Source organism: Lysobacter fragariae (assembly GCF_054779775.1).
The window spans coordinates 55012-285697 of sequence record NZ_BAAGXP010000006.1; the positions used below are offsets into that span (position 1 = coordinate 55012).

At 65.7% G+C, this 230686-nt stretch carries 204 protein-coding genes and 3 tRNA genes (2 of these 207 running past the window's edge); 111 read left to right on the forward strand and 96 right to left on the reverse strand.

The window, feature by feature from the left end; genetic code table 11:
- The 10 genes from ACYVD7_RS06305 to ACYVD7_RS06350 form a co-directional block, all read left to right on the forward strand.
- On the forward strand, window positions 1-491 hold the final stretch of the coding sequence (locus tag ACYVD7_RS06305) for a translocation/assembly module TamB domain-containing protein (RefSeq protein WP_460760506.1). It extends 1543 nt beyond the left edge of the window; only the last 491 of its 2034 coding nucleotides appear in the window; its start codon lies beyond the left edge, outside the window; the stop codon is at window positions 489-491.
- 82 nt (window positions 492-573) lie between these two features.
- Window positions 574-1212 (forward strand): DUF1318 domain-containing protein, encoded by a 639-nt coding sequence (locus ACYVD7_RS06310; RefSeq protein ID WP_460760508.1) that lies wholly within the window; start codon window positions 574-576, stop codon window positions 1210-1212.
- A gap of 304 nt (window positions 1213-1516) precedes the next feature.
- A complete protein-coding gene (gene rlmD / locus ACYVD7_RS06315) occupies window positions 1517-2869 on the forward strand; it encodes a 23S rRNA (uracil(1939)-C(5))-methyltransferase RlmD (RefSeq protein ID WP_460760511.1) in 1353 nt (450 codons plus the stop codon).
- A 178-nt stretch (window positions 2870-3047) separates the two neighbouring features.
- Window positions 3048-3578, forward strand: a complete 531-nt coding sequence (locus ACYVD7_RS06320) for a CYTH domain-containing protein (RefSeq protein ID WP_460760514.1) — start codon at window positions 3048-3050, stop codon at window positions 3576-3578.
- 29 nt (window positions 3579-3607) lie between these two features.
- Window positions 3608-4603 carry a beta-N-acetylhexosaminidase gene (gene nagZ, locus ACYVD7_RS06325; RefSeq protein ID WP_460760516.1) on the forward strand — a complete coding sequence of 332 codons (996 nt, stop codon included), beginning with the start codon at window positions 3608-3610 and terminating at the stop codon, window positions 4601-4603.
- Window positions 4603-5175 (forward strand): hypoxanthine-guanine phosphoribosyltransferase, encoded by a 573-nt coding sequence (locus ACYVD7_RS06330; RefSeq protein WP_460760519.1) that lies wholly within the window; start codon window positions 4603-4605, stop codon window positions 5173-5175. Before nagZ ends, ACYVD7_RS06330 begins: the two co-directional genes overlap by 1 nt.
- A gap of 115 nt (window positions 5176-5290) precedes the next feature.
- Window positions 5291-6055: an S-methyl-5'-thioinosine phosphorylase gene (locus tag ACYVD7_RS06335; RefSeq protein ID WP_460760521.1), complete on the forward strand. Its 765-nt coding sequence runs from the start codon at window positions 5291-5293 to the stop codon at window positions 6053-6055.
- 114 nt (window positions 6056-6169) lie between these two features.
- Window positions 6170-6376 (forward strand): cold-shock protein, encoded by a 207-nt coding sequence (locus ACYVD7_RS06340; protein ID WP_460760524.1) that lies wholly within the window; start codon window positions 6170-6172, stop codon window positions 6374-6376.
- Window positions 6377-6477: 101 nt separating this feature from the next.
- Window positions 6478-7773, forward strand: a complete 1296-nt coding sequence (locus ACYVD7_RS06345; RefSeq protein WP_460760527.1) for an FAD-dependent oxidoreductase — start codon at window positions 6478-6480, stop codon at window positions 7771-7773.
- Entirely contained in the window at window positions 7770-9443 is a 1674-nt protein-coding gene (locus ACYVD7_RS06350) for an acyl-CoA dehydrogenase family protein (RefSeq protein ID WP_460760529.1), read from the forward strand. The genes ACYVD7_RS06345 and ACYVD7_RS06350 overlap by 4 nt, the downstream gene beginning before the upstream one ends.
- 16 nt (window positions 9444-9459) lie before the next feature.
- Here the strand turns inward: ACYVD7_RS06350 and ACYVD7_RS06355 are convergent, their stop codons facing one another.
- The 5 genes from ACYVD7_RS06355 to ACYVD7_RS06375 all read right to left on the reverse strand — a co-directional run bounded on the left by ACYVD7_RS06355 (window position 9460) and on the right by ACYVD7_RS06375 (window position 14506).
- Window positions 9460-10164, reverse strand: coding sequence for a hypothetical protein (locus tag ACYVD7_RS06355; protein WP_460760532.1), 705 nt, complete (start codon window positions 10162-10164; stop codon window positions 9460-9462).
- A 100-nt stretch (window positions 10165-10264) separates the two neighbouring features.
- Window positions 10265-12100 (reverse strand): ABC transporter transmembrane domain-containing protein, encoded by a 1836-nt coding sequence (locus ACYVD7_RS06360; protein WP_460760535.1) that lies wholly within the window; start codon window positions 12098-12100, stop codon window positions 10265-10267.
- Window positions 12101-12228: 128 nt separating this feature from the next.
- Window positions 12229-12813 carry an IMPACT family protein gene (locus tag ACYVD7_RS06365; protein ID WP_460760537.1) on the reverse strand — a complete coding sequence of 195 codons (585 nt, stop codon included), beginning with the start codon at window positions 12811-12813 and terminating at the stop codon, window positions 12229-12231.
- Complete coding sequence (locus tag ACYVD7_RS06370) at window positions 12810-13955, reverse strand: hypothetical protein (RefSeq protein WP_460760540.1); 1146 nt, start codon at window positions 13953-13955, stop codon at window positions 12810-12812. The genes ACYVD7_RS06365 and ACYVD7_RS06370 overlap by 4 nt, the downstream gene beginning before the upstream one ends.
- Window positions 13952-14506 (reverse strand): RNA polymerase sigma factor, encoded by a 555-nt coding sequence (locus ACYVD7_RS06375; RefSeq protein ID WP_460760543.1) that lies wholly within the window; start codon window positions 14504-14506, stop codon window positions 13952-13954. The genes ACYVD7_RS06370 and ACYVD7_RS06375 overlap by 4 nt, the downstream gene beginning before the upstream one ends.
- A gap of 358 nt (window positions 14507-14864) precedes the next feature.
- On the opposite strand from ACYVD7_RS06375, the gene ACYVD7_RS06380 reads away from it, so the two are divergent.
- The gene (locus ACYVD7_RS06380; protein WP_460760546.1) at window positions 14865-17756 is read left to right on the forward strand and encodes a bifunctional diguanylate cyclase/phosphodiesterase; all 2892 of its coding nucleotides are present in this window, start codon (window positions 14865-14867) and stop codon (window positions 17754-17756) included.
- Between the two features lie 409 nt (window positions 17757-18165).
- Here ACYVD7_RS06380 and ACYVD7_RS06385 read toward each other — a convergent pair whose 3' ends face one another.
- The 3 genes from ACYVD7_RS06385 to xseA all read right to left on the reverse strand — a co-directional run bounded on the left by ACYVD7_RS06385 (window position 18166) and on the right by xseA (window position 23315).
- Window positions 18166-20034 (reverse strand): vWA domain-containing protein, encoded by a 1869-nt coding sequence (locus tag ACYVD7_RS06385; RefSeq protein ID WP_460760549.1) that lies wholly within the window; start codon window positions 20032-20034, stop codon window positions 18166-18168.
- 253 nt (window positions 20035-20287) lie between these two features.
- Window positions 20288-21715 (reverse strand): aldehyde dehydrogenase family protein, encoded by a 1428-nt coding sequence (locus ACYVD7_RS06390; protein ID WP_460760552.1) that lies wholly within the window; start codon window positions 21713-21715, stop codon window positions 20288-20290.
- Window positions 21716-21980: 265 nt separating this feature from the next.
- Window positions 21981-23315, reverse strand: coding sequence for an exodeoxyribonuclease VII large subunit (xseA, locus tag ACYVD7_RS06395; RefSeq protein WP_460760554.1), 1335 nt, complete (start codon window positions 23313-23315; stop codon window positions 21981-21983).
- 302 nt (window positions 23316-23617) lie between these two features.
- On the opposite strand from xseA, the gene ispG reads away from it, so the two are divergent.
- The 4 genes from ispG (at window position 23618) to ACYVD7_RS06415 (ending at window position 31233) form a co-directional block, all read left to right on the forward strand.
- Complete coding sequence (ispG, locus tag ACYVD7_RS06400; RefSeq protein WP_460761838.1) at window positions 23618-24856, forward strand: flavodoxin-dependent (E)-4-hydroxy-3-methylbut-2-enyl-diphosphate synthase; 1239 nt, start codon at window positions 23618-23620, stop codon at window positions 24854-24856.
- Window positions 24857-24866: 10 nt separating this feature from the next.
- Window positions 24867-25562: a phosphatase PAP2 family protein gene (locus tag ACYVD7_RS06405; RefSeq protein WP_460760556.1), complete on the forward strand. Its 696-nt coding sequence runs from the start codon at window positions 24867-24869 to the stop codon at window positions 25560-25562.
- A 59-nt stretch (window positions 25563-25621) separates the two neighbouring features.
- A complete protein-coding gene (locus ACYVD7_RS06410; protein WP_460760559.1) occupies window positions 25622-27592 on the forward strand; it encodes an HD domain-containing phosphohydrolase in 1971 nt (656 codons plus the stop codon).
- Window positions 27593-27828: 236 nt separating this feature from the next.
- Window positions 27829-31233, forward strand: a complete 3405-nt coding sequence (locus ACYVD7_RS06415) for a S8 family serine peptidase (RefSeq protein ID WP_460760562.1) — start codon at window positions 27829-27831, stop codon at window positions 31231-31233.
- 288 nt (window positions 31234-31521) lie between these two features.
- Here the strand turns inward: ACYVD7_RS06415 and ACYVD7_RS06420 are convergent, their stop codons facing one another.
- From ACYVD7_RS06420 to ACYVD7_RS06450, 7 genes are all read right to left on the reverse strand, one after another.
- The gene (locus ACYVD7_RS06420) at window positions 31522-32421 is read right to left on the reverse strand and encodes a DMT family transporter (RefSeq protein ID WP_460760565.1); all 900 of its coding nucleotides are present in this window, start codon (window positions 32419-32421) and stop codon (window positions 31522-31524) included.
- Window positions 32422-32494: 73 nt separating this feature from the next.
- On the reverse strand, window positions 32495-33550 hold the full coding sequence (murB, locus tag ACYVD7_RS06425; protein WP_460760568.1) for a UDP-N-acetylmuramate dehydrogenase: 1056 nt from the start codon (window positions 33548-33550) through the stop codon (window positions 32495-32497).
- A gap of 7 nt (window positions 33551-33557) precedes the next feature.
- Window positions 33558-34616: a quinone-dependent dihydroorotate dehydrogenase gene (locus ACYVD7_RS06430; protein WP_460760571.1), complete on the reverse strand. Its 1059-nt coding sequence runs from the start codon at window positions 34614-34616 to the stop codon at window positions 33558-33560.
- Between the two features lie 2 nt (window positions 34617-34618).
- Window positions 34619-36151: an L-piperidine-6-carboxylate dehydrogenase gene (amaB, locus tag ACYVD7_RS06435; RefSeq protein ID WP_460760573.1), complete on the reverse strand. Its 1533-nt coding sequence runs from the start codon at window positions 36149-36151 to the stop codon at window positions 34619-34621.
- A gap of 70 nt (window positions 36152-36221) precedes the next feature.
- A tRNA-Arg gene (locus tag ACYVD7_RS06440) sits at window positions 36222-36298 on the reverse strand.
- A 252-nt stretch (window positions 36299-36550) separates the two neighbouring features.
- On the reverse strand, window positions 36551-38755 hold the full coding sequence (locus ACYVD7_RS06445) for a M3 family metallopeptidase (RefSeq protein WP_460760576.1): 2205 nt from the start codon (window positions 38753-38755) through the stop codon (window positions 36551-36553).
- Window positions 38756-38996: 241 nt separating this feature from the next.
- On the reverse strand, window positions 38997-39767 hold the full coding sequence (locus ACYVD7_RS06450) for a MerR family transcriptional regulator (protein ID WP_460760578.1): 771 nt from the start codon (window positions 39765-39767) through the stop codon (window positions 38997-38999).
- A gap of 266 nt (window positions 39768-40033) precedes the next feature.
- On the opposite strand from ACYVD7_RS06450, the gene ACYVD7_RS06455 reads away from it, so the two are divergent.
- From ACYVD7_RS06455 to ACYVD7_RS06475, 5 genes are all read left to right on the forward strand, one after another.
- Window positions 40034-42064, forward strand: coding sequence for an amidohydrolase family protein (locus ACYVD7_RS06455; protein WP_460760581.1), 2031 nt, complete (start codon window positions 40034-40036; stop codon window positions 42062-42064).
- A 471-nt stretch (window positions 42065-42535) separates the two neighbouring features.
- A complete protein-coding gene (locus tag ACYVD7_RS06460; protein WP_460760584.1) occupies window positions 42536-44854 on the forward strand; it encodes a TonB-dependent receptor in 2319 nt (772 codons plus the stop codon).
- A 231-nt stretch (window positions 44855-45085) separates the two neighbouring features.
- Window positions 45086-45568, forward strand: a complete 483-nt coding sequence (locus ACYVD7_RS06465; RefSeq protein WP_460760586.1) for a glutathione peroxidase — start codon at window positions 45086-45088, stop codon at window positions 45566-45568.
- Between the two features lie 3 nt (window positions 45569-45571).
- Window positions 45572-45961: a hypothetical protein gene (locus tag ACYVD7_RS06470; RefSeq protein ID WP_460760589.1), complete on the forward strand. Its 390-nt coding sequence runs from the start codon at window positions 45572-45574 to the stop codon at window positions 45959-45961.
- Window positions 45962-46199: 238 nt separating this feature from the next.
- Complete coding sequence (locus ACYVD7_RS06475; protein WP_460760592.1) at window positions 46200-49121, forward strand: bifunctional diguanylate cyclase/phosphodiesterase; 2922 nt, start codon at window positions 46200-46202, stop codon at window positions 49119-49121.
- A gap of 225 nt (window positions 49122-49346) precedes the next feature.
- Here the strand turns inward: ACYVD7_RS06475 and ACYVD7_RS06480 are convergent, their stop codons facing one another.
- The gene (locus ACYVD7_RS06480) at window positions 49347-50534 is read right to left on the reverse strand and encodes an acyltransferase family protein (protein WP_460760595.1); all 1188 of its coding nucleotides are present in this window, start codon (window positions 50532-50534) and stop codon (window positions 49347-49349) included.
- A 155-nt stretch (window positions 50535-50689) separates the two neighbouring features.
- On the opposite strand from ACYVD7_RS06480, the gene ACYVD7_RS06485 reads away from it, so the two are divergent.
- Complete coding sequence (locus ACYVD7_RS06485) at window positions 50690-51586, forward strand: LytTR family DNA-binding domain-containing protein (RefSeq protein WP_460760597.1); 897 nt, start codon at window positions 50690-50692, stop codon at window positions 51584-51586.
- Between the two features lie 277 nt (window positions 51587-51863).
- Here the strand turns inward: ACYVD7_RS06485 and ACYVD7_RS06490 are convergent, their stop codons facing one another.
- Entirely contained in the window at window positions 51864-52688 is an 825-nt protein-coding gene (locus tag ACYVD7_RS06490) for a ferredoxin--NADP reductase (protein ID WP_460760600.1), read from the reverse strand.
- A gap of 428 nt (window positions 52689-53116) precedes the next feature.
- Here ACYVD7_RS06490 and ACYVD7_RS06495 point away from each other — a divergent pair, with 428 nt between their 5' ends.
- Entirely contained in the window at window positions 53117-53584 is a 468-nt protein-coding gene (locus ACYVD7_RS06495) for a hypothetical protein (RefSeq protein ID WP_460760603.1), read from the forward strand.
- A gap of 56 nt (window positions 53585-53640) precedes the next feature.
- Here the strand turns inward: ACYVD7_RS06495 and ACYVD7_RS06500 are convergent, their stop codons facing one another.
- Window positions 53641-54366, reverse strand: coding sequence for a DsbA family protein (locus tag ACYVD7_RS06500; protein ID WP_460760605.1), 726 nt, complete (start codon window positions 54364-54366; stop codon window positions 53641-53643).
- Window positions 54367-54527: 161 nt separating this feature from the next.
- Between ACYVD7_RS06500 and ACYVD7_RS06505 the strand changes: the two genes are divergently transcribed.
- On the forward strand, window positions 54528-56114 hold the full coding sequence (locus ACYVD7_RS06505) for an FAD-binding protein (protein ID WP_460760608.1): 1587 nt from the start codon (window positions 54528-54530) through the stop codon (window positions 56112-56114).
- 135 nt (window positions 56115-56249) lie between these two features.
- The gene (locus ACYVD7_RS06510) at window positions 56250-56516 is read left to right on the forward strand and encodes a DksA/TraR family C4-type zinc finger protein (protein WP_460760610.1); all 267 of its coding nucleotides are present in this window, start codon (window positions 56250-56252) and stop codon (window positions 56514-56516) included.
- Here ACYVD7_RS06510 and ACYVD7_RS06515 read toward each other — a convergent pair.
- Both ACYVD7_RS06515 and dbpA read right to left on the reverse strand, forming a co-directional pair.
- Window positions 56504-57013: a YaiI/YqxD family protein gene (locus ACYVD7_RS06515; protein WP_460760613.1), complete on the reverse strand. Its 510-nt coding sequence runs from the start codon at window positions 57011-57013 to the stop codon at window positions 56504-56506. The two genes, ACYVD7_RS06510 and ACYVD7_RS06515, sit on opposite strands and share 13 nt — an antisense overlap.
- Window positions 57010-58401, reverse strand: a complete 1392-nt coding sequence (dbpA, locus tag ACYVD7_RS06520) for an ATP-dependent RNA helicase DbpA (RefSeq protein WP_460760615.1) — start codon at window positions 58399-58401, stop codon at window positions 57010-57012. The genes ACYVD7_RS06515 and dbpA overlap by 4 nt, the downstream gene beginning before the upstream one ends.
- Window positions 58402-58513: 112 nt before the next feature.
- Here dbpA and ACYVD7_RS06525 point away from each other — a divergent pair, with 112 nt between their 5' ends.
- The 11 genes from ACYVD7_RS06525 to ACYVD7_RS06575 all read left to right on the forward strand — a co-directional run bounded on the left by ACYVD7_RS06525 (window position 58514) and on the right by ACYVD7_RS06575 (window position 66782).
- Window positions 58514-59140, forward strand: coding sequence for an HD domain-containing protein (locus ACYVD7_RS06525; RefSeq protein ID WP_460760618.1), 627 nt, complete (start codon window positions 58514-58516; stop codon window positions 59138-59140).
- Between the two features lie 127 nt (window positions 59141-59267).
- Complete coding sequence (locus ACYVD7_RS06530) at window positions 59268-59915, forward strand: YceI family protein (RefSeq protein WP_460760621.1); 648 nt, start codon at window positions 59268-59270, stop codon at window positions 59913-59915.
- Between the two features lie 177 nt (window positions 59916-60092).
- Window positions 60093-60461: a DUF1428 domain-containing protein gene (locus ACYVD7_RS06535; protein ID WP_460760624.1), complete on the forward strand. Its 369-nt coding sequence runs from the start codon at window positions 60093-60095 to the stop codon at window positions 60459-60461.
- A gap of 174 nt (window positions 60462-60635) precedes the next feature.
- Window positions 60636-61064 (forward strand): YciI family protein, encoded by a 429-nt coding sequence (locus tag ACYVD7_RS06540; protein ID WP_460760627.1) that lies wholly within the window; start codon window positions 60636-60638, stop codon window positions 61062-61064.
- Window positions 61065-61078: 14 nt separating this feature from the next.
- On the forward strand, window positions 61079-61684 hold the full coding sequence (locus ACYVD7_RS06545) for an SRPBCC family protein (RefSeq protein WP_460760630.1): 606 nt from the start codon (window positions 61079-61081) through the stop codon (window positions 61682-61684).
- Window positions 61674-62084: a VOC family protein gene (locus tag ACYVD7_RS06550; protein WP_460760633.1), complete on the forward strand. Its 411-nt coding sequence runs from the start codon at window positions 61674-61676 to the stop codon at window positions 62082-62084. Before ACYVD7_RS06545 ends, ACYVD7_RS06550 begins: the two co-directional genes overlap by 11 nt.
- Window positions 62085-62180: 96 nt before the next feature.
- Entirely contained in the window at window positions 62181-62978 is a 798-nt protein-coding gene (locus tag ACYVD7_RS06555) for a YciI family protein (protein WP_460760637.1), read from the forward strand.
- Between the two features lie 168 nt (window positions 62979-63146).
- On the forward strand, window positions 63147-64400 hold the full coding sequence (locus ACYVD7_RS06560) for an RNA polymerase sigma factor (protein ID WP_460761841.1): 1254 nt from the start codon (window positions 63147-63149) through the stop codon (window positions 64398-64400).
- Window positions 64401-64487: 87 nt separating this feature from the next.
- A complete protein-coding gene (locus tag ACYVD7_RS06565) occupies window positions 64488-65279 on the forward strand; it encodes a sulfurtransferase (protein ID WP_460760639.1) in 792 nt (263 codons plus the stop codon).
- Between the two features lie 4 nt (window positions 65280-65283).
- On the forward strand, window positions 65284-65955 hold the full coding sequence (locus tag ACYVD7_RS06570; protein ID WP_460760642.1) for a DUF998 domain-containing protein: 672 nt from the start codon (window positions 65284-65286) through the stop codon (window positions 65953-65955).
- Window positions 65952-66782, forward strand: coding sequence for a class I SAM-dependent methyltransferase (locus ACYVD7_RS06575; protein ID WP_460760645.1), 831 nt, complete (start codon window positions 65952-65954; stop codon window positions 66780-66782). Before ACYVD7_RS06570 ends, ACYVD7_RS06575 begins: the two co-directional genes overlap by 4 nt.
- 15 nt (window positions 66783-66797) lie before the next feature.
- Here ACYVD7_RS06575 and ACYVD7_RS06580 read toward each other — a convergent pair whose 3' ends face one another.
- Window positions 66798-68036, reverse strand: a complete 1239-nt coding sequence (locus ACYVD7_RS06580; RefSeq protein WP_460760648.1) for a TIGR03862 family flavoprotein — start codon at window positions 68034-68036, stop codon at window positions 66798-66800.
- 250 nt (window positions 68037-68286) lie between these two features.
- Between ACYVD7_RS06580 and ACYVD7_RS06585 the strand changes: the two genes are divergently transcribed.
- The gene (locus ACYVD7_RS06585; RefSeq protein ID WP_460760650.1) at window positions 68287-69063 is read left to right on the forward strand and encodes a dimethylarginine dimethylaminohydrolase family protein; all 777 of its coding nucleotides are present in this window, start codon (window positions 68287-68289) and stop codon (window positions 69061-69063) included.
- Between the two features lie 75 nt (window positions 69064-69138).
- Window positions 69139-69291, forward strand: coding sequence for a hypothetical protein (locus tag ACYVD7_RS06590; protein ID WP_460760652.1), 153 nt, complete (start codon window positions 69139-69141; stop codon window positions 69289-69291).
- Window positions 69292-69711: 420 nt separating this feature from the next.
- Here ACYVD7_RS06590 and ACYVD7_RS06595 read toward each other — a convergent pair whose 3' ends face one another.
- Complete coding sequence (locus ACYVD7_RS06595; RefSeq protein WP_460760655.1) at window positions 69712-71757, reverse strand: DEAD/DEAH box helicase; 2046 nt, start codon at window positions 71755-71757, stop codon at window positions 69712-69714.
- Between the two features lie 131 nt (window positions 71758-71888).
- Between ACYVD7_RS06595 and ACYVD7_RS06600 the strand changes: the two genes are divergently transcribed.
- The 6 genes from ACYVD7_RS06600 to thpR all read left to right on the forward strand — a co-directional run bounded on the left by ACYVD7_RS06600 (window position 71889) and on the right by thpR (window position 79704).
- Window positions 71889-72338, forward strand: coding sequence for a hypothetical protein (locus tag ACYVD7_RS06600; RefSeq protein ID WP_460760657.1), 450 nt, complete (start codon window positions 71889-71891; stop codon window positions 72336-72338).
- A gap of 17 nt (window positions 72339-72355) precedes the next feature.
- Entirely contained in the window at window positions 72356-73921 is a 1566-nt protein-coding gene (locus ACYVD7_RS06605; RefSeq protein WP_460760660.1) for a protein adenylyltransferase SelO, read from the forward strand.
- Window positions 73922-73996: 75 nt separating this feature from the next.
- A complete protein-coding gene (locus tag ACYVD7_RS06610; RefSeq protein ID WP_460760663.1) occupies window positions 73997-76090 on the forward strand; it encodes a gluconolaconase in 2094 nt (697 codons plus the stop codon).
- A 379-nt stretch (window positions 76091-76469) separates the two neighbouring features.
- A complete protein-coding gene (locus ACYVD7_RS06615) occupies window positions 76470-78347 on the forward strand; it encodes an ATP-binding cassette domain-containing protein (protein ID WP_460760665.1) in 1878 nt (625 codons plus the stop codon).
- A 198-nt stretch (window positions 78348-78545) separates the two neighbouring features.
- On the forward strand, window positions 78546-79091 hold the full coding sequence (locus ACYVD7_RS06620) for an SRPBCC family protein (RefSeq protein WP_460760668.1): 546 nt from the start codon (window positions 78546-78548) through the stop codon (window positions 79089-79091).
- A 28-nt stretch (window positions 79092-79119) separates the two neighbouring features.
- Window positions 79120-79704 (forward strand): RNA 2',3'-cyclic phosphodiesterase, encoded by a 585-nt coding sequence (thpR, locus tag ACYVD7_RS06625; RefSeq protein ID WP_460760671.1) that lies wholly within the window; start codon window positions 79120-79122, stop codon window positions 79702-79704.
- A gap of 94 nt (window positions 79705-79798) precedes the next feature.
- On the opposite strand, the gene ACYVD7_RS06630 is transcribed toward thpR, so the two are convergent.
- On the reverse strand, window positions 79799-80035 hold the full coding sequence (locus ACYVD7_RS06630; RefSeq protein ID WP_460760673.1) for a hypothetical protein: 237 nt from the start codon (window positions 80033-80035) through the stop codon (window positions 79799-79801).
- A gap of 108 nt (window positions 80036-80143) precedes the next feature.
- A complete protein-coding gene (locus ACYVD7_RS06635) occupies window positions 80144-80353 on the reverse strand; it encodes a hypothetical protein (protein ID WP_460760676.1) in 210 nt (69 codons plus the stop codon).
- Window positions 80354-80465: 112 nt separating this feature from the next.
- Here ACYVD7_RS06635 and ACYVD7_RS06640 point away from each other — a divergent pair, with 112 nt between their 5' ends.
- On the forward strand, window positions 80466-81098 hold the full coding sequence (locus ACYVD7_RS06640) for a YdeI/OmpD-associated family protein (RefSeq protein ID WP_460760679.1): 633 nt from the start codon (window positions 80466-80468) through the stop codon (window positions 81096-81098).
- Between the two features lie 167 nt (window positions 81099-81265).
- Here the strand turns inward: ACYVD7_RS06640 and ACYVD7_RS06645 are convergent, their stop codons facing one another.
- Both ACYVD7_RS06645 and ACYVD7_RS06650 read right to left on the reverse strand, forming a co-directional pair.
- Window positions 81266-81670 (reverse strand): hypothetical protein, encoded by a 405-nt coding sequence (locus tag ACYVD7_RS06645; protein WP_460760682.1) that lies wholly within the window; start codon window positions 81668-81670, stop codon window positions 81266-81268.
- A gap of 176 nt (window positions 81671-81846) precedes the next feature.
- Complete coding sequence (locus ACYVD7_RS06650) at window positions 81847-83676, reverse strand: M14 family zinc carboxypeptidase (RefSeq protein ID WP_460760684.1); 1830 nt, start codon at window positions 83674-83676, stop codon at window positions 81847-81849.
- A 233-nt stretch (window positions 83677-83909) separates the two neighbouring features.
- Between ACYVD7_RS06650 and ACYVD7_RS06655 the strand changes: the two genes are divergently transcribed.
- From ACYVD7_RS06655 to ACYVD7_RS06670, 4 genes are all read left to right on the forward strand, one after another.
- Window positions 83910-84542 (forward strand): glutathione S-transferase family protein, encoded by a 633-nt coding sequence (locus ACYVD7_RS06655; protein WP_460760687.1) that lies wholly within the window; start codon window positions 83910-83912, stop codon window positions 84540-84542.
- Window positions 84539-85294, forward strand: coding sequence for a hypothetical protein (locus ACYVD7_RS06660; protein ID WP_460760689.1), 756 nt, complete (start codon window positions 84539-84541; stop codon window positions 85292-85294). The genes ACYVD7_RS06655 and ACYVD7_RS06660 overlap by 4 nt, the downstream gene beginning before the upstream one ends.
- Before the next feature lie 163 nt (window positions 85295-85457).
- Window positions 85458-87026, forward strand: a complete 1569-nt coding sequence (locus ACYVD7_RS06665; protein WP_460760692.1) for a POT-type proton-dependent oligopeptide transporter — start codon at window positions 85458-85460, stop codon at window positions 87024-87026.
- A gap of 39 nt (window positions 87027-87065) precedes the next feature.
- Complete coding sequence (locus tag ACYVD7_RS06670) at window positions 87066-87668, forward strand: rhomboid family intramembrane serine protease (protein WP_460761843.1); 603 nt, start codon at window positions 87066-87068, stop codon at window positions 87666-87668.
- A gap of 277 nt (window positions 87669-87945) precedes the next feature.
- On the opposite strand, the gene ACYVD7_RS06675 is transcribed toward ACYVD7_RS06670, so the two are convergent.
- Window positions 87946-88140 carry a hypothetical protein gene (locus tag ACYVD7_RS06675; protein ID WP_460760695.1) on the reverse strand — a complete coding sequence of 65 codons (195 nt, stop codon included), beginning with the start codon at window positions 88138-88140 and terminating at the stop codon, window positions 87946-87948.
- A gap of 387 nt (window positions 88141-88527) precedes the next feature.
- On the opposite strand from ACYVD7_RS06675, the gene ACYVD7_RS06680 reads away from it, so the two are divergent.
- From ACYVD7_RS06680 to ACYVD7_RS06700, 5 genes are all read left to right on the forward strand, one after another.
- On the forward strand, window positions 88528-88821 hold the full coding sequence (locus ACYVD7_RS06680; RefSeq protein WP_460760697.1) for a GNAT family N-acetyltransferase: 294 nt from the start codon (window positions 88528-88530) through the stop codon (window positions 88819-88821).
- Between the two features lie 108 nt (window positions 88822-88929).
- Window positions 88930-89643 carry a pseudouridine synthase gene (locus ACYVD7_RS06685; RefSeq protein ID WP_460760700.1) on the forward strand — a complete coding sequence of 238 codons (714 nt, stop codon included), beginning with the start codon at window positions 88930-88932 and terminating at the stop codon, window positions 89641-89643.
- 141 nt (window positions 89644-89784) lie between these two features.
- On the forward strand, window positions 89785-90576 hold the full coding sequence (locus ACYVD7_RS06690) for a DUF3298 and DUF4163 domain-containing protein (RefSeq protein ID WP_460760703.1): 792 nt from the start codon (window positions 89785-89787) through the stop codon (window positions 90574-90576).
- A 30-nt stretch (window positions 90577-90606) separates the two neighbouring features.
- Window positions 90607-91842, forward strand: coding sequence for a cyclopropane-fatty-acyl-phospholipid synthase (locus tag ACYVD7_RS06695; protein ID WP_460760706.1), 1236 nt, complete (start codon window positions 90607-90609; stop codon window positions 91840-91842).
- A gap of 225 nt (window positions 91843-92067) precedes the next feature.
- Entirely contained in the window at window positions 92068-93351 is a 1284-nt protein-coding gene (locus tag ACYVD7_RS06700) for a glycerophosphodiester phosphodiesterase family protein (RefSeq protein WP_460760708.1), read from the forward strand.
- A 145-nt stretch (window positions 93352-93496) separates the two neighbouring features.
- Here the strand turns inward: ACYVD7_RS06700 and dinB are convergent, their stop codons facing one another.
- Both dinB and ACYVD7_RS06710 read right to left on the reverse strand, forming a co-directional pair.
- Window positions 93497-94588, reverse strand: coding sequence for a DNA polymerase IV (gene dinB, locus ACYVD7_RS06705; RefSeq protein ID WP_460760711.1), 1092 nt, complete (start codon window positions 94586-94588; stop codon window positions 93497-93499).
- A 138-nt stretch (window positions 94589-94726) separates the two neighbouring features.
- Window positions 94727-95206: a hypothetical protein gene (locus tag ACYVD7_RS06710; protein WP_460760714.1), complete on the reverse strand. Its 480-nt coding sequence runs from the start codon at window positions 95204-95206 to the stop codon at window positions 94727-94729.
- Window positions 95207-95688: 482 nt separating this feature from the next.
- Between ACYVD7_RS06710 and ACYVD7_RS06715 the strand changes: the two genes are divergently transcribed.
- The 3 genes from ACYVD7_RS06715 to ACYVD7_RS06725 all read left to right on the forward strand — a co-directional run bounded on the left by ACYVD7_RS06715 (window position 95689) and on the right by ACYVD7_RS06725 (window position 101357).
- Window positions 95689-97749, forward strand: coding sequence for an RHS repeat domain-containing protein (locus ACYVD7_RS06715; protein WP_460760716.1), 2061 nt, complete (start codon window positions 95689-95691; stop codon window positions 97747-97749).
- 711 nt (window positions 97750-98460) lie between these two features.
- Window positions 98461-100863, forward strand: a complete 2403-nt coding sequence (locus tag ACYVD7_RS06720; protein WP_460760719.1) for an RHS repeat domain-containing protein — start codon at window positions 98461-98463, stop codon at window positions 100861-100863.
- A complete protein-coding gene (locus ACYVD7_RS06725; protein ID WP_460760721.1) occupies window positions 100860-101357 on the forward strand; it encodes an OmpA family protein in 498 nt (165 codons plus the stop codon). Before ACYVD7_RS06720 ends, ACYVD7_RS06725 begins: the two co-directional genes overlap by 4 nt.
- 97 nt (window positions 101358-101454) lie before the next feature.
- On the opposite strand, the gene ACYVD7_RS06730 is transcribed toward ACYVD7_RS06725, so the two are convergent.
- The 6 genes from ACYVD7_RS06730 to ACYVD7_RS06755 form a co-directional block, all read right to left on the reverse strand.
- Window positions 101455-102315 carry an IS3 family transposase gene (locus ACYVD7_RS06730; RefSeq protein ID WP_460761846.1) on the reverse strand — a complete coding sequence of 287 codons (861 nt, stop codon included), beginning with the start codon at window positions 102313-102315 and terminating at the stop codon, window positions 101455-101457.
- Window positions 102297-102617: a transposase gene (locus tag ACYVD7_RS06735; RefSeq protein WP_460760724.1), complete on the reverse strand. Its 321-nt coding sequence runs from the start codon at window positions 102615-102617 to the stop codon at window positions 102297-102299. The genes ACYVD7_RS06730 and ACYVD7_RS06735 overlap by 19 nt, the downstream gene beginning before the upstream one ends.
- Before the next feature lie 340 nt (window positions 102618-102957).
- A complete protein-coding gene (locus ACYVD7_RS06740) occupies window positions 102958-103215 on the reverse strand; it encodes a hypothetical protein (protein WP_460760726.1) in 258 nt (85 codons plus the stop codon).
- A 192-nt stretch (window positions 103216-103407) separates the two neighbouring features.
- On the reverse strand, window positions 103408-104784 hold the full coding sequence (locus ACYVD7_RS06745; RefSeq protein ID WP_460760729.1) for a S8 family serine peptidase: 1377 nt from the start codon (window positions 104782-104784) through the stop codon (window positions 103408-103410).
- A 311-nt stretch (window positions 104785-105095) separates the two neighbouring features.
- Complete coding sequence (locus tag ACYVD7_RS06750; RefSeq protein ID WP_460760731.1) at window positions 105096-106559, reverse strand: DUF1501 domain-containing protein; 1464 nt, start codon at window positions 106557-106559, stop codon at window positions 105096-105098.
- Between the two features lie 9 nt (window positions 106560-106568).
- Window positions 106569-108365 (reverse strand): DUF1800 domain-containing protein, encoded by a 1797-nt coding sequence (locus ACYVD7_RS06755; protein ID WP_460760734.1) that lies wholly within the window; start codon window positions 108363-108365, stop codon window positions 106569-106571.
- A gap of 193 nt (window positions 108366-108558) precedes the next feature.
- Here ACYVD7_RS06755 and ACYVD7_RS06760 point away from each other — a divergent pair, with 193 nt between their 5' ends.
- From ACYVD7_RS06760 to ACYVD7_RS06770, 3 genes are all read left to right on the forward strand, one after another.
- Window positions 108559-109191, forward strand: coding sequence for a CDP-alcohol phosphatidyltransferase family protein (locus tag ACYVD7_RS06760; protein ID WP_460760737.1), 633 nt, complete (start codon window positions 108559-108561; stop codon window positions 109189-109191).
- A 167-nt stretch (window positions 109192-109358) separates the two neighbouring features.
- Window positions 109359-110417, forward strand: coding sequence for a class III poly(R)-hydroxyalkanoic acid synthase subunit PhaE (gene phaE, locus ACYVD7_RS06765; protein ID WP_460760739.1), 1059 nt, complete (start codon window positions 109359-109361; stop codon window positions 110415-110417).
- Between the two features lie 8 nt (window positions 110418-110425).
- Window positions 110426-111496, forward strand: a complete 1071-nt coding sequence (locus ACYVD7_RS06770; RefSeq protein WP_460761849.1) for a class III poly(R)-hydroxyalkanoic acid synthase subunit PhaC — start codon at window positions 110426-110428, stop codon at window positions 111494-111496.
- 187 nt (window positions 111497-111683) lie between these two features.
- Here the strand turns inward: ACYVD7_RS06770 and ACYVD7_RS06775 are convergent, their stop codons facing one another.
- Entirely contained in the window at window positions 111684-113453 is a 1770-nt protein-coding gene (locus tag ACYVD7_RS06775) for a CocE/NonD family hydrolase (protein ID WP_460760742.1), read from the reverse strand.
- Between the two features lie 150 nt (window positions 113454-113603).
- On the opposite strand from ACYVD7_RS06775, the gene ACYVD7_RS06780 reads away from it, so the two are divergent.
- From ACYVD7_RS06780 to ACYVD7_RS06790, 3 genes are read left to right on the forward strand one after another with little or no spacing between them, the layout of a single operon-like run.
- Window positions 113604-113981, forward strand: coding sequence for a YfeK family protein (locus tag ACYVD7_RS06780; protein ID WP_460760744.1), 378 nt, complete (start codon window positions 113604-113606; stop codon window positions 113979-113981).
- Window positions 113982-114021: 40 nt separating this feature from the next.
- On the forward strand, window positions 114022-114222 hold the full coding sequence (locus tag ACYVD7_RS06785; protein ID WP_460760747.1) for a PspC domain-containing protein: 201 nt from the start codon (window positions 114022-114024) through the stop codon (window positions 114220-114222).
- A 23-nt stretch (window positions 114223-114245) separates the two neighbouring features.
- Window positions 114246-114674, forward strand: a complete 429-nt coding sequence (locus ACYVD7_RS06790; RefSeq protein ID WP_460760750.1) for a hypothetical protein — start codon at window positions 114246-114248, stop codon at window positions 114672-114674.
- A 302-nt stretch (window positions 114675-114976) separates the two neighbouring features.
- Here the strand turns inward: ACYVD7_RS06790 and ACYVD7_RS06795 are convergent.
- The 14 genes from ACYVD7_RS06795 to ACYVD7_RS06860 all read right to left on the reverse strand — a co-directional run bounded on the left by ACYVD7_RS06795 (window position 114977) and on the right by ACYVD7_RS06860 (window position 125314).
- Window positions 114977-115063, reverse strand: a tRNA-Leu gene (locus ACYVD7_RS06795).
- Window positions 115064-115160: 97 nt separating this feature from the next.
- Window positions 115161-115613 (reverse strand): DUF2214 family protein, encoded by a 453-nt coding sequence (locus tag ACYVD7_RS06800; protein WP_460760752.1) that lies wholly within the window; start codon window positions 115611-115613, stop codon window positions 115161-115163.
- A gap of 155 nt (window positions 115614-115768) precedes the next feature.
- Complete coding sequence (locus ACYVD7_RS06805; RefSeq protein ID WP_460760755.1) at window positions 115769-116386, reverse strand: cysteine dioxygenase family protein; 618 nt, start codon at window positions 116384-116386, stop codon at window positions 115769-115771.
- A gap of 161 nt (window positions 116387-116547) precedes the next feature.
- Window positions 116548-117660, reverse strand: a complete 1113-nt coding sequence (metX, locus tag ACYVD7_RS06810; protein ID WP_460760758.1) for a homoserine O-acetyltransferase MetX — start codon at window positions 117658-117660, stop codon at window positions 116548-116550.
- A 9-nt stretch (window positions 117661-117669) separates the two neighbouring features.
- Complete coding sequence (locus tag ACYVD7_RS06815) at window positions 117670-118680, reverse strand: tetratricopeptide repeat protein (protein WP_460760761.1); 1011 nt, start codon at window positions 118678-118680, stop codon at window positions 117670-117672.
- A 1-nt stretch (window position 118681) separates the two neighbouring features.
- Window positions 118682-119194, reverse strand: a complete 513-nt coding sequence (locus ACYVD7_RS06820; protein WP_460760763.1) for a cytochrome c-type biogenesis protein — start codon at window positions 119192-119194, stop codon at window positions 118682-118684.
- Window positions 119191-119727, reverse strand: a complete 537-nt coding sequence (locus ACYVD7_RS06825; protein ID WP_460761852.1) for a DsbE family thiol:disulfide interchange protein — start codon at window positions 119725-119727, stop codon at window positions 119191-119193. The genes ACYVD7_RS06820 and ACYVD7_RS06825 overlap by 4 nt, the downstream gene beginning before the upstream one ends.
- A gap of 17 nt (window positions 119728-119744) precedes the next feature.
- Entirely contained in the window at window positions 119745-121754 is a 2010-nt protein-coding gene (locus tag ACYVD7_RS06830) for a heme lyase CcmF/NrfE family subunit (RefSeq protein WP_460760766.1), read from the reverse strand.
- A 48-nt stretch (window positions 121755-121802) separates the two neighbouring features.
- On the reverse strand, window positions 121803-122276 hold the full coding sequence (gene ccmE / locus ACYVD7_RS06835; protein ID WP_460760769.1) for a cytochrome c maturation protein CcmE: 474 nt from the start codon (window positions 122274-122276) through the stop codon (window positions 121803-121805).
- A 10-nt stretch (window positions 122277-122286) separates the two neighbouring features.
- The gene (locus ACYVD7_RS06840; protein WP_460760772.1) at window positions 122287-122451 is read right to left on the reverse strand and encodes a heme exporter protein CcmD; all 165 of its coding nucleotides are present in this window, start codon (window positions 122449-122451) and stop codon (window positions 122287-122289) included.
- Window positions 122448-123227, reverse strand: a complete 780-nt coding sequence (locus ACYVD7_RS06845) for a heme ABC transporter permease (RefSeq protein WP_460760774.1) — start codon at window positions 123225-123227, stop codon at window positions 122448-122450. Before ACYVD7_RS06845 ends, ACYVD7_RS06840 begins: the two co-directional genes overlap by 4 nt.
- A gap of 105 nt (window positions 123228-123332) precedes the next feature.
- Entirely contained in the window at window positions 123333-124043 is a 711-nt protein-coding gene (gene ccmB, locus ACYVD7_RS06850) for a heme exporter protein CcmB (protein WP_460761854.1), read from the reverse strand.
- A 2-nt stretch (window positions 124044-124045) separates the two neighbouring features.
- The gene (ccmA, locus tag ACYVD7_RS06855) at window positions 124046-124687 is read right to left on the reverse strand and encodes a heme ABC exporter ATP-binding protein CcmA (RefSeq protein WP_460760777.1); all 642 of its coding nucleotides are present in this window, start codon (window positions 124685-124687) and stop codon (window positions 124046-124048) included.
- A gap of 126 nt (window positions 124688-124813) precedes the next feature.
- The gene (locus ACYVD7_RS06860) at window positions 124814-125314 is read right to left on the reverse strand and encodes a DUF3293 domain-containing protein (RefSeq protein ID WP_460760779.1); all 501 of its coding nucleotides are present in this window, start codon (window positions 125312-125314) and stop codon (window positions 124814-124816) included.
- Window positions 125315-125420: 106 nt separating this feature from the next.
- Here ACYVD7_RS06860 and ACYVD7_RS06865 point away from each other — a divergent pair, with 106 nt between their 5' ends.
- The 13 genes from ACYVD7_RS06865 to ACYVD7_RS06925 all read left to right on the forward strand — a co-directional run bounded on the left by ACYVD7_RS06865 (window position 125421) and on the right by ACYVD7_RS06925 (window position 139212).
- Window positions 125421-126569, forward strand: a complete 1149-nt coding sequence (locus tag ACYVD7_RS06865; protein WP_460760782.1) for a pyridoxal phosphate-dependent aminotransferase — start codon at window positions 125421-125423, stop codon at window positions 126567-126569.
- 1037 nt (window positions 126570-127606) lie between these two features.
- On the forward strand, window positions 127607-128005 hold the full coding sequence (locus ACYVD7_RS06870) for a hypothetical protein (RefSeq protein WP_460761857.1): 399 nt from the start codon (window positions 127607-127609) through the stop codon (window positions 128003-128005).
- A 95-nt stretch (window positions 128006-128100) separates the two neighbouring features.
- The gene (locus tag ACYVD7_RS06875; RefSeq protein ID WP_460760784.1) at window positions 128101-129027 is read left to right on the forward strand and encodes a VirB8 family type IV secretion system protein; all 927 of its coding nucleotides are present in this window, start codon (window positions 128101-128103) and stop codon (window positions 129025-129027) included.
- A 53-nt stretch (window positions 129028-129080) separates the two neighbouring features.
- Window positions 129081-129782: a TrbG/VirB9 family P-type conjugative transfer protein gene (locus ACYVD7_RS06880; protein WP_460761860.1), complete on the forward strand. Its 702-nt coding sequence runs from the start codon at window positions 129081-129083 to the stop codon at window positions 129780-129782.
- Window positions 129779-131038, forward strand: a complete 1260-nt coding sequence (locus ACYVD7_RS06885; protein WP_460760787.1) for a TrbI/VirB10 family protein — start codon at window positions 129779-129781, stop codon at window positions 131036-131038. The genes ACYVD7_RS06880 and ACYVD7_RS06885 overlap by 4 nt, the downstream gene beginning before the upstream one ends.
- Before the next feature lie 22 nt (window positions 131039-131060).
- Window positions 131061-132107 (forward strand): P-type DNA transfer ATPase VirB11, encoded by a 1047-nt coding sequence (gene virB11 / locus ACYVD7_RS06890; protein ID WP_460760789.1) that lies wholly within the window; start codon window positions 131061-131063, stop codon window positions 132105-132107.
- Window positions 132108-132227: 120 nt separating this feature from the next.
- Window positions 132228-132977 carry a lytic transglycosylase domain-containing protein gene (locus ACYVD7_RS06895; RefSeq protein WP_460760792.1) on the forward strand — a complete coding sequence of 250 codons (750 nt, stop codon included), beginning with the start codon at window positions 132228-132230 and terminating at the stop codon, window positions 132975-132977.
- 75 nt (window positions 132978-133052) lie between these two features.
- Window positions 133053-133439 (forward strand): TrbC/VirB2 family protein, encoded by a 387-nt coding sequence (locus ACYVD7_RS06900; protein ID WP_460760794.1) that lies wholly within the window; start codon window positions 133053-133055, stop codon window positions 133437-133439.
- Entirely contained in the window at window positions 133432-133746 is a 315-nt protein-coding gene (locus ACYVD7_RS06905) for a VirB3 family type IV secretion system protein (RefSeq protein ID WP_460760797.1), read from the forward strand. Before ACYVD7_RS06900 ends, ACYVD7_RS06905 begins: the two co-directional genes overlap by 8 nt.
- A 90-nt stretch (window positions 133747-133836) precedes the next feature.
- On the forward strand, window positions 133837-136311 hold the full coding sequence (locus ACYVD7_RS06910) for a VirB4 family type IV secretion/conjugal transfer ATPase (protein ID WP_460760799.1): 2475 nt from the start codon (window positions 133837-133839) through the stop codon (window positions 136309-136311).
- Window positions 136312-136343: 32 nt separating this feature from the next.
- Window positions 136344-137165 (forward strand): hypothetical protein, encoded by an 822-nt coding sequence (locus ACYVD7_RS06915; protein WP_460760801.1) that lies wholly within the window; start codon window positions 136344-136346, stop codon window positions 137163-137165.
- Window positions 137166-137195: 30 nt separating this feature from the next.
- On the forward strand, window positions 137196-138356 hold the full coding sequence (locus ACYVD7_RS06920) for a TrbL/VirB6 family protein (protein WP_460760804.1): 1161 nt from the start codon (window positions 137196-137198) through the stop codon (window positions 138354-138356).
- Between the two features lie 58 nt (window positions 138357-138414).
- Window positions 138415-139212, forward strand: a complete 798-nt coding sequence (locus ACYVD7_RS06925) for an amidohydrolase (protein ID WP_460760807.1) — start codon at window positions 138415-138417, stop codon at window positions 139210-139212.
- A gap of 84 nt (window positions 139213-139296) precedes the next feature.
- Here ACYVD7_RS06925 and ACYVD7_RS06930 read toward each other — a convergent pair whose 3' ends face one another.
- From ACYVD7_RS06930 to ACYVD7_RS06960, 7 genes are all read right to left on the reverse strand, one after another.
- Window positions 139297-141096 carry a GGDEF domain-containing protein gene (locus ACYVD7_RS06930; RefSeq protein ID WP_460760809.1) on the reverse strand — a complete coding sequence of 600 codons (1800 nt, stop codon included), beginning with the start codon at window positions 141094-141096 and terminating at the stop codon, window positions 139297-139299.
- Window positions 141097-141104: 8 nt separating this feature from the next.
- Window positions 141105-141365, reverse strand: coding sequence for a hypothetical protein (locus tag ACYVD7_RS06935; protein WP_460760812.1), 261 nt, complete (start codon window positions 141363-141365; stop codon window positions 141105-141107).
- A gap of 300 nt (window positions 141366-141665) precedes the next feature.
- On the reverse strand, window positions 141666-142187 hold the full coding sequence (locus ACYVD7_RS06940; RefSeq protein WP_460760815.1) for a GNAT family N-acetyltransferase: 522 nt from the start codon (window positions 142185-142187) through the stop codon (window positions 141666-141668).
- A gap of 188 nt (window positions 142188-142375) precedes the next feature.
- On the reverse strand, window positions 142376-142606 hold the full coding sequence (locus ACYVD7_RS06945) for a hypothetical protein (RefSeq protein ID WP_460760817.1): 231 nt from the start codon (window positions 142604-142606) through the stop codon (window positions 142376-142378).
- 34 nt (window positions 142607-142640) lie between these two features.
- The gene (locus ACYVD7_RS06950; RefSeq protein ID WP_460760820.1) at window positions 142641-143432 is read right to left on the reverse strand and encodes an SAM-dependent methyltransferase; all 792 of its coding nucleotides are present in this window, start codon (window positions 143430-143432) and stop codon (window positions 142641-142643) included.
- A 63-nt stretch (window positions 143433-143495) separates the two neighbouring features.
- Window positions 143496-144740 carry a pepsin-like aspartyl protease gene (locus ACYVD7_RS06955; RefSeq protein WP_460760822.1) on the reverse strand — a complete coding sequence of 415 codons (1245 nt, stop codon included), beginning with the start codon at window positions 144738-144740 and terminating at the stop codon, window positions 143496-143498.
- 131 nt (window positions 144741-144871) lie between these two features.
- Window positions 144872-144948, reverse strand: a tRNA-Pro gene (locus ACYVD7_RS06960).
- Between the two features lie 192 nt (window positions 144949-145140).
- Between ACYVD7_RS06960 and hisS the strand changes: the two genes are divergently transcribed.
- From hisS to ACYVD7_RS07025, 13 genes are all read left to right on the forward strand, one after another.
- The gene (hisS, locus tag ACYVD7_RS06965; protein ID WP_460760825.1) at window positions 145141-146592 is read left to right on the forward strand and encodes a histidine--tRNA ligase; all 1452 of its coding nucleotides are present in this window, start codon (window positions 145141-145143) and stop codon (window positions 146590-146592) included.
- Entirely contained in the window at window positions 146589-148481 is a 1893-nt protein-coding gene (locus ACYVD7_RS06970) for an HAL/PAL/TAL family ammonia-lyase (protein ID WP_460760828.1), read from the forward strand. Before hisS ends, ACYVD7_RS06970 begins: the two co-directional genes overlap by 4 nt.
- 421 nt (window positions 148482-148902) lie before the next feature.
- A complete protein-coding gene (locus tag ACYVD7_RS06975; protein WP_460760830.1) occupies window positions 148903-149721 on the forward strand; it encodes a thioesterase II family protein in 819 nt (272 codons plus the stop codon).
- Between the two features lie 349 nt (window positions 149722-150070).
- The gene (locus tag ACYVD7_RS06980; protein WP_460760833.1) at window positions 150071-150403 is read left to right on the forward strand and encodes a YerC/YecD family TrpR-related protein; all 333 of its coding nucleotides are present in this window, start codon (window positions 150071-150073) and stop codon (window positions 150401-150403) included.
- Window positions 150400-151320 carry an ATP phosphoribosyltransferase gene (hisG, locus tag ACYVD7_RS06985; protein WP_460760836.1) on the forward strand — a complete coding sequence of 307 codons (921 nt, stop codon included), beginning with the start codon at window positions 150400-150402 and terminating at the stop codon, window positions 151318-151320. Before ACYVD7_RS06980 ends, hisG begins: the two co-directional genes overlap by 4 nt.
- Complete coding sequence (hisD, locus tag ACYVD7_RS06990; protein ID WP_460760838.1) at window positions 151317-152618, forward strand: histidinol dehydrogenase; 1302 nt, start codon at window positions 151317-151319, stop codon at window positions 152616-152618. The genes hisG and hisD overlap by 4 nt, the downstream gene beginning before the upstream one ends.
- Entirely contained in the window at window positions 152615-153703 is a 1089-nt protein-coding gene (gene hisC / locus ACYVD7_RS06995; protein WP_460760841.1) for a histidinol-phosphate transaminase, read from the forward strand. Before hisD ends, hisC begins: the two co-directional genes overlap by 4 nt.
- On the forward strand, window positions 153700-154785 hold the full coding sequence (hisB, locus tag ACYVD7_RS07000) for a bifunctional histidinol-phosphatase/imidazoleglycerol-phosphate dehydratase HisB (protein ID WP_460760844.1): 1086 nt from the start codon (window positions 153700-153702) through the stop codon (window positions 154783-154785). Before hisC ends, hisB begins: the two co-directional genes overlap by 4 nt.
- Complete coding sequence (hisH, locus tag ACYVD7_RS07005) at window positions 154785-155384, forward strand: imidazole glycerol phosphate synthase subunit HisH (RefSeq protein WP_460760847.1); 600 nt, start codon at window positions 154785-154787, stop codon at window positions 155382-155384. The genes hisB and hisH overlap by 1 nt, the downstream gene beginning before the upstream one ends.
- Complete coding sequence (gene hisA / locus ACYVD7_RS07010) at window positions 155381-156142, forward strand: 1-(5-phosphoribosyl)-5-[(5-phosphoribosylamino)methylideneamino]imidazole-4-carboxamide isomerase (protein ID WP_460760850.1); 762 nt, start codon at window positions 155381-155383, stop codon at window positions 156140-156142. Before hisH ends, hisA begins: the two co-directional genes overlap by 4 nt.
- Window positions 156136-156960 (forward strand): imidazole glycerol phosphate synthase subunit HisF, encoded by an 825-nt coding sequence (gene hisF, locus ACYVD7_RS07015; RefSeq protein ID WP_460760853.1) that lies wholly within the window; start codon window positions 156136-156138, stop codon window positions 156958-156960. The genes hisA and hisF overlap by 7 nt, the downstream gene beginning before the upstream one ends.
- The gene (hisIE, locus tag ACYVD7_RS07020; protein WP_460760856.1) at window positions 156950-157558 is read left to right on the forward strand and encodes a bifunctional phosphoribosyl-AMP cyclohydrolase/phosphoribosyl-ATP diphosphatase HisIE; all 609 of its coding nucleotides are present in this window, start codon (window positions 156950-156952) and stop codon (window positions 157556-157558) included. Before hisF ends, hisIE begins: the two co-directional genes overlap by 11 nt.
- Before the next feature lie 61 nt (window positions 157559-157619).
- Window positions 157620-159224 carry a calcineurin-like phosphoesterase C-terminal domain-containing protein gene (locus ACYVD7_RS07025; RefSeq protein WP_460760859.1) on the forward strand — a complete coding sequence of 535 codons (1605 nt, stop codon included), beginning with the start codon at window positions 157620-157622 and terminating at the stop codon, window positions 159222-159224.
- A gap of 46 nt (window positions 159225-159270) precedes the next feature.
- Here ACYVD7_RS07025 and mtnC read toward each other — a convergent pair whose 3' ends face one another.
- The 5 genes from mtnC to ACYVD7_RS07050 all read right to left on the reverse strand — a co-directional run bounded on the left by mtnC (window position 159271) and on the right by ACYVD7_RS07050 (window position 163609).
- Window positions 159271-159972: an acireductone synthase gene (mtnC, locus tag ACYVD7_RS07030; RefSeq protein ID WP_460760862.1), complete on the reverse strand. Its 702-nt coding sequence runs from the start codon at window positions 159970-159972 to the stop codon at window positions 159271-159273.
- An 89-nt stretch (window positions 159973-160061) separates the two neighbouring features.
- Complete coding sequence (locus ACYVD7_RS07035; protein WP_460760865.1) at window positions 160062-160637, reverse strand: DUF7010 family protein; 576 nt, start codon at window positions 160635-160637, stop codon at window positions 160062-160064.
- Window positions 160638-160639: 2 nt separating this feature from the next.
- Entirely contained in the window at window positions 160640-161197 is a 558-nt protein-coding gene (locus ACYVD7_RS07040; protein ID WP_460760868.1) for a 1,2-dihydroxy-3-keto-5-methylthiopentene dioxygenase, read from the reverse strand.
- Between the two features lie 144 nt (window positions 161198-161341).
- On the reverse strand, window positions 161342-161980 hold the full coding sequence (locus tag ACYVD7_RS07045; protein WP_460760871.1) for a methylthioribulose 1-phosphate dehydratase: 639 nt from the start codon (window positions 161978-161980) through the stop codon (window positions 161342-161344).
- 111 nt (window positions 161981-162091) lie between these two features.
- Complete coding sequence (locus ACYVD7_RS07050; protein ID WP_460760873.1) at window positions 162092-163609, reverse strand: amino acid permease; 1518 nt, start codon at window positions 163607-163609, stop codon at window positions 162092-162094.
- 163 nt (window positions 163610-163772) lie between these two features.
- Between ACYVD7_RS07050 and ACYVD7_RS07055 the strand changes: the two genes are divergently transcribed.
- Complete coding sequence (locus tag ACYVD7_RS07055; protein WP_460760875.1) at window positions 163773-164387, forward strand: NUDIX hydrolase; 615 nt, start codon at window positions 163773-163775, stop codon at window positions 164385-164387.
- A 141-nt stretch (window positions 164388-164528) separates the two neighbouring features.
- On the opposite strand, the gene serA is transcribed toward ACYVD7_RS07055, so the two are convergent.
- Window positions 164529-165767: a phosphoglycerate dehydrogenase gene (gene serA / locus ACYVD7_RS07060; protein ID WP_460760878.1), complete on the reverse strand. Its 1239-nt coding sequence runs from the start codon at window positions 165765-165767 to the stop codon at window positions 164529-164531.
- 105 nt (window positions 165768-165872) lie between these two features.
- Here serA and ACYVD7_RS07065 point away from each other — a divergent pair, with 105 nt between their 5' ends.
- A complete protein-coding gene (locus ACYVD7_RS07065; protein ID WP_460760880.1) occupies window positions 165873-167258 on the forward strand; it encodes an FAD-binding oxidoreductase in 1386 nt (461 codons plus the stop codon).
- 285 nt (window positions 167259-167543) lie between these two features.
- Here ACYVD7_RS07065 and yeiP read toward each other — a convergent pair whose 3' ends face one another.
- The 9 genes from yeiP to ACYVD7_RS07110 form a co-directional block, all read right to left on the reverse strand.
- Entirely contained in the window at window positions 167544-168110 is a 567-nt protein-coding gene (yeiP, locus tag ACYVD7_RS07070; protein WP_460760883.1) for an elongation factor P-like protein YeiP, read from the reverse strand.
- On the reverse strand, window positions 168107-168415 hold the full coding sequence (locus tag ACYVD7_RS07075) for a hypothetical protein (protein WP_460760886.1): 309 nt from the start codon (window positions 168413-168415) through the stop codon (window positions 168107-168109). Before ACYVD7_RS07075 ends, yeiP begins: the two co-directional genes overlap by 4 nt.
- Complete coding sequence (locus ACYVD7_RS07080) at window positions 168412-169182, reverse strand: SDR family NAD(P)-dependent oxidoreductase (protein ID WP_460760889.1); 771 nt, start codon at window positions 169180-169182, stop codon at window positions 168412-168414. Before ACYVD7_RS07080 ends, ACYVD7_RS07075 begins: the two co-directional genes overlap by 4 nt.
- Before the next feature lie 177 nt (window positions 169183-169359).
- Window positions 169360-169941: a GNAT family N-acetyltransferase gene (locus ACYVD7_RS07085; protein WP_460760891.1), complete on the reverse strand. Its 582-nt coding sequence runs from the start codon at window positions 169939-169941 to the stop codon at window positions 169360-169362.
- Window positions 169938-172511, reverse strand: coding sequence for a sensor domain-containing protein (locus ACYVD7_RS07090; RefSeq protein WP_460760894.1), 2574 nt, complete (start codon window positions 172509-172511; stop codon window positions 169938-169940). The genes ACYVD7_RS07085 and ACYVD7_RS07090 overlap by 4 nt, the downstream gene beginning before the upstream one ends.
- The gene (locus ACYVD7_RS07095) at window positions 172508-173401 is read right to left on the reverse strand and encodes a hydroxymethylglutaryl-CoA lyase (RefSeq protein ID WP_460760897.1); all 894 of its coding nucleotides are present in this window, start codon (window positions 173399-173401) and stop codon (window positions 172508-172510) included. Before ACYVD7_RS07095 ends, ACYVD7_RS07090 begins: the two co-directional genes overlap by 4 nt.
- A complete protein-coding gene (locus ACYVD7_RS07100) occupies window positions 173398-174078 on the reverse strand; it encodes a hypothetical protein (RefSeq protein ID WP_460760899.1) in 681 nt (226 codons plus the stop codon). The genes ACYVD7_RS07095 and ACYVD7_RS07100 overlap by 4 nt, the downstream gene beginning before the upstream one ends.
- A 115-nt stretch (window positions 174079-174193) precedes the next feature.
- Entirely contained in the window at window positions 174194-176257 is a 2064-nt protein-coding gene (locus ACYVD7_RS07105; protein ID WP_460760902.1) for an acetyl/propionyl/methylcrotonyl-CoA carboxylase subunit alpha, read from the reverse strand.
- Entirely contained in the window at window positions 176257-177042 is a 786-nt protein-coding gene (locus ACYVD7_RS07110) for an enoyl-CoA hydratase-related protein (RefSeq protein WP_460760904.1), read from the reverse strand. The genes ACYVD7_RS07105 and ACYVD7_RS07110 overlap by 1 nt, the downstream gene beginning before the upstream one ends.
- A gap of 142 nt (window positions 177043-177184) precedes the next feature.
- Here ACYVD7_RS07110 and ACYVD7_RS07115 point away from each other — a divergent pair, with 142 nt between their 5' ends.
- Genes ACYVD7_RS07115 through ACYVD7_RS07125 form a run of 3 tightly spaced genes read left to right on the forward strand, consistent with a single transcriptional unit; the run spans window position 177185 to window position 179552 of the window.
- Window positions 177185-177439 (forward strand): FeoA family protein, encoded by a 255-nt coding sequence (locus tag ACYVD7_RS07115; RefSeq protein ID WP_460760907.1) that lies wholly within the window; start codon window positions 177185-177187, stop codon window positions 177437-177439.
- Entirely contained in the window at window positions 177436-179313 is a 1878-nt protein-coding gene (feoB, locus tag ACYVD7_RS07120) for a ferrous iron transport protein B (protein ID WP_460760908.1), read from the forward strand. Before ACYVD7_RS07115 ends, feoB begins: the two co-directional genes overlap by 4 nt.
- Window positions 179313-179552 (forward strand): DUF6587 family protein, encoded by a 240-nt coding sequence (locus ACYVD7_RS07125; RefSeq protein ID WP_460760911.1) that lies wholly within the window; start codon window positions 179313-179315, stop codon window positions 179550-179552. The genes feoB and ACYVD7_RS07125 overlap by 1 nt, the downstream gene beginning before the upstream one ends.
- Window positions 179553-179724: 172 nt before the next feature.
- On the opposite strand, the gene ACYVD7_RS07130 is transcribed toward ACYVD7_RS07125, so the two are convergent.
- The 8 genes from ACYVD7_RS07130 to ACYVD7_RS07165 all read right to left on the reverse strand — a co-directional run bounded on the left by ACYVD7_RS07130 (window position 179725) and on the right by ACYVD7_RS07165 (window position 188362).
- Entirely contained in the window at window positions 179725-180087 is a 363-nt protein-coding gene (locus ACYVD7_RS07130; RefSeq protein ID WP_460760913.1) for a hypothetical protein, read from the reverse strand.
- Entirely contained in the window at window positions 180084-180632 is a 549-nt protein-coding gene (locus tag ACYVD7_RS07135) for a bactofilin family protein (RefSeq protein ID WP_460760916.1), read from the reverse strand. The genes ACYVD7_RS07130 and ACYVD7_RS07135 overlap by 4 nt, the downstream gene beginning before the upstream one ends.
- Before the next feature lie 174 nt (window positions 180633-180806).
- Window positions 180807-182393 carry a J domain-containing protein gene (locus ACYVD7_RS07140; protein WP_460760919.1) on the reverse strand — a complete coding sequence of 529 codons (1587 nt, stop codon included), beginning with the start codon at window positions 182391-182393 and terminating at the stop codon, window positions 180807-180809.
- Between the two features lie 100 nt (window positions 182394-182493).
- Entirely contained in the window at window positions 182494-184191 is a 1698-nt protein-coding gene (locus ACYVD7_RS07145; RefSeq protein ID WP_460760922.1) for an Hsp70 family protein, read from the reverse strand.
- Between the two features lie 130 nt (window positions 184192-184321).
- Window positions 184322-185932, reverse strand: a complete 1611-nt coding sequence (locus ACYVD7_RS07150) for a carboxyl transferase domain-containing protein (protein ID WP_460760924.1) — start codon at window positions 185930-185932, stop codon at window positions 184322-184324.
- Between the two features lie 183 nt (window positions 185933-186115).
- Complete coding sequence (locus tag ACYVD7_RS07155) at window positions 186116-186520, reverse strand: hypothetical protein (protein ID WP_460760927.1); 405 nt, start codon at window positions 186518-186520, stop codon at window positions 186116-186118.
- A 181-nt stretch (window positions 186521-186701) separates the two neighbouring features.
- Complete coding sequence (locus tag ACYVD7_RS07160) at window positions 186702-187034, reverse strand: hypothetical protein (protein ID WP_460760929.1); 333 nt, start codon at window positions 187032-187034, stop codon at window positions 186702-186704.
- A gap of 152 nt (window positions 187035-187186) precedes the next feature.
- Complete coding sequence (locus tag ACYVD7_RS07165) at window positions 187187-188362, reverse strand: thiolase family protein (RefSeq protein ID WP_460760932.1); 1176 nt, start codon at window positions 188360-188362, stop codon at window positions 187187-187189.
- Between the two features lie 250 nt (window positions 188363-188612).
- Here ACYVD7_RS07165 and ACYVD7_RS07170 point away from each other — a divergent pair, with 250 nt between their 5' ends.
- Window positions 188613-192398, forward strand: coding sequence for a sensor histidine kinase (locus tag ACYVD7_RS07170; protein ID WP_460760934.1), 3786 nt, complete (start codon window positions 188613-188615; stop codon window positions 192396-192398).
- Between the two features lie 223 nt (window positions 192399-192621).
- On the opposite strand, the gene ACYVD7_RS07175 is transcribed toward ACYVD7_RS07170, so the two are convergent.
- The 4 genes from ACYVD7_RS07175 to ACYVD7_RS07190 form a co-directional block, all read right to left on the reverse strand.
- Window positions 192622-194136 carry a DUF3369 domain-containing protein gene (locus ACYVD7_RS07175; RefSeq protein ID WP_460760937.1) on the reverse strand — a complete coding sequence of 505 codons (1515 nt, stop codon included), beginning with the start codon at window positions 194134-194136 and terminating at the stop codon, window positions 192622-192624.
- A gap of 216 nt (window positions 194137-194352) precedes the next feature.
- Window positions 194353-195510, reverse strand: coding sequence for an isovaleryl-CoA dehydrogenase (locus ACYVD7_RS07180; protein ID WP_460760939.1), 1158 nt, complete (start codon window positions 195508-195510; stop codon window positions 194353-194355).
- A 267-nt stretch (window positions 195511-195777) separates the two neighbouring features.
- Complete coding sequence (locus ACYVD7_RS07185) at window positions 195778-196878, reverse strand: Glu/Leu/Phe/Val dehydrogenase dimerization domain-containing protein (protein WP_460760942.1); 1101 nt, start codon at window positions 196876-196878, stop codon at window positions 195778-195780.
- 396 nt (window positions 196879-197274) lie between these two features.
- Window positions 197275-198831: a phospholipase D family protein gene (locus ACYVD7_RS07190; protein ID WP_460760944.1), complete on the reverse strand. Its 1557-nt coding sequence runs from the start codon at window positions 198829-198831 to the stop codon at window positions 197275-197277.
- 162 nt (window positions 198832-198993) lie between these two features.
- On the opposite strand from ACYVD7_RS07190, the gene ACYVD7_RS07195 reads away from it, so the two are divergent.
- From ACYVD7_RS07195 to ACYVD7_RS07210, 4 genes are all read left to right on the forward strand, one after another.
- Window positions 198994-202512 (forward strand): methylmalonyl-CoA mutase family protein, encoded by a 3519-nt coding sequence (locus ACYVD7_RS07195; RefSeq protein WP_460760947.1) that lies wholly within the window; start codon window positions 198994-198996, stop codon window positions 202510-202512.
- A gap of 403 nt (window positions 202513-202915) precedes the next feature.
- The gene (locus ACYVD7_RS07200) at window positions 202916-203275 is read left to right on the forward strand and encodes a TauD/TfdA family dioxygenase (RefSeq protein WP_460760950.1); all 360 of its coding nucleotides are present in this window, start codon (window positions 202916-202918) and stop codon (window positions 203273-203275) included.
- Window positions 203265-204254, forward strand: coding sequence for a hypothetical protein (locus ACYVD7_RS07205; protein ID WP_460760953.1), 990 nt, complete (start codon window positions 203265-203267; stop codon window positions 204252-204254). The genes ACYVD7_RS07200 and ACYVD7_RS07205 overlap by 11 nt, the downstream gene beginning before the upstream one ends.
- 218 nt (window positions 204255-204472) lie before the next feature.
- Window positions 204473-205012 (forward strand): GmrSD restriction endonuclease domain-containing protein, encoded by a 540-nt coding sequence (locus ACYVD7_RS07210; RefSeq protein WP_460760956.1) that lies wholly within the window; start codon window positions 204473-204475, stop codon window positions 205010-205012.
- Window positions 205013-205127: 115 nt separating this feature from the next.
- Here ACYVD7_RS07210 and ACYVD7_RS07215 read toward each other — a convergent pair whose 3' ends face one another.
- Window positions 205128-205988, reverse strand: a complete 861-nt coding sequence (locus ACYVD7_RS07215; RefSeq protein ID WP_460760958.1) for a diguanylate cyclase domain-containing protein — start codon at window positions 205986-205988, stop codon at window positions 205128-205130.
- Between the two features lie 298 nt (window positions 205989-206286).
- Here ACYVD7_RS07215 and ACYVD7_RS07220 point away from each other — a divergent pair, with 298 nt between their 5' ends.
- The 7 genes from ACYVD7_RS07220 to ACYVD7_RS07250 all read left to right on the forward strand — a co-directional run bounded on the left by ACYVD7_RS07220 (window position 206287) and on the right by ACYVD7_RS07250 (window position 213052).
- A complete protein-coding gene (locus ACYVD7_RS07220; protein ID WP_460760961.1) occupies window positions 206287-206760 on the forward strand; it encodes a hypothetical protein in 474 nt (157 codons plus the stop codon).
- Between the two features lie 672 nt (window positions 206761-207432).
- Window positions 207433-207717 (forward strand): hypothetical protein, encoded by a 285-nt coding sequence (locus tag ACYVD7_RS07225; RefSeq protein WP_460760965.1) that lies wholly within the window; start codon window positions 207433-207435, stop codon window positions 207715-207717.
- Window positions 207718-208211: 494 nt separating this feature from the next.
- A complete protein-coding gene (locus tag ACYVD7_RS07230; RefSeq protein WP_460760969.1) occupies window positions 208212-208859 on the forward strand; it encodes a GNAT family N-acetyltransferase in 648 nt (215 codons plus the stop codon).
- 353 nt (window positions 208860-209212) lie between these two features.
- Window positions 209213-210118 (forward strand): Mbeg1-like protein, encoded by a 906-nt coding sequence (locus tag ACYVD7_RS07235; protein WP_460760972.1) that lies wholly within the window; start codon window positions 209213-209215, stop codon window positions 210116-210118.
- Between the two features lie 252 nt (window positions 210119-210370).
- A complete protein-coding gene (locus ACYVD7_RS07240) occupies window positions 210371-211495 on the forward strand; it encodes a CapA family protein (protein WP_460760974.1) in 1125 nt (374 codons plus the stop codon).
- A 150-nt stretch (window positions 211496-211645) separates the two neighbouring features.
- The gene (locus tag ACYVD7_RS07245; RefSeq protein WP_460760977.1) at window positions 211646-212047 is read left to right on the forward strand and encodes a hypothetical protein; all 402 of its coding nucleotides are present in this window, start codon (window positions 211646-211648) and stop codon (window positions 212045-212047) included.
- 15 nt (window positions 212048-212062) lie between these two features.
- A complete protein-coding gene (locus ACYVD7_RS07250) occupies window positions 212063-213052 on the forward strand; it encodes an FG-GAP repeat domain-containing protein (RefSeq protein WP_460760979.1) in 990 nt (329 codons plus the stop codon).
- Between the two features lie 125 nt (window positions 213053-213177).
- On the opposite strand, the gene azu is transcribed toward ACYVD7_RS07250, so the two are convergent.
- From azu to ACYVD7_RS07265, 3 genes are all read right to left on the reverse strand, one after another.
- A complete protein-coding gene (azu, locus tag ACYVD7_RS07255; RefSeq protein ID WP_460760982.1) occupies window positions 213178-213816 on the reverse strand; it encodes an azurin in 639 nt (212 codons plus the stop codon).
- 137 nt (window positions 213817-213953) lie between these two features.
- Entirely contained in the window at window positions 213954-214547 is a 594-nt protein-coding gene (gene trmY, locus ACYVD7_RS07260; RefSeq protein WP_460760985.1) for a tRNA (pseudouridine(54)-N(1))-methyltransferase TrmY, read from the reverse strand.
- 139 nt (window positions 214548-214686) lie between these two features.
- Entirely contained in the window at window positions 214687-215439 is a 753-nt protein-coding gene (locus ACYVD7_RS07265) for a hypothetical protein (protein WP_460760987.1), read from the reverse strand.
- 312 nt (window positions 215440-215751) lie between these two features.
- On the opposite strand from ACYVD7_RS07265, the gene ACYVD7_RS07270 reads away from it, so the two are divergent.
- On the forward strand, window positions 215752-217359 hold the full coding sequence (locus ACYVD7_RS07270; RefSeq protein ID WP_460760990.1) for a hypothetical protein: 1608 nt from the start codon (window positions 215752-215754) through the stop codon (window positions 217357-217359).
- A 201-nt stretch (window positions 217360-217560) separates the two neighbouring features.
- Here ACYVD7_RS07270 and ACYVD7_RS07275 read toward each other — a convergent pair whose 3' ends face one another.
- The 3 genes from ACYVD7_RS07275 to ACYVD7_RS07285 all read right to left on the reverse strand — a co-directional run bounded on the left by ACYVD7_RS07275 (window position 217561) and on the right by ACYVD7_RS07285 (window position 222825).
- Window positions 217561-218910, reverse strand: coding sequence for an FG-GAP repeat domain-containing protein (locus ACYVD7_RS07275; RefSeq protein ID WP_460760993.1), 1350 nt, complete (start codon window positions 218908-218910; stop codon window positions 217561-217563).
- A gap of 539 nt (window positions 218911-219449) precedes the next feature.
- Window positions 219450-220148, reverse strand: coding sequence for a hypothetical protein (locus ACYVD7_RS07280; protein ID WP_460760996.1), 699 nt, complete (start codon window positions 220146-220148; stop codon window positions 219450-219452).
- A gap of 520 nt (window positions 220149-220668) precedes the next feature.
- Window positions 220669-222825, reverse strand: a complete 2157-nt coding sequence (locus tag ACYVD7_RS07285) for a winged helix-turn-helix domain-containing protein (protein ID WP_460760999.1) — start codon at window positions 222823-222825, stop codon at window positions 220669-220671.
- A gap of 131 nt (window positions 222826-222956) precedes the next feature.
- On the opposite strand from ACYVD7_RS07285, the gene ACYVD7_RS07290 reads away from it, so the two are divergent.
- From ACYVD7_RS07290 to ACYVD7_RS07305, 4 genes are all read left to right on the forward strand, one after another.
- Complete coding sequence (locus ACYVD7_RS07290) at window positions 222957-223415, forward strand: cupin domain-containing protein (RefSeq protein WP_460761001.1); 459 nt, start codon at window positions 222957-222959, stop codon at window positions 223413-223415.
- An 8-nt stretch (window positions 223416-223423) separates the two neighbouring features.
- Entirely contained in the window at window positions 223424-224842 is a 1419-nt protein-coding gene (locus ACYVD7_RS07295) for an MBOAT family O-acyltransferase (protein WP_460761004.1), read from the forward strand.
- A 67-nt stretch (window positions 224843-224909) separates the two neighbouring features.
- Window positions 224910-226076 (forward strand): hypothetical protein, encoded by a 1167-nt coding sequence (locus tag ACYVD7_RS07300; protein ID WP_460761006.1) that lies wholly within the window; start codon window positions 224910-224912, stop codon window positions 226074-226076.
- Window positions 226077-226274: 198 nt separating this feature from the next.
- Window positions 226275-227231 carry an MBL fold metallo-hydrolase gene (locus tag ACYVD7_RS07305; protein ID WP_460761009.1) on the forward strand — a complete coding sequence of 319 codons (957 nt, stop codon included), beginning with the start codon at window positions 226275-226277 and terminating at the stop codon, window positions 227229-227231.
- 140 nt (window positions 227232-227371) lie between these two features.
- Here the strand turns inward: ACYVD7_RS07305 and ACYVD7_RS07310 are convergent, their stop codons facing one another.
- The 5 genes from ACYVD7_RS07310 to ACYVD7_RS07330 all read right to left on the reverse strand — a co-directional run bounded on the left by ACYVD7_RS07310 (window position 227372) and on the right by ACYVD7_RS07330 (window position 229477).
- Window positions 227372-227605: a GDCCVxC domain-containing (seleno)protein gene (locus ACYVD7_RS07310; RefSeq protein ID WP_460761011.1), complete on the reverse strand. Its 234-nt coding sequence runs from the start codon at window positions 227603-227605 to the stop codon at window positions 227372-227374.
- 46 nt (window positions 227606-227651) lie between these two features.
- Window positions 227652-228050: a hypothetical protein gene (locus ACYVD7_RS07315; protein WP_460761014.1), complete on the reverse strand. Its 399-nt coding sequence runs from the start codon at window positions 228048-228050 to the stop codon at window positions 227652-227654.
- A complete protein-coding gene (locus tag ACYVD7_RS07320) occupies window positions 228043-228372 on the reverse strand; it encodes a heavy-metal-associated domain-containing protein (RefSeq protein WP_460761016.1) in 330 nt (109 codons plus the stop codon). Before ACYVD7_RS07320 ends, ACYVD7_RS07315 begins: the two co-directional genes overlap by 8 nt.
- 14 nt (window positions 228373-228386) lie before the next feature.
- A complete protein-coding gene (locus tag ACYVD7_RS07325; protein WP_460761019.1) occupies window positions 228387-229040 on the reverse strand; it encodes a hypothetical protein in 654 nt (217 codons plus the stop codon).
- A 71-nt stretch (window positions 229041-229111) separates the two neighbouring features.
- Window positions 229112-229477 (reverse strand): hypothetical protein, encoded by a 366-nt coding sequence (locus ACYVD7_RS07330; protein WP_460761021.1) that lies wholly within the window; start codon window positions 229475-229477, stop codon window positions 229112-229114.
- Window positions 229478-229680: 203 nt separating this feature from the next.
- Here ACYVD7_RS07330 and ACYVD7_RS07335 point away from each other — a divergent pair, with 203 nt between their 5' ends.
- On the forward strand, window positions 229681-230686 hold the 5' portion of the coding sequence (locus ACYVD7_RS07335; protein WP_460761024.1) for an MFS transporter. The gene runs 191 nt beyond the window's last position; only the first 1006 of its 1197 coding nucleotides appear in the window; it begins with the start codon at window positions 229681-229683; the stop codon falls past the right edge of the window.

A 230686-nucleotide genomic window follows, 5' to 3' on the forward strand; every position in this document is an offset into this window, starting at 1 on the left:
ACGTCGCGATGGATGACCTCGACCTCGAAGCGCTGACCGGCGTGTTCGGCTTCGGCAGCATCACCGGAAGGTTGGATGGCCGCATGGACGGCCTGCGCATGGTGGACTGGCAGGCCGGCGCATTTGATGCCGAACTGCACACCGACCGCGCCGCCGCCCGCCGCCACCACACCCGCCAGCGCATCAGCCAGCGCGCGGTCCAGGACCTGTCGAGCGTGGGCGACGCGTCCTTCATGACCAGCCTGCAATCCCGGCTGATCGGGCTCTTCGATGATTTCGGCTATCGCCGCATCGGCATCGCCTGCATGCTGGCGGACGATGTCTGCCGCATGGACGGCCTCGGTTCAGCGGGCCAAGGATTTATTATCGTCGAAGGATCGGGCGTGCCCCGACTGAGCGTGGTCGGATTCAACCGAAGGGTCGATTGGCCGACCCTCGTCGAGCGCCTGGGTGCGATCGGCAAGGGCGAGGTGGCACCGGTGGTTGAGTAGCGTCCATAGTGCGACAGGTACGGGAATTCTGGTTTCACTGTTTTTGTTGGCGGGCCTGGGCCCGCCCTACGGGAGAAGAGCGATGCGTCGTCTGTTGGGAATTCCGGTTGCCGCCGTGGCGCTTACGGCCTGCGTGACCATCAATGTGTACTTCCCGGCCGCCGAGGCCAAGGAAGCGGCGAAGGAATTCGTCGAGAAGGTCATCGGTGACGAGGCCGACAAGGTGAACGTCAAGCCCGAACCAAAGTCCGACGGCAGCGGTGGCATGGCGCTGCAGGCGCCGGCCACGCGCGAATCCGTCCAGCAGATGCTGGCCCGCGTGGACCTGCTCAGCGTGGTCGGCATCGGCACTGCGCACGCGCAGGGCCAGCCCGACATCACCATCAAGACCCCGGCGATCCAGGCGATCCAGGGCCGCATGGCCTCGCGCTTCGATTCGCAGCTGCGTGCGGGTTTCGACGCCGGTGCGCTTGGATTTGCCGGCGACGGCACGATCGTCGTGCGCGATGCCGCCAAGCTGGCGCTCAAGGATCGGGTCGCGGTCAACCAGGCGGTCGCCGACGACAACCGCGACCGCAAGGCGGTGTATCGCGAAGTGGCGGTCGCCAACGGGCATCCGGAGTGGGAGAGCCAGATCCGTGACGTGTTCGCGAAGCAGTGGATTGCCAGCGCGCGGTCGGGCTGGTGGTACCAGAGCGCCGGGGCGTGGAAGCAGAAGTGATTTCGCCAAGGGCGAAATATTCCTGACCATAGTTGAGGTCTGCGAATCTGGAGGCCCACTTTGGTGGGCCTTCTGCTTGTTTGGCCCGACCGTCCATCGGCGGGATCGCCGACGGGGCCGAGCAGGTGCGTAGGCGGTTGATTCGCTGTGAGCGAGCCGGGCAGCCACCGGCTTGCGTGGCGAAGCGACCGGGATGGGCCTGCCGGGTGTCCAAGGCCGCCGGCGCGGCATCTGGCTCGCAGCGACGTGTGATTGGTCGCGGGCCTCTGCGACAATACCCGGCCCGGAAATACAGAAATTCCCAGTGGCCCGCATTGATCAGACGCCCTTTGAAGTAGCAATCACCGGCCTCACCCACGACGGCCGCGGCGTCGCCCGGCGCGATGGCGAAGGCGGCAAGGTGACCTTCGTCGCCGGAGCCTTGCCGGGCGAGCGGGTGATGGCGAAGCAGACCTCGCGTTCGCGCCATTTCGACGAGGCGATGACGGTTGAAGTCCTGGAGGCGTCCGAGGATCGCGTGCAACCCAAGTGCCCGCACTTCGGTACCTGCGGCGGCTGCGCCCTGCAGCACCTGGCCGAGGACAAGCAGATCCTGTCCAAGCAGCGCGTGCTGCTGGAAAACCTGGAACGCATCGGCCACGTCGTGCCCGAGCGCGTGCTGCCGCCGCTCACCGACGCGCAGTGGGGTTATCGGCGCAAGGGTCGCTTCTCCGTGCGCCGCGTCGAGAAGAAAGATAAGACGCTGGTCGGATTCCGCGAGAACGATCCACGCTTCGTCGCCGAACTCTCCCGTTGCGAAACCGTGATCCCGCAGATCGGCGAAAAGATCGGCGCGCTCGCGGCGCTGGTCGATGGCATGCAGGCACGCCGCGACATTCCGCAGATCGAATTCATCGCCGGCGATGCCGTGACCGATGCGGGCGACGGAAATTTCGGTGGCGTCGCGCTGACTTTCCGCCACCTGACGCCCCTGTCGGACGCCGACCAGGCTGCGTTGGTGGCATTCGGCAAGGCGCAGGGCTTCGCGATCTTCCTCCAGCCCGGTGGCGTGGACAGCGTGCATCCGCTGTGGCCGGCCGACCCGCGCCTCGCATTCAAACTGCCGGACTGGAATCTCGAATTCGTGTTCCGTCCGCTCGATTTCATCCAGGTCAATGCGGGCCTCAACGGCCGCATGATCCAGTCCGCGCTGGATCTGCTGGATCCGCAGCCGGAAGACCGCGTGCTGGACCTGTTCTGCGGGCTGGGCAACTTCACCCTGCCGCTCGCGCGCCGCGTGCGTGAAGTCGTCGGCGTGGAAGGCGAGGCCGGCCTGGTGCGCCGCGCGCGTGAGAACGCCGCGCACAACGGCATCGGCAATGCGGAGTTCCATGCCGCCGACCTGGGCAAGGATCTCAGCGACCACACCTGGATGCGCGAAGGCTTCGACCGACTGCTGCTCGACCCGCCGCGATCGGGCGCGGACTTCGTGCTGACGCAGCTCAAGCTCAAACAGTTCAAGCGGATCGTCTATGTCAGCTGCCATCCCGGTTCGCTGGCGCGCGATGCCGGTTACCTGGTCAACGAAAAGGGCTGGAAGCTGCGCGCGGCAGGGGTGATGGACATGTTCCCGCATACCGCGCATGTCGAATCGATCGCGATGTTCGAGCCCCGCTGATTCGATTTTCTCTCTCCCTTTCGCGCAGCGAAGGGGAGGGCCGGGGTGGGGTGCTTGTGTTCTTGCTTCTGGTCTTCACTCAGGGCGACAGAAAAAGCACCCCTCCCCAACCCTCCCCTTCGCTTCGCGAAAGGGAGGGAGTAACACAGCACACGCCGGGTAGGCCACGGGGACAAACATGGGCATCGAAATCGAACGCAAATTCCTCGTCACCGACGACAGCTGGCGCGCCATGGCGCACAAGGTCGTGCCGATGGCGCAGGGCTATCTCAACGATCTCGCGGCCATGGACACGCAGTTGAAGGGCAGCGGCGCGATGAAGGCCTCGGTGCGCGTGCGCATCCAGGGCGACGAGGCCTACCTCAACCTCAAGTCGCGTGAGCTGGGACACACCCGGCACGAGTTCGACTATCCCATCCCGGTGGACGACGCCCGCGGCCTGCTGGCGCTGAGCGTGGGCGGACTGGTCGACAAGAAGCGGCATTACGTCGACTTCGGCGGCTACCTGTGGGAAGTCGACGAGTTCCTGGGCGACAACGCCGGGCTGGTCGTGGCCGAAATCGAGCTGCCCAGTGCCGATGCCGCCTTCGCGAAACCTGCCTGGGCCGGCCGTGAAGTCACCGACAGCTCGCGCTACTACAATCTGGCCCTGGCCTCGCGCCCGTACTCGCAGTGGAGTGCGGCCGAGCGCGACGGCACCGCGCCCTGACGGCGCGCGCAAAACGGAGATCATCCACCATGCTTGTCATCGGCGTCGCCGGTACCGAACTCACTTCCCAGGAACGCGACTGGCTGCAGCACGACGCCTGCGCCGGCGTAATCCTGTTCTCCCGCAACTTCGCCTCGAAGGCGCAGGTGGCCGAACTGTCGCAGGCGATCCGCGAAGCCTCCCGGATTCCGCAGCTGGTCTGCGTCGACCAGGAAGGCGGTCGCGTGCAGCGTTTCCGCGAGGGTTACAGCGCGTTGCCGCCGCTGGAGAACTTCGGCCGCCTGTACGCACAGGACGCGGCCGCCGCGTTGCGCATGGCCGAGGAACACGCCTGGCTGATGGCGAGTGAAGTCCGCGCGACCGGCGTCGATCTCAGCTTCGCACCGGTAGTCGACCTGGGCCGCGGCAATCGCGCCATCGGCAATCGTGCGTTTTCGGAAGATCCCGCGATCGTCGCCGAGTTCACCCGCGCCTACGTGCGTGGCATGCACGCTGCAGGCATGGGCGCGACGCTGAAGCATTTCCCGGGGCATGGTTCCGTGCTGGAAGACACGCACTTCGACGATGCCGTCGATCCGCGTCCGCTCGAGGAGATCCGCGCGCTGGACCTGGTGCCCTTCGTCGCCGGCATCGAGGCCAAGGCCGACGCGGTGATGATGGCGCACGTGGTGTATCCGGCCGTCGCTCCGGAGCCGGCGGGTTACTCGAAGGTATGGATTGAGGACATCCTGAGGAAAGAGATGGGCTTCCGCGGCGTGGTCTTCAGCGACGACATCGGCATGGCCGCGGCGTTCTCCGCTGGCGGCATCAAACAGCGCGTCGACCTGCACCTGGATGCGGGTTGCGACGTCGTGCTGGTGTGCCATCCGGAGCTGGTCGAGGAATCGCTCGAAGCGATCAAGGACCGCAAGCTCAACACGATGGCGCTGGCGGGGCTGATCGGCCGTGGCGCGATGGGGTGGGACGGTCTGCTGGCCGACGCCCGTTACGGCGAAGCACGCGGTCGCCAGGAAGGACTCGCCTGATGTCGGCCGCGGATCAATCGCCTCCGCACGACCTGCAGGCCGCGCTGGCCAACAGCGACGTCATCCATGACCGCGTCACCCTGGAAGCCGCGATCGCGCGCATGGCCGCGGCGATCCAGGCGGATTTCGTCGGCAGCGTGCCGTTGTTCATCACCGTTATGCACGGCGGCCTGCCGTTCGCGGGACAGCTCGCGCTGGAACTGGGCGCGCTGGGACAGGACCTCGAATTCGAATACCTGCACGCCACGCGCTACCGCGGTGCGACGTCCGGCGGCGAACTGACGTGGAAACATCGACCGGTTACGTCGTTGCAGGGGCGCCGCGTGCTGCTGGTCGACGACATCGTCGATGAGGGCCACACGCTCGCCGCGATCCGTGACTGGTGCCGCGCCGAGGGCGCCGGCGACATCCGCATTGCCGCACTGGCGGTGAAGCGGCACGACCGCTGCGTGCCCGGGCTGCATGCGGATTATTTCGGCGTCGATGTGCCGGACCGCTACGTCTACGGTTACGGCATGGACTACCACGAACAGGGCCGCAGCCTGCCGGCGATCTACGCGCTGAAAGACTGATTTTTCGAACCGTCGTGTCCTTCTGCCACCCGGCCGCGGGCGGCAAGGCGATACGCCGGGGCAACACCCAACGGCGACCGTGGCGCCAGCCCAGTTCGCCCTCGCGAGGCTCACCATGACCACCTCCATCGAACTAGCCATCATCGGCGGCACCGGCCTGTACAAGCTGGCCGAGCTGCAGGACGTCGAAGAACACCAGCCGCCGACGCACTACGGCGCATTGTCCGGTCCGGTGCGCGTGGGCACGTTCCGCGGGCATCGCGTGGCGTTCCTTGCGCGGCATGGCGAAGGCCATTCACTGCCGCCGCACCTGGTCAACTACCGCGCCAACCTCGCGGCATTGAAGGCGCTGGGCGTCACGCGCGTGCTGGCACTCAACACCGTCGGCGGCATCACCGGGCGTTTCGGCCCGCGCGTGCTGGCGTGCCCGGACCAGCTGATCGACTACACCTGGGGCCGCATCTCCACCATCTGCGAAGAGCCCGGCACCGAGGTGATCCATATCGACTTCGGCGAGCCCTACACGCGCTCGCTGCGGGAGGGGGTTATCGCCGCGGCGGCAACGGCGGGCGTCGCGCTGGTCGATGGCGGTTGCTACGGCGCCACGCAGGGCCCGCGCCTGGAAACCCGCGCGGAAATCGCCCGCATGAAGCGCGATGGCTGCGACCTGGTCGGCATGACCGGCATGCCCGAAGCCGGCCTCGCGCGCGAGATGGGACTGGAGTACGCCTGCCTCGCCATCATCGCCAACTGGGCCGCGGGCGCCGGTCCCGATGTCGACGAGGTCATCACCCTGCAGGACGTGCTGGACAACGTCGCGGCGGCATCGAGCGGCCTGCCTGCGCTGTTGCAGGCGTTGCTGGACGCTTCAGCGCACTGAGGCGTCGTGCCGTGTTGCGAGGCCGCTTGCGCAGGCGCCCTGAACAGGCATACTCGCCACGCGCCCGGCAGGGCCGGCGCACTACAACGCATCCAGCATGAGGTCACCAAGGACATGCAGTACGGCACCGTGAAGTGGTTCAACGACGCGAAGGGATTCGGCTTCATTTCTCCGGAAGATGGCAGCTCAGACGTCTTCGTGCATTTCTCCGCGATCAACGCCAAGGGCTTCCGCAGCCTGCAGGAAGGCCAGCGCGTCAGCTACCAGCTGACCCAGGGCCCGAAGGGCGCGCAGGCGTCCGAAGTCATGCCGGTGGCGTGATTTTCGATTGCGTGGTCTTCGATTGATGGATATTCCAGGCCCCGCTTCGGCGGGGCTTTTTTATGGCGACGGCAGCACCGCGTGAAGGGGGACATGGGGTAATGGACCAGCGTGGCGCGCGACCACTGCGCATCGGCATCGTCGGCTACGGCACCGGCGGCCAGGCCGCGGCGCTGCTGCTGGCCCGCGATGGCCACCACGTCGAGGTGTTCGAGCAGGCGCCGGTGCTGGGCCCCGTCGGTGCCGGTTTCCTGCTGCAGCCGACCGGCATGGCGGTGCTGTGGCAGCTCGGCCTGCTGGATGCGGTGCTGCATCACGGCGCACGGGTGACGCGGCTTTACGGAGAAACCCACGGCGGTCGCGCAGTGATGGACATGCGCTATCGCGAACTGGACCCGCGCCTGTTCGGGTTGGGCATGCAGCGCGGTGCGCTGTTCACGCTGCTCGATGCCGCCTGGCAGGACGGGCGGACGATCCACTGTGGCCATCGCATCGTCAGCGTGGACGTCGATCGCGGCGTACTGCGCGACGAAGCCGGCCACGAACACGGTGCCTTCGACGTACTCGTCGTCGCGGACGGCGCAGCATCGCGGCTGCGCGGCGCAGTCGGGACCCCAGCGCTCGACCGCCCCTACCCGTGGGGCGCGCAATGGTGCCTGGTGGCGCGCCGCGACTGGCCCTTCGCCGACGAACTGCGCCAGCGTTACGTCGGCGCCCGGCGCATGGCCGGCATGCTGCCCGTCGGCACGCGGCCCGGGGACGACACGCCGCGGATGAGTTTCTTCTGGAGCCTGCCCGCGGCCCGGCTGCAGGAAGCCTGCGACGAAGCCGACTGGCGCCACGATGTCGCGACGGTGTGGCCCGAAGCCGCGCAGAGCCTGTCCGACACCGCGATCCCGCAAGGGCTGGCGCAGGCCCGCTATCGCGACGCCGTGCATCGGCGCTGGCATCGCGGTCGCGCCGTGCTGCTGGGCGACAGCGCGCACGCGATGAGTCCGCAACTGGGGCAGGGCGCCAACATGGCGTTGATCGATGCGCTGGCGTTGCGCGATTGCCTGCGTTCCCATCGCGACCTGCCTGATGCCTTCGCTGCCTATGAGCGCGCACGCCGCGGGCATGTCGGCATCTACCATTTCTGGAGCCGTTGGCTCACGCCGCTGTTCCAGTCCGAACACGACATGCTGGCCGCATTGCGGGACCGCCTGTTCCATCCGCTGACGCGCGTGCCGGGCGGTCGTCGCCAGGTGCTGCGCGTGCTGACCGGTACGCGGCGCGGCCTGCTCGGCGTGTTGCCGATGGAGCGCACGCGCCGAGCTAGCAACCGGCGAAAGGGGCGTTCGTACCCAGCTGGATCATCCCGCGCTACAGTCGACGCGTCCGCCCGGAGCCGTCGATGACCACCTCGCCGTTTTCCACCCACGCCGTCGACAACCAGCCGCCCGAATTCGCCCCGCGCGACCTCTGGCACGATGACCTCGTGCTGCGCGAAGCCGTCGAACGCGAAGCCGGCACTGCCTTCCACCTCGAACTCGCCCGCTACGGCCGTCTTGCCGGCGATGAATTGCTGGCGTTGAGTTTCGATGCCCACCGCGATCGCCCGCGCCTGCGGACGCACGATCGCTTCGGTCAGCGCATCGACCGGGTCGACTTCCACCCGAACTACCACGCCATCATGGCTGCCGCGATCGGTCATGGCGTCGCCGACCTTTCGTGGCATGACCCGTCGCATGACGCAGCGCAGGCGCGCCCCGGCCGCCACGTCGCGCGTGCGGCATTGAGCTATCTGCACGGACAGGTCGAACCCGGCAGCAGTTGCCCGCTGACGATGACGCACGCCGCGGTGCCGGTGCTGCGTGGTGAGCCGATGCTGGCGGAATGGTCCGACAAGGCAGCCCAACCGCACTACGATCCGCGCGACGTGCCGATCGCCGGCAAGCGCGGCATCACCGTCGGCATGGGCATGACCGAGAAGCAGGGCGGCAGCGACGTGCGCGCCAATACGACGCTCGCAACGCCGCTTTCGGCATCCGGCGAGTACGAGCTGCGCGGCCACAAATGGTTCTTCTCCGCGCCGATGTCCGACGGCTTCCTGGTGCTGGCGCAGGCGCCGGGCGGTTTGAGCTGCTTCCTGTTGCCGCGCTGGCGTCCCGATGGATCGCGCAATGCGCTGCGGCTGATGCGGTTGAAGGACAAGGTGGGTGACTGGTCGAACGCGTCGTCGGAAGTCGAGTTCGAGGACGCATGGGCGCAGCGCGTCGGCGACGAAGGCCGCGGCGTGGCGACCATCATCGAAATGGTGATGCTCACGCGGCTGGACTGCATGCTGGGTTCGTCCGCGCTGATGCGCATGGCACTGGCGCAGGCGATCCACCACACGCGGCACCGCAGCGCGTTCGGGCGGAAGCTGGTCGAACAACCGCTGATGCGCAACGTACTGGCCGACCTGGCCATCGAATGCGAAGCCGCCGTCGCGCTGTCGATGTGCGTGGCCCGCGCGGTGGATCGTTCAACGGATCACGCACGGCACGACGAAAGCGAAGCCGACTTCGCACGGATCGCCACGGCGATCGGCAAGTTCTGGATCTGCAAGCGCGCAACGGCCTTCGTCAACGAGGCGCAGGAATGCCTGGGCGGCGCGGGTTACGTCGAGGAATCGTTGCTGCCGCGCCTGTACCGGCAGGCGCCGCTCAATTCGATCTGGGAAGGCAGCGGCAACATCCAGTGCCTGGACGTCCTGCGTGCGCTGACACGCGGTGGCGCGCGCGAGGCCTTCCTCGCCGAGCTGGCGGATGCGACCGGGCACGATCACGACTTCGACGCTGAAGTCGCGTCACTCCGGCAGCGACTCTCCGGTGCTGATGCCGGCGACGAAGCCGGCGCGCGCCACCTGGTCGAACGCATGGCGCTGGCGTTGCAGGCAGGCGTGCTGCTACGCGCGGGAAGTCCTGCGGCGGAAGTGTTCTGTCGCAGCCGGCTGGGCACTGCGCGTGGCCAGGTCTACGGGACGTTGCATGGCGTTGCGTCCGAAGGCCTGGTCGAATCCCTGATCGAGCGCGCGCTGCCCTGAATCCATCGCGGACGAGTCAACTTGTCAGCCACTTCGCGACGTCCTGCCACCATGCCGAACCTGCGATGGCCAGTCGCAATGGCCATGACACCAGGATCAGTCCACCGCCCCAGATGAACGCGGGATGCAGGCGCCGGTTGCGCACGGTGTCCCAGGTGGCGGCGATGATCACCAGCACGCAGGTGGTGATGAAGAAGGCGGGGATGCCGATGTCGTGGAACGACTTGATCGGAATGCGCGCGATGGCGGCGGTGAGCGGGCTCAGGCAAGTCAGCAACATCAGCCGCTTGTGGTAGTCGCTGCGTTTGCGATAGCGCAGCGCACTCCCGACCAGGATCGCGAACACCACCATGTCCATCAATGGAATCGCCAGGAACATCAGCGGTGGCGGTCCCGGCGAACGGCCGAGCGCTGCACCGGTGATCGCGGTGATGGGGCCGATGATGAGCACGGCCAGCGCAAGCACCGCGCCGAACACGCCCAGGCGGCGATGCAGGTCGGTTCGTCCGGCGGCGACGAGCTGTGTCTGCGCCGCGAAGAGCAGGAACCATCCGGTCATCACCAGGCCGTGCACGTGCACCAGCAGCGTGGAACCGGGGGTGCCGAACCACTGCTTGAGATAGTAGGTCCGGGCGAACCCGCTGAACACGATCAGCAACGCCACCAGTCCGGCCACGACGTACAGCGGGCGCTCCGGTGAAATGCGGGGGCGCAGCGACATGGCGGACTCCGGCAGGGCTTCGTCACCTGCCACAACGCGCTGGCTGCCGGCTTCCGGACAGGTACACACACGGGCATTCACCCCGTGTGCGTCGCGTGCGCTACGCGCTGGTACCTGCGTCGCGCGGTTCGGGCGCGACGTCGAGGAACTGCAGCTTCGCCAATTCAGAATAGAGGCCGCCCTGCGCCATCAGCTGCGCGTGCGTGCCTTCGGCCACGACGCGGCCGTGGTCCATCACCACGATGCGATCGGCCTTGAGCACGGTCGCAAGGCGATGGGCGATGACGATGGTCGTGCGGCCCTGCATCAACGTTTCCAGTGCCTGCTGCACCGCGCGTTCGCTCTGCGCGTCGAGTGCGCTGGTGGCTTCGTCCAGCAGCAGGATCGGCGCGTCCTTGAGCAGTGCGCGGGCGATGGCGATGCGCTGCTGCTGGCCGCCCGACAGGCGCGCGCCGCGTTCGCCCAGTTCGGTGTCGAGGCCTTGCGGCAGGGCGGTGATGAAGTCGGCGGCGTGCGCGGACCGCACGGCGTCGTCGAGCTCCGCATCGTCGGCTTCCAGGCGACCGTAGCGGATGTTGTCGCGCGCACTGGCGGCGAAGATCGTCGGCTGCTGCGGCACCAGCGCGATGTGCTCGCGCAGGTCGGACGGGTCCACGGCGCGGATGTCGACGCCATCCACGCGCACCGTGCCGTGCTCCGGATCGTGGAAGCGCAGCAGCAGCGAGAACACCGTGCTCTTGCCCGCGCCCGACGGACCGACCAGCGCGACCGTCTCGCCCGGTCTCACGCGCAGGTCGAAATTCGCCAGCGCAGGCAGGTCGGGTCGCTGCGGGTAGTGGAAGGTGACGTTCTCGATCGCAAGTTCGCCCTGCAAGGGCTGCGGCAACGGCTGCGGATCGCGCGGCGCGGTGACCAGCGACCGCTCGTCCAGCAATTCGCTGATGCGGCCCATGCCGGCGGACGCGCGTTGCATCTCGTTCCAGACTTCGGCCAACGCCGCGATCGAACCACCGCCGATCACCGCGTAGAAGACGAACTGCAGCAGCACGCCGGGCTTCATCCGTCCGGCCACCACGTCATGCGCGCCGGACCACAGCACCAGGATGATCGCGCCGAACACCAGCACGATGGCGACCGCGGTGACAATCGCCTGGGCACTGACGCGCTTCTGCGCGGTCTTCACCGCTACCTGCAGTGCATGGGAGAAGCGGCCGCGCTCGTACGGTTCGCGCGAATGCGCCTGCACCGTGCGCACCGCGCCGAGGGTTTCCGACGCCAGCGTGTTGGCATCGGCAACGCGGTCCTGGCTGGCGCGCGAGATCTTGCGCAGGCGACGTCCGCCGATGACGATCGGCAGCACCGTCAGCGGGATGCCGACCAGGGCGAAAGTGGCCAGGCGCGGGCTGGTGACGAACAGCATCGCCAGCGCACCGACCACGGTGACGGTGCTGCGCAACGCGACCGACATGGTGGTGCCGACCGTGCTGCGCAGGAGTTCGGCATCGGCGGTCAGGCGCGATACCAGTTCACCGCTGCGGTTGCGGTCGTGGAAGCTGGCATCGAGCGTGATCAGGTGCGAATACAGGCGCTCGCGCAGGTCGGCGACGACGCGTTCGCCCAGCAGCGAGACGAAGAAGAACCGTGCGGCCGTGGACAGCGCAAGCGCCGCGGCCACGGCGAACAGGAACAGGAACGCACGGTCGATGGCGGCGCCACCCTGCGCGAAACCCTCGTCGATCATCACCCGTGCGGCCGCGGGGAACGTCAGCGTCGCCGCGCTGGAACATGCGAGCGCCACCAGCCACGCGAAGAACAGTCCACGGTGTGCGCGCACGAACGGCCACAACGTGCGCAGGCTGCCGATCGGAGCCTGGCGGGGCTGGGGCGTGGCATCGGGCAGGGAGCTGCCATCTCTTTTATCGGCTGGGGCGTTCATCGATCTTCTTGTCGTTGCGTGGCGCGGATGCCGGTCGTCCTGACCGAAGGCAGGGCGCGTGCCCCGGCTGCACGGGAGGGGTCGCGAGTGCGGCGCAACCCATCATGGGTGATGTCGCGCAACCGGAGCTACGGCTCCAGCCAACGCACCCGATTCCGGGTGGCGTCGCGCAGCTGGATTTTCAAGGCGTCGACCCGATCCGCGGGCAATTTCAGCCGCGCGGTGGCGCCATCGGCGACAAACGACTCGTCCAGCTTCAGCGCGCCCAGCTGTGCCATCGCAGCGTGGACGGCGCCTGTTGCGTCGAACGGGTAGGCCAGGGTCAGTTCCGCCATGGCGATCAGCGGCTGGCGTGGCGCGATCCGCAGGCATTCGGCCGCCGATCCGCCGTAGGCACGCACCAATCCGCCGGCGCCGAGCTTGATGCCGCCGTACCAGCGCGTCACCACCGCGACCACCTGGTCGTAGCCCTGGCCGTCGATGGCCGCCAGAATCGGGCGTCCCGCGGTGCCGGCGGGTTCACCGTCATCGCTGAAGCGGTATTGCGCGCCGATGCGGTAGGCCCAGCAGTTGTGCGTCGCTGCCGGATCGCCGATCTCGCCGAGGAATGCCAGCGCTGCGTCGGGTGACGTCACCGGCGCGGCATTGACGATGAAGCGGCTGTGCTTGACCTCCAGCACGTGCGCCGCGCGCGCGGCCAGCGTGTCGGTCATTGCCGGGGTGCGGCCTGCAGGTCCATCAGATTCGACGGGATGCGTACGTGCGGATACTGGCGACGGAACAGGCGCAGGCTTTCCTTCGCGCCGCGCAGGTCGCCTGCTTCGCGGCGTTCGTGGATGCGTTGCAGCCAGGCGTCGCGGCCGAGTTTTGCGTCCTGGCGTGCGGGAATGTCTGCAAACGAAATCCGGCTGCCGGTGACGACGACGCGATCGAGTTCGGTCGAATCGGCAGACGCAAGCTGTGGGCCGCATTCCTCCTGTTTCGCCTTGGCGAGCGGTGGTGCGGGCGCGTTCCTGACGAATCCCTGCGGCGATCCAGGCGCCGGTGCGGCTGCAGGAGCGGCTGCGCGGTCACGTCGCGTGGTGCTGGCTGCAATCGCACCAGCGGCGTCGGCCATCGCGGAAGGTTGGGCTGCCTTGTCCTCGGCGCGTTCCTGCGCAGCGACCGATACGCCAGCGGCGCGCTCGTCGACGGGTGCTGTGTAGCCAGCGGTCGCGGCGTTGGCGCGGGCGCCGGCGCCGGCGCAGCGATCCAGCGTGCCGACGTCATCGGCTTCGGCCGCGGCGACGGACTTCATGGCTTCCTGTCGAACGGCCGGCGACGGAGCAGGTTCGGCGACCGGCGGCGATGGCGCCGCGGGCGGTGCAGCTGCAGGTGCGGCCATTGCCACGGCGTCTGCGGCCCTCGCGACCTGCTCGCGGGCCTCCGCGGGCTCCCGTGGTGCCGTCGGGATTGCCTGTGGGATCGCCTGCGGGAATGGCGGCGGATTGACCACCGGCGGGCGCGTGGCGGTCATCGGCGGTGCCATGACGAATACTTCTTCGTCCGCGGCTGCACTCTCGCTTGCGCTGAGCAGGGTCTGGCGCGGGCGCATCTGCCACACCAGTCCGAGCGCCAGCACGGCGGCTGCAGCCACGCCCACGCCGGTGATCAGTGCCGGTGGCACGCCGACCCAGGCCAGCCAGCGCCGGCGCGACGACCTGAGTTTGGTGACCGATGCAGCATGCGCGGCGGCGAGGATCTTCGCGTCCAGCGCCGGCGAAGGACCATCGAACGGACCGATGCGGCCCAGCCGTGCGGCCAGGTCGCGTTCGTCGGCGTCCAACGGTTCGTGGTGGCGGGGATCGGTGGTCATTCGTTCAATCTCGCGCGCAGCTTGTCCATCGCGTAGCGCAGCCGCGACTTGACGGTTTCACGGCCGACACCGGTGATGTCGGCGATTTCCTCCAGGCTCAGTTCCTGTTCCAGCCGGAGCAGCACGACCTCGCGCTGTTCCTCGGGCAGTTCCTCGATCGCCAGCTGCAGTCGTCGGCGTTGCTCGAACTCCGACAGCTCGCGCTCGGGCGTGGTCGGGTCGGGCACCTTCGCGGCGCGTTCGTCGGCGTCTTCCGGCGCGGCAGGGCGATGCTTGGCCGCGCGCCAATGGTCGTTCAGCCGATTGTGGGCGATCCGGAACAGCCACGTGGCGAAGGCGGCGTCCGGCTTCCAGCCCGCGCGGGCGGCGATCACGCGTTGCCAGACATCCTGGAAGAACTCGTCCGCCAACGCCTGGTTGCGCACCTGTCGCAGCAGGAAGCGGTATAGCGGTCCGCGATGGCGGGCGTAGAGCATCTCGAACGCCGCCGCGTCGCCGCCCACCCAGGCCAGCATCAGCAAGTCGTCATTGGCGTCCGCGCCCGGATTCATCGGCGGCAGGGTACAGGAAGCCGCCGATCTTGAAGCTGCCGACCTTGAAGCTGCCGACCTTGAAGCGGCCGGTTCTGAAGCGGCAAGTTCTGAAGCTGCCGGTCTTCCGGCGGTGTGCCCGGCGGAATATGCCGGGGCCGGCGCGCGCATGAATCCGTGGGGCGCTGCTTCGCGTGGTTCCGCCTGGGGGTGTGGCGCCCGGTCCGGAAGGGGAAGGGCGATTGCATGTTCCATGATCAGACCAACGGCTGCCCGGACCGGATGGGGTTGGTCGGCCACGGGCCCCGGTGCGCGTTATGCTCCAGCGGTATGAACCCGGATACAGAGGGACGGGGTGTCGAACAGATCAAGGGCGCAGATGGCCGTAGTGCCACGGGTACCGACCAGTCAGGACGGTGACGCCCTCGCTTCGGCATTGCTGGAAGGACTCCCGCTCGGTTCAAAGGTCGTGGTGCGCTGGCAAGGCCCCGACGGCATCGCCGGCCAGGCGGTGTGCCCCAACGCCCAGCAGCACCTGCACCGCATCGCGGACGGGCTCGTATCCGGTGAAGCCCAGACCGATGCCCCGGACCTGCTCTCCTGGGTGTGGGAACACCGCCCCGACACCCGCGTCGCCGTCGTTGCGCAGACCAGCACAGCCCTCAGCATCGGCGCGCTGCGCGGCTGGCAGTCGATGGCGCAGCGGCTGGTGGGGATGCACCTGGTCGCGGTCGAAGCCCAGGCCCGCGTCGAGCGACTGGAGAAATCAGAGCGCCTGCAGCAGGCGTTGTACGAGATCGCCGACCTCGCCGGCTCCGATCTTGAAATGCCCGACATGCTCAGGCGCGTGCACGCCACCGTCGCCAGCCTGATGTATGCCGAGAATTTCTACATCGTGCTGTACGACGATGTCCGCGACGCGGTGCGCTTCCTCTACTTCGCCGACTCCCGCGATCCCTACGTGGCCGACGCGACCCAGGAAACGCTCGCCGTCGACATGCCCAACAGCCTCACCGTGGCGCTGCTGCGCCAGGGCGAGCCCCTGCGCGGCCCGTCCGACGTCCTGCGCGCGCAGTTCGGCGTAGGCCGGGATGCCCAGCACGGCCCGGACAGCGAGGACTGGCTGGGCGTGCCGATGCGGCGCGACGACCGCGTCTGCGGCGCCATCGTCGTGCAGAGCTACGACCGTCCCGACGTGTACCGCGACGAGGAACGCGCGCTGCTCAGCTACGTCGCCCAGCACATCCTCACCGCGCTGGATCGCCGCCAGGCCCGCGACGAACTGGAACGCCGCGTGGAGGAGCGCACCCGCGCGCTGCAGCTCTCCAACCGCGACCTGCAGGCGGAGATCGTCGAGCGCCAGCGTGCCGAACGCCTGCAGCGCGCCCTGTTCCGCATCGCCGAGCTGTCGATCACCTCGGAAACCATGGAGCGCTTCTACGCCCAGGTGCACGACGTCGTTGGCGAGCTGCTCTACGCACGCAATTTCTACATCGCGCAGGTCTCCGAAGACGGCGCCATGATCGAGTTCCCGTACTCGATCGACGAACGCGACGCCGTGCGCCAGACGCGCCAGTTCGCCGGCGGCCTCACTGAATACGTGATCCGCGAAGGCCATGCTCTGCTGGTGGACCGTCCGCTGATCCAGCAGCTGGAAGTCGAAGGCAAGGTTCGCACCCTGGGCACGCTGTCGCACTGCTGGCTGGGCGTGCCGTTGTTCCGCGAGGAAACCGTCGTCGGCGTGATCGCCGTGCAGAGCTATTCCGCCGCGATCAGCTTCACCGCGCGCGACCAGGAGCTGCTGACCTTCGTTGCCCACCACATCGGCATCGGCCTGGCGCGCAAGCAGGCGCAGGACCGGCTGCTGGTCGCGCACGGCGAACTGGAACAGCGCGTGACCTCGCGCACCCACGAACTGGCGGAAGCCAACGCCGAACTGCTGTCGCAGATCGGCGAGCGCCTGCGCGCCGAACAACAGCTCACCTACCAGGCGCGCCATGACGCGCTGACCGGATTGCCCAACCGCACGCAGCTGCTCGAACGCCTCGCGGCCGCGATCGACAAGGCGCGGGCGGAATCCGCGCAGGGCCGCACGGCGCAGTTCGCGGTGCTGTTCCTGGACCTGGACCGCTTCAAGCTGGTCAACGACAGCGTCGGCCATTCCGCGGGCGACGAACTGCTGGTCGAAGCCGGCCGCCGCATCGTCAACACGGTGCGTGGTCGCGATACCGTGTCCCGCCTGGGTGGCGACGAGTTCGCCATCCTCATCACCGACATCGACACCCTGCAGGTCGCCGAGGACCTGGCGCGGCGCGTGCTGGTCGCATTGGGCGAACCCTTCTGGGTGGCCGGGCGCGAGGTGTTCCCCTCGGCCAGCGTCGGCATCGCCGCGTGGCACCCGCGTTACAGCAACGGCGTCGAGATGCTGCGCGACGCCGACGCCGCGATGTACCGCGCCAAGGCCAGCGGCCGCAACAGCTGTGCGGTATTCGACGAGGCCATGCGCGAGGAAGCCGTGCGCATCCTCGACCTGGAAGGCGACCTGCGCCGCGCGATCAACAGCGATGGCTTCGTCGCCTACTACCAGCCGATCGTGCGCCTGAGCGACCACCGCGTGATCGGCCACGAAGCGCTGCTGCGCTGGAAGCACGAGCGCCGTGGCCTGCTGACGCCGAATGAATTCATCGGGCTGGGCGAAGACAGCGGCCTGATCGAGGAAGTCGACTGGCTGATGTACGCACAGGTCGCGCAGCGCCTGGCGCGCGAGTCGAGCGGGTACATCTCGATCAATGTCTCGCCGCGGCATTTCCTGTCGGCCGACTTCGCCGACCGGCTGCTGCGCCTGCTGGAAAGCGCCGGCGCCGATCCGCATCGCCTGCGCATCGAGATCACCGAAGGCGCGCTGCTCGACGACACCGCGCGAGCGCTGCGCATGCTCCGCACGCTGCGCAGCAACGGCGTGCTGGCGCAGCTGGACGACTTCGGTACCGGGTTCTCCGCCCTCAGCTACCTGCATCGCTTCCCGCTGGAATGCCTGAAGATCGACCAGAGCTTCGTCGCCGGGCTGGTGGGCGATACGCGGCCGGAAAGCCTGGCGGTGGTGCGCGCGATCCAGGCGCTGGCGGGCTCGCTCGGCATCCACACCATCGGCGAAGGCATCGAGACCGAACCGCAGCGCGTGATCCTGCGCGACCTGGGTTGCCAGCACGGACAGGGTTTCCTGTTCGGCCGACCGCAGCCGCAGCTGATGCCGTTGGGGCCGTTGCGTTGAGGTAGGGCAGGCAGTGGGCCTGCCGCGCCGAGCATTGATCGGACTACTCAATCCTGGGTTTTCGCGAACGAGCGTTTCACGGGCGGTTTTCGCCTGGCAGAGACCAGTCGTGGGGTCACTGACGTCATCGCATGGCCTGGCAGACCCCGAGCGCGGGGTCATGGACCCCATCGCATGGCTTGGCTGACCCCAAGCGCAGGGTCGTTGACCCCATCACATGGCCTGGCAGACCCCAAACGTGGGGTCGTTGACCCCATCACATGGCCTGGCAGACCCCAAGCGCGGGGTCGTTGGCCCCATCACATGGCCTGGCCGACCCCAAACGCGGAGTCGCGGACCCCATCCATGGCATCGGCGACCCCGTGCGTGGGGTCGCCTGCCCATCACCTCGCGCTGGCGGCTTCCGGCGTCAGTCGCTGATTTCCGCCGTCGCCACGCCTTCACCCTCGGTCAGCTGGCGTGCGCGCTCGACCAGGCCGACCAGTTCCGCGCGCTGGCCCCAGCGGTCGCTGCCGATCGCATGCTTCGCCGCGGCGGCGATGTCGTTCCAGCGCCATTGCCCGATCTGCTTGCCACCGCGCAGCGCGTCGGCAAAGGCGGCGACCGCGCTGGCGAAGCGCAGCGACTCGCTGGGCGTGGCCGACAGCTGCGAGCGCAGTATCGGTGTTTCGATCAGGCGGCTGGTGTCGGTGCCGGGCCGCTTGTAGCGCAGGCTCAGGTGCGCGATTTCCTTCGTGTTTTCAGCGCCCTTCGCGGTTGCCTTCGCGCCGTAGTGCAGCATCGGCAGGCGCGCCGCGGTCGATCCCACCAGGGTGATCTCGTACAGCGCAGTGACCTGGTGGCCGGCACCGATGTCGCCGGCATCGACCTTGTCGTTGTTGAAGTCCTCGTTGTTCAGCACGCGGTTCTCGTAGCCGATGAGCCGGTATTCGGCCACCACGGCCGGGTTGAACTCGATCTGGATCTTCACGTCCTTGGCGATGGTCAGCAGCGTCGAACCCATCTCCTCCACCAGCACCTTGCGTGCTTCCTGCAGGGTGTCGATGTAGGCATGGTTGCCGTCGCCGACGTCGGCGAGGCGTTCGGCCAGCGCATCGTTGTAGTTGCCTTCGCCGAAGCCGAGCGTGGTCAGCGCGATGCCGCTCTTGCGCTGGTCCGCGACCAGCGTTTCCAGCGCGTTCTGGTCGACGGTGCCGACGTTGAAGTCGCCGTCGGTCGCCAGGATCACGCGGTTGACGCCGCCCTGGGCGAAGGACTGCTTCGCCATCGCGTAGGCCAGGCGGATGCCATCGCCGCCGTTGGTGCTGCCGCCTGCTTCAAGACGATCCAGCGCGTCGAGGATGGCGGTCTTGTCCTCGCCCGACGTGGGCGGCAGCACCAGCCCCGCCGAGCCGGCGTACACCACCATCGAGACGCGGTCCTGCGGACGCAGCTGTTTGACCAGCTGGCGCAGTGAATCCTTCACCAGCGGAAGCTTGTTCTCGTCCTGCATCGAGCCGGAGGTATCGATGAGGAACACCAGGTTCGCCGGCGGCAGCGTCGCCTTGGGCACGTCGTAGCCCTTGATGCCGATCATCAGCAGCTGGCGCCCGCTGTTCCACGGCGCGGTGGCGAGCTCGGTGGTGACACGGAAAGGCGTCTCGCGCGATGTGGGTGCAGGGTGGCCGTAGTCGAAGTAGTTGATGAACTCCTCGGCGCGCACCGAATCGGACGGCGGACGCACGCCTTGCGCGATCATCCGGCGCACGTTGCTGTAGCTGCCGGTGTCGACGTCGATCGAGAACGTGGATACGGCCTCGTCGCTGGTGCGGTGGACGGGGTTGTCGTCCTTGTGCGCGTATTTCTCGGTGTTGGCGGGTTGCAGCTGCTTGGCCAGGTTTGCGGACGGCATCGACATCGTGCCCGCTGCGATGCGGCTGCCGGTGACCGCGACGGCATCCAGCGATGGGGGCGGGGTGTTGTAGCCGTAGACCTCGGCGGGCGCGGGCGGTGCGACCGGGACGCGCATGTCGTTGGCCTTGGCCTTGTCCGCCCGGCTGCGGCGCGCAAGCGGTTCCTGCATGGGTTGGTTGATCGGTGCGGTGGCGACGGCGCCGGCATCCGCCGCGGCTTCGGTGGCGGTGACGGCGCGAAGGACGTCAAGCTCGGACTGCTCCCGCTTTGTTTCTTCGTCCGCCGCGGGTGTGGCGGCCACGTCGTTGCGCGTGGTGCTGCATGCCGCCAGGCCGAGGGCCAGGCCCAGGGCGATGCTCAGGTGGGTACGGGTCGTGCGTTGCATGGTGCGTCTCCGCGACTGGGTCGTCGTTGGAAACGCGTGGTTTGGGGGAATGGGGTTTGGGGGTGAAGAAAATTTCTGGGCGGGGGTGGGTCAGGAGAAGCCGATCTCTCGCTGCTCTCGGGATGACGGCAAAAAGACCATGGCCTTGCTTCACTGGCCGCCGGCGCGGCACTGATGGTTCGGTTGCTTTGGTTGGGTCGAGGGCCGATCCCTCGCTGCGCTCAGGATGACAGGGCAAGAGTTGTTCAGCGATTCAACCCTTGATCACCAGGAGGCGCTGTTCCGTCATGTCCTCGATCGCGTAGCGCACGCCTTCGCGACCCAGTCCGGAGTGTTTCACGCCGCCGTAGGGCATGTTGTCGACGCGGATGCTGGGGACGTCGCCCACGATGACGCCACCGGCCTCGATGCGGTCCCACGCGCGCATCGCGTGGGCAAGGTTGCCGGTGAATACGCCCGCCTGCAGTCCGAAGTCGCTGTCGTTGACGCGCGCGATGGCGTCGTCGAAATCATCGAACGGTTCGATCATCGCCACCGGACCGAAGGCTTCCTTGCGATACAGGTCGCAGTCGTGCGGGACGTTCTCCAGCAGCGCGGCGGGCAGCATGTTGCGCTGGCGCGGTCCGCCGGCGAGGAGCTTCGCGCCGCCCTTGCGCGCGGCGGCGATCCAGCCTTCCACCCGCTGTGCGGATTCCTCGTTCACCATGGGGCCGATGAAGGTTTTCTCGTCGCGCGGATTGCCCACCGGCAGCTTCGCCACGGCCGCCTTCAGCTTGCGGCGCAGCGCGTCATGGACATCGGCGTGCGCGCAGATGCGCTGCACGCTGATGCAGCTCTGGCCGCTCTGGTAGTAGGCGCCGAAGACCAGTCGTTCGACGACGTGGTCCAGCGAAGCGCCCGGGTCGGCATCGACGATACAGGCCGCGTTGCCGCCCAGTTCGAGCGTGACCTTCTTGCGTCCGGCGCGGGCCTTGAGGTCCCAGCCGACCAGTCCGCCGGTGAAGCTCAGCAGCGCGATGCGTTCGTCTTCGACCAGCGCCGTGGCGTCCTCGATCGAACAGGCCAGCACGGAGAACGCACCTTTCGGCAGGTCGGTCTCGGCAAGGATCTCCGCGATGATCAGCGCGCCGACCGGCGTCTTGTCCGCCGGCTTGAGCACGAACGGGCAACCGGCGGCGAGGGCAGGCGCCACCTTGTGCGCGACCAGGTTGAGCGGGAAGTTGAAAGGGGTGATGAAGCTGCACGCGCCGATCGGGACGCGCTTGACCATGCCGCGATAGCCACGGGCGCGCGGGGACACCTGCAACTCGAGGATTTCACCGCCGATGCGCGTGGCTTCACCGGCGGCGATGCGGAAGGTGTCGATCAGGCGGGTGACCTCGCCGCGCGCGTCACGGATCGGCTTGCCGGCTTCGATGCACAGCGCCAGGGCGAGCTCCTCGCTGCGCTCGCTGAAGCGGCGCACGCAATGTTCCAGCACGTCGCGGCGGGCGTCCGGCGGGAAAGCGGCCATGGCCTCGCGTGCCTTGTAGGCGGCGGCGATTGCCTTGCGCACGGTGGTGGCATCGGCCATGGCAACGCGCGTGGCGACCTTGCCGGTGAATTTGTCGTGCACCTCGAGATCGGCGTTGGCCTGCACCGGTCGGTTGGCGAGGTAGTACGGGTAGCGCTTGGCGAGCATGGGAACCCTCCTTGTTCCGGGAGCCTAGATCATGGCCCGTGTGGATGATGTTGTCTCATGTCCTGTAACGAAGGCGGTGCCCGGTATCGCCGTGCCGTCTGTGCGCCAGAGAGCTAGGGCGAGGAGACCCGAGGGACTGTAGGGCCGTCAAGAATGCGATTGCGTTCGTATTCCTGTGAAGGCGCCCAACGGCTTGGAGTCGCTGGATGACCAGCCTTCGGCTGTTGTAAAGCGCTTCCCGCCTTCGCGGGGATGACAGCAAAAACTACGGGTCAAGGACCCGGACGGGCAGGGTGCCGTCCGCCAACCGTGCATCGAGGCGATCGCCCGGTGCCGCATCCAGCACGCCGCGCACCACGCGACCATCCGGGTGCTGCAGGATCGCGTAACCACGCGCGACCGTCGCAAGCGGGCTGACCGCTTCCAGCGACCGCGCCAGGCCGCGCAGGTGCAGCGCGTCGCGCGCGAGGCGGCGGGCGATGGCTGCCTGCGGTCGCACGCCAATCGCGGCGAGGCGTTCGTGCAGTCGCGCGATGCGACGTCGTGGATGCGCGGCACGCAGGACGGCATTGGCATGGCGCACGCGGGCGAGTTCGCGATCGATGCGGCGCTGCCACGCGGACTGGAGTCGGCGCAGGGCCTCGGCCTGACGGCGATGCAGCGCCTCCAGGCGCGCACGCGGCTGCAACGCGCTCAGGCGCAATGCCGCGCGGTCCGCGCGCTGCATGGCCGTGCGCAGGTGTTGCGCCTGCAGGTTGAGCAGGCGCGCCTCCAGCGCCCGCAGGCGACGCACCAGGTCATCGCGGCTGGGAACCAGCAGTTCCGCCGCGACCGATGGCGTCGGCGCGCGCAGGTCGGCGGCGAAGTCCGAGAGGCTGAAGTCGGTCTCATGGCCCACGGCCGATACGACGGGCACGGGCGACGCCGCGATCGCACGCGCCAGTCGCTCGTCGTTGAACGACCACAGGTCTTCGAGCGAACCGCCGCCGCGCGTGAGCAGGATCACGTCGTAGCGGCCCGATGCCGCCGCGCGTTGCAGCATCGCGGTGATCTGCGCCGCCGCCGTCGCGCCTTGCACCTGCACCGGCAGCACGTCGGCTTCCACCAGCGGGAAGCGCCGCGCGAGCACGCTCAGCACGTCGCGCACCGCCGCGCCGCTGGGCGAGGTGATCACCGCGACCCGCCGCGCGAAGTGGGGCAGGGGTCGCTTGCGTTCGGCGTCGAACAGGCCTTCGGCGGCGAGCTTCGCCTTCAGTTCCTCGAAAGCCCGACGCAATGCGCCTTCGCCGGCTTCCTCCATGTGGTCCAGCACCAGCTGGTATTCGCCGCGGGCCTCGTACAGGGTCAGGCGGCCGCGCGCGAGCACGCGCACGCCTTCGCGCGGGATGAATTTCAGCCACGTGCTCTTGGGCTTGAACATCGCGCAGCGCACCTGCGCGCGTTCGTCCTTGAGCACGAAGTACAGGTGGCCGGAAGACGGCCGCGAGACGTTGCCCAGTTCGCCCTCGACCCAGATCAGCGGGAAAGCGCCTTCCAGCAGGTCGCGCGCCAGCGTGTTGAGTTGGGATGGTGTGAGGACGTGGGTTGCATCGGGTTCCATCGGCACATCCTAGTAGGGCGGGTCTTGACCCGCCATTGCCATGCCCGACGACGCCGCAACGCGATGGATCTCGGCTTGCCATCGCCATACCCGGGCAACCGCAGGACGCGTAGGGCGGGTTTGGCCCGCCATCGCCATTTGCGAAGGCGCAACGCAATGGGCCTCGACCCGCCATCGCCATGCCGGGCGATCGCGGCCGTCTGGAAATGGCAATGGCGGGCCAAGGCCCGCCCTACCATCGACAGGGCTACAATTCGCCCATGAATTCAGTGCTCGAAACGCTTCGCCCGCCCTGTGCGGACATGGACTTCGGTCCGCTGCCGCGCCGCCATACCCGTGCCGTCACCGTCGGCGGTGTACAGGTCGGAGGCAGTGCGCCGGTCGTCGTGCAGTCGATGACGAATACCGACACCGCCGATGTCGCTTCCACCACCAAGCAGGTCGCCGAGCTGTGGCGCGCGGGTTCCGAGCTGGTCCGCGTCACCGTCAACACCGCCGAAGCCGCTGCCGCCGTGCCGCGCATCGTCGACAAGCTGGCGATGATGGGCATCAGCGTGCCGATCATCGGCGACTTCCACTACAACGGGCACCAGCTGCTGACGAACGAACCGGCCTGCGCGCAAGCCCTGGCGAAGTACCGCATCAACCCGGGCAACGTCGGCTTCGGCAAGAAGAAGGACACGCAGTTCGCGCAGCTGATCGAATTCGCGATCAAGTACGGCAAGCCGGTGCGCATCGGCGCCAACTGGGGCTCGCTGGACCAGGCGTTGGCCACGCAGCTGATGGACGAGAACCACAAGCTCGCCGAACCCAAGGACGCCGCCGACGTACTGCGCGAGGCGCTGATCCGCTCGGCGCTGGATTCCGCCGCGCGTGCGGTGGAACTGGGCCTGCCGGCCGAGCGGATCGTGCTCAGCGCCAAGGTCAGTGGCGTGCAGGAACTGATCGCCGTCTACCGTGAAATGGCCCGCCGTAGCGATTTCGCCCTGCACCTGGGCCTCACCGAGGCCGGCATCGGCAGCAAGGGCATCGTCGCTTCCAGCGCCGCGCTGGCCGTGCTGCTGCAGGAAGGCATCGGCGACACCATCCGCATCTCGCTGACGCCCGAACCCGGCCAGTCACGCACCAACGAAGTCATCGTCGCGCAGGAACTGCTGCAGACGCTGGGGCTGCGCGCCTTCACGCCGATGGTCACCGCGTGCCCGGGTTGCGGCCGCACCACCAGCACCTTCTTCCAGGAACTGGCCAAGACCGTGCAGGAACACGTCCGCGCGAAGATGCCCGAATGGAAGATCACCCATCCCGGCGCGGAGAACCTGACCCTCGCGGTGATGGGCTGCGTGGTGAACGGTCCGGGCGAATCCCGCCACGCCAACATCGGCATCTCGTTGCCGGGTACGGGCGAAGCGCCGTCCGCGCCGGTGTTCGAGGATGGCGAGAAGACAGTGACCCTGCGCGGCGAGAACATCGCGCAGGAGTTCGTCGGCCTGATTGACGGCTATGTCGCGCGGCGTTACGGGCCCGGTGCGCAGCCGCAATAACCGGCCAGTCATGGAAGGACGAAGGGATCGCGCCCGCCATCACCGGCACCGTGTGCCGCTGCTGGTCGGGTTGCTGTTGTCGCTGGCGTGCTTCGGCGCGTTGGCATCCCTGATGCGCGTGGACGTGCCGTTTTCCTTCGACGTGCCGATGCTGCGGCTGGCCCATGCGGACGCCGCGCCGTGGCTCGATCGCGCCTTCGGCTGGATCGCCAGCCTGGGCTTCGCCTACGGGGTGATTCCGTTCGACATCGTCTTCGTCATCGCGCTTGCCGTACGGCGGCGCTGGCGCGAAGCCGCGTTCGTGCTGCTGGCCCTGGGTGGTTCGGTCTGGCTCAACATCGAGTTGCGTCATCTGTTCGCACGTCCACGGCCGGAGTTGTGGGCATCGCTGGCGTATCGCGATGGCTTCGGGTTCCCCAGCGGCCACGCGATGGCGACGATGACGCTGACCTGGGTGCTTGGGCTGCTGGCGTGGCGCACGCGCTGGCGCTGGGTGCTGGTGGCGACGATGGCGGCGTTCACGCTGCTGGTGGGGATGTCGCGGCTGTACCTGGGCGTGCATTACCCGTCCGACGTGATCGCGGGTTGGGCGGCGGGCGCGGCGTGGGCGGTGGCCAGCTTCCTGCTGGTGTTCCGCGATGGGGCGCTGCCCTGGACGACAGGTCGCGGCCTGTCGCGATCGCGGGCGGACCGCACCGCGGCGTGAGCTTCGCGCCGGCGCCGGCATACACTCGCCGCATCGGGGGAATCCAGACGGTGCGCGACATGGCCTTACAGCGGCCGACCTATCCGTTGTACCTGCACATCACATTCCTGTCGGTCCTGCTGGTGCTGCTGGTGGGAGGCGCGCTGCATTGGCTGGGTGACGCGTACGCGACCCTGCACGTGCTGCTGCCATTGCTCGCGGTGGCGGTGTTGCTGGCGGTTGTCGTGGCGCATCGGCTGGCGCGTCCGCTGGCGCGCCTGGCGGAGGAGGCCGAGGCCGTGCGCCGCTTCGACTTCAGCGATCGTCCAGTGGTCCGTTCCACCGTGCGCGAAGTCGACCAGCTGGCGCACAGCGTCGACCTGATGCGCGACACCGTGCGTCGTTTCCTCGACCTGAACCTGGCGCTGGCCGGCGAGGACGACATCGAGCAACTGCTGCCGCGCGTGCTGGCGGAGATGGCGGCATCCGCCGATTCGCACAGCGGCGTGCTGTATCTCGCCAATGCGCGTGGTGATGCGCTGGTGGCCGGCGCGTTGCGCGTGGACGATGCCGATACGCCGCGACCGGTACTGCCGGAAATCCCGTTGGCTGGCGCCCCCGGGTTGATCGCACAAGCCGTGGGTTCGATGCGGCCGGCGTCCGGACGACTGTCTACGGACGAACTGGCGCGCATCGGGCTGGACGTGGCGCTGGCGGAACTCGACCTGCTGGTGCTGCCGCTGCTCAACCGCCACGACCACCTGGTCGGCGCGCTCCTGCTGTTTGGCGAACAGGCACTGGAGAAGACGCGGCAGAGCTTCGTCGCGGCGTTGTCCTCCAGCGCGGCGTTGACGCTGGAAACGCGCGAACTGGTGCGGGGCCAGAAGGACCTGTTCGAAGCGATGATCCGCATGCTCGCCGGTGCGATCGACGCACAGAGCCCTTACACCGGCGGCCACTGCGAGCGCGTGCCGGAGCTGACCTTCATGCTGGCGCGCGCGGCCTGCGATGCGACGCAGGGGCCGTACGCGGACTTCAGGCTGGATGCCAACGAGTGGGAGGCGGTGCATATCGCCGCGTGGCTTCACGACTGCGGCAAGGTCACCACGCCGGAGTACGTCGTCGACAAGGCGACCAAGCTGGAAACGATCTACGACCGCATCCACGAAGTACGCATGCGCTTTGAAGTGCTCAAGCGTGATGCGGAGATCGCGTACTGGCGAAGTGTCGCCGGCGGCGGCGACGAAGCCCTGTCGCGCCTGCAACGGGATGCGCAGTGGCAGCAGTTGGACGAGGAATTCGCCTTCGTCGCCCGCAGCAACGTGGGCGGTGAGTACCTCGCACCGGAGCAGCAGCAGCGTCTTCGCGCGATCGGCGAGCGCCGCTGGCAGCGCACGCTGGACGATCGCCTGGGACTGTCGCGCGACGAACTTGCGCGCCGCACGGGCGAACCGGCAAAGCTGCCTGCCGAGGAAAAACTGCTGGCCGACAAGCCCGAGCACCGCATCGCGCGCCCCGAAGGCGAGGGCGTCGCGCCGGACAATCCGTGGGGCTTCCGCATGGATGTGCCCGAACTGCTTTACAACCGCGGCGAGCTGCACAACCTCACCGTCAGTCGCGGCACGCTGTCGGCGGAGGAGCGCTACAAGATCAACGAGCACATGGTCCAGACCATCATGATGCTCACCCAGTTACCGTTCCCGCGACACCTGCGGGCCGTGCCGGAAATCGCCGGTGGCCACCACGAGAAGATGGATGGCACAGGCTATCCGAAGCGGCTCACGCGTGAACAGATGAGCCCGGTGGCGCGGATGATGGCGATTGCCGACATCTTCGAAGCGCTGACTGCCGCGGACCGTCCGTACAAGCCCGGCAAAACGTTGTCGCAGGCGTTGTCGATCATGGCGAAGATGCGCGCCGAGCAGCACATCGATCCGGAGCTGTTCGAGCTGTTCCTTCGCTCCGGCGTGTACCGCGACTACGCGCAGCGGTTTATGCGGCCCGAGCAGATCGACGAGACGGCCATCGAGTCGTACCTCGAAGGTAACTAGGCGCGGCGCCATGCTGGGCCGGGGCTCTGCTCCGGCCTGTTCAGCCCTGGCCCGGAGAACCGGGGAGGCCATTTCCGGTGGCGGCTACGGCCCGCGCCAGTTTTGGTTACCATGCAGCGGCGCGCGACGTCCCGGCACAGCCGGGGGTTCTAGCCCGCCATGAAATCCAGGGCACGACGCCGAGCCGGGGGCTTGGTCTGCTATCTGGGGGACTTCACATCACTTTGGGGAAAGTCATGTTGAAACACGCAAGGTGGGCGGGCGCTTTGGCGCTGACTGCCCTGGTAGCGGCGGCATTGGCAGCGACCTACGGGTCGAGCGACCAGCAGGTCGCGACCGTACAGGGAGGCCAGCAAGCGGCCACTCGGGAATCAGTCAACGCATTGATGGCAATGGTCATCAACGAGGCGACCTTCAATCAGGGAACCGGCGTCAATACGCCGGCGAAGAAGCCGGACACGGCGACGCCCAACCGTCCGGGTACCTACATCGTCGTCTACAACGACGACGCACTGGCCACTTACCAGGGCACCATCGCGGGCTTGGCGGCGCCATCCCGCAAGACGGTTGCCACGGGCAAGTACAAGCTGGACACCCATAGTGCGGACGCGCGCCGCTACGTCGGTTACCTGCAACGCGTGCAGGTCCGCATGGAGCAGGCGATCTCCAGGGCCGTGCTGCACCGCGTGCCGGTGCGCGCGCGCATGCAGCACGCCATCAACGGCATCATCGCGGACCTGACCCCGGCCGAAGCCCGGATCGTGGCCGAGCTGGGCAATGTCCGCCTGGTCGAGCCGTACCGCGAATACGCTGTGGATACCGATGTCGGTCCGGCGCTGATCGGTGCTCCGACGGCCTGGGCCGGCAGCGTGGGCGAGTACTACAACTCGGCCAGCCCGGTGCAGGGCGAGGGCGTCGTCGTAGGCATCATCGATACCGGCATCAATTTCGGCAGCCCGTCTTTCGCTGCCACTGACCCGATCGACGGCTACGTCCACGTCAACCCGCTTGGGGCGGGCACCTACCTGGGCACCTGTGCCTCCGGCGGCGTGGACGATGGACGCTGCAACAGCAAACTGATCGGCGGCTATGACTACGTCTGCGGCGCGCCCACCAATGCATGCACCACGGCGGGCCTGCGTGAGGAACCCGGTTTCGGCGACACCAACAGCCATGGTAGCCACACGGCGTCCACGACTGCGGGCAACCATCGCGATGCCATGTTCGCCAGCGCAATGCGCCGCATCTCGGGCGTGGCGCCGCGCGCCAACATCATTGCCTACGACGTCTGCTACACCACGATTTCCACGGGCCAGGGCTCCTGCCCTAACACCGCGACGGTGTCGGCGGTCAACCAGGCGATCGCCGACGGTATCGTCGACGTCATCAACTACTCGATCAGCGGCGGCAACGAGCCCTGGACGGACGCGACGTCCCTTGCGTTCCTCAATGCAGTCGATGCCGGCATCTATGTCGCTGCTTCGGCAGGTAACAGCGGCCCGGGCCCCAATACGCTCGGGCACCTTGAACCCTGGGTGGCGAGCACTGCGGCTGCCCAGCATGGCCGTGGTGGCTTCTCTTCCCTGTTGAACGTCACTGGCCCGGCGCCGGTGCCGGCCGGACTGCAGCCGTTGATCCTGACCAACGGCACGGGGGGCGTCGACATTACGGTGGCGCTGCCCGGCACGACACCGCTCAAGGTCAGCGCGGGTATCGACACCACGACGGACGGCTGTGCCGCGTTTGCGGCCGGTGAGTTCACGGGGGCGATCGCGGTGATCCGCCGCGGTGGGTGCACGTTCGCCGTCAAGGCCAACAACGCAACGGCCGCCGGCGCGGTGGCGGTGGTCATCGCCAACAATACGGCTGGCGCCATCCTGCCCTCGGTTCCGGGCACGACGGTTCCGGTCTTCTCCGTCCTCCAGTCCGAAGGCGATACGATCCGCAACTTCGTGGTCGCCAACCCGACTGCCACGGCGAGCATCGGCCTGCCGGTGGCATTGCCGAATACGCCTGACGTGCTGGGTTCCTTCAGCTCGCGTGGCCCGGCGGGCCGGTTCGACCTGGTCAAGCCGGATATCACCGCGCCTGGCGTGAACGTCCTGGCGGTGATTGCCGGTACCACGGTCACCGGTTCGGAGAACCTGATCGGCCTGATGAGCGGTACCTCGATGGCATCGCCTCACCATGCCGGTGCCGCAGCGCTGGTCCGCGAAGCGCGTCCGACCTGGACGATGCCGGAAATCAAGTCGGCGCTGATGATGACGGCGACGCCGACCGTCTACACCGAAGACTCGGTCACCCTGGCGAATCCGTTCGCACGTGGTGCAGGCCGCATCCGCGTTGATCGTGCGATCCGCGCTGGTCTGGTGCTCAACGAAACGACGGCCAACTTCACGGCCGCCAATCCGGACAGCGCCGGCAACCCGACCACCCTCAACCTGCCCAGCCTCGGCAACGGCAAGTGCTTCCCGACCTGCACGTTCGTTCGTACCTTCCGCAACCCGGGTACCACGATTGGCCTGTGGCGGATCAGCATGAGCGGCGTGCCGGGTACGGTGAGCCCGTCGCTGATGTGGGTCCTGCCGGGCCTGACCCGCAGCGTGACCTTCACGGTCAACGCCGCAGGCCTGCCCGCTGACGGCAGCTGGAGCTTCGGCCAGGTACTCATGGAATACCGCGAAAGCGGTGGCCGGGTGAATGACTACGCCGCGCTGCGCCTGCCTATCGCCGTCTCCGTGCCTGCACCTATCGTTTCGGTGCCGTCGCTGGTGAATGCCACCGCCACCGCGGGCGCTGGCACTGCGAGCTTCAACATCGGCAACATCGGTGGCTCCACGCTGAACTACGTGGTGAGCAACAGCGGCAACGGTGTCGTGGCTCCGTATACCGCGGACAGCACGGGCGTCAGTTCGGGTTTCCGCAGCATCATCTACACGGACCCGGCGACTGCCGGCAACAACGCGCAGTTCTCGGGTGACGACTTCACTGTCACCGAGACCACGAACATCTCGTCGCTGAAGACCGAGGGCTTCGTCGTCAGCGGTGCAGCGCTGACGGCGGCGGCCGTGAACATCACCTGGAGCCTCTATCCGGATGCGGGCGGGGTGCCCGCGGGCAATCCGCAGTCGAATCCGGGTGCGGCCGTCTGGTCGTACACGGCAGCTCCGACCGCCGCGGGCGTGTCGATCGGAACGTCGGCGAATGGCAGTGGCAGCTCGATCACGCTGAACCTCGCGACTGCCGGCCAGAACGTGGCGCTGCCCCCGGGTACCTACTGGCTGGTGGTGAGCACGCGCGGCACGTTTGCCAACCGCTGGGCTCATTTCGGCTCGAACACTGGCAATGGCTCGTTCGCGTCGATCACCGTGTCCACGTCGAACGTGGGTAGCTGGGCGTCGAATACCGCCTTCTCCGGCCTGTCGATGGTGATCAAGGGAACTGTCGCCTGCGGTGCACCGTGGTTGGGTGCGGCGGTCCCGGCATCGGGTGCGCTGGCGCCCGCAGCCAGTCAACTGACGTTGGTGGGACTGAACAGCGGCGGCATGGCGGCGGGAAGCTACCGCGCCAACGTATGCGTGAGCAGCAACGATCCGGTCACGCCGGTCGCAGCGGTTCCGATCGTAATGACCGCCAACTGAGCGTATCCATCGAGTAACACGAGAGGCCCGGGTAACACCGGGCCTCTTTTTTTGTGCGCGGACCTTGTGGGGCGGTTGTCGCTGATCTCCGGCGATGGCTGTCGCATTCATTGCGAGTGCGGGACGCGTGCAGCGATCCCACCAGTCGGGTGTCGGCGTGCGGCGCAACCGGCGCGACGATGGCAGCGATCTTGTTCGCCGCCATCAGGCGGGCTGGGACACGCAGTCAGGGCTGCTCAGTTGGACGGATCCACTGCGGAGAGTGGGATGCCGCAACGCGGGCGTTGCCTACTCACCCGGCTTGGCCGCTTCCACCGGCGCACTCGTCTCGTGCGTCCGCGCGAGTTGCGCCTCGCGATGGGCGATGTACGCGTTGGCCGCGAAGATGATGCCGGCGCCGATCACTGTCCAGCGGTCGAGCTTCTCATCGAAGACCAGGTAGCCGAACACTGCCACGATCGGCAGCTGCATGAAGCTGATCGGGGTCAGCGCCGAGACGTCGCCCAGCTTCAGCGCGCGCGTCCAGAACATGTGGCCGCCCGTACCGAGCACGCCGGCTGCCGCCACCCACAGCCACGTGATTCCCTGAGGCCACTGCCACACCCACAGCGCAGGTCCGAGCGACAGCGGCACCCACAGCAGTGTGGTCCACAGCACGATGCGGTCGGCCGGTTCGACGCGCGAGAGCTGCTTGATCTGGATCGACACGATGCCGCTGAGCACCGCCGCCGACAGCGCCACCAGCGTACCGTGGCTGAAACCGACGGTACCCGGTCGCACGATCACCATGACGCCGAGAAAGCCCACCGCCACCGCCGCCCAGCGACGCGCGCGGACGTGTTCGTGCAGGAAGATCACCGCAGCGATCGTGACGAAGATCGGCGTCGAGTAGGACAGCGACACCGCCTGCGCGAGAGGTAGGTGACCGATCGCCCAGAAGCCGCAGAACATCGATACCACGCCGACGATGCAACGGACGAAGTACCGCGGCAGCTGCGTCGTGCGCAGCAGGCCGGGGCCGTGCTTCACCAGCAGCGGCAACGCCGCGACCACGCCGAAGAAGTTGCGGAAGAACGCGATCTCGAACGTGTGCAGCGACGAGGACGCCAGCCGGATCACCACCGCCATCAGCGCGAAGAACACGGTGCTGACCAGCATCAGTACGGCGGCGCGTGCGTGGGCGTTCATGCAGCTGGGGATTTTGCTTTCGGGCCCAGAAAGTGGGGCGCAGGCGGGCAGGGCGGAGCGCGGAGCAACCAGCTCACCATGTCGCGCCGATCACCCGTGGTTCCGGTTCCAGTTCAACGCCGAAACGTTCGCCAATAGACGCCGCGATCCGACGTGCCAGGTCGAGCAGCTGCAGGCCGCTCGCGTTGCCGTGATTCACCAGCACCAGCGCGTGCGATTCGGCGACGCCCGCATCGCCGTCGCGATGTCCCTTCCAGCCGCACTGGTCGATCAGCCACGCAGCCGAGAGCTTGCGCGTGGCATCGCTGTTGCCGCGGAACACCGGCAGCGCATCGTGCCGCGCTTTCAGCGCGTCGGCCTGTGCGACGGGGACGATCGGATTCTTGAAGAAGCTGCCCGCGTTGCCGATCACGGCCGGATCGGGCAGCTTGCGGCGGCGGATCGCGATCACCGCATCGGCGACGTGGCGCGGCGTCGGGTTGATGACGCCCATCGTCGCCAGTTCCTCGCGGATACCGGCGTAGTCGAGCTTCAGGTCCGGCACGCGGGGTAGCGCGAACTCGACCGCGGTGACGATGTAGCGATCCACCTGCTGCTTGAACAGGCTGTCGCGATACGCGAAGCGGCACGCGTCGGCGTCCAGGCGATGTACTTGCCCGGTCGCGGGTTCGAAGGCTTCCACGCAGTGGATGAACTCGCGCACTTCCACGCCGTAGGCGCCGATGTTCTGGATCGGCGCGGCACCGACGGTACCGGGGATCAGCGCCAGGTTCTCCAGCCCGGCCAGGCCGTGCTTGAGCGTGCGCATGACGAAGTCGTGCCACTCCACGCCTGCGTCGGCGCGGACGACGACACGGCCTGCGGCCGGCGCGTCCTGCGGCGCGTCCACGTAGGTGACGCGATGTCCCGTCAGCGCCAGCACCGCGCCCTGCGGATTGCCGGCGAACAGCAGGTTGCTGCCGCCACCGAGCACCAGCGAAAGGCGATCGGCGAAATCCGGGTCGGCGAACAGCGCCGGCAATGCGGCGGCGTCGGCGACTTCCACCAGCACGGGTGCACGCGCTTCCACACCGAAGGTATTGCGCGAACGCAGCGAGGCGTCGCGCGCGATGTGGATGGCGTCGCTCATGCGTCGATCAGATCTCCGGGGGCAGGTTGCCGCGGCTGGGGGCTTCCTTGCGGCGACGCATGGCTTCCACGCATTCGTGCACCAGCGCCGGACCGCGATAGACCAGTCCGGTGTAGCACTGCACCAGCGTCGCACCGGCCGCCGTCTTGGTCACCGCGTCGGCGCCGCTGACGATGCCGCCCACGCCGATCAGCGGAATGGATTCGGGCAGGCGCGTGCGCAGCATCCGCAGGATCGTGGTCGACAACCCCATCAGCGGGCGGCCTGACAGGCCACCGGTTTCGTTGGCGTGCTCGGAGCCCTCTACTATCGTGCGCAACACCGTGGTGTTGGTGGCGATCACGCCGTCCACTTCCAGGTCTGCCAGCACGCGAGCGGCGGCGTCGACGTCGTCCTCGGACAGGTCCGGTGCGATCTTCACCAGCATCGGCACGCGCTTGCCGTGTTTCGCGCCCAGCCGCTCCTGTTCCTCGCGCAGCGTGCCGACCAGGCGGCGCAGCGACTGTTCTTCCTGCAGTTCACGCAGGCCGGCAGTGTTGGGTGAGGAGATGTTGACGGTGACGTAGTCCGCCAGCGGATAGACGCGCGACAGGCAGTACATGTAATCGCCTTCGGCCGCGTCGTTGGGCGTGTCCTTGTTCTTGCCGATGTTGATGCCGAGCAGCCCGCCCTTGCGCTGTGCGCGCTCGACGTTCTTCACCATCGCCTCGATGCCGTCGTTGTTGAAGCCCAGGCGGTTGATGACGGCCTCATGCTCCGGCAGGCGGAACATGCGCGGCTTCGGATTGCCGGCCTGCGGGCGCGGCGTGACCGTGCCGACTTCGACGAAACCGAAACCCAGCGACAGCAGCGCGTCGATGTGCGCGCCGTTCTTGTCCAGCCCGGCGGCGAGTCCCACCGGGTTGGGGAAGGTCAGCCCGAACGCCTTGGTTGGCAACGGCGCCGACTTGCGCGTCAGCAGCGGGTTGAGCCCGGTGCGGTACGCGGCTTCCATGGCCTTGAGACCAAGGCCATGCGCCTTCTCGGCATCCAGTCCAAACAGGAACGGGCGGGCGAGTCCGTACATGCTTACAGGTCGAACTTGATGCCCTGCGCGAGCGGCAGCGAGTCGGAGTAGTTGATCGTGTTGGTCTGGCGGCGCATGTAGGCCTTCCACGCATCCGAACCCGATTCGCGACCGCCGCCGGTTTCCTTCTCACCACCGAAGGCGCCGCCGATTTCCGCGCCCGAAGTGCCGATGTTGACGTTGGCGATGCCGCAATCGGAACCCGACGCGGCGAGGAACGCTTCGGCCGCCTTGAGGTTGGTGGTGAAGATCGACGACGACAGGCCCTGCGGCACGGCGTTCTGCATGTCGATGGCTTCGTCGATCGTCTTGAACTTCATGACGTAGAGGATCGGCGCGAAGGTCTCGTGCTGCACGATCTCGGCTTCGTTGGTGAGGCCGGTGACGATCGTCGGCAGGACGAAGTTGCCCTTGCCTTCGATCGCGGCACCGCCGGTCTCGATCTTGCCGCCGGACGCCTTGGCCTTGTTGACCGCATCGAGGTACGCATCGACGCCGTCCTTGCTGTTGAGCGGGCCCATCAGGTTCTTCGGGTCGGTCGGATCGCCGATCTTGCCTTCGACCTGCTTGTAGGCGGTGATCAGCTTGCCCAGCACTTCGTCGTACATCGACTCGTGCACGAACAGGCGGCGCGTGGTGGTGCAGCGCTGGCCGGCGGTGCCGACGGCGCCGAACACGATCGCCGGGATCGCCAGCTTCAGGTCGGCGGTCTGGTCGACGATGATCGCGTTGTTGCCGCCGAGCTCCAGCAGCGAGCGACCCATGCGGTGGGCGACGCGCTCACCGACCATGCGGCCGATCTTGGTCGAACCGGTGAAGCTGATCAGCCCGACGCGACGGTCGTCGACGAACTGCTGCGCCAGGTCGGCGCCGGCATCGTTGAACAGGAAGAAGATGTCCGGGAAGCCGCCCTTCTTCAGCGCTTCGTTGCAGATCTTCATCGAGGCGATGGCCGAGAGCGGGGTCTTCGGCGACGGCTTCCACACGGTGATGTCACCGCAGATGGCGGCGACGAACGAGTTCCACGCCCACACGGCGACCGGGAAGTTGAACGCCGAGATCACGCCGACGATGCCGATCGGGTGCCACTGTTCGTACATGCGGTGGCCCGGACGCTCGGAGTGCATGGTCAGGCCGTACAGCTGGCGCGACAGGCCGACGGCGAATTCGCCGATGTCGATCATTTCCTGCACTTCGCCGTCGCCTTCCGGCTTGGACTTGCCCATTTCCAGCGCGACCAGCGAACCCAGCGCGTCCTTGTGCGTGCGCAGGGCGTCGGCGCACAGGCGGATGGCTTCGCCGCGACGCGGGGCCGGCGTGGTGCGCCAGACCTTGTAGGCGGCCTGGGCGCGCTCGACGATGGTGTCGTAGTCGGCCTTCGACGAGGCCATCACGCGGCCCAGTACCTCACCCGTGGTCGGGTTGACCGGCTCGATCACGCCGGCGTCGTTCGTGGCCGACCACTGGCCGCTGCCGAGGTAGGTGCCGGATTCGTTGTCGGTCAGGCCGAGGGCGGAGAGGACGGGGTGCGTCATGGGGGAAACTCCAGAGAGGAAATCGGGGTGCGCCTGAAGGCGCAGTGGCACGCAAGCGTGCCGTGGATGCTGGCGGCCCCGACACGATTCGAACGTGCGACCTGTCCCTTAGGAGGGGACCGCTCTATCCAACTGAGCTACGGGGCCATAAGGGGCGGAATTATCGCAGAGAAAGGGCGGCGCCGGCCCACCATGAGCAATCGGCACTCGTTTCAATGATGCCGCGCCGGCGGCCCGGGATGCCGGCTGACGAGCTTCCCCCGATGGCGCCACCGCGAAGCCACGGGAACTCGAATCAACGCCGACAACGGACCCGCGCTGCAGCTCGACAGAGCCCCCAAAAGCAGAACGCCCGGATCTCTCCGGGCGTTCCGTGTTGCCTTGGCTTGGGATGCGCGACTACTTCGCGTGCCCCTTGTCGCCGCTGCCGGTTGCCGGTGCTTCCGACACCAGGCCGCGACGCTCCAGCAGCGGTTCGATCTGCGGGGCGTGGCCGGCGAAGTTGCCGAACAGCACCATCGCGTCCTGGCTACCGCCGCGCGACAGCAGGGTGTCGCGGAAGTGGTCGCCGTTCTCGCGGGTCAGGCCGCCGTGCTGCTTGATCCACTCCACCGTGTTGGCGTCCAGCACTTCCGACCAGATGTAGGCGTAGTAGCCGGCCGAGTAGCCGCCCATGATGTGGCTGAAGTACGGCAGGCGGTAACGCGGCGCGACGGCGGCGTAGTCCAGGCCGTTCTTCTTCAGCGATGCCGCTTCGAAGGCCATCACGTGCGCTGCGTCCGGCACCTTGTCCGCGGTGACCTGGTGCAGGTCCTGGTCGGTCATGGCTGCGCCCAGGTAGGCGGTGGTGGTGAAGCCCTGGTTGAACTTCGACGCGGCCAGCACCTTGTCCAGCAGGGCCTTCGGCATCGGTTCGCCGGTCTGGTAGTGCTTGGCGTAGTTGGCCAGCACTTCCGGCCAGTCCGACCACATCTCGTTCACCTGCGACGGGTACTCGACGAAGTCGCGCGGCACGTTGGTGCCCGCGAAGTACGGGTACTTCACGTTCGAGAACATGCCGTGCAGCGCATGGCCGAACTCATGGAACATCGTGGTGACCTCGTCCCAGGTCAGCAGCGTCGGCTGGCCGGCCGTGGGCTTGGGGATATTGAGGTGGTTGGCGATCACCGGATGCGTGCCCATCAGGCCGGACTGGCTGACGTACTCGTTCATCCACGCGCCACCGCGCTTGGAGGGGCGGGCGTATTCGTCGGCGAGGAAGATCGCCAGCTGCTTGCCGTCCTTGTCGAAGACGTCATAGACCATCACGTCCGGCTGGTAGACCGGCAGGTCGGTGCGCTGCTTGAAGGTCAGGCCGTAGAGCTTGTTGGCGGCGAAGAACACGCCGTTCTCCAGCACGTTCTTCATTTCCAGGTAGGGCTTGAGCTCGGCTTCGTCGAAGTTGTACTTGGCCTGGCGCACCTTTTCGCTGTAGTAGGCCCAATCCCACGGCTGCAGTTCGAAGGTGGGCTGGCCCTTGGCCTTCTGTTCCTCGTCGATCGTCTTCTGCAGTTCGGCGCCTTCCTTGCGGGCGTTGGCGACGGCGGCCGGGGCAAGCTTGCCCAGCATCGCGTTGACGGCTTCGGGGTTCTTGGCGGTCTCGTCTTCCAGCGTGTAGGCGGCGTGGGTGGGGTAGCCCAGCAGGTTGGCGCGTTCGGTGCGCAGCTTGATCACCCGGGCGACCAGCGCCGTGGTGTCGAACTCGTTGCCGCGGCTGCCGCGGGCGATGGAGGCCTTGTACAGGCGTTCGCGCGTGGCGCGATCCTGCAGCTGCGACAGCGCCGGCTGGGTGGTGGTGTTGAGCAGGGCGATCGCGAACTTGCCTTCCTGGCCGCGCGACTTGGCGGCTTCGGCGGCGCCGGCGATCTGTTCGTCGGACAGGCCGGCGAGCTGGGCCTTGCTGTCGACGATGACGGCCGATGCGTTCACTTCCTTCAGCACGTTCTGGCTGAACTGCGTGTCCAGCGAGGCCAGTTCGGCGTTCATCGCCTTCAGGCGGACCTTGTCGGCGTCCGACAGGCTGGCGCCGGCGTGGATGTAGTCGGTGTAGTACTTCTCGACCAGGCGCTTGGACTCGGCGTCCAGGCCGGCGGCGTCGCGGCCTTCGTACACGGCCTTGATGCGGGCGAACAGCTTGGGATTCAGGCGGATCGCGTCAGCGTGCGCGGCGAGCTTGGGCGAGTACTCGGCCTCGATCTTGTCGCGCGCGTCGTTGGTGTCGGCGCCGCTGAGGTTGCCGAAGATGGTCAGGCCGCGGCGCAGCAGCTGGCCGGACTTCTCCAGGGCGACGATGGTGTTGTCGAAGGTCGGCGCGGCGTCCGAGTTGGCGATCGCGTCGACTTCCTGCAGCTCTTCCTTCATGCCGCGATCGAAGGCCGGCGCGAAGTCGCTGTCCTGGATCTTGTCGAACTGCGGGTACTGGAACGGCAGCGGGCTGGCCGTGAAGAGCGGATTGACGTGTTCGGTCACGGTGGTCTTGGCTGCGGGAGCGGATTCGTGGGCGAGGGCCGGGGCGGAGGCGACGGCGAGTGCGGCGGCCAGGGCCAGCGCGAGCGGGTGCTTCATTTCGACAATCTCAGCGAGGGGAGTCGGGAGGGTACCCGAAGCTCACCGGCTGCGGCCCCTGACGAAAGGCACAGGGGGCGTATGGCGCGGGCTTCGGTCAGGGCCTGCTCTGTTGTTGACGGGCGCCGCCGTGTGCACGCCGGCATCCGGCACAACCTGAATGCGGAAAAGCGCAGATATTGCGGGGCTTGGGCCGATCGGCCAACCCCGCAATGCTCCGCCGACCGGGCCGGTGCGGTCGTCAGGCGTGCTTTGCCGAATTTGCCCGGATCGCGGCCGCCAAGTAGACGGCCAGTCCCTCGCCGTGGCGGTCGTAGAAATCGCGGAAGCGTTCGTCGGCTTCGTACATGTCGGCCAGTCCGCAGTGCATCGCGTAGTTGCACGGGTAATAGCGCTGGTCGATCTGCTCGCGGTGGCGCTCGGCGACGGCCATGGCAGGTGCGCTGTCGGCGGCGTGGCCGGCGTGGCGGATCTCGAGCAGTTCGCGGATGAGGGCCAGCTGCTCGGCCTGTGCCTGTTCGAAGTCGGCGCGCTGGTAGCCGGCCGTGCGGCGGCGCGACTCCTTCCAGGCGTCGGTGTGGCCCCAGCGTTGTTCGGCTTCCTTGGCGTACTCGGCGTTCTCGAACTGCTCGAAGCCGTCGAAGAGTTTTTCGGTGGTCATTGTTGTGCGCTCCTGCATGGATTGAAGGGTCGCATCGACCGCACGCAGTACCGCGTCGGCATGGCGTCGCTGCTGTTCGACGACGCCGCGCTGTTCCAGCAATGCCGCGTGCTGGCGCTCCGGCGGGGCGTCGACCAGCTCGCGTACGGCGTCCAGGCCGAAGCCCAGTTCGCGGAACAGCAGCACCCGGCGCAGGCGGTGCAGGTCATCGTCGGTGTAGAGGCGATAGCCGGCGGCGCTGCGGTGCGAAGGCTTGAGCAATCCGATCTCGTCGTAGTGGTGCAGCGCCCGCACGGTGAGGTGGGTGAGGGCGGCGACCTGGCTGACGGTGTGGTGCCTGGGCTGTTTCATTGCGTCTGCGGTAGGGGTGGGTTGATGCGGGGCGCAGGTTCGGGCCTTACGTCACGTCAGGGTCAAGCGCGGGTTGGATGGACTTTCAGTTTCCGCTCAGCACTGACGCGGCGGGAGTGCTGGAGCGCGGGTAGACGTCGCAACTGTCGGGATTGGGTCCGTACCGACAGCTGGTGAATCCCGCCGCCCCCAACCTTTGGCCCACGCGCTGGCGTCCAGCCGGGGTGATGCTGGGGGTTCTGCCCGTCCCCGACAAGGAAAGATCGATGCGCTGCATTCTTGCTGTCTCCCTGGCCCTGGTCCTCGCCAGCCCTGCCTACGCCGCGCAGACACTGCGCTATGTCGCGCTGGTCGATGGCGGCAAGCAGGCCGGCCACCAGATCGTCACCACGGGCGACGATGGCGTGACCCGAGTCGACTACCTCTTCAAGGACAACGGCCGCGGTCCGGAGCTGAAGGAAGAATTCACCCTGGCGCCCGACGGCACCTTCGCCACCTACAAGGTGACGGGCTCGACCACGTTCGGCGCGCCGGTCGACGAATCCTTCAAGCGCGACGGCGACAAGGTCAGCTGGAAGTCCACATCCGACCAGGGCGAGATGACCATCAAGGGCACCGCGTTCTACTCCGCATTGGGTGGTACGCCGGCCGATATCTCCCCGGCGCTTGCAGCGCTCTCGCGCCAGGCCGATGGCAAGCTGCCGCTGATCCCCGGCGGTTCGCTGAGCATGCGCAAGCTGGCGCAAATGGACGTCGTGCGCGGCAACGAACACCGCAATGTGCAGCTGCTGGCGATCACCGGAATTGGCTTGACCCCGCAGTTCGTCTGGGCGACCACCGACGCGGAGCCGCGCCTGTTCGCCTTCATCTTCCCCGGCTTCCTGCAGTTGATCGAGGAAGGTTGGGATGCCAACGCCGCCGCGATGGAAACCCGCCAGAAGCAGGCCGAAGGCGAAGCGCTGGTGCAGCTGCACGACAATGTCTCGCACAAGCTGGCCGGCACGACGCTGATCCGCAATGCGCGTGTGTTCGACAGCGAGAAGGCCACGCTGGGCGCGGCTTCGGACGTGCTGGTGCGCGACGGTCGCATCGTCTCGGTCGCCGCCACCGGTGGCAACGCCAAGGCGGATAACGTCATCGACGCCGGCGGCAAGGTGCTGCTGCCGGGTCTGTTCGACATGCACGGCCACCTGGGGCGCTGGGATGGCGGTCTGAACATCGCCACCGGTGTCACCACCGTGCGCGACATGGGCAACGACAACGCCACCCTGCAGCAGCTGATCGCGGAGGAGAAGGCGGACACGCTGCTCTCCACGCACGTCGTCCCCGCCGGTTTCATCGAAGGCGAGAGCCCGATGTCGGCGCGCAATGGCTTCGTCATCAAGAACCTCGACGAAGCGAAGAAAGCCGTCGACTGGTACGCCGAGCACGGCTACCCGCAGATCAAGGTCTACAACTCGTTCCCGAAGGACATCCTGCGCGACACCATCGCCTACGCGCATTCCAAGGGCATGCGCGTAAGCGGCCACGTGCCGGCGTTCCTGCGCGCGCGCGACGTGGTGGACATGGGCTATGACGAAATCCAGCACATCAACCAGGTGCTGCTGAACTTCCTGGTCGACGACAAGACCGACACCCGCACGCTGCAGCGCTTCTACCTGCCGGCGGAGAAGGTTGCCGACATGGATTTCGACAGCAAGGAGGTGCAGGACTACATCGCGATGCTGGCGGCGAAGAAGATCGTCATCGATCCGACGCTGTCGACCTTCGAATTCCTGCGCCAGCGCGCGGGTGATGTCGCCGAAAGCTACGCGCCGATCGCCGCGCACATGCCGCCGGACATCCAGCGCGGCCTGAAGGTCGCCGAGATGAAGATCCCGGACGACGCGACTGCGGCGCGTTACAACAAGTCGTACCTGAAGATGGTCGAGTTCGTTGGTCGCATGTACAAGGCGGGTGTGCCGCTGGTGGCGGGTACCGATGGACTGCCGGGTTTCACCGTGCAGAGCGAGCTGGAGTGGTACGTCCGCGCCGGCCTGACTCCGGCGCAGGCGTTGCAGGTGGCTACCTGGAACGGCGCCAAGTACGCCCGGGTGCTCGATGACCGCGGCTCGGTCACGGCCGGCAAGGCGTCGGATCTGGTGCTTATCGACGGCGATCCGACGGCGAACATCTCTGATATCCGCAACGTGGCGCTGGTGATGAAGGGCGATACCGCCTATTACCCTAGCGAGATCTTCGACGCGCTGGGGGTCAAGCCCTTCGCGACCGCGGTGAAGGCCGCGTCGAACAAGTAGGCCGCCGGGTCCCTTCCCGGGATTCCCTCGCCACGCGGGCGAGGGAGCTCCTGGGAAGGGCTTTTGACTGCACTTCGGGCTTCGCCGACTTAACAGCCCCGTGCCTGCGGGTCCTTCGACTTCGGTGCTTCGCACCTACGCTCAGGATGAGCGGGTAGCCATGCGGTCAGGGTGAGCGGGAGTGGCCGGGCTGCTTGGCCAGGCCCCGCCTGTAACCGCCACGCGGCTCTGCGCCTGCCAGTCCGCTCAGGGGTTCTGGCGCCTTCGATCTAGCCCGCTAGACGCCTAAAGCAGGCTCCGGGCACCCGGCCCCCAACCATCCCCGCTCATCCTGAGCGTAGGTGCGAAGCACCGAAATCGAAGGATGTGACCGGAATACGACAAACGGCGTACCGGCACGTACGGTGGGCTTAACGGTGGGATAACATTCGCGGGTTCCTTCACCAGCCCGCCGCCGTCCGGAGCCCACACATGCGCCACCGCACCTTCCGTCGCCACGCACTGACCGCGTCCATCGCGCTTTCGCTGTTCGCCACCGTCGCCAACGCGCAGGAAGCTGCCAGCGATACCACGGAAACCAAGGCCAAGACGCTGGACGCCGTGCAGGTCACCGCGCAGCGTCGCGTGGAAAGCATCCTGGACGTGCCGGTGTCCGTCAGCACGGTCAGTGGCGAGAAGCTCGACGCGCTGGCGTCCGGCGGTACCGACGTCCGCTTCCTGTCCGGCCGCGTGCCGAGCCTCAACATCGAATCCTCGTTCGGCCGCGCCTTCCCGCGCTTCTACATCCGCGGTTACGGCAATACCGATTTCCGCCTCAACACCTCGCAGCCCGTGTCGCTGGTCTATGACGACGTGGTGCAGGAAAACCCGATCCTGAAGGGCTTCCCGGTGTTCGACGTCGACCAGGTCGAAGTGCTGCGCGGTCCGCAGGGCACGCTGTTCGGCCGCAACAGCCCGGCCGGCGTGGTCAAGTTCGAGTCGGTACGCCCGTCGCAGGATTTCGGCGGCTACGCCAAGCTCGGTGCCGGCAGCGACGACATGTGGAACTTCGAGGGCGCCGTCGGCGGTGGCCTCAGCGACAACTGGTCCGCGCGCGCATCGGTGCTGTTCCAGCGTCGCGACGACTGGGTGAAGAACACCTATCCGGGCCCGAACGACGGGTTCGAGGGCTACGACGAGTCCGCGGCACGCGTGCAGGCGCTGTACTCGGGCGATGGCTTCGAGGCACTGCTCGGCGTCCATGCGCGCCACCTCAACGGCACCGCGCGCCTGTTCCGCGCCAACATCATCAAGCCGGGCACCAATGACCTCGTCGACGGCTTCGACGAAAACGAAGTGTCGGTCGACGGTTACAACCATTCCGAACTCGACAGCGAAGGTTTCAACGCGCGCCTGAGCTGGGACGTGGGCAACTACACGCTGCACTCCATCACCGGCTACGAGTCGGTGGAAACCTATAGCCGCGGCGACATCGACGGCGGTTACGGATTCGACAACCCGTTCCTGGGCACCGTGGGTGAGCCGGGCTTCATTCCGTTCCCCTCGGAAACGGCCGACGGCATCCCGCAGCATTCGCAGTGGACCCAGGAGTTCCGCCTGGAGAGCGACACCACCGGCAACTTCAACTGGCAGGCCGGCCTGTTCCTGTTCAAGGAAGACTACGACGTCGAGAGCTTCAGCTACGACTCCATCAACGGTGGCATCGAGGATGGCTACGAGCGCATCAACCAGACCAACGACTCGTGGGCGGTGTTCACCGCGGCGACGTGGAAGGTGACACCGGCGTTCGAACTGCGCGGCGGCCTGCGCTATACGGTCGACAAGAAGGACCTGGCGGTGGAGGAGTACTACGCCAATGGTTTCGCGCCCTGCATTGCTCCCACGTTCAACCTGCCTGGCGCGGGTCCGTTGCGTTGCACCCTGGCGGACTTGCAGGCGCTGGAACCCGACGGCGATCTGTCGGCGCATCCGGAAGACAAGAAGCTGAGCTGGGACCTGTCGGCCACCTACAAGGTCAATGACGACATGAACCTGTATGCCCGCGTAGCCACCGGTTACCGCGGCAGCAGCATCCAGGCCGCCGGCGCGTTCAACACCAAGTCCGTCGCCGGTCCGGAAACCTCGCTGTCGTTCGAGGCCGGCATCAAGGCTGACCTGTGGGACAAGCGCGCGCGCCTGAGTGCTGGTCTCTTCTATTACGAGGTGAAGGACCAGCAACTCACCGCGGTGGGTGGTTCGGCCAACGCCAATATCCTGCTCAATGCCGAGAAATCGACGGGCCAGGGCTTCGAGCTGGACTTCCAGACCTACCTGACCGACAACCTGCTGGTCACTTGGGGCAGCAGCTACAACGACACGGAGATCAAGGACGCTGACCTGGCGGTGTCGGTATGCGCGCAGTGCACGGTCACCGATCCGCGCGACGCCACTGGCAGGGCGCTGATTGACGGCAATCCGCTGCCGCAGGCCCCGAAGTGGTCACACAACATGACGGCACGCTGGAGCATGCCGACCGGCGAAGGCGCCGAGTTCTACGTGTTCACCGACTGGTCCTACCGCAGCGAAGTGAACTTCTTCCTGTACGACTCGGTGGAGTTCACCGGCAAGTCGCTGCTCGAAGGCGGCCTGCGCCTGGGCTACGACTGGGGCTACGGCAAGTACGACGTCGCCGTGTTCGGCCGCAACATCACCGACCAGGTGCAGGTGGTGGGCGGCATCGACTTCAACAACCTGACCGGCTTCATCAACGAGCCGCGTACGCTGGGCGTGGAGTTCAAGGCCTCGTTCTGACGCAGTCGACCTTGCTTGACGAAACGCCGGGCTTGTCCCGGCGTTTTGTTTTTCGGGGTTCAGTCGCCTGTCGCTGGCTGGCATCCCGGGCCGGGTGTGGGTTCTGTTTTTGACCGAGTGTTGGAAGCAGTTCCCACGCCTCAGTCCTTCAAGCCACCGCTGCAAGCCGATGCCAACCGCGACCCCCGGCGTTATGCTGGACGGAACGACGACAACCGCCCGGAGCGCGCCATGTCCACCGCCTACGATTTCTCCGCCGCCGACATCGACGGCCAGGCCAAGTCGCTTGCCGACTTCAGCGGCAAGGTGATGCTGGTCGTCAACGTCGCATCCAAGTGCGGATTCACGCCGCAGTACACCGGCCTTGAAAAGCTCTGGCGCGATTTCGGATCGCGTGGGCTGGTGGTGTTGGGATTCCCATGCGACCAGTTCGGCCACCAGGAGCCGGGCGACGAAGCGGAGATCCGCAACTTCTGCTCGCTCAACTATGACGTGACCTTCCCGATGTTCGCCAAGATCGACGTCAACGGTGCCAACGCGCATCCGCTGTGGAAATGGCTGAAGGAGGAAAAGGGCGGCTTCCTCGGAATCGATGCGATCAAGTGGAATTTCAGCAAATTCCTGATTGGCCGCGATGGCAAGGTCATCAAGCGCTATGCGCCGACCGACTCGCCCGAATCGATCGCGGGCGACATCGAAACCGCATTGGGGTAATGCATGTCCCCCGCGGCGAAGGAAGCGCCTGTCCTGATCCGGTTCGCCCGGGAGCAGTCGCTGTTGCGCGTGCATGTGATCGGCGCCAGCACCCTTGAAAACACGGTGTCGTACTGGCGGGCGATCGTCGCCGAGGTCCGCCGTGACGCTCCCGACGCGATCGTGCTGGTAGACGAACTGCGGGGCGAACCGCTGACGGCCGAACAATGGCTCAAACTTGTCGAAGCCGTCGCTGGGCAGGGGCTGGAAAGCATCCGCATCGCCCACGTCAAACCGCATGGGCTGCAGCAGATCGAGTACTGCGAGCTGTACGCGCGTGAGGCCGGGTTCGACGCGCGGGTGTTCGACGACGAACACGCCGCGCAGCTGTGGGTTCGCTGGGGCGAGCGCTAGGCGGACGAACGCAGGCAGGATCGAAAACCCCATCGGTCGGCTGTCCCGGCGAGCGTGGCGGTGTCCTCGCTGGTGCCGGCCAGACGGTACGTACACCCGATGGGTGGTGGTCCCGACCGTGGACACGGCGGCGTACTGCGGCGCTACACTGAAGCTGAATATGGCCACGCGCGCCCAGGAACTGGAGCGGCGTGATGCGTCCGGGACGGGGACAAGGACGGAATCGGCTGCCGGGTTCGTGTCTGCGCTGTTCTCCGCTGCCAGCCTCGAGGAAATCGCGGCTGTGGTCGCAGGGCGCGTGGAATCGGAGTTCGGTGGCCGCGACGCGCACCTGGTCTGGAGCCTGGGTCCGGCGGAAGGCACGCCGTTTCCCTGGCGCAGCTGGCCTGACACCGGTTCGCTGGCTGTCGAAAGGGCGTTGATCGAAGCATCCGTACGCGGTGCGAGCCTCGTGGAAGCGTCGACTTCACAACCCGGCTGGCAGAAGGTCGCCCAATCCATCGGTAGCCCGGATCCCGGGCATCGCGTGCTGCTCGTGGCGCAATGGCCGGATGGCGCTTGCATTCCCGAACAGCAACCGCCAGCCTGGCACGAATTCATGGCGCTGTCCGCCGCGCGCCTCAGCAGCGTGGTGGAACTGATCGAACAGCGCCTGGCGGTCCAGCGCCTGGAGAAGACGGCCAAGCTGCAGTCCGCCTTGTATGCCATCGCCGACCTGGCCAGCGGCGATCTGGACATGCCCGACATGCTCCGTCGCATCCACGCGATCGTTGACGAGCTGATGTACGCGCGGAACTTCTTCATCGCGCTGCACAACGCAGCGCACGACAGCGTGCGTTTCATCTACTACGCGGACGAGAAGGATCCGCGTCCGATCGATCCCGACCAGGAATATCCCGCGGGGCAGATCCGCAACAGCCTCACGCTGGCGATGATCCGCCAGGGCCGTTCCGCGATGGGGCCATCGCAGCGGCTGCGTGACGAGTTCGGCCTGGAGCAGGTCGATGAAGCCGAATACGGCCCTGACAGCGCAGATTGGCTGGGCGTGCCGATGGTCGCGGAAGGGCAGGTGCGCGGCGCGATCGTCGTGCAGAGCTACGACCTGGCAGGGCGCTTCACCGAGGAAGACCGCACCCTGCTTGCCTTCGTCGCCCAGCACATCCTCACCGCGCTGCTGCGCAAGCAGGAGCACAACGAACTGGAGTTGCGCGTGGAGGAACGCACGCGCGAACTGACCGAGGAAGTGCGCGAGCGCAAGCGCGGCGAGAAGCTGCAGGCAGCGCTGTACAGCATTGCTGACCTGGCCAGTGGCGAGCTGGCGATGTACGAGATGCTTAAACGCATCCACGGCGTTGTCGATGAGCTGATGTATGCGAAGAACTTCTACATCGCGCTCTATAACAACGACACTGACACGCTGCGGTTTCCCTACCATGCCGACGAGAAGGACTCCGGCCTGGTCAAGCCGGAAGAAGAGATCCCCGCGGAAGTACTCCGCAACAGCCTGACGCTGGGGCTCATCCGGCATGGACGCACCGCAATGGGCCCCGCACGTGATGTGGCAGCGGTGCTCTCGGTGCCCGGTGGCATCGGACTGGGTACGCCGGCGGAGGACTTCCTCGGCGTACCGATGGTGGCAGAAGGCGTGGTGCGCGGGGTGGTGGTGGTGCAGAGCTACGATCCGTCCGTCCACTACTCCGAAGAGGATCGCGCGCTGTTGGCCTATGTCGCCCAGCACATCCTGACGGCGCTGGCACGCAAGCAGGCGCAGACGGAGCTTGAGAGCCGCGTCAAGGACCGTACCCACGAACTTGCCGCGGCCGTCAACGAACTGCGCGAACAGATCGTCGTGCGCGAGCGTGCCGAGCAGCAGCTGGTGCACGAAACGCTGCACGACTCGCTGACTGGCTTGCCCAACCGCACTTACCTCTATGGCGCACTGGAACGAGCGTTGTCGCGGCTGCAGCGCGACCCGGAACACCGGTTCGCGGTGCTGTTCCTCGACCTTGATCGCTTCAAGGTCATCAACGACAGTGTCGGCCACCTGTACGGCGACGAGGTGCTCAAGCAGGCAGCCGAGCGATTGGCCGAATGCGTGCGTTCCTCCGACGTGGTGGCCAGGCTGGGTGGCGACGAATTCGCGCTTCTGATGGAAGACATCCGCGTGCCGGAGGATGCCTGTCACACCGCGCAGCGTGCGATCGAAGCGCTGAGCAGGCCGATGCACGTCGCCGGCAAGGAATTGTTCACCTCGGCCAGCGTCGGCATTGCGCTGGGCAACGCGCGTTACCGCAAGCCTGAGGAACTGCTGCGCGATGCCGACGTCGCCATGTATCGCGCCAAGGCGCACGGCCGTCACCGCTTCGAGATTTTCGACGAGCGACTGCACCTGGAGGCATTGCAGCTGCTGGACCTGGAGAGCGACCTGCGTCGCGCGATCCAGCGCGAGGAGTTCGAGCCGCATTTCCAGTCGATCGTGAACCTGCGCGATGGCAGCGTGGTCGGCTACGAAGCGCTGCTGCGCTGGCGCCATCCGGGGCGCGGCCTGCTGCTGCCGGGCGAGTTCCTGAAAGTGGCCGAGGACAGCGGCAGCGTCGAGCAGATCGACTGGCAGATGTTCGAGAGCACCTGTCACGACATCCCGGCACTGCAGGTGGGCGGCGGATACGTGACCATCAATGTGTCGCCGCGGCATTTCCGCTCGCCGTCGCTGGCCGGGCACCTGCTGGGCATGCTGGATTCGTTCGGGATAGCGCCCGAATGCGTGCGCGTGGAGATCACCGAGGACGCGCTGGTCGAGAATCCGGACCAGGTCTTCGACACGCTCGATCGCCTGCGTTGCGGCGGCGTGCTGGCGGCGCTGGACGACTTCGGCACCGGCTATTCGTCATTGAGTTACCTGCATCGCTTCCCGCTGCATTCGCTGAAGATCGATCGTTCCTTCGTCAGCGCGATGCAACCCGATGCTCGCGGCGGCAGCACCGCGGTAGTACGCGCGGTGCTGGCGCTGGCCAATACGTTGGGAATGGAAGTCATCGCCGAGGGCATCGAGACCGAGGAGCAGCGCCAGTGGCTGCTCGAGATCGGCTGCGAGCTGGGGCAAGGCTTCCTGTTCTCGCGTGCCCGGCCCGCGGTGGACTGGGTGCGGCGGCGGCATTGAAGCGCGCTGGCTCCGCGAAGTAACGCCGCCTCCCTCGCTGCCAGGGAGCCTCCGCTCGTCATCCCCGCGAAGGCGGGGATCCAGTGTCTTAGCTTTCAACGGCCTGAAGTCGCTGGATGACCAGCCTGCGGCTGTTGTGAAGCGCTTCCCGCCTTTCGCGGGGATGACGGCAAATTATTCAGCCACTCCCCAGGTCAGAGAGAGAGGCGGCGGCGATACGTTCCGTCAGGACAGTGCAGGCGCAGGTTCAGGTTCACCAGCCACCACCACGCGCGACCTGCGCTTCATTCCGAAGCAGGGACGCAGCCAGTCCACCCTGCGGACGCCTTCGAACAACAGCCAGCAGCCGGCGACGGTGCCCAGCAGCACCAGTGCGGGTTCGACCACCACCCCCAGGCGCAGCGGCAGAAGCCAGTAGGCGATCACCACGATCAGGCTCTGGTGCAGCACGTACCACGGGTAGACCGCTTCCGTCGCCCACGGCAGCCAGCGGAAGCGGCGATTCAGCAGCGCCTTGCCCCAGCCGAGGATCGCGCACAGCGCCATCCAGATGTAGAAGTTGCGCACCGTGCGACCTACCAGCATGACCCACTCGGGCGAGTCGTCCGCCAAGCCGAACACCATCGCCAGGTAGATCGTGACCAGAACCAGTGCCGAGCACAGAGCGCGGCGGCGCAGGCGCACCAGCTCGTCCCACACGCCCGCGTCGGTCCCCAGCCACCAGCCGTAAAGGAACACGGTGAAATAGATCGCGTGGCGGTACCAGTCGTGGATCAGGTCGCCGGTGTCCTCGAAGAACGGCTGCAGCGTGAGCGTCCACAGCAGCAGCGGGAGCGCAGGCACGGTGAGGAGCGCGGTGCCGCGAAGCCCCGTCAACGGATTGGGCAACCGCTTCAGCAGCGGCAGCGCGACGGCGAAGACGACCGTGTAGCACCACAGGTAGATGAGGTACCAGAGATGGTTCCAGGTGAAGCCATGTTCCCAGCCGTCGAAGGCGCCTTCGGGCCATGGCTGCGTGTGGCCGAAGTAGCGGACCAGGAAGTCGATGTAGCCCGGTTCCACCAGTCCGTTCGACACGCCCTGCACGTAGGGCTGGATCGGCACCACCACCAGGCAGCCGAACACCAGCGGCAGCAGGAGCCGCCAGCTGCGCTGGGCGATGAAACGGCCGGTCGAACCATCGCCGCCGCGCAGCAGGAAATGCACCGACAGGCCCGAGATCAGGAAGATCAGGTCCATCCGCCAGCGGTTCACCACCAGCATCGGCAGCTGCAGCCATTCGGCCAGGTGGGGGCTCTTGATGTGCCAGCCCCAGTCATCGCCGGCCACGTACAACATGCACCAGTGGTAGAGGATCAGCAGGGCGAAGGCGAGGGCGCGCAGGGCGTCTATGTCGTATCGGCGTTCTTGCATGGCAGCGGTCCGTGGCGGGCTGGACTGCGAAATTCCGCCTGGCGGATCGCATGGACCATCGCCAAGTGATTGATTGACGGGGTGCAGGGACGAAGCGTGGGGCCGACGGGACGAACCGGTCCCGCCCTGTCGTGTCGCTGGGCGACAATGCGCCGATGGAACCCCGCATCGACCAGCCCCACGCCGCCGACGCCAACCTCTGGGATCGCTACCAGCCGTGGCGGCGCACCGTGGAGTGGGGGTTCTGGCTGGTCAGCTATGTGGTTGGCGCGGTCACCAACAGCGTGACCGTCCTGATGGACATCCGTCGGACCGGGCTGCACTTCGCCGCCTGGGAGCCGGTGGTGTGGGAGTGGACCAGCCACACGGTCGCCCTGGCCCTGGTCCCCGCGACGCTCTGGTTTACCCGGCGCTACTCGCTGCACTTCGACACCTGGCGCCGCAACCTCCCGATGCTGGCGTTGGGCAGCGTGGCCTGGTCGCTGGTGCACGTGGTCGGGATGATTTCTGCGCGCAAGGTCATTTATGCCATGCAGGGCGACCACTACGGCGGCGATGATTGGCCGACGGTGTTCTTCTATGAATACCTGAAGGACATCCGGCACTACGCCGGGCTGGTCGTCTTCATCGAGGTCTATCGCCTGCTCATCCGCCGCCTGCAGGGCGAAGCCAGCCTGCTGGCCACCCCGGATGACGCGCCGCCGATCGAGTCGATCGAACGCCCCGAGCGCTTCCTGGTGCGCAAGCTGGGCAAGGAATTCCTGATCGCCGCGGCCGACGTGGAATGGCTGCAGGCGTCCGGCAACTACGTCAACCTGCACGTGCGCGGCCGCGACTACCCGCTGCGAACGACGATGGCGACCATCGAGGCGCAGCTGGATCCCGCCCGCTTCGTGCGTGTGCACCGCAGCTACATTGTCAATCTGGATTGCGTGGGCGAAATCGACCCGCTGGATACCGGCGATGCGCGGATCTCCATGCGCGATGGCACGTCGATCCCGTGCAGTCGTACGTATCGCGACGCGCTGCGGCCGGAGCGGCGGGTGGCGTAGGGCGGGCCTTGGCCCGCCATTGCCATGGTCGGCCGCGTCCCATGGCGGAGGTGTCCGCCTCTGGCATTCCTACTGCGGTGGTGAGCCGTAGGCCTGCCTGTGCCCGAGCGCTCAGGATGAGTTGGTGTCCGCATGGATGAAAGTGCTTCTCCCGCTCATCTTGAGCGAAGCGTCCTTCGACTTCGTGGGCTGTGCCCACTACGCTCAGGATGAGCGGTGTTTCTCCCTTCCCGCTCATCCTGAGCGTAGCGAAGCGGAGTCGAAGGACTCCGCGCGGTCACTTCTCGACGAAAGCGCGCTCGAACACGTACTGCCCCGGCGTACCGATGCGCGGCGAAGCAGTGAAGCCCCGGCCATCGAGCAGCATGCGGAAATCAGCCAGCATCTGCGGGCTGCCGCAGATCATCGCGCGGTCATGTGCAGCGTCGAGCGGTTCGATGCCGAGGTGTTCCATCATCTGCCCCGACGCCATCAGGTCGGTCATGCGACCGCGATGGTCGTGGCCGCGATGCAGGAAGGGTTCCCGGGTGACGGCGGGGTAGTAGAGCAGCTTCGATGCAATCGCTTCGCCGAGGAATTCATGGCGCGGCAGTTCGTTCTCGATGTAATCGCGATAGGCCAGGTCCTGCGCGTGGCGCACGCCGTGGCACACGATCACCTTGTCGAAGCGCTCGTAGGTTTCCGGATCCTTGATGACGGCGAGCCATGGTGCGAAGCCCGTGCCGGTACCGAGCAGGTACAGGTTGCGGCCGGCATGCAGGTCGGAGATCAGCAGCGTCCCTGTGGGCTTGCGACCGATCAGCACGGTATCGCCGGGCCTGATGTCCTTCAGCCGTGATGTCAGCGGGCCGTCGGGCACCTTGATGCTGAAGAACTCCAACTGTTCTTCCCAGTTGGCGCTGGCGATGGAATACGCGCGCAGCAGCGGCTTGCTGCCGCTGTCGGCCTGCCCACCGTTACCAGCAGGGACCTGCAGCCCGATCATCACGAACTGCCCGTTGTCGAAACGGAAGCCGTCGTCGCGCGTGGTGGTGAAGCTGAAGTAGTCGTCTGTCCAGTGACGGACATCCAGCACGGTCTCGGTGCCGAAGGCGGATGACATGGCGGGGCAGGTGTGGCGTGGGGGTGCGCATTGTAACGGGGCCGAGTTCCATCCGCCTTGTCGGCGCGTTCTCCGGAGCCGCGACGTAGCGCCGGTATTGGCGTCGGTCATCGCGCGGCCCGCAAGGAACGATCCCGCGTGCTCGACCTCATCGGGATGAACAAGCCGGACGCAGAACCACTCGGCACGCAATTTGTTTAGTTCGATGAAGAAACAATGGCTTCGGGAAGTATGGTCGCGAGCTTTGTATGCACGGCCGCAACATGGTCACGACGACATTTTTTGCGTCCATACTCCGCGGCCCCGCCGGCGGCGATCAGCGACAGCAGCGGGAATTCACCGTATCGCTGCTTCGCTCCTGTTGCGTCGCATCGTTACGCCATCGCGGCGCGCGATCGCGCCAAATCCAACCAGGGAGCAGCACCAGCATGAATGCAACAAGGATCATCGCCGCCGTCGTCGCCATCGCCTGCGCGCCGGTCGTCAACGCCAAGGAATGCAGGAACATCCACGCCGACGTCGTCGAGGTCTATGCCGACCATGGCTGCACGTTGGCCGGCACGTGCTTCATCGGCGAGTTCAAGGGTAACGGCTTCAGCGGCGTCAACGAATTCGCGCTGGATGGCTCCAATGCGGGTCCGGCCTCGTCGTCCGATTTCATCAGCTACGCCGGGCCGTTCGAATACACCACCGCGAAGGGCACGCTGAAGGTGCGCGAGACCGGCGTGTACAACGTGGGCACCGGTCAACCGCAGAGTGGCGCCGTTGCCGGCTACCAGCAGATCGTCGGCGGTACCGGCGAATTTGCCGGCGCGACCGGGCAACTGTATTCGCGTGGCCGCGCCGCTAACGGCGTGTTCAATACTCAGGTCACCGGCCAGGTGTGCGTTCCCTGATCGCATCGCGGGATGGCGTCGTTGGCGCCATCCCGTCTTTTCTCGACACTCTGTTATCAGACCTGGCAGGTGTCGGGTCCGCAGACGGCCATCTGGGCAGCCTCGGACCGATGCGGCGTTGCGTTGGCAACGCGCTTGGCGAGATGCTCCGTCCACGATTGCGCGTCGCCCAGGTAGGGGCTGGAATCCACCAGCATCGGTGGTTGTGACCCCATGCGCAGGGCGATCGTGGGGAAGCCGCGACCGCCGACTTCCGCCAGAAGCCGGCGCGACGTGGTCATGTGCGCATGCACGCGCTCGCCCGATTCGCCGGCGAATGCCGCGCTGAAAGCATCGCCATCGATGCCGGTTTCCATCGCCAGCTCACGCAGGACGGACGCACGCGCGACGTGGCGGCCGTCGACGTAATGGGCATGCTGGATCGCATGCAGCATCTGCAGCCCACGACCACCCAATGATTGCGTCGCGAGGATCGCAGCGATCGGCGGTTCGGAATCAAGCAGCACGCTGGAATCCCGCAGCAACCCGTCGAAATACGCGGCGCCAAACGGCTGCCCGCTCGCCTGCGCGATCCGTCGATCGTGGGGCAACACGAATTCCCGCCACTGCGGGCTGACGTTGCGTCGATTGGCGCCGGTCATCATGCCGCCGGCATGGAGCGTGACGGTGATGCCAGGAATGCTGGCGGCGGCTTCGATCAGCGGTGCGGCGGCATAACACCAGCCGCAGAACGGATCAAAGATGTAGTGCAGGACGGTTTGCGATGCGGCTTGCGTTGGCATGTTCGTTCCTTCGAGCGGGCAGCGAGGCGCGCACTGTATCCCGTCGTGCATCGGAACTGATACGAGATGTCGTGGGTAGTAAGTTCATTCGCGGAAAGTATGTTGCATTGCAGCAATGTCTCGATAACATGCGCGCTCCTTCAAGTTCTGAGGAGTACGTCATGGAAGACAACGCTGGTTTCGTCGAGTTGACTCGTGAGCAAGCGGCAATGCGTTATGGCGTCGACACCGGAGCGGCATCGCGTCGCTTCGCAGGTGCCTTCCTGGTAAATCGTGCGGATGCCGTCGCGACGATCGTGCAACGCGCCAACCGTTCGGGATTCAAGTTGTGGCCGATTTCCGGCGGTCGCAATTTCGGTTACGGCACGTCGCTGCCGGTCGAACACGATTGCCATGTGCTGGACCTGACGCAGTTGAAGGGCATCCGCTTCAGTGCCGAAACGCATTCGGTCACGATCGAGCCTGGCGTCACCCAGGGCGACCTGGCGACGTTCCTGGACGAACACAACCTGCCGTACCTCGTGCCGACGACGGGCCTGGGCCCGAACGGCAGCCTGCTGGGCAATGCGCTCGATGGCGGTTACGGGCTGACGCCGATCATGGATCACTTCGACGCGATCTCCGACATCGAAGGTCTTTGGGGCAATGGCGAGCCTTTCAGCCACAGTTTCGCGGACATGGGCTGTGAATCGATGGCGCGCGGCTGGCGGCCGGGACTCGGGCCGTCGTTCCAGAGCCTGCTGCGCCAGGGCAACCTGGGCATCGTCACGCGCGCGACGATCCAACTGGCGCGTGCGCCGGAGGCCTCGCGCGTGCTGGTGATGGAATGGCGCAGCGAAGCGGACTTCATTGCCGCCCAAGCGGAGTTCTCGCGGCTGGTCGAGGAAATTCCCGGCATCGGCGGCATCATCTCGATGAACGCACCGCGAATCCTCTCAACGCACGCGGATGCGCCTCTCGGTGACACGCGCCAGGGCGAGGAGCGCGAGCGGTACCTGGCCCAGCTCGCAGGCGAACGCCAGATAGCGGCATGGACGTCGGTCGGCACGCTGTATGGATCGAGCAAGCTCGTTTCCGGCGCGGTGAAAGACCTGCGTCGCCGCCTGCCGATGGCGCGTGTGTGGGCGTTCTCCGTTCCGCAGATCCGCCGCATCGCGCAGCTGGCCAAACTGATGCCGTCCAACTGGTTCCCGGCGATCCGCCGCAACATCGGCGCGCTGGTCAACACGGCGGGCACCATCGAGGGCCGTCCGATCGTGGCCTTCCTGCGCATGGCATACGCACTGGATCGCAGCGGGCCGGTGATGTCGGCGGAACGGCATCCGGCGAAGGACGGGCAGGGGATCCTGTGGTTCGCGCCGCTGGTGCCGATGCACGCCGACGGTTTGGCGAGCTACGTCAAATGGACGTCGCGCGTACTGCAGGACTACGGCTTCGATCCGCTGCTCGCCGTGACGACGCGTTCGCCGCGCGTGCATTCGGGCACGATCCCGCTGCTGTTCCGCAAGAACGATGCAGAACACGCCGCGCGCGCCAAGGCGTGCTATCGCGCGCTGGTACGCGAGGGCATCCGCCAGGGCATGCCGCCGTACCGCATCGGCATCGACTTCATGGATGAGATCCACGCCAACAGCGACAGCGCGTATGGCGTCACGCTGGCCCGGATCAAGGGTGTTCTGGATCCGCATGGGGTCGTCGCGCCGGGGCGCTACATCACCGGCAGGATCGAACAGCGGCAGGTGGCCTGAGCGACGGGTTTTTCGGTGCCCGGGCGTGATTCATGCCCGGGACTTGCGAGTGCGACCCCCGCGTTGCCGCACCTTCATGCTTCCGGTGCCGACGGGAGTATGCTCGGCGCCCGAACCGCAATTCCGGAGACGCCCATGGCCACTGGCTGGGCAGGCGACGGCGCCGTACAGGACCAGATCGACGCCACCATCAAGGACGCCATCCAGCGCGTCCGCAGCCAGCTGCCGCAAGGCCCCGGGCTGACGCATTGCGAAGAATGCGATGCACCGATTCCCGAGGCCCGACGCAAGGCGATCCCGGGCGTGCGCATGTGCGTCACCTGCCAGCAGGCGCGCGACGACGAGCAATCTTCCTTCAGCGGTTACAACCGCCACGGCAGCAAGGATAGTCAGCTGCGCTGATACGGCACCGCGCCTCGGATTCGCCGCTGCGCGATCCAGCGATCCAACTGGTTCGCAAACGCCTGCCGGTCGCGCGCATGGAATACGGCGGGACCGCCGGTCTGCACGCCGGCGCCGCGCAGCTCCTCCATGAAGTTCCGCATCGACAGGCGTTCGGCCATGTTGTCGGGCGTGTAGCGCTCGCCGCGCGGATTGATCGCAATCGCGCCTTTCTCCAGTACGCGCGCCGCCAGCGGAATGTCCTGGGTAACGACCAGGTCGCCGTGTTGCACGCGTTCGACGATCTCGTCGTCGGCGACGTCGAACCCTCCGGTGACCTGCAATGCGCGGATGTAACGCGAGGGCGGCGTGCGCAGCCACTGGTTGGCTACCAGTGTCACTGCGATCTGCGCGCGCTCGGCGGCGCGGAACAGGATGTCCTTGATCACGCCGGGGCAGGCATCGGCATCGACCCAGATCTGCGGGCCGGCAGGTTGCGCGGCTCCGGCGTCGCTCATATCCGTCGCACGCGGAACTTGCGACCCTTGATCTTGCCTTCCTGCAGGCGCTTGAGCGCCTTGTCGGCGTGGTTGCGCAGGATCGCGACGTAACTGCGCGTGGCGAACACGTCAATCTTGCCGATGGCGTCGGCTGGCAGGCCACCGGCATCGCCGGTGATCGCGCCGACGATGTCGCCCGGTCGCAGCTTGTCGCCACGACCGGCGTCGATGCGCAGGGTTACCGTGGTCGCCGGTGGTGCTGAACGCGGGCGCAGCTCGGCCAGCGTCGGTCGCTCCCAGCGGATGGAAGCGCCGATCTGCTGCACCAGTGCGGTGGAACGCGGCAGCTCGCGCGGCGTGCACAGGGTCAACGCCACGCCGCTGCGTCCGGCACGGCCGGTGCGGCCGATGCGGTGGACGTAGGTGTCGGCGTCATTGGGCACGTCGTAGTTGATCACCGCGCCGAGGTCATGGATGTCCAGGCCGCGCGCGGCGACGTCGCTGGCGACCAGCACGTTGCAGCTGCGATTGGAAAAACGCACCAACACTTCGTCGCGGTCGCGCTGCTCCATGTCGCCATGCAGGGCCAGGGCCGAGTAGCCCAGGTGCGCGAGCGAGGAAACGACTTCCTCCGTGTCGCGACGCATGTTGCAGAAGACCACCGTGGATTCCGGCTTGTATTCCTGCAGCAGGCCGGCGAGTGCGGCGGGCTTCTGCGCGGGATCGACGTCGAAGAAGCGTTGCTCGATCGTCGCCTGCTGCGCTGCGCCCTCCACGGTGACTTCGACCGGATTGCGCATCACGTTGCCGGCGATCGCGCGGATCGAATCCGGATACGTCGCCGAGAACAGTAGCGTCTGCCGGTTCGAGGGCGACTTGCCGATGATCTCGCGGATGGATTCCTCGAAACCCATGTCGAGCATGCGATCGGCTTCGTCCAGCACCAGCACGCGCAGGTCGCGCAGGTCCAGGGACTTTTTCCGCAGCAGCTCCTGCACGCGACCGGGCGTGCCGACCACCACGTGCGGTGCGTGCTGCGCCAGCGATGCCAGCTGCGGCGCCAGCGCGACGCCGCCGGTGAGCGTCAGCAGCTTCACGTTGGGAATGCCGGTCGCCAGCTTGCGCACATGCTTGCTGACCTGGTCGGCGAGCTCGCGGGTAGGGCACAGCACCAGTGCCTGCAGGCGGATCTGCGCGGGGTCGATCCGGTGCAGCAGCGCCAGACCGAACGCGGCCGTCTTGCCGCTGCCGGTGGGTGCCTGTGCGATCAGGTCGCGGCCTTCCATCAATGCGGGCAGGCTCTGCGCCTGTACCGGCGTCATCTGTACGTGGCCCAGGGCGTCCAGGCCCTGGAAGAGTGCCGGGTTCAGCGGCAGGTCGGTGAATTCGAGGGGATGGTCAGCCATGCGACATGATACGGGCTGGGCTCCGGCACCGGGTTTCGCGGGGTGCGCCGGCCTTCGCCCCGCCCCGGAGGCTGGCTATGCTGGGTGCATTCCGCAGGTCTTGGCCCAGTCGATGAGCGCATCGGATCCACAAACGACTCCACAACCGACCCTGCCCGCCGAACAGCAGGCCGCGCTTGAAGCCGCCTACGCGACCCCGCCGCGGCCGTACCACAACTTCCACCATGTCGAGGAAGTCCTGCGCCATTACGAAGCGGTCGCGGCCGGGCCCGGCTGGGAGCATCCGGCCGAAGTGCGCCTGGCCGTGCTCTACCACGATGCGATCTACGAAGCTGGACGACGCGACAACGAAGCGCGTTCGGCGGCGTTGGCGGTGGAGCACATCGCGCGCTGGTTGCCAGGACTGGGCATCGACGCCGAGCGCGTCGTGCAGCTGATCGAACTCACCGCGCGCCACGGCCAGCTAACGCCCGGCGACGTCGACCGGGAAGCGGCGATGTTCCTGGATTGCGATATGGCGATCCTGGCCGCGTCGCCGGCGGTCTTCGATGCCTACGATCGCGGCATCGCCGCCGAGTATCGCGGGCACGTGCCGGCTTGGCTGTTCAAACTCAACCGGCGCCGCTTCCTGAAGGGGCTGCTGGGTCGCGAACGCATCTATCTCAGCGACTGGGGGCATGCGAACTTCGACAGCCAGGCAAGGATCAACCTGCGGCGTGCGGTGACACACAAGCAGTGACACGCAGTCAGGTGGTGGCATCGTTGTAGTACGAATGGTTCAGGACTTTTCCGTGAACCGCCAAGTCCCGTCACATCGATGAAACCCTGCACGAAGGAACATCACCGGACATCACAAGGAGGCCCGCATGTCCCACACGCATTCCCCCACGATCCGCTCGGCGCTGTTGCTTGCAGCAATATCCCTTGCAGCCATGGCCCCCGCAGGAACCGCCGCGGCGAAGGCCGTCACCTACGAGATCGATCCCAGCCATACCTATCCCAGCTTCGAAGCCGACCACATGGGCATGTCGCTGTGGCGCGGCAAGATGAACACGTCCAGCGGCAGCGTGACGCTGGATCGCGAGGCGGGCACGGGCAAGGTCGACATCACCGTCGACCTGGACAGCATCGACTTCGGCCAGGACGCGCTGGACGAATGGGCGCGCGGCAAGGACTTCTTCGATACCGCGAAGAACCCGAAAGCCACCTACAAGGGCGAGCTGGGCGGGTTTGTCGACGGGCGCCCCACCAAGGTCAACGGCGAACTGACGCTCCACGGCGTCACGCGTCCTATGGAGCTGAAGATCAATTCGTTCAACTGCAAGCCACACCCGATGTACAAGCGCGACTGGTGCGGCGCCGACGCACTCGCCACGTTCAATCGTGAGGAATTTGGCCTCACGGCGGGCAAGGACTGGGGCTTCGACATGAACGTGACCTTGCGCATCCAGGTGGAGGCCGTTCTACCTGAGGAAGCAAAGACCGGTACGAAGAAGTCCGCTGCGAAGAAGTAAAGGGCAAGTCGGGAGCGTCGGCGACCTGCATATCCGCCGTACCTGCAGGACGTCGCTGCTCCCGCCCGGTTCACCTTCGACTCGACTGCTTCAACTGACGGCTTCACCCAACTGTGCCAACAAGTTGTTTGACCCGTTGCTTCAACCAGTGTCCCCCAACTGACTGGAGGTTGCCCCATGAGTTATGTCGATGGATTCGTGCTCCCGGTTCCTGCCGCGCAACTGGACGCCTACAAGAAACTCGCCCGCAAGGCCGGCAAGATCTGGATCGAATACGGCGCGCTGCACTACTGCGAGTGCGTCGCCGATGACGTCAAGCCCGGCAAGGTCACGTCGTTCCCGCAGGCGGTGAAGTTGAAGGACGACGAGGTCGTCATGTTCTCCTGGATCGTCTACAAGACGCGCCGCGACCGCGACCGGATCAACAAGAAGGTGATGGCCGACCCGCGCCTGGCCGACATGGCGGATCCCAAGAACCTGCCCTTCGACGGCATGCGGATGTTCTGGGGCGGGTTCAAACCGGTCGTCGAGTACGTTGCCGAGTAGTCGCCAAGCATAAGGCGTTGATTTGCAAGTAGTTTCCCATCGTCGGTCGGCGTCCGCAAAAAAACTTTGCCAACCGATGTCGAATCACATCGCCCCCGTTCGACGCATGGACAAGGCCCCGCTTGAAGCCGGCGAATCCGCAGGCGGCCGGGCCCGAAGTCAAAGGAGACGAACATGCGAGTTCTTGTGATCGTGAAGGCCAGTGCCGCCTCTGAAGCCGGCGCAATGCCCACCGAGCAGCTGCTGACCGAAATGGGCAAGTTCAATGAGGAACTGGTGAAAGCGGGTGTGCTGCTCGCCGCCGAAGGCCTGCAGCCCAGCTCGCGCGGCAAACGCATCGCGTTCTCGGGTGGGCGGCGAGCGGTGATCGATGGCCCCTTCAGCGAAACCAAGGAGTTGATCGCCGGTTTCTGGCTGTGGCAGGTGCACTCGATGGAAGAGGCGATCGAATGGGCGAAGCGTTGCCCGAACCCGCATCCGGGTGAAGGCGAGGCGATCATCGAGATTCGTCCGGTCTTCGAGGCGGAGGATTTCGGCGATGCGATGCCCGTCGAGATGGTCGAGCAGGGTGTGCGCCTGCGCGAACAGATCGCGGCGCGTTGAGGAGGACGACAACCATGACTTCAATCATCATTGTTGTAATTGCGCTGATCGTCGCCATTCCGCTGCTCATCGCGGCCACGCGGCCGACCACGTTCCGCGTGGCACGCACGATCGACATCGACGCATCACCGCAGCATATCCACCCGTTGATCAACGATTTCGGTCGTTGGGGCCAATGGTCGCCGTACGAGAAGAAGGATCCGGCGATGCGGCGCGAGTTCGGCGCCGTCACCGTCGGAGACGGCGCCACCTACGCCTGGGAAGGCAACAACGACGTAGGGCAGGGCAGCATGCGGATACTGGAATCCTCGCCGTCGCGGATCCGGATCCAGCTTGAATTCCTCAAGCCCTTCCAGGCCAGCAACGTCGCCGAGTTCACCTTCGATCATGAGGGGCCGGTCACCCATGTCGGCTGGGCGATGAGCGGCCCGGCGCCCTTCATCAACCGCCTGATCTGCCTGTTCTTCAATATGGACAAGATGGTCGGTACGGATTTCGAGAAAGGCCTGGCCACGCTCAAGTCCATCGTCGAGGGTACTGGCGAAGTCGCGGGGAACACTATTGCCGGCCCCGCGGCCAAGTGTCCGATCCATTCCCAGGGAGCCAGTCATGCAACTTAATCCGTACCTGATGTACGACGGCAATTGCGAGGAAGCGTTCAAGCACTACGCGAAGGTCCTGGGTGGACAGTTGATGCTGCAACGTTACGGAGAAGCGCCGGGCTGCGAGTCGATGCCGGAGAATGGGCGCGACAAGATCATCCATGCGCGACTGGACGTCGATGGCCAGGTGCTGATGGCATCGGACTGCCCTCCCAACGACAAGTACGAAGGCGTCAAGGGTTGTTCGGTCGCGATCAACGTCTCGAAGCCGGAGGAGGTCGACCGGATCTTCACCGAACTCGGTCAGGGTGGCAGCGTGCTCATGCCGCCGGAGGAAACCTTCTGGGCGCGCCGCTTCGCGATGTTCAGCGACCGCTTCGGCGTGTCGTGGATGGCCAACTGCGCGACGGAACACTGAGTCCTGGCGTGGAAGGATGTGTCGCCGCCTGGCGCGGCGACGACCGGTTGCGCAACCGTTGCGCGACGCACATAGATGAATCGAACGAGGATCCGGATGCTCCGATACATGATCATGCGCAAGGCTGATGCCGGCAGCGAAGCCGGGCCGCCCAGCGCCGAGCAGTTGCAAGCCATCAACCGTTACCGCGACGAGATGCGCCGGGCGGGCGTGCTCCGCGTCGATGCGGACCTCCGGCCCAGTTCGCAGGGCGTACGCGTGCACTTCGGCGACGGCGCGCAACGGATCGTCAACGGTCCGTTCGATGGCGACCAGCTGCTGGCGTCGTTCGGCATGATCGAGGTCGCGTCGCGCCAGGAAGCGATCGAATGGATCAAGCGGTGGCCGGTGCAGGACGCCAACGGCGAGGCGCTGGTCGAGTTGCGCGAGAGCGGCTGCCCTGGCGGTGTGCAGGAAGTGCAGGCGCCGACGGAAATGCGTGACTTCGCGAAAATCCGCTACGCCGTCCTGCTCAAATCCGACGCCGCGATGGAGGCGGACAGGATCGCTGAGCAGCCGCGCCTGGACGCGATGACCCACCGCAACCAGCAGGGCATGGCCAGCGGCGAACTACTGGGTGGAGAAGGGTTGCAATCCAGCGCGAAAGGCATGCGTGTGAAGTTTTCGCGCGGCCGACCCGCCGTGATCGACGGTCCCTTCACCGAGATCAAGGAACTGGTTGCCGGCTATTGGGTGATCCAGGCGCGCGACATCGCGCAGGCCATCGAGTGGGTGACCGGCTATCCGTATCCCATGGATGATGCGGTGGTGGAGATCCGGCCGTTGTACGAACGCGGCGATTTTGAAGGCATGGTCGAGGGCGTGTTCGACGGCATGGCGGGCGTGGCGGGATGAATCAACACGACCTGCACATCTTCGCGCCTTGCGCCTGCCATCACGGAGTGCTGTGATCGATTGATGAAGGCGGGCGACGGACAAGCACGCGTGGACGCCGGTCGTGATCGCCAGCGTCGCGCTAATCATGAGGGCGGCTCCAACGAGGGCGCGCCTGAAGAAAGCGGCATGGCCCAGGTCCGCCGCACCATCGATGCCGTCTGGCGCATGGAGTCCGCGCGCCTGATCGCCGGACTGGCGCGCATGCTGCGCGACGTCGGGCTGGCGGAAGAACTCGCGCAGGATGCGCTGGTCGCTGCTTTGGAACAGTGGCCGCAGTCAGGCGTTCCGGACAATCCGGGCGCGTGGCTGATGACCACCGCCAAGCATCGCGCCATCGACCGCCTGCGCCGACACCAGCTGCAACGGCGCAAGCACGAAGAGCTGGGCTTTGAGGTCGAACTCCAGCAGGAACTGCACGAGGAAGACATCCTCGACGCCCTGGACGATCCCATCGGCGACGACCTGTTGCGGCTGGTCTTCACCGCCTGCCATCCGGTGCTGTCGCAGGAGTCGCGCGTCGCGCTGACGCTGCGACTGCTGGGCGGCCTGACCACCGACGAAATCGCCCGCGCGTTCCTGGTGCCGGAGCCCACCATCGCCCAGCGCATCGTCCGCGCCAAGCGCACGCTGGGCGATGCCGATATCCCCTTCGAAGTGCCGCGCGGCGAGGAACTGGTTGGCCGGCTTTCCGCGGTGCTGTCGGTGATCTACCTCATTTATAACGAGGGGTATTCGGCTACCGCGGGAGATGATTGGCTGAGGCCGTCGTTGTGCGAAGACGCATTGCGGCTGGGCCGCATCCTCGCCGAACTGCTTCCGCGCGAAGCGGAAGTGCACGGCCTGGTGGCGCTGATGGAAATCCAGTCCTCGCGCGCGGGCGCCCGCATCGGGCCTTCCGGAGAACCAATCCTGCTGCTGGACCAGGATCGTTCGCGTTGGGATCGCCTGCTGATCGGACGCGGCCTGGCCGCGCTGGAGCGCGCGGAGAAAGTCCGCAGCATCCGCGGCCCCTACGCGTTGCAGGCCGCCATTGCGGCCTGCCACGCACGTGCGCTACGACCGGAGGACACCGACTGGGCGCGCATCGTCGGGTTGTATGGCGAGCTGGGGCAGGTCACGCCATCGCCCATCGTCGAACTCAACCGCGCCGTGGCGCTGGCGATGCTGTTCGGTCCCCAGGCGGGGCTGGAGCTGGTGGATGCCCTGACGAACGAACCCGCACTGGAGCGTTACCACCTGCTGCCCAGCGTGCGCGGCGACCTGCTGCAGAAGCTGGGCCGACTGGACGAGGCGAGGGTCGAGTTCGAGCGCGCCGCGCAGCTCACCCGCAACGCACGCGAGCGAGCCCTGCTGCTGGATCGCGCTGCGCGCGCCCGATAGGACGGAATCGGGGGCGTTCCGACGCGAAGAGGCGCATCTTCAGCCGGAACGCGCCGCCTGGCGCACCTGCGCGGCTAAAATGCGCAGGTGATCCTGAACATCGCCGCCTACCATTTCACCCGCCTGGACGATCCGACCGACGTTGCCGCACACGTGCGCGCGCTGGCGGAGGCCGGCGACCTGCGCGGAACCGTGCTGGTGGCCGAAGAGGGCATCAATTTGTTCCTCGCGGGCGACGCGTCGGCCATCCAGGCCTTCCTCGACACCTTGTGCACAGATGCCCGCTTCGCCGACATCGTCGTCAAGGAAAGCCGCAGCAACACGCAGCCCTTCGCGCGGCTGAAGGTGAAGCTCAAGCGCGAGATCATCGCGTTCCGTCGCGAAGATTCGTCGCCGTTGTCCGGACGGGCGCCGTCGGTGTCACCGCACGAGCTGGCTCGCTGGATCGCGCAAGGCCACGACGACACCGGCCGCAGGCTGGTGCTGCTCGACACGCGCAATCGCGAGGAAATCGACTACGGCACCTTCGCCGGCGCGATGACACTGCCGATCGATAATTTCACCGACCTTCCCGAAGCGCTCACGCCGCATCGTTCGACATTGGCCGATGCGGTGGTCGTGAGTTTCTGTACCGGCGGCATCCGTTGCGAGAAGGCGGCGCTATGGATGCATTCCGAAGGCATGGACAACGTGCTGCAACTCGACGGCGGCATCCTGGGTTACTTCGAACAAGTGGGCGGTTACGGCTATGACGGCCGCTGCTTCGTGTTCGACGAACGCGTGGCGCTGGACGCGGATCTGAAGCCTCTGGTCGATATGCCGTCCGCCGATGGACCTGCCGACGAATTTGCCGATGTGAGGACGGGCAATGCCAATTGATGGTGTGACTGACGGCACCGCTGACCGCCGCGCTGCTGGATCGATGGCGGACACGCGCCGCCTTGGCAGCGTCGCGCTGCTGGGCGTGGTCGCGTTCGCACTCGTCACCATCGCTGCGCAGTTCTGGCGTGCCGATCTGGACTGGATGCGGGCGCCGTTGAGTTTCTACCTGTTGGGCGATTCCGGCTGGGTGGTGAAAGCGGCTTACTTCCTGCTGGGCGCATCGCTGATGGCGCTGGGCGTGGGTTACTACCGGGCGCTGGTCGCGGCGGCGCGGAGTGGAGCGCCGTTGCTTTTGTTCGTGGCGGCGGGACTCTCGCTGGACCTCACCGCACTGGCGGATTCCGACACGGTCCCCGGCACCTATTCGTTTGAAGCCTTCGTGCATGGACTGGCGGCGAGCGCCGCCTTCCTGTGCGTCACCACCGCGATGATGCTACAGGCCTGGCGCCTGCGTGGCGACGCACAATGGCGAAGCCGCTTCATTGTCGCGTTCGCGCTGGCAGTCGCCTGCTTTGTCGCGATGTGGATACACCTGCTGTGGCGCGACGTGCCACGCGGCCTGACCCAGAAAGTGGTGATCGCCCTGATCATCGCGTGGTTGGCATTGGCGGCGCGATGGCTGCGTGGAAGCACTTCGCTCCCGAGCGCGGAAACAACGGAGGACGCGACATGAGCCAGGACCGCAATCCGCAAGCCGAACAGATGGGCGACGAATCCATGGCGCGCAATCTGGCGCACCAGGCGCAGGCGATCTGGCCGCAGGAACAGGGTGTGTTCGATCGATACGCCCTGTCCGGCGCGATCCGCGTCCTTGACCTGGGTTGCGGCACCGGCGAGATCACCCGTCGCCTGGCCGAGCGCTACCCGCAGGCGCATCTGACTGGCGTTGACATCCTGGAAGGCAATCTCGCCCTGGCGCGGCGCGACAGCGCGGCCTTCGGCGATCGCATCGGCTATGAAGTCGGCGATGCGTTCGCGCTGCGCTTTCCCGACGCTTCCTTCGACCTCGTCGTGTGCCGCCACATGTCGCAGGCCGTTCCGGATTTTCCGGCGGTGCTCGCGGAGATCACACGCGTGCTCAAGCCTGGCGGCTGGCTGCACCTGCTGTCCGAGGACTACGGCATGCTCCACATGCCCGTCATCGAACGCGCCGACGGCCGTTTCGATCCAGATCGCTTCTGGAACCAGAACGCCATCGCCTACCTGCAGGGCATCGGCTGCGACGGCCGCATTGGCCGGCATTCACCCGCATTGCTGGAACGTTCGGGGTATGCGCGGGTCGCGCTCGACTTCGTCACTGTCGATACGTTGCGCGTGCCACGGGCAACGTTCGGCGGGATCATGCGCGCGTGGCGCGACGGTTATTCCGGTGTACTCGCGGAAGCGTCGAACCGATCGATAGAGGAGGTCGCCGCCGATTTCGACACGATCATCGATGCGATCGAAACCCCGCCTTACTACGCGGTGTGGCATGTGCCGGTGGTGTCGGGGCAGCGCTGACGGCAAAACGACGCCTCAGCGCCGCAACCACTCCACTGCACCACGCCCCGCGACCATCCCGCTGGCGAAGCACGCCGTCAGCAGGTAGCCACCTGTTGGCGCTTCCCAGTCGAGCATCTCGCCGGCGCAGAACAGGCCCGGTCGCGCCTTCACCATCAACGCGTCGTCCAGGGCTTCGATGCGTACGCCTCCTGCGCTGCTGATCGCTTCATCGATGGGCCGCGCGCGCAGCAGCGTGAGCGGCAGCCGCTTGATCGTGCGCGCGAGAAGGGCGGCGTCGTTGCATTCCTCCTTCGACAGCGTTTCGTGCAGCAGTGCTGCTTTTGCGCCGGTGATGCCGGCCTGCCGGCGCAGGTGCTCGCTCAGGCTGCGGCCGTTGCGGGGTTTCGAAAGCTCGCTGCGCAGGCGCTCGATGTCGCGGCCGGGTGCCAGGTCGAGTGCAAGTTCGACCGATCCGTCGCGCGCGATGACGTCACGCAGCGCCGCTGACAGCGCGTAGACCAGGCTGCCTTCGATACCGTTGGCGGTGACGACGCATTCGCCCTGCAGTGAATTCTCGCTGCCGTCGAGTCCGCGCCAGTGTGCGACCACCGGCTTCAGTGGTGCGCCGGCGTGACGCTCCGAGAAATGCGGTGTCCATGCGACGTCGAAGCCACAGTTGGACGGCTGCAGTGGTGCCACATCGACGCCGTGCTGCGATAGCCACGGCGCCCACGCACCATCGGAGCCCAGTTCCGGCCAGCTGCCGCCGCCGAGCGCCAGCACCACGGCCGTGGCATGGACCTCGCGTTCGCCCTGCGGCGTGTCGAAGCGCAGCGCGCCGTCGTCGCTCCATCCTGTCCAGCGATGCTGCACGTGGAAACGCACGCCCTGATCGCGCAGTCGCCGGACCCAGCCACGCAGCAATGGCGCCGCCTTGCGATCCGTCGGGAAGACGCGGCCGGACGTGCCGATGTAGGTGTCGATACCGAAACCGCGGGCCCATTCGCGCAACGCATCGGCGTCGAAGACATCCAGCCAGCGCGCGACCTCCGCCTGGCGTCCAGCGTAACGTGCGTCGAAGGCAGGGCGCGGTTCGCCATGGGTGAGGTTAAGTCCACCCTTGCCGGCAATCAGGAACTTGCGGCCGACCGATCCCTTGCCTTCGAACAGGTCGACTTCGATGCCTGCCGCGCGTGCGATCTCCGCCGCCATCAGCCCGGCGGGGCCGCCGCCGATGATGGCCAGGGTGCACGGTGGAAGGGGCTCGGGCATGGGCGGGGCTGTGGGCGGGCGCGCCATTATGCCGCGCCGCGGGAAGCCGTCAGCCTCGCGGCAACACCAACGCGCCGCAGCGCGCGGGAACAGGTGTGCCCATTGCGCGAAAGTGCCGGCCAACGGATTCTTGCGATCGCATCGCGCCACTGAACGTCGGTGGCTGCAAAGCGAGGAATGATCGGGCGTCGCGGAAAAGGGCCCGCGCCAGAGCATCAGAACCAGAATCCCCCCACGAATCAGGACAACCATGCGCATTGCCATCACCCGTGAAGTCAGCCCCAGCCTGGGCGACTGCGAACTCACCCACGTCGATCGCACGGCCATCGATGTCGACAAGGCCAAGGCGCAGCATCGTGCCTACAAGCACGTGCTGGCATCGTTGGGGTGCCGCGTGTTGGCGTTGGAAGCCGAGCCCACGATGCCCGATGCCGTGTTCGTCGAGGATGTCGCCGTCGTGCTGGACGAAGTCGCGGTCATGACGCGGCCGGGCGCGGAGTCGCGTCGGAACGAGGGTGCCAGCGTCGCCGAGCTCCTGCAGCGCTATCGACCGCTGCGCGCGATCCAGGCACCGGGAACGATCGATGGCGGCGACGTGCTGCGCATCGGTCGCACGGTGTTTGTCGGTCAGTCCGGGCGCAGCAATGCGCAGGGCATCGCGCAACTGGGCGAGCTGATCGCGCAATTCGGTTACCAGGTGCGCGCGGTGCCGATCCGCGGCTGCCTGCACCTGAAGTCCGCGGTCACCGCGCCGCGCGACGACACCGTGCTGATCCAGCCGGAATGGGTGGATGCGACATCGTTCCCAGGCTTCCGCGTGATCGAGGTCGACCCGTCGGAGGAACACGCCGCCAATCTCCTGCGCATCGGCGACACCGTGGTGATGCCCGATTGTTTCCCCCGCACGCGCGCGCGACTCGTCGATGCCGGCATCGAAGTGGTGGGCGTGGATGTATCGGAGTTGCAGAAGGCCGAAGGCGCCACGACCTGCTGCAGCCTGGTGTTCAACGAGGCCGTCCCGGCATAGCAACTGGTTGGCAGCGACGCGGCGTCGGCCTAAGCTCGAACTGCGCCCCACTTTCGACCCAACGGGAATCACGGCATGAGCTGGTTCGGCATCGTATTGGTGATCATCGGCCTGTACTTCGCATTCAAGGTGGCGGGCTTCGTGCTGAAGCTGGCGATGTGGGCGCTGGTGATCCTGGGCCTGTATTGGCTGGTCGCGCCGCGTCTCGGGTTGCCTTGGCCGTTCTGAGCGGAGGATTCAGCAGGTCGTTTGGACCGGCTGGGCGGGTGTTGGCGTGCTGGAAACCGACCTTCGACTTCGCGCCTGCGGCGCTACGCTCAGGACGAGCGGGAGTAGATGCTGATCCTGCGGCGGTACGGGCGGCCTTTGCGACACACGGCGTCGACGCGTTAGCCTCAAGTAGTCTGCAAACGTTCGTACGGCCCACTTCTATCCCGTAGGAACCCGCTTGTCCTGAGCGAAAGCGCGTAGCGCTGAAGTCGAGGATGCATCCAATCCCGCAAGAGCCCGCTCGTCCTGAGCGTAAGCGCGTAGCGCTGAAGTCGAAGGACGCATCAGCACAGTCGTGCGAGGCGCGAGTCGATGCTTGCGGGATCGATCCGAAGAAAAAGGGGCAGAAATTCCGCCCCTTTTTCGTATCGTCGCGTCTCAGCGCGGACGTGGCTTGAACGATTTGCGCGGACCGCCGGCGTGCGGCGGACGCGGACCGCGCGGCGGTCGTGAATCGTCGTCGCGGTGGTGCGGGCGCTGGCCCGCATGCCCACCGCCGTCGCCGCTACCGCCACCGTCCCGGCTGATGCGCAGCGGCTGGCCGGCAACGCGCACGCGCTTGAGGTGTTCCATGACCTCGCGCGGCATGCCTTCGGGCAGGTCGATCAGGCTGAACTCGTCGCGGATGTCGATGCGGCCGATGTAGCGGCTTTCCAGCTCGGCTTCGTTGGCGATGGCGCCGACGATGTTGCCGGGCTTTACGCCGTGACGGTGGCCCACTTCGATACGGAAGGTCTCCATGCCGGCTTCGGGTGCCGCACGCGGTTCACGCGGCGGCCGCGGGGCACGCGGAGCGTCGTCGTCGAAGAACGATTCGGCTTCGTTGTGGCCGTTTCCAGCTCGGGCGGGTTGCGTATCCGCTGGCGCGCTCCAGCTTTCGGTCGCTCGGGGCGGCGCGTCTTCGCGGGGCTCGAACTTCGGGCGCGGCTTGTCGAACGACTTGCGGTCGGCGCCGGATCGGCCGCGATCGGCGCTGGGTCGATCAGAGCCGTACCTGTCCTCGAAGCCCGGCCGATCAAAGCCCGGCCGTTCAAAGCCAACGTCCTCGCGATGCGGTCGCAGCTGCTGGGCGGTGGCCTGCAGCAGCAGCGGCATCTCGCCCTGCACCAGCTTGGCCAGCGCCGCGGCGATTTCCACGGCGGGCACGTTCTGCTCGCGCTCGTAGCGTTCGATCAGGTCGCGGAACATCGACAGCTCGCTGCTTTCCAGCGCGGTGGTGATGCGGCCGAGGAACTTCGATACGCGCTGTTCGTTCACCGTCTCCACGCTGGGCAGCGCCATCGGTTCGATCGGCTGGCGCGTGGCCCGCTCGATCGCGCGCAGCATGCCGCGTTCGCGCGGGGCGACGAACAGGATCGCCTCGCCCTTGCGGCCGGCACGGCCGGTGCGGCCGATGCGATGGACGTAGCTTTCGGTGTCGTAGGGGATGTCGTAGTTCAGGACGTGGCTGATGCGCTCCACGTCGAGGCCGCGCGCGGCCACGTCGGTGGCGACCAGCACGTCGATGCGGCGGTCCTTGAGCTGCTGGATGGTGCGCTCGCGCGCCTTCTGGTCCAGGTCGCCGTTGATCGCGGCGGCGGAAATGCCGCGCGCGGACAGCTTGTCGGCCAGTTCCTGCGTACCGAGCTTGGTCCGCGAGAACACGATCATCGCGTCGAACGGTTCGGCTTCCAGGATGCGGGTGAGCGCGTCGAGCTTGTTCACGCCGCTCACTGCCCAATAGCGCTGGCGGATGTTGGCGGCAGTCGTGGTCGTCGTCTTGATCGCGACTTCGACGGGATCGCGCAGGTAGGTCTGGGCGATGCGCTTGATCTGCGGCGGCATCGTCGCGGAGAACAGCGCCACCTGACGCGTCTCCGGAATCTTCTTCAGCACGGCTTCGACGTCGTCGATGAAGCCCATGCGCAGCATCTCGTCGGCTTCGTCCAGCACCAGGCAGCGCAGCTGCGAGAGGTCGAGCGAGCCGCGATTGAGGTGGTCGATCACACGGCCGGGCGTACCGACGACGACCTGAACGCCGCGCTTGAGTGACGCCAGCTGCGGGGTGTAGCTCTGGCCGCCGTAGATCGGCAGCACGTGGAAGCCGGGCAGGTGGTGCGCGTACTTCTGGAAGGCTTCGGCGACCTGGATCGCCAGTTCGCGCGTCGGTGCCAGCACCAGGGCCTGCGGTTTCTGCTGGGCCGGATCGATGCGGGCGAGGATCGGCAGTGCGAACGCAGCGGTCTTGCCGGTGCCGGTCTGGGCCTGGCCCAGCACGTCACGGCCGGCCAGCAGCGGCGGGATGGTCGCGGCCTGGATCGGCGAGGGGGATTCGTAACCGACGTCGGCCAGCGCCTTGAGCAGGGGCTCGGGCAGGGCGAGATCGGTGAATTTGACGGACGGGGCGTCCGCCGCGGAGTTTTCAGGAGGGGTTGGGGCGCTCATGGCGGCCTCGAATGCGCCGGCGCTGGGACCGGTCTGGGGCGATAGTGTAACGGGCCGGGCCCGAGCACGGGCTCCAACCCTGCTTTTCAACCCGTAAATCCCGACAGATGACCCCAGCGAGGAGCTGCCCGATGGATCCGCAATGGCTCGACGACGTGCAGGACATTTCCCGCCTCATCCGGGCGATCTACGCCTGCATTTCCGGGCCCGCCGGCGCGCCGCGCGACTGGGAGCGGTTCCGCTACCTGCACCGCCCCGAGGCGCTCAGTCTGCGCACGGTGGTTCTGCCCGACGGTTCGACGCGGGCGGACGTATTCACCCAGGAGAGCTACATCGCCAATGTCGAGCCGTTCTTCGCGGAGAACGACTTCCACGAGATCGACATCGAGCACCGCATCGAGCGCTTCGGCCAGGTGGCCCACGTCTGGAGCCTGTATGAGGCGCGGCCGGCGCCGGATTCCCCGGTGCTGCTGAAACGCGGCGCCAACAGCATCCAGCTGTGCTTCGAGCAGGATCGCTGGTGGGTGGTGAGCACGATCTGGGACAACGAACGCGAGGGCCTGCGGTTCAACCTGTGGTGACGCCGTACCATGGCGTCATGCTGGATCTGACATTCGACAACACGTTCCTGCGTGAGCTCCCCGGGGATACGGAAACCGGTCCGCGCATCCGTCAGGTGGAAGGCGCGTTGTGGTCGCGCGTCATACCGACACCGGTCGCGGCGCCGCGACTACTGGCGCATTCGCGTGAAATGGCGCAGGTGCTGGGGCTATCCGAAGCGGATGTGCTTTCGCCGGAATTCGCCGAGGTTTTCGGCGGCAACGCGCTTCTTGCCGGCATGGATCCGTACGCGGCGAACTACGGTGGCCACCAGTTCGGTCACTGGGCCGGGCAGTTGGGCGACGGTCGTGCGATCACGCTGGGCGAGGCGATCAACGCGGGTGGCGAGCGCTGGGAACTGCAGCTCAAGGGCGCGGGACTGACGCCGTATTCGCGCACCGCCGATGGCCGTGCGGTGCTGCGCTCGTCGATCCGGGAGTTCCTCTGCAGCGAAGCCATGCACCACCTCGGTGTGCCGACCACGCGTGCCCTGAGTCTGGTGACGACGGGCGAGGACGTGGTCCGCGACATGTTCTACGACGGACATCCGTGCCCGGAACCCGGTGCGATCGTGTGTCGCATCGCGCCGTCGTTCATCCGTTTCGGCAATTTCGAGCTGCCGTACTCGCGCAGTGATCTGTTCCTGCTGCGACAGCTTGTCGAGTTCTGCATCCGTCGCGACTTCCCGGAGCTGGAGGGCGAAGGCGAGGCGCTTTACGCGCGCTGGTTCGGCGAGGTCTGCGCGCGCACCGCGGTGATGACGGCGCACTGGATGCGGGTGGGTTTTGTCCACGGCGTGATGAACACCGACAACATGTCGATCCTCGGGCTCACCATCGATTACGGACCCTACGGCTGGATCGACAACTACGATCCGGACTGGACCCCCAACACCACCGACGCGCAGGGCCGCCGTTACCGGTTCGGCTGGCAGCCGAAGATCGCGCACTGGAACCTGATGCGGCTCGCGCATGCGATCTCGCCGCTGTTCGAGGGCGTCGACGCGCTGAATGAAGGGCTGGAGCGTTATGCCGAGGTCTACACAGCAGCCGACCGCGACAACATCGCCGGCAAGCTCGGGCTGGCGCGATGCCGCGACGAGGACGTCGAACTGATCCGCGACCTGCACGAACTGCTGGCGCAGGCCGAGGTCGACATGACGCTGTTTTTCCGCGCGCTGGCCGATGTCGATGTCGATGTCGCGGCGCCGTCGTTGGCGCCGCTGGCGCACGCGTTCTATGACGAGGACAAGCGCGAAGCCGCCATCTCGCTTTTCGATGCATGGCTTGCGCGCTACGCGGCGCGAGTGCGTGAGGACACACGCGATGCGCCCGCCCGCCGCGCACGCATGCAGGCGGCGAATCCGAAATACGTGCTGCGCAATTACCTGGCCCAGCAGGCGATCGACCGCGCCGAACAGGGCGATATCGCAGGCGTGCATGAGCTGCTCGACGTCATGCGCCGGCCCTACGACGAACAGCCTGGTCGCGAGGATTTCGCACGCAAACGCCCCGATTGGGCGCGCGAGCGCGCGGGATGCTCGATGCTCTCGTGCAGTTCCTGACGTACTCGGATGGCGTCGACAGGCCCTAGAATCCTGGCTCCCAGGGAAGGCGCCGGGCGCCGCAGGAGCAATGGCATGGCACGAGGCGCATGGCTGTGGCTGGTGGCGGGAACGACGGTCGCGGCGCTCGCAGCGACTTTCGTGTTCACGCCCGCACGACCGATGCCGAAGCCAGTCGTCGCGCGCACGCCGATCGCGTGGACTGGGCAATTGCGATTGCTGGCAGGCGATGGCGTGCGCGGAGTGCGAGATGGCGCGTCGTTGCAGGCGAGGTTCAGCGATCCCTACGGCATCGTCCGCGCCGGCGACGGCACCCTGTTCGTTTCCGATGGCGGCGACAGCAACCGGATTCGCAGGATCAGCACGGATGGGCGCGTCTCCACCTGGAGCGGTTCGGTGGAAGGTTTCCGCGACGGCGTGGGGAGCGCGGCCGCGTTCAACACACCGTCGGGCATGGCGCTGGATCGCGCCGGCAACCTGTACGTGGCCGATACCGGCAACCACGCCATCCGCAAGGTCACGCCGGACGGCAACGTCGTCACGCTCGCCGGTACCGGCCAGCCCGGATTCCGCGATGGTCCCGCCGCGCAGGCGCAGTTCGATGGTCCGACCGGCGTGGCGGTGGATGCGGCCGGGCAGGTGTACGTGGCGGATACCTACAACGACCGCATCCGCGTCATCCGCACCGATGGCCGCGTCGGTACGCTCGCGGGCGGCGAGGGCCCGGGCAACGTGGACGGCGCAGGTTCCGAAGCCCGCTTCGATACGCCGTGCGCGATGGTGATCGACCGCCGCGGCGAACTGTGGGTGGCCGACACACGCAACAGCGCGATCCGGCGCGTGACGCGACAGGGTGTCGTCACCACGCCGCTTGCCGAGGCCGGGAACGCGCTGGGCCTGCATTGGCCGGTCAGCCTGGCGATCACCCATGACGACGTGCTCTACGTGGGCGAGCTGTATCGCGGACGCGTGCTCCAGATCGCGCCCGATGGAAAAGCGGCGGTCATCGTCGACGCGCGGCCCGCGGCGCGACTGTCGCGGCCGACCGGCATCGCCATCGGTCGCAATGACGACCTTTTTGTCGCGGACTCCAGCGGCTACCGCATCCACGGCATCGCGCCCGCGTCGAAGAGCGCGCTGCCACCCCAACTGGCCGTCTCCGGACCGTCGACGGCCAATCCGCCGCCGGACACGCAGGGGCGCTGGCCGCTGCATCCGCAGGACAGCTGGCATGAGGTGGTGGGCACGCTCGGCGAGGTACGCGGCAACTACCAGCACGAGAGCCGCGACCATTTCCACAACGGGCTGGACATCCGCGGCGACGTCGGCCAGGAGGTCCTCGCCATCGCTGATGCCAAGGTCAGCAGCCCAACCGCGACCTGGGGCCACGCCGATTCGCTCGGCGAAGGCATGGCGCTGGACGACATCAGTTACATCCACATGCGGATCGGGCGGACCGCATCGGGCACTCCCATCGACCCGGCGCGATTCACCCGCGTCACCGATGCGGCGGGCGAGCTCGAACGCATCCGCGTGCGTCGCGGGACCCGGTTCAAGGCCGGCGATGCGCTAGGCACCATCAATGCCATGGCCCACGTGCACCTGATCGTCGGCGCCAACGGCTACGAGCGCAACGCGATCGCGCTCGGCTTCATCGGCTATTCCGACCACTACCCGCCGCATATCGAAGGCATCGAGCTGCTCGACATGCAGGACCAACCCCTGGTGCAGAAGCAGCAGGGCCGACTGCTGCTGGGGCGCGACAGCCAGGGCGTCCAGATCGTGGTGGACGCGTGGGACCAGGTGGACCGCAACCTGCCGCGCCGTCGTCTCGGACTGTATTCGCTCGGGTACCAATGGCTGGACGCGGCCGGACAGCCGCTGCCGGGCTTCGAGGTGCCGCGCACCTCCATCGCCTTCGATTTGTTGCCGGTCGACGATGCGGTGAAGATCGCCTACGCCCCTGACAGCGGCATCACCGTGCATGGCAGCAGCGTCACGCGCTTCCGCTACGTCGTGACCAATACCGTGCATGGCGGAAACCTGGCGACCGGAGCTTGGCGGCCCGACGGTTTGCCCGCGGGTGACTACGTGCTTCGCATCACGGCGAAGGATTTCAGCGGGAATATCGCGACTGCCGGGCGGGAGCTGCCGGTGCGGTTGCGGTAGCAGCTCCGGGCGGCGAGTGGACGGGCGATGCAATGCCCGGCTCGGTGGCGCACGGATCACTCCAAGCGCCATCCGAGCGTGGCGACGCCCAAGCATCGGCGGCACGCCCGTCCGCCGAAAAACAGCTCAGCGAGGCGACAACGCCCCGCTCATCCTGGGCAACGCGCAGCGCGAAGCCCCGGTCAATTACTTGCCAGACTTCTTTTCCTGCTTCGCCGCGCGCTTTTCCTTCAGCGATTTTTCCGGCTTCTTCTTCGTTTCCTTCTTCTTGTCGAGCCCCTTGGACATGGCGTTCTCCCGTGCGGTTGGATGCGGCGACACCGTGTCGCGCATGGCGGAAGTATGCGCCGGCAAGGGTGGCGGCCGGTAGAATGCAGGCATGCCCTTGATCACACTGCAAAACGTCGACTACGGCGTCGGCGGCCCGCTGCTGCTGGAAAATGTCGCCCTCAGCCTCGAAGCCGGCGAACGCGTCGCCCTGATCGGCCGCAACGGCGCCGGTAAATCCACGCTGCTCAAGCTGGTCGCGGGCGATATCAAGCCCGATGACGGCGAGGTGCGCGTCGAAAGTGGCGCCCGTATCGCCCGGCTGGAGCAGGAAGTCCCGGCTGGCGCCGATGGCGACGTGTGGGATGTCGTGGCCGGCGGCCTGGGCGAACTCGGCGCCTGGCTGGCCGAATACCACCACCTCATCCACGCCGAACACATCGACACCGAAGCGCTGGCGGACGTGCAGCAGAGGATCGAGGACGTGCACGGCTGGTCGCTGGACCAGCGCGTGACCGAGACGCTGACGCGGCTGGACCTGGACGGCGATGCCCTGTTCTCCGGGCTTTCCGGCGGCATGAAGCGCCGCGTCCTGCTGGCCCGCGCACTGGTGTCGGCGCCCGACGTGCTGCTGCTGGACGAGCCCACCAACCACCTCGACATCGCCGCGATCGACTGGCTGGAAGGGTTCCTGAAGGCCTGGCCAGGTGCGCTGGTCTTCGTTACCCACGATCGCCGCTTCCTGCGCGCGCTGGCGACGCGCATCGTCGAGATCGACCGTGGCCAGGTCACCAGCTGGCCGGGCGACTGGGCCAACTACGAACGCCGTCGCGAGGAACGCCTGAACGCCCAGGCACAGGAAAACGCCCGCTTCGACAAACTCCTGGCCCAGGAGGAAGTCTGGATCCGCCAGGGCATCAAGGCCCGCCGCGTCCGCGACGAAGGCCGCGTGAGCCGGCTCAAGGCCATGCGCAACGAACGCGCGCAGCGCCGCGATCTGACCGGCAACGTGAAGATGGAAGTCGCGCAGGGCGAGGCATCCGGTCGCAAGGTGATCGAGCTGAAGGACGTGTCCTTCGGCTACGGCGCCAACGCGATCATCAGCGGCCTGTCGACCACGGTCATGCGCGGCGACCGCATCGGCTTGATCGGTCCCAACGGCAGCGGCAAGACCACGCTGCTGAAGCTCCTGCTGGGCGAACTGGCGGCGACCTCGGGCGAGGTGAAGATCGGCACCAACCTGCAGGTGGCGTACTTCGACCAGTACCGCGCCACGCTGCGCGAGGACTGGAACGCGATCGAGAACGTTGCCGAAGGCCGCGAGTCGGTCGAGATCAACGGCAAGCACAAGCACGTGATCGGCTACCTGCAGGATTTCCTGTTCACCCCCGAACGCGCGCGCGCACCGATCACGCGACTGTCGGGCGGCGAACGCAACCGCCTGCTGCTGGCCAAGCTGTTCGCGCAGTCGTCCAACCTGCTGGTGATGGACGAACCCACCAACGACCTGGACGTGGAAACGCTGGAACTGCTGGAAGAGCTGCTGGGTGAGTACGCCGGCACGCTGCTGCTGGTCAGCCACGACCGTGACTTCCTGGACAACGTGGTGACCTCCACGCTGGTGATGGAAGGCGACGGTCGCGTCGGCGACTACGTCGGTGGATACAGCGACTGGCTGCGACAGCGGCCGGTGGGTTCAGTCGCATCTGCCGGGACGGCGAAGCCCGCTTCGTCGGTGGCGCCGGCTCCGTCCGTGGCAGTCGCGGTGCCGAAGAAGAAGCTCAGCTACAAGGATGCCCGCGAGCTGGAACAGTTGCCCGCGCGTATCGAAACGCTGGAAGCCCGTGTCGCCGCGTTGACCGCAGCGATGAACGATCCCGGGTTCTACCAGCGCGAGATCACCCTGATCACGCGCGACAACGATGCGCTGGCGTCGGCGCAGGGCGAGCTCGATACGGCCTACGCGCGCTGGGCCGAGCTGGACGGCTGACCAGTCGCGGCATTCCCCGCGAAGTGCGGGTCGTTTTTCGATATCCCGTCGCGGTACGACCGCGGCGGGGTGCACGATGTCCCGATTCGTTGCCCTGTTCCTGATGTCCTTGCTGGATGACGGTGCGCAGCCACGTCCGCGCACTTGCAACCGATCCGACGCCGCGCGTTAATCGCCCAAACATCCGGGAGCACGAGCATGCGAAACAACGCATTTGTCGCGGCCGCGATTGCCACTGTGCTGTTCTTCGACGCATGCGCCCCGGCTCGAGCCGAAGTCAAGGACATGTCGCCGGGCGGCTTCACCATCGAGAACACACAGGTGGTTCCCGTCGATCCCATGACGGCGTGGAACGCACTGGTCAACGACGTCGGTCGCTGGTGGCCGAAGGACCACACCTGGTGGGGCGATGCGTCGAAGCTTTCGATCCAGCCGCGCGCCGGTGGCTGCTTGTGCGAGATCAACGGCGCGCAGCAGGCCTGGCACATGACGGTGACCTTCGTCGATCCCGGCAAGACCTTGCGCATGACCGGTGGGCTAGGCCCGTTGCAGGGGATGGGGCTGAGTGGCGCGATGGAGTTCCGCCTGGCCAAGGTCGACGAAGGCACGAGAATCACGCTGTGGTATCGCGCCGGGGGCTACACCCCTGACGACCTGACGAAATTCGTGCCCGTCGTCGACAAGGTACAGGGCATCCAGCTGGGTGGATTGGCCGACTATCTGCGCGCCGCGACGAAACGTTGAGCCCGCACCGAACTTCACGACATCACGAATGCAGACCGACCTGTTCCCAGACCCGACACAGCGTGGCGACAACGCCCGCGATACCCACAACCTGTTCTTCGCGCTCGTTCCGGACGAGACAACGTGCCGGCAGATGGAAGCCGTGACAGGTGACCTGCGCACCCGTGGCGCCGCGCAGGGCCGCTGGCTGAATCCGCGTCGCTTCCACATGACGCTGCATTTCCTGGGCACCTTCCATCCACTGCGCGAGGACATCGTGGCCGGCGCGCGCAAGGCCGCCGATGGCCTGAGGGAATCCGCATTCGAGCTGACGCTGGATCGCGCGGGCGGCTTTGCACGTAACCGCGTCGGCTGGTTGGGTAGCGCAACAGTCGAACCCCGTCTGCAGCAGCTGTGGGAACAATTGCGCCTTGCGTTGGCGCGCGAGCAGCTGAAAGTTGAAGGCGCATCGCGCTTCGTTCCGCACGTCACGGTGTTGCGCGATGCCAATGGTCCGCTGGTGGAGCAGGCCGTCGCGCCGATCCATTGGCCGGTGCGCGAATTCGTCCTGATCGACAGTCAGCTGGGCAGCCGCAATGTCTACCAGCAGCTTGGACGCTGGTCGTTGCTTTAGGGAACCATTCGTCGTTTCCCGACTTCGCGGCAAGAATTTCGGGTTTTTAGAGGCGCGCTTTCGATACGGAAAGATGCGAGCGGACGTTCCGCTGTCAGTTCCGCAGCGTGATATCCGGTTGCCGCACCACGCTGCCGTCCGTACGCAGGACCAGGTAATCGCGTTCGGTCGCGAACAGCACTGGCACGGGTCCCTGGCGCGAGACCCGCACGAAACGCAGCGACCAGCCCAGCCGCTCCGACTCGCACACCATCTGCTGTTGCGCCATCGTCAGCACCCCGCGGCGCTGCACCGTGATCGCATTGGCAGGAGCTCGCCGATCGCCTGACATCGTCGTTTTCCGTGTGCGTTTGTACTTGCCAACGGGAGTGGCCTGGCGCGACGGACAACACACTGGACAATGAGGTGGGCGAGCCGCCCCGGCAAAACGGCGGAAATCCTAGGGTCGGATTTTCAGGTCCACCGGGTTGTCTTCCAGGCTGCCGTCGGGATTGAGCACGGCGTAGTTCTTGCGGTCGCCGTCGATGACCACCGGCACGGACTCCTGGAACGGTGGCCGCCTGACGAATTTCAGCTCCCAGCCAAACCGCTCCAGGTCGCGCAGCGTCATGAGCTGGTCCGCATTCAGCTGGTTGCGAAGCGCAGCCATTGCCTGCGCTGCGTCGTGTCTACGTTCCCGGTCGACCATGGCTGCTCCCCCTCAATGGGACAACGCACTCCCGGTGCAGAATAGGCCGTTGCCGCCACGAGGGAAACCACGCATGGGACAGCCAAGCACCGGCAAGCCAAGCACGGGCAAGCGAGACCCGCGCATCGACGCCTACATCGCCAAGGCGGCCGAATTCGCCCGGCCGATCCTCAGCCACCTGCGCGACGTGGTCCACGCCGCGTGCCCGGACTGCGAGGAGACGGTGAAATGGAGCGCGCCCAGCTTTACCTATCGCGGCAAGATCCTGTGCGGCATGGCTGCGTTCAAACAGCACGCCAGTTTCGGGCTGTGGCAGGGTTCGGTGGTGGTGGAAGGCAGCGACGACGGCATGGGCCAGTTCGGTCGCCTCACCCGTGTGTCGGACCTGCCGAGCAAGCGCGAGCTGGTCGGCTATCTCAAGCAGGCAATGAAGCTGATCGAGGAAGGCGCGCCGCGCACGCCCGCCAAGCCTCGCAGCCCCAAGCCGGACGCCGAAGTCCCCGACGAACTTGCCGCAGCGTTGGCGCTGAAGAAGCACGCCAGGGCGCGCGCGACGTTCGAAGCGTTTCCGCTCAGCTGCAAGCGCGAATACGTCGAATGGATCGTCGAGGCCAAGCGTGAGGAAACCCGCGCCAAGCGCCTGGCGCAGACGCTCGAGTGGCTCGCGGAAGGCAAGCGGCGCAACTGGAAGTACGAGAACTGCTGAGACGTGGCTACGTCGTACCCGACGTCCGGTGTAAGGCGTGGGCTACTCTCTGAAGAAGTCCCGCTCTGTCATCCCGAGCTTGGCGAGGGATCTGTTTTTCGCAGCGAAACAGCAGATCCCCGGCTGCGCTTGGGATGACATTTGACTCATGGCGCCGGGGCGTGGATTCAGGGTGCGGCTTTCTGCTTCGTGCAGGTCGTCGGGCCTGAGCCCGCCACGGTCAGGCTGACTCTGCCGGGACTGCTGGAAAACGCATTGCCGGCGGCATCGGTGAAGCGTGCGCCCTCGTTGGATTCGACGCTGTGCAGGACCAGCTCCTGGCCGGCCACGATGAGGACCATCGCATCGAGCGAGGCTTCGTCAAAGCGCGTGATCGCGTCCATGTCACCGCAACGCCAATGACTCGACGTGGATGCCGGCTTCTTCGCGGGAGGCGTCGCGGATGCGGTTGGCGCAGTCGCTTCCGGAGTGGATGCGGAGAGCGCGGGCGCCTGGCTGTCCGGCTCGCACCCTGACAACCCTGCCGCCAGGGTGATTGCGACGAATGCAGACAGCCGCTTCGGCTTGCTCATGATCGATTCCGGAAACACGCGATCGGCGCAGGCTACACCGCTCCGCCCGTGTCGGGACGGAGCGGGTCGTGCACGGCATCACATTGCGCGAAGCCGGACGGAACATTCGCGCCCTCGCGGTTCGCCCGGCGTGTTGATGAAGCGCGTCGACACATCGTGCCGGCCTGGCATCAAACTCAGGGAGCCCGGTCCACTCGTACCACCGGATAGCGGTTGTAGGCCTGGTCCCACGAGGTGTGCAGGCGGGCGAAGTAATCCAGTCGCGCGGACGGCGTCTTCGCGAATTCCGCGTCGTCCTTCAGTTTCTGCTCGAAGCGGGCCTTCAGCGCGGGGTCCTTCGCCAGCATGTCGCGCGCGACTTCTTCGGCGACGTAGTCCTCCATGTATTCCTTGCGCTCGAATGCGGTGTTGAAGCTGCCCCACGCCACCAGCGAATCCTGCGATTGCGGCTCCAGCAGCGCCATCACCAGTCGCGCCTTGGGCTGCGCGATCGGCACGAACAACGCACCGGCGGCGATGTCGCGCGTTTCCGGCTTCCAGGCACCGGTCAGCTTGACCGCCTGGCGGCCCTCGAAGGAAGTCGGCGAAAACTCGGCCTTGTCCGCGCTGAACGAAGCGACCTGCGCACCGGCAAGCGCGCTGTCGAGGCGGCGGAACGCGACGCCGTGCAGTTGCAGCTTCGCCGCCATCCACGCCGCGTGGGCGGCCGGCACGATGTAGCCGGCGCCCGGCGCGTTGACCACGGTGGCGGGTACGACCTCGTCTTTCAGCGGGATGTTCCACACCTGCGGCTTCGACTCGTCATAGCGCGTCATCAACGCGCCGGAAATCTCCGAAGGCGTGCGCGTATAGGCGTAGCCACGGAAGGCAATCGTGCGGACCTTGTCGGTTGCCTTGTAGTCCAGCGGCACCGCCTTGCCCGCGAGCGTGGTCGCGCGCGCGTCGGCGGCGGCTTCGTCCTGCCGCCACTGGCTGCCGTACTGCGCGAGCATTTCCAGCGTCGCCAGCACGGTGTTGCGGGTGACGCGGACGCGGTGCGCGTAGTTCCGCCACGAGTGGGTTTCCACCAGCATCGCCAGGCGGTTGCGCTCGGCGAAATACGATTGCGAGAAGCGCGGCGGCGCCACGTTGTGCTCGAAGCCCGACGCCGGATTGTCGTTCTCCACGAACGACGGATAGAACGGCACCGGCAGCGATCCCTGCTTCTCCAGGCGCGCGATCACGCCATCGCGCCACTGTCGGCCGGCCTTGCGCAGGCCTTCGTCGTTGCCATCCAGCGGTTCGACGATCAGCGACACGTCGTGTTCGAACTTGGCGCCGTCGGTGACGTGCAGATCCATCATCGCGGTCGGGTCCCACTCGTTGATCAGGCGCAGCATCGCCTGCATTTCCGGCGCATCGGCCTTCATGTAGTCGCGGTTGAGGTTCAGGTTCTGCGCGGTGGTGCGCCAGCCCATCTCTTCCGGGCCGCGCTGGTTGGGGCGATTCCAGGCCTTGAAGCGCTCATGGCCGTCGACGTTGAACACCGGGACGAACAGCAGCACGGACTTCGACAGCACGTCTTTCGAAAGCCCGTCTTTCGAAAGCCCGTCTTTCGACGCCTTGCCGGCTTTGCCCTCCAGCAACTCGCGGATCAGCAGGAAAACCGCGTCCTTGCCATCGATTTCGCCCGCATGGATGCCGCCCTGCGCCAGCAGCACCGGCAGGCCCGCATCGCGCGCGGCCTGCGGTTGCAGCATCCCGGTGTTGGACACGGCCAGCGCCTTCATCGGCCGGCCTTCGGGCGTGGTGCCGAAGTCGAAGCAGCGCACCTGGCGTGGGTAGCGTTGCTGGAAGGCTTCGCACAGCGCGATGACTTCTTCGTATCGGCCGGTTTTCACGAAGCCGCTGCGCTCGGAAACGGTCGTCAGCTCGCGGGCGCTGGTGTCGGCATCGCCGGCAAGCGCGGGCAGGGAGCAGGCGGTAAGGGCACAGGCGAGGGCCAGCAGGCGGAAATTGCGGGGCATGGGGCAGGTATCGTTCACGGGAAAGGGGCGATCGTACCCACGCCCCCCGCGAAGACGGCATGACTTTGGTCATGCCTGCTGCCACCGTGGTGGCAAGACGACAACGCATGCATGCCGCGGGGTGGGGTGGCGATCGCAGAAAGGCGCACCCCGCGGATACCGCATGGCCGAACGGCAGGCCGGTCGATTATCGTGTGGCGCATCCTGCCCGTGGGCCGAAGGGGAATCCGCACGTGTACAGCCTCTACTACGCACCAGGTGCCGCCAGCATGGTGGTGCATTGGCTCCTGATCGAACTGGATGCGCCGCACGAGCTGCATCTCGTGGACACCCAGGCCGGGCAGCAGAAGTCGCCCGCCTACCTGGCGCTCAATCCCAATGGCGTAGTGCCGACCCTGATCGATGATGGCGTGCCGCGTTTCGAATGCGCCGCGCTGTCGATGTTGCTGGCCGACCGCTACCCGCAGGCCGGACTGGCGCCCGCATTGGACCAAGCCCGTCGCCCGCAGTACCTGCAATGGATGTTCCACCTGGCCAATGCGGTGCAGCCGCTGTTCCGCATCTGGTGGTATCCGCACGAAGTCGCCGGCAAGGACAACGAGGTCATCGCCCGCGAGCATGTCCGCCCGCGCATCGAAGCCGCGTGGGATCGCCTCGACGCGCACCTGGGCGCGCACGGCCCGTACCTGCTGGGCGAACACGTGAGCGTGGCCGATTTCTACCTCGCCATGCTGATGCGCTGGTCGCGCAACATGCCGCAGCCGGCGACGACGTGGCCGCACCTGGCGGCGCTGGCGCAGCGGATGAAGGCGCGTCCGTCGTTCCGCACGCTCTACGAACGCGAGGGGCTGACCGAATGGGCATGACGAAGTCGGGTGGAATGATCCTGCGCGCGCGCACCGTCGCGATCGCGACCATGTTGGCACTGGTGCCGATGCTGTCGGGCTGCGATGGGGTCCGCGACATCGGTGAGGAAATGGGCTGGATCGAACAGCCGGCGTCGCCGCCGCCTCCACCGCCGCCGCCGACCCTGGCCGACCGCTGGATCGCCGCAGGCAACGATGTCGGTGGCGTCACCCAGTCCGAGTGGACGCAACGATGGTGGCAGTGGGTGGGCCGGTTCCCCAGCATCAACGACGTGCCCTATCGTGACCCCGATGGACGCCGCTGCGCGCAGTTCCAGGAAGCGGACGGCCCGGTGTGGTTCCTCGCGGGAACGGATGGCCAATTCGAGACCGCTCGCTCCTGCACGATTCCCGCGGGCAAACACCTGTTCGTGCCGATGATCAACTGGTTCGCCGCGCAGGGCTCCTGCGAGGCCAACCAGGTGGAGGCTTCGCGCTTTGCCGACCACATCATCACCGCCCTGGTGATCCTCGACGGTCGTCAGATAGGCGATTACAAGCAGATGCGGCTGTCCAGCGGTGGCTGCTTCACGCCGTCTGCGGGGAAACCCGCGGGCGCGACGGCCGGCTACTGGCTGATGCTGTCGCCGTTGCCGGCGGGTTCCCACACGCTGGCGATCAGCGCGGCGTATCGCGATGGCGGCAAGGAATTGCTGCAGAACTTCCGCTACGAGCTGACGGTGGAAGCCGGCAACGCCGCACCCGCCCAGTGAACGTCGGTGGCCGCCGGCTTGGTACGCTCGTAACCACGCCTGCCCGATCGCATGTCGACCCTACAGCGCCTCGGGATCTGCGAAACGCAGGTCGCGAGGCCTGCACGGCGGAAGGATCCGCGCCCATTCCACGTACCGGCAGTACTCGCACAGGCATGGCCCGATGACCGACAACCCCACCGCATCCCCGCAAGGGCAGGGCAAGCTGCCGCGGCAGATTCCCTACATCATCGGCAACGAAGCCTGCGAACGTTTCGGCTTCTACGGGATGCGCAACATCCTCACCCAGTTCCTGGTGGGGACCCTGCTGCTGTACCTGCCCGAGGCCGAACGTGCGGGCGCGTCGAAGGACGTGTTCCACAGTTTCGTGATCGGCGTGTACTTCTTCCCGCTGCTGGGCGGCTGGATCTCGGACCGGTTCTTCGGCAAATACAACACCATCTTCTGGCTGTCGCTGGTGTACGCGCTGGGCTTCGTGTTGCTGTCGTTCTCCACCGGCAACCGCACCGGGTTCTATGCAGGCATGTTCCTGATCGCGTTGGGCTCGGGCGGCATCAAGCCGCTGGTGTCCTCCTTCGTGGGCGACCAGTTCGACCAGAGCAACAAGGGCAGGGCCAAGGTCGTCTACGACGCGTTCTACTGGACGATCAACTTCGGCAGCTTCTTCGCTTCGCTGCTGATGCCGATATTCCTGCGCGGTTATGGACCGGCCGTGGCGTTTGGCATTCCCGGCGCGCTGATGTTCGTGGCGCTGGCGATCTTCTGGGCGGGACGCAAGCGCTACGTGCACGTGCCGGCGGCCGCATCCAATCCGCATTCATTCCTCAACGTCGTGCGCACCGCCTTGATGGCGCAGCGACCGGGGCAGGGACGCGGTGGCTACTACGTCGCGCTCGTGGGTGCAGTGCTGGCAGTGGGTGCGTTGGGTGCATGGCTGGCCGGGTCGATGGAATTCGTCCCCGCGTTCTGCCTGGCGCTGGTCCTGGTGCTGGCGTTTGGCGGCGTGGGCGCGGCGATGCAACTGGAACGTGCACGCGGCGCGCATCCGGACGAAGCCGTCGACGGCGTGCGCGCGGTGTTGCGCATCCTCATCGTGTTCGCGCTGGTGACGCCGTTCTGGTCGCTGTTCGACCAGAAGGCCTCGACCTGGGTGCTGCAGGGCGACGCGATGACCAAGCCGGCGTGGTTCCAGTCGTCGCAGATGCAGGCGCTGAACCCGGCGCTGGTGATGCTGATCATCCCGTTCAACAACCTCGTGCTCTATCCGATGCTGCGCCGGTTCGGTATCGAGCCCACCCCGCTGCGTCGCATGGGCACCGGCATCGCGTTCTCGGGGGTGGCGTGGATCGTCGCCGGCAGCCTGCAGCTGGCGATCGATGGCGGCGACCCGGTTTCGATCATGTGGCAGGTCCTGCCGTATGCGCTGCTGACCTTCGGCGAGGTGCTGGTGTCAGCGACCGGCCTGGAATTCGCCTACAGCCAGGCACCGCAGTCGATGAAGGGCACCATCATGAGCTTCTGGATGCTGTCGGTGACGGTCGGCAACCTGTGGGTGCTGTTGAGCAATGCCGCCGTGCGCAACGATGCGGTGACCGCGCAGATCGCAAGTACGGGCTTCAGCCAGACGGCGTTCCTGATGTTCTTCTTTGCCGGATTCGCGCTGCTGGCGGCGCTGGCGTTCGCTCTTTATGCGCGGCGCTATCCGATGCAGGATCACTACCGCTCCGCGTGAAATGGCGCGCGAATGGGCTTTCTTGAGGATTATTGAATGATGCTGACCTGGTTCCTGATCGGCATGACCGTGGCGATTTCGTGGATGGCCTTCGAACGGCCGCCGTTGCTGCAGCGGTTGATCCTGTGGCCGCCGGCGATCAGCCGGAACCGGCAGTACGACCGGCTGCTGACGCATGGCTTCATCCATGCCGACTGGTCGCACCTGCTGTTCAACATGCTGACGCTGTTCTTCTTCGGCGGCCCGATCGAACGCGTGCTGACCAGTTCGATCGGTCCTTTCGGCTACGTGCTGTTCTACCTGTCGGCGATAGTCGTGGCGATCCTGCCGAGCTACACCCAGCATCGCAAGGACGCGCGTTATCACAGCCTGGGTGCATCGGGCGCGGTGTCGGCGGTGTTGTTCGCCTTCATCCTGATCAACCCGTGGGCGCTGATCTTCATTCCCGTCCCGGTGCCGGCGTTCCTGTATGCGATCGGCTACGTCGCCTATTCCTTCTGGAAGGACAAGCACGGCGGCGACAACATCAATCACAGCGCGCACCTTACGGGCGGCGCTTATGGCGTGATGTTCATGCTGTTGATGGATCCGGACGTGCTGCCGCATTTCCTGCAGGCGTTGACGCATCCGTCGTTCGGATGACGCCGGTTCGGACAGCGCTGCTTCGGACTACGCGTGCCCAGTGATCTGAGCGCTGGTGCGGCGAGGCCGGGCGGTTCGCCTGCGGCTGAGCGTGCTGACGCTGGGGGTGTTCACCGGCGGGCACAGAATCGGAACTGCCCTGGCAGCGCAAGCGGCGCGATCTTGCCGCTTGCGCTGGCCGCTGCCGTGATGCAGCCATCGGGATGGACGAAGGTTGCATCGCGGGTTGCCCCGACGGGTGTCTCCCGGCGGCGCCCACACGGTGTTGGAACGTGGATCAGGAGGAGATGCGTACTCGCGGCGAGCCTTTTTCGGGCTTGCCGTAGGTCGCGAACATGCGCGCCTGTATCGCGGCTTCGACGGCGGCCAGCTCGGCCGCGTACTCGTCGGCGTGGCTGGAGAGCTCGTAGAGCTGGGTCATCAGCATTTCGTCGCTGCACTGATCCAGTGCGCCGATCGGCATCAGGGTCATGGTGTTCTCCTCCCCAGGATTTTTCAGGAACACGGGTTTTCAGGAACACGGGTTTTCAAAAACGCGGGTTTTCAAAAACGCGGGTTTTCAAAAATACGGGTTTTCAGAAACACGTGATGGGTGTCGCAGTTTTCGTGCCAGCGGCTTGCCCCGGAAAACGCCGCAGTCGGGTGACCTTCGCGGTCACCTGCAAAGGAGCCAACGCAGCGAGGTGACGCGGTCGGTCACCTTCAGGGCAGTCCACGGGGCGTTTCGGGCGGCGATCGGTATCGCCCGGGGTATGGTCGGCGGCGCGGGGCCTGATGGCGGTGCCACGGGCCCGGATGACGTGCGGCCCGGCTGGCGCGACACTGGGTCGTCCGCTTCCTTTTGAGGCCCAGCCCTGCCATGCCCACGTCCGGCATCGACCCCTTCGATATCCATCACGATCCGGTCGGCCGCCGCTTCACGACAGTCGTTGACGGCGTGGAGGCCGAGGTGGACTACCACTACGACGCCGACGTCCTGGTGATCCACCACACCGGCGTGCCCCGGCCGGTCGAGGGGCGCGGCATCGCCTCGGCGCTGGTCCGGGCGGTGTTCGAGTTCGCCCGCGGCACCGGCAAGAAGGTCCGGCCGGCGTGCTCCTATGCTGCTACCTGGGTGCAGCGCCACGCGCAGTACGCGGACCTGCTGGCGTAGCCTGCATCCGGGCCCCGACCCCCGGACGCTGCACGCCCGCCCCGGATGTGACAGCATTCGGCCCCCCATTTGTCCTGTGGATGCCCGGCGCCCCCGCGCTTCGACCCCATGCGCCTCAACAAGCACATCAGCGACACCGGTTTCTGTTCCCGCCGCGAGGCCGATCGCCTCATCGCCGAAGGCCGCGTCTCGGTCAACGGGCTGCGCGGGCGTGTCGGTTCGGAGGTGGGCGAGGACGACGAAGTCCTGGTCGATGGCCAGAAGCTGCAGGTCCGCACCGTCGCCAAGGGCCAGCGCAAGCACGTCTACATCGCGCTGAACAAGCCGGTCGGCATCGTCTGCACGACCGAATCCGGGGTCAAGGACAACATCGTGGACTTCGTCGGCCACGAGAAGCGCATCTTTCCGATCGGTCGCCTCGACAAGGATTCCGAAGGCCTGATCCTGCTGACCAGCAACGGCGACATCGTCAACGAGATCCTGCGCGCCGAGAACAAGCTGGAGAAGGAATACCTGGTCGCGGTGAACCATGCGGTCACCGACGAGTTCGTGCGCGCCATGAGCCGCGGCGTGCCGATCCATGGCCAGGCCACGTTGCCGTGCAAGACCGGCAAGCTCGGGAAATTCGGCTTCCGCATCGTGCTGGTGCAGGGGCTCAACCGGCAGATCCGCCTGATGGCCGCGCATTTCGGCTTCCGCGTGAAACAGCTGATGCGCGTGCGCATCGGCAACGTCAAGCTGGCCCACCTCAAGGTCGGGCAATGGCGCAATCTCACCGACGCCGAGCTGCAAGGGCTGCTGCCGCAACGAACGCAATGGTGAATGGCGACTGGCCGTGGCCAGTGCCATTCAACGTGAATACGGACATCACAACCGGGACGGATACTGTCCCGCGAACATAAGGGAATGTGCACCATGCGCCGCTCAATCCAGCGCACGTTGGTTTGTTCGATGACTTGTTCGATGCTCCTGCTCGCGCTGGCCGCCTGCCGGCGCGAACAGCAGCCCGCAGCGACGAATGCACCGGCTGCCGCCAACCCCGTGCCGATCGCGACGGCTCCGGCCACGACCGACCTGAAAGACGTCGTCGAAAGCACGTCCGACTACATCATCGGCGTCAGCTATCCGCCCATCGCCAGCAAATACCCGCCGCTGGCCGCGGCGCTGAAGCGCTATGCCGATGACGCGCGCAACGAACTGATGCAGGCCGTGCAGGGCCGCCAGAAGGGCGAGGGCGCATCGCTCTACGAACTCTCGCTGCCGTTCACGCAGCTGCATGCTTCGCCGACCCTGGTGGCAGTGGGCGTGGATGGCAGTGTTTTCACCGGTGGCGCGCATAGCGCCCCATTGATCGCGCGCTGGGTGTGGCTGCCGCAGGCCAATCGCCTGCTGACCGCGCAGGACCTCGTGGCCAACGCCGCGGGGTGGGAAGCCATCTCCGACATGGTGCGCGAGCAGCTCCACACCGCGTTGTCCCAGCGCGTCGACGCAGACGAATTGCCCCCGTCGGAGCGCACGGAAGTGCTCAAGGACGCCAACAAGCTCATTGACGACGGCACAACACCCGATCCGGAACACTTCAGCCAGTTCGAACCGGTAGTCGGCGCCGATGGCAAGCTGGTCGCACTGCGTTTCGTGTTTGCCCCGTACCAGGTGGGGCCGTATTCCGACGGCGTCCAGACCGTGCAGGTCCCCGCTGCGGCGCTGTTGCCACATATCGCGCCCGCCTACCGGGGATTGTTCCAGGGCGGTTGATATGCGATCGCGGCAGCCGGTGTTGTAGCGATGAGCGCCGCGCGACCCCGTGACACCGCGACCGGCTTCCACCCGCTGCGCGATCGCCTCGAGCGGCTGCTCGAAGCCGCCGACGTCCGCATCGATGGCGAACGTCCCTGGGACATGCAACTGCACGACACCCACGTTCCGGCGCGCATCCTGGCGCAGGGTTCGCTCGGGCTGGGCGAAACCTACATGGACGGCGGCTGGGACACGCAGTCGCTCGACGGCCTGCTGTTCCGCCTGCTGGATGCGCGCGTCGACGAACGCGTGCATGGTGCGGCAAATGCGTTCGATGGCGCGCGTGCGCGGCTGTTCAACCTGCAATCGCGGCGCCGCAGCCACATCGTGGGCGAACAGCACTACGACCTGGGCAATGAGCTCTACCGCGCCATGCTCGGAAAACGCATGGTCTACAGCTGCGGCTACTGGCGTAACGCCGGCAACCTGGACGACGCGCAGGAAGCCAAGCTCGACCTGGTGTGCAGGAAACTCAGCCTGCGGCCGGGAATGCGCGTGCTGGATATCGGTTGCGGCTGGGGCGAGGCCCTGCGCTTCGCGGCGCATCGCCACGGCGTGGGTGGACTGGGGGTCACCATCTCGCAGGAGCAGGCGGCCTACGCGGCGGACTTGTGCGCGGGGCTGCCCATCGCGATCCGCGTGCACGACTACCGTGAGCTGGAAAGCGCCGTACGCGCAGATGACGAGCGCACGCCAGTCATTGGCCGGCCCACGGACGCGACATCAACCGATCCGACGTCGCGGCGCGATGCACCGTTCGACCGTGTGTTCTCAGTGGGCATGTTCGAACACGTCGGCGTGAAGAACTACCGCCGCTACTTCGAAGTCGCCCGCCACTGCCTGCGCGACAACGGCCTGTTCCTGCTGCACACCATCGGCAACAACGTGTCCGAGCGCCACACCGATCCATGGATCGCGCGTTACATCTTCCCCAACTCGATGCTGCCGTCCGCCGCGCAGATCGCGCGCGCCGCCGAGGGGCTGTTCGTGATCGAGGACTGGCACGGTTTCGGAACCGACTACGACCTCACGCTGCAAGCCTGGCGCGACAACATCGAAGCCGCGTGGGATTCCCTGCCACCCAGATACGACGAACGCTTCCGCCGCATGTGGCGGTTCTACCTCGCCGGCGCGATGGCCAGCTTCCGCGCGCGGCGCCTGCAGCTGTGGCAGATCGTGTTCTCGACGCGCGGCGTCCGCGGCGGTTACGCCGAGCGTCGCTAGGAAGCTCTGAAATCGGTTGCCGTCATCCCCCGAAGGCGGGGATCCGGTGTCTGGTTTGAAGTCGCAGGGTCCCCGCCTTCGCGGGGATGACGGGGAACGGCTCACAGTTGTTCACCGCGATGGCGCACCTGCCATCACCGCGTAAGCGTCCGGAAACCTGCACTCACCACGATGCACTGGCCGGCCAGGGGGACGGCGTCCCCCACACCGACCAAGAGGTTCATCATGCCCAGCAAGCTGCTAGCCGCGATGGCGATCGTCGCCACGCTGGTAATGGCGCCGTCCGTCCATGCCAAGGATCCCAACGCCGTGACCCCCGTCCAGCGTGCCAGTCACCCCGGCCACCACGGGCTCATCGTGATCGGCCATCGCGGCGCCAGTGGTTACCGGCCCGAACACACGCTGGAGTCGTACCGCCTTGCGATCCGCCAGGGCGCGGACTTCATCGAGCCCGACCTCGTCGCGACGAAGGACGGGGTGCTGGTCGCCCGCCATGAAAACGAAATCTCCGGCACGACCGATGTCGCCAACCATCCTGAATTCGCCAACCGCCGCGCCACCAAGCAGGTCGATGGCCAAAACCTCACCGGTTGGTTCACGGAGGACTTCACCCTCGCCGAACTGAAGACGCTGCGCGCGAAGGAACGCATTCCCGGCGTACGTCCGGCGAACACGCGCTATGACGGCATGTTCCAGATCCCGACCTTCGCCGAAGTCGTGCGCCTGGCGAAATCCGAAAGCAGCGCCGGCCACGTCATCGGCGTCTATCCGGAAACCAAGCATCCGACGTATTTCGCCAGCGAAGGCCGCCACCTCGATGGCACCCCGATCGGAATATCGCTCGGACGCAAACTCGTGGAGACCCTGGTCGCCGAAGGCTTCACCGATCCGCATCGCGTCTACATCCAGAGTTTCGAAGTCGCCAACCTGATCGAGCTGAAGAAGTCGATCATGCCGTCGGCCGGTGTCGATTTCCCGCTGGTGCAGCTGTTCGACGACATCTTCTCCACCGGGCCGTACGACTTCCGCTGGAACACCGCGCATGGCGCCGACCTCACCGCGATCTACGGCGGACTGGCCGGCACGATCGGCGGCATCGACGCCAGCACGCAATACCAGGCGCTGGCAACGGAATCCGCACTGCAATGGATGAAGGCGAACTACGCCAGCGGCATCGGCCCGTGGAAGGTGAACATCCTGCCGCGTGAAGCGCTGGTGGCGAAGGCCGACGCCAACCACGACGGCAAGGCGGAGCTGGCCACGCGCAACCTCGGGCTGGTGCATCCCTTCCTTGCCCATGCGCTGAAGGCGGGGCTCGTCGTGCATCCGTACACGCTGCGCGCGGAAGAGAATTACTTGACGCAGACACCGACGGGCATCAACCAGTCGGTCATCGCCGAAGCCGTGCAGCTCTACGGACTGGGCGTGCAGGGCTTCTTCATCGACCAGCCGGACCTGGGTGTCGCGGCGCGCGACATCTTCCTGGATATCAGCAGCGCGGGTCGCTGAACGCCGTTCGATGATGTCTTGCGTCAGGTCGAAGGCGTCGTTGAGTAGCGCCTGAAGCGTTCAATCCGCGGCCCCGCGCTGGCGCATTGATCAACCTGGAAAGTGCCCGCAGTCCCTCGATTGCGGGCACTTTTTCCGCGAACGCTCAACCAGAAAACAGATCGCTCTGCGCGACCGCACTGTCGCCATCGACAAAACCGGACAGCCCCACGCCGACCAGCCGGTAACGCGTCTGGCCCGGCAGATCCACGCGCGCACGTAACTCGCAGGCGATGTCCGCGACGTCCTGGCACGTGGCCGGCCACGTCGACGGCGTCAGGCTGCGCGTGAGCGTGCGGAAGTCTGACGTCTTCAACTTCAACACCACTGTCCGCGCGATGCGGCCGTTGTGTGCGGCGCGTTCGCGCTCGTAGCCCGCCCAGGTTTTTTCCGCCAACCGACGGATGTGCGGCTCCAGCTCATCCAACGGCAGGTCGCTCGCGAAGGTGTCCTCGGCGGAGATCTGCATCGTCGGACGCTCGCTCTGCACGGGGTTGTCGTCGATCCCGAACGAGAGCTCGTGCAAGCGCCGGCCCCAGCGGACGAAGTGCTGCTCCAGTGTTTCCGGCGGCAGCACGCGCAGGTCGCCGACCGTCGCGATCCCGAGTTGCTGCAGGCGGCCTTCGGTGACCTTGCCGACGCCGGGCAGGCGGCCCACCGGCAGCGGCTCCAGGAACTCCATCACCTGGTGCGGACGGATGACGAACAGGCCGTCGGGCTTGCGCCAGTCGCTGGCGATCTTCGCGAGGAACTTGTTCGGCGCGACGCCTGCCGATGCGGTCAGCTGGGTTTCCTCGCGGATCGCGGCGCGGATGGCTTCGGCGGTGGCGGTGGCGGAGGGCAGGGCGGTCTTGGTGGTGGTGACATCGAGGTAAGCCTCGTCCAGCGAGAGCGGCTCGATCAGGTCGGTATGCCGCGCGAAGATCTCGCGCACCTGCCGCGACACCGCCTTGTAACGGATGAAGTCCGGCGGCACGAACACCGCCTGCGGGCACAGCCGCTCCGCACGCACCGCCGGCATCGCCGAGCGCACGCCGAACGTGCGGGCCTCGTAACTCGCCGCGCACACCACCGAGCGTGCACCGCGCCAGGCGACGACGACGGGTTGTCCGCGCAGGGAAGGGTCGTCGCGCTGCTCCACCGATGCGTAGAACGCATCCATGTCGATGTGGACGATCTTGCGGGGCGGCAGGGACACCGGGGAAGTCTAGCCGTCGACGGGCTTGATGGCGGCCGGGTACGGCGCGGTGCGCAACGTTCTCATCCCGCCGGGCCGAATGACAAAAAAAGAAAACCCCGCTTGCGCGGGGTTTCCTGTGTTGCATCGCGCGCCGCGTCAGGCTTGCGGTGCTTGCGGGTTGCTGCGGGTGCCGTTGCCCTCGAAGCGCTTGCCCATGTCGCGGCTGACGGCATCGAGACCTTCGCCCTTTCCGGCGATCTTGAGCAACTGGTAGCCGGCGAGGGCGATGACCATGACATCGCTGCCCAGCGCCATGTCGGTGTCGCGCATCTTCTCCATCAGCTGCGCCATGCGCGCCAGCCGGATGCCCAGGGCGTCATGGCTTTTGATGTCGCGCGCCATTTCCTCGAGATCGAACGTGGACGGCAACAGGTGCCGGTTGGTGTTCATGGCGTCGTGGGTCTTGCGGCAGAACGCCTCCGATCCGTCGCCCATCTTCACCAGGCGGCGACGGACGCCCGGTCCGTTCAACGCCACGAGCATGGGCTCGATCGCCGTTTCAAGGACGTCCAGTCCCTGGTCGACCTGCGCCCACTGGGCGTCGTCGAAATGGTTTGAAGCAAGGTTTTGACTCATGTCCATAACTCCGTGTCTGGATGGATTCCATGCACCGCCTCCTGGCGGGCGAGCGGAGCTTACAGGTCGCATCCCGCTTCAGTGGGGGGCAGCGGCTTCGGGTAGCTAGCCCGTCCGCGGCGCCCCCGCGACCCTTTCCGATTCCCTCGCAGTCGATTCCGCAACCCTCGCGAGGGATCCGGAAACCCTCGCGACCTATCGCGGCATACCTCGGGAGGGTTCCGGAAACCCTCGCAGTCGGTTCCGGAACCCTCGCAGTCGTTCCGGAAACGACTGCGACCTATCGGTGCATGCCTCGGGAGGGTTCGGGAATCCCTCGCAGTCGATTCGGAAACGACTGCGAGGGATTCAAGAACCCTCCTTTTCCGGGAACCGGGCAGTTGCCGGCACGCGGAGAAGCTTGCGCGGCTCTTCCGCGGCCGCCGCTCGCTGGACGGTTCATTTCATGGCACCTAACATTCGTACATTGAAGCTTTGACACGGTGCGAGCCAGGAATTGGTTCCTGTCCGACGGCAACACCGCGGAGATCCTGGCGCGCAAGGCCAGCCGCACCTTCGACGCCCGCAACCGGGTGACCTCGCTGGTCTTTCCCGACGGCCGCGGCGACCAGGCCTGGACCTATACCCCGGATGGCTTGCCCGGGCAGATCACCACCTACAACGGCGCCAACCAGACGCAGCCCGTCATCAACGCCTATCACTACAACCACCGGCGCATGCTCGATGGCCAGGGCGAGTCGGTCAGCCAGACCGGCTGGTACACGTGGGGCATCGGCTACGGCTACACCACCAGTGGCAACCTGGCCGTCCACACCTACCCCGACAATCTCACGGTGGACTACCAGCCCAACGCGTTGGGCCAGCCCACGCAGGTGGGGACGTTCGCCACGGGCGTGAGCTACCACCCCAATGGCGCCATTGCCCAGTTCACCTACGGCAACGGCATCGTCCACACGCTGACCCAGAACACGCGGGGCCTGCCGGAGAAGAGTTGCGACGCCTTTGGTGCGTGCGGATCGGCCGCCGTGCTCAACGACAGCTACGACTTTGATGCCAACGGCAACGTGGCGGCGATCAGCGACGGCGTGGGCATCACGCAGCGTGGCAACCGCACCATGACCTACGACGGTCTGGACCGGCTGAAGACGGCGGTGTCGCCGATGTTCGGCGCCACCGGGGCGAGCTACAGCTACGACGTGCTGGACAACCTGACGCGGGTCACCGTGGGCGGCACCGCGGCGCGTGACCAGTACTACTGCTACGACAGCATCGGCACCGGTGCCACTTGGCGCTTGACCAACGTCAAGACCGGCAGCTGCAGCGGCGCGAGCGTGATCGGCCTGGGCTACGACGTGCAGGGCAATCTGGCCAACAAGAACGGGCAGGGCTTCAACTTCGACTACGGCAACCGCCTGCGCGCGGCCACCAGCCTGGAGACCTACCGCTACGACGGGCTGGGCCGGCGCGTGCTGGCGTACTCGGTGCAGGGGCTGGGCAACATCCTGTCGCAGTACAGCCAGGGCGGCCAGTTGATGTACCAGTACGACCAGCGACAGGGGAAATACCTGGCGTTCCTGAGCCTGGGCGGCAGCCTTGTGGCGATTCGCGAGAAGCTGGTCGCTGGCGGTGCGGTGACGGTCAAGTACCAGCACACCGATGCGCTGGGCAGTCCGGTGGCGGTGACCGATGCCGGGCGCAATGTGATCGAGCGGAGTGAGTTTGAGCCGTATGGGCAGCTGCTGAACCGGCCGCTGCATGATGGGCCGGGGTATACGGGGCACGTCAGTGATAAGGCGACGGGGCTTAGTTATATGCAGCAGCGGTATTACGATCCGGGGATTGGGCGGTTTTTGTCGGTGGATCCGGTGACGGTGGATGGTGGGACTGGCGCGAACTTCAATCGGTATTGGTATGCCAACAACAATCCGTACAAGTTCACTGACCCTGATGGTCGTCAAGCGTGTACTCAGTCGGGGACGTTTTGTATGCGTTCCGAGGTCGAGCGGCGGGAAATTGCAGAAAAACAAGAAGCGCAGCCATCGCGCTCGACGCGTCCGACCCAGTGGATGGAGCCGAGAAACTACTCCGAAGTGGTAAGTGGGGCGCTGGATGCAGACCGCGCGCTATGGGCCGGCCGCAAACTGACCGATAACGAGGCGCGAGTTGGCAAGGGGGTGCACCGAACGCTGGATACAAGCACCGCTCGAGTTGGATATGCGCCTTTTGGTCCAGGGGCCATTACGCCAGGGCAAACAATATATTTCTCGAAAGCGTTATTTCCCAACGGGCCGTGTTCTGATTTTACAACTTGCTATGGCGGGAGCTACCTAGCCTTGTTTGTTCATGAAATTTCACACGTTTGGCAGGCTCAGATGGGGAAGAGTCCTGTGGCCGGGCATTTCCAGATGACGGATCCATTGAACGTTGGGCCGTACTTGACTCCTGCGCAGTTCAGGCTGTATCCGACCCCTCAGGGACTGGACACTGAAAGAGCAGCGGATTGGTATAAGCACAACTACTTTATGAATCAAGGTGCCAAATGAAGTCCGCATTGCTTCTCCCACTGTTGCTTGCGGGTAGTGCATGTGTTCGCCAGAATCATCCGGAATGCTCGCGTATCCCTTTGGTGGATGTTGGCAGCGTGGACATACAGAGGAGCCTGATTGAAGGACCGATCTACGGATCAGGCGGCCCGAGCGGAGCATCAGATGCAATCGTTATTCAGTCAGGGAAATTTGAGAATTCGGCCGGCGCCACGCGACTTGTGATTTGGTCGACGATAGAGAAGGGGCCGCCGTACGACTCGCAACCCGCGGTTGGTCAGTGCAAAGTTGGCTTGGTGTTAGGAAAGCCACAATTGTCCTGCGGTGGGTCTCTTCAAGCCGGGAGGCTCTATCTCAACGCGCAATTCCCCGCTTCGCGCACCGATCTTGCTGACCTTCAACGCAGTACTGCTCTTCTAGCCAAAGAGATCGATAGGGTTGCTTTTCAGTGTCGATCTACCGGCCCGTGGGTCGAAACTAGAGAGCCTTGAAGAGAGAACTAAAGGGGTCAAGAACTAAAGGTTCTTCACGGAAGTCCGGGGACGAAACTAAAGCGGTAAAGGAGTCAGGTTCATTTATTTGGCAGGCCACGGGCGTCCCCGTGGCCGCGGTGAAGCGGATCGAAAACAGGGGTCAGAGTACCTTTTCAGAAAGCTCTGACTCTTGGTTGCGGAGATATTCGACTACGCCACGCTCACGCAGGGCACGCGCATGGCGTACGACGGGCTCGACCGCGTCATCCGCGTCGAGCAGGACTCCGAACTGAGCAGCACGCCGCTGGTGACCCGCACCGAGTACCTGCCCGGCTTCCAGACCCGCGTCACCAATCCGCGCGGCTTCGCGACCACCACCACGTATCAGGCGTACGACCAGCCCTCGACCGACTGGCCGGTGGCGATCACGCATCCGGAAGGCGCCTACACCGACATCGCCCGCGATCTGCTGGGCAAGCCCACCGCGCTGAAGCGGCACAACATCGACAACACGATCGCGCTGACGCGCAGCTACGGCTACGACGCGTACCAGCGCCTGTACCGCACCGTCGAACCGGAAACCGGCACCACCTTCACCGGCTACGACACCGCGGGCAATCCCGCCTGGAGCGCCGCGGGCCTGCCGGCGGGCGCCGCGTACGACCCCGACGGCAACACCGCGGAGATCCTGGCGCGCAAGGCCACCCGCACCTTCGACGCCCGCAACCGGGTGACCTCGCTGGTCTTCCCCGACGGCCGCGGCGACCAGTCCTGGACCTACACCCCGGATGGCTTGCCCGCGCAGATCACCACCTACAACGGCTCCAACCAGACGCAGCCCGTCATCAACGCCTATCACTACAACCACCGGCGCATGCTTGATGGGCAGGGCGAGTCGGTCAGCCAGACCGGCTGGTACACGTGGGGCATCGGCTACGGTTACACCACCAGCGGCAACCTGGCCGTCCACACGTACCCCGACAATCTCACGGTGGACTACCAGCCCAACGCGTTGGGCCAGCCCACGCAGGTGGGGACGTTCGCCACGGGCGTGAGCTACCACCCCAATGGCGCCATTGCCCAGTTCACCTACGGCAACGGCATCGTCCACACGCTGACCCAGAACATGCGGGGCCTGCCGGAGAAGAGCTGCGACGCCTTTGGTGCGTGCGGATCGGCCGCCGTACTCAACGACAGCTACGACTTCGACCAAAACGGCAACGTCGCGGCGATCAGCGACGGCGTGGGCATCGCGCAGCGTGGCAACCGCACCATGACCTACGACGGTCTGGATCGCTTGAAGACCGCGGTGTCGCCGATGTTCGGCACTACCGGGGCGAGCTACAGCTACGACGTGCTGGACAACCTGACGCGGGTCACCGTGGGCGGCACCGCGGCCCGTGACCAGTACTACTGCTACGACAGCATCGGCACCGGAGCCACGTGGCGCCTGACCAACGTCAAGACCGGCAGCTGCAGTGGCGCGAGCGTGATCGGCCTGGGCTACGACGTGCAGGGCAACCTGGCCAACAAGAACGGGCAGGGCTTCAACTTCGATTACGGCAACCGCCTGCGCGCGGCCACCAGCCTGGAGACCTACCGCTACGACGGACTGGGCCGGCGCGTGCTGGCGTACTCGGTGCAGGGGCTGGGCAACATCCTGTCGCAGTACAGCCAGGGCGGGCAGTTGATGTACCAGTACGACCAGCGACAGGGGAAATACCTGGCGTTCCTGAGCCTGGGCGGCAGCCTGGTGGCGATCCGCGAGAAGCTGGTGGCTGGCGGTGCGGTGACGGTCAAGTACCAGCACACCGATGCGCTGGGCAGTCCGGTGGCGGTGACCGATGCCGGGCGCAATGTGATCGAGAGGAGTGAGTTTGAGCCGTATGGGCAACTGCTGAACCGGCCGCTGCATGACGGGCCGGGGTATGCGGGGCACGTCAGTGATAAGGCGACTGGGCTTAGTTATATGCAGCAGCGGTATTACGATCCGGGGATTGGACGGTTCTTGTCGGTTGATCCGGTGACGGCGGATGGTGGGACTGGCGCGAACTTCAATCGGTATTGGTACGCCAATGACAACCCTTACAAGTTCAAGGATCCTGATGGGCGTTATGTTTGCAAAGGAAGTGACGGCAACTGCGGCAACTTCGAGAAGGGACTGGCACTGGTCAGGAGTGCAGCCGTGAATCTAAAGCTCTCGTCAGCAGAAAGAGATGCCATGCGAAAGGTTGTGGATTTCTACGGAAAGAAGGGAGATGCCAGCGTTAGCGTTTCCTTCCGCGATAGCGGACTTGTCCAAGGAACCGCGACCTTGAGAAAAGACGGGGGAGAGGACGTAACACTTGTTGCAGGAAAAACACTTCAAGAGCATGGCAGGGACATTGTTCATGAGGGAACTCATGGAGTGGATGACCAGGAACGTAAGCGATCAATTGAAACTCGGGCTGAGCGGAAGCAAACGGAAATAAATGCTTACACGGCGCAGGCCTATTTCCAGAAGGCAGAGAATTTCGCTACTTCATCGCGTGATGGTTGGACGCCGCTTGGCGGATTTAGCCCTGAAAATATCGATAGGCAGGCAGAAAACTCCATCAAAATATCTTGCGGACAAACCGCGACTGGGAGCTGCGGCCAATGAACGTCTTTATGGACCTTTATCGCCTAGCGTTGTCGCTTTTGCTGTGTGCGGTGTTACTTGGTTGCTCAGGCACGGTGAAGCCAAAGGCGCCTGCAAGTGAAGTGCGCGCCGAGCCGGCGCTTGCATCTGCTGAGTTCTTGGGGGTTAAGTTCAAGCTAGGGCATCCTTCTGTCGGGGAGTCTTTTTTGGACGCGGCGACTGCAGCCCAAGAAAAGAGATTGGAAATTGATGCCGATGGTCTGAGGACGATTCCTGGCGTCCGCGTGGAGATCGTTGGGTTTACTGATGATCAAGAATGCTCTGGGCAGGAATGCTATGAGCTGTCCCTGCGTCGGGCAAAAAGTGTCTACGACTGGTTCATCAGCCATGGGATTCCCAAGGAAAGGCTAAATGAGCCTGAAGGTCGTGGCAGTGAGATGGCAATCTATGGCAATGAAACCGAAGAAGGTAGGCAGCAGAATCGCCGAACCGAGGTCAATATGATTGCCCCCTGAGAACTCGTAGGGCGGGTCTTGACCCGCCGCATGAAGCAAAATGGGTAAACGAAAACAGGGGTCAGAGTGGACTGCCCCGCATTCCACAGACAGGTAGTCAGGATACAGACCTGACCGGTTGATATTCCCGCTCCGCCTGTATCGGCGATTGGTAGCCCAGCGCCGAATGCATGCGGATGCGGTTATAGAACAGTTCGACATACTCGAACACCGCCATGCGTGCGGCTTCGCGGCTAGAGAACGGTTTGTCGTCGATCAGTTCCAACTTGAGCGTGGCGAAGAAACTCTCGGCCATCGCGTTGTCGTATGGGATGCCCGGCCGGCTCATGCTCAGCTGGATTCTCGCTGCCTCCGCTTTCGCCCGGTAGCGTGCCCCGGTGTACTGGCTGCCGCGGTCATGGTGAAGGATCAGTCCGGGCTTTGGCCGACGGTGTTGCAGAGCCATGTCGAGCGCGCGCTCGGTCAGGTCCAGGCGCTGGTGGCTGTCCATGGCCCAGCCGACAACACGTCGGCTGCAGGCATCGACGAGTGCGGCGAAGTACAGCGGGCCTTCGCGTGTCGGCAGCACGGTCATGTCGCCGACCCATAGCCGATCTGGCGCGCGGGTCACGAACGGCCACGTGCAAAGCCGCGGTGCTGCGGGCGTGCGCTGGTAGGCCGCGCGGGCTCGCACAAAACGACGCCTGCGCTTCGTCCACAGGTCGTGCTCACGACGCAGCCGGTCCATGCGGTGGCGGCCACATGCGATGCCGCGGTTGCGTAGCTCGCGCCACAAGCGGCGACTGCCGTAGCGCTCGGAGAACTCGTGATGGGTCGCGGCTATCACGGCCGCTAGTCCGACGTCCGAGGCGGCTCGTGCGCTCGGCGCACGGGTCCTCCATGCATGGTAGCCGCCCGCCGACACCTGCAGCGCCCGGCATAGGTCAGCCAGACGATGGTTCATTCGCTGTCCTTCGATCCAGGCGTACCGCGCTTGGACGCGCTGGCGAAGTACGCCGTGGCTTTTTTTAGGATCGTGTTCTCTTCCTGCACGCGCGCCAGTTCACGGCGCAACCGCGTCAGCTCGAGCTGCTCCAGCGAGCGACGACCGGGTCCCGGAAACGCGTGCTCGCCCTGCGCACGCAGCGTGTCGCGCCATTTGTAGAGCCGATTGCGTGGAACGCCCAGTTCGAGGGCCAACTGCGTGACCGGCTTGTCGCCGCGCTCCAACAGCCGAACCGCCTCGCGCTTGAACTCCGCAGTAAATTCCTGCCTTGCCATCCAACACCTCCGGGGTTGTCCCCATTCTCAGGTGTCTATGGGAGGCGGGCCAATCCAGAGTACCTTTTCAGAAAGCTCTGATTCTTGGTTGCGGAGATATACGACTACGCCACGCTCACGCAGGGCACGCGCATGGCGTACGACGGGCTCGACCGCGTCATCCGCGTCGAGCAGGACTCCGAGTTGACGGCCGTACGGCGGGTTAAAACCCGCCCTATGAATTGATAGGCCTCGTAGGGCGGGTCTTGACCCGCCGCCATGAAGTAAAACGCCCGCGCATTGCGCGGGCGTTTTGTTGGCGATCGGGTTGCCCCGTCCTACTTGGTTTCCCCGCCTGTCGTCATCGCACTACGACAGTCGTCGCCTTGTTTGCGATCACATACGGCTGAACGTCTTCGACGAAGCGCAGCTTGCCGATCGCACGCTGCGCAAACCGCTTGGTGGTGATCCGGACGTGGCAGTTGTGGAACGGCGCGGCCTCGTTGCGGCCCTTGGAGGAATAGACGACACGGCCGTCGCGATCCCAGCCCAGCACCAGCCGCTCCTGGTTGTTGCTGGTGCGATAGATCCAGCCCTTCTGGATATCGGATTCGGACATTGCCATGGGCGTGGCCTGCTCGTGGAATTGATGCCCGCATCATGTCACGCGGGGCGAGAGTCCGCGAACAGAACGTAGGGCGGGTCTTGACCCGCTGCACGAAACAAAAAGCCCGCGCACTGCGCGGGCTTCTTGTTGGCGATCCCATTGACCCGTCCCAATCGATGCAAGCCCGGGACAGTCGACGGTCAATCAATAGCTCTTCGCCACGCCCGCCGCCTCGTACGCATCGACATGGCCACTGCCTACCTCGAACCGCTGGCGGCCCGCCATCGGGTTGGCGGTGGCGCTGAGGATCTCCTTCACTTCGATCGGCGTGAGCGAGGGCTTGGCCTCGAACAGCAGTGCCACGATCCCGGCGACGTGTGGTGTCGCCATCGATGTGCCACTCATGTGGGTGTAGAACGCGGCGTTCGCACCCAGTGACAGATCCTGCGATGCGGCGAGCACCGGCAGTGCGCCGGTGAGGGCGCGCGTGGACACGATGTCGACGCCGGTCGCAACGAGGGTCGGTTCGTTGACGTAGGTCCAGCTCACGCCGTCGGGCATGGTGAAACTGCCGCTCTCGCCACGATTGCCGCGCGAGGAGAAGTCGGCCAGGGTGCCGTCCTTGTTGCCGGCGGCCACCGAGATCACCCACGGGGCCTGTGCGTACGGGTTGTGGGTGTTCTCGGCCGGGCCGTCGTTGCCGGCGGCGAACACGCTGACGATGCCGTTCTTGTAGGCTGCGTAGGAGGCCACGTTGACCGGATCGGCGGGGTCGAACGCGCCCGTGGTGCCCCAGGAATTGCTGATCACCTTGATCGGCGCGCTGAAGCTGTTCTTCTTGGCGATGGCGTAATCGAAGCCGCCGACGGCGTCCAGGATCGAGATCACCGCGCCCGAGCCATAACCGATCAGCGGCGAACCGGTGGCCACGCCGCGATACAGACCGCCCGACTGCGCGCCGCTGCCTCCGACCGTGCCGGCGCAATGGGTGCCATGGCCGGAACTGATGTCGGTGTTGAGCTGCCCTTCGAGATACGTCGCCGGCAGGAAGGTGAACACCGACGACAGGTTGGTCAGCGCCTGTACGTTCTGCACCACGCGCACGCCGTACTTGAGGTCGGCGTGGGTGGCGTCGATGCCGGAATCGTTGATCATCACCGCCGCGCCGCGACCGGTGAACCCGAGCGACGGATCGGCCTGCAGGCGGTTGACGCCGGAGAGCTCGCGCGCTTCCTGGTTGTAGTAGGTCAGGGCTTTGTTGAGCTGGATCGACACCACGTCGCCGCGCTGCGCGAGTGCATGGATCTGTGCCGGCGTGGCCAGTGCGCCGGCGATCGGTAGCGCGCGCATGCTGATGCCGCGCGTGATGCCCAGCAGTTGCAGGCTGGCCAATTGGGTGCTGCGCAGTGGGCCTTCCTGGTTGTAGGTGATCACCACTTCGAGCGGCTGATTGCTCGCGGCGCTGGCCAGTGCCTGGTTGAGTGCATCGCCCAGGTGGGCATCGGCAAACGCCAGGCCGCTGGCGAGCATGCCGACGGCGAGGGCGGACAGTTTCAGGACGTTGCGACGTCGGTGTTGCATGGCGGACTCTCCGTGTGGGCCATCCGGACGGTGGCGTTACCGCACGATCCGTTGCTCATGGCAGTACGGCATATCCGGCGGAACCCCTAGGGCAGGTGGGGAAAAACCCTCATGAGGTGTTTGCGCGCGTTGGTGCGTGACGACCGTGCGGGCGGGTCAAGACCCGCCTTATGAATGTAGAAGGCAAGAAAGAAATCGTAGGGCGGGTCTTGACCCGCCGCATGACGAAAAAAAGCCCGCGGACTCCGCGGGCTTCTTATTGACGGTTGCAGTGCTGATCGCCTGGCGTCGCTTCGTCCTGCCGCTGACCCTTATCGCAACAGCTTCTCCACATACCGCCACAGCTGCGTCATCAGATCCGGTGGCAGTGTGGGTCGCAGCATGGGCCGAACGATGCGCGACCCGGCAGGCGATGTACCCGTAACCGGTGCACTCGCCGCGAAATACTTCGGCGCCAGGTCCGTTCCCTGCACGATCCCCATCGGCGAATACCCGCTGTAGCCGGGGAACACGGTTCCCAGGTTCGGATTGCCCATCCGCCGGATCAGCAGCTCCGACAGGACGCGGCGGTAGTCGGTGCCCACGGGCACGTCGCCGTAGTAGGGCGACAGGATTTCCGGGTCGAGTCCGGCCCAGGCGCCGTAGAAGCGACGGCCGTTCACCGGACCACCGAGCACCAGCATCGGGCCGCCGTAACCGTGGTCGGTGCCGCCGGCCGCGTTCTCGCGCACGCGACGCCCGAATTCGGACTGCACCACCACGGTGACGCGTCCCATGTTGCCGCTGGTGTTGAGCGTGTTGAAGAACGCGGTCAGCGCGGAGGAGAGTTCGTCGATCTTGTTCTGGTAGTAGTTCCAGCCGGCGCCGGCGGTGCCCTGGCCGTCGTGCGTGTCCCAGCCGCCCAGGTCGAGCGTGGCGTAGCGCAGGCCGAGGTTGAACTGGATCGATTGCGCGATCGTCCACAGCTGCTGCGCGAAGGTCGATGTCGGCCAGCCGGTAGGCAGCGGCGAATATGCCTGCGTCGCGATGACGCGCAGGGAGTCGTCGGCGTGCTTGCCCGACTGTTCCGGTGCGCTGCGGCCGCTCCACAGCGACGCCAGGGTGTCGTTCAATCCGACCAATCCCGCCGGCGAATCCGGGCGCGTCTTCTGCCACGCCCACGCGCCGGCCTCCAGCGCGAAATCATCCGGGTCGGCCATCACCAGCGCGCTGGTCGAACCCAGCATTCCCGCCGATTGGCGGCTGCCTACGCCCAACGCGGGCATGTTCTCGCTGCCGGTGGCGCCCGGTTGGGTGTTCCAGGCGCGCGTCATCCAGCCACTGCCGGTGCCCTTGGCGCCGGGCGTGCCCAGGTCGATGTAGAGCTGGGCGTCGAAGTGGCTGCGCGTGGCCTGCGGCAGTCCGCACGCATGGACGATCGCCATGTGCTGGCTGTTCCACAGGTCGCGCAGGCCCGTGGCGGAAGGATGCAGGCCAAAGCCGGTCGCCGCGCCGCTGGCCAGCGTCAGCGGCAGCGCGCCGTAGGTGCCGGTGGCATCGATGGAGAGGTTGGGCCGGGCTTGCTCGTAGAAGTTGCGGTCGTTGCCCGCAATGGGGACGACCAGGTTCAGGCCATCCATGCCACCGCGCAGGAACACATGCACGATGGTGTCGTAGGCGTTGGCGCCCGCACCGCCGCCGCCATCGCTGGAAAACATCATCAGTGGATTGCCCCCCGCGCCGATCAGCGTGCTGGCGCAGCAACCCTTGAGGAACTCGCGACGATTGAAGGTCATGGCGTGTCCTCAGCGGCTCAGGAATTCGGGCGACAGCAGGATCAGCGACACCATGCTGCGCAGGCGTTGCTGGTTGTAGTGCTGCTTGAGGTCGTTGCCGGACCAGCTGTCGGTATCGGCGATCACATAAGTAGCGGGATCGCCGTTCTGCGCCAGGAAGTGCACGAACGCCTGCTTGCGCGCGGCCGCGGGCTGGTAGCCGAGCAGGCGCTGGCACCAGTGCGTCACCAGGTTGTTTGCGGTCCACGACGCGACGGAGTTTCGTGAGATCGCCAGGATCGCGGCCAGCGGCGTGGTGCCGGCGGTGTCCATGCTCTCGGTGAACCAGTTCAGCATCTTCCACGTCATCGCGTAGCTGTTGGAGCCCGACCAGGCCTGCGCGATGTCCGGATAGCCGTTGGGCGCTGGCCATTCGTACGGCAGGTGCCCGGTGTAGCCCATGCGCCACATGAATTCGTCGCTCTTGTCGTCGTCGACGCGCAGTGTCCAGTTGCCACCCAGCGTACGCATCGCGGCCACCATGGCTTCGAAGGGGCGTCGCTGCTTGTTGCCCCAGCTCGACTGCAATTTCGGCGAGAGCAGGATGTGGCGCAGCACCTTCTCGATCTGGTCCGGTGCCTGCCAGTTCTGGCGGAAGACCACGGCAGCGCTGGCAACCAGCGTGGGGTCGGGCGTGTCGCTGACGAAACGCCGCACCAGCTTGCTGCAGATGAATTTCGCGACGTAGGGATGGCTGGCCAGGCGGTCCAGGATGTCGCGACCGTCCTTCATCGCCGGCTGCTCGGGATTGAGCAGCCTGCCGAGCACGAACTTCGGACCCGCGTCGTGCCACGACTGGCGATAGACGAAGGTGCCGTCGTCGTCGCTCGGGAATTCCCAGTGCCCGTTCTTCGCGGTCCAGCCGGTGAAGGCGGACGCGGTTTCGTACACGTCGATGTCGCAGTAGCCGGACGGGTAGCTGGGGTCTTCGGGGCAGGGCGGTATGTCGAAAGGATCGGTGAAGCCCAGGTAGTGCTCCGCGCCGAAGGTGTGCAGTTCCAGCAGCTCGCGCGCGAAGTTCTCGTTCGGTCCGGCGCGGGTGTTGTCGATGTTGTCCAGGTAATAGAGCATCGCCGTGCTGGTGGCGACGCCTTCCAGCATCTGGCGGAAATTGCCGAACGCGTGCTGGCGCAGCACGTCGCGATCGTAGTGGGCGTAGACGGGCCCGGCTGAACCTTCGGTGGCGGTGACGTTGAAATGGTCGTGCCAGAAGTTGACGACGACCTCGCGCAGCTGCCGACGCGAGAACACCGCGCGCGCGAAGGCGGCGCGCTGCACTTCCCACGCGGGACGCATGCGCACGTCCCACGGCGGATCATTCAGGACGTGGTCGGTCCACAGTTGCGGCAGGCTCTTGCCCAGCGTGGTGTAGCCCGCGTTCGCAAGGCGGGCGTCGAGCGCGCTGTCGTCGATCGCGCTCCAGTCGAGCTGCCATTCGACGTAGTTGGCGATGCGCTGGTCGTCGGTGCTGCCCAGCGCCGTGAATTCGTTGAGCGTGGTGAGCGTCGCGCCATAGCTGAGGTGGCCCAGCACGCGCACGGCGAGCGGGGCGAGGGGCAGGGTGATCCAGTCGGCCGGCGTCGGGCCGCCCGTCGGTAGCGTGAAGCTCTTTGCCGCTGCAGTGCTCCCGGCGGTTGTTGCAGATGCAGCCACCGCCGGGGCTGACGCCCACGTCGTGGTCGTCCTGGGGCGTCGCTTCATGCCCCCATAACGCTTCTGCAGGAATTCGCGCACCTGGGCGCGCTGGGCTGCGGACAGGGTATCCATGCTGTTCAAACCTTCATCCCGGATCTTTGAAGGCTAGGGCCGCCTCCTTTTGGCCGGCGTGCCTCAAGTCACAGAAACGCCGCCAACGGGTTTACCGTATCCGCACGCGGTTGTAATCGCGTGATGACCGTGTCACGAATCGGGCGATCACGCGCTGCTTGCGACTGACGGCCGCGCTTGGCACGATCCCTCCATGACCAACGCTCCCCGCGAACGCCGCCACTTCTCCATGATCCGCGGCTTCCACCTGGCCGACTGGTTCACCCTGGCCAATGCGTTCTGCGGCACCGGAGCGATCTTCGCGGCGATGCGCTTCCTGCAGGACGGGGTGGTGCGCGACCTGCTGATCGGCATGGCGCTGATCCCCGCGGCGTTCGTCTTCGATGCCCTGGACGGCCGCGTGGCGCGCTGGCGCCAGTCGTCTTCCACATTGGGGCGCGAACTGGACTCGCTGGCCGACGTGATTTCCTTCGGTGTCGCACCGGCGGCACTGGCCTACGCCTGCGGGCTGCAGGGTGGTTGGGACTGGGCCGTGCTGAGCTATTTCGTCGGTTGCGGCGTGAGCCGGCTGGCGCGCTACAACGTGACCGCGGAAGCGCTGTCCGGTGGTGGCGACAAGGTCAAGTACTTCGAGGGCACGCCGATCCCGACCAGCCTGGCGCTGGTGATCGTGCTGGCCGTGGCGGCTGCGCGCGGCGCCATCGGCGACAGCCTGTGGCTGGGCATGGTGAAGCTGGGCCCATGGCAGTTCCATCCGCTGGTGCTGATGTTCGCGCTGTCGGGTTCGCTGATGATCAGCAAGACGCTGCGCATTCCCAAGCCGTAGGGCGGGTCTCGACCCGCCGTCGAGACGTTGGCATGCAGCATGGCTGCCTCGCGTTTACCGGTGGGTTTCGATGCGGGGTCCGCGGCGGGCCAAGGCCCGCCCTACGCCTACCCCGGCTCCTGCAACAATCGCGGCGTTATCATCTTCCGTCTTGACGGAGGAAGCCGATGGCCAGCGGATTGAACGACTTTGAGAACCTCGCGCGCCAGTATTGGGGCGCATGGGGCGAAGCGATGCGCGGTGCGCAACCCGCCCCCGCGGCGATGCCGGGCTGGAACGACGCCATGGGCTGGTGGTCGCAGATGGCCAAGGCCGCCAACGCGCCGCAGGGCGGACCGTTCGATGATGCGCTGGATCGTTTCAACGGGCAGGCGCGGCAGTGGTTCGGGCAGATGCAGCAGCTGGCGGCGCAGTTCGCCGGCAGGAATGCACAGCCGGCGGACATCGCCAATGCGTGGAAGCAGATGCTCGGCGGCGGCAACCTCAACGCGAATCCCTTCGCCGACCTGTTCAAGAGCATGCAGGGCCCGGGCCAGCATGGCATCGAGCAGTGGATGGAACAGATGGCGCCGATGCTGCAGTCGATGCAGCGCGACGGCCGCAGCTGGCTGGGATTGCCGGCGTTTGGCTTCGCGCGCGAGCACCAGGAGCGCTGGCAGGCGCTGGCGCAGGCGCAGATGGACTATCAGGAAAAGAGCAACGCGTACAACGCGCTGATGGGCGAAGCGGCGCAACAGGCGTTCAAGTATTTCGAAGACAAGTTGGCGCAGCGCGGCGAACCCGGTCGCCAGCTCGGTTCGGTGCGCGCGTTGTTCGACCTGTGGATCGACGCGGCCGAGGACGCCTACGCGGAGATCGCGCTGTCGCCGCGCTTCCGCGAGACCTACGGCAACTTCATCAATGCGCAGATGCGCGTGCGTGCCGGCCTGCAGCGCGAAGTGGAACAGTACTGCGGCCAGCTGGGCATCCCGACCCGTACCGAGATCGATTCCGCGCATCGCAAGATCGTGCAACTCGAGCGCGAGCTGCGGCGCCTGCGCGACAGCGTGGAGCGTGGCGAACCCGTTCCCACCGAGCGTCGTGCGGCACCTGCAGCGGCGTCTCCCGGGTCCAAGCCGGCTGCGAAGACCGAAGCCGAGGCGAAGCAGCCAGCCAAAACCGCCAAGCCCGCCGCTGCGAAGAAGCCGCCTGCTTCCACCACGAAGGCCAAGGGAGCGCGTCGATGAACCACGACATCCACAGCCCCTTCAGCTTCACCGCGGAGTCGCTCGCGCAGGAAGCCATGCAGGTGCAGAACAAACTGCGTGCCGGCCTCGACACGTTGCATGACGTCGACGACGTCACCTATGGCGCGACCGCGCGCGAGGAAGTCTGGCGCGACGGCAAGGTCGTGCTGTATCGCTTCAAGGGCGACAAGGCACCGACGGCGAAAGTCCCGCTGCTGATCGCCTACGCGCTGGTCAATCGTCCGTACATGGTCGACCTGCAGGACGACAAGTCCATCGTCCGTGGCCTGCTGGAACGCGGCGAGGACGTGTACGTGCTCGACTGGGGTTATCCGGACCGTTCCGATCGTTACCTGGAACTGGAGGACTACATCCAGCGCTACCTCGGTGGCGCGGTGGACCACCTGCGCCGCGCGTACCGGATGGATTCGGTCAACCTGCTGGGCATCTGCCAGGGCGGCGCATTCTCGCTGTGCTACAGCGCGCTCAACCCGAAGAAGGTCCGCAATCTCATCACCATGGTCACGCCGGTGGATTTCCACGGCGACGACAACATGCTGGCCAACTGGGTGCGCGGCCTGGACGTAGATGCCCTCGTCGACACGATGGGTAACGTGCCCGCGGACCTGATGAACTGGACCTACCTGACGCTCAAGCCGTGGCGCCTGTTCGTGCAGAAGTACGTCGGCATGGTCGACATCCTGGACAACAAGCAGGCGCTGGAGGATTTCCTGCGCATGGAGAAGTGGATCTTCGATTCTCCCGACCAGGCCGGCGAAGCGTTCCGCCAGTTCGCGCGCCAGTTCTACCAGGGCAACGGCTTCGTCAATGGCGGGATCGTGATCGGCAATCGTCCGGTGGACCTGGGATACGTCGACATGCCGGTGCTGAACATCTTCGCCGAGCAGGACCACCTGGTGCCGCCGTCGGCGTCGAAGGCGCTCAAGGGCCTGGTCGGTACCGACGATTACAGCGAGCTGTCCTTCCGCGGCGGGCACATCGGCATCTATGTCAGCAGCCGCGCGCAGCGCGAGGTTCCCACTGCGATTCACGACTGGCTGGAGCAGCGTTCGCGTTGAGTGATGCGGGCTTGATCCAAGCGCGCTGATCGACACGTGAGTGTTCGACGCGCGGTGATGCAAGGTCCGGTGATCCAGGTCCCGTGATCGTCGGACCATTCCCGCCTCTGCGGGCAGGAAGGGATGGGGTACGGCCGCCCGCCATTCGGTCAGTCAGCGGCACGTACCCCATCAGTAAAACAGTGCGTCAGGGCGACTCGTAGCTCAACGTCGTGTCGTTCGGCAGCATCAGCTTGCTGCTGGCCAGGTCGAGGATGATCGACGAACCCGTCGCCACCGGCTTCATGTTCGGCCCCGGCTGGCCGTAGAACACCAGGTCACCGGCGGCCAGCAGCACCAGCCGGTTCCCCGCGTGCACCACGTCCTCCTGCGGATAGAAGTTGACGCCGACGTATTGCGGCTCGGCAGCCACGCTCGGCTTGCCCTGCTGCAGGTTCTTCGCGTGGTTGAGGCTGAGCGAGGCGAAATTGAACGGCCGCAGTGAACCGTCCGGCAGCTGTTCGGCCATGGTCAGCATCAGGTTGGCGCGCGCGCCGGTGGCGGCGACGATCCCTTCGAACCGCGGCATGCCGGACAGATGCAGGTCCTGGCTCAAGGGGACGGTGGTGAACGCGACGCGGTCATCGGGTAGCGGCGTGGTTTCGTTGACGTCCTGGCCGGCATAGTCGTTGTAGTCGGCGAAGCCCGTGCCTGCGCTGGTGCCAAGCAGCCCCGTCACCTGCGGATAGAGCGTCACCTTCTTGCTCTGCGCGGGCCACTTGGGCTCGTTGCGCCACTGGCCGGCGTCGTCCTTCACCTGCACCCTGGGTGCGTCGAGGATGCCGGTGTTGCGGTTCTTCAGGAACTGGTCGAACCACGCCGTCATCACCGTGATCCAGTCATCACGATCCGGCCACGCGTGGTCCCACTGGCCCAGCCAGGCCTTGAACGGCACGTTGCTGCGCTGCAGGGCTTCGATCCAGCCTTCCATGTTGTGCGGCTTGACGTTCCAGTCCTGCAGACCGTGGATGTAGAAGACGCTGGCGCGCTTCTTCGCCGGATCGACATTGAGTTCGGCCAGGTGATCGCGTGCCTGCCAGTACGGCGTCTTGTTGCCGCTGACGAAGGAGGTGAACGTTTCGGCCGTGACCTCGACGCGCTCCTGGCAGACCTCGCCCGTAACGGCATCAGGCGCGGTGACCGGGTCGAGCAGCTGGCTCCCGCCTTCCAGGCCAGCCGGGCCAAGACCGGTGAGCAGCCAGTAGTAGGTGTTGAAGCCGACGGTGTCGTCGATCGGTACGCCGTTGACGTAGTTGTACTTGTACATGTCGGAGATGCCGCTGATCGGCACGATGGTCTTCAGGTGCGGCGGCGCTTCGACCCACAGATCCTGCGGCGCGGTGCCGTCATAGCTCACGCCCATCGCGCCCACGTTCTGGTTGGACCAGGATTGCGCGGCGAAATATTCGATCGCGGTTGCCATGTCCCTGGCTTCCTGCGGCCCACCGATGCCGAAGCAGCCGCCGGAAGCGCCGGTGCCACGCATCGAGAGGATTCCGAACGCGTAGCCACGCTTGATCAGCTCCTGGAACGGCCCGGCGATGGCGATGTTGTAGGGATAGCTGGCGGCATTGCTGACCGGCTTGGTCACGGTGGGGTCGCCACCGCCGTAGTAGGGCGTGAGTTCCAGTACCAGCGGCACCTGCGCGGCGATGTCGGGGCGCACGATCCACGCGTCGAGTTCGACGCCGTCGGCCACGGTGATGCGATGGTGCTCGGTGATGCTGGTCATCCAGCTGACGCCGGGGATCGGTTGCGACACGTCATGCAGGTAGCTCGACACGGAAGGCGAGGGCGTCACCTGCGGCGCATCCAGCGTCAGCGTGCCCAGATCGAGTGCGGACACCACGGGAATGGCAACCACCGCCAGCAAGGTGGCGGTCAGCGTGGTGAAGAGGTGACGGCTACGGCGCTGCATGGAATGACGCTCTGGCGGACGGCGTGCCAAGTGTCGGTGTTGCCCCGATGTCGGACATCCGGAAAAACCCTCACCGTGAAGGGAGGGAAAACACCCTGCATTCCAGCGCGAATGGCTAGACTCGTGCCGGGCAAATCAACGGGAATCCGGATGGGACTGCATCGTGTCTTCCTGCTTTGCTGCTTGCTGCTCGCTGGCACGGCGGGGGCTGCGCCGCCACCGCAGGCAACGCGTGAGATCGAGCAGCTGATCACGGCGTTGGGCGAATCCGGCTGCGAGTTCCAACGCAACGGCCACTGGTACCCGGCGACGAAGGCCGGGGATCACCTGCGGCGCAAGTACGACTGGCTGCGCGAGCGCGACATGATCCATGGCGCCGAAGAATTCATCGACAGCGCCGGGACCCGGAGCAGCATGAGCGGGCGCGCCTACCAGGTGCGTTGCCCGGGGCGGCCCGTGGAGCCTTCCGCGTCCTGGTTGCGGGCGCGGCTCGCTGAACTGCGGCGGCGTACTCCCGCGTCGCGCTGACGGGCGCTAGACTCGATTCGTCTCAGGAGGGAGGGGAAACATGAACGCTCAGCGATCACTCTCGCGTTCCCGCGGTGACCGCGTGCTGGCTGGCGTCTGCGGCGGCATCGCCCAGCGCTTCGGCTGGGGGTCGACCATGGTGCGCGTGCTTTACGTGCTCCTCTCGATCGCGTCGGCGGCGTTTCCCGGGATACTGGTCTACCTGATCCTCTGGCTGCTGATGCCGGAAGAGGGCGATTGAATCCGGCCTGGGCGAATCGTTCGATGCGCTACCTGGCAATCGCCCTTGGGGCCGCGTGGGCCTTGCCCAATACGCTGATGGGATTGCTCGCCGGGTTGGTCGGTCTGGCCTTTGGCGCGCACATGCATTGGAGTCGTCGCGACTTCGCGCTGGTGTTCCACAAATGGCCGTGGGGCCCTGGCGGTGCGCTTACGCTGGGCAACGTGATCCTGCACACCGGTGACACGCTGGATTCGACCTGCGTCACCTACGCGCATCGCGCCGGCCATCGCGATGAAGCGCCGATCATGCTCGCCGACCACGAACGCGCGCACGTCTTCCAGTACATGGCGCTGGGGCCGTTGTTCCTGCTGCTGTACTTCGCGTGCGGGGGCGTGAGCGTGCGCAACCGCTTCGAGCGAGCGGCCGACCGCTACGCGCAGACGGGCGCGGGCTGGTGGCCGTGGACGTGAACGTGAATAGGGGCGCGAGCGAGCGTGGCGCCGTGGCATCGCCACAACAAGTTCAACAGGTCGCCTTTACTTCCCGATAACAGCCACGGGCGTAGCGTCACAGGCGTCGGAGAACCAGTAACGGGAATTTGAAAAACACCTGTTGCAATAGCTCCGGCAAACGGAAGGCTCAGCCATTCGAGGGTTCAAACCTCGACGACTGGGCCTTCTCATTTTCAGGCTGGTTTCGTTGCCCGAAGGCGGACTGTGCAAGCCCGATACGGGCAACGAAAAAGGCCGCGCGGGTGCGCGGCCTTGATCTGTGGTGCCGGAAGTGGGACTCGAACCCACACGCTTTTAAGGGCGGCGGATTTTGAGTCCGCTGCGTCTACCGATTCCGCCATTCCGGCGCGGCCGCGCAGTATAGCCGAGAGCCCAGGGGTGCGGGTCAATCACCCATGGTTTTGGACTTTCTGCTGCGCCGCCCAGCTTCGGTGAAGCTTGGGATCAGAACCCGCCAAACCGCGCCATCATCGCGGCGAACACCAGCACCGCGGCGATCAGGATCAGCTCGAAGCGGACGATGCGGGAGAGTCGGGTGACCTGGTGGGGTTCGGGAAGGAAGCCGGAATCCTGCCGCAGCGCCTTGCGCCAACGCCCGAACGCCAGGGTGGGCCAGATCGACAGTACGCCCACCAGCAGGAACGCACTGATCTTGGCGTGGAACCAGGGGTTGTGCTGGTAGAAGTCGTAACCCTTAACGCCCTGGAAGATGCGCAGCACGCCGATGACGATCAGCGACATCGCGCTCAGTCCGTATCCCAGGTCGACACCAGAAAGGCGGCGGATGACGGTGTGGTCGATGGGGCCGCGCAATAACGCGGCCTGTGTCGCCAGCATCGCGACGATCGCGAAGGCCAGCAGATGGTGGGCAGAGGCGAGCAGCAGGTCGGTCAGCATGGCGGTCCTTCGTCCGGAGTTGCCGGACATTAGCCCAAGCCATGCGCTCGATGGGTGACGGGGTGCCGTTTGTGCGTTCCGGAAGCGCGACGCCGCGGTACCGGAACACGAGTCGACCTGCGAGTCGATCCTGGGCGTCGACCCCGCGCGTGCGATCAGTTCTCGCAGACCTCGTCCGTGCACATCGTCTTGTCCTTGCGCTTGAACCACTCGCCTTCGTCGGGGACGAACATCGAGCAGCACTCCATCGGCGCCTTGTAGATGTGCAGCGAGATGGCGACGTTGCTGTCGCTGGCGTTGCGGATCGTGTGGTACTCGTGCGGCGGGATCAGGCTGCCGGCGCTGCCGGGGCCGGCATGCATGCCGCCGGCGGCGCGGAAGTGGAAGCGCTCGTCCTGCTGTTCCAGCAGTTCGTACTGGACGATCTCCAGCTCGCCGTCCCACACGCCTTCCACGCACCACAGGCCGGAATGGTCATGGACGGGGGTGCCTTGGCCGGGGCCCCAGGTCATGGCCACGACGCTGTAGCCGTGTTCCGGGCTGCGGTAGAGCTCGCGGCGGGCGTAGTGGTCTTCGATCGGGTCATGCACGCAAGACGGCAGCTGCACGTCGCGGTCGCGGATCATCCGGCACAGCGCGTTGCGCAGCGCGGCGGTGACTTCGTGCTCGTTGCCGGCGACTACGGCCGAATCGATCGCGGCGACGAGCTTGTCGTGGCCAGGGAAGTCGAAATCCGGGCAGGGCTCGGGCTGATGATTCGTGGTTATGTCCATATAACGGATTCTAGCTCGGGTGAGTCGGGGGCGCCTGTGTGAACGGGCCGCGGGAGTTGGCGGCTGGGAGTCGACTGGGCGTGGCGATTGCCGTAAGGCGGTCTGACCCGCCGCCCTCGTCATGGGCGCCGGTAGCCCCTGGCGGCGGGTTAAAACCCGCCCTACAGGGTCGCGAGGAAGTCGCCCACGGCCGGTCCGAAGCGGCCGATATCCACCAGGAACGCGTCATGCCCCTGCGGCGATTCCAGTGGCAGAAATTGTGCGTCCGCGCCCCCGGCACGCAGGCCGTCGGCGACGTCCTGTTGCTGCTGCAGCGGGAACAGGATGTCGGTGTGCACGCCTATCGCCAGCGCCTTGTCGACGCGCACCTTCGCCAGCCCGGCCATCACGTCGCCATTGGCATATTCGCCCAGGTCGAACCAGTCCATCGAGCGGCTGAGATAGAGATAGCAGTTCGGATCGAAACGACGCACGAAGCGGCGCGCATGGCCTTCCAGGTAACTCTCCACCTGGAATTCCAGGCCGAAGGGCTCCTCCTCGGGACGATCGGACTCCAGGCGGACGCGACCGAAGCGGCCGTCCCACTCCAGCGCCGAGCGATAGGTGATCACGCCGAGCTTGCGCGCCATGCGCATGCCCGATTCCGGGTAGGTCGTGTCGTCGTAGCCGCCGTGGTTCCAGTTCGGATCCAGCCGGATCGCCTCGCGCTGCAGCGAGCGGATCGCGATCGAGAACGGCAGCGCGCGCGGTGCGCCGGAGATGTTGATGTGCGACCGGGCAATCCCCGGGTTGAGCAGCAGCAGTGCCAGCGCGGTCATGCCGCCCATCGAATTGCCGATCACGCACGCCAGTTGTTCGATGCCCAGGCCGCGCACGACGCTGGCGGCGGATTGCGCACCGTCTTCCACCGACAGGTCGGGGAAGTCGAGGCGATACGTGTCGCCGGTCGCCGGATTGATCGAGGCCGGCCCGGTTGAACCCTTGCAGCTGCCCAGCGAGTTGACGCAGATGACGAACCAGCGATCCGTATCGATCGGCTTGCCCGGACCGATCATGGGTTCCCACCAACCCTGCTCCGGATTGCCGGGATTCGCCGCGGCGTGTGCATCAGGCGACAGGCCGGTGACGATCAGGACCGCGTTGTCGCGCGCGGCGTTGAGCGTGCCCCAGGTTTCGTAGGCGACGCGTGCGCCGTGCAGTTCGCCGCCGCGCTTCATCGCGAAGGGCGAGGGCAGGGCGTGGAACAGGGTTCCGGTGGGAATGAATTCGGTCATGCGATCGTCCTATGGGCGCACATGGTCGATCACGAGTTCGACCGTTCCCTGGTGGTTCATGGTTTTCGCGGTGGCCTCGAAGTCGCCGGCCTTGCCGATGGCGTCGCCGCTCGCGGAGATGCGGGCGCTGACGACCACCTGTTCGATCTGCGAAAGCTTCATTGTCGGCATCGGGCTGTCACCATCGTCCAGCGTCACCTCAAGCGGGAAACCCGCGGCGGCGGGCTTCTCGACAGCGATTTTCTCGACCGCGACCGGCATCGGCGGACCATCGGGTTGCCTGGCCAGCACGAACAGCGTCGCATTGGCAGGCAGCTTCGACGCCAGCGCTGGCGAAACGCTGACTTTCACGCGCAGGCCGGAGGACGCGGCGTTGACTGGCGTGCGCGGGGGCAGCGCGGCCAGCCCGGCTTCCTTGCGGGCAAGGTTGATCTGTTCCAGCAGGCCGCTGGCGGTGCCGTCATCGACGATGGCCAGTAGCGGCTCCCACGTCTTAGCGGCTTCCGCAGGTTGTCCCGACTGACGCTGGGAAATACCGAGGAACCACCGCGCACGCTGGTGCATCGGCTGCTTTTCCAGTGCGTGCCTGAGCAGGGCGATGGCTGCTTCATCGAAGCGGTGTTCGTTGGCGAGCGCGCGCGCTTCGGCGGCTTCGGCCAGCAGGTCGGGCTCGTCCGGCGCCAGCTTCACGGCGCGTTCGAAGGCGTCGCGCGCCTTGTTCGTTTCGCCTTGCGAAGCGTAGGCGCGGGCGAGCAGGCGCCAGCCTTCGGGCTGGTTCGGTTCGCGCTGCAGCTGTGCTTCCAGTTGCGTGACGGCGTCGCCCAACGTTTCGGGGGCGCGAAGCTGCGTGCTGTCGAACGCACGCGGCGTGCCGAGCAACGCGTACAGCGAAGCGGCGATGACGACCAGTGCGCCGACCAGCGTCACGCCGACGACGCGACTGCCCACCAGCAGCGGCCGCAGCACGAAACCCAACACCAGTACCGCCAGCAACGCGGCGCAGACCACGAACAGCGTCATCTCACCACTCCTGGTCGTCGTCGTTGATAGTGCTGGTCGCGGCACTCGCCGATCGGGCGCGCACGATGCGACCTACCAGCACGCCGCCCGCCAACAGCAGCAGCGCCGGTCCGAACCACAGCAGCCAGGTCTTCGATTCCACCTGCGGGCGGTACAGGACGAACTCGCCGTAACGCGCGACCAGGAACTGCTTGATCTCGCCGTCCGACTTGCCCTGTCGCATCAGCTCCAGCACTTCGTGGCGCAGGTTGCGGGCGATCTGGGCGTTGGAATCGGCTAGTGACTGGTTCTGGCACATCACGCAACGCAGCTCCGCGACGAGGTGCTGGAAGCGATGCTCCTCGGCGGTGTCGGTGAATTGCGGCGGGGCTTCGGGCTTGCCCGGTTGCGCCAGCGCCGAAGCGGACGCGAATGCACAGGCGATCGCAAGGAATGCCGAAGCGAAGGCGAGGCGAAGGCCACGCCGTCCTGCGGCGACTGCTCCCGATCGTGCGCGACCGCGAAGTGCTTTCATCGCGCCTTCTCGATGGCCGCAAGATTCGGCAGCAACTGGTTGGCGATCACGTCGTCCGTCAGCGGACCGACGAATTTCCAGCGCACCACGCCGCTGGCGTCCACCAGGAAAGTCTCCGGCGCGCCGTAGATGCCCCAGTCGATCGCGGCCTTGCCTTCGTAATCGGTCACGACCATCCAGTAGGGATTGCCGAATTCCTCCAGCCAGCGCAGGGCATCGGCGTGCTCGTCGTTCCAGTTGAAGCCGACCACGCGTACGCGCTTGGTCTCGGCGAAGCGCGTCAGTACCGGATGTTCGTCGCGGCAGGCGGGACACCAGCTGCCCCACACATTGAGGACGTAAGGCGCGCCGCGCAGGTCCTGGGTGCCGAACAGCCGCCCGGCTTCGTGCAGGACCGGCAGGTTGAACGCGGGAGCGGTCTTGCCGATCAGCGGTGAAGGCAGGGCTTCGCGATTCGGATTACGGCTCATCCAGACGCCGGCGGCGAGCAGCACGCCCAGCGCAGCGACAGCGAGCAGCGGAATCCAGCGCATGATCGGTTTGCGTTCGCTCACGCGGTGGTCTCCGTCGGGTTCAGATCAGCGAGCGGGTTCGGGTCAGTTAGCGATTCCAACTCAGAGCGTTCCGACTCAGCGTGTTGTTCAGCCCGCGGTGCGTGCCGGAAACGGCGATCGGTCGCCGTCACCAGGCCGCCCAGCATCATCAGCAGGGCGCCCGCCCAGATCCAGCGCACGAACGGCTTCACGTGCACGCGCAGGGCCCATGAACCGTTGCCGAGCGGTTCGCCCAATGCGACGTAGAGATCGCGGGTGAAACCGGGATCGATGGCGGCTTCGGTCATCACCTGGCCGCCGCTGGCGTAGGCGCGCTTTTCCGGATGCATTTCGCCGATGGGTGCGCTGCCGTTGAACACCGTGATCGTGCCGCGGTCGCCGACGTAGTTCGGGCCGTTGTAGCGTTCGACGCTGTCGAAGCGGAAGGCGTGGCCGCCCAGTTCGACGCTCTGTCCGGGGGCAACGGCGACTTCGCGCTGCTGGCTCAGGCCCTCGGTCAACAGTGCGCCGATCAGGAACACCGCGATGCCGAAGTGCGCCAGCGACATGCCCAGCATCTCGGCGGTGAACTGGCGGCCGCTCTGCTCGAATCGCGACCAGACGAAGCGCAGCGTGCCCACCGACACCCACAGTGCACCCAACACACCCGCAGCCACCTTCAATGGCGACTGCTGCGTCGAGAAGAAGTACACGGCGATGCCAGCACCGAGCGCGAGTCCTGCCCACGGCACCAGCATGGCAATGGGACGCGACGTCTGCTCGCGCTGCCAGCGCGTGACCGGGCCGAACGGCAGCAGCAGCACCAGCGGCGTCATCAACACCAGGAACATCATGGCGAAGTAAGGCGGGCCGACGGAGATCTTGCCCAGCTCCAGCGCGTCGGCGAGCAGCGGATACAGCGTGCCCAGCAACACCATCGCGCAGGCGGTGGTGAGCAGCAGGTTATTGGCCAGCAGCAGCGTCTCGCGCGAAGCCGCGGCGAAGGGCGCACCGCTGTCGTCGGAGGGCGCACGCAGCGCGTACAGCAGCAGCGAACCGCCGACGATCGTCCCGAGGAACACCAGCACGAACAGCCCGCGCGTCGGATCGGACGCGAACGCGTGCACGGACGTCAGCACGCCCGAACGCACCAGAAACGTACCCAGCAACGACAGCGAGAACGTCGCGATTGCCAGCAGCAGCGTCCAGCCGCGGAAGCTGCCGCGCTTTTCCGTCACCGCCTGCGAATGCAGCAGCGCCGCACCGGCGAGCCACGGCATGAACGAGGCGTTCTCGACCGGATCCCAGAACCACCAGCCGCCCCAACCCAGCTCGTAATAGGCCCACCACGAACCCAGCGCGATGCCGAGCGTCAGGAACGCCCAGGCGACATTGGTCCACGGGCGCGTCCAGCGCAGCCAGCGCGCGTCGATCTTTCCGTCCAGCAGCGCCGCGATGGCGAACGCGAACGGCACGGAGAACCCCACGTAGCCCAGGTACAGCATGGGCGGGTGGATGATCATGCCGGGATCCTGCAGCAGCGGATTCAGGTCGCGGCCTTCGGGCACTGCCGGCAGCAGGCGTTCGAACGGATTGCTGGTGAAGATCAGGAAGGCGAGGAAACCCAGTGCCACCAGGCCCATCACGCCGAGCACGCGCGAAATCACTACTGCCGGCAATCGCTGCGAGAAACGCGCGACCGCTGCCGTCCACAGCGACAGGATCAGCGCCCACAACAGCAGCGATCCTTCATGCGCGCCCCACACGGCGGTGTAACGGTAGATCACCGGCAGCAGCGAGTTGCTGTTGGTGGCGACGTATTCCAGTGAGAAGTCCTGGGTGACGAAGCCGCGCGTCAGGATCGCGAACGCCGTGCCGACCAGGAACAGTTGGGCGTAGGCGGCGGGGCGCGCCACCGCCATCCACGACGCGATGCCACGCTGCGCGCCGATCAGCGGCAGGACGGCCTGCAGCGCGGCGACCAGCAGCGCGAGGATGAGGGCGAATTGGCCGAGTTCGGGGAGCATCGGGTTACTTCTTCCCGCGCAGGTCGAGCAAGGTCATCGGGAAGAGCGTCACTGCGTAGCTCCGGGCGCTGTTACATCCGGCGCCTTCACATCGTGCTTCCTGTGCGCCATGCCCATCTTGTCCGCTACTTCCTTCGGCATGTACGTCTCGTCGTGCTTGGCCAGCACCTGCTCGGCGACGAAATGGTCGCCATCCATGCGACCGGTGGCGATCACCGCCTGCTTCTCGCGGAACAGGTCCGGAAGGATGCCGGTGTAGACGACCGGCATCTGCGCATCGCCGTCGGTGACGCGGAAGTGCGCTTCCAGCGAACCGGGCGCGCGCTGGAACGAATCGGCTGCAACCATCCCACCCAGGCGGAAGCGCGCGTGCTTGCCCGCATCGCCGTGCAGGATTTCGCTGGGCGTGTAGAGGTAGGTGATGTTGCGCTGGATCGCGAAGGTCACCAGCGCGGCGGCGATGCCGGCAGCGAAGACCAGCGCCAGGATCCACAACAGGCGGTTGCGACGGGTCGGGTTCATGGAAGCATGTTCATCGGATCAGTTCGCTGGAAGCGGGGCGTGCGGCTTCGCGTGCGGCCTTGAGTCGGGCACGGAGCAGCTCGCGGCGGATCTGCACGCGCGTGGCGACGAAGTCCCAGCCCAGCACGATCACGAAGACCGCATACGCGGCCACGATGTAGTTGAGGTAGTTCATGTGCGCGTGCCCTTGGCGACGTTGCCGTTCGCGTCACCGCTCGCCAGCGCGGCCACCCACGCCTTGCCGGATTCGCGGCGCAGGTTGTCGGCACGCGCGCGTGCCAGCAATGCACCGATGAACCACAGCTTGGTGCCGACGATCATCACCAGCAGCGGCCACAGCATGCGTTCGTCGATGCTCGACTTGCCGAGCAGGCGGATCGTCTGCCCCTGGTGCAGCGAGTTCCACCACACCACCGAATAGCGGATCACCGGCAGCAGGGCCACGCCGACGATGGCGAGGAAGCCTGCGGCGCGCGCGGCGGCGCGGCGGTCGTCGATGGCGTTGTAGAGGCCGATCACGCCCAGGTACATGAACAGCAGGATCAATTCGGTGGTCAGGCGCGGATCCCAGTCCCACCACGTGCCCCACATCGGCTTGCCCCAGATCGAACCGGTGACCAGCGTGATCAGGGTGAAGGCGGCGCCGATCGGCGCGCAGGCCATCGCGAGGATCTCGCACAACTTGATCCGCCAGATCTGGGCGATGGCCGCGTACACCGCCATGAGCGCGAATACCGCCATGCTCATCCACGCGCTGGGCACGTGGATGTAGATGATCCGGAAGCTGTCGCCCTGCTGGTAGTCGGCCGGCGCGAAGAACAGCCCCCACCAGATGCCAAGCGCCATCACCAGCAGGCCCGAGCCGTAAGCCCAGGGGGCCCAGCGGGCGGCAAACCGGTCGAAGTAGGGGGGCGAGCCGAGTTGGTGGAACCAGCGGACGATCGGATTCATTGCATTTCACTCCCTCCCTCGCGCTGCGGGGGAGGGTTGGGGTGGGGGAACGAGCGCCGCAGGCGCGAGGGCTTGGAGTCGCGGCCGCACACTTGGTTCAGCACATCAGTTCAACGCGATCCTGATCGCAGCGGCCGCCGCCAGCGGCGCCAGCACCAGCGCCAGCGCCAGTCCGGCACCCAGCATCAGCATCGCGCCGGTCACGTCCAGTCCCTGCGCCGCCGCGGCGACGCTGCCCGCGCCGAACACCAGCACCGGCACGTACAACGGCAGCGCCAGCAACGCGACAAGTATACCGGAGCGCCTCATTCCGACCGTCAGCGCGGCCACCACCGCACCCAGCAGACTCAGCAAAGGCGTGCCTAGTGCCAGCGACGCCATCAGCACTGGCAGGTGTGCGCGCGGCAGGTGGAGCAATTCGCCCAGCAAGGGCGTCGCGATCAGCAGGGGCAGGGCGGTGGTCGCCCAGTGCATGAACGTGCGCACCGCGACCAGCCACGCCAGCGGCACCGGCGCCAGCATCCATTGCTCCAGCGAACCGTCTTCGGCATCGCCACGGAACAGCGTGTCCAGCGCCAGCAGTCCCGCCAGCAGCACGGCAAGCCACAGCACCGCACCAGCGGAGCGCGCCAGCGCCTCGCGTTCCCCACCCAGCGCCAGCGCGAACAGCGTCACCACCAGCAGCGCGAACAGCGCCGGCTGCAGGGCATCGCCGCGACGCCGCCACAGCAGGCGCAGGTCGCGCAGCATCAGGGCGCGGGCGGAGGCGATCAGTCCGGGCGCCGTGCTCGCAGCAATCGTGCTTCCAGAGGTCATGCTCATGCCACCGCTTCCCGGCGCAGCACCAGCATCCGCGTCCGCACCGGCGGCGCGGCATAAGCGCCATGGGTGGTGACCAGCGTCGCCCCGCCGTCGCGCAGGTGCGCTTCGACCATCCGGTTCACCAGCTCGATGCCGTCCAGGTCGAGATTCGCGTAGGGCTCATCCATCAGCCACAGCGGCGCTGGCGCCAGCCACAGCCGTGCCAGCGACAGCCGCTTCTTCTGCCCGGCGGAGAGCTGGCGGGCGAGGGCGTCCTCGAACCCGGCCAGTCCCACCAGCGCCATCGCCTGCTCCGGCGTGATCGAACCCCGGCGGCCGTGCAGACCGCACAGGAATTCCAGATTCTCCAGCGCACCCAGGTCCGCCTTCAGCGCAGCCAGGTGGCCGAGATACGCGATGGCGTGCGAACGCTCGAACGCATCGGCCGGCTTGCCGTGGATCAGGATCTCGCCCTCGTCCGATCGCAGCAGCCCGGCCAACACGCGCAGCAGCGTGGTCTTGCCGGCGCCGTTGTCGCCCTGCACCAGCAGCGCCTCACCGCCATCGACCGCGAAATCGAGAGGCCCGAACACCGGATCGTCGTTGCGCGTGAAGCGCAGGCCACGGGCCTGCAGCAGCGGGGGCGGGGATGGGGTCATGGGCAGCCAGGGAGCATTCGGGCCGGGCCAACGGCCCGGTGCAGCCAGCGGCCGCGACCCGGCATTTTATATGCGTCCGGCGACTTCGCTCCGCGGCGCCCAGGACGGGCGTCCCGGCAAAAGGCCCTAAGCCGGCTCCCCATCGCGCACCGGCCGATTCTCCAGCCAGTCGACATGCGCCATTTCCACCGCACGCGGCGGCGCCGGAAACATCATCCGCAGCCGCACCGGTTCGCCCGCTTCCCAGAACAGCACGCCAGCCTGGCCGAACTCCTGCGCCAGCTGCTCCAGCAGGTGCTCGCTGGCATCGAACACCAGCCAGCCGGCTTCGCGCCATTCCCCTTCCAGATCGAAGGCCTGCGCCGGCTGCCGTGTCAGCCCGGCGGCGTCCAGCCGCGCCATCAGTGCGGTATTCGCCGCGTCATTGGAGGCTTCCGAATGCGGCACCGACGCCGGATTCCACGCCGTGATGAAGGCATAGCGCCGCGCCGGCCAATACGCCTCCAGGTCCAGCGCCTGCTCGCCCACGCGCAGGTGCAGGGCATCGCCGTCCATCACCACCGCATAGTCCGCGGCCGCGTAGGCGGCGGCCAGTTCCATGGCATTGACGATCCGCAACTCGCGCATGGCAGCCAGTCTCCCCGACGACGATGACAGCGCTAACCAGCGGCCATTAGGCCTGATCGGGAGGATTCCTTAAACTCGGGACTTTCACCCAGACGCCACCCAGCCCATGACCCCGGAAACCAAGCTCCCAAAGGTCGGCACGACCATCTTCACCGTCATGTCGCAGCTCGCGATGGAGCACGGCGCCGTCAACCTGGGCCAGGGCTTCCCGGACTTCAACGTCCCCGACCGCCTGGTCGAAGCCCTCGACCGCGCCATGCGCGACGGCAAGAACCAGTACGCCCCGATGACCGGCATCCCGGCCCTGCGCCAGGCCATCGCCGCCAAGACCGAGCGCTGCTACGGCTACCGGCCCAACGTCGACACCGATATCACCGTGACCTCCGGCGCCAGCGAGGCCATCTTCGACGCCGTCCTCGCCGTCGTCCGCCCGGGCGACGAAGTCATCGTCCTGGACCCCTGCTACGACTGCTACGAACCCGCCATCGACCTGGCCGGTGCCCGCGCCGTGCACGTCCCGCTGGACCCGCACACCTTCGCGCCCGACTGGGACCTCATCCGTGCCGCTGTCACCCCCAGGACGCGCATGCTGATGATCAACTCGCCGCACAACCCGTCCGGCGCGATGCTCACTGCCGACGACATGGCGCAACTGTTCGACCTGGTCGACGGCACCCACATCTACCTGCTCTCGGACGAGGTCTACGAGCACATCGTCTTCGACGGCGCCCTCCACGAATCCGTCCTGCGCTACCCGCAGCTGCGCGACCGCGCCTTCGTCATCTCCAGCTTCGGCAAGACCTACCACTGCACCGGCTGGAAGGTCGGCTACTGCATCGCGCCGCCCGCGCTGTCGGCCGAGTTCCGCAAGGTCCACCAGTACAACACCTTCTGCACCTTCGCCCCGGCGCAATGGGCGTTCGCCGAAATGATCGAAGCCGAGCCCGCGCACTACGAGGAACTGGGCGCCTTCTACGAAGCCAAGCGCGACCGCTTCCGCGAACAGCTGCTGACGACAAAGCTCAAGCCGCTCGCCGTGCCCGGTGGTTACTTCCAGCTGGTGGACTATTCCGAAGTGAGCGACCTGGACGACGTCGCCTTCTGCCGCTGGCTCACCATCGAGAAGGGCGTGACCGCGATTCCGCTGTCGCCGTTCTACGAAACGCCGCCGGCGGGGCAGCGCATCGCGCGTCTGTGTTTCGCCAAGAACGAGGCTACGTTGGATGCGGCGATTGAGCGGTTGCAGAAGCTCTGATTTTTGGTCATCGCTGCAAAAAGAAAACCCCGCGAAAGCGGGGTTTCTTTTTTGATGCTTCAGCGGCGATGAAGTGACGCTACGTCGCAGCGATGATCGACGCTTTCTACTTGTGTCTATGCAGCGCGAACACGAAATGACTACGGCCGTACGACGGGCTAAAGCCCGGCCCAAGGATCTGAGTCTACGACCAGAGATTGATCCGCAACCCCTCGACACCGCTCACCCTGAGCGTAGCGCCGCAGGCGCGAAGTCGAAGGGCGCTTCCGCTCAGGTGAGCGATAAATCCGGGTTGATTCGCAGCGCGTTTCACGCAAGTACCAATCTCGTCGGAAAGGATGAGCGGGAATGCGGAGTGACCGGTAACCCCTCGACACCGCTCACCCTGAGCGTAGCGCCGCAGGCACGAAGTCGAAGGGCGCTTCCGCTCAGGATGAGCGATAAATCCGGGTTGATTCGCAACGCATTTCGCGCAAGTACCAATCTCGTCGGAAAGGTGGTTTGAATGAGCTCTCGCCAACAGAGCGATCGGTATTGTGCTCTGGTTTCGCCAAACGCAGCACGCACCTCATAGCTAAATGCAAATGAAGCAACGCGCCTGATTGCAACTGACCAAATCTCGATGCGATGTATCGATCAACCTCTTGTCGCCATCGCCATGTTCGGTCTAGTCTTTGGTGACGGGCGTCTCATGTGCCCGTTTGAAGTGCCTACGTTGGAGGAGAGTTCAGGGACAGAACGATAGCCGCCAGTCGCCATGGCCCCGCCGGACATGCGGGTGTGCGACGCGGTGCCAGGATGGCAGCAACTCCATACCTTTTCGTTTCCCAGGACCGTGATTTCACGGCGCCTGCGATTGTCCCCGTACCTCGTTCTGACCGACGTGGCGAAGGCTGATGGCGCGATTTCCGCGCGAGCCTTCGCCCGGGCACTGTGCGTCGATCAATGCATCCGGGGAAAGCGTGAACGAAACCACTGCCATCTGCTCGCATTCAACGGGCATCCAGACCAGCATCACGAAACCACTCGCCAGCTTCCTGCTGCTCCTGTGCGTCGCCCTTCTTTCCGCATGCGCGACGCGTCCGGCGCCGGACTTCGGCGGACGCTGGAAGGAAGTCAACCGTTACGCGGAGCAGCCGCGGGAAATTCCGCTGTACCAGGCGTACACGTTCTACCCATCGCCCATGGATGGCACGCTCAGGAACATGCTGGTGCGCTGGGCGAAGGACTCGAAGATGATGTTGTCCTACCTGCATCCGTCGGATTTCACGCTGCACTCAGCTGTCGCGTCCATCCACACCGGCAACGTGACCGATGCCGCCACGCAGCTGACGACGGCCTACGCAGCGCAGGGCGTATCGGTTGCTGTGGAAGGCAATCAGATTGTCGTGCGCGCCGCTGCGCCTGCTGCATCCAGTGCGCCGGCGCAACCGTGACACAGCCAGCGTCGCCTGATTCGGCAACAGTCTGTGCCCCGGCGGGCAAAGCGCTTCGCTGCCACGCCTTCAACCATTTCGCGAGTGTCCAGTAGATGTTCGGAAAGAAACCGGTAACGCCCCAGGTGGAAGCCGCAGTCGCCAGGGCAGTCAACTACGAGGTCACGGTCGCCGACATGGCGCGTCGCAGCGAGCGTCGTGCATGGCGTGTCGCGTGGTCGGCGATCGTGATGTCGCTGATCCTGGCCGGTGGCTACTTCTATTTCCTGCCGCTCAAGGAAAAGGTGCCCTATCTGGTCATGGCCGATGCCTACACCGGCACCAGCACGGTCGCGCGTCTCACCGGCGAATTCGACAACCAGTCCATCTCCACCAGCGAGGCGCTCAACAAGAGCAACCTGGTGCACTTCATCATGGCCCGCGAGTCCTACGACTACTCGCAGATCGGCGACCGCAACTGGAACATCGTCCACGCGATGGCGACCGACAAGGTCGCTCCGGCGTACGCAAATCTCTACAAGAACGACAATCCTGCCGGCCCGGTCCGCATGTTCGGAAGGAACAAAGCCGTGCGCGTCAGGATCCTCAGCATCCAGTTGCAGGGAGCGCAGGGCACCGGCAAGCGGGCGAAGACCGCGGTCGTGCGTTTCCAGCGCAGCGTCTATACGAAGGATAGCGGGGTGGTACTTCCGCTCGACAGCAAGATCGCCACCGTCGAATACCGGTACAACCCGGATCTGGAAATGGACGAGTTCACCCGGGTCCTGAACCCGCTCGGTTTCCAGGTCACGGACTATCGCGTCGACAACGATTACGCCGAGGCGCCGGCCGTTGAAGGCGAGTTTCCCGTGCAACCGCGGGTCGCTGCGCCCAACGTGCCCGCCGTAGATCCGGCAGCGCCGGCGCAGGCCAGTCCTGTGCAGGCCAATTCCGCGCCGGCCAATCCGGTACAGGCCATGGCCCCCGCCGAAACCACCGTGCCCGCAGCGACTGGCGGTGCAAATGGAGTCAACCCACGATGAAGTTGTCGCTTAACCACCTGGCGGCTTTGTTCCTGACGACCTCAGTCGTATCAATGCCGTCGGCCGCGCAGGTCATCCAGGAATACGAATACGAGCCCAACCGCATCTACCAGGTGCGGACCGGGCTTGGCATCACCACCCAGATCGAGCTGAGTGCCAGCGAGGAGATCCTCGACTACAGCACCGGATTCAGCAGCGGCTGGGAGCTCAGCCGGCGCGACAACGTCTTCTACCTGAAGCCGAAGAACGTCGACGTCGATACCAACATGATGGTGCGCACGGCCACGCACTCGTACATCTTCGAACTCAAGGTCGTTGCCACCGACTGGCGCGCGCTCGACCAGGCCAAGCAGGCAGGCGTCCAGTACAAGGTGAACTTCGTCTACCCCAGTGGCACCCAGTTCACCGCGGTATCGGAAAAGGTGGAAGCGGTCCCGGAGCTGGACACCCGGCTCGACAAGTCCCGCAGCTACAACTTCGATTACCAGTACGCGACGCGAACACGGCTGGCCTGGCTCATTCCGACGACGGTCTATGACGACGGACAGTTCACCTACGTGAAGATGTCCGACCTCAAGAGCCTGCCGACGGGTAATTTTCCTGCGGTCTTCGCTCGCGAACGCGAAGGCGGCGAGGACTTCGTGGTCAACACGACGGTAGAGGACAACACCATCGTAGTTCACGGCACCTATCCCTACTTGATCATCCGTCACGGCAGGAACGTGGTCGGCCTGCGCAGGAAGCTGCAGAAATGAGCCAGAACACATCGAGCCATCCGGATGGCCAGGCCGACGCATACGCCTCCGCGCCGCCGGAAGCCGGACAGGGCTACCACGCAAGCCAGAATCCGTATTACGCCCAGCAGTCGGCGCAGACGGACCTGGATGCCGGCGCGCCCGTGCTGCGTTCGGACGAAGTGCAGAAACTCAATCGCAAGGCGCTGGTGTTCCTCGCGGGCATCGCCGTGCTGTTGCTGGTTGTCGCATACATGATGTTCAGCAGCGCGGGCTCGGACGACAAGAAGCCTGCGGAGAGGAAGGCGCTGGTCGTGCCTGAAGCCCCCAAGGCCATCGTCGAGGAAGCGCCGCCGCTTCCACCTGCAGATTCGGACGCGTTGCCACCGCTGCCGGAAACGGAAGTTCCACCGATCGCGCTCCAGCCGATGTCACCCGCGTCGCCCCAGGCTTCGGCGTCGCAGAGCGTATCGATGGAGCCGCAGGGGCCATCGCTGCTCGAGCGTCGCATGTCCAATGATGCCGGTGGTTCTGGCCCGTTCGGAGGAAGTCGTCCGGATGCCGCACAGCAGGCCGTGGCGCAGACGCAGGCCATGATGGCGCTAGCGACCCAGCAGGCAGGCGGGAATGGCATCGCGCAAGACCAGGCGGATGCGTTGCCGAAAGTCGCCAGCGCAGCGCCGATCTTCAATCCCGACACACTGCTGGTGCGCGGCACCTATATCCGTTGCGTGATGGAGACGCGCATCGTCACCGACATCTCCGGTTTTACCTCGTGCGTGGTGACCGAGCCGGTGTATTCGATCAACGGTCGTCGGCTGTTGTTGCCGAAGGGCTCGAAGGCTTCCGGCCGCTACCAGGGTTCGACCGTCAACGGTCCGCGCGTCGCGGTGGTGTGGGACCGGATCACTACGCCCAACGGCATCGACATCAACATGGCCAGCCCAGGCGTGGACAATCTGGGCGGCGCCGGTCACCCGGGACAGTACGACGCCCATTGGGCCAGCCGCATAACGTCGGCGCTGCTGATCAGCCTGATCAGCGATGGCTTCAAGTACGCGGCGGCCAAAAACGGGCCGGAAGGCACCGTCGTCACCAATTCCGGAAGCGAAGTCGTCATGCCCTACGAGAGCAATACCGCGCGGGCAATGGAGCGCCTCGCGAACCAGGCGATCGAGCGCAGCGCCAATCGTCCCGCGACCGTGACCATCAACCAGGGCAGCGTGGTGAACATCTACGTCGCCCGGGATGTCAGCTTTTCCGGCGTGCTGAGGTAGTTGATGGCTATCGCGGATCGGTATGGATACTGACAACTCCCCCGTCGCACGTGTTTCCAGCGAGTTCCTGGACTACCAGTACCAGGTGCTCGGCATCCTGGACCATATGGGTTCCCCGGACGTCACTGAGATATGCATCAACCGCCCGGGCGAGCTCTACCTTGAAACCCGGGCGGGCTGGCAGCGCCTGGAAGTGCCGAGCCTGACCTTCGACCGTGCCCGCCAGTTCTGCACGGCCGTCGTCAACGAGAGCAACACCGGACAGCGCATTACCGATGCCGACCCGGTCGTGTCCCTGACCTTTCCGACAGGACAGCGCGCCCAGTTCGTCATCCCGCCGGCCTGCGACGCCGGCAAGGTCTCCATAACAATCAGGTTGCCGTCCAAGCACAGCAAGACGTTGGAGCAGTACCGGGAGGACGGGTTTTTCGAGCAGATCCTCGAGCAGTCGCACGCCTTGAGCGAGCACGATCGCGAATTGATCGACCTTCGTGCCCAGCGCAACTACTCCGAGTTCTTCAAGCAGGCCGTCCAGTACAAGAAGAACATCGTCGTCGCCGGGGCTACCGGCAGCGGCAAGACGACCTTCATGAAGTCATTGGTCAACCACATTCCCGATGACGAGCGCCTGGTAACGATCGAAGACGCGCGAGAGCTGTTCATCGGCCAGCCCAACGTCGTCCACTTGCTGTACTCGAAGGGCGGGCAGAGCAGCAGCAACGTCACTGCAAAGAGCTGCATGGAGGCCTGCCTGCGCATGAAGCCGGATCGCATCATCCTGGCCGAGCTGCGCGGCGACGAATCCTTCTACTTCATCCGCAACTGTGCCTCAGGTCACCCGGGCTCGATAACCAGTTGCCATGCGGGCAGCACGACACAGACCTGGGATCAGCTGGCGCTCATGGTAAAGGCATCGGCTGAGGGCGCTGGACTGGAATTCGCCGTGATCAAGCGATTGTTGATGATGACGATCGATATCGTGGTTCATATCAAGGCTCATGCGGGGCAGCGTTACATCACGGGGATCGACTTCGATCCGGGGCGTCTTGTCGATGGCGAGCACCATTGACATCGGTCTGTCCAGCTTTGAACATGTGACGACGATCAGGAGATCGTAGTTCGCATTAAACGGATTTGATCCGCGGCCAGCAGTGCCGGGGAAGAACAGGGGGTAGGAGTGTTACCTGGCATGGAGCTGATGAACTGCCCGAGCCTGGCGGTTCCCCAAGATGTCATGCGCCATGTCGTGCGCGTGGAATCGTCCAACAATCCCTTCGCCATCGGTGTGGTGGGCGGACGTCTTGCGCGTCAACCGCGAAACCTGTCGGAAGCGCTGGCGACGGTACGCATGCTCGAGGGCCGCGGCTACAACTTCTCGGTCGGACTCGCACAGGTCAATCGCTACAACCTGGACAAGTACGGGCTGGGTTCCTACGAAAAGGCCTTCCAGGCTTGTCCGAACCTGCAGGCCGGCTCGCGCATTCTCGCCGATTGCCACGGTCGTTCCGGAGGCAACTGGGGCAAGTCCTTCAGCTGCTACTACGCCGGCAACTTCGTGACCGGCTTCCGGCAGGGCTATGTGCAGAAGGTATACGCATCGATGCGCAAGGATCCCGTCCTGCAGCATTCCATCGATGTCGTCAGCAAGCCGTCGCGGCGATCGGTCGCTGTCAGTCGCTATCCCCTTTACGAGGCGCCACGGCGTACCCAGCCGGTGACCGCCGACGTTGCCAATGATGTGCCGCGCGCTGTCCCAGCGGCGCAATCCGATGTGTCGCAGCCCATCGTGCAAATTGGCGCCGCTGCTGATACGCCGCAGATTGCAGCGTCGGACGATTCGCGTCCGGTGATTGTCGCCCCGATGGTTCCAGTCGATCGCCAAGGTGTTGCCGTGACCGGATCACCAAGTCGAGGCGGAGATCAGGCATTCGTTTTCTAGCGCGGTCGCGGGCCAGCGCTCGCGGACGTGCATCCATGCAGTAAAGATCGTCAACATCAACAGAGGGAACTGGTAATGAATATCGCGCAGTCAAAGAATGTTTTCTCCGCCATCGCCATGGCCGCACTGTTCGTGGGCATGCTTGTGTTGCCAGACGTCGCCCTTGCGGCGGGAACGGACGACGGCACCGTGGGCAGGGTCAGCGGCTTCCTCGGAAAGATCAACAAGTTGCTGAACATCGCGTCGATCGCGGTAGTGACGATTGCCGTGATCTTTGCCGGCTACCAGATCGCCTTCGCCCACAAGCGCATCTCCGATGTCGCCCCGATCCTCATCGGTGGCTTCCTGATCGGTGCTGCGGCCCAGCTTGCCCACATGGTGATTCCGGAAGACGTCGCCGACGGCAGCATGTCGGACACGGCAGGCATCGTGGTTGTGGCGGCAGCAAGGGCGCATGCATAAGAACGTCCTGTTCCGCGGCTGCACTCGCCCCCCGATGTTCATGGGCGTGCCCTACGTCCCGTTCGCATTCGGTGCGGGTGGATGCATGCTGCTGGCGTTCTACCTGAACATGTTCTGGATCCTGGCGATGCCCGTGGTGATCTTCGTGATGCGCCAGATGGCTCGTCGCGACGAGATGATCTTCCGCCTGCTGGGCCTGCGCTGGCAGGTGCGGCTCAGGATGCGGAACCTGCAGCACCACTCGGGGATGTGGGTGTTCTCACCGAACCGCTACCGGGATCCATCGTCCCGCAACACCACAAGGTGACCTCGCGGGTCCAGGGCAGCCTGGACCCGCAGTTCGCTGAATCCATAAAGACTCCGGCGCCGTCCGTGCTTGAGTCGACCAGACGAACCCATGATCTCTCCCGATACGCCCATCAGCGAGTTCTTCCCGATCTCCACCCATGTCGCCCCGACGGTCCTGAAGACGACCGGCGGTGACTACCTCATGGTCTGGAACCTTGGCGGGTTGCCGTTCGTTGGCCGGGAGGAGGGGGATCTCGAGCATCGCCACAACACGTTCAACCGGATGCTGCAGACGCTGAGGGCACCGGATTACGTGAACGTTGCGTTCTGGGTACATGACGTGCGGCGGCGACGTCGGATCAAGGGTGGCACGCGCTTCGCACAGGCGTTCAACCAGGACCTTTCGGACGGCTACTTCGAAGCGCTGTCCAGCCAGAAGATCATGCAGAACGAGCTGTACCTGACGATGATGTATCGCCCCATCGTTTCAGGTAAGCGCTTTGTCGAGAAATCGGCGGATATCAAGCAGCTCCAGGCCGAACAGGACCAGGCGATAGCCAAGGTCCTGGAGCTGGCCGGCAACGTGGAGGCGGTGCTCAAGGACTACGCGCCGTATCGACTCGGGATGTACGAAGCTGGCAACGGCGTCGTTTTCTCGGAGACGCTGGAGTTCTTTGGTTACGTCCTGAACCGGATCGACGAACCCGTCCCGGTATTGCAGGCCCCGGTGTACGACTACCTCCCGGTCAGCCGGCTGATGTTCTCCAACAAGACCGGCGACTTCGCGATCAATGCGCCGGGCGGCGTGAACCACTACGGTGCCATCCTCAACATCAAGGAATACACCGACGCGACTTATCCAGGAATCCTTAACGGCTTGAAGTATCTGGACTTCGAGTACGTCATCACTCATTCCTTCAGCCCCATGGGTCGGCAGGACGCGCTCAAGGTCCTGGACCGCACCAAGGGAATGATGATCTCGTCGGGCGACAAGGCGGTAAGCCAGATCGCGGAGCTCGACTACGCCATGGATCAGTTGGCCTCAGGCAACTTCGTCCTGGGCGAATACCATTTCATCATGGCGCTGTACGCACAGAGCCAGGAGAAACTGGCCCAGAACATCGCCACGGCTCGCGCGGAGCTGTCCAATGCCGGCTTCGTCTCCGCGAAGGAAGACCTGGCCGTGACGTCGTCGTTCTATTCGCAGTTCCCCGGTAACTGGAAGTATCGGACCCGGCTGGCGAACGTCAGTTCGCTGAACTTCCTCGGCCTGTCGCCGCTGCACAATTTTTCTTCCGGGAAGAAGGAAAACAATCCCTGGGGCGAGTGTGTCACGACGCTCCAGACGACCAATGGTCAGCCGTACTATTTCAACTTCCACGCCACCCATCCCGCGGAAAATTCCCTCGGCGAGAAGGCGATCGCCAACACGATGGTGATCGGTAAGTCCGGTACAGGCAAAACGGCGCTGATCAACTTCCTGCTCAGCCAGGTACAGAAATACCAACCGTCACCCACGATTTTCTTCTTCGACAAGGATCGTGGCGCCGAAATTTTCGTCCGCGCCTGCGGCGGCAACTACCTGGCATTGGAAAACGGACAGCCCACCGGATTCAACCCGTTCCAGTGCGACAGGAACGAAGCCAATGTCCAGTTCCTTGCCGACCTGATCAAGGTACTGGCGGCGAAATCCCAGTACAGCGCGCGCGAGGAAGAAGATATTTTCCGTGCTGTCGAGAGCATGCTCGACACGCCGCTGCACCTGCGCAGCATGACGAATTTCCAGAAGAGCCTGCCCAACATGGGTGACGACGGCCTCTTCGCGCGACTGCGCAAGTGGACCGTTGGAAACTCGCTGGGCTGGGTATTCGACAACCCCGTCGATACGATCGACCTGCAGCGGGCGAATATCATCGGCTTTGACTACACCGACGTGATCGACAATCCCGAAGTCCGCGTGCCGGTGATCAACTACCTGCTACACCGGCTTGAGGCGCTGATCGACGGGCGTCCGCTGATCTACGTCATGGACGAGTTCTGGAAGATCCTGGACGGTGGCGGCGCCCTCAAGGAGTTCGCCAAGAACAAGCAGAAGACCATCCGCAAGCAGAACGGATTGGGGATTTTCGCGACCCAGAGCCCGGAAGACGCCCTGGCCAGCGACATCTCAGCGGCGCTGATCGAGCAGACCGCGACGTTGATCCTGCTGCCGAATCCGAACGCCAACCGCGAGGACTATGTCGACGGGTTGAAGCTGACCGATGCGGAATTCCAGGTGGTGAAGAGCCTCGACGAGCGTTCCCGCTGCTTCCTGGTCAAGCAGGGTCACAACGCAACCGTCTGCCAGCTCAACCTGCGCGGCATGGACGATGCACTGGCGGTCATTTCGGCGTCGACAGACAACATCGAAATCATGCATCACGTCCTGGCCGAGTCGGGTGCCAGGCTGGGCATCGACGTCGACGAACTTCGCCCGGAGCACTGGCTGCAACGCTTCTATGAGCGGCGCAAGGGTTCAGGCAAGGGCGGTTCGATGACTGCCAGGCCGGGCCATGCCCGGGAGACAGCCGGGGCGATGCAATGAGTCACGAGGAAGCCAACAAAAGGAGTAACGCCATGTTGAAGAATGGAATCGCGACAAGCCTGCGTGCGGGGAAGAGACCGTTGCTTGCAGGCATGGTGCTGTGCGGGGCATTAACCACCGGAAGCGCGTCAGCTGTGATCGGGGTTCCGGTGGTGGAGATCGGTGTCAATCTGATGCAGTCGTCAATGAATCAGATGAACACCCTGACGCAGCAGATCCAGGACTACTCCGAATACGGCGAAAACATCGTGCGCTGGAAGTCCACGCTCGACCACTGGCAGCAGCAGGTAGTCAAGGTCGGCGGTTTGATGACCCAATACAACATGCCCAAAGGCGCGAAGCTGGAGCCGGTGAATCCCTTCTACCTGGTGCCGGAGCGGTGCAACGGTGGCGAGAGGTTCAATATGGACAGCATCCTGAAATCGTTCACGCTCGATTTCAGCGGCGATTACCTGGATCAGCAGCGAAAGATCTGTTCGGCGATCCAGCAGGCCAAGAACAGCAAGCTCAATTACACGGTTGAGTTCATGAGTTCGGTGATTCCGAAGATGCAGAACACGGTCGAGCAGTTGGGTGATCGCCGCAACGCGAACAACGAAGAAGGCACCGTGAGCGCCGCCATCGAGGACGCGACGCGCGTCGCGGCGGAGTTCGACCAGAAGTTCCAGGCCTGGCAGGCGAACGTCCAGGCAGCCGATGCCTATATCCAGGCAATGGAGGAGAACCAGAAGATCCTGGCCGGAACGGCGCTTCAGGGAAAGAAGAACCCGATCAAGGACCTGGTGAAGACGGCGGTGCTGGTGACGACACTGTGCTCCAGCAGTGCGGGAAGCAAGATGCACAGCTGCCCCTGATGGGGTTGCTTGCCAGCGCGAGGGAATGAGTTGATCTCGTCCGCTACTGCGGACGCCAAGGATGCAAGGGGCAACGTCGTGGTCGAATGGTTAAACGGTGGTGACTGGAAGGACTGGATGGGCTTTCAGGGGCAGGAAGGCTCACTCGGGGATTTTCTGTTCTTCCAGTTGATCTTCGATTACCTGCGCGTGGAGATCCAGGACTTCGGATTCCAGATGATGGCGCGCGCGATGAAGTGGGCAGGCGGTGTCGCGTTCACGGTGATGTGGTTGTGGATACTGATCCAGGGCTACCGCATCGTTACGGGGCAGTCCCGGGAATCGATGATGGCCCTGGTCACCCAGTCCCTGCGGGCGACGTTCATCATCGGCGTGGCCGCCACGATGGGGGTCTATGGGACCCAGCTCAAAACTTACCTTACCGACGACTTGAGGCAGGAGATCAACTACGTGGTTACCGGGCACGACGAGTTGCCCGAAACCAGGATCGACCAGAACCTCGCATGGATGCAGGTGGCGCTGTCGGCCATCGATGTCGTCGATGTGGCCAGTGATCCGAACCTTGATTCCGCCAAGACGCGGGCCATGTGGTTCGCGGGAATCGGCGCGGGCGGGCCCGCGATAGTCGCGGGCATCACGCTACTGATGTATGAAGTCGCCATGGCGCTCTTCATAGGCTTGGGCCCGATTTTCATCCTCTCGCTGCTGTTCGAGCAGACCAAGCCACTTTTCGGTCGGTGGCTCTACTACGGTCTGGGAACAATGTTCTCGATGTCCGTGCTGAGCGCGATGATCTCGATTTCCCTGGAGTTGATGCTTCGAGTGGCGCCTGCGTTCTGGGCGGGCAGCTTGGCCGACAAGCTCATGGGCCCTGACTATTCCGATGGCCTGACTAGCGTGGCGATGCAGCAGGGCGGGCTGGGAGTGATACTGAGCGCGTTGATCCTCAGTGCGCCACCGATGGCCGCCATGTTTTTCCAGGGGACACTGGGCAATTACTCCGGGGGCAATGCCTTTGCCCGGCCGGACGCGGCACCGAAGCCTCAGCCGGCGGGCGGAATGCCGCCATGGATCGAGCGGGAACAGAAGGTCTCGCCGCCGCAGTTCCTCGGCCCCATGGCTGGAGTACCGGCGGAAGGTGCGGCCACCGGTCAACGGGGGATCGCGGCGCGCATACCGACCATCGCCTGATCCGGCGCCGACGCGTGCGAAGTTGTGCGCGTCACCTTGATCGGCGGACAATCCGGCCATGAAAAACCTCCGCGTCTCCCTGATCCAAGGCAACACCCGCTGGCACGACCCGACGGGAAATCGCGACTACTACGGCCGCCTGATCGAGCCGCTGCACAACACGACGGACCTGGTGATCCTGCCGGAGACCTTCACCAGCGGATTCAGCAACGACGCCGTTGCCAATGCCGAAACCATGCAGGGCCCCACGGTCGACTGGCTGCGTGAACGGGCCGCCAGCATCGATGCCGCCATCTGCGGCAGCGTGCAGATTCGCGACAGTGGCGGCGTGTTCAACCGCATGTTCTTCGTCAAACCCGACGGCGACGTGCAGACCTACGACAAGCGCCACCTGTTCCGCTACGGCAAGGAGCACGAGCGCTATGCCGCCGGCCGCGACCGCGTGACGGTGGAGTGGAAGGGTTGGCGCATCTGTCCGCTGGTCTGCTACGACCTGCGCTTCCCGGTGTTCTCGCGCAACCGCTTCAACGTCGAACGCGAAGGGCTGCTCGATTACGACCTGCTGATCTACGTGGCCAACTGGCCCTCGGCCCGCAGCTATCCGTGGAAGACGCTGCTGCGCGCCCGCGCCATCGAGAACCTGTGCTTCGTCGCCGGCGTCAACCGCGTCGGTACCGACGGCAACGGCCTGCATTACTCCGGCGACAGCGCGGTGATCGACTTCCTGGGCCACCCGCTCACCGAGGCCACGGACGAGGAACTCGTCTCCACCATGCTGCTGCAGGCCGTGCCGCTGCTGGAACACCGTGAACGCTTCCCCGCGATGCTCGACGGGGACAGTTTCGACCTGCGTTGATTTGGAGCTGCGCTGATCTAGAGCAGCGCTGATTTAGAGCTGCATTGATCGGTCGCGATCCGGCCATTGCGGCCGCGCCACAGGTCACGCGATCTGTGCGTCAGCGTGCCGTTGTTCCCGGGACTCCTGGGAGAACTGGCAGACCGTGCCGCGGCCCTCGCGCTTGGCCTGGTACATGGCCTCGTCGGCGTGGCACATCATGCGGGTCAGGTCGTAGCCGGTCCGGGACGCGGTGGTCACGCCAAAGCTGGCGCTCACCGGGAACCGGTGCCCGCTCTCGCCAGTGTCGATCCCGGCGATGTGCGTACACAGCACCTTGGCCATGCGCAGCGTGGCGTCCAGGTCGCAGCCGATCAGCAGGATCGCGAACTCCTCGCCACCGATGCGTCCGAAGCGGTCGTTCTTGCGGCAGTGGCGCTGGCTTTCCCGGGCGACGAGTTTCAGCACGTGATCGCCGGTGGCGTGGCCGAAGCGATCGTTGATGGACTTGAAGAGGTCCAGGTCGAACATGATCAGGCCGGAGTCCTGGCCGGTCCGCTCGCAATAGGCGAGGGCTTCTTCGGCCTGTCGCGTGAAGTGGTGGCGGTTGCTGACGCCGGTGAGCGTATCGGTCTCCGCCAGGCGGCGGAACGACATCTGCATGCGCTTGGTCTTGTAGGCCCAGTAGCCGATGGTGGCGAGCAGCACCGCCAGCAGCACGGCGATCAGCTGCGTGTTCTGCGTGGCCTGGCGGGAGACGCGTTGCTGCAGCTGCAACACCTGGTTGCGCTTGTTGAGCAGCTCGATCTTCTGGGTCTTCTGTTGTGTTTCGTGGCGCGCCAGCTGGAATGCCAGTTCGCGGGCCTTGACCACGTCGAGATAGGCCCGGTCGGCCTCCGCATAGGAGCGGTAGTGGGTCAGGGCGGCTTGCAGGTCGTTACGTTTCACGTCGACGTCGTACAGCGTCTTGTAAGCGTTGGCGAGCGGCAGCGAGTAGTCGAGGCCCGAGCTGTCGATGGCGGCATGGGCATGGTGCTCGGCGCCGGCCAAGTCGCCTGTGGTGAAGCGATATTCGGCCAGCAGCGCGTGCGTCTCACCGATCAGTCGCGGGTAGTGGGTGGACTGCACCTGCGGCAGGTGTTGATCGAGCAGGGCGATCGCATCGTGGACCCGGCCTTCGGCGGCCCATTTGCGCGCCAGGTAGTTGCGGGCCAGGTTGGTGACCACCAGCTCGCCCTGTTGCGAACACGCGTCGATCACGCGATTGAGCGCGTCGTCCTTGGGTGGAAGCTTGCCGAGGTTGTACAGCGCCTCGAGCCGGAGTTGCCCGGCGAAGCAACGGCCACGCGGGCTGGGCGAGCCGCTGAGGATCTCTTCGGCGTAAGTCAGTCCCAGCTCGTACTGACCGAGCTGGTTGTAGAGCACTGCGCCAACGCTCAGGCCGTCCTGACGAAGCGCCGGATCGGTGACACGGCTGCGCAGGGGAAGGGTCTGGTTGAGTGCGCGCAGCCCTTCATCAAAATTCCGGTTGATCGCAAAGCTATTGGCAATCAGCAACCCCGCGCGGAACTTGACGTTGACGTCCTTGGCCGTGTCGAAGATGGCGGTGGCGTCTTCGACGGCGCGTTCGTATTTGCCGTCGTAGGCCCAGGCGTAGGCATGGAGGACGGCGAGCTGATCGCGCTGGCTTGGGGCGGCTTCTGCCCGGCGTTTGTCGAGTTCGGCAAGCAGCTGTCGAAACTGCTGCGGCTTGGCGCTGCGGACTTTGTCCGCCTCGGCCAGGAGTTCGGAGAAGGTGGCAGGGGTCGCGGTCTCACCTGCGCTCGCTGCTACGGCTCCGGGTAGCGCGCACAAGAGCACCGCGGCGATCAGCCAGCCAGCGAACCTGTGCGCGTACACGTTCATCTCAAGACTCAATTCCGGATCGATGCCTCGCCATCCGGCGCTTCGCCGTCATCGGGCTGCTCGTCCTGCTTGGGCTCGTCGCCTTCCGCCGGGAACAGCGCGCACAGCACCTTCTTCCGCCCACCCAATAGGTCGTTGAGCGCGGCTTGGTCGCGTGCGAGCAGTGCCCGCCTTTCGGCATCTTCGACATCCAGGGCAGCGACGGCGGCGGAGTAGTTCAGGGCAGGGTTCCTGCCGAGAGTTTCAAGAAACTGGACAACGTTCGACATCATCGACTCCTTGTTGTGATGGACAGACTGCGGCGTGGGCCGGGCGATCGGTTGCCGGGACCGGTTTCGTCGGAAATATCACGTAGAGGGGGATTGAAGGTGCTTGAGTCCGAGCGCTCCAGTGGCCGCCGGGCTGCGCAGGTCGATATCCCCGCAGGCACGAATGGTCCTGTGGACCGATGGACCGAGGGTGGATTCTCGCAAGCCATTGCGGATCAGGTGACCAACCCTACCCATTCCAATGCGCTCCCCCCAGAGGCAGGCGTCCACCCTATCCGAAATGCCGCCAGATTGGGCAAATTACTCGCGCCGGAGTTCCGCCCAGCGGCTTCGGGGCAGCTCCCATCGATAGTCGAGATTGGGGTGGGTGGCGGGAGTTCGGACAAACCCGAGTCCGTCCATCAATCCGATCGAGGCGGTGTTGGCAGATGGATGGTGTCCCCACAGGCTCGACACCTCCAAGTGGTTGAAGGCGTGGTCGATCACCGTGGACATTGCTTCCTGGGCGTACCCCAGGCGATGCGCTTTAGCCAGCACCATGGCGCCGATTTCCGCGGCCTTGCCGGCCTCGCGCCACATGAGGGCGACAAGGCCTATGTCGGCATCCGTCGCCCTTTCCCGCATTACCCAGAACAGTGCGCGGACCGGCACTTGTGACATCCCGCGGCAGGCGGCAGCGAAACTGCGCTGGAGGGAACCGATATCCAAGGGCGGACCCACATGGCGCATCAGGTCCGCATCGGTATAGATGGCGCCGTACAATGCTTCGTCTGTCTCATCCAGGGGACGAAGCAGCAGACGAGAGGATTCCAGCGTGCGCATTCAGTCTCCGGGTTGTCGTGCTGATGCACGTTCGGTAGGGCGCGTTCTGTAGAGATCGATCCGGAAGAATCACCGATGCCGGCGGCGCCCGTGAGTCATCGGGCCGAGGCCCAACCCCTGCGCTTCAAGGCGCGCCTGGCAGGCATGGGCCGACGTACCGACCCATGCGGACAGCATTGCTACTGACGTTACTGACGTTCGTAGTTCACCGGTGCCGGCTCTTCGTCCGGCGGAAGGATCAGGCACATCATCTTGCTGCGGCCGCCCAGCGTGTTGCTGAGTGCCTGGTGGTTGCGGTCGAGCAGCGCGCGGCGCTGGTCAGCATCGATATCCAGACCTGCCACGGCGGTGGCGTACTGGATCGGAGACAGGGCAGCGTTCTTGCCCATGGTTTCGAGGAACTGGATCACGTTCGACATCTGCTCTTCCTTTAGAGATGGTTGAAACAACGATTCAGGCGGCGCACTCGTCCAGTCGCATGAGCTGCTCAAGTACCGCCTGGTTTTCCTGCATGGGTACAGCGGGTGGAACAACGAGCGTGGAGTGCAGGTGCAAGGTGGCGTCGGCGAGCGCCGACAGCGGCATGCGCTCCATTCGCGGAGTCGATATCGGCAGGGTGGCTGCCTCGTAGACGATCACTTCATGCGTGGGCGGATAGTCCTGTGCGAGCAGGTCGATCAATACCCGCCGGTATTCGCCTCCCGTGGCGAAACGCTTGAGGGAGCGGTCGCCCGCGATGCCGATCTGCCAGAGGATCAGATAGGCGGAAGGATCGATGCGGCGCTTGTAGAACATGAACTGGCTGGCCTCGTAGTGCTGGCAGCCAAATCGTCCGGGGTCGATGCCCAGGTCGGCGTACAGGCAGTCCTCGGCCGAGATGCCGGGTTCCATGTGCGCGGTGAAGCCCTCCAGCCGGGCCTTTTCGATGGCGCGATGCGGCGCCAGCGCGAAGACGCCCGGGTGGCCATAGAAGGCGCCGCAGACGCGTCGTCCGGCGCGGACCTCGGTCAATATCGCTTCGACCATTTCGCGATAGGTGTCCTGGCGTGATTTGTCGTCGCCGTAGTACGGCTGCAGGCTGCGTACGCCGCCGTGCATCTGCTGCAGCCACAGCTCCACGATCGGATCGGAAACCGCCGCGAACACGACGTCGGATTGTTCGATGTACGTGCGCGAGCGCGGACTGATGTGCGCGCCGAGCGTCATGCCGAGCCCGACGCAGACCAGGCTGCCATTCATTTCCATTTCGTCCTTCCCTTGGTTGGCAAATGCGCGTCGCAGCTTACCGAAGTTTCCCGCAGCTTCGCCTCAGATGTCCTGGGCTTTGGCGACCTTGAGCACGCCGGTGCCGCGCCTGTCGAAAATGCAGTAGTAGCCGCTCAGCAGCGGGAGTCCCAGGATGGACTGTCGCGGCCAGTGCGGCAGTTGGCGCATGAAGAGGAAGCAGGTTTGTCCTGCCCACAAGGCGTTGCGCTGCCAGTAATCGCCCGGCGTGCAGGTGAGCTTCACTTCGCCGCCGCCCTCCGATTCCAGGTAGAAGTGGACGTCGGGCCAGTCGCGATGATCGATGGTGTTGTTCGGCAATCCGGCGCCCTTGCCGAAAGCGTTCCCGAAGCGTTCGATCAGCGAGGAAAAGCGCTCGTCGTAGGCGGCAAAGCCGGCCAGGAGCGCGTCGTACAGCGTCGATTCCAGCACGAGGAAACTTGCCCCCGTATCGAAGATCGCGTTGCTGGCCGAACGGGCGACGTCGTCCGGGTCGAGGGGCGGGGCATCGACGCGGGGCTGCGATCCGACCTGCACGGCGATCAGGTTCGCGTTGTAGTAGAGCTCGTGGACGATCGCCACGTCCTGGAAGCCGCCTTCGTACAGGTCCTGCTGCTCTTCGCCGCCGCCCAGCACCAGCACGCCGCGATTGAGCGGATCGTTGGCGAGTTCCTGTGCGGTGGCTTCGTCGTCCAGCACGTGGACCAGCGAGCGCAGGATCAGCATGGCGAATTTGTCCACCACCACGCCGTTCTCCTCGGCGGCGGAGAACAGGGGTGTCAGCGTCACAGCCGGCTGTTCGCGCAGCAGGTTGCGGAAATCCTCCAGCCCGGCCGCGTCGACCGGGAACGGCCAAGGCCAGGTCAGGGTGGGGGAAACGCCGCGATCAGCAAGCACGGTGCTCATGTCGTGGGCCTTGTCCAGGCCACCGAAGGCCAGCCCGAACAGCCCGTCGTAATTGCTGAAATTCACCTTGTCCGCCTGCACCAGCGCGAACTGCGCGCCGGCCAGCTGTCGCGCGTGGATGCCTTCGCCCAGTCCGACCTGCGTAGTCAGGATCGGCCCGGCCCAGGCGCCTTGTCCGTACTTGACCTGCTGCGCCAGCTGGGTGGGTTTCAGGTGCTGGTCGCGCGTGGCATCGAATGCCTCGGGAAGCACGACCAGCGAACTGCTGCCGGTGTCCAGCAGCAGATTGACGCGATCGCGCTGGCTGCCGAATTCGAGGGCTACGGTATAGGCGCCTTTGGCGTAGGCGAGGTTGGTGCCGAGCGTCAGGGATCCGGGCGGCATCGTGCGTCAGAAAGGTTGCGTGCCTGGCACTTTGCCACAGCAGGCGACCCTGCCAGGCGCCGCCAGAATGCAACGCAAACAAAAAGGCCCTGGAAACTAATGTTTCCAAGGCCTTTTCAATTTCAGCAGATTGGTCGGGGAGACAGGATTCGAACCTGCGACCTCTACGTCCCGAACGTAGCGCTCTACCAGACTGAGCTACACCCCGACAGCTGAGCCCGGCATTCTAACGATGGTCCCCACCATGAGCAAGAGGCATGAGCGGACGGGCACGCAAAACGGTGTCGGAGCGGAGACGCCAGTTAAACTGTGATGCCGCGCGCCTGCGCCGGGCATGCCGGATCCGGGCCTACCGATCCGGGCCTACAGATTCGGAATCGCCAAATACTGGAGCATCCGCTTGATCAAGCCGCGTACCCCGCCCGGGGTCATGGAGCTTTTGCCTCCTGACCAGATCGCCTTCCAGCGCATGCTGGACGTGATCCGCCGCAACTACGAGCGTTTCGGCTTCCTGCCGGTGGAAACGCCGGTGATGGAGCTGTCGGAGGTGCTGCTGACCAAGTCCGGCGGCGAGACCGAACGCCAGGTCTATTTCGTCCAGTCCACCGGCGCGCTGGAGCAAGCCTCCACGGCAGCAGCGGAGTCGCACGGCATTCCACTAAGGGCTGGCGATCCAATCGGACCGCTGGTCAAGCGTGTCCCGGAGCTGGCTTTGCGCTTCGACCTGACCGTGCCACTGGCCCGCTATGTGGCCGAACACGAACACGATCTGGCGTTCCCGTTCCGTCGTTACCAGATGCAGCGCGTCTATCGCGGCGAGCGCGCCCAGCGCGGCCGTTTCCGCGAGTTCTACCAGTGCGACATCGACGTCATCGGCAAGGACGCGCTGAGCGTGCGCTTCGACGCCGAGATTCCCGCGGTCATCCATGCGGTGTTCTCCGAGCTGAACATCGGTGCGTTCACCATCCAGATGAACAACCGCAAGCTGATGCGCGGGTTCTTCGAAGCGCAGGGCATCGCCGATGGCGAGCTGCAGGCGCTGGTGCTGCGCGAGGTCGACAAGCTCGACAAGCGCGGTGAGGACCACGTGCGCCAGACGCTGGCGGGCGAGGGCTTCGAGCTGTCCGCAGAAGCCATCGATCGCATCATGGCCTTCGTCAAGGTGCGTTCGACCTCGCACGACGACGCGCTGGCGCAGCTGGCCGCGTTGGGCGAAGGCAACGAGGCGCTGCGCGAAGGCGTCGCCGAACTGCGCGAAGTGCTGGAACTCGTGCGCGCCCTGGGCGTGCCGGAATCGCACTACGCGGTGAACTTCTCCATTGCGCGCGGCCTGGATTACTACACCGGCACCGTGTACGAAACCACGCTCAACGACTTTCCGCAGATCGGCTCGATCTGTTCGGGCGGTCGCTACGAGAACCTCGCCAGCCACTACACCAAGTCGAAGCTGCCGGGCGTGGGCATTTCCATCGGCCTGACGCGCCTGTTCTGGCAGCTGCGCGAGGCCGGCCTGCTCGGCGCGTCCACCGGCAGCACCGTGCAGGCGCTGGTCACGCAGATGGACGCCGCGCACCTGCCGCACTGCCTGGCGGTCGCCAGCGAGCTGCGTCGCCACGGCTTCAACACCGAAGTAGTGATGGAAGCCGGCAAGCTGGCGAAGCAGTTCAAGTACGCCGATCGCGTCGGCATCCGCTTCGTGGTGGTGCTGGGCGAGGACGAGATCGCGAAGGACGCGGTCACCGTCAAGGACCTGCTGCGCGGGGATCAATTCGAAGTGCCGCGCGCGGAACTGACGCGCCGGCTCCGTGTGGAAATTGCGCAGGGTGAAATCCTGCAGGGTGTGAATGCATGAAGTCGATTCGTCTGGATGGCCGCTCGCTGACGCGCGCGCAGCTGGTTGCCGTGGCTCACGGCGCAATGGTCGAACTGGCTGCGGAGCAATTGCCGGCAGTGAAGCGCGCGGCCGATTTCCTCGCCGAGCAGGCGCGCCGCGAGGAACCGATCTACGGCGTCAACACCGGCTTCGGCAGCAACGCCGACAAGCTGCTGGGCGCGCATCGTTCGCGCGAGCAGCTGCCGGGCGTGGCGAAGTCGAACGAGTCGCTGCACGAGGAACTGCAGCGCAACCTGATCGTCACCCATGCCGTGTGCGTGGGCGATCCCTTCGCGCCGGAAGTCGTCCGCGCGATGCTGTGCATCCGCATCAACACGCTGCTGCGCGGGCATTCCGGCATCCGCGTGGAAATCCTGCAGGCGCTCACCGCGATGCTCAACGCGAACGTGGTGCCGGTGGTGCCGCAGCTGGGTTCGGTGGGGGCGTCGGGTGACCTGGCGCCGCTGTCGCACCTGGCCATCGTGCTGCTGGGCGGCGGCGAAGCGTTCTACCAGGGCGAGCGCCTCCCCGGCGGCGAAGCCCTCAAGCGCGCCGGCCTGTCGCCGGTGGTGCTGTCGTACAAGGAAGGTCTGGCGCTGAACAACGGCACCGCGCAGATGCTCGCCACCGGCGTGCTGGCGCTGGCGCAGCTGGAAGCGCTGGTGGAAACCGCCGACCTTGCCGCGGCGATGACGCTCGATGCATTCGCCGGTCGCCTGGGCGCGTTTGCCGAGGAAGTCCACGCGCTGCGCCCGCATCCGGGTCAGGTCGCCACCGCCACCAACCTGCGCCGCCTGCTGGAAGGTTCGACCCTCTGCGACATCGCCTACCACCTGGTGCCGCGTTTTCGTCCGTGGCAGCCCGGGAGCTGGGATACACAGGAATCGCAGGGCCTTCGTTTCGACATCGGTTGGGACTGGGTGCCGTTCTCCCAGCGCCATGGCCGCGAGAAGTTCTATGACCGCTTCCGCCCGTTCCGCGGCGGCAAGAAGCACCAGCCGCAGGACAGTTATTCGCTGCGGTGCGTCCCGCAGGTGCACGGCGCCGTGCGCGACGCGCTGGCGCAGGCCGCGCGCGTGCTTGAGATCGAGCTCAACGCGCTCACCGACAATCCGATCGTGTTCCCGGATGCGAAGGCGGAATTCGTCGAACAGCAGGTGATTTCCGCCGGCCACTTCCACGGCATGCCGCTGGCACTGGCGATGAGCTACGTGAAGGCCGCCATTCCGGTGCTGGCGAGCATTTCCGAGCGCCGCCTCAACAAGCTGGTGGATGCCGCGACCAACGACGGCCTGCCGGGCTTCCTGATCGGCAACGAGGACGGCACCGAGTCGGGCCACATGATCGTGCAGTACACCGCTGCGGCGATCGTCAACGACCTGACCAGCCGCGCGATGCCGGCGTCGGTCTATTCGATCCCGACCAGCGCGAACGCCGAGGACCACGTGTCCATGGGTGCGAACGAAGCCCGCCACGTGCTGGCAATGGCCGGCGACCTGGGCAAGGTACTCGCACTGGAGCTGTACACCGCCGCGCAGGCGCTGGACCTGCGTCGCGACATGATCAACGCGGCGCGTTCGCTTGCCGTGCGTACCGACGCGGAAGGCCTGGCGGCGAAGGTGCAGGGCAGCCCGCTTCCCGATTCCGGCGACCGCGAGGGCTTCCTGGCCGAGGTCGAAGGGCTGCGTACGGAGCTCGCCCGTTCGGAGGCGTTCCATCCGGGTGGGGCCGTGGCTCGTGCCCATGCCGCCATCCGCGAGCACATCGCGTTCCTTGATGTGGACCGCGCGCTGGACGGTGAAGTCGCCACGATGGTCCGGTTGGTGAAGGATGGCGTCGTGCTTTCGGCGTCGCGTGGACAAGACTGAGCCTGAGCCGGCGCACCTGAAGCCAGCCAACCCGGCTGGCTCCGGCAGATCCTTCGGGGGGCGCGTGTTCGCGCCCCTCATTCCCCTCCAAGCTCGAAGGCGCCGCTTGTCCTTGCCCTCCAGAGGGGTAGCCGCCTGATCGGAGAGCCCTGGGCTGCGTCAGCCCGGGGCCTTGTCGTGCAACCGCAATCAGACCTGCGTATCATCCGCGCCGGCAAAAGTGTGCTGCCCGTCACCCTTAGGGGGGGCGGGGCCACAGCCACAACGCCTTCTCCCGCCACGCCTTCGCCCTGTGCCGTTCCGGCGCGGGGCCGGTGTTGATGCGTGCGCAAGTCGCAGCCAAGGAGGGCATCGAAAGGACACGCGGCCGTTTCGGCAGCGTGTCCGCGCACCTCAACGCAAGCATGGAGTGGCAACGGCAATGCACGTCAACGCTCGAAACCCGTGGTTCCTGCACATCGCGTCCAACCCGGACGCGCCGGTGCGTCTGTTCGCGTTCCCGTATTCCGGCGCGGCTGCGCAGGCGTTCCGTGGATTGGGCGCGCAGCTGGGCGAGGGCATCGACGCCTTTGCGCTGCAGCTGCCGGGTCGCGCTGCGCGCAGTCATGAGCCGTCGATCGAATGCATCGCGGCCCTCGTCGACGAACTCCTGCCGCAGATCCGGCCGCTGCTGGATCGCCCCACGGTGTTCTTCGGCTACAGCAATGGTGCGTTGATCGCGCATGAGCTCATTCGCCAGCTCGACCGCGAGGGCAACGACGCGGTGAAGCACCTGGTCGTCGCTGCGCGTCGCGCGCCCACGCTGGCCAGCAATGTGCCGCTGGTGGATTCGCTCGATGACGACGCGCTGATCCGGTTCCTGGCGGACTTCAACGGCATGTCGGCGGATGTTCTCGGCAATGCCGAAGTGATGGCTGGTCTGCTGCCGCGCCTGCGCTCCGACTTCCGTCTGGGCGAAAGCTTCGGCCGACTTGGCAACCGACCGATTGGCGTTCCGGTGGATGCCTGTGCCGGTCGTCGTGACGCACTCGCGCCCGGCCATGACATGCACGACTGGTCGGCGATGACTACCGGCGACTTCGCGTTCACCGAGTTCGATGGCGATCATTTCTTCATCAACGACCGCGTCGGGGAGCTGGCCTGCCACCTGCGCGGCGTGTCGAGGCGGGTAAGCGAGGCCATGGCTTTCGCGCCCCATCTGTCGTCGCAGGTTCCGTCGCAGGCTGCGCTGACCGCGTGAGCGGACGGGTAGCTTCTGACTTTCGGCTCCCTCGTTGGTGCGAAGGGAGCCATGGAGATTTCGGTCCGCCCCATTCACTGTCCGGACCACGTGGGCTCTCAGGCTGCTCGGCAGCTCGAAAGTGGCAGTTCCCGTCCCGGGCGGGATCGGTCGCCCTGACCTGATCCAAGAGCGTGAACGGGCCCCAAGGGGCTCCCGAAGTCGGTCGGCAAGGGCCTCGGCCCCGGCACGCCCGGTTGTGCGCGCGCAAGCCCTGCCGCCGTCATCCCGGGGCCCCCTTCGCGTTGACGGCTGGCAATCCGATGGTTTAATGTATTAACGCGTTAATACATTCACGACGGAAGACGCAATGAAACGACGTCCCCACGAAGACACCCCCGGCACCCGCGACCCGATCGACGACCTGGCCGCGGCCTTCGCTGGCCTGTCCGATCCGGCGCAGGTCCGGGCCTTCCTGGACGACCTGTGCACGCCGGCCGAGCTGGAAGCCATGTCCGACCGCTGGCGCGTGGTCCCCCTGATCCAGCAGGGCGTGCCGTACCGCGAAATCCACGACCGCACCCTGGTCAGCGTCACCACCATCGGCCGTGTCGCCCGCACCCTGGACCGGGGCGCGGGTGGCTATGCCGCCGCCATCGAACAACAGGGCGGCACCGCGCCGACCAGTGAACAGAACTCATGAGCCCCGCAACCCCCGCCAACACCGCTCCGCGCGACCGTCTGCGCATCGCCATCCAGAAGTCGGGCCGCCTGGCCGAGCCCGCCCGCGCGGTCCTCGCGTCCTGCGGGCTCAGCTGGCGCGAAAGCCGCGACCGGCTGTTCTGCTACGGCGAGACCCTGCCCATCGACCTGCTGCTGGTCCGCGACGACGACATCCCAGGCCTGATTGCCGACGGCGTGTGCGACCTGGGCATCGTCGGCCGCAACGTGCTGGTTGAAACGGATCTGGAAGGACAGGCGTCCGGACAGGGCGCGCGGCTGCGCGAGTTCCGCCCGCTGGGTTTCGGTGGCTGCCGACTGGCGTTGGCGGTGCCGGAAAGCTGGAGCTGGCGCGATCCCTCACAGCTGCAGGGCAAGCGCGTCGCGACCAGCTATCCGCGCTTGCTGGCGCGCTGGTTCGCGGAGCAGGGCATTGATGCGCAGGTTGTGCTGCTGTCAGGTTCGGTGGAGATCGCGCCGCGACTGGGGCAGGCGGACGCCATCTGCGACCTGGTGTCCAGCGGCGCCACGCTCGCGGCAAACCAGCTCAAGCCCGTACTCACACTGCTTGAAAGCGAAGCGGTGCTGGCCGGTCCCGCCAAGGCATTCGACGACGTCCGCGCCGAACTCACCGAACTGCTGCTGCGCCGCCTCGACGGCGCCACGCGCATCCGCAACAGCAAGTTGCTGATGTTCCAGGCGACGCGCCAGCTGCTGCCGACGCTGCTGCCGCTGCTGCCCGATGCCGACGCGCCCACCGTGATGCAGATCGATGGCGAAGACCGCCTGGCACTGCAGGCGCTGTGCCACGGCGCGCTCACGTGGCAGCGACTGGAAGACCTGCGCCGCGCCGGTGCGCGCGGCCTGATGGTGCTGCCGGTCGAAGGCATGCTGGCATGAGGCGCGTGGAGTGGAATGCACTCGACGCCGCGCAGCGCGACGCCGTGCTGCGTCGTCCCGCGCAGGTCACCGCAGCTGAAACCAGCGCGGCGGTGGCACAGCTGATCGCTCGCGTGCGCGATGACGGCGATGCCGCATTGCGCGAGCTGTGCCTGCGCTTCGATGGTGTCGCGCTGGACGACTTCCGCGCGACATCGCAGGAATTCGATGCCGCCGAAGCCTTGCTCTCGCCGCAGTTGCGCGGCGCGATTCTCGACGCCGCTTCGCGCATCCGCCGCTTCCACGAGGCCGGCATGGCGAAGGAATACGCCATCGACACTGCGCCCGGTGTGCGCTGCGAACGCGTGCTGCGCCCGATTCCGCGCGTCGGCCTGTATGTTCCGGCCGGCTCCGCGCCGTTGCCGTCCACCGCGCTGATGCTGGGTATTCCCGCGCAATTGGCCGGTTGCGAAGAAGTCACGCTGTGCACGCCGCCGCGTCGCGATGGCAGTGCCGACCCCGCCGTGCTCTTTGCGGCGCGCGTGTGCGGCATCAACCACGTGTTCAAGCTCGGTGGCGCGCAGGCCATCGCCGCGATGGCGTTGGGCACGCGCAGCGTGTCGCGGTGCGACAAGCTGTTCGGGCCGGGCAACGCTTACGTCACCGAGGCCAAGCGGCAGGTGTCGATGATGGAAGGCGGCGCGGCGATCGACATGCCGGCCGGTCCCTCGGAAGTGCTGGTGATCGCCGATGCGGGCGCCAATCCTGCCTTCGTCGCCGCCGACCTGTTGTCGCAGGCCGAACACGGCCCGGATTCGCAAGTGGTGTTGATCGCCACCGATGACGCCATGTTGGACGCGGTGGCTGTTCAGCTGGAGCAACAGCTGGCGACGCTGCCGCGTGCCGCCATCGCCCGAACCGCGTTGCAGTCGTCGTCGATGATCCGCGTCGGTGCACTGGACGATGCCTTCGCCATCAGCAACCAGTACGCACCGGAACACCTGATCCTGGCCTTGCGCGATGCGCGCAGTTGGCTGGGCAGCGTGCGCAGCGCCGGCTCGGTATTCCTCGGCGACTGGGCACCGGAAGCGCTGGGCGACTATTGCAGCGGCACCAACCACGTCCTGCCCACCAGCGGCGCGGCACGCTGGTGCAGCGGTGTGTCCGTGGCGAGTTTCCAGGTCGCCATCACCGTGCAGGAAGTGCGACGTGATGGCCTCGCGGCGATCGGTCCGTGTGCGGTGGAGCTGGCGAATGCGGAAGGACTGGACGCGCACAGCCGCGCCGTGAGCCTGCGGCTGGAGGCGCTTGCCGCATGAACGTGCTCGATCTGGTGCGCGAGGATCTTCGCGACTTCGGCGGCTACCGCTCGGCACGCAGCGACTCGCTGGATGGTTCGATCTGGCTCAACGCCAACGAATCGCCGTGGGCGAACCGTGCCGATCCCGAAGGTCGCCTGCGCCGCTATCCGGATCCACAACCGGCCGCGCTGCGCGAAGCGCTGGCGGCAGTGTATGGCTGCGATCCCACGCAACTGCTGATGGGCCGGGGCAGCGACGAAGGCATCGACCTGCTGGTGCGCGCGCTGTGCGTGCCCGGCGGCGACGCGATTGTCGTGACGACACCCACCTTCGGCATGTACGCCGTCAGTGCCCGCCTGCATGGCACCCGTGTGATCGATGTGCCGCTGCTGGATCGCGCGGATGGCTACGCCTGCGACTTCGATGCCGTCGCCCAAGCTGCACGACGCGGAGGCGCGAAGATCGTCTTCCTGTGTTCGCCCGGCAATCCCGGTGGCAACCTGCTTGCGCTTGAGGACATCGCTGCGTTGGCGTCGCGCCTGCGCGGTACTGCGCTTGTGGTGGTGGACGAGGCCTACATCGAATTCGCGAAATCCGCCTCTGCCGTGGCGCTGTTGGCGACGCATCCCAATGTCGCCGTGCTGCGCACCTTGTCGAAGACCCACGCGCTGGCGGCTGCCCGGATCGGTAGCGTGATTGCCGCTCCGGAGCTGATCTCCGTGCTGCGTCGCTGCCAGGCGCCGTATCCGTTGCCGCAGGCCAGCGTGGACGCCGCGATTGCCGCGCTGTCATCGCAATCGCTTGAGCAGACCAATGCCCGCGTCGCCGTGGCGATCAGCGAGCGCGAACGCATGTGCCAGGCGCTGCCGGAACTCGCTGGCGTGCGTTTCGTGTATCCCTCCAGCGCGAATTTCCTGTTGCTCAGGTGCACACAGGCGCAGATCGTGTTCGACGCGCTGCTAGCGGAAGGTATCGTCGTCCGCGACCTTCGCGCCGTGTCTGGGCTGGAGGACGCATTGCGCATCAGCATCGGCACGCCGAATGAGAACGACCGCGTCCTCACCGTCCTGCGCCGCACCGTGGATTGTGGGGTGGCGGCATGAACGCATCCGCCCGTGCCATTGTGTTCGTCGACCGCGACGGTACGTTGATCGAGGAGCCCTCCGACTTCCAGATCGACCGTTACGAGAAGCTCCGCTTCGTCGAAGGCGTGATCCCCGCCATGTTGCGACTGCGCGATGCCGGCTACGAGTTCGTCATGGTGACCAACCAGGACGGTCTGGGCACACCGGCCTTCCCGCAGGCCGAGTTCGATGGGCCGCATGAACTGATGATGGGCGTGTTCGCCAGCCAGGGCATCGCGTTTTCCGACGTGCTGATCGACAGCAGCTTGCCTGCCGACAAGGCGCCTACGCGCAAGCCGGGGCTCGGTTTGATGCAGGCCTACCTGCGCGACAGATCCATCGACTGGAAGCGTTGCGCCATGGTGGGTGACCGCGATACCGATGTGGCGTTTGCCGACAACCTGGGTGTCCGCGCGTTCAAGTTGCGCACGGACGGGTTTGGTGGCGAATGGGATTGGGCTGCGATCGCACGCGAGCTGGTTGATGCGCCCCGTCGCGCGCAGGTGACGCGCAACACGCGCGAGACCCGCATCAGCGTCGACGTGGATCTGGATCGCAGCGCGGAAGCGCGTGCGGTGACCGGCATTGGCTTCTTCGATCACATGCTGGAACAGATTGGCAAACACGCCGGTTTTGCCCTGGACCTGCGCTGCGAAGGCGACCTGCACATCGACGAGCACCACACCGTCGAGGACTGCGCGTTGGCGCTGGGGCAAGCGTTGCGCCAGGCATTGGGCGACAAGCGCGGCATCGCACGCTACGGCTTCACGCTGCCGATGGACGAAGCCATTGCGACAGCGGCGCTGGATCTCTCCGGGCGTCCGTATTTCGTCTTCAATGGCGAATTTCGCCGCGAGCGCGTGGGCGAGCTTCCAACGGAGCTGGTGCCGCACTTTTTCCGCTCGCTTTGCGAAACCGCTGGCATCAACCTGCACCTGACCGTGAATGGCGACAACGACCACCATAAGGTCGAGGCCTGCTTCAAGGTCGTCGCGCGCGCACTGCGCCAGGCGATCGCGCGCGAGGGCACTGAACTGCCCAGCACCAAGGGACTGTTGTGATGGACGTCGTGCTCATCGATTCGGGCGGGGCCAACATCGGTTCGGTGCGTTACGCGCTGGGGCGCCTGGGCGTGGATGCGCGCCTGAGCGCCGACCCCGCGACGATTGCCCAAGCCGATCGCGTGATCCTGCCGGGTGTCGGCGCGGCGCCGGCGGGAATGGCGCGTCTGCGAGAGCTCGGTCTGGTCGACGTCGTGCGCGGGTTGCAGCAGCCCCTGATCGGCATCTGCCTCGGCATGCAGCTGTTGTTCGAATCATCGGAAGAAAGCGACACGCCGTGCCTGGGGTTGTTGCCAGGCCGCGTGCGCAAGTTGACCGCGGCAAAAGGTATTCGCGTGCCCCACATGGGTTGGAACGCGCTCACCCGGATCAAGAGCGACCCGCTGCTGGATGGCATCGATGACGACACGCAGGTGTACTTCGTGCACAGCTATGCGGCACCGGTGACCGGGGACACGCTCGCCAGTGCAACGCACGGTGACGCGTTCTCGGCGGTCGTGCGCCGCGGAAATCGCTGGGGTGCCCAGTTCCACCCGGAACGTTCGGCTGCCGCGGGATCGCGACTGCTAGAGAATTTTCTCTCGGGGGGATTGGCATGAGCGCCTCCGGCAACGCCTTCACCCTGTATCCCGCCATCGACGTTCGCGACGGTCGCGTGGTGCGACTGCGCCAGGGCGACTATGCGCAGGAAACGCGCTACGCCCCCGAGCCGCTTGCGCTCGCAAGGCAATACGCACAAGCCGGTGCGCGTTGGCTGCACTTGGTCGATCTGGACGCCGCGCGAGAGGGTGGCTACACGCTGGCGCCCTTGCTGCGCCAGATCCGGCAGGACACGTTGCTGCAAGTGCAGACCGGCGGTGGCGTGCGAACGCGGCGCGATGTCGAAACGCTGCTGGAGGCCGGCGCATCACGCGTTGTGATCGGCTCCCTGGCGGTGCGCGAGCCGTTGCAGGTGATGGAATGGCTGCGCGAGTTCGGCGTCGACCGCATCACCATCGCGCTGGACACCCGTGAAGACTCCGACGGTCGCTGGAGGCTTCCCGTCAGCGGCTGGACCCAGGACGCGGAGATCGGCCTCGATGAGCTTCTCGCGCGCTATGCCGAAGCCGGACTCCGCCACCTGTTGTGCACCGACATCGGCCGCGATGGCATGCTCGCCGGACCGAACATCGCGCTTTACCGTCGTCTGCGCACGTTGGCGCCGCAGGCTCAATTGCAGGCGTCCGGTGGCGTCGCGGGCCTCGACGACATCAGCGCCGCACGCGAAGCGGGATGTGCCGGCGCCGTCCTCGGCAAGGCGCTGCTCGAAGGCCGCTTCGATCTGGCGGACGCATTGAACGAGGCCGCGCCATGCTGAGTCGTCGCATCATTCCCTGCCTGGATGTCAGCGGCGGCCGCGTGGTCAAAGGCGTGCGTTTTCGCGACCACGTGGACATGGGCGACATCGTCGAGCTTGCGGTCCGCTATCGCGACAGCGGCGCTGACGAACTCGTGTTCTATGACATCACCGCCAGCCCACAGGGGCGCAGTGTCGATCGCAGCTGGGTGGAGCGCGTTGCGTGCGTGATCGACATTCCCTTCTGCGTTGCCGGCGGGATCCGCAGCGTCGAAGATGCGCGCCGCGTCCTGCACGCCGGCGCCGACAAGATTTCCGTCAACACGCCCGCGCTGGAACGCCCCGCGTTGATCGGCGAACTGGCCGATGCCTTCGGCGTGCAATGCGTGGTGGTCGGTATCGACAGCCAGCGCGACGCAGACGGGGAGTGGCGCGTGCGTGCCTACACCGGCGATCCGTCGCTGACGCGGGCGCTGCCGGCCCGCACGCTCGACTGGGTGGCCGAGGCACAGCGCCTGGGCGCCGGGGAGATCGTGCTCAACTGCATGAACAGCGACGGTGTGCGCGACGGTTACGACCTGCTGCAACTGCAGCAGGTCCGTTCGGTGTGCGACGTGCCGTTGGTGGCGTCGGGCGGCGCCGGGTCGGTCGAACACTTCGTGCAGGTATTCAAGCTGGCGGACGTGGACGGCGCGCTGGCGGCCAGTGTTTTCCACTCCGGAGAGATCGAAATTCCACTGCTGAAGCAGTTCCTGCGCAACGAGGGCGTGGATGTTCGCATCGTCGACGTGCCGCGCGAACGCAATACAGCCACGGCGGGAGTCAGTCATGTCGCCTGAGCAGATCGCCGCGCTCGACTGGGAGAAGCAGGGCGGACTGCTGCCCGCTATCGTGCAGGACGCCGATACGCTACGCGTATTGATGCTCGGCTACATGGACCGGGATGCGCTGCAGGCGACGCTGGACTCGCGCCGCGTCACCTTCTTCAGCCGCAGCAAGGGACGCCTGTGGACCAAGGGCGAGAGTTCCGGCCACTTCCTTGATCTTGTCAGCCTCCAGTCCGATTGCGACAACGACACATTGCTGGTGCTGGCACGGCCCCAGGGCGACACCTGCCACCTGGGGCGTGCGAGTTGCTTTCCGGATGCCCCGGCGGATTTCCTGGCTGAACTCACCGCGCTGGTAGCCCGGCGCGAGCGCGAGCGACCGGCCGGAAGCTACACCACGCGCCTGTTCGAAGCCGGTGCCCGCAAGGTCGCGCAGAAAGTCGGCGAGGAGGGGGTCGAAGTCGCGCTCGCCGCGGTTGCGCAGGACGACGACGAGCTCAAGGGCGAAGCGGCCGACCTGCTGTATCACCTGGTCGTATTGCTGCGCACCCGCGGGCTTTCGCTTGCAGATGCTGTAGCCGTGTTGCAGGAGCGCCACGCAGCAGGCTAGGGCGGTTGCCAGCGTCATCCGGACGCCCGCATGATCGCGGTGCCGCCGGAGGATGGATTGCATGCGCCCCGTTATCGCCGCACTGGTGTTGTCGATTCTTGCCGCGCCTGCATTGGCCGCGCCGTTGCAATGCAGCGGCATCGTGTTCCTGGACGGGAACGGGAACCTCGTTCGCGACGCAAGCGAGTCGGGCGTCGCAGGCGTCAAAGTGTCCGATGGCGTGCGACTGGTCACCACTGATGCCCACGGTCGCTATTCGCTACCGCTCATTGCAGGCCGCAGCATCTTCGTGATCAAGCCTGCCGGTTATCGCGCGGCGAGCAGGACGAACGGACTTCCGGACACCTGGCTCCACCTCGCCGCCGAAAAAGGTCCAGCACTTAAATACGGTGGCATCGTCGATGGAGCGCGCAAGTGTCGTGATTTCGCGTTGCTGCCCGCGGTCCGGCAGCGTGTGCGACGCGAACTGCACGTGGTGTTGATGACGGACCCTCAGCCCAAGTCGGCCGTGGACGTGGGTTATTACGATCGCGATGTCGTGGCTTCGGTCCTGGACTACCAGAAACGCACGCCGGTCGATCTTGGACTCACGCTGGGCGACATCGTCAACGACGACCTGTCGCTGTATCCGTTGCTCAACCGCGCCACTGCCGGAATCGGCGCCCCGTGGCTGCATGTGCCGGGCAATCACGACCTCGATTTCGATGCGTCGCGCGACGAGGACTCGCTGCTGACCTGGCGCAACACCTACGGCCCCGACACGTTCGCATGGGAGGAGGCGCAGGCGGTCTTCGTTGGGCTGGACGACGTGGTTTATCGACCCGGTGCGTCGCCGGCCTATGTCGGCGGTCTGCGCGAAGAGCAATTCCAGTTTCTAGAGGCTTACCTGCCGACCGTGCCGACGGATCGACTGCTGGTCGTCGGCGTGCATATTCCTTTCTTCAACACCTCGGCCGACCCCAAAGTCGAAACGTTCCGTGCGACCGACCGCGAGCGGCTGTTCGGCTTGTTGAAGGCGTTTCCGCACGTGCTTCTGCTGAGTGGTCACAGCCACAACCAGCGACATTTCGATCACACGGCCGCCACGGGCTGGACAGGTGTCCAGCCGCTGCACGAATACAACGTCGGAGCGGCGTGCGGCGCGTTCTGGTCGGGCGTGAAGGACGCGGCGGGCATTCCCGATGCGACGATGAGCGACGGCACCCCGAACGGTTTTGCCGTACTGGAAGTCGGCTATGCAGGCCGCTATCGGCTGGCCTGGCATCCTGCGCGCGATCCCGACCGCAAGATGACACTGCATGCGCCGCGCGTGTTGCGCCATGGCGCATGGCCGGGGCAGGCGGTGTATGCGAACGTGTTCATGGGGCGCGTCGACACCCGCGTGGAATACCGGATCGACGACGGTCCATGGAAGCCGATGCAGCGCGTGGTCCAACCCGATCCGGCGCTGCTGGCCGAGAACCTGCGCGACGATGCCGCCGACGCCCTGCGCGCCTACGATCGCGCGCCGGAAGCGCTGCCGTCCCAACACCTGTGGCGCGGCGCGCTGCCTACCGACCTCACCATTGGCGAACACCACGTGACCGTACGCGCCGCCGACCTGCAGGGTCGCGGCGAGGACAACGAAGCGACGACTTCCTACCGGCTGGTGGACGCACAGCCGTAGTCGTCAGGTCCGCGCCGCGCTGATGCGGCGCACTTGCTCCCTGGATTCAGGGCGCGAGCGCGACGTCCGCGAACGACTCCACACGCGCATGGCCATGCGCGGCCTCGCCGGTGCGGGGTTGCGGGTAGTCTTCGCGACGATCGATCAGGACCGTGGCAAGGCCGGCTTCGCGCGCGGCGTCCAGCTCCTCGACCACGTCGGACAGGAAGAGGATGTCCGACGGCGCAATGTCGATGGCGTCCGCAATGCGGCGGTAGCTGTCGGCTTCGCGCTTGCCACCGATTTCGGTGTCGAACCAGCCCTTGAACATCGGCGTCAGGTCGCCCGCATCGCTGTGTCCGAAGAACAGCCGCTGCGCCGGCACGCTCCCGGAGGAATACACGTACAGCGGCAGGTCGGCGTCGTACCACGCCTGCAGCGCGGGTGCGGCATCCGGATAGATGTGCGCGGTGAAATCCACACTGCGGTAGCCGTCGGCCCAGATCATGCCCTGCAGCGCCTTGAGCGCGGTGTGCTTGCGGTCCTCGTCGATCCAGCCCTGCAGCACTTCGACAATCATCGCGTCGTCGCACATGCCGCCGTTCTCGGTGGCGACTACGTCGAGCCAGTGGCGCACGCCCGGTTCATCGCCGCGCGTGGCGACGAATTCCGGCAGCGCGCGACGTGCATACGGAAACAGCACGTCCTTCACGAACGAGATGCTGCTGGTGGTGCCTTCGATGTCGGTGAGGATGGCGCGGATGGGCATGTCGGCGACTCTTGCGTCACGCGACGTGCCGGCTGGGCACATCGCAAGGAGTGGATTGGATCGCCATGCAGCAGCGATCACGGAGGACGTCAGGCTGCGGCCTCACGGCGCGCGGCGACGAAGATCATGATGGCGAAAAACGCTTCGATGGCCGCACCGGTGAAGGCGCCCATCGTCGGGGTCGCGCTCGTCCGCGCCAGCCAGTAGCCGGCCAGCGCGAGCGCGCCGCCACAGGCCCAGTAGAGGCGCGTGCCGAACATCGTCGAGAACGTCAGGTAGCGGCCGCCGATCACCAGCAGCATCGCCGGGAAGAACCAGTCGATGCGGAAGCGCGACACGACGTACGCCAGCGGCAGCGACATCACCAGCCAGAAGGTGCTTGCCAGGGCGAGCGAACCCAGCGGATTGCCGCGGCGATGGTTGCCGGGCCGCCCGATTGCCTTGGTCAGCAGCACTGCGACCGGATGGATCAGCATGCCGCCCACGAACAGCGTCCAGATCGCGCGTTCCGGCGAGACCTGCAGGGACACCAGCGCGGCTACCAGCCAGACGGTGGCGGACGTGAGGACGCCAGGCGCGCCGCCGTAATACGCGAAGCGCATGTCGCCCTGCGCTTGTGCAATCGTCGTGGTCGACGGATCGAAGCTGTTGGAACTGGTCGACATCGTCAGCCTGCCGCGCCGGGTTCGTAACGCGGGAACTGCTGCGCGATGTCGTTGCCGGTGAAATAACCGACCCAGCCATCCGGCTCGGTGAAGAAGCGGATCGCGACGAAGCTCGGTTCCGGGCCCATGTCGAACCAGTGCAGCGTGCTGTCGGGTACCGAGACCAGGTCGCCCTGCTCACACTTCACCTCGAAGACGCGGCCGTCGACATGCAGCGTGAACAGACCGGAGCCCGCGACGAAGAAGCGGACTTCGTCTTCCTTGTGGTAGTGCTCGTCGAGGAACTTGGCGCGCATCGCGTCCTTGTTCGGGTTGTCCGGCGCGATGCTGACCACGTCGACGGAGCGGAAGCCGCGTTCCTCGATCAGGCGATCGATGTCCTCACGGTAGGCGGCCATGATGTCGTCGGACGAGTCGCCCGGGACGACCGGCTTTGTCGCGGTCCATTGCTCGAAGCCGACGCCGATCTCCGCCAGTTCCTGCGCCATCTGCGCCTGGTCGCTGGTCGTCAGCTGCGGGGTGACCGGGTTGTCCTCGGCGAAGATTCTCAGGCGGCTCATGGTGGTTGTCCGTGGGCGGGCCGAGGCCCAGCCAAAAAAGAGTGAGGGCGGGTCTTGACCCGCCGCGTGGGGTTCGACGCGACCTGGTGGCGGGTCAAGACCCGCCCTACGTGGTGCCTTGCCAGCCTGCGATCAAGCGCAGCCTTACGACCGCAGCCGTCGCAGGTCCAGCTCGCACCCCAGCAGGAACTCGAACGCCTCCAGGTGTCGGCGCGCTTCGGCCATGTCGCGACCCCAGGCGTACAAACCATGGCCGTCGATCAGGTAGCCCCACAGCGGCTGCTGGTCGAGCAGGGCATCGACCTGCGCGGCCAGCGTGTGCATGTCCTGGGTGTTGGGGAACACCGGTACGTCGATCTCGACGTCGTGCGTGGTCGTGCCGGAGAACGCCTTGAGCAGCTCGTAGCCTTCCAGGTGCACGTGGCCCATGCCGGCGTACAGGCGCGAGGCCACGGTCTGGCTGTGCGAATGGGTGTGCAGTACGCAGCCGATGTCCGGGAAGCGTTTGTACAGCTGCGTGTGCAGCAGCGTCTCCGCCGAGGATTTCAGGTCGGTGGCGACGGGCTTGCCGTCGAGGTCCACGACCATGATGTCCGACTCGTTGAGCTTGCCCTTGTCGCGCCCGGAAACGGTGATCGCGACGTGCTGGCCGTCGATGCGGCGCGAGAAGTTGCTGCTGGTCGCCGGCGTCCAGCCGCGGGCGGAGAGCTCGCGGACGCTGACGATGATCTCCATGGCGCATTGCGCCAGGTGGTTCGGGTCGTAGGGCAGGGGGGAAGTCATGGCCGGAAGTGTAGCAATCCCGCCTTTGTGATGAAGGCGAATACCCGGCAACGACCCGGCAACGAAAAAGCCCGGCCGGAGCCGGGCTTTTCGAGGCAGTCGCCGAATCCCTTACGGACCGGTGCTGGGGCCTTCATGCACCAGCGGATCGGGCGGCAGCTTCTCGCCGAAGCCGTGGAGCAGGTGTTCGTTGCCCGGTGCCAGGTGGCTGCGACGACGGGCGAACAGGAAGTACACCACCAGGCCGATCACGGCCCATACGCAGAAGAACTTGATGGTCGGATTCCAGCCGAGGCTGAAGAACAGCAGGATGCAGCCCGCCATCGCCAGCGGACCGACGATCCACACCAGCGGGGTGCGGAACGGACGCGGGCGGTTCGGCTCGGTCTTGCGCAGCACCATCACGCCTGCCGCGACCATGAAGAACGCGAACAGCGTGCCGGCGTTGGAGATGTCGGCCAGCGCGCCAACCGGGAACAGTGCAGCGAAGAACGCCACGAAGACGCCGGTGATCCACGTCACCACGTGCGGGGTGTGGAACTTCGGGTGCACGCGCGACAGCGCTTCGGGCATCAGGCCGTCACGGGACATGGTGAACAGGATGCGGGTCTGGCCGAACATCATCATCAGCACCACCGACGGCAGGGCGATGATGGCAGCGCCTGCGACCAGGTCACCGACCCGCGGCCAGCCGATCGTGCGCAGCACGAACGCCAGCGGTTCCTTGCTCTGCGACAGCGGGCCGCCCGGCTGGGCACCCATCGAACCCACCGCGGTGTACGCGACGAGCAGATAGAACACGGTGCAGATGGCCAGCGAACCGATCAGGCCGATCGGGATGTTGCGATTCGGGTTCTTGGTTTCTTCCGCTGCGGTAGAGACCGCGTCGAAACCGACGTAAGCGAAGAAGATCGACGCCGCGGCGCCCAGCACGCCCACGCCCGACAGCGGAGTGCCCCAGCCGTTGGGCAGCATCGGCTTGAAGTTGGCCGCATCGACCGCCGGGAACGCCAGCATGACGAAGGCAGTCAGCGCAGCGATCTTGATCATCACCAGTACGGCCGTGACCTTGGCCGACTTGGAGGTGCCGATCACCAGCAGCCAGGTCACCAGCAGTGCCAGCAGGAAGGCGATCAGGTTGAAGCTGCCCGTGGCGGTAGTGCCGTCAGCCAGCGTGATCGTGTCGAACGGACCTGCGGTCAACGCTGCGGGCAAGCCCATGTTGTGGGCCGCGAGGAAGCCGTTGGCGTAGCCGGACCAACCCACCGACACCGCACCGGCCGCGACCGCGTACTCGAGAATCAAGGCCCAGCCGACCATCCAGGCGATCAGTTCACCCAGCACGGCATAGGAATAGGTATAGGCGGAGCCGGAGACCGGCACCATCGCGGCGATCTCGGAGTAGATCAGCGCGGTCAGCGCGCAGACGATGCCGGCGATGATGAACGAGTACAACATGCCTGGGCCGGCCTTGTTGGCCGCCACCGCGGTCAGCACGAAGATGCCCGTGCCGATGACCGCGCCGATGCCGAGCATCGTCAGGTCGAAAGCGCCGAGCTGGCGCGTCAGTGCGCGCTTGCCGGCGGTTTCAAGAATAAGGTCCAGCGGTTTCCTGCGTTGGAACAGCATTGCGTTCTCCCCAAAAGCGGTTTGACCAGACACACGGATTCCGCAAAGGGGCGGTACGTGAGCCGCCGAACCATACCCTGCGGCAGCGCAAGGGCACAAGGTGGAACTCAGTGGGGCGATAATTGCCGCCCGCACTCAATCGCCATCCGAATTTCCGAGCCTGATGAACGACATTTCCGCCCCTTCCAACATCCGGCCTGGAATTGATGCACTGCATCATGCGCTCGCGCACTACGCCCAGCGATGGCCGCGGGAGGCGGAAACGGCAGACATGTTTGGCGGGTTGCTCGCTGAAGCGGATATCGACGGCGCGGCGGACCCGTTCACGCGCGACCGGCTGGCGGGGCATTTCACCGCCTCGTCCTGGTTGCTGGATCGTGCGGGCCAGCGCGTCCTTCTCACCCATCACCGCAAGCTGGACCGCTGGCTTCAGCTCGGCGGCCACGCCGATGGTGATCGCGACCTCGCCCGCGTGGCGCTGCGCGAGGCCGAAGAGGAATCCGGCTTGACCGGATTGACCGTCGAGCCGGAGATCCTCGACCTGGACCGCCACTGGATTCCCGAACGCGGCGACGTGCCGGGGCACTGGCACTACGACGCCCGTTTCGTCGTGCATGCAGGCGAGAGCGACGCGTTCGTGGTCAGCGAGGAGTCCCATGACCTCGCCTGGCGCGACATCAATGACATTGCCGACGACGAGACGCTGGATCCGTCACTGCGGCGCATGGCCCACAAATGGCTCGGCCGCGGCGGGCGGGTTTCCGGAGTGGAAAGTTGAGCGACATCCCGTCACCGCTACGCCCTGGGCGCGTTGTCGAAGGGCCCACTGCGACGCCGGAAATCCAGCCAGCGTCCTTCGACTCCGCTTCGCTACGCTAGGACGAGCGGGTGGAAGGGTTGATGCGTCGACCGGATCGACTCAATACAGGATGCGCGTACGCAGCGTCCCCGGAATCGCCGCCAGTGCCTCGCGCAGCGCGTCGGCCTGTTCGTCCGTCGCGCTGACATCGATCACCACGTAGCCGACCTGCGCATGCGTGCGCAGGAACTGACCATCGATGTTGACGCCGGCGCGCGAGAACAGGTCGTTCACCTGTGACAGCATGCCCGGCACGTTGCGATGGATGTGCAGGAAGCGCGTGCTGCCGGTGTGTTCGGGCAGGGTGACTTCCGGGAAATTCACCGCGGAGAGAGTCGAGCCATTGTCGCTGTAGCGGATCAGCTTGGCCGCGACCTCGGTGCCGATGTTGTCCTGCGCCTCCAGCGTGCTGCCGCCGATGTGCGGGGTCAGCAGCACGTTGTCCACGCCGGCCAGCGGCGAGACGAAGGCGTCGTCGTTGCCCTTGGGTTCGGCGGGGAACACGTCCACCGCGGCACCACCGATCTGCCCGGACTTGAGTGCCTCAGCCAGCGCGTCGATGTCGACCACCGTGCCGCGCGATGCATTGATCAGGTGTGCGCCACGACGCATCTTCGCGATCTGCTTCGCGCCGATCATCATCCGCGTGGCCGGCGTTTCCGGCACGTGCAGGGTGACGATGTCGCTGTTGGCCAGCAGGTTGTCCAGGCCCGCGCTGGTGCGCGCGTTGCCCAGCGAGAGCTTGGCTTCGATGTCGTGGAAGATCACGTTCATGCCCAGCGCTTCGGCAATGACGCCGACCTGGGTGCCGATGTGTCCGTAGCCCACAATCCCGATCGTCTTGCCACGTACTTCGTGGCTGCCGGCAGCGGATTTCGACCAGCCGCCGCGGTGGCATTCCGCGTTTTTCTGCGGGATGCCGCGCATCAGCATGATGGCTTCGGCGACGACGAGTTCGGCGACGCTGCGGGTGTTGGAGTAGGGCGCGTTGAAGACCGGAATGCCGGCGAGTTCAGCGGCGTCCAGGTCGACCTGGTTGGTGCCGATGCAGAAGCAGCCGATCGCGATCAGGCGACGCGCTTCGGCCAGTACCTCGGCAGTGAGGTGGCTGCGCGAGCGGATGCCGATGATGTGCGCCTCGGCGATGCGACGCTTGAGTTCGGCTTCCGGCAGGGATTTGTCGTGGGTCTCGATCTGCGAATACCCCGCGGCGCGGAAGCTGTCCACGGCGGTCTGGCTCAGGCCTTCCAGCAGCAGGACGCGGATGTCGCTCTTGGGGTAGGAGGTCTTCTGGGTCACGGGCAGTGCGCACAAGTACGGGGCGGCTGACTATGACAGGATCGGACGCGTTTGTGCTGCATCGCACCACTAGCGCCACGCGGCTGTGGCTGGCAGGCTGGCGGCATGACCGATGCCCGCCTTTCCCGCCTGCTTGAGCGTCTGCCCGCCCTGCGGCTGATGACCGAATCCGCCGACCTGGAGCACTACGGCCGCGACTGGACCCGGCGCTGGATGCCGGCACCGCTGGCCATCGCATTGCCCGCGAGCGTCGAGGAAGTGCAGGGCATCGTGATCTGGGCGAACGAGGAGGGCGTGGCGATCGTGCCATCGGGTGGTCGCACCGGCCTGTCGGGTGGCGCCGTGGCGGCCCAGGGCGAACTGGTCGTCAGCCTGGAGCGCATGAACCGCGTGATCGGCTTCGACACCATCGACCGCACCCTGGTCGTGCAGGCCGGCATCCCGCTGGAGGCCGCCCAGAACGCCGCACGCGAGCACGGCCTGGCCTATCCGGTGGATTTCGCCGCGCGGGGCTCGTGTTCGATCGGCGGCAACATCGCGACCAATGCCGGCGGCATCCGCGTGATCCGCTATGGCAACACCCGCGAGTGGATCGCCGGCCTGAAGGTGGTCACCGGCGCCGGCGACGTGCTGGAGCTCAACCGCGGCCTGATCAAGAACTCCAGCGGCTACGACCTGCGCCAGCTCTTCATCGGCGCGGAAGGCACGCTGGGGCTGGTGGTGGAAGCGACGCTGCGGCTCACGGACCCGCCGCCGCCGACCAACGTCATGCTGCTGGCGTTGCCATCGTTCGACGTGTTGATGCAGGTGTTCGCGGCGTTCCGCGAGCGGCTGGTGCTGGAGGCTTTCGAGTTCTTCACCGACCGCGCGCTGCACCACGTGCTGGCGCACGGCGGACAGAATCCGTTCGACGACGTGCATCCGTACTACGTGGTCACCGAGTTCGCCATTGGCGACGACGCGCAGCAGGCCACGGCGCTGGGCGCGTTCGAACATTGCGTGGCGCAGGGTTGGGTGAGCGACGGCGTGATCAGCCAGAGCGATGCGCAGGCCGCGCAGCTATGGCGCCTGCGCGAAGGCATCACCGAGAGCCTGGCGCCGCGCAAACCGTACAAGAACGACGTGTCCGTGCGCATCTCCGCGATGCCGGCGTTCCTGGCGCAGACGCAGGAGCTGCTGTCGCGCGAATACCCGGAATTCGACGTCGTGTGGTTTGGCCACATCGGCGACGGCAACCTGCATATCAACGTGCTCGGGCCGCAGGGCATGGACGATGGCGAATTCGTCCGTCAGTGCGAGCGCGTGACCAAGCTGCTCTCGCAGGTGCTGGCGCAGCACGGCGGCAGCATATCGGCCGAGCACGGCATCGGGCTGGTGAAGAAGCCCTACCTGCTGGGTACGCGCAGCGCGGAGGAAGTCGCGGTGATGCGCGGCGTGAAGCGCGTGCTGGATCCCAACGGGATCATGAATCCGGGAAAGGTGTTCGACTAGGCGGCGCCGGAGCGTCGCGCTCCTGAGCGATCGTCATCATCTATAGGCTCGCGCGGGATTCCGGAAAGGTCGCGAAGGCTTCTGGAAGGGTTGCGAAGGCTTCTGGAAGGGTTGCGAAGGCTTCTGGAAGGGTTGCGAAGGCTTCTGGAAGGGTTGCGAAGGCTTCTGGAAGGGTTGCGAGCCGGGCTCGGCACTACAGGAAAGCAGAAGGGGCCCTGAAGGCCCCTTTTACTGCAAGTCCATCCACCGCCCGCGAGCGGAACGGTGGATGCAGACGGATCTACGTCAATCCGCGCGACCGGCGAACTCGCCCGTCGTCGTGTTCACCAGCACTTTCTCGCCGCTGCCGATGTACTCGGGAACCATGATCTCGATGCCGGTGGACAGCTTGGCCGGCTTCGGACGCTTGGTCGCGGTGCCACCCTTGAGCTCCGGCGGCGTTTCGATCACTTCGATCGCCACGCTCTGCGGCAGCTGCAGGGCGACGGGCTGGTCGTCGATGATCTGCACATAGCAGCCGCTGAGGTCGTCGACGATGTAGCCGGCGGCATCGCCCACCACGTCGGCGTCGAGCGTGTACGGCGTGTAGTCCTCGTCGTCGAGGAACACGAACGCGTCGCCGTCCTTGTACGAATACGTCGCCTGGCGGCGGCTGAGCTCGACTTCCTTGAGCTCGTCCTCGGCGCCCATGCTCACGTCGAGCTTCACGCCACCGGGCACGCTGTACATGGTGAAACGGTACTTCACGTTGCCGCCGCGGCCCTGCGGCGAACTGCGTTCGATGTCGCGGACCTGGTAGACGCCGTTGTTGTGTTCGACAACGTTGCCTTTCTTGATGTCGTAAGCCTTCATGGTGATTGCCGTTTGTTTTCGAGGGTGCGGTAGATGCGTTCGTTGATGAGCCAGGTCAGCGCCGCCCAGAACAGGCTGCCAACCGCGCACAGCACGGCGGCGACGCCGAGTAGCAGCCCGAACCGGGGATGCGCGGGTCCGAACGTGATCCAGACCATCGCCAGCGATCCCAGGAACATGAGACCGCCCCACCGGAGCAGCCCCTGCACCAGCAGGAAGCGCAGCGGGCCGCGGGCACGGATCGCGGGCCAACGGCGCGCGATCCAGCTGGTTGCGTAGCTGCCGTGGTCGCTGTTATTGGTCACTTCGGCGCCAGTCGCGTCGCGCCATCCAGGCGGATGGTTTCGCCATTGAGGTAGGTGTTGCGCAGGATGTACGCGACGAGGTCGGCGAACTCCTCCGGCTTGCCCAGGCGCGACGGGAACGGAATCGATGCGGCCAGCGACTGCTGCACGGCTTCGGGCATGCCATCGACCATCGGCGTCCAGAAGATGCCCGGGGCGACGGTCATCACGCGGATGCCGAAGCGGGCGAGTTCGCGTGCCATCGGCAGGGTCATGCCGACCACGCCGCCCTTCGATGCGGAATACGCGGCCTGGCCGATCTGGCCCTCATAGGCGGCGACCGATGCGGTGTGGATGATCACGCCGCGCTCGCCGTCGGTGCCGGCGTCGTTGTTCTGCATCAGCGCGGCGGCGGCCTTGGCGACGTTGAAGCTGCCGACCAGGTTGACCATCACGGTGGTCTGGAACTGCGACAGCGCCATCGGGCCGTCCTTGCCCAGCACGCGGCCGGCACCCAGGATGCCCGCGCAATTGATCGCGGCGTTCAGGCCGCCGAGGAATTCCTTCGCGGCGGCGATGTTGGTGGCGACGCCGTCTTCGTTGCTGACGTCGGTCTTGAAATAGTGCGCGTTGCCCGCGCCGAGCTCGGCGACGGCGGCCGCGCCCTTGTCGTCGTTGACGTCGAACAGGGCGACCTTGGCACCGTTGGCGACCAGGTGCTGGGCGACGGCGAAGCCGAGGCCGGAAACGCCGCCGGTGATGACGGCGCGGACGGTGTTGAGCTGCATGGGGAAGTCCTGGTGGGCGAAAGCGGGGATTTTAGCGTAGGGCGGGCCTTGGCCCGCCGCCGTCGCGTGCAGGATGTTTCGGCCTGGATGGGTTGATGCGATCCGGCTTGGGGGAGCTAGCTGTCGGAGATTTGGCGGACGGGCGAATGGCGGGCCAAGGCCTGCCCTACGTCGTGATCAGGCGTCGTCCGGATCGGAGTTGGACGCATCGGCCTGTCGCGCCAGGATCCGTTGCAGGACCCCGGCGTGGGACTCCACGGGCGCGTGGAATTCGTACAGATAGAAGGTGTTGCAGCCGCCATGCCCGGTGCGGCCCATCGGGGCGTCGATGCGGTGGAAGCCCGAGCGCTCATAGAGACGGATGGCATCGCCCATGCCGCGCATGGTTTCCAGGTAGCAGCGCTTGAAACCCAGTCGCCGCGCGGCGTCCAGGCAGTGCACCATCAGCCCGGTACCTGCCCCCTGGCCGCGCAGTTGCGGCAGGAAGTACATCTTGCGCATTTCACAGGTGTCCGGATCACCGCCCTCCAGCGGGGCGATGCCGCCGCCGCCCATCACCCGCTTGTCGACCTCGACGACGAAGTACGCGCAGCGCGGTTGCGAATAGGCGCGCTGCATCCAGTCCACTTCGGGATCGTTGATCGCGAAGCCGCTGCCGACGGCGCCGAATTCTGGCATCACGCTGCGGATGATGCCGGCGATCTCGCCGTCGTCACGGGCTTCGATGGGACGGATCTTCCAGTGCTGCACGGGTGTCACGCTTTCTCCTCGTGGGGTGTGAATTGCGCCTGCATGTCGTCCCCGGCGATGCCCGGCGAGAACAGGAAGCCCTGGCCGATGGTGACACCCATCTCGATGAGGAAGGCGCGCTGGCGTTCGGTTTCGATGCCCTCGGCCACCAGCCCCAGTCCGAGGCTGCGGGCGATGCCGTGGACGGCCTGGCATACGGCGACGTCCGACTTGCGATCAGGCACGCCCTGTACGAACAGCTGGCTGATCTTGAGGCCGTGGATCGGCAGGCGACGCAGGTAGTTGAGCGCGCTGTAGCCTTCGCCGAAATCGTCAATGGTCAGCACCACGCCCATGTCGCGCAGCGCGGCGAAGGTGCGCACGGTGTCGGGCGCGTCCTCGATCAGCACGCGCTCGGTGAATTCCAGTTCCAGTGCGTGGCCGGGCAGGCCGGATTCAGCCAGGGCAGTGCGTACGTGTTCGGCCAGGTCCTCGCCGAGGAACTGGCGGTATGACACGTTGACGGCGATGCGTTCCAGCTCCAGTCCGCGATCGCGCCAGCGGCGCATCTGCCGGCAGGCTTCGCGCAGCACCCAGCCGCCGATGCCGACGATATCGCCGGTGGTTTCGGCGTGGCTGATGAAGTGGTCCGGGCGCATCTCGCCGAGCATGCGGTTGCTCCAGCGGATCAGCGCTTCGGCCGCGACGACTTTGCCGGTCGCGATGTCGACCAGCGGCTGGTAGACCAGGGTGAATTCGTCGTTGGTGACGGCGCGGCGCAGGTGGGTTTCCAGTTGCAGGCGCTGCAGCTGTCGCTCCGCCAGTTCCGCGGTGAAGGTCTGCCAGTCGTTGCGGCCGCGGCGCTTGCTGTCGTACATGGCGACGTCGGCGTTCTGGATCAGCTGCTGCGCGCGGCGGCCGTCGATGGGCGCCTGCGCGATGCCGATGCTGGCGGTGATGTTGAATTCCTCGCCGTCCATGCGGAAGCTCTCGCCGAACGCCTGCAGGATCGCGTCGGCGAGGCGCTCGGGGCGGGTGGGTTCGTCGCCGGTGGAACACACGACGAGGAATTCGTCGCCGCCAAACCGTGCGATCAGTCCCTCGCTGCCGATGGCGCGCTGGATGCGACGGGCCGCGGCGGTCAGCAGGCGGTCGCCGGCCGAATGACCGAGGACGTCGTTGACGATCTTGAAGCGGTCCAGGTCGATGTAGAGCACGGCGACCTTCGCCATCGACGCTTCCGCCAGTCGCGCCTCCAGTTCTTCCAGTACCGCGTCGCGGTTGAACAGGCCGGTGAGCGGGTCGGTGCGCGCCTGCACGCGCAATGTTTCCTCGGCCTGCTTGCGCTCGGTGATGTCCTGCAGCGTGCCGACGAGGTGCGTGCCGGTCGGGTCGGCGATTTCGGCTTCGCCGATCACGCGGATCCAGAACAGGCGGCCGTTCGCCTGCCAGCCCTGCAGGTCCAGGTTGAGGCTGCGGCCGTGTTCGACCGCGTGGTCCAGCGCGGTGCGCAGGCGACGGCGGTCGGGCTCGCGCAGGCAGGCGAGCAGTTCGTCCATGCGCTCGGGCGGGTGCGACTGGCCGAGGATGTGGTGTGCTTCGTGGGTGAGGTAGAGCGAGTCGCGGCCGGTGTCCCACTCCCAGCCGCCGATGTGGGCCAGCGCCTGGGCGCGATCGAACAGCGCGCTGTCGCGCTTGAGTCCGGTGACGTCGGAGAACAGCGAAATCACCTGGTCCGGGCGGGTGCTGCCGGGGGCGAACTGCGGTACGCAGGTCACCGACAGCCATTTCAGCTGGCGCCGGCGGCGGTTGTAGAAACCGAGCACGGTGCTCTCGACGATCTTGCCGGTGCGCAGCGCGTAGGTGGCCGGCTGTTCGTCCTGTGCGACCTCGTGGCCGTGCTGGTCGAAGGTCTGCCAGTTTTCCGCCTGCAGGTCGTCCTCGAGCGTGCGTCCAGCGTCCAGGTCGAGGATGCGCATCGCCGCCGGATTGACGTGGACGATGTGGCCGTCGGCGTTGCGGACGATGATGCCCTTGTCGATCGCCTCCATCAGTTCGCGATACAGCAGCTCGGCGGCATGCCGGCCGCTGAGGTCGCGCGCAACGGCGACGATCCGCTTCTTGCCGTCGTCCTCGAAGCCGGCCGAATGCACTTCCACCGGGAAGCGCGTGCCGTCGGCGCGCATGTTGGTGACTTCGATGACGAAGGTTTCGCCGCGGTTGAGCGTGTCCCACACCGGCCGCAGGTGGTCGCGTGGCAGGTCGGGGTTGAGGAACTCGATCGGCTTGTTGACGATCTCCTCCAGCGGACGCTGGTAGGCGGCCATCCCCGCCTTGTTGACGTCGAGCACGGTGCCGTCCCAGTCGAGGATGCTCACCGGGTCGGGCACGGCGTCGAACACGGCGCGGTAGCGGTTCCGTTCGGCGACGGCTGCGGTTTCGGCATCGCGCAATGCGTCGCGTGCCTGCTGCAGCAGCGTGCGGATGTGCGCGGGGAGATTGGGGTCGTTGCAGGCGTGTTCCAGCGCCGCCAGCGTGGCCGGACCATCACTCGCCGGGGCGGGTGACGGGACGACCTGCAGCGGCGTCTTCGGGGTCATTTCGCGCCCAGTGCCTTCCCGACCTTGCTGCCGGTTTCCCTGTTGAGCAGTGCGGCGAGCCAGCGTCCGGTGTCGGCGAGCCTGTCCAGGTCGATGCCGGTTTCCACGCCCAGTCCGTGCAGCATGTAGACCACGTCCTCGCTGGCGACGTTGCCGCTCGCTCCCTTGGCGTACGGACAGCCACCCGCGCCGGAGACCGCCGAATCGACCACGCCGACGCCTTCCTCCAGGCACGCGAGGATGTTGGACAGCGCCTGGCCGTAGGTGTCATGGAAGTGCACGGCCAGCGCGGGCATCGGCACTTCGGCGGCGACGGCCTTGAGCATCGCGCGTGCCTTGCCCGGCGTGCCGACGCCGATGGTGTCGCCCAGCGAGATCTCGTAGCAGCCCATCGCGTGCAGCGCCTTTGCGACGCGCACCACGTCGACTACGGGAACTTCACCCTGGTAGGGGCAGCCCAGCACGGTGGAGACGTAGCCGCGCACCTTCACGCCGTCGGTCTGGGCGCGCTGCATCACCGGCGCGAAGCGCGCGAGCGATTCGTCGATGCTGGCGTTGATGTTCTTCTGGTTGAACGCTTCCGACGCCGCGGTGAACACCGCGATTTCGGTCACGCCGACGGCGCGGGCGCGTTCGTAACCCTGTTCGTTGGGGACGAGTACCGGGTAGGCGATTCCCGGTTGCCGGGCGATGCCGGTGTAGACCTCCGCCGCGTCGGCGAGCTGCGGCACCCACTTGGGGCTGACGAAGCTGGTGGCTTCGATGCTGCGCAAGCCGGTGGCGGAGAGACGGTCGATCAGCGCGATCTTGTCGGCCGTCGCGATGATCGTCTTTTCATTCTGCAGCCCGTCGCGCGGGCCGACTTCTACGATGCGTACGGAAGGAGTCATGGAGTCGGTGTGGTTGCGGCCGGTTCGGCATCGCGCCGCAATATCAGGAAGGGTTCCGTGCTGAACATCTTCGGGTTGCGGTCCAGCATAGCGGCAATCTGTTCCGGCGTTCCTGTTACCAGGTTCCCGTAGGTCGGTCCGGGAGCGATGGGGGCGTCGTCGGGTTTGGGCGTCCCGTCGGCTGCGCCCCCGGAGGATGCCTGGGGCGGTGCCAGCAACCGCACGGGTGTGCTTTCTTTTTCGCTGAAGCCGGGCAGCTTGTGCTTTTTGATCGCGGCGGCGACCCAGACGTGGTCGGGTTCGAAGATGCGGATCTCATTACCTTGCCGGACGTAGCGGTGGAGCGTCTTGCCGCAGTGCGCCTTGTCGAAGCATTCAGTTGCGTCGCCTTCGGAGCGCAGGTGCAGGTACTGGCCGTGCGCTGTGCTGACCAGCGTCAGCGTCACCGATTTCTGTTCAGGCGCTTCGCCGGGCTTGGTGAACGTGGTCGACGTGCAGCCGTCGTTGATCGCCAGCGTTTCGTCGGCCTTGCCATCCGGATGCCAGCGTCCGGGCCAAGCGCTGTCGCAGGTGGTGACCTGGCCCTGCGGGAACGTCTCGAACAGGGTGGTCGAGCATCCCGTCGTCGCCAGCATCAGCAGTGCGGGCGGGAGGAATCCCAGCAGCGCCTTGGGCATGGCTCGATCCTCGAGGGTGAGTGGGCGCGCGGATTTCTGCGCGCCCATGCTTTGGGCCAACGTCGAAGCGGCTCCGGTACGGCCGGTGTCGAACCGCCGCTGTCGAACCGTTATCTCAAGCGGATTTCAGCAGATCCAGCGTCACCAGCACTGCGTCAGCTTCCACGAAATCGCCCGCCGTGGCGCGGACTTCGCCCACTTTGCCTGCGCGCGGTGCCTTCAGGCTCAGCTCCATCTTCATCGCCTCGATCACCATGACTTCCTGTCCGGCTTCCACGGTGTCGCCGGCGCTGGCACGCACGACGACCACACGGCCCGGCATCGGCGCGGTGACGCGGTCGGCGCCGGCGCCGCTGGCGGTGCTTTCGTGGTGGAACATCGCGACCGGCTCAAGGGCCAGGCGCTGTTCGCCGTCGTGCACGACCAGCTGGCGGCCCTGTTCGAGGATGGTGAAGCGGCGTGCGCGATTGCCAATGCGATTGTCGATGCGCAGGCTCAGCACATCGCCGTCGATGCGGGCGCCGGCGATGGTGTGGGTGTGCGTGTGCGCATCCGTGCCAGCGCCGGTTTCGATGCGGTAGTCGCCGCCGCTGCCGTGCGTGTGCAGCTCCAGACGCTGGCCGCGGTGCATGAAGGCCAGGCTGCGGTGGCCGCCGTGGCCCAGGCGCCAGCCGTCGGCGATGGCCCAGGGGGAGGTGGGATCGGCGGATTGCTGCGCGGCGTGACGGGTCTGGCGCTCCTGCCCCAGCAGGCGGGTGACCGCGGCGGCGAGCAGCAGGTCGGTTTCCGGCGCGGTGTCGACGCCGCCCGGCGGCGGGACGAATTCGTCCAGGTGCCGGTCGAGATATCCGGTATCGATCGTGCCTTCGACCACGGCCTTGTGACGCGCCAGTCGTTCGAGGAACTCGATGTTCGACTTCGGGCCGGCGATGTCGCATTGCGCCAGCGCATCGCGCAGGCGGGCGAGGGCGCGCGGGCGATCGCGATCCCAGACGATCAGCTTGGCGATCATCGGGTCGTAGAAGATCGTCACCGTGTCGCCTTCGACCACGCCCGAATCCAGTCGCGTGTGCGCGTCGGCCGCGGGCAGGCGCAGGCGCTCCAGCTTGCCCGAACCCGGCAGGAAGCCGGCTTCCGGATCCTCCGCGTACAGGCGCACTTCGATCGCATGGCCGTTCTGGCGAATGTCTTCCTGGCGCAGTGGCAGCGCTTCGCCCGCGGCGGCGCGCAGCTGCCACTCGACCAGGTCGAGGCCGGTCACGTACTCGGTGACGGGGTGCTCCACCTGCAGTCGCGTGTTGATCTCCATGAAGTAGAAGCCGCCGTCCTGGCCAACAATGAACTCGACGGTGCCGGCGTTGACGTAGTCGATCGCGCGCGCGGCGGCGACCGCGGCCGCGCCCATCGCCTCGCGCAGTTCCGGTGTCAGGAACGACGAGGGCGACTCTTCCAGCACCTTCTGGTAGCGGCGCTGCGCCGAGCATTCGCGTTCATTGAGGTGCAGCGTGTTGCCGTGGGTATCGGCGAAGACCTGGATTTCGATGTGGCGCGGCTTCTCGACGTAACGTTCCAGCAGCACGCGGTCGCGACCGAAGGCGTTGCGTGCTTCGCGCTGGCAGCTCTCCAGGTTCGCGGCGAATTCGCCGGAAGCACGCACGATGCGCATGCCTTTGCCGCCGCCGCCATGCGCGGCCTTGATCATCAGCGGATAGCCGATCGCGTCGGCTTCGCGCTGCAGGACGTCGGGCGACTGGTCATCGCCGGTGTAACCGGGCACGACCGGCACGTTGGCGGCGTGCATGAGGTCCTTCGCGCCGGCCTTGCTGCCCATCTTGCGCATCGAGGTGCCGGACGGACCGATGAACGCGATCCCCGCGGCCGCGACGGCGTCGGCGAAGTCCGCGTTCTCGCTGAGGAAGCCGTAGCCGGGATGGATCGCCTGCGCGCCGGACTGCTTGGCCACTTCGATGATCGCGTCGCCGCGCAGGTAGGACTCCTGCGGGCGCGGGCCGCCGATGCAGTAGGCCTCGTCGGCCTGGCGCACGTGCTGGGCGTTGGCGTCGGCTTCCGAATAGACGGCGACGGTGCGGATGCCGAGGCGGCGCGCCGTGCGGATGACGCGGCAGGCGATTTCGCCGCGGTTCGCAATCAGGATCTTGTCGAAGAGTTTGCGGGACATCAGCCTTGGATCCAGTTGGGCTTGCGCTTGTCGAGGAAAGCGCCGAGGCCCTCCTGTCCTTCGGGGGAAACACGCAGTTTCGCGATCAGCGCGGCGTTGTCGCTGTCGAGCGTGTCGCGATGGGTTTCGGCGGCGACGCGGCGCACCAGCGTCTTCGCGGATGCCGCGGCGATCGGGCCGGCCTTCACCAGCAGGTCCACCTGGCGCTGCACGGCGGCGTCGAGCGCGTCGGCAGCCACGACGTCGTGCAGCAGTCCGATGCGCTTGGCTTCGGCGGCGTCGAAGATCTCAGCGGTAGCGAACCAGCGCCGCGCCTGGCGTGCGCCGATGGCTTCGATCACATAGGGCGATATCACGGCCGGCAACAGGCCGAGCTTGCTTTCGGTCAGGCCGAATTTCGCTTCCGGCGCGCCGATGGCGATGTCGCAGCAGGCCACCAGCCCGACGCCGCCACCGAAGGCCGCGCCGTGCACCCGCGCAATCGTCGGCTTGGGCAGCTCGTCCAGCGCGCGCATGAGACGGGCGAGGGCGAGGGCATCGTCGCGGTTGGAGGCTTCGCTGGCGGCGGCCATGCCGCGCATCCAGTTGAGGTCTGCGCCGGCGGAGAACGAGGCGCCTTCGCCTTCCAGCACCACCACGCGTACCTCGTCGTCGTGGGCGACCGATTCCAGCGCCCCGGTGAGGGCGGCGATCAGGACGGCGTCGAAGGCGTTGTGCAGCTCGGGACGATTCAGGCGCAGGCGGGCGACGGGGCCCTCGCGCAGGCTGAGCAGGGGATGGTTCATGGGAAGTCCGTGTCGCGGAAGCTGAATGATAGCGATCACGGCGGGCGCGAAGTTTCGCCAGCGTATGGTCAAGCCAGCGGCGCGGCGCCCTGATAGAATGAGAACAATTCCCATTTGTGGCCAGACGGCCTCCGGGTGAGCCTTGAAGCTGTCCGAATTGCCGCGCCGAATTGCCGCCGTCGTCGAGTCGGTGGAAGACCAGTCGCCGAACGACGCCATCGCGCGTCGCCTGCGGGAGCTGGGCTTCGTCAACGGCGAACGCGTGGAAGTGATGGCGGCCGGCCCGATCGCCGCCGAGCCGCTGCTGGTGCAGGTCGGTTTCACCCGCTTCGCGCTGCGTCGCAGCGAGGCCGCCCGCGTGCGCGTCATCGCTGGCGACGCCGAGGTGTCCGCGTGAGCGCCGCAGCCGTCGCCCCCTCTTTGCGTCTCGCGCTGGTCGGCAACCCGAACTGCGGCAAGACCGCGCTGTTCAACCTGCTGACCGGCAGCCGGCAGAAGGTCGCGAACTACGCCGGCGTGACCGTCGAGCGCAAGGAAGGCCGCTTCCACGCGCCGTCGGGCCGCCACTACGCGCTGCTCGATCTCCCGGGCGCCTACAGCCTGCACGCCGCGAGCCTGGACGAAGCCATCACCCGCGACCTGTGCCGCGGCTTCTACCCGGGGGAGCCCGCGCCCGACGTGATCGTCTGCGTGGTCGATGCCACCAACCTGCGCCTGCACCTGCGTTTCGCGCTGGAAGTGCGCGAGTTGGGCAAGCCGATGGTGCTGGCGGTAAACATGATGGATGCCGCGAAGCGACGGGGCATCGAGGTCGACCTCGCCGCGCTGGAACGCGAGCTGGGCGTACCGGTGGTGCCGACCGTTGCCGTGCGTCACGACGGTGCGCGCGCGCTCGTAGCCAAACTCGACACGATCGCCGACACCCTGCACGAACCGCGCGTCCACCTGGGCGACGGCGCCAGGCTGGATACCGAAGCGCTGCATTCGGAGACGCGCCGGCTGCTTTCGCTCGCGGTGACGATGCCGCGCCGAACCGCGGAGATCGACGATGCGCTCGATCGCTGGTTGCTGCATCCTGTCATCGGGTTGCTTTCGCTGGCGGTGGTGATGTTCCTGATCTTCCAGGCCGTGTATGCCTGGGCGACGCCGCTGATGGACCTCATCGACGCCGGCACCGCGGCGCTGGGCGCCTGGGCCGGATCGGTGCTGCCGCAAGGGCCGCTCAGCAGCCTGATCGTCAAAGGAATCATTGCGGGCGTCGGCGGCGTGATCGTATTCCTGCCGCAGATCCTGATCCTGTTCGCCTTCATCCTCGCGCTGGAAGAAAGCGGCTACCTGCCGCGGGCGGCCTTCCTGCTCGACAAGATGATGGCGTCGGCGGGACTGTCGGGCCGTTCGTTCATTCCACTGCTGTCGAGCTTTGCCTGCGCGATCCCCGGCATCATGGCCACGCGTTCGATCCAGGATCCGCGCGATCGTCTGGCCACGATCATCGTTGCGCCGTTGATGACCTGCTCGGCGCGACTGCCGGTGTATGCGCTGCTGATCAGCGCCTTCATCCCGCAGCAGAAGGTCGGGTGGTTCAACCTGCAGGGACTGGTGCTGTTCGCACTGTACGCGGCGGGCATCCTGAGCGCGCTGATGGTGTCGTGGGTGATGAAGAAGTGGCGTCGCGACAAGAGCGAGCATGCGCTGCTGCTGGAACTGCCTTCGTACCGCCTGCCGCATCCGCGCGACCTTGCGCTGGGCCTGTGGGAGCGTGCGGCGATCTTCCTCAAGCGCGTCGGCGGCATCATCCTGGCGCTGACGATCCTGCTGTGGGTGCTGCTGACGTTCCCCGGCGCACCGGCGGATGCTGTTGGCCCGGCGATCGACTACAGCTTCGCCGGCCGCATCGGCCACGCGATGACGACGCTGTTCGCCCCGGTCGGTTTCAACTGGCAGATCTGTATCGCACTGATTCCGGGCCTGGCCGCGCGTGAAGTCGCCGTGTCGTCGCTCGCCACCGTATATGCGCTATCGGCGACGGATGACGCCGCCGCCGCGCAGGCGTTGTCGCCGTTGATCGCGGATGGCTGGTCACTGGCGACGGCGTTGTCGCTGCTGGTCTGGTACATCTACGCGCCGCAATGCATCTCCACGCTCGCGACGATCAAGCGCGAAACGCAATCGTGGAAGCAGGTGGCGATCAGCGCCGGCTATCTGTTCGCGCTGGCCTACCTGGCGTCCATGCTGACTTACCAGGTCGCCGTGGCGATGGGAGCGGGGTGATGGGCATCGGGCTGCTTGCGCAGTACGTCGTGATCGCGCTGGCGGTGGTGGTCAGTGCGGCGTACGTCGCGAACAAGCAGTTCCCCGCCGGCGTTCGGCGCCTGCGCATCGCCTGCGCGCTGCCGCTGGTACGCGAAGGGCGGGCGCCGTGGCTGCAGCGCCTTGGTCGCTGGCTGGCGCCGATGCCGCGTGCCGGCGAGGGCAGTTGCGGTGGTTGCCACAGCTGCGACCCGAAGTAGGAAGCCGCAGCGGTTACCGGGCCTGCGAGCCGCCATGCCACGACGGCTTGAGCCATTGATTGACTGAGGATGACAAGCCAGTTCGTCCGTCATCCCGAGCGAAGCGCGTAGGGCGGGTCTTGACCCGCCGCGATGACTGCGACTCGTCTGGCGGGTCAAGACCCGCCCTACGTCAATGTCTGCGACGTGCCTTCGCGCCCGTCGCTTCAGTCATCTCCACCGCGAGCGTGAACGTGCGCTGCTCGTTGTCGTATAGCGCACCCACGCCAATGACCTGGCGCGCGACTTCCTCGCCACGTTCGTTCTTGATCGACAGCACCATCGAGTACTCCCACGCGGCTTCGCCGGGTGGCGGTGAGATCGTGCCTTCGACATGCAGGGGCGAGATCTTCGTCTTCGCCCCTGCGATCGCGTTTTCATCGAAACGCAGGTGGTGCCGGCACGCCGGGCAGACGCTGGCGCTTTCCAGGATCGTGGTCTTGCAATGCGGACAGGTGCGCGTCGCACCCGGCATGCCCGGGCGCGGGTTGCTCATGACGAGGCGCCGGCGTCTCCGTTGCCGTTGGAGGACTTGGACGACGTGCCCTTGTCACCCGCACCGAACTCGACCTGACCCTTCATCCGCGAACCGGCGGAGACGATCAGTGTTTCGGCCTTGAGGTCGCCGATCATCACGCCGCTTTCCAGCAGTTCGACGCGCTGCGCCGATTCGATGTTGCCTTCGAGCTCACCGGCAATGACGACCTTGCGTGCACGCACGCCGCCGTTCAGGCGCGCGCCGACTTCGATGGTGAGGTCGCCCTGAACGTGTACGTCGCCCTTGAAACGACCGGCGATGCGGATGTGGCCAGCGCCTTCGATCTTGCCTTCGATGGTGAGGTCGGAAGCGATCAGCGACTCCTTGCCCTCGTTGCGCTCCACTGGCGCGGCGCGCGTGGATTGCGGGGCGGCGTTGAAACCGTGGTCGACGACTGCATCGGGCGCGCGCTGGAATGCGGGCTCAGCGACGGGCTTGGGTGGTTCCGGCGGTGCGGGAATGTTGTCGCGCTTGGGGGCAGATGGCTGGTTGAAAATCGCCATGGCGCAGGCTCCTTCGTTGGGGGGACAGAACGAGGCGGAAGCTATTTTCCGAGCCTACCACGCATGTCCAACCACGGCGCTGTGACACGCCCGGCAAAAAGGCGAAGCACTCGACACCGGTTCACTTCAGGTCCACATCAGCAAATCGACGTCAGCAGGTCGACGCCAGCACGCTCACGTCAGCTGACTGCGCACCACCAGGATGACGAGCAGCGCGATCGCGTGCCCCAGGCACGCCCATCCATGCCATCCCACCAACTGGTCACGGGCCTCGCTGATCGTCGTGCCGCCCTTGCGCGCATTGAGCACGTCCACTGCAACAGTGCTGCCGGCGCCATACAACGCGCTGCCGGCCAGCATCGTCAAACCCCAGTCCGCGGAGGAAACCAACGGGGCGCACAGGCTGGCCACGGCGGCAGCGCCGAGTACGGCGGAGATGAATGCGCAGTAGAGCGTCCCGCCGGACCGACGCGCGTTCCAGAACACCGTGACGAGAATGGTGATGGCGATCGTCCAACCGGGCAGGGCGAACACCAGCGGCACGCAGGTGCCCAGCGCCCCCAGGCTGAAAGCCAGTGGCAGATCCCAGCGCAACGTCCTCTCGTTCAGCCGTTTGAACCAACGCCAGCCGACGCTGCTGCCGGCGTAGAGCAGCCAGGTCACGCACCCGTTCAGGAACGTCACCACGTAGGAGGCGGCCACGACTTCATTGGTGTCGCCGAGATCCACGAGCGCCACCAGCGGAAACGTGACCAGCGGGATGCGCGTCAAAGCGACCAGCACCCGGCGCCAGTCCAGGCGGTCGGCGTCGGCGGCACGCCGCCAGAAGTTGGCTGCCTGGTGGTTCAGGCGTTCCTCGGTGGCATCGCGACCCTGTTCCTCGAGCGCCAGCAGCAGGCTGCGCGTGCGCGTGGGCAGGAGCGGGCACAGGAGGATGAGGAGGAACCGGAACCAGTTGCGTCGCGTGGTGAGTTCCCGCAACAGCATCCGGTCGACCGGCTTGACCTGCGGCGACTGGTAGTGGGCGACGATCCGATCGAAGGCGGCGGCATCCTCGATGCGCTGGAACAGCTGCTGCACGACGTAGGCGACGTGCCCATCGGCCCGGGTGACGCCTTCCAGCCCGAAAAACTCCATGGCCACGTGGATCTGTTTCGCGCCTGGCAGCGGGCGCGCCTGCGCGAGCGCCTGGGCGACGGGCTCGCGGAGCGTCTGCTTGAGCTGCAGCGAATACAGCGCTTCGTGGCCATGCAGCCAGTCGGAGAGCGCGCGCGGCGCGGGTTCGCGCACGCGTTGCAGCAGTTCGTCCACGAACGTGTCGATCACGAAAGGCGTGGCGGAAGCAGGCGCCGAATGCGCGTTGGCAAGCTGCATCAGCTCGCGCTCGACCCTGTCGGGCGGATCGTCGCCGGTGGTGGAATGCGCCTGCTCGTGGGCGTCTCGTGGTTCGCCTGCGTCGCCGGGGAACTGCTTCGGCCCGGCCGCATTGTCGTCCGGGGCGGGGAGATGGCCGCTGGACATTGGTCGTGCGCCGGTGCCGGCTTCGGCTTCGGCTTCGCCATCTTCGTATTCGTCGAAGTCGTCCTCGAACGAAGCCCGATGCCGCGCCCAGGCGAGGCACTGCGTGTAGGCCTCGTGCAGGCGCTGGAATCCCTGTGGATCCTCGTCGGGACGATGCTGCTTCAACAGCCGGGCATAGGCGCGCTTGATCGTGGTCTCGTCGGCGTCACCGGGAACGCCAAGGCAGGCGAATGGATTCATGGCGTCAGGCGTGGGCGATTGCGTGCGCGGGTTGCCGCGACCGGGGGATGCGCATCAACGAATGCAAGAACGTCGAGGTCGACGCGGGCCTTGGCGCGGCTCACGGTGAAACCACGTCCTCGACCTGGTCCAGCGCACGCGACAGCTCGATGCGATGACGCTCGATGCGTTGCGGATCCTGCGATTCCAGTACACCCATGAAGCGCCCCAGCCACTCCTGCAGCATCGTGCGGTTCTCAAGCGATTCTTCGTAGAGGCGCTCGATGCGGGCGATCACGGCGAGGTTGGCCTGGTCCTCGCGCGGATGGATCTTGATCCGCTCAAGGTCGGCGAGGCGCCGGCGGATTTCCTCCTTGCTGAGCAGACCCGGGTTGCCTTCCAGGATCAGCTCGTGGCTGCTGCCGGTGGCATGGACCTTGGCCTCGACCTGCAGTACGCCGTTGACGTCATAGGTGAAACGCACGTCGAAGGTGTTCTCGTCGCGGCGGCGCTTCCGCGGCAGCGGGATGTGGATCTTGCCGAGAAGGACGTTGTTGGCCACCCGCGGACTTTCGCCCTGGTAGACCTCCAGTTCGATTTCCTTCTGGTCGTCGTGCATGGGCGCGTACTGCTCGACGCGACTCACCGGCACGGTGGCGTTGCGTTCGATGATCGGCGAGAAGTGGCCGTGGGTGATGCGGTCGGACTCGTCGCGGCGACTGATGGCGACGCCGAGCGTGTACGGACACACGTCGGTCAGGACCATTTCCTCCAGCGACTGGTCGCGCGCCTTCATGCCGGCGGCAACACAGGCACCCAGCGCGATCGCCTGGTCCGGGTTGACGTGGCGCAGGGGCAGGCGACCGAGCATCTTCGCTACCAGTCGGGTGAACACCGGCATGCGCGAGGCGCCGCCGACCATCACCACTTCGGCCAGTTGCGCGGGCGTCAGCCGCGCATCGCGCAGGGCGCGTTCGATGGGTGTGCGCAGGCGCTGCAGCAGCGGATCGGCGAGCTGGCCGTAGCGGTGTTCGTCGATTTCCCAATCGAATGACTTGCCGCCGACCGTGAACGATGCGCCGGCGCGTTCATCGCGGCTGAGTTGCTGCTTCACGGTTTCCAGCCGCGACTGCAGCTGGGCGAGTTCGTTGCCGGGCAGCTTGCGCGGATCGAGGTCGTGGTCGGCGCAGCAGGCGTTGACCAGCAGTTGCAGGAAATCCTCGCCGCCCAGGTGGTTGTCGCCGGCGCTGGCGTGGACCTGCATGACGCCGTCGAAGATCTCGAGGATCGACACGTCGAAGGTGCCGCCGCCCAGGTCGAGGACGATGAAGGTGGAGCCGTCGATGCGCTCCTGCAGCCCGTAGGCGAGGGCGGCGGCGGTGGGTTCGTTGATCAGGCGTTCGACGCGGATGCCCGCCAGCTCGCCCGCCGCGCGCGTGGCCTTGCGCTGCGCGTCGCCGAAATAAGCGGGTACGCTGATGACGGCTTCACGGATGTCTTCGCCCAGGTGTGCGCGCGCGTCGTCCAGCAGCGAGCGCAGCACCAGCGCGGAGAGCTCTTCCGGGCGGTAGCTGCGGCTGCCGAGGCGGGTTTCGCGGCTGGTGCCCATCCAGCGCTTGAACGCAGCGACGCTGCTGTCCGGATGCGTGACCAGGCGCTCGCGGGCGGCGCGTCCGACCAGCAGGTGGCCTTCGGCGTCGACGCTGACGGCCGATGGCGTCAGCAATTCGCCGAGGGCGTTGGGTATCAGCTGCGGGCCATCCGGGCCGTGGATTCCGATGAGCGAGTGGGTGGTGCCGAGGTCGATGCCGACGATCATGGTTGCTGCAGGTTCCACTGATTGCGTTGGTGCGTAGGGCGGGCCTGGACCCGCCGCTTCTCATGCGCGTACACCAAACAGGTTTTCCGATCTTTCACTTCGCGACGATGGTGGCGGGTCAAGCCCCGACCTACATGCGGAACACGCCGAACCGCGTGCGGTCCTCGATCGGCGCGTTGAGGCTGGCCGACAAGCCCAGCCCGAGCACGCGACGCGTGTCGGCCGGGTCGATGATGCCGTCGTCCCACAACCGCGCCGTGGCGTAGTAGGGATTGCCCTGCGATTCGTACTGGTCGCGGATCGGCGCCTTGAACGCGTCTTCCTCTTCCGCCGTCCAGATCTTGCCGGCGGCTTCGATACCGTCGCGCTTGACCGTCGCCAGCACCGATGCGGCCTGTTCGCCACCCATCACGCTGATGCGCGCGTTCGGCCACATCCACAGGAAGCGTGCACCGTAGGCGCGTCCGCACATTGCGTAATTGCCGGCACCGAAGCTGCCGCCGATCACCACGGTGAATTTCGGCACGTGCGAGCAGGCGACGGCGGTGACCATCTTGGCGCCGTCCTTCGCGATGCCGGCGTTTTCGTACTTCCTGCCGACCATGAAGCCGGTGATGTTCTGCAGGAACACCAGCGGGATGCCGCGCTGGTTGCACAGTTCGATGAAGTGAGCGCCCTTGAGCGCGCTCTCGGCGAACAGGATGCCGTTGTTGGCGACGATGCCGACCGGGTAGCCGTGCAGGTGGGCGAAGCCGGTCACCAGCGTCTTGCCATAGCGCGCCTTGAATTCCTGGAACTCGCTGCCGTCGACCACGCGCGCGATCACTTCGCGGATGTCGAACGGGCGGCGCGTGTCCTTCGGCACGATGCCGTACAGCTCTTCGGCCGGATACAGCGGTTGGCGCGATGCCTGCACGGCGACGGGCAGGGCCTTGGTGCGGTTGAACGTGCCGACGATGTCGCGCGCGATCTGCAACGCATGGCGGTCGTCTTCGGCGAAATGGTCGGCGACGCCGGACACGGAGGTGTGGACGTCCGCGCCGCCGAGCGCTTCGGCATCGACCACTTCACCCGTTGCCGCCTTCACCAGCGGCGGGCCGCCGAGGAAGATCGTGCCCTGTTCCTTGACGATGATGCTTTCGTCGCACATGGCCGGCACGTAGGCGCCACCCGCGGTGCATGAGCCCATGACCACGGCGACCTGCGGGATGTTTTCCGCGCTCAGCCGCGCCTGGTTGTAGAAGATGCGGCCGAAGTGCTCGCGGTCGGGGAAGACCTCGTCCTGCAGCGGCAGGAAGGCGCCGCCGGAGTCGACCAGGTAGACGCAGGGGAGTTTGTTCTCGCGGGCGACTTCCTGCGCGCGCAGGTGCTTCTTCACCGTCATAGGGAAGTAGGTGCCGCCCTTGACCGTGGCGTCGTTGGCGACGACCACCACTTCCTGGCCCATCACCCGACCGATGCCACAGACCATGCCCGCGGCGGGCGCCGCGTCGTCGTACATGCCTTCGGCGGCGAGGGGGGCGATTTCGAGGAAGGGCGAGCCCGGGTCGAGCAGGGCGGTGATGCGATCGCGTGCGAGCAGCTTGCCGCGTTCCGTGTGCCTGGCGCGGGCCTTGTCGCCGCCGCCAAGGGCTGCGCGTGCGAGGCGGGCGTCGAGTTCGTCGACGAGGGCGCGATGGTAGGCGGCGTTGTCCTGGAAATCCTGCGAGCGAGGGTCCAGCTGGGAGGTGAGCGCGGGCATGGACATCGGCTTGGAAAAAGAGCCGGCATCAAAGCACAAGCAGGCGTTCAGCGAAACCGTGTCAGCGACGCCATGTCTCAGGCGTCCTCACACTGCGTGGAGCAATGGTGGCCGTAGATGGTGGCCGCGCAAAAAAGAAGGCCCGCTTGCGCGGGCCTTCCGGTATTGCCTGCAGAGAAGCTATTACTTCTTGGCTTCTTCAGCAGCGGCAGCAGCCTTGTCGGCCACGCCCTGGGCAGCGTCGGCACCGGCCTTGGCGGCGTCAGCAGCAGCGCCGGTAGCGGCGGCAGCAGCGTCGGTCGCGGTGGCGGCAGCGGCGTCGCCAGCGGCGGCAGCAGCGTCACCAGCGGCGGTGGCGGCAGCGTCGGCGCCAGCAGCAGCGGCGTCGGCAGCAGCGCCGGTGGCGGCGGTGGCAGCGTCGCCAGCAGCAGCGGCGGCGTCGCCGGCAGCGGTGGCAGCGTCGCCAGCGGCGTCAGCAGCGGTGGCAGCGGCGTCGGTCGCTTCAGCGGCGGCGTCGGTGGATTCCTTGTTGCAAGCCGACAGGGCGAGGACCGCAGCGGCGAGGAGGACGTAGAGCTTGGTGTTCATGATTGTCTCCGAGGAGTTGTCTGAAAAAAGCTGGGTTTAAAGTCAGGCAACGCCAGTGCGCGCAGCGATCCGGCATCGTGCCGGCTTCTATCGTTCACTGACCACATGGAAAGAGCCGACGGCATGGCCGACGGCTCTTCCCCGTTCACTTTAACAGACAGAGTCTGTTAATGCGTACTGCTTACTTCTTTTCTTCGGTAGCCGGAGCAGCAGCGTCGGCGGCCGGGGCAGCGGCGGCGTCAGCAGCCGGAGCCATGGCAGCGTCGGCGGCCGGGGCAGCGGCGGCGTCAGCAGCCGGAGCAGCAGCGTCGGCCGAGGTGGCAGCGGCGTCAGCAGCCTGGGCAGCGGCGTCAGCAGCGGCCTGGGCGGTGTCACCGGCAGCCTGGTCGGCAGCGGCGGTGGTGGCTTCGGCGGCCGGAGCGGCAGCGTCGGTCGCAGCCTGGTCGGCCTGCTTCGAGCAAGCGGCCAGAGCGGTAACCAGAGCCAGGGCGATCAGCGCCTTATTGAAAGTCATGTGTTTTTCCTCGTCGTGGATATAGGGCAACGCGCACACTTGCGCGGCTGACATGATGACAAGGCCATGTCGCGTGTCAAGCGGTTGGCCGTTTTTATTTCGTTACTACGTTAACCCGCTCCCGTTCTGTTTAGGAGGGGGTCACCTGCGGTTTAGGCAATCTCGATGGCAACTGCGGTGGCTTCGCCGCCGCCGATGCACAGCGAGGCCACGCCGCGCTTGCCGCCGCGCTGGCGCAGTGCGTGGATCAGGGTCACGACCAGGCGGGCGCCGCTGGCGCCGATCGGATGGCCCAGTGCGCATGCGCCGCCGTTCACGTTCAGCTTTTCGTGGCTGATGCCGAGGTCCTTCATCGGCGCCATGGCGACACAGGCGAAGGCTTCGTTGATCTCGAACAGGTCGACGTCGCCGACGCTCCAGCCGGCCTTGGCCAGCACCTTCTCGATAGCCGCGACCGGCGCGGTGGTGAACCACTCCGGCGCCTGCGCATGGGTGGCGTGGGCGACGATGCGGGCCAGCGGCTTCAGGCCGCGCTTGGCGGCTTCATCGGCCGACATCAGGACGGTCGCGGCGGCGCCGTCGGAAATCTTCGAGGACGAAGCGGCGGTCAGCACGCCGTCCTTGCCGAAGGCGGCGCGCAGGCCGGCGATCTTCGTGACGTCGATCTTGCCCGGCTCCTCGTCGGTATCGGCGACGACGTCGCCCTTGCGACCCTTCACCGTGACCGGAACGATCTCGTCCTTGAACGCGCCGCCGCTGATCGCAGCCTGTGCACGCTTCACGCTGGTCTCGGAATACGCATCCAACGCGGCGCGGTCGAAGCCGTACTTGCTGCACGCCATGTCGCCGAACACGCCCATCGCCTGCTTGTCATACGGATTGGTCAGGCCGTCCCACGCCATGTGGTCGAGCATTTCGGCGCTGCCGTAGCGGGTGCCAGTGCGCGAGTTGTTGAGCAGATGCGGGGCGTTGGTCATCGACTCCATGCCGCCGGCGACGACGACGCTCGACGAGCCGCACTTGATCGCATCGTGGGCCAGCATGATCGACTTCATGCCCGAACCGCAGACCTTGTTGACCGTGGTGCAGCCGGCGGAAGTCGGCAGGCCCGCGCCGAGCGCGGCCTGGCGTGCCGGGGCCTGGCCGAGGCCGGCCGGAAGCACGCAACCCATGATGACTTCGTCGACCTGGTCGGCGGCGACGCCGGCCTGTTCCAGCGCGGCGGTAATTGCGGCGGTGCCCAGGACGGGCGTTGCCACGCCGGTGAACTGACCGAGGAAGGAACCGATGGCGGTGCGCTTGGCACCGACGATGACGACGTCACTCATGGGAAGCTCCAAATGGGGCCGGCGCGGGGCCGGGATTTCCCGATTATGCGGTGGCTTGCTGCAATGCGGCAAACGTCCGGACGCGTGGGGTCTGGGGCTCGTCGCCGAGCGCGTGGGCTGCGTCCGCTTGTGGCGCGACCGGCTGCGGCGCTAGCCTCGGCATATGGGGGAATCAGGTAGCCGGCAGACTCGGCGCGCTGCAGCAGCTGCGCGGCGGGCGAAGCCGTGGCTCGCGGCGGCCGTGCGCGCCGTGACGACCTGTGTCGGCAGGCAGCTCGTACTGGCGTCTGTGCTGGCAGCCGCGCCCTTCGCCGGGCGCGTGCAGGCGGCCGAGCCGCCGACGTCGGCAGAAGTCAGCGTCGAGGACGTGCGCTTCCAGCGTTATGGCGTCGAGGACGGCCTGTCGCAGGCGAGCGTCAAGGCGATCATGCAGGACGCGCAGGGGTACGTCTGGATCGGCACCCAAGACGGCCTCAATCGCTTCGATGGCTACGAATTCCTGACCTATCGCAACGACCCGCAGGATCCCGGCAGCCTTCCCGACAACCATATCCAGGCGCTGGAACCGTCCCGGCGTGGTGGTTTCTGGGTCGGCACGCTCGCCGGGGGCGTCGCCCGATTCGTGCCCGGGCAGGGGAGCTTCATTCGCTACAGCGCCGACTCCCGGCCCGGTGCGCTGGCTTCCGATGGCATCAGCACCCTGCGCGAGGCGCCGGACGGAACGCTGTGGGTGGCCCTCGCCAGTGGACAACTGCAGGCAAAGCGTGCGGGATCGGAATCGTTCGAATCGGTGCCGGACACAATCACCGAACGGCTCGGCGTGGTGACGTCGATCGAGCCGATCGGCGACGAATTGATGCTGGGGAGCGTGACCGGGCTGTGGCTGCTGCACAAGGATGGCAAGCAGGTGCGGCGCTGGACGCACGACGACGGGCCTGCGGAAATCGAGGCAATCGAAACCACCCCCGACGGCGACGATGTCTGGGTAGGTACGCATGGCACGGGCCTGTACCGGTTCGACCGCGCAGGCCGGCAACTGGGCCATTGGGACATGGCCGACGGGCTGCCGGACCCGTGGGTGCGCGACCTCCAGTTCGACGCCGATGGCCAGCTGTGGATAGCGACCTTCGATGGCTTGGCGCGGTTGGATCGTCCCGATGCCCGGTTTCGCGTCTGGCGCTTCGGCGCGGGGCTGGCGGGCACGCTGGCGTCCAGTCGCGTCCACAGCCTGATGCTGGATCGCGATGGACTTGTCTGGATCGGGACCTGGCTCAACGGGTTCAGTCTCTACGTGCCGGCCACGCGCACGTTCGCCGAGATACAGGTCAAGGCGCAGGGCGCGCGCGGAGGCTATGGCATCGCCGTGTGGTCGGTGGACGTGGGCGAGGACGGGTCGGTCTGGCTGGGCGTCGCCGAGTCCATGGGCCTGGTCCATTACGACCTGCGCACCGGGGCGGTGCAGCAATTCCAGGGCGATCCGGGCAATCCGCGCGCGTTGCCGGATCGGCGCGTGGCGCACACCGTGCACGATGCCCTCGGACGCCGGTGGGTGGGTACCGGCAACGGCCTGGCGCGTCGCGAGGGCGACCACTTCGTGACCTATGCCCACGACCCGGACGATCCGACGAGTCTTCCGGACAACAAGATCCGCCGCCTCTTCGAGGACCGTGGCGGCACGCTCTGGGTAGGCACGATGAGCGGCGACCTGGCGGCCCTGTGCGCGACGTGCTCGCGGTTCAAGCGCTATCCGATCATGGATAAATCGATCGTGCGCCGGACCGGCGGCGACGCCGCGATCGAGATGATGTACGCGGACCGCAAGGGCCAGCTGTGGATCGGCGGGATCCTGGACGGCCTGCGGCGATTGGATCCGCGTACCGGCAAGGTCGACGTGTTTCCCGGCAAGCCCGGTGTACCCGGTGCGCTCAGCCATGACACCGTGACCGCCATCGTCGAGGACCTGCGCGGTCGCCTATGGGTCGGCACGCAGGGCGGCGGTCTCAACCTGATGGAATTCGATGCCGCCGGACGCGCGCATTTCACCAGCTTCGGCGTCCACGAGGGACTGCCCAGCAACGCCATCGGCGGTATCGAGGTCGACGACGAAGGCAAGCTGTGGATCAGCACGACCGTCGGGGTAAGCCACTTCGATCCTGATACGCGCAGGTTCACCAACTACGGCCCCAGCGCGGGCGCGCAGGTCACCGGCTACTTCATCGGTGCCTTCGGCAAGTTGCCCGATGGCCGCATCCTGTTCGGCGGGATGCGTGGCGTCACCATGTTCGACCCCCACCAGGTGCGCGCGTTTCCAGCGCCGCGGCGGGTCGTCGTCACCGACTTCCGGCTGCTGGGCGGCAAAGGTCGCGCCCTGCGTGGCGTCGCGGCGCACGGGAAGAATGGCGAAGGCTGGATCCTGCCGCCCGACAGCGACGACATCAGCGTCAGCTTCTCGGCGCTCAACTATGCCGACCCGGACGGACTGGTCTACGCCTACCGCATGGTCGGCATCGACGACGCGTGGATCGACGTTGATGCGCGGCGTCGCGTCGCCAGCTACAACGACCTCCCCGCCGGCGATTACACCTTCCAGGCCCGGGCCCGGCGCCCCGACGGGAAATGGGGCGACACCCTCAGCATCCCGATCCGCCGCACACCGCACTGGTGGGAGACCGGCTGGGCGATCGCCGCGTATGTCCTGATCGCGCTGCTGGTGCTGGCGGGCATCGTCCTGGCGGTACGCCAGCGCCTGGCCGAGCGCGAACGCGCCCAGCGCGAGATCGCCGACAGCGAGCAACGCCTCAAGCTTGCGCTATGGGGCACTGGCGACGAATTGTGGGACTGGGACCTCGCGCACGATCGCCTGCGGCGCCAGAATCCGCTGGACGAGCCCGACAGCATCGGCGAGGAGCGCATCGAAAGCGTCAGCCAGCTGCGTGAAGCCGTGCATCCCGACGACCGCACCCTGTTCGACGATGCGTTGGCGTCGCACATGATCGGCGACCAGGAGTTCATCGACGTCAGCTACCGCGTGCGCGACCACGCCGGCTACTGGCGCTGGCGCCTGAGCCGCGGCCGCGTCGTCGCGCGTGACGCCGGCGGCCAACCGCTGCGCATCGTCGGCACCAACAGCGACATCACCGGCCTCAAGGAAAACGAAGTCGAGCTGGCGCGCGTGAACACGGAGCTCGAATCGCGCGTCCACCAGCGCACCGAGGCGCTGTATTCGTCCAACGAGAACCTGCGCCACACGATCGACGAACTTCGCCAGACCCAGCAGCAACTGGTGGATGCCGAGAAAATGGCGGCGTTGGGCAACCTGGTCGCCGGCGTTGCCCACGAGATCAACACGCCGCTGGGCGTCGGCGTCACCGCGGCCTCGCACCTGGAAGGCGAGGCGCGCAAGCTCGGCCGCCGCATCGACGAAGGCACGCTGGACCGGCCCGCGCTGGACCAGTTCCGCCAGATGGCCACCGAGAGTTCGCAACTGATCCTGCGCAACCTGCAGCGCGCCGACCGCATGGTGAAGAGCTTCCGCCAGGTGGCCGTCGACCAGTCCAGCGAGGAAATCCGCCGCTTCGACCTGCGCACGTATGTCGATGAGATCCTGCTGTCGCTGCAGCCCTCGCTGCGCCAACAGCGGCACACGGTGAGTGTCGTGTGCCCGCAACCCATCGAGGTCGAAACCTATCCCGGCGCGATCTACCAGATCGTCGCGAACCTGATGATGAATTCGGTGATGCACGGTTTCGCCGGGCGCGACAACGGGCAGATGCGGCTGTCGTTGACGGTGGAGGACGGCATCGTGGTGGTCGACTACCGCGACAACGGCGCCGGCCTGAGCGACGAAGCGCGGCGCCATGTCTTCGAGCCGTTCTTCACTACCCGGCGTGGCAGCGGTGGCTCAGGACTAGGCATGCACATCACCTGGAACCTCGCCACCCAGCTGCTTGGCGGCAGCATTTCCTGCGAGGAAACCCACGGCGAAGGCGCGCGGTTTGTCCTGAGGTTCCCGTTGAAGGTGCGGCGATCGGGCTGATTGCCGGAGCATCGCGCCGGTGCGGCGAGCCGGGACGCAGCCGCCCTTCGCCTGTCGTCCCGAGTGCAGCGAGGGACCTGCTTTTACGCATCCAGGCGAAAGAACAGAACAACAGATCCCCGCTGCGCGTGGGATGACAACGATGAGCCGCCGGGCGTTGCTGAAGAACTGCCGGATACGGCGTGCAATCCCGATACGTCAGTCGAACAGTCTGCCCGCCGGCTCAGTCCACCGGCCCGTCGGGCAACTGCTCGCGGATGGCTTCCGCACGCTCCCAGTTGAGCATCAGCAGGTCGGTGAGGGTGGGGTCGAACATCTTCCCGCGATTGTCGGTAATGAAACCGCGGATGCGCTCGGTCGTCCACGCATCCTTGTAGCAGCGGCGACTGCCCAGCGCATCGAACACGTCCGCCAGCATGGTGATGCGCCCGCTGACCGGAATGTCCTCGCCGGACAGGCCGCGCGGATAGCCACCGCCGTCCCAGCGCTCATGGTGCGAATAGGCGATTTCCGCGGCCAGCTGCAGTGTTCCGCGCTTCGAAGGCGCCAGCAGGCGATACCCGATTTCCGCGTGGCCGCGCATGACCACGGTTTCTTCCGGCGTGTGCTGGCCCGGCTTGTTGAGGATGGCGTCGGGAATGCCGATCTTGCCGATGTCGTGCAGCGGCGCGGCATGGCGCAGGCGTTCGCAGAACGCGTCCTCGAGGCCGAATTCGCGCCCCAGCAACTCCGCGATCAGGCCCACGCGCCGCACGTGCGCCGCGGTCTCGCGCGAGCGCGACTCGGCTGCGCCGGCGAGCAGGTAGATCATCTCCATCTGTGCGTCGGACAGTTCCTGCGTCAACTGCAGGTTCTCGAACGCGATGCCGACGTTGGTCGCGAACACCTCCAGCAGCTTGTGGTCGATCTCCGACAGTCCGGTGAGATCGGCCAGGTAGAGCAGCTCGTGGCCGTGGTGGGTGTCGGTGAAGTACAGCGCTGCGTGGTCGCTGCCGAAGACGCTGCGGCCTTCGCCCAGCGCGGTGCGCAGGCTGTCGCGCAGCGGGGCAGGGAGGACCTGGTCGAGGTCGCGGCCGGTGTACTGGTCGAAGTTGCCGCCGGCGAGACCCGCCACCAGCGGCCCCGCCGCATTGCCCGGCGCCGGGTGCGCGCACAGGACGCCGCGACCGTCGCCGACCATGCCCGCCAGCTGGCCCAGCACCGTGGCGGCGAAATCGGTGGTGCGCTCGTGCGAGAACACCTCGACGGACGCCGCGATCACCCGTTCCAGTCCGCGCTTGCTGGTGCGGATGGTGACGATGTCGCGCCACGCGCGCAGCGCCGCGAACAGCGTGGTGGACAGCTTCTGAGCGGTGAGCTCGGTCTTTTCCTTGTAGTCGTTGATGTCGTAGCGCGAGATGACCTCGTGCTCGGGCGCCTGTCCGGGCTGGCCGGTGCGCAGGACGATGCGGACGTCGTGGTTTTTCAGCCTGTTGCGGATGTAGTCGGCCAGTTCCAGGCCGGCCTGGTCGCTCTCCATCACCACGTCGAGGAAGATCACCGCGACGTCGTCGCGCGCGTCGAGGATGCCGCGCGCTTCGGCAGCACTCATCGCCGACAGGATCTGGATCGGCCGGTCCTCGAAACGGAAACCGGACAGCACCAGACGGGTGACGTCATGTACTTCGGGCTCGTCGTCCACCAGCAGCAGCGTCCATGGCACGACGGCAGGACTGTCGATGGACGACAGAAAATCCATGGTTCGGCTCGGTTCCCCTGTGGGGTCCTTTTAGCACTTGTTGGCGTCAGAGGGGAGGGGGCCGGACGCGGGCGCAGGGTGGTGGTCACAGATGGCGCGGTGGCGTCGTGCGCCAGTCGGCCTGTCCAGAGCCGAACTGGATGGTTTTGCCGCGGCGCAATAAGAAAGGCCCGGTTGAAACCGGGCCTGTCCAGGTACGCCTAGCATGTCGCGCGGTCAGGAATTGCCGGCAAACAGCTCCCGTCCGATCAGCATGCGGCGGATTTCATTGGTGCCCGCGCCGATGGCGTAGAGCTTGGCGTCGCGCAGGATGCGGCCGGTGGCGAACTCGTTGATGTAACCGTTGCCACCCAGCGCCTGGATGCCTTCCAGCGCCACCTGCACCGCCGCGTCGCTGGCGTGCAGCAGGCACGACGCCGCATCGATCCGGCTCTTGTAGCCGTTGTCGTAGTCGCGACCCACCTGGTAGGCGAACGCGCGCGACGACTGCAGCGACGTATACATGTCGGCGATCTTGCCCTGCATCAGCCCGAACGTGCCGATGGCGTGGTCGAACTGCTTGCGCTCGCGCACGTAGGGCAGGGCGATGTCGAGTGCGGCCTGCATCAGGCCCAGCGGACCGCCGGAGAGCACCAGGCGTTCGGTGTTCAGGCCGCTCATCAGCACCTTCACGCCGTTGTGGACTTCGCCCAGCACGTTTTCGACGGGGATCTCGCAGTCCTCGAACACCAGTTCGCAGGTGTTGGAGCCGCGCATGCCGAATTTGTCCAGCTTCTGCGCGGTGGAGAAACCCTTCATGCCCTTCTCGACGAGGAAGGCGGTCATGCACTTGCTGCCCGCGTCCTTGCCGGCGGTGCGCATGTAGACGATCAGCACGTCGGCCTCGGGGCCGTTGGTGATCCACATCTTGTTGCCGTTGGCGACCCACGCGTCGCCCTTGCGTTCGGCGCGGCACGACATCGAACCGACCACGTCCGAACCCGCCCCCGGCTCGCTCATCGCCAGCGCGCCCTTCCACTCGCCGGTGCACAGCTTGGGCAGGTACTTCTGGCGCTGCGCTTCGTTGCCGTTGACGTAGAGGTTGCTCACGCACAGGTTGGAGTGCGCGCCGTACGACAGCCCGACGGAACCCGACGCACGCGAGATTTCCTCCATCGCGACCAGATGCGCGAGGTAGCCCATGTCGCTGCCGCCGTACTCGCCCGGAACGGTCAGGCCCAGCAGGCCCATCTCGCCCAGCTTCGGCCACAGGTCCAGCGGGAACACGTTGTCGTGGTCGATCTGGGCGGCACGCGGCGCGATCTCGGCGTCAGCAAAGCGGCGGACCGCATCGCGCAGTGCATCGATTTCTTCACCGAGGGGGAACGGGCGCATGGCAGTCCTTCAGAAGGCGATTGTCGCCGCGACGCGGCGATCGGATGAGTTGAATTGTAATCGGCGCAGCGTACGGATTGGCCACGTCCGGCAAAGAAAACGCCCGGACATGCCGGGCGTTCTGGTACTTCCTACTAAGGTGTCTCCGAGCCCACAGCCCCCTTTAGTAAAGGGGGCGCCGCGACAGCGGCGGGGATTTGGAAGCACATAGCGGGGCCCAAAGTTTGCAAAGCGAACTTTGGGATTGATGTCAGGCGGAGCCTGACATCAATGCCCGCGGATGCGCCCCTGGAAGCGCGGCTTCGCGCGACCCAGCGGCAGCTTCAGCTTGCCGATCGCGGTGATGCGCTCTTCGGCCAGGCGGTCGGCGGCGCGGTAGGTCGGGATGGCGTCGCGCTCGGAGATCTCATAGATGCGCGCCAGGTTGTGATAGATCGTGCGCATCATGCGCATGGCGCGCTCGCGGTTGTAGCCGTCGAGTTCCAGCGCCACGTTCATCACGCCGCCCGCGTTCACCGCGTAGTCCGGTGCGTACAGGATGCCGCGCTTGACCACTTCGTCGCCGATGGCGTTGTTGGCCAGCTGGTTGTTGGCCGCGCCGCAGATGATCTTGGCCTTCAGGCGGGGCAGGGTCTGCTCGTTGACGGTGCCACCCAGCGCGCACGGCGAGTAGACATCGGCCGGCACGTCGTAGATCTCGTCCAGGCCGACGGCTTCGGCGCCGTACTCGGACACGGCCTTGTCGACCAGGCCCTTGTTGATGTCGGTGACGAAGATCTTGGCGCCGCGTTCCTTCAGCAGCTTCACGTATTCCATGCCGACGTGGCCCAGGCCCTGCACGGCGTAGGAATACTTGCCGACTTCTTCATCGCCGAAGCGCTTGTTCAGCGTCGCCATCAGGCCCTGCATGGTGCCGTAAGCGGTGAACGGCGACGGGTCGCCCGAACCACCGTGCACCTGGTGCACGCCGGTCACGTATTCGGTTTCGCGATAGACGTATTCCATGTCGTTGACGTCGATGCCGACGTCCTCGGCCGTGATGTAACGGCCGCCCAGCGACTCGACGAACTGGCCGAACGCGCGGAACAGCGCCTCGGACTTGTCCACCGCCGGATCGCCGATGATCACCGCCTTGCCACCGCCGATGTCCAGACCCGCGACCGCATTCTTGTAGGTCATGCCGCGCGACAGGCGCAGCACGTCGTTCAGCGCGTCCTGCTCGGTCTTGTACGGCCACATGCGCGTGCCACCGAGGGCCGGGCCGAGGACCGTGTTGTGGATGGCGATGATGGCCTTCAGGCCCGCATCCTTGTTGTGGCAGAACACGACCTGCTCGTGGCCGAAGGTGTCGAGGGTTTCAAAAATCATCGGATGCTCCGATTGGCCGCCGCGATGCGCTTGGCACACGACGCCAACAAGGTGACGTAAGTCGTTGAGTGGCTTGAGAACTGCGGTATGGATGACGGCTCAGGCCGGCACCGCAGGCGCAGTAGTCTAATCCAATCGACCGGTCCGGGCCCGTGCCGGCATGACCGCGAAATGCGCTCCCCGCCGATACGCAGCCGTACGTGAATGGCCGGGAGTTATCGATCGCAGGCGTAGGGCGGGTCTTGACCCGCCATCAACCGTGTCGCGTCATCGCCCGGAGCAGGCTTCGCCCGTCACTGCCGTGTCGCGTCATCGCCTGAAGCAAGCCTTCGCCCGCTACTTACGATTAATCCTCGGTGAGAAGTCGGTGCCCCGAGCGGCGGGTCGAGACCCGCCCTACAGCTGCGATTCGATCGGCAGCCAGCCCACCACGCGCGCCGTCGCGCGCTGCATGCCGGTGGTGTCGGGCGCCTGCGTGAACACCGCGGGAGGACGGGCGGCGCGATCCAGCCAATGCACGTCGCCGTCCCGGTTGCGATAGACCCAGTAGCTCAACGCCGGCCCCGACAGGCGCAGGTATTCGGCGCGCAACGACGCAGCGATGGCGGGATCCTCGAACAACACGCCCATCTCGGTGTTGAGGTCGGCCGAACGCGGGTCGAGGTTGAACGAACCGACGAACCCGCGCGCGTCGTCCACCACGAACGCCTTGGTGTGCAGGCTCGCGCCGCTGCTGCCGAACACGCCCGCCGTCTCAGGCCGTCCCTGCGCGCGGATTTCATGCAACTGCACGCCGGCGTCCAGCAACCGGTCGCGGTAGTGGGCATAGCCGCTGTACACCGCCGGCACGTCGTTGGCCGCCAGCGAGTTGGTGACCACGCCCACCTGCACGCCGCGTTTCCGCAGTTCCGCCAGGCCCTGCGTGCCGTAGTCGCCGGGGACGAAGTAGGGCGACATCAACAGCGCCTTGCGATCGGCGCCGCGCAACATGTCCGACAGGCGCTCGATCATCCAGCCGCTGCGGTCGTCGTCCTTCCATTTCAACGGCGGATCGGCCACCACGCGGATGCTGCTGCTCCAGTGCGGCCGCAGTTGTCCGGCGAAGTACGCGCGAACCTGCGGCGACGCCTCCACGCGCTGCAGGTAGCGCTGGGCTTGCGCCGACTCCGCTTCCCGGTCCACCGATTCAATCAGGCTGCGCAGCTTGCGTGGGTCCTTTTGACTCAAGGCCACGATCGGCACCGCCGCCGCGCTGTTCCAGTACGCGTCGAACACCCCGCTGGCCTGCGCCACCGCCGGCCCGAACAACACCAGGTCCAGGTCGCGGAAATTGGTGTCCTCGCCGGCGTTGAAATACTCGACGCCGATGTTGCGTCCGCCCACCACCGCCATGCGCCCATCGGCGATCCACGCCTTGTTGTGCATGCGGTGGTTGACGCTGAAGATCCGCTGCACCAGTTCCAGCACCCGCATCGCACCGCCGCGGTTGCGGAACGGGTTGTACAGGCGGATCTCGATGTTGGGATGCGCGTCCAGCGCCAGCAGGCCCGGATCCATCCCTTCGGCGTTCATGTCATCCAGCAGCATCCGCACGCGCACGCCGCGCTCGGCGGCGAGCCAGGCTTCGCGGCCGAGCAGGCGGCCGGTGATGTCGTCGTGCCAGATGTAGTACTGCAGGTCCAGGCTGCGCCCGGCGCGTCGCGCGGAAATCGCCCGCGCCGCGAATGCATCCAGTCCGTCGGGCACCAGAATGGCGCCGGTCCTGCCCGGTTGCTGGGCGAGCATCGGCACCAGTTCGCGATCGAGTTGCGTCTGCGCGGACTGCAGGGGCAGGGAATGGCTGGGCTTGCCGGTAGCGGGCGGCGTCAGGCGGTCGGCCAGCAGCCAGCCGCTGAGCATCAGCAGTACGAGCGAGATCAGTCCCCAACGCAGAAGCCGCCTGATACGCCGCATGCCACCCCCGATGTCCTGGCCCGAGTATCCACAATCCGTCCTGGCCGCAACGCATTCGCCAACGCATGGGCCAGCTGGCAAGACTCGTCCAAACGGACGGTAAGGGCCGACCAGACCGACTTGTTACAATTCCCGCTCGCCTGTTTCCGTATTGAGCGCGTCATGAGCACCCCTGCCAGCAACCTCCCCGAAGTCGCCACCGAATCGTCCCCGCTGCGCTTCGTCACCGCCGCCAGCCTGTTCGACGGCCATGACGCCGCGATCAACATCATGCGCAGGCTGATCCAGGGGCAGGGCGCCGAAGTCATCCACCTCGGCCACAACCGCTCGGTGGAAGACGTCGTCCGCGCCGCGTTGCAGGAAGACGCCGACGCCATCGCGCTCTCGTCCTACCAGGGCGGCCATGTCGAGTACTTCAAGTACATGGTCGACATGCTGAAAGAACGCAACGCTTCGCACATCCGTGTCTTCGGCGGCGGTGGCGGCACCATCACCCCGGAAGAAATCCGCGAGCTGCAGAGCTACGGCGTCGAGCGCATCTACCACCCCAACGACGGCATGCACATGGGCCTGGTGTCCATGATCGAAGATGTCGTGCGCCGCGCCGAAGCCGCGCGCCTGCCGGTCGACAAGCCGCACAAGGTCGCCTTCGACAACGAGATCGAGATCGGTCGCATGCTCTCGGCGATCGAAGAGTCCGCGCTGGACGAAGCCGAACTCGCCCACCTGCGCAAGGAATGGCAGCTGGCCGGCGGCAAGACCCCGGTCGTGGGCATCACCGGCACCGGCGGCGCCGGCAAGTCCTCGGTGACCGACGAACTGCTCAACCGTTTCCTCAGCAACTTCCCCGAGATGCGCATCGCGGTGATCTCGGTCGACCCGACCCGCCGCCGCACCGGTGGCGCGCTGCTCGGCGACCGCATCCGCATGAACTCGCTGCGCAGCAATCGCGTCTTCATGCGCTCGATGGCCACCCGCCGCCAGCACATGGCGACCAACGTGGTGCTGAAGGACTGCATCGGCTTCCTCAAGTCGCTGGGCTACGACCTGGTGATCGTCGAGACCGCCGGTATCGGCCAGTCCGACTCGGAGATCGTCGACCTCGTCGACTTCCCGATGTATGTGATGACTTCCGACTTCGGCGCGCCCAGCCAGCTCGAGAAGATCGACATGCTCGATTTCGCCGAGCTCGTCGTGCTCAACAAGTTCGACAAGCGCGGCGCCGAAGACGCCCTGCGCGACGTGCGCAAGCAGTGGAAGCGCAACCGCGTCGCCTTCGCGACCAAGGACGAGGACGTCCCCGTCTATCCGACCATTGCTTCGCAGTTCAACGACCCCGGCATCAGCTGGATGTTCGCCAACCTGTGCCGCCTGCTGCGCGACAAGCTGTCGCTGCCGGCCGAGAAGTGGACGCCGGACATCGACACCAGCCTGAAGGAACCGCGCGCCACCGTGCTGATCCCCGGCGCCCGCGTGCGTTACCTCGCCGAGATCGCCGAACAGGGTCGCGGTATCAACGCGAAGATCGAAACGCAGGCTGAAGTCGCCGACCGCGCGCAGAGCTACTGGCAGTCGCTGCACGACCTGGGCGACGACAAGCTGCCCAAGGCGCTGGATCTCTACGACACCAACGATGTCGTCCCGAGCGCAGCGAGGGACCTGCTTTCCTCCGGCGCCCAGGCGAAAGCAGATCCTTCGGCTTCGCCTCAGGATGACAAGGTGATTGTCGACCGCACCCTCATCACCCTCCGCCAACGCTACAACGACGCCATCCAGTCACTGACCTCCGAAGCCCTCAAGCTCCTGCGCGAGTGGCCGGCCCGCCTCAAGTCCATCACCGACGAATTCACCGAATACCAGGTCCGCGACAAGACCATCCGCGTCGAGAACTACCGCGAGTCGCTGTCGCACCAGAAGATCCCGAAGATCGCCGCGCCCACCTACAAGAGCTGGGGCGAGCTGCTGGTGTTCCTGCAGAAAGAAAACCTGCCCGGCTACTACCCGTACACCGGCGGCGTTTACCCGTACCGCCGCACCGGCGAAGACCCGATCCGCATGTTCGCGGGCGAGGGCACGCCCGAGCGCACCAACCGCCGCTTCCATTACCTCAGCGTCGGCCAGCCGGCCGCGCGCCTGTCCACCGCCTTCGACAGCGTCACGTTGTACGGCGAAGACCCGGCCGTGCGCCCGGACATCTACGGCAAGATCGGCAACTCCGGCGTCAACATCGCCACGCTGGACGACATGAAGAAGCTGTACTCCGGCTTCGACCTGTGCGCGCCCAGCACCTCGGTGTCGATGACCATCAACGGCCCGGCGCCGATCATCCTGGCGATGTTCATGAACACCGCGATCGACCAGCAGGTCGAGAAGTACCTGCGCGCCGACCAGGCGCGCTGGGACGAAGCGCACGCCAGGATCGAAAAGATGTTCGATGGCAGGAAGCGCCCCGAATACAGCGGCATGCTGCCCGAAACCAACGACGGCCTCGGCCTCGGCCTGCTCGGCGTCACCGGCGACCAGGTCGTCGACGCCGGGACCTACGAGAAGATCAAGGCGCACACCCTCGCCACCGTGCGCGGCACCGTGCAGGCCGACATCCTCAAGGAAGACCAGGCCCAGAACACCTGCATCTTCAGCACCGAATTTGCCCTGCGCATGATGGGCGACATCCAGCAGTACTTCGTCGACCGCAACGTCCGCAACTTCTACTCGGTGTCGATCTCGGGCTACCACATCGCCGAAGCCGGCGCGAACCCGATCAGCCAGCTCGCCTTCACCCTGAGCAACGGCTTCACCATCGTCGAGTACTACCTCGCGCGCGGCATGAAGATCGACGACTTCGCGCCCAATCTGTCGTTCTTCTTCAGTAACGGCATGGACCCGGAATACACCGTCATCGGCCGCGTCGCCCGCCGCATCTGGGCCCGCGCCATGCGCGAGCGCTACGGCGCTTCCGCGCGCAGCCAGATGATGAAGTACCACATCCAGACCAGCGGCCGCTCCCTGCACGCGCAGGAGATCCAGTTCAACGACATCCGCACCACGCTGCAGGCCCTGTACGCGCTGTTCGACAACTGCAACAGCCTGCACACCAATGCCTACGATGAAGCCATCACCACGCCGACGGAAGAGTCCGTGCGCCGCGCCGTGGCGATCCAGATGATCATCAACAAGGAACTGGGCCTCAACTTCAACGAGAACCCCTGGCAGGGCAGCTTCATCGTCGACAAGCTCACTGACATCGTCGAGGAAGCCGTCTACAAGGAGTTCGAAGCCATCAGCGAGCGCGGCGGCGTGCTCGGCGCCATGGACACCATGTACCAGCGCGGCAAGATCCAGGAAGAGAGCCTGTACTACGAGCACAAGAAGCACGACGGCTCGCTGCCCCTGATCGGCGTCAACACCTTCCTGCCCAAGGACCACGGTGGCGACATCGTCACCGAGATCGAGCTGATCCGTTCGACCGAAGGCGAGAAGGGGCAGCAGATCGAGAACGTCGCGGGGTATCAGGGCAACCGCAATGGGTATGCGGGTGACGGGCTGAAGGGGCTACAGGCTACGGCGCGGGAAAGGCGGAATGTGTTTGCTAGTTTGATGGAAGCGGTGAAGACGCATAGCCTCGGGCAGATTAGTCATGCGCTGTATGACGTCGGCGGCGAGTATCGAAGGAATATGTAGCTGCAGACTGCAACGAAATGCCCGCCTCAAGGCGGGCTTTTTGTAGGTGGTTTCTTGGCTACCGAACCAGAATGGGCAGCATATGTGCAGCAACTCCAATTCACCCATCAAGAGAGGTGTTCTCGAACGAGGTTGGGTCGTTGCGCAGGTGGATACCACTTGTCCGGTTGAGCATCGAACTGCGATTCTTGGCCTTGCTAACACCCTCGGAATAGTTACAGCAACTCGCAGCCATAGTGCTGTTGATGAATTGCGCCCAAAGACGCAGACGGAAGCCCGCTCAGGATCGATGAGTGCAGTGTTTGGGCTGGGCGCGCAACCTTGGCACATGGATATGGCCCACTGCCCATCGCCGGCTAGATTCATACTTCTGTCCTGTGTCAATCCTGGGGACCAGGAATGTGTGACGGAGCTTCTCGATTGGCGGCAGGCATTGGGGCCGGAACATCTGTCGGTGGCAGACCAAGAGCCAGTTTTGGTGCGCGCTGGTCGAGGCTCGTTCTACACGACGATGCTCGACAAACATCATCGGTTTATCAGGCAGGACCCGGCGTGCATATTTGGGTTGACGGATCGCGGCCGCATGCTGCAGGCCAAAATCAATGAAACAACGCGCACGCCGGTCTTCCGAATGCGCTGGAAGCCCGGGCGCACGTTGATATTCGATAACTGGCGTCTTCTGCATCGCCGTGCTGACGCCTCTCAAAGTGGGTCCCGGTCACTGCTTCGCGTCACGATCATGGAAACGACCAATGACAGCTAAACATCACGCAACGAAAGCCCCTCAGGTTCCGGCTGCATTGCTATCTGAGTCGTTGATGCAAAAGTCGAAGGCATATGCAAAGCGCGCGCTCGCGGGCAAGCAGGGCGGAAATGATGATGACTACCAGCTCTACGCAGCGCTTGCGTTAGAGCTATTGGCAAAGAGTTCATTGTCAGCGATTCACCCGAGCTTGGTGGTGAAGACCGACAATCTGAACAGCTTGTTGGAGGCGAACGGGATTTCGACTGGGACCGCGGTTCGCACGATCGATGCTAGCGAAGCCTATGCACGCCTGAGGCACACGGTTTCGTCCTACACGACGCCGGATATGGAGGCCTGCCGCAAGCTGGCAGATCGGCGCAATGCCGAATTGCACTCGGGGGAGGCCGCATTCGCAGCCTTCCCACCGAGGCTCTGGGAAGGAGAGTTTTGGCACGCGGCCGAACTTGTCTTGAAGTCGATGACGCTGACCTTGGACGATTGGCTGGGCGCCGACGCCAAGACGCCGAAGGAACTATTGGCGGCCCTGCGCAAGGCAAAGAACGCTGCTGTGCAGCAGAGAATAGAGCGCGCCAAGGTCGCATTCGAGGAGTTCAAGCCGGATGAAAAGAAGAAGAGGTCTGCGAAGCAGATAAAGCAGATTCTGGAAGATTCAAAGAAGCTCAATCCTTACGGGTATCAAGACATCTTCGTGTATTCCGTAATCGAGAAGTGGCTTGATATATGCCCTGCTTGCGGCGCGCATGGAGTCGTGGGAGGAGAAGAGGCATACGAGGAGCCCGCCGAAGATCAGTCGGATGCTGAGCCTGGCTATGAGATTGTGGAAATCGGCTACTACCCCCTAGAGTTCCATTGTCCTACTTGCGGGCTGGCATTGGAGGGAAATGAAGAAGTCACGATGGCCGGAATCGGTGACGACGCGCACTATGTACTGGAACACCGTGAAATCCAGTATGAGCCCGACTATGGCAACGACTAGGGGAAAAAAGGGGGAAAGCAAAAAACAGGGGGCAGAGTTTTTTAGAATTCGTACTCTGACCCCTATTCTTTCCTATTCTTTGCAAGGGACCGCCAAACGAATGGCCACACTTGCTCCGCCATCCCATGCAAGCGGCGTAAGGTCCGGCGCGTGAGCTACGATACCGGCACGGCGCGTTGCACCGCGCGGTAACCTATTTGACTCAGGGGAAGACACCGATGGCGGAACTCGTTTCGCAGCCTACATCCATCCAGTCCGTGTACGGATGGTTCAAGGATCAGAAGCTGTTCGTCAACCGCCGCTATCAGCGCAAGCTGGTGTGGACACTCGAAGAAAAGCAGCGGCTCATTGAGTCACTCCTCAAAAAGTACCCCATTCCCGCGATACTCGTGGCAGAACGAGAAGGCGCCCCGGGTACATACGAGATCATCGACGGGCTCCAGCGACTCCATGCAATCGTGTCCTTCATCGAATCGTCTTTTCCTACGATTGATGGCAAGTATTTTGACGTCACCCACTTTTCTACCGCGAAGGCCAGGGCAGACGAGGGTATCTTCGTGCCCGCTACCGGAGAGCCAAAACTAACGCAGGCGGAGGTAAGCACCATCCTCGACTACACTCTTGCGCTTTCGGTGATGCGAAACGCTTCCGAGGCGGAGATCAACGATGTGTTCGGTCGAATCAATACGTACGGTCATCGCCTGAGCGACCAGAGTGTCCGGGGGCGGCGACATCCGGCGCATTACGCCTTCGGCTAATGCGCCCTACGAGGTCTTCAGTCCCGTAGGGCGCAATGAAATTGCGCCGCATGAGTGTCCGGGGGCGGCGACATCCGGCGCATTACGCCTTCGGCTAATGCGCCCTACGAGGTCTTCAGGCTCGGCGGCGACTGGCCCGCCGCTTGTCCGCGTACATCGCGCGGTCGGCCTTGGCCAGCAGCGTGTCGAGGTCGTGTCCGTCGGCGGGGTAGCAGGCGATGCCGACGCTGGCGTCCAGTTGCAGGGGGCCATCGGGCAACGTGTATGCGGGCTGCATGCGGGCGCGCAAGGTGGCGGCGATGGCGCTGGCGGCCTCGGCATCGCTGCAGTCCGGCAGCAGCACCACGAATTCGTCACCGCCCATGCGCGCCACCAGGTCGCCGTGCCGCAGGCTTTGCTGCAGGCGTTGCGCCACCTCGCGCAACACCTGGTCGCCGGCGCCGTGGCCGCAGCGGTCGTTGGCGGCCTTGAATCCGTCGAGGTCGAGATAGAGCAAGGCCAGGCCGCCGCCGGCTTGCGCGGCGCGTTCCATGTGTTCCTGCAGCCGACGTTGCAGCAGATACCGGTTGGGCAGGCCCGTCAGGGCGTCGTGGCCGGCGCGATGTTCCAGTTCGCGCTCGGCGTGGCGCAGTTCGGAGATTTCGCGCGCGATGCCGATGCGCACGCCGTGTTCGGGCAGCCAGCGGGCCGACCACATGATGTCCACGGCGTGGCCGTTCTTGTGCAGGTAGCGGTTGCGGAAATGGCGCTGGAACTCGCCATCCATCACGTGAGCGGCCTGCTCCATGGTCGCCGCGCGATCGTCGGGGTGAACCAGGTCGAACGCCTTGCGGCCGATCACTTCGTCCGGCGCGTAGCCGAAGATGCGCTCGAAACTCGCGTTCACGTACAGGAAGTGCCCGTCGACGTCGACCAGGCACACCGCATCGGGCAGCAGGTCCAACACGTCGCTGAGGGGAGGCAGTTTCGGGGTCATCGATTTGCGGGGGCTGCGCCGCTGGACGACGGACGCATCAGGTCCCTGGAGGGAAGCATAGAGGATCGCGCTAAAAACAGGGGTCAGAGTAGGTTTTCGGCTCGCTCAATGTCCCAGGCTGCATCATCAGCACCCGCCACCCGGCGGGTCTTGTGCTTTTCAACCCCTGATCCCTTTGGCACACTCGATCCCGCTCCGATCGCTCCGTAGCGATCACCCAAACGCCACACGGACTGCGGCGGAGCAAGGACGCAACCGGCATCGCCGGTGCACACATGGAAATCAACAGGAGGTTGTTGTGTCTGCAAATCGCATTTCGTTCACCATTTCTCCCGAGCAGCGGCAGGCGGCCGCGGCGGGTATTGCGCAGCTCGCTTCGGCGTTGCCGGGTCTGGTGGCCATCGAGCCGTCGGAGATCCGCGAGCTCCATCATTTCGTCGGCAAGAACGAGACCTTCGGGCGCGGCATGTACCGCGTGCTCGAGGCGCATCCGCTGATCGTGCCGCCCAGCCTCGACGTGGCCGCGGCGCGCGCGGACATCGAGGCGATCGACGCATTGCGTCCCCTGCTCGACGCGGTGCAGCGACTGCACACGCAACTGGAGCACACGCTGGCGCTGCTCGGCCACGATGCCATGGACTTCGCCTACGAGGGCTACCAGCAGCTCAAGCTGTCCGGTGCCGCACACGGTCTGGAGGAGGTGCGTCGCGAGCTGGGCCAGCAGTTCGCCAACCGCGGTCGTCGTCGCCAGGAGGCGCCGCAGCCAGCCTGATGCACGTGCGCAACGCGATGGAAAACGAAAGCCGCCTTCTGGCGGCTTTTTCTTTGCGCACGCGTCGGTCGGCGTAGGGCGCAATCCCCCAAGGGGCCTTCCTTCGGGGCGTAAGCGAAGCGCATTGCGCCGCATGAGTATCCGAAGCCGGTTGCATCCGGCGCATTACGCCTTCGGCTAATGCGCCCTACGGGAACTGAGGATCGAGAAGGGGTCCGCCGGGGGGCGCGAATGGTTCGCGGAAGGTCGGGAAGGGTTAGCGGAAGGGCGAGAAGGGTCCGGCAAGGAGCGAGAAGGGTCCAGCGAGGAGCGAGAAGGGTCCGGCAAGGAGCGAGAAGGGTCCGGCAGGGAGCGAGAAGGGTCCGGCGAGGAGCGAGAAGGGTCCGGCAAGGATCGAGAAGGGTCCAGCGAGGAGCGAGAAGGGTCCGGCGAGGAGCGAGAAGGGTCCGGCGAGGAGCGAGAAGGGTCCGGCGAGGAGCGAGAAGGGTCCAGCGAGGATCGAGAAGGGGCCGGCAAGGATCGAGAAGGGTCCGGCGAAGATCGAGAAACCCGCGTAAGGCGGGAGTGAGCCCGCCCTACGCCTTCCGGCCGCGATGACGCGTAGCGAAGACACCATTCACGGCGCCCTGGGCTATCTTTCCCCGTTCGGAACAAATCAGGTCGATCCAACCAATGAAGGGCACAGTTGTCGGTCTAATCACGCCGCATGTTCTGAGAGTCGCTGACCTCGCCAAGCGGGCCGAGACAGGCGCCAATGTTGACTGGCATGTGCGAGATGCCGTTGCAAAGACGATCGACGACCTCGGGCTCCAATACAACGCGCGGGACTTGCTCTCGGCCTACATCCACTGGCTGGAGACTGCGGCGTCTGAGGCAGGGCAGGCCCGCCAGGTCTATGCCCGCGTGTTGCAGGCAGCGGCAGCGGCGGCCGCACGGCACCTCCAGGAACGCAATTGACGGAAAACGGGGTCAACGGGGTCAGAGTACTTTTTTCGAATTCGTACTCTGACCCCTGTTCTTCCCTCAATACAACGCGCGGGACTTGCTCTCGGCCTACATCCACTGGCTGGAGACTGCGGCGTCTGAGGCAGGGCAGGCCCGCCAGGTCTATGCCCGCGTGTTGCAGGCAGCGGCGGCGGCTGCCGCACGGCACCTCCAGGGACGGGGCTGATGGAAAACAGGGGTCGATGGAAAAGGAAGAAAGGTTCCAGGTTCATTTTCAGAGGCGATGAAATTGAACCTGGAACCTTTCGTGCGGATATGCGGAACGCTCGTCTTTCCGTGGCTGCTTAGCCTTTCTTTCGTGCTGCCCCATCGCTGTCGTCTTAGCGCCTGAGACAGGGCGATGCTTTAGTCAAAAGTCACGGAGACGTCGCGACGGGGAGGCAACATTGCACGGCACGTGTAGTCGTCGGGAATGCTCCCCATCTGAGCGCCACATACGATCAGCCATGACCTTGCCCCACATCGATCCAAAGCTCGTTTTCGCCTGGCAAACAGCGCATTCCATCGCCCGGAGCTCCCCGCCCCCTGTTCACGATCGCGGCGGCTTCCGGGTAGATACCCACTCGGACAAGGAAGTGAAACGCTGGGTGTTCCCGCAGCTATGTGATGGGTTGCGCGCCATCGCACATGGCATTACGGCTCCGCGACATTACTTGAAGCTGTGCGGCTCTGACGAGGAGCTGAGAAGTGCACTGCCAGCGCGCTGGGAGGTCCAGCCAGCGAACTATTTCATGATCGCGGCAGAGGCAGCCCTCGATACAAAGCCTCTGCCGAATGGATACACGATGGAGCTTCATCAGGCCGGGCCTGTCACCCGAGCTTGCATCATCGCGCCGGATGGCGATCTGGCCGCAGCCGGATGCGCGGCAGAAACTGCAGATGTCTTCATTTACGATCGAATCGAAACTGCGCAGGATCACAGGCGGAAAGGATTGGGTGCCGCGGTGATGAGTGCTCTTGGAATGGCGAGGAAATCCCTTGCGAGTCCGCAGCTCCTGGTTGCGACAGGAGACGGTCGCAACCTCTATGCGAACCTGGGTTGGACAGTGCTTGCACCCTTCGCTGCTGCAACAATTCCGGAAGGTTGCAACTAAAGACGTAGGGAATTAAATCCGCTCCCTCGCTGCGCCGAGCTAAAGGGGAGGGAGGGATTAAGCGTCGGAGCCTTGCTTGATTCCCTCCGTCTCCATTTCGAACCTGACCCCTTATTTCTCTTATTTCTCGCCTTAGCAAAAAGTAGGCCGGAGTAATTCTTGCTTCAAGCAAGGACTCACTCTGGCCCACATGTTGCGCCACTGGTAATTGGCCTTTTCCGCGGCCGGTCGTCGTTGTCTCCAAATGTCCACGGTTGGAGAGCGCCAGGATGAAAGGATGGGTCTTAGCTTCGGTCTGCCTGTTAGCTCAGGGCTGTGCTGTGGTCCCAAAACATCGGGGGGTTGAGGAAGGCATGGTCTGGTGCAACACGCGCTACCTCGACGCTATTCCAGAGCACCAGCCGCCTTTTAGCGCTACCAAGTCGACGATGTTTCCCATCGCGAAGCGGGGGTATCCGTACGCCTTGGCCAGTACCCTGGTTTTACAGGACGGCGGTGGACTGGATCACGCGTTCTCCGGCGACCAAGTGCTTACCAGGGTGGATTGGCTTACGGACGCCAACAACGGACATGGTGGCTTCTATGCGGCCACCTTCACTCGCAAGTTGGGCAACGAAATGCCGGATGAAGTTATCGTTGCGTTTCGTGGCACGAACGACACCAGGGACTGGCTTCTTCACAATCTGTCTCCTTTTCCGGAGCAGTACCGACAAGCCAGGCGCTATGTGGAGCGGGTGGCTAGTGCATTGCCTGTTCGAACTCGACTCGTTGTTACCGGTCACTCACTTGGCGGCGGGTTGGCAGCACATGTTGCCCAACATCGCGACACACGCGATTTGGTACAGGAGGCGTGGGTCTTTAATCCTAGTCCACGAGATGGCGTCTGGACGCATGAAACACCGAACATCTGGTTTGCATCGTCCAAGGGCGAGATTTTGAATGCATTTCGTTGGGATTATGTGGGCGCCCCGAAGAACCAACGAACGACCGAATTCAAATTGATCGATGCCAGCTCTGTCTACCGCCATTTCAGGTATGTCATCACCCGGGAAATTCTCCACTACGCCGATCTGACTGAACACGTGGAAGGCGGGCGAAAAAGCACCACAACAATTCCCCTTCAGATCCTGGAGCGTTCCGACGGCTCAAGGTGCTCGCCTGAGTACGCAGCGAAGATTGTCGAGTTGCGCAAGGCCTACGACATCAAATTTCCAAACAGCCCCGAGGACAATGGTCAAAGATCAAGTGGGCCGGAGTAATTTTTTGCTTCAAGCAGGAATTCACGGTCGATTCTTGGTGAATCCGCCCCCTTTGTTTAGCGGGAATGCCTGGCGCTGCGGGTCCGGTCCCATCCACCCGCATACAGCCATAACAACCCCGCGCCTATGCTCCCCGCCATGCATGGGCGTCGCCGCTTCCTGCGACTGTTGGGCGGCATCGCGGCCGGGGTCGCGACGTTCGCGACGCGCGCAAACGCCTGGGCAAGTGCATCGCAATCGCGGCCCTCGCGCATGTCCACGTCCGTTTCCCTGTTCCTGTGCGGCGACGTCATGCTCGGGCGTGCGATCGACCAGATCCTGCCGCATCCGTCGAAGTCGCGGCTGTACGAGTCGTACCTGCACGATGCGCGCGACTACCTGACGCTCGCGCAGCGGGCGAGCGGAGACATCCCGCATCCCGCGTCGTTCCCGTATGTGTGGGGTGACGCGCTGGCAGAGTTGCAGCGACGGCGACCCGCGGTCCGCATCATCAACCTCGAAACCAGTGTCACCCGCAGCGACACGCCCTGGGAAAAGGGCATCAACTACCGCATGCATCCCGACAACGTCGGCTGCCTGGCGGCTGCAGGCATCGACTGCTGCACGCTGGCCAACAATCACGTGCTCGACTGGCAGCGCCCGGGCCTCGCCGAAACCCTGGCCACCTTGCACCGCGCGAAGATAGCGACCGCGGGCGCCGGCACCGACCTCGACGCGGCGCAGGCGCCGGCGATCCTGCCGCTGCAGGTGGGCGAGGGCGCCGGCGCGCGCCTGCTGGTATTCGCCGCCGCCACCGACGACAGCGGCGTGCCCGCGGACTGGGCGGCCACCGCGGAGCGTTCAGGCGTGCATCGCCTGCCAGACCTGTCGATGGCAACGGTGGCGCGTATCGCCGCGCTCGTGCGCCGCTATCGGCGCCCCGGCGATCGCGTCGTGTTCTCGCTGCACTGGGGCGGCAACTGGGGCTACGCGGTATCGCGCGAGCAACGCGCGTTTGCGCATGCCCTGATCGACGACGCCGGCGTGGACATCGTTCACGGCCACTCCTCCCATCATCCCAAGGGCATCGAGGTGTACCGCGACCGGCCGATCCTCTACGGCTGCGGCGACTTCCTCAACGACTACGAAGGCATCGCAGGCCACGAGGCCTATCGCGGCGAACTCGGCCTGATGGTTTTCCCCACGTTGGACATCGCCAGCGGCCACCTGCGCGAACTCGCGCTGGTGCCTACGCGCATCCGCAAGTTCCGGGTCAACCGCGCGGGGAAAGAGGACCGCGCCTGGATGCTCGCCATGCTGCAGCGCGAGTGCCGGGCCTATGGCAGTGAGGTCCAGGAGGGGGCATGGGGCGCGTTCGTGGTGCAGTGGAAGCGATAGCCGCGTGGCCGAGATAGTTCGGCCTTACACGATCCAGAGCGGAGTTCTCTGCATGGCGACGATGGGCCCTTGGTCAGTCAGTCGCCGCACCCACAACGGTAGAATCCGAGCCTGAGTCGAGATCATGTCCGGCCGTAAGGAAAATATTCGATGTCGTGGAAAACCTGGTGCCTGCTGCTAGGCGTGCTGGTTGGTTTGGGATTCTGGGTGCGCACTCCGGCTGCGCCGGAACGCGTTGACCATTCGGTGACGTCGCGAGCGGAGGCTTCGTGGGCGGTTGATGACCGTGTGGGTCGCCTCGACGAAGGTCGTGCGCGTCAAGCCGATGAGGCTCGCCGCATCCCCAGCGCGCGTCGCGTCGCTCGTGGGCGCCGCCCCCTGCCGAGATCTGCAGTCGCTGACTCGTCAGCCTTCCGGTTCGAGCGGTTCATTGTGTCGCCTGTCGAGGTTGATTGGGCTCCCGGACAGGTCGAAGTAGGCGACGTGACAGGGGATGGCCGCCTCGACATCGTGGTGGCGATGAACTCCTCGGGATTCCAGACCAGCGCCTGATGGATTCAGGTGCGCGTGCACGCCCAAAATGCGGATGGCACGCTCGCCTCACCAATAGTGTTGGATGTCAATCGCGCCATCAACCTGGGCAGCGGCCTGGAGCTTGTCGATCTCGACCGGAACGGCGTGGCCGAGATTGTCGTAGGTGATGAAACGGGGCTGGCGGTCATAGCCAGACGCGATGGGCGATTCGTCCAGACCGCGTATGCCGGTGGCTGGGCGCGCTACCTGGTAGCCGTGGACGCCGACGGAGACGCCTATCCCGACGTGTACGCGCAGAGCTTCGAGTACGGCGCTGATGTGTACCATGGCAACGGAATGGGTGGCTTTCGCGCCCTGACGCATGTGGCCACGCCCTACGGTTCCAACCTACCTGGCGCCGTCGATTTCACCGGCGACGGCCTGCCTGATCTTTTCGCCCAATCCTACTCGGGTATCTGGATTCGTCCTGGCACGCCCAACGCCGGCTTCCAGCCGTCCTTTCTGTTGGACGTCGAGCCCTTTCTGTCCGGTGCGATCAACGGTGCGACCGTTGCCGATATCAATCAGGACGGCCGCGCGGATCTAGTCGTGTCCGACCAAGGTAGGGGCGTCACGCCCAAGGGCGTCCGTGTCCTATACCGCGGAGCGGGCAACAGCTTCACCCAACAGACGTTGTTCGAGATGTCTGGCTACTATGAATACCCGGGCGCGAACGCAGTAGCAGACCTGGACCGCAACGGTTATCCCGACATTGTCGTGATGTACAACAGCGATGACTACCTGGGCTATCTGTTGCAGGGCCCTTCGGGATTTGCGCCGATCGTCAAGCTGAGGACTGACGACAACCCCTGGACAAATAACTTCTACATGGAAGATGCGATCGCGATCGCGGACGTCAACTCGGACAAATGTCCAGACGTGGTGATTGCGGAAGTCAGCTCGTCACTGCGCATCTTCTATGGACGCAACTGCCGTATCCCGCCGATGCGGACGGGTGGTCCGGGCCCGGTGGGAAGGATCTAACCCGCAAACCTCACCTCGCCCTCGCGAACGTAGTGATCACCCGAAAGCAAAAAGGTTCCAGGTTCATTTTCACGGGCGATGAAATTGAACCTGATCCTCCTGTTTTGCACCGCGATAGAGCGCGCTCACTGGACGGCGATGGTTCCCCGCATCAATGCAGAGTGCCCCGGCGAGCTGCAGAAGAACTCGTACGGGCCGCCGTCCTTGATCTTGCTGACGGGGACGCTGACCGACGTGGTCTGGCCTCCGCCGACCACTGGACTGTGCGCGACCACGCGCGTGTCGCCGGCCTTGATGTAGTTCGCAGCCAGGCCGGCCGTGACGCCGTCGGCGGCGATGCCCTGCATGTCGTCGGTCCTGGCGATGACGACGTTGTGGCCCATGACGGTTATCGCCAGCTTGCCGGCGTGTTTCAGGGTGATCTTGAGGTTGCGGCACGAGGCCGGGACGGTGATGGAGCCGACGTTGAACTGCATGGCATCGGTGCCTTCGATCTGCGTTGCGCAGTGGGACACCACGGCGGGCGGCTTGGCGCTGGCGGTCGGTGCGGGCGTGGCCGCCGGGGGCGGCGTGGTCGCCGTGGCGTCGGGGGTGGCGGGCACCGTTTCCACCGGAGCGGGGGCGGGGGGCGGAGCGGGTGCGGTTTCGGGGGGCGTCGCCGCGGGGGCGGTGGCAGTGTCAGGCTCGGCGTTCGGCGTGCGGTCTCCGCACGCCGACAGCGCGAGGGCGCACGACGCGACAATCAGGGCGATCTTGACGTTCATCATGGGGCTCCTGTGCGGGACGGGAGCCATCATTCGCCTCGGGGGACGTGCGAAGCGTGAAAACGGAAGCGGGGCTGTTTTCACGGGCGATGAAATTGAACCTGGAACCCTTGAGTCCTTTTGAGCCCAGTACGGCGTTATCGCTGGTCCAGCTCGTGGTGGATCAACACCACGCATTGCGAAGCAAACAGCATCTTCGATCCCAGTGCGATTTTCTTCGCACCCAGGCGTTCGAGGCTGTGGAAGGTCTTTTTCGGCATCGGGATATGGTCGGTCAGCAGGAAGCAGGGATTGCCCTGGAACGCCTGCTCGCGAATCGATGTGCCTTTCCGGTCCATCACGAACAGCTGGTGGTCTTCGGCCAGCTCCTGCACGAGCCGTTCGAAGCTCACCGTGCGCACCGTCACCCCCGATTCCACCGGTCGCGTCTCTTCCTTGCCCATTCCCCTGGAAGCATCCAGCGCGTTCGCGATCTTGCCCAGCAGCGCGCGCTCGTCGAAACCGCCGATGTCATGCATTGCATCGGGTTCGAATCGGATCGTGCGGGAGTAATCCTGGGTGCTTTCCAGCACCAGGTAGACCGTGACATCCGCGCGGTGGGACTGGGCCACGAAGATCGCGTTCATCAGCGTATGCGCCAGGATTTCGGTGTGGGCCTCCTTGCCGACGGACGCCAGCAGTTTCTGGCTGTCCGTGGGTGCCGCCCGCGCTCTCAGTACAAAGGTTCGCATGTGTGTCCTGGCTCAATAGTCGTCGCGTCGTGACGCGCGGCACATGGCGCGCCGCTCGCCGATTGTCGCAGCGAAAAAGGGGGCAGGTTGTCTGTTTGCCCATCCGCGGTAATGAACCTGCCCCTTGGTTCCCGGTTTCTTACCCCAGGACCCACTTGCCCGAGGGATCCCAGCGGATGTCGATGCGCTTGGCATCGTTGAGCGCTTCCTCGCCCGAGGGGTCGCACAGGTTCAGGCACGAGCGCACTTTCAGCAGCACGCCGCATTCGTATTCGCCCGGCTTGCTTCCTGGCAGCCGCTTGCACGATTCCTTCTGCACGTCGGCCAGTTGCATGTGGACGACGGCCGTATTGCCGGTGGCCGTCGACTGGATCGCTACGCCGCCCGCGGCTTCCAGCTTTTCGTACATCTCGTAGGTCAGGCGGCGCACCACGTCCGCCGGCGGTTCGTCATCGGGTACCGGTACGCCGGTGCTGGCCGGCACGGCCGCTGCTTCGGGTTCGATCGCGAACGGTGTCACCGGATCGTCGGTGGCGGTGGTCAGGATCGGGGCGTTACGCGACAGGGCGTCCATCCACTGGAATTCGAAACCTTCGGGCACCGTGGCGACGAGGATGCCGCCCTTTGTGGTGCCGGCAAGCGGCAGTCCGTAGCGCTGCAGGACGGCGATGGCGGCCGCGCGCTGGTCTTCCTTCGGCGTGACGAGCACGCGCCCGCGCGCGGGCTGGAACTCGGGCTTGGCGGCCCGGGGGTAGTCGACGCCTTCGACCTCCAGGGAGGTGCCGCTGTAGTGGACGAAGTCGTTGTCGCGCGGGTCACGGCTGCAACCGGTCGAAAACGCAATGGCAAGCAGGAGCGCGGCGAGACACGGGCGCGAAACGCGTGGATGCATGATCAGGTTCCCCGGGAAAACAGCGGCCAGCGTACATTTTTCACCCGCACTGGGTAACCGGACACGGAGATCAAACTGATCCGTTCGACCGAAGGCGAGAAGGGGCCGCATCGAGAATGTCGCGGGGTATCAGCGCAACCGCAATGAGCATGCGGGCGATGGGCACAAGGGGCGACGGGCCACCGCGCGGGAGCGGCGCAATGTGTTTGCGAGGTTGATGGTTTCGGGCAGATCAGCCATGCGCGATATGCTGTTGGCCGGCGAGCACCGCCGGAACATGCAAATTTCTCTGACGAGAGGCAGGACGTAGGGATGGAGATGGGAAAGTTCTCGATGGGGCTCGTGCTGGCGCTGGCGACCGTGTTGACCACCGGCATGAGCATCGATCCGAAGCGGGTGCCAGCGCCGGATGCGGCGAAACGCCAGACCACTCCGACGATTCCCGCGACGGAGACGGCGACGGCAACCGGGGAGCAATCGATATTTACGCCCAAGGATTTCGCGCAATACCTGACGAGTGTCCTGAAGGCAGAAACCCTGAAGGACCCCAAGGAACGCTGCCTTGCCTACCCTGAGCTACCCGGCAACGAATGGCCGAAGGAGATGGTCGATCGCCTGTGCGCACTGGTGGCGCCGGAGGGATCGCTTGAGGAACTGGACACCGTCCTGAAGCAACCTGGCGGCGGCGCCGAACTGGACCGCCGCTATGCCGCGTTGCTGGAAGCGCACTACGCGAACCCGATGCAGAAGGACCGCATTTTCCGGGCGTATGACATCTTCGATACTTCCCCGCTCGCCGCCGCCGTCGCCGAGGAATGGGTCCGGCAGTCCCCCGATAGCGCCTACGCGCGGACCGCACGGGCCTGGCAGCTGATCGATAGTGGCTGGGAGGCGCGGGGCGGCCAGTTCATGCGCGAGACACCGCAGGACAAAGTCAGACGCATGGACGAGTTTTTCGGTCGGTCGATTCCGGACCTGGACTTCGCGCTGAAGCACAATCCCAAGCTGCTGCCGGCATGCGAGCGCCTGATTTCCGTCGGTGCCAGCAGCAGTGCCCTGGCGCAGCGCGTTGGCACCGAGCTATGCCTCAAAGCTGACCCGGCGTCGTACCGGGTCATGGGTTCGTTGGTGTGGGCGACGCAACCCAAATGGGGTGGATCGCAGGAGGAGATGCGCGCGCTGGTCGCAATGGCTCGTGCCCATGAAGGCGACAATCCGGCCCTGGCTGCCTTGCGCAATGCCCAGGCGGGGTATGACGCGGCGAACGACAGGGCGGAAGGGCATTTCGCAAGGTCCGCCCCCGTACTGGAGCGCGCCGTGCTGATTTCCCCCGGCTACCTGCAGACAACATCACGCGCATTGATCAACCTCAAGCGTTCGTCGGATGCCTTCGTCTATGCGTCACAGGCGACCCGATTCGACCCGCGGGACGGCGATGCGTATTACGACCGGGCGACCGCCTTGCGCAGGATGGGGGCATACGAGCTTGCGATCGAGGACGCCAAGCGATCCAGGTCGTTGAAGAAGGAACATGGCTGGGCGTCCCTCGAGTTGGCGCGCAGCCTGGATGTGCTGCAGCGCTACAAGGAAGCGCGTGAGTACGCGATCGAGGCAATGGACGATGCCGAAACGCGTGGCGACGGGAACGAAATCCTGTGCAGGAGCTACTGGTTCACCCATGAACTGGACAAGATGGCCGAGTGCACGGAAAAGCTCGTGGTCGATTTTCCCGGCAATGATGAAGCCTGGCGCCTGCGCGCCGTGGCGTACAAGGACTCTGGCAATCCGAAGATGTACGACGCCGTGGATGATTTCCTCGGCCATGCAGACCCGAAACGACAGGCCAGCGAAATCACCTGGTTCAAGGATTGGCAGGCCAAACACCCGCGCCCGCGTCAGGCGGCCAAGCCTCAGCGATAAAGTGGTAAAGGGGTCAGGCTCATTTATCCGTGGTGGTAAATGAACCTGCCCCCTCATGTCCAACATGTAAGCCGCCGCCGTCATGGTGGCCCCGAAAAAAAGACGCCCGCATTTGCGGGCGTTTTTCCGGGGTACAGGGCCGGCTTTTCTCTCGTCGCGGCCCGCGCATTGGCGTTGTCGCGTTTCAAGCCGCAGCAGCAGCTACGGAATGATGGGCGGCTCGTCGTCGATGATGAAGCCCCGCGCGTTCCCCAGAGGGATGGCGCCGACGACACCCGACAGGACCACGTCGAAGCTTTCTCCGATGGGTTCGTGGACGAGATCACCGACGATGACGACATCGAATGTTGCCGATGTCGCGCCCACTGGAATGGCGATATCGACGCTCTTGGCGACGTAATCGATGCCGGGTGTTGCCTGGAGCACACCACCTAAGTTTGCTGTCGCCACATGTGCGCCCGCGTTGTTTCCCGATGCCCGGGAAAGCTGGAGCGTGAAGCGCATCGGGTGCGTGCCGCTATTGCCTTCGGTGGACCTGGCGTCGTCGATCCACACGGTGTTCGCGTCGTCGTTGAGCAGAGTGACGAAGCCGGTGCCGTGCACCATGCGCGCCCCGCTTGCTGCGTAAACCACCGCGGCGAAGACTTCATTGGCTTCGGCCATGCCGTCGCCGTAGACGGTGACTGGCGCCACCGTGCGCAATCGCCCAGGCGCGATCAAAAGTCCAGGCAGATTCGCGGCGGCATAGTCGGAACCCGTGCTGGCGCACGATACGCATTCCCCTTTGTCGTAGATGTCGAGGCCCGCAAGCACGGGGAGGACCGACCGGTGCGACAGGCGCAGTGGTAGCGGCACCTGTCGGCTGCCGACGTTGCCCTCGGCGAACGCGGTGCTTGCGGCGATGGACAACAGGGGGGCTGTAGGTTGTGCCTCGAAGGGCAGGATGGCCCAGTCGAGGTTGGTGACTGGCGCGATGGATCGGCGGGACGCCGGCAAGCCGGCTGGCCAGATCGTGCCTGCGCCGGTGTAGAAGTTGCGCCACAGCACATCATCGTGACCGTCGCCGTCGAAATCGCCGGTGGCGGCGATCTGCCAGGTCGGATCGCCAACGCCCGTCGTGGCGACAGCCATCGCCGCGTTGCCGTTCCACCAGATCACGTCGCCGCCAGTGTCGAGGTTGTGCCAGAACACATCGCTGCTGCCATTGCCGTCAAAGTCGCCAACCGCGGCCACCTGCCAGCTGGCGGAAGCAACGGTGGCTTCCCTGCGCTGCAAAGGTGCGCTTGCCGATCGCCATATGACATTCGCCCCAGTGGCGGTGTTGCGCCAGAACACGTCGGATTTGCCGTCGCCGTCGAAGTCGCCGATCCCGGCGACAACCCAGTCCAGGTTGGCAACGGACGAAATGCCCTGCTGGCTCGAAGCGAGCGCCGACTTCCAGATCGCGTTCGCGCCGGTGACGAGGTTCCGCCAGAGCACGTCGGCCCCGCCATCGCCGTCGAAGTCGCCGATGCCCGCGACCTGCCATTGCAGGTTGGGGACGCTGGCCACGCCCCTTGGCATGGCGGCATTGCCAGAGCGCCAGATCGCGTTGGCGCCCGTGCCGTCGTTGCGCCAGAACAGGTCCGAGTGGCCATCGGCGTCGAAGTCGCCTTCGCCTACGACGCTCCAGTGCAGGTCGGCGACGCCCACTGTCGCGTGCGATTGCGTTGCGTCCGCGGACTGCCAGGTCGAGTTGCTTCCGGTGCTGGCGTTGCGCCAGAACAGATCTGAGTGACCATCGCCGTCGAAGTCACTGCCACCGGCTGCCACCGAAGGCACGGCGAGCAGTACGAAAAGCGTGGAAAGCGCCGCGTGCAAGCCGCACCTCCTCAAGCGAGCGCCTGCGGGCGCTCGATTCAGGTGGCGCCCCCGGCGCCGCGGAGTCAATCACTCATTTGGGGGAAGGCTGCAGGCCACCAAAGAATTGAGCAGCCCGTAGGGCGCAAGGAAATTGCGCCGCATGAAATTCCAGGGACCGGAAGAGCACCAAAGTAGTGATGGGATGGCTTCGCATCGTTTTCCTTGGAATCGGGCTCATTTGTTCCCAATCACCGGCTCCTGCAAGAGCGCGACGTCCACTGGTCGGCTCGCATCCGATTGATCAGCCCTCTGTCCAGGGTGATGGAGCATCGCGTGACAAGAGTGCTTTCCTTTCCGGCGAAAAACCCGGAGATCTGGCGAGTCTTTGCAACGAACGTGAAATCCACCGAGCCCGCGCGGTCTTGCAACGCCTGTTCGAGCAATTGAACGAAGCGTTCTCTTGGCAGGTAGTCCACCCATTGCTTCTCCGGGGGTGAACGCTCGCGTGCGGCGAAATACGCGTCATGCGTGACAAGTTGCATCCCGGGCACGACGAATGGGGCCGCATCCCTGGCGTCGAGCAGGACCGCATGCTTGGCTCCTTCGCGGGTTTCTTCTGCGAAGCGTCCCCGCTCTTCGGCCCATTGCACGAATCTGTTCTCGCCAAGGGACATCACCACCGACTCGCTGAGCACGAGTGCGTTGTAGCGCTCGGTTCCATCATTGGTGTAGACCATTCGAGCACCAATTCGGATGGCCTCGTTGTCGGTAACCAGGTACAGGCGCTGCGCAGGCTGCACGGTGACGACCGCGCCCTGCCAGTAGCCCCATGCCTGGAGCATCAGGGTCGAGACCGAAAGCACGACTGCCAACAAGGCGGAGACGTTCAACTTCCAATCAAGCGTGAAGAAGCCAAGCCGCGTCTCACCCGAGGCAGGCCGCTTCATTCGCCGTGAGCTCGCTGGCGCAGACATCCCTGCCTCCGTTCGCTAGTGCTTCGGCGTCGGTGGCGGAGGGCCGGTGTCTGGCGTGTCGGGAATGGCTTCGTCGGGCGAGTCCACGCTGTCTTCCATCCCTCGATCCGGGGGAGGGGCTGCCGCTTCCCCCGCTGCCGCTGCTGCATCGGCCGCAGCGGCATCGGTGGCCGCGGCATCTACGGCGGCAGTGGCGGCATCTGCGGCGCTGGCGGCAGCATCGGTACTGGTTGTGTCCGCGGTGGCGGCAGCGCTGCCCGGCGCGGTTGCGGCCGGTTCGGTAGGGGCGGGGGTTGCTTCCTCGGCCTCGCTGCATCCGAGCAAGAGCAATGCGAGTAAGAGAGCTGGGGCTGCCCGCTTCATGGCGTCCTCCTGACTAACTGCCCTGTCAGTACCAACCAACGCGGTTGGGCCAAGGCGTCGGCCGGGATCGGGCGATCACCCATTCGGGTGGACGCACCGTTGCCGTCGGACATTTGCCCGATGCAGGCAGCTATCGCCGCGCCAGATCGATCTGCACCACGTCCGATTCCTCGCGCAACTGGTCGAAGACGATCTCGCGGCCGTCCGCGGATACGTCGAAGTTGTCGATCGGGAAACCGGAATCGAAATCGGTGAGTTGGCGCTCCTTGCCGGTGTCAAGATCCACCAGCCAGAAGTTGCGATTGCGTGCGTCGCCCTTGAGTACCACCAGGCCGTTGCTGCCCGACAGGAAGACCAGCCGGCGGGCGCCACGCGGCAAGACGACATCAGGTAGCGAGCGGGGACGCCCATCTGCCGACATGGCCCTGACGGGAAACTGCGGTCCTATCTCGGCGCCGTTGTAGACCAGGAAACGTCCATCGGGCGACCAGGTTGCGTCGCGCGAATAGTCGGCGGTGATGGGAACGATGGGCGCTCCATCCAGTGGTACCTGGAACAGTCGCGTGTCCTGTCCCTGTTCGGCCGCGATCAGGATCGCGTCGCCGTTCGGCGACCAGACCGGAGCGCCTTCCACTTCGAGGTCGGGTGCGAGGGTGTGCAGGCCGCTACCGTCGGCGTTCATCACCTGCAGCCGCGTCTTTCCGTCCCGTGCCGCGGAGAAGGCGATGCGCTGGCTGGTGCGGTCGATGGCCGGGCCTGCGACGAGTCGGCTTCCCTTGCCGTTCCACAGTTCGGTCACGGCGTTGTCGCGCGCAGCCAACCGGCGCATGCCACTGCCATCGCCCGAAACGAAGAGGAGATAGTCGGGGCCCAGGCGCGGCATCCGTCCGCCGGAAGCCGGCAGCGGGATGCGCTTGGCGTCGGTCTCGTTCGCCACGCGCTCCATCACGGGGATTCGCCACACGCTTGTCCGCGGTGTGGTTCGCGTGGCGACCAGACGACGCCCGTTCGAACTGGCGGCCAGCGAGGTGTACTGCTCCAGTCCCAGGGCAATGCGGTGGGGGATGCGGCTGCGCATGTCCAGGCCGTATAACCACGGGCCCGAACCATCTTCCGCCGTGGCGAGGTAGAGCAGCGTCGTCGCATCGAGGAACACCGGGTACGAGACGCGCGAGTCGTGGAAGGTGATGCGTTCGGGCTTGCCGCCGTCGACCGCGATCCGCCACAGATCCATCTTGTCCGGCGGATGTCCCTGGACGAAATAGATGGAGCGTCCATCCGGCGACCAGATCGGGAAGTGGCAGTGCACGCCGTAAGACGCGACATGGATCTGCCGCTGCGCCGTGCCGTCGATGCCTGCCACGAACAGCGGGTCGCCGGGCGCGGCCGGGTGGTACACCAGTCGCTTGCCGTCGGGTGACCAGGCGACCTCCGAAGCGTTTTCGACGACGTAGGGGTGCGGTTGCCCGCCGGCCGCGTCCACCACCCAGGTGTGGATCAACTCCTTGCCGTTGGGATCCAGGATGCGGGTCCACGTTGTGACCTGCGAAGCGTCGGGAGTGAAGCCCAAAGTGCGCGCGGGGTTGTCGATCTCGGGGACGCGGCCCTGGGTGAGGTTGCGGAACCGGCCTGTGCCGGCCTGGCTGATCCATGCATCGACCCGGCCGTCGAGGCGGGCAAGGTAAGCAATCAGGCTGCCATCGCGCGACATCGCGACGCCGGGCACTACGCCTTCGGAGTCGGTGACGCGGGTGAAGCGCGCGTTGGCGAGCGGGTCTTGCCAAGCGTCGCCGTCGCGCCGGAGGAAGGCGGCGCCGGCAACGATCGCGGCAAGGACAACGGCCACGCCTGCGGTGAGGAGCCAATAGCCCCGCGTACGTGGGTGGATCGCCTCCGGCGCCGCGTCGCGTACGGGTGCGTCGACGGGATCCACGTGCGTGACTTCCCGGACGGCGTCTGGCGATGGCGCGGTCACCTGTCCGCAGTTCAGCCGGTATCCGCGCTTGGGCAGCGTCTCGACCATGGCGGCATGGCGCTCGTCGCCCCCGGCCTGCCGCAGGTGGCGCCGCAACTGATAGATGCAGCGCGACACCACGTCGTCGCCGACCACCACGCCGGGCCAGACCTTCTCCAGCAACTCCTGGCGAGTGACGACATGGCCGGCCTGCTGCGCCAGGACAAGCAGCACCTGCATGACCTTGGGATCGAGCTGTTCGCGGCCGGCGGGGCCGGACACTTCGCCGGCCGCCGGGTCCACCTCGAAATCACCCAGGCGATGGCTCTGCATGCATGCACTCGATGGGGTTTGCTGCCGTCGGAGGCCGATATCAGCAGAATATCAACATTCGATCATGGGCTTGGATGCCGCCGTTCCGCAGCCTGTTGCACGGGAAACCCCGGCCAACAGGAGAAAGCGAAATGGGCCAGACCAGGACACATCCGGGCAAGAGGCGCCGCAATACCACGGTCACCGCCGCCTTCCTCGCCACCAGCCTTGCGGCGTTGTCCGCACAGGCCGCCACGCCGCGGATCATCGGCACCGGCACGATGGCGTACTCGGACCTGATCGGCGGCCCCGCCGTCGTGACCATGCGCACGCTGACCATCGCCCCCGGCGAAGTGCTTGGTTGGCACCAGCACCCCGGCGCAGGCGTCTACACGATCGTGATTTCAGGAACACTCACCATCGAGGATGGTTGCGGCGGTGAACAGACCTACACGCAGGGACAGGCATTCCACGAGCCGGCGGGCCGCGCCCACCGCGGGAAGAACCTGACGACCGCCAATGTCGTCACCGCCCAGACCTTCCTGGTGCCGCCGGGCACACCGACTTCCCATCCGCACGCGGAGCGGGAGTGCGGCAACCCGAAGTCGTAGGAGGCCCCATGGTCTTCAACTCGCTGACGTTCGTGGTGTTCTTCGCCTGCGTGCTGGCGCTGCACCACTCACCGCTGGGCTGGACGACGAAGAAAGGCAACCTGCTTGTCGCCAGCTACCTTTTCTACGCGGCATGGAATCCACCGTTCGTCGTGCTGCTATGGATCTCCACCGTGGTCGACTGGTGGGCCGCGCGGAAACTGGTCGATGCAACGAGCCCCCATGCGCGGCGGGCATGGATGCTGCTGTCGATCGTGGTCAACCTCGGCATGCTGGGCTACTTCAAGTACGGCGGGTTCGCGATGGAGAACTTCGCCGCGCTGATGCACTCCCTCGGCGTGGCGTACCAGCCGCCCAAGCTGGACATCGTGTTGCCGGTAGGCATTTCGTTCTACACGTTCGCCACGTTGTCCTACACGCTCGACATCTACCTGCGGCGGGCGAAGCCGGCAACCCGCTTCCTCGATTACGCATTGTTCGTGACGTTCTTCCCGCACCTCGTTGCCGGGCCGATCATGCGCCCGACGGAACTGGTGCCGCAGTTTGAATCGCCGCGTCGCGTGGACGCCCAGCAGCTGTGCTTCGGCCTGGCGCTGATGACATTGGGACTGTTCCAGAAGGTCGTCCTGGCTGATGGCTTCCTCGCCCCGGCCGTGGAAGCGGTCTACGACGCGCAAGGCAAGGCGCCTGGTGTGTTGGATGCGTGGGTCGGCACGCTCGCATTCAGCGGGCAGATCTTCTGCGACTTCGCTGGTTATTCAACGACCGCCATCGGTGCCGCGATGTGCCTGGGCTTCGCGATGCCGGACAACTTCCGTTTTCCGTACGCGGCGGTGGGCTTTTCGGATTTCTGGCGACGCTGGCACATCACGCTTTCCGCGTGGCTGCGCGACTATTTGTATATCCCGCTCGGCGGGAGCCGGCAGGGTCCGGCGCGCACGTACTTCGCGCTCATGGCGACGATGCTGCTGGGCGGTTTGTGGCACGGCGCGAGCTGGACATTCGTCGCATGGGGCGGGTTGCATGGCCTGTATCTGGCGGCGGAACGCTGGCTGCGTGGACGCTTCGCCGGCTACCGACCGGGACCGGTGGCGTTCTTTGGTCTTGGGTTGCTCACCTACGGGCTGGTGAACGTCACCTGGGTGTTCTTCCGTGCGAAGACCTTCGCCGCGGCGTGGATCGTGCTGCGTGGCATGTTCGGTTTGAACGCGAATGCGGTGCCGATGCTGAACTACATGCACATCGTCATGGTGCTGGTCATCGTCACCGGCGTTGTCGCAGCACACTGGCTGATGCGGACGCACACGCTGGAACAGATGCTGGCTCGCCAGCATCCGGTGCCGCTGGCGGCGACATTGGGTGCGATGGCGTTTGCAATCGTGGCGGTACAGGGAGCGGGCAATGCCTTCATCTACTTTCAGTTTTAGCGTTGCCGGTTCAAGAGTTGCCGGTTTAGGCGCTGCGAGTTCTGGCGCTGCCAGTTCTGGCCTGGCCATGGCGGCCGAGGGCATCGCGCTTCCGGAACGATTCGAGCGGCCGGGGTTCGCCCGCCTGTCTGCAGCGGATCGACCCGGCGTAGCGCAACCCGTGCCGGAGCGCGACATCCCGCCGCGTCCATGGAGCGGGATACTGCTTGCGGCGCTGTGTGTCTTCGTCCTGCTGATGCTGGCATGGGAGGCGAACTGGCGTGCGTATGGGGCCACGCCCGGTTACCGCAACAGCGACGGATCGTGGGCGGTGCAGCGCCGACGCATCGACGAAGGTGAAGGCGGCAAGACCGTGCTGATCGGTTCTTCTCGAGTACTGTCGGACGTGAACCTGGATGAATGGCAAGCCATTACGGGCGAGCGGCCCATCCAGCTGGCGCTGGAGGGCACATCGCCCATGCCGATGCTGGAGGACCTGGCGGATGATCCCAATTTCACCGGCCGACTGTTGATTGGCGTGACGCCCAACCTGTTCTTCAGCGGACAGGGCAGTCGCAGCGAGTTGCCGGAGTATTACCACCACCAGGGACCGTCGCAGCGCAGCGGTCACTGGCTCTCGAAGCGGTTCATCGAACCGTATTTCGCGTTCTACGACCCGGACTTCTCACTGGTGAACGTGGTCAAGCGCCTGGATTGGCCGAAGCGCCCCGGACTGCGCGAGAACGCTTCCATGCCCAAGCTCTTCGTCCAGGACGAGGACCGCAATACCTCGCTGTGGAGCAAGATAGACACCGACCTGGCGTACCGACAGGGCATCCTGCGTAGACGACATCAGCGCTTCGTGGCGCCGCCACCGCCGAAGATGGACACCGCGGAAAAGAAGCGTCACGTCATCGACGAACAAATCGGTCGCGCCGTAAGGGCCGTGGCTTCGCTCCGGCAGCGGGGTGTGCGCGTGGTGTTTCTCCGGCCGCCCAGCAGCGGAGAGTTCCTCGTCTACGAACGCGCGTGGATGCCTCGCGAAGAGACCTGGGATCGGCTACTCGCGCGCACCGGCGCGGAGGGAATCCACTTCGAGGACCATTCCGAACTGCAGGGATACGCGATACCGGACTGGTCGCATCTGTCGGCATCCGAAACCCGACGCTTTACCGCAGCATTGGCACCCTTGGCAAAGCGCCGGTTCGAGCAGGAACACGGGGGCACAACCAACCCGGTCGCAGCGGGTCGCTAAGGCGGCGAAGCAGACTCCAACAGCTGCTACCACATGGCCAAACCGAGCTCACGGAACCAAGCAGCCATCCGGTTGGAAGGCATGAATGTCTGCCCGTGGCCGGCTGCGGGCATCGAGCGAAGCGACGGCTCCCGACCGGAAGCTGACATCCCTTCCGGTCGGGAGACTATCCTTGGCTGCCGCCAAGGAGACTTTGTCATGACGAAGCACTTCCTCCCGCTATCGCTACTGTTCGCGATCACGCTGACGCCGATTCCGCAGGCCCGGGCCGCCGACAACGGCATCGCTGTCGACCAGTCGCAGTATGCGAACCGCGTGACACTGCCCGATTTCACCGGTGCCGACTGTCCCGACATGCCGCGCGGGCTGGATCAGGTGAAGGGCAATCTCTATCGACACACCAGCGGCGCTGGCCTGGCCGTGCACAGCGGCCTTGTGCTCATCACCAGGGAAGGCGCCCTGGTGATCGACCCCGCGGCGACCTGCACGGCCGGCTGGTTGCGCGACGAAATCCGCAAGCGCTTCAACGCGGCGGTGAAGTACGTCGTCTATACGCATGGCCATGCCGACCACATCAGCGGTGGCCAGGTGTTCCAGCAGGATGGCGCGATCGTGGTCGCCAACCAGCGCGCGGTCGAACCGATCGTCGGCGAGAAGATCCCCACGGCCGTGCCGGATCGCGTGTTCGACACCGACATGGAGATCGAACTCGGCGGCGAAACGGTGCTGCTGCATCGGGTTGCCCCCAGCCATTCGGACAGCATGATCATGGTGCTGTTCCCGAAGTACAAAGCGTTGCAGTGCACCGACGTGTGCGAAAGCAAGTCGATGCCGTACAACGACTTTCTCGACTTCTACTACCCCGGCTGGATCGAGACACTCGACTGGGTGGTCAGGCAGGACGTGGACTTCATCGATGTCGGCCACTACTCGCCCGCGACCAAGCCCGATGAAGTCGCCTTGCGCGCCTACATGGTCGACCTGCACCAGCAGGTGCTGGACCTGGTGCGCTCGGGGCAGTCGTGGGACCAGCTCTATCGCAACGTGAAGTTCAGCGACGAAACGAAGAAGTGGATCGGCTTCGACACGATGAAGACGCTGAACATCATGGGCATGTACCGCTGGGTCTCGAACCATCGACGCGGCGAGTGGTGATTGCCGACGTTTCGGACTTGGTTCCTGCGCCATCCGGCGACCGCTTCCGGGTGTTAGCAAGACGTTCGGCCCTGCGACTGTTCAGTGAGCGGGCGCCGGATCGAATCGCTATCGATCCAAGGCGGGCAGTCGCGCGCCGTTCAACCGGGACCTCCGCATCCTGGCGCCCCGCATGAGCCCTGCCGCTGGATCGGTGGGCACGGCACACTGCCGAACGAACAAAACACGCAGCAGTCGCCCGGTTTCGGGCTGAGGGTTTCCCCACATGCAGCGCAGGTGTGGAAGAAAAGGCAGGCCTCGGTCGGCATGGTTTCCAGGCTCTTGTGGCCGCAATGTGGGCAGGTCAGGTGGCTTTGCAATTGCAGGGCTGTCATTCGGATATCCAGTGGAAGGAGGGCGGGTGGCCGCCCTCCCGTTGCCTCATTGCAACGCCGGCAGCACGAACGCAAACACGGCGCCCAGTGTGGTGCACGCCGTGGCGACGGACCACAACGCCACGCTGACATGCCGCAACCGCGTGCATGCCCGGGCCAGCGCGGGATCGGCCGGGCACGGCAAGGTACGCGCGCGCCACAACATCGCCCCCGACAGCACCAGCAGCGCGAAGGCCAGCCCGAACACGGCCAGCTTGTGCTCCGACAACCACACCAGTTGCGGTACCGCCGTCACCAGTCCGGCCAACGCTGCACCCGCGCCCAATGCCACCATCACCGCGGGCAGCACGCAGCACACCAGCGTGCCGCCGCTGGCGAGCAGGGTCAGCAACGCCACGCCCAGGTTGCGGCGCAGCGGCACCTGCGCATCGATCGCGTCAGTCATCGCGCTTCACCCGCTGGCGGAGTTCGTCTAGCGAGTGTTCGGTGCGATGGATCGCGACCACGGTGTAGCCGGAGTCCTTGAGCGCCTTGCGCAGGGCCTCGTCGTCGATGTCGGCGCCGTCCTTGAGCTTCACCGCGACGAGGCGGTGTTCGAGGCTGACGAAGACGCCTTCGGTGGCGGGCAGGGCCTTCAGCGTTTTCTCGATGCCCTGGGCGCAGAACCCGCAGACGAGGCCGTTGACGTCCATCTCGACGGTCTTCGCCATCGCGGATGAGGAAGCGCCCAACAGCAGTGCGGCTAATAGAAACTTGAATCGGTTCATGGGAGGAGTCCTGATCAGAAATTGAACATGGCCATGGCCTGGAGCTTGCCGTCGGTGGTGGCGCCGACCTCGATCCAGGTGCCGCGCTTGAAGAAGCGGACCAGGAGTGCGGTTTCGGTGCCATCGAACAGGTCGCCGGAATAGCGACGGCCCTGCACGACGAACCAAGTGGCCAGCGTGTCGTAGTCGTGCTTGTACGGCGCCCAGCCCAGCTGCAGGGTGTCGATGCGATGCGAGTAGCGATCGCTTTCCTGCAGGTCGGAGCGGAATGCGCCGTACACGCGACGGGTCTCGTAATCGGCCTGGACGCCGACGTTGCGCGCGAGCGTGCTGCCGTCGAAATCATTGCCGGTGGCGCGCCCGAGGCCGCCCCAGGCGAAGACATTGGCTTGCGCGCCGGGCAGGTTCCAGCGCTTCACCAGCAGGTTGCCGCGCAGGTAGGTGACGTGACGCTGCTTGCTGCCGTCTTCGCTGCTGAGGTCGAGCCAGCCGCCGCCCACCGAGTACCAATAGCGCGGTGCGTAGAACAGCTGCACCTCGTTCATGGTTCCGGCGCCGTATTCGGCCATGACCGTCGTGCCTTTCGCGAACGCGATCGGCTTTGCCGTTGCCAGCACGGGCAACAGGCCGAGCAGCGTCATCGCTGCCCAGCGCAGGGGGAATTGCATGGGTGTTCTCCGTGATCGCCGCATACGGCGGCGTGCGGACGCAGGGCGTCCGGATCGTCGTTACGGAGAGGTCACGCGATCGGAGGTCGAAGCGGCGTATCGATCAGTCGTGACGGCGGCGCCGGCGCATTCCACGGCACCTGGATCGTCGCTGCGGGAATGCCCATGACCATTTGCGGCAACTGCGGCAGGCATGCCGTGCCCAGGCAGGCAGAGAGGTCGCAGGAGGCCGGCGTGCAGCAGTCGCAGGGCATGTCGTGCGCGGTCGTGGTCGTGCCCATGTCATCGCATGGCATGTCCGCCATGGCGGCGGCCATCTGCGCGGCTGCAGCACTTTGCAGCGTGTCGGTCGCCGCTTCCACGGGCGCCGCCAGCGTCGTCGTGATCATGGAGATGATCACAAGCCAGTGCAGGGCGACGCGGGTCAGCAGGCGCAACGACATGGGGTAATTCTAGCGCTGCCTGGCAGCAGGCCGCGTGCCAGCCATCGGCTACTGAATCCGGTCAAGGGATGCGCGAGCGGCTGCTCCTGGCACCCCGGAGCCGGCATTGAGGAGGCCGCGAGCACTTTCCCGAGCCTGCCCAGTCACGGTCGGGTCGACCGTTAAGATGGGCAAATCCCTTCCTTGGCCGTCTTCTCTTGGACGCAGCTGTCGACCATCGTGAGGCGAAGCTCCTGCTGCTGGGGCGAGGCATTCGCGCGTTCGTCGACGGCTTTGTTGCGGTAGTGCTCCCGGCCTATCTGCTGGCTCTGGGACTAGGCACGGTACAGGTGGGCTTGCTGAGCACGGCGACGTTGCTTGGCTCGGCGCTGATGACGTTGCTGGTAAGCAGATGGGGCCATCGACTGCATGGCGCCCACCTGCTGCGCATGGCGGCCATCGTGATGGCACTGACAGGATTGTCGTTCGCCTTGTTCTCGGACTTCTGGCCATTGATCGTCGTGGCATTCGTCGGCACGTTGAACCCGAGTTCTGGCGATGTGAGCGTGTTCCTGCCACTGGAGCATGCGCGCCTGGCCCATGCCGCGGAAGGACACGAGCGAACGCGGCTGTTTGCCCGCTATAGCCTGACCGGTGCCATTTGCGCCGCGTTGGGAGCGCTCGCCGCGGCAGCGCCGGAGCAGCTGGCGGGAGTGGGAGTCGGCGCGCTGCCTGCGATGCGCAGCATGTTCGGGGTCTATGCCTTTGCCGGCTTCGTCATCTGGTTGTTCTATCGGAAATTACCGGGCCCCGACCAGGCGCCCAATCCTCCTGTCGTTGGACTGGGCAAGTCGCGTCCGCTCGTCGTGAAGCTCGCGATGCTGTTCTCCGTCGATGCTTTTGCCGGCGGTTTGCTTGTTCAGTCCCTGCTCGCGTTGTGGCTCTTCAAGCGCTTCGATCTTTCACTGACTGCAGCGGGAAGCTTTTTCTTCTGGGCCGGCCTGATGACGGCCCTCTCACAACTGGCCGCACCATGGATCGCCAAGCGGATCGGGTTGCTCAACACGATGGTGTTCACGCACATCCCATCCAGCCTGGCGCTCATCGCGGCGGCACTTGCACCCAATCTCGAACTCGCGCTGGGCTTGCTGCTATTGCGCGCACTCCTGTCGCAGATGGACGTTCCGACCCGGTCGGCCTATGTCATGTCCGTGGTGTCTGCAC

Coding starts and splice junctions, on each gene's coding strand:
- ACYVD7_RS06310 (WP_460760508.1), top strand. CDS start 574: ATGCGTCGTCTGTTGGGAATTCCGGTTGCCGCCGTGGCGCTTACGGCC.
- ACYVD7_RS06320 (WP_460760514.1), top strand. CDS start 3,048: ATGGGCATCGAAATCGAACGCAAATTCCTCGTCACCGACGACAGCTGG.
- nagZ (WP_460760516.1), top strand. CDS start 3,608: ATGCTTGTCATCGGCGTCGCCGGTACCGAACTCACTTCCCAGGAACGC.
- ACYVD7_RS06330 (WP_460760519.1), top strand. CDS start 4,603: ATGTCGGCCGCGGATCAATCGCCTCCGCACGACCTGCAGGCCGCGCTG.
- ACYVD7_RS06335 (WP_460760521.1), top strand. CDS start 5,291: ATGACCACCTCCATCGAACTAGCCATCATCGGCGGCACCGGCCTGTAC.
- ACYVD7_RS06340 (WP_460760524.1), top strand. CDS start 6,170: ATGCAGTACGGCACCGTGAAGTGGTTCAACGACGCGAAGGGATTCGGC.
- ACYVD7_RS06345 (WP_460760527.1), top strand. CDS start 6,478: ATGGACCAGCGTGGCGCGCGACCACTGCGCATCGGCATCGTCGGCTAC.
- ACYVD7_RS06350 (WP_460760529.1), top strand. CDS start 7,770: ATGACCACCTCGCCGTTTTCCACCCACGCCGTCGACAACCAGCCGCCC.
- ACYVD7_RS06355 (WP_460760532.1), bottom strand. CDS start 10,164: ATGTCGCTGCGCCCCCGCATTTCACCGGAGCGCCCGCTGTACGTCGTG.
- ACYVD7_RS06360 (WP_460760535.1), bottom strand. CDS start 12,100: ATGAACGCCCCAGCCGATAAAAGAGATGGCAGCTCCCTGCCCGATGCC.
- ACYVD7_RS06365 (WP_460760537.1), bottom strand. CDS start 12,813: ATGACCGACACGCTGGCCGCGCGCGCGGCGCACGTGCTGGAGGTCAAG.
- ACYVD7_RS06370 (WP_460760540.1), bottom strand. CDS start 13,955: ATGACCACCGATCCCCGCCACCACGAACCGTTGGACGCCGACGAACGC.
- ACYVD7_RS06375 (WP_460760543.1), bottom strand. CDS start 14,506: ATGAATCCGGGCGCGGACGCCAATGACGACTTGCTGATGCTGGCCTGG.
- ACYVD7_RS06380 (WP_460760546.1), top strand. CDS start 14,865: ATGGCCGTAGTGCCACGGGTACCGACCAGTCAGGACGGTGACGCCCTC.
- ACYVD7_RS06385 (WP_460760549.1), bottom strand. CDS start 20,034: ATGCAACGCACGACCCGTACCCACCTGAGCATCGCCCTGGGCCTGGCC.
- ACYVD7_RS06390 (WP_460760552.1), bottom strand. CDS start 21,715: ATGCTCGCCAAGCGCTACCCGTACTACCTCGCCAACCGACCGGTGCAG.
- xseA (WP_460760554.1), bottom strand. CDS start 23,315: ATGGAACCCGATGCAACCCACGTCCTCACACCATCCCAACTCAACACG.
- ispG (WP_460761838.1), top strand. CDS start 23,618: ATGGACTTCGGTCCGCTGCCGCGCCGCCATACCCGTGCCGTCACCGTC.
- ACYVD7_RS06405 (WP_460760556.1), top strand. CDS start 24,867: ATGGAAGGACGAAGGGATCGCGCCCGCCATCACCGGCACCGTGTGCCG.
- ACYVD7_RS06410 (WP_460760559.1), top strand. CDS start 25,622: ATGGCCTTACAGCGGCCGACCTATCCGTTGTACCTGCACATCACATTC.
- ACYVD7_RS06415 (WP_460760562.1), top strand. CDS start 27,829: ATGTTGAAACACGCAAGGTGGGCGGGCGCTTTGGCGCTGACTGCCCTG.
- ACYVD7_RS06420 (WP_460760565.1), bottom strand. CDS start 32,421: ATGAACGCCCACGCACGCGCCGCCGTACTGATGCTGGTCAGCACCGTG.
- murB (WP_460760568.1), bottom strand. CDS start 33,550: ATGAGCGACGCCATCCACATCGCGCGCGACGCCTCGCTGCGTTCGCGC.
- ACYVD7_RS06430 (WP_460760571.1), bottom strand. CDS start 34,616: ATGTACGGACTCGCCCGCCCGTTCCTGTTTGGACTGGATGCCGAGAAG.
- amaB (WP_460760573.1), bottom strand. CDS start 36,151: ATGACGCACCCCGTCCTCTCCGCCCTCGGCCTGACCGACAACGAATCC.
- ACYVD7_RS06445 (WP_460760576.1), bottom strand. CDS start 38,755: ATGAAGCACCCGCTCGCGCTGGCCCTGGCCGCCGCACTCGCCGTCGCC.
- ACYVD7_RS06450 (WP_460760578.1), bottom strand. CDS start 39,767: ATGAAACAGCCCAGGCACCACACCGTCAGCCAGGTCGCCGCCCTCACC.
- ACYVD7_RS06455 (WP_460760581.1), top strand. CDS start 40,034: ATGCGCTGCATTCTTGCTGTCTCCCTGGCCCTGGTCCTCGCCAGCCCT.
- ACYVD7_RS06460 (WP_460760584.1), top strand. CDS start 42,536: ATGCGCCACCGCACCTTCCGTCGCCACGCACTGACCGCGTCCATCGCG.
- ACYVD7_RS06465 (WP_460760586.1), top strand. CDS start 45,086: ATGTCCACCGCCTACGATTTCTCCGCCGCCGACATCGACGGCCAGGCC.
- ACYVD7_RS06470 (WP_460760589.1), top strand. CDS start 45,572: ATGTCCCCCGCGGCGAAGGAAGCGCCTGTCCTGATCCGGTTCGCCCGG.
- ACYVD7_RS06480 (WP_460760595.1), bottom strand. CDS start 50,534: ATGCAAGAACGCCGATACGACATAGACGCCCTGCGCGCCCTCGCCTTC.
- ACYVD7_RS06485 (WP_460760597.1), top strand. CDS start 50,690: ATGGAACCCCGCATCGACCAGCCCCACGCCGCCGACGCCAACCTCTGG.
- ACYVD7_RS06490 (WP_460760600.1), bottom strand. CDS start 52,688: ATGTCATCCGCCTTCGGCACCGAGACCGTGCTGGATGTCCGTCACTGG.
- ACYVD7_RS06495 (WP_460760603.1), top strand. CDS start 53,117: ATGAATGCAACAAGGATCATCGCCGCCGTCGTCGCCATCGCCTGCGCG.
- ACYVD7_RS06500 (WP_460760605.1), bottom strand. CDS start 54,366: ATGCCAACGCAAGCCGCATCGCAAACCGTCCTGCACTACATCTTTGAT.
- ACYVD7_RS06505 (WP_460760608.1), top strand. CDS start 54,528: ATGGAAGACAACGCTGGTTTCGTCGAGTTGACTCGTGAGCAAGCGGCA.
- ACYVD7_RS06510 (WP_460760610.1), top strand. CDS start 56,250: ATGGCCACTGGCTGGGCAGGCGACGGCGCCGTACAGGACCAGATCGAC.
- ACYVD7_RS06515 (WP_460760613.1), bottom strand. CDS start 57,013: ATGAGCGACGCCGGAGCCGCGCAACCTGCCGGCCCGCAGATCTGGGTC.
- dbpA (WP_460760615.1), bottom strand. CDS start 58,401: ATGGCTGACCATCCCCTCGAATTCACCGACCTGCCGCTGAACCCGGCA.
- ACYVD7_RS06525 (WP_460760618.1), top strand. CDS start 58,514: ATGAGCGCATCGGATCCACAAACGACTCCACAACCGACCCTGCCCGCC.
- ACYVD7_RS06530 (WP_460760621.1), top strand. CDS start 59,268: ATGTCCCACACGCATTCCCCCACGATCCGCTCGGCGCTGTTGCTTGCA.
- ACYVD7_RS06535 (WP_460760624.1), top strand. CDS start 60,093: ATGAGTTATGTCGATGGATTCGTGCTCCCGGTTCCTGCCGCGCAACTG.
- ACYVD7_RS06540 (WP_460760627.1), top strand. CDS start 60,636: ATGCGAGTTCTTGTGATCGTGAAGGCCAGTGCCGCCTCTGAAGCCGGC.
- ACYVD7_RS06545 (WP_460760630.1), top strand. CDS start 61,079: ATGACTTCAATCATCATTGTTGTAATTGCGCTGATCGTCGCCATTCCG.
- ACYVD7_RS06550 (WP_460760633.1), top strand. CDS start 61,674: ATGCAACTTAATCCGTACCTGATGTACGACGGCAATTGCGAGGAAGCG.
- ACYVD7_RS06555 (WP_460760637.1), top strand. CDS start 62,181: ATGCTCCGATACATGATCATGCGCAAGGCTGATGCCGGCAGCGAAGCC.
- ACYVD7_RS06560 (WP_460761841.1), top strand. CDS start 63,147: ATGGCCCAGGTCCGCCGCACCATCGATGCCGTCTGGCGCATGGAGTCC.
- ACYVD7_RS06575 (WP_460760645.1), top strand. CDS start 65,952: ATGAGCCAGGACCGCAATCCGCAAGCCGAACAGATGGGCGACGAATCC.
- ACYVD7_RS06580 (WP_460760648.1), bottom strand. CDS start 68,036: ATGCCCGAGCCCCTTCCACCGTGCACCCTGGCCATCATCGGCGGCGGC.
- ACYVD7_RS06585 (WP_460760650.1), top strand. CDS start 68,287: ATGCGCATTGCCATCACCCGTGAAGTCAGCCCCAGCCTGGGCGACTGC.
- ACYVD7_RS06590 (WP_460760652.1), top strand. CDS start 69,139: ATGAGCTGGTTCGGCATCGTATTGGTGATCATCGGCCTGTACTTCGCA.
- ACYVD7_RS06595 (WP_460760655.1), bottom strand. CDS start 71,757: ATGAGCGCCCCAACCCCTCCTGAAAACTCCGCGGCGGACGCCCCGTCC.
- ACYVD7_RS06600 (WP_460760657.1), top strand. CDS start 71,889: ATGGATCCGCAATGGCTCGACGACGTGCAGGACATTTCCCGCCTCATC.
- ACYVD7_RS06605 (WP_460760660.1), top strand. CDS start 72,356: ATGCTGGATCTGACATTCGACAACACGTTCCTGCGTGAGCTCCCCGGG.
- ACYVD7_RS06610 (WP_460760663.1), top strand. CDS start 73,997: ATGGCACGAGGCGCATGGCTGTGGCTGGTGGCGGGAACGACGGTCGCG.
- ACYVD7_RS06615 (WP_460760665.1), top strand. CDS start 76,470: ATGCCCTTGATCACACTGCAAAACGTCGACTACGGCGTCGGCGGCCCG.
- ACYVD7_RS06620 (WP_460760668.1), top strand. CDS start 78,546: ATGCGAAACAACGCATTTGTCGCGGCCGCGATTGCCACTGTGCTGTTC.
- thpR (WP_460760671.1), top strand. CDS start 79,120: ATGCAGACCGACCTGTTCCCAGACCCGACACAGCGTGGCGACAACGCC.
- ACYVD7_RS06630 (WP_460760673.1), bottom strand. CDS start 80,035: ATGTCAGGCGATCGGCGAGCTCCTGCCAATGCGATCACGGTGCAGCGC.
- ACYVD7_RS06635 (WP_460760676.1), bottom strand. CDS start 80,353: ATGGCTGCGCTTCGCAACCAGCTGAATGCGGACCAGCTCATGACGCTG.
- ACYVD7_RS06640 (WP_460760679.1), top strand. CDS start 80,466: ATGGGACAGCCAAGCACCGGCAAGCCAAGCACGGGCAAGCGAGACCCG.
- ACYVD7_RS06645 (WP_460760682.1), bottom strand. CDS start 81,670: ATGAGCAAGCCGAAGCGGCTGTCTGCATTCGTCGCAATCACCCTGGCG.
- ACYVD7_RS06650 (WP_460760684.1), bottom strand. CDS start 83,676: ATGCCCCGCAATTTCCGCCTGCTGGCCCTCGCCTGTGCCCTTACCGCC.
- ACYVD7_RS06660 (WP_460760689.1), top strand. CDS start 84,539: ATGACGAAGTCGGGTGGAATGATCCTGCGCGCGCGCACCGTCGCGATC.
- ACYVD7_RS06665 (WP_460760692.1), top strand. CDS start 85,458: ATGACCGACAACCCCACCGCATCCCCGCAAGGGCAGGGCAAGCTGCCG.
- ACYVD7_RS06670 (WP_460761843.1), top strand. CDS start 87,066: ATGCTGACCTGGTTCCTGATCGGCATGACCGTGGCGATTTCGTGGATG.
- ACYVD7_RS06675 (WP_460760695.1), bottom strand. CDS start 88,140: ATGACCCTGATGCCGATCGGCGCACTGGATCAGTGCAGCGACGAAATG.
- ACYVD7_RS06680 (WP_460760697.1), top strand. CDS start 88,528: ATGCCCACGTCCGGCATCGACCCCTTCGATATCCATCACGATCCGGTC.
- ACYVD7_RS06685 (WP_460760700.1), top strand. CDS start 88,930: ATGCGCCTCAACAAGCACATCAGCGACACCGGTTTCTGTTCCCGCCGC.
- ACYVD7_RS06690 (WP_460760703.1), top strand. CDS start 89,785: ATGCTCCTGCTCGCGCTGGCCGCCTGCCGGCGCGAACAGCAGCCCGCA.
- ACYVD7_RS06695 (WP_460760706.1), top strand. CDS start 90,607: ATGAGCGCCGCGCGACCCCGTGACACCGCGACCGGCTTCCACCCGCTG.
- ACYVD7_RS06700 (WP_460760708.1), top strand. CDS start 92,068: ATGCCCAGCAAGCTGCTAGCCGCGATGGCGATCGTCGCCACGCTGGTA.
- ACYVD7_RS06710 (WP_460760714.1), bottom strand. CDS start 95,206: ATGAGTCAAAACCTTGCTTCAAACCATTTCGACGACGCCCAGTGGGCG.
- ACYVD7_RS06720 (WP_460760719.1), top strand. CDS start 98,461: ATGGCGTACGACGGGCTCGACCGCGTCATCCGCGTCGAGCAGGACTCC.
- ACYVD7_RS06725 (WP_460760721.1), top strand. CDS start 100,860: ATGAACGTCTTTATGGACCTTTATCGCCTAGCGTTGTCGCTTTTGCTG.
- ACYVD7_RS06735 (WP_460760724.1), bottom strand. CDS start 102,617: ATGGCAAGGCAGGAATTTACTGCGGAGTTCAAGCGCGAGGCGGTTCGG.
- ACYVD7_RS06740 (WP_460760726.1), bottom strand. CDS start 103,215: ATGTCCGAATCCGATATCCAGAAGGGCTGGATCTATCGCACCAGCAAC.
- ACYVD7_RS06745 (WP_460760729.1), bottom strand. CDS start 104,784: ATGCAACACCGACGTCGCAACGTCCTGAAACTGTCCGCCCTCGCCGTC.
- ACYVD7_RS06750 (WP_460760731.1), bottom strand. CDS start 106,559: ATGACCTTCAATCGTCGCGAGTTCCTCAAGGGTTGCTGCGCCAGCACG.
- ACYVD7_RS06755 (WP_460760734.1), bottom strand. CDS start 108,365: ATGGATACCCTGTCCGCAGCCCAGCGCGCCCAGGTGCGCGAATTCCTG.
- ACYVD7_RS06760 (WP_460760737.1), top strand. CDS start 108,559: ATGACCAACGCTCCCCGCGAACGCCGCCACTTCTCCATGATCCGCGGC.
- phaE (WP_460760739.1), top strand. CDS start 109,359: ATGGCCAGCGGATTGAACGACTTTGAGAACCTCGCGCGCCAGTATTGG.
- ACYVD7_RS06775 (WP_460760742.1), bottom strand. CDS start 113,453: ATGCAGCGCCGTAGCCGTCACCTCTTCACCACGCTGACCGCCACCTTG.
- ACYVD7_RS06780 (WP_460760744.1), top strand. CDS start 113,604: ATGGGACTGCATCGTGTCTTCCTGCTTTGCTGCTTGCTGCTCGCTGGC.
- ACYVD7_RS06785 (WP_460760747.1), top strand. CDS start 114,022: ATGAACGCTCAGCGATCACTCTCGCGTTCCCGCGGTGACCGCGTGCTG.
- ACYVD7_RS06790 (WP_460760750.1), top strand. CDS start 114,246: ATGCGCTACCTGGCAATCGCCCTTGGGGCCGCGTGGGCCTTGCCCAAT.
- ACYVD7_RS06800 (WP_460760752.1), bottom strand. CDS start 115,613: ATGCTGACCGACCTGCTGCTCGCCTCTGCCCACCATCTGCTGGCCTTC.
- ACYVD7_RS06805 (WP_460760755.1), bottom strand. CDS start 116,386: ATGGACATAACCACGAATCATCAGCCCGAGCCCTGCCCGGATTTCGAC.
- metX (WP_460760758.1), bottom strand. CDS start 117,660: ATGACCGAATTCATTCCCACCGGAACCCTGTTCCACGCCCTGCCCTCG.
- ACYVD7_RS06815 (WP_460760761.1), bottom strand. CDS start 118,680: ATGACGCTGTTCGTGGTCTGCGCCGCGTTGCTGGCGGTACTGGTGTTG.
- ACYVD7_RS06820 (WP_460760763.1), bottom strand. CDS start 119,194: ATGAAAGCACTTCGCGGTCGCGCACGATCGGGAGCAGTCGCCGCAGGA.
- ACYVD7_RS06825 (WP_460761852.1), bottom strand. CDS start 119,727: ATGCGCTGGATTCCGCTGCTCGCTGTCGCTGCGCTGGGCGTGCTGCTC.
- ACYVD7_RS06830 (WP_460760766.1), bottom strand. CDS start 121,754: ATGCTCCCCGAACTCGGCCAATTCGCCCTCATCCTCGCGCTGCTGGTC.
- ccmE (WP_460760769.1), bottom strand. CDS start 122,276: ATGAACCCGACCCGTCGCAACCGCCTGTTGTGGATCCTGGCGCTGGTC.
- ACYVD7_RS06840 (WP_460760772.1), bottom strand. CDS start 122,451: ATGAACTACCTCAACTACATCGTGGCCGCGTATGCGGTCTTCGTGATC.
- ACYVD7_RS06845 (WP_460760774.1), bottom strand. CDS start 123,227: ATGAATCCGATCGTCCGCTGGTTCCACCAACTCGGCTCGCCCCCCTAC.
- ccmB (WP_460761854.1), bottom strand. CDS start 124,043: ATGACCTCTGGAAGCACGATTGCTGCGAGCACGGCGCCCGGACTGATC.
- ccmA (WP_460760777.1), bottom strand. CDS start 124,687: ATGACCCCATCCCCGCCCCCGCTGCTGCAGGCCCGTGGCCTGCGCTTC.
- ACYVD7_RS06860 (WP_460760779.1), bottom strand. CDS start 125,314: ATGCGCGAGTTGCGGATCGTCAATGCCATGGAACTGGCCGCCGCCTAC.
- ACYVD7_RS06865 (WP_460760782.1), top strand. CDS start 125,421: ATGACCCCGGAAACCAAGCTCCCAAAGGTCGGCACGACCATCTTCACC.
- ACYVD7_RS06875 (WP_460760784.1), top strand. CDS start 128,101: ATGTTCGGAAAGAAACCGGTAACGCCCCAGGTGGAAGCCGCAGTCGCC.
- ACYVD7_RS06880 (WP_460761860.1), top strand. CDS start 129,081: ATGCCGTCGGCCGCGCAGGTCATCCAGGAATACGAATACGAGCCCAAC.
- ACYVD7_RS06885 (WP_460760787.1), top strand. CDS start 129,779: ATGAGCCAGAACACATCGAGCCATCCGGATGGCCAGGCCGACGCATAC.
- virB11 (WP_460760789.1), top strand. CDS start 131,061: ATGGATACTGACAACTCCCCCGTCGCACGTGTTTCCAGCGAGTTCCTG.
- ACYVD7_RS06895 (WP_460760792.1), top strand. CDS start 132,228: ATGGAGCTGATGAACTGCCCGAGCCTGGCGGTTCCCCAAGATGTCATG.
- ACYVD7_RS06900 (WP_460760794.1), top strand. CDS start 133,053: ATGAATATCGCGCAGTCAAAGAATGTTTTCTCCGCCATCGCCATGGCC.
- ACYVD7_RS06905 (WP_460760797.1), top strand. CDS start 133,432: ATGCATAAGAACGTCCTGTTCCGCGGCTGCACTCGCCCCCCGATGTTC.
- ACYVD7_RS06910 (WP_460760799.1), top strand. CDS start 133,837: ATGATCTCTCCCGATACGCCCATCAGCGAGTTCTTCCCGATCTCCACC.
- ACYVD7_RS06915 (WP_460760801.1), top strand. CDS start 136,344: ATGTTGAAGAATGGAATCGCGACAAGCCTGCGTGCGGGGAAGAGACCG.
- ACYVD7_RS06925 (WP_460760807.1), top strand. CDS start 138,415: ATGAAAAACCTCCGCGTCTCCCTGATCCAAGGCAACACCCGCTGGCAC.
- ACYVD7_RS06930 (WP_460760809.1), bottom strand. CDS start 141,096: ATGAACGTGTACGCGCACAGGTTCGCTGGCTGGCTGATCGCCGCGGTG.
- ACYVD7_RS06935 (WP_460760812.1), bottom strand. CDS start 141,365: ATGTCGAACGTTGTCCAGTTTCTTGAAACTCTCGGCAGGAACCCTGCC.
- ACYVD7_RS06940 (WP_460760815.1), bottom strand. CDS start 142,187: ATGCGCACGCTGGAATCCTCTCGTCTGCTGCTTCGTCCCCTGGATGAG.
- ACYVD7_RS06945 (WP_460760817.1), bottom strand. CDS start 142,606: ATGTCGAACGTGATCCAGTTCCTCGAAACCATGGGCAAGAACGCTGCC.
- ACYVD7_RS06950 (WP_460760820.1), bottom strand. CDS start 143,432: ATGGAAATGAATGGCAGCCTGGTCTGCGTCGGGCTCGGCATGACGCTC.
- ACYVD7_RS06955 (WP_460760822.1), bottom strand. CDS start 144,740: ATGCCGCCCGGATCCCTGACGCTCGGCACCAACCTCGCCTACGCCAAA.
- ACYVD7_RS06970 (WP_460760828.1), top strand. CDS start 146,589: ATGAAGTCGATTCGTCTGGATGGCCGCTCGCTGACGCGCGCGCAGCTG.
- ACYVD7_RS06975 (WP_460760830.1), top strand. CDS start 148,903: ATGCACGTCAACGCTCGAAACCCGTGGTTCCTGCACATCGCGTCCAAC.
- ACYVD7_RS06980 (WP_460760833.1), top strand. CDS start 150,071: ATGAAACGACGTCCCCACGAAGACACCCCCGGCACCCGCGACCCGATC.
- hisG (WP_460760836.1), top strand. CDS start 150,400: ATGAGCCCCGCAACCCCCGCCAACACCGCTCCGCGCGACCGTCTGCGC.
- hisD (WP_460760838.1), top strand. CDS start 151,317: ATGAGGCGCGTGGAGTGGAATGCACTCGACGCCGCGCAGCGCGACGCC.
- hisC (WP_460760841.1), top strand. CDS start 152,615: ATGAACGTGCTCGATCTGGTGCGCGAGGATCTTCGCGACTTCGGCGGC.
- hisB (WP_460760844.1), top strand. CDS start 153,700: ATGAACGCATCCGCCCGTGCCATTGTGTTCGTCGACCGCGACGGTACG.
- hisH (WP_460760847.1), top strand. CDS start 154,785: ATGGACGTCGTGCTCATCGATTCGGGCGGGGCCAACATCGGTTCGGTG.
- hisA (WP_460760850.1), top strand. CDS start 155,381: ATGAGCGCCTCCGGCAACGCCTTCACCCTGTATCCCGCCATCGACGTT.
- hisF (WP_460760853.1), top strand. CDS start 156,136: ATGCTGAGTCGTCGCATCATTCCCTGCCTGGATGTCAGCGGCGGCCGC.
- hisIE (WP_460760856.1), top strand. CDS start 156,950: ATGTCGCCTGAGCAGATCGCCGCGCTCGACTGGGAGAAGCAGGGCGGA.
- ACYVD7_RS07025 (WP_460760859.1), top strand. CDS start 157,620: ATGCGCCCCGTTATCGCCGCACTGGTGTTGTCGATTCTTGCCGCGCCT.
- mtnC (WP_460760862.1), bottom strand. CDS start 159,972: ATGCCCATCCGCGCCATCCTCACCGACATCGAAGGCACCACCAGCAGC.
- ACYVD7_RS07035 (WP_460760865.1), bottom strand. CDS start 160,637: ATGTCGACCAGTTCCAACAGCTTCGATCCGTCGACCACGACGATTGCA.
- ACYVD7_RS07040 (WP_460760868.1), bottom strand. CDS start 161,197: ATGAGCCGCCTGAGAATCTTCGCCGAGGACAACCCGGTCACCCCGCAG.
- ACYVD7_RS07045 (WP_460760871.1), bottom strand. CDS start 161,980: ATGACTTCCCCCCTGCCCTACGACCCGAACCACCTGGCGCAATGCGCC.
- ACYVD7_RS07050 (WP_460760873.1), bottom strand. CDS start 163,609: ATGCTGTTCCAACGCAGGAAACCGCTGGACCTTATTCTTGAAACCGCC.
- ACYVD7_RS07055 (WP_460760875.1), top strand. CDS start 163,773: ATGAACGACATTTCCGCCCCTTCCAACATCCGGCCTGGAATTGATGCA.
- ACYVD7_RS07065 (WP_460760880.1), top strand. CDS start 165,873: ATGACCGATGCCCGCCTTTCCCGCCTGCTTGAGCGTCTGCCCGCCCTG.
- yeiP (WP_460760883.1), bottom strand. CDS start 168,110: ATGAAGGCTTACGACATCAAGAAAGGCAACGTTGTCGAACACAACAAC.
- ACYVD7_RS07080 (WP_460760889.1), bottom strand. CDS start 169,182: ATGCAGCTCAACACCGTCCGCGCCGTCATCACCGGCGGCGTTTCCGGC.
- ACYVD7_RS07090 (WP_460760894.1), bottom strand. CDS start 172,511: ATGACCCCGAAGACGCCGCTGCAGGTCGTCCCGTCACCCGCCCCGGCG.
- ACYVD7_RS07095 (WP_460760897.1), bottom strand. CDS start 173,401: ATGACTCCTTCCGTACGCATCGTAGAAGTCGGCCCGCGCGACGGGCTG.
- ACYVD7_RS07100 (WP_460760899.1), bottom strand. CDS start 174,078: ATGCCCAAGGCGCTGCTGGGATTCCTCCCGCCCGCACTGCTGATGCTG.
- ACYVD7_RS07105 (WP_460760902.1), bottom strand. CDS start 176,257: ATGTCCCGCAAACTCTTCGACAAGATCCTGATTGCGAACCGCGGCGAA.
- ACYVD7_RS07110 (WP_460760904.1), bottom strand. CDS start 177,042: ATGAACCATCCCCTGCTCAGCCTGCGCGAGGGCCCCGTCGCCCGCCTG.
- ACYVD7_RS07125 (WP_460760911.1), top strand. CDS start 179,313: ATGGGCATCGGGCTGCTTGCGCAGTACGTCGTGATCGCGCTGGCGGTG.
- ACYVD7_RS07130 (WP_460760913.1), bottom strand. CDS start 180,087: ATGAGCAACCCGCGCCCGGGCATGCCGGGTGCGACGCGCACCTGTCCG.
- ACYVD7_RS07135 (WP_460760916.1), bottom strand. CDS start 180,632: ATGGCGATTTTCAACCAGCCATCTGCCCCCAAGCGCGACAACATTCCC.
- ACYVD7_RS07140 (WP_460760919.1), bottom strand. CDS start 182,393: ATGAATCCATTCGCCTGCCTTGGCGTTCCCGGTGACGCCGACGAGACC.
- ACYVD7_RS07145 (WP_460760922.1), bottom strand. CDS start 184,191: ATGATCGTCGGCATCGACCTCGGCACCACCCACTCGCTCATCGGAATC.
- ACYVD7_RS07150 (WP_460760924.1), bottom strand. CDS start 185,932: ATGCCCGCGCTCACCTCCCAGCTGGACCCTCGCTCGCAGGATTTCCAG.
- ACYVD7_RS07155 (WP_460760927.1), bottom strand. CDS start 186,520: ATGAACACCAAGCTCTACGTCCTCCTCGCCGCTGCGGTCCTCGCCCTG.
- ACYVD7_RS07160 (WP_460760929.1), bottom strand. CDS start 187,034: ATGACTTTCAATAAGGCGCTGATCGCCCTGGCTCTGGTTACCGCTCTG.
- ACYVD7_RS07165 (WP_460760932.1), bottom strand. CDS start 188,362: ATGAGTGACGTCGTCATCGTCGGTGCCAAGCGCACCGCCATCGGTTCC.
- ACYVD7_RS07175 (WP_460760937.1), bottom strand. CDS start 194,136: ATGGATTTTCTGTCGTCCATCGACAGTCCTGCCGTCGTGCCATGGACG.
- ACYVD7_RS07180 (WP_460760939.1), bottom strand. CDS start 195,510: ATGCGCCCGTTCCCCCTCGGTGAAGAAATCGATGCACTGCGCGATGCG.
- ACYVD7_RS07185 (WP_460760942.1), bottom strand. CDS start 196,878: ATGATTTTTGAAACCCTCGACACCTTCGGCCACGAGCAGGTCGTGTTC.
- ACYVD7_RS07190 (WP_460760944.1), bottom strand. CDS start 198,831: ATGCGGCGTATCAGGCGGCTTCTGCGTTGGGGACTGATCTCGCTCGTA.
- ACYVD7_RS07195 (WP_460760947.1), top strand. CDS start 198,994: ATGAGCACCCCTGCCAGCAACCTCCCCGAAGTCGCCACCGAATCGTCC.
- ACYVD7_RS07205 (WP_460760953.1), top strand. CDS start 203,265: ATGACAGCTAAACATCACGCAACGAAAGCCCCTCAGGTTCCGGCTGCA.
- ACYVD7_RS07210 (WP_460760956.1), top strand. CDS start 204,473: ATGGCGGAACTCGTTTCGCAGCCTACATCCATCCAGTCCGTGTACGGA.
- ACYVD7_RS07215 (WP_460760958.1), bottom strand. CDS start 205,988: ATGACCCCGAAACTGCCTCCCCTCAGCGACGTGTTGGACCTGCTGCCC.
- ACYVD7_RS07225 (WP_460760965.1), top strand. CDS start 207,433: ATGAAGGGCACAGTTGTCGGTCTAATCACGCCGCATGTTCTGAGAGTC.
- ACYVD7_RS07230 (WP_460760969.1), top strand. CDS start 208,212: ATGACCTTGCCCCACATCGATCCAAAGCTCGTTTTCGCCTGGCAAACA.
- ACYVD7_RS07235 (WP_460760972.1), top strand. CDS start 209,213: ATGGTCTGGTGCAACACGCGCTACCTCGACGCTATTCCAGAGCACCAG.
- ACYVD7_RS07240 (WP_460760974.1), top strand. CDS start 210,371: ATGTCCACGTCCGTTTCCCTGTTCCTGTGCGGCGACGTCATGCTCGGG.
- ACYVD7_RS07245 (WP_460760977.1), top strand. CDS start 211,646: ATGTCGTGGAAAACCTGGTGCCTGCTGCTAGGCGTGCTGGTTGGTTTG.
- azu (WP_460760982.1), bottom strand. CDS start 213,816: ATGAACGTCAAGATCGCCCTGATTGTCGCGTCGTGCGCCCTCGCGCTG.
- trmY (WP_460760985.1), bottom strand. CDS start 214,547: ATGCGAACCTTTGTACTGAGAGCGCGGGCGGCACCCACGGACAGCCAG.
- ACYVD7_RS07265 (WP_460760987.1), bottom strand. CDS start 215,439: ATGCATCCACGCGTTTCGCGCCCGTGTCTCGCCGCGCTCCTGCTTGCC.
- ACYVD7_RS07270 (WP_460760990.1), top strand. CDS start 215,752: ATGGAGATGGGAAAGTTCTCGATGGGGCTCGTGCTGGCGCTGGCGACC.
- ACYVD7_RS07280 (WP_460760996.1), bottom strand. CDS start 220,148: ATGAAGCGGCCTGCCTCGGGTGAGACGCGGCTTGGCTTCTTCACGCTT.
- ACYVD7_RS07285 (WP_460760999.1), bottom strand. CDS start 222,825: ATGCAGAGCCATCGCCTGGGTGATTTCGAGGTGGACCCGGCGGCCGGC.
- ACYVD7_RS07290 (WP_460761001.1), top strand. CDS start 222,957: ATGGGCCAGACCAGGACACATCCGGGCAAGAGGCGCCGCAATACCACG.
- ACYVD7_RS07295 (WP_460761004.1), top strand. CDS start 223,424: ATGGTCTTCAACTCGCTGACGTTCGTGGTGTTCTTCGCCTGCGTGCTG.
- ACYVD7_RS07300 (WP_460761006.1), top strand. CDS start 224,910: ATGGCGGCCGAGGGCATCGCGCTTCCGGAACGATTCGAGCGGCCGGGG.
- ACYVD7_RS07305 (WP_460761009.1), top strand. CDS start 226,275: ATGACGAAGCACTTCCTCCCGCTATCGCTACTGTTCGCGATCACGCTG.
- ACYVD7_RS07310 (WP_460761011.1), bottom strand. CDS start 227,605: ATGACAGCCCTGCAATTGCAAAGCCACCTGACCTGCCCACATTGCGGC.
- ACYVD7_RS07315 (WP_460761014.1), bottom strand. CDS start 228,050: ATGACTGACGCGATCGATGCGCAGGTGCCGCTGCGCCGCAACCTGGGC.
- ACYVD7_RS07320 (WP_460761016.1), bottom strand. CDS start 228,372: ATGAACCGATTCAAGTTTCTATTAGCCGCACTGCTGTTGGGCGCTTCC.
- ACYVD7_RS07325 (WP_460761019.1), bottom strand. CDS start 229,040: ATGCAATTCCCCCTGCGCTGGGCAGCGATGACGCTGCTCGGCCTGTTG.